The following is a 199,042-nucleotide window of genomic DNA, read 5'->3' as shown; positions in this document are numbered from 1 at the left end:
TCGGACCGATCCCGAAGACCTCGACCGGCAAGATCCAGAAATTCCTGCTGCGCAATCTGGTCGACTCGGCGAAGGCGATCACGGCTTGAGCGACCATGAAACGGTTCCGAACACCGCCAGCGTGCTGAGACGTAGCACATCGCAGGCAGGCACCCCGCGTCGCGCTCCTCCCTCCACTGCCTGGAGCTCTCACGAGCTCCGGGCTCTCTTTTGGCAGGCAGCGAGCCATTCGGCGCGATGACGGCGATCGCGGCGTCAGTATCTTGGCGACACCCAGTGGCATCGGCGGCAGGTCAACGCACGGGGCGAGGCCCGCCAGGCGCTCGCGCCGGTCACTAATCAGCTGGCTCGGTTGTGGTTCAAATACGTGCGAGATATGCCACTCGGCAGAGACAAAGATCTCTTCACGACCGGCTGGTGCCCCAGCCCTGCACGCCGCGCGATCAGAAAGATGATCGGAGCAGACTGGTATCGCTCGAGACGCGATTTTTCTCCTCGATCGTCCTGCCCTCCACCGTTGGCGCAAGATCTGCGACAGTCCCCTCCAGGATCGTGGTCACCTCCAACAGTGAGATCACCAGGCGTGGCATCCGCCGGAGTTTCTCTTCAACGGCAACCGCGCGGAGATCGTTCATCGACTGCCCACCGAGCAGGCGCCACCCCCCAAAGGCGATCTCACGGACATTGCCGGAGAGGTGTCCCACTGACGACAACGACTGCTTTGCCTCGAGCAAGAGCTCGTCGGCCATGCGATCCATCACTTTGATCACGGCGATCGCGTCCCGCGCGACACTAGCGACACTAGCGACACTATCTCCATGGCCATTGTGCTTGCCGGATTTACCGAGGTCCTCCCAAAGCGCGATGGTCACAGATCGATTATGCAGTTCAGAAAGTCGTGCCACCAGCGTCGAGAATCGCGACCGAGCGGTTCTAACAAGTGCTTCCAGCAATGACAGGTTCGCCTGCATCGATGCCGATGCGGCCTTCGACCTGATAAGTGTGAAGGACAACATTTGCTCCAGAGGCCACCCTGCGATCACGGCAATACAACTCTAGATTACAGAGAAGCAACGCGCTTGAACGTCCTGAGCCACGATTGACCGATTCACGCCTCAAAAGCTGATCGTTCTAAAATTAGCCTGCTAGCATCTCGCCAGCCGATCGCCTGCGCCGCAGCGGATTGACGGCCTGGCAACTTCGGACCGCAAGAGACATCATATGCACCAATCTCGATGGTGAGGTTTCTCTCGCACGCATCGCCAGCGAATGGGGTCTATCGGCAGCGCATTTTGCCCACGCTTTCAAAGTCAGCACGGGACACCGCCACATGTGGGCTGCGCCAGCAGACGAACTGTCACTGCCCTGCCTTCGAAAGCCATTTAATCCTATCATCGCCCGGCCTAACCGCTTGAAAATACTGGATAGGAAGAGCACCTTGCGCATGAATCGCCTATCGCGATCCAAGCATTTCCGTTCAGCCCTCCTCGCGGAGGCAACGCTCCCAATGAGGCCATATGGCTGCTCCGTCTGCCGACAAGCTCAAGCTTTTTCGTATCCGCCGCGCGCCAAAAGGCGGCCGCAAGGCTGCCGCGCCGGGCCCTGACGTCGAAGAAAAGATCCTTGATGCGGCGGAGTTTGTATTTGGGCATTTCGGCTTCCGGGGGGCGACGACTGCTCTGATTGCCAAAAAGGCATCGATCGCAAAACCCCACATCTATTACTATTTCGAGGACAAGGAGGATCTCTACCGCGCCGTGCTCGAACGCGCGATGAATATGTGGGCGCGGGATATGGACAGTCTGGATATGACGTCCGACATCCAGACCATTCTCATTCGGTACATCCACAAAAAACTCGATTTCTCGCGAGATCACCCTCATCTGTCGCGCATCTATGCAAACGAAATCATCAGCGGCGCACAATTCATCGGCAGCTTCATCGAGAAGGTCTCAACTCCATTGCTGCTCGACAAGGTCGCGACGTTGGAGCAATGGGCGGCGAGCGGGTCCATTCGCGCGATCAGCGCAGTGGATCTCTTCTTCTGCATCTGGGCAATGACGCAGGCTTATGCCGATTTCTCGAGCCAAATGATCATCATGAAAGGCAAGCGGCAGCTGGAGGATGCGGACTTCGATTCCGCAAAAGCGACCATCGTCCAACTCGTTCTTGGCGGCCTCGGGCTTGAGGAGAGCGACAAGCCGACGAACCAGTTCCCCGAGCGGGCCACGGCAAAGCCGGGCAGCTAAGGCACGATGAAATCTGGATGAATCGTCATCGCGCTTTCGGTTGTTGTCTGCGCACCAGATCCACGCAAGCGCATTCGGCGTTTGTCGCGAAGGAAGATTGCTTCGCACCTTTCGGGACCATGCTTTAGGCCCTTCATCGGCCGCGCGCATCCCGACTCTTCAAGACTTTCCCTCGACAGATCAACGTCACTTTCGGCGCTCGCGGCCGGCCGGATACTCTACCTTTAGTTGTTCGCGCAGCTCGCGTCAAGGACAGCAGGCGGGCACGAAAACGTTATTGTAAAACTATTTTATCGAACGTAAAATTATTTTATCGATCGTTACAGAGATGGCATGTCGTTTGCTTCGATCCGATCGCCTCGCATGGTGCGGGCCTTCGTCAAACAAACATTGGAGAGAGGATATGACATCCAACAGCGGCGAGGTTCCCGCGCTGGTCATCATCGGTGCTCATCCCAAGCTCTATAATCACGACCTTGCTCCGACCGCGCCCGAGGGACGAACATGGGGAGTATTCAGCCTGTTCGCGATGTGGATGTCCGATGTCCACTCGGTTGGCGGCTATACCTTCGCCGCAAGCCTGTTTTTTCTCGGCTTGACCGGATGGCAGGTTCTTATCTCCATGACGATCGGGATCACGGCGGTCTACTTCCTAATGAACCTCATCGGCCGCCCTTCTCAACGATACGGCATCCCCTTCCCGGTCATGGCGCGCGTGTCGTTCGGGGTAATGGGCGCCAATCTCGCCGCCATCGTGCGAGGCGTCGTCGGCATCGTCTGGTACGGCGTACAGACCTACTTCGCCTCGAAGGCGGTCCAGGTCCTCATCATCACTTTGGCACCTTCGGCAGTCGATCTTACGCACAACAGCATTCTCGGCCTGTCGACCCTCGCCTGGTTCAGCTTTCTATTCATGTGGCTGTTCCAGCTCATCATTTTCCTGAGCGGCATGGAGCGCATCCGCCGTTTCATCGATTTCTGCGGACCGGTGGTCTACGTTGTCATGCTGGCCCTCGCGGTCTGGATGCTGTGGCAGACCGGCTTTTCGAGCCTGTCGCTTCAGCTCAGCCCGCCCGCGACATCGAACGCGGCAACGATTGGGGTGATGGCCAATGCCGCGATGCTGATTGTCGCCTACTTCTCGGCCCTCCTGCTCAATTTCGGTGACTTCGCCCGGTTCGCCAAGAGCGAGGACGCCATGAAGGCAGGAAACCTGCTCGGCTTGCCCGTCAACTTCCTGGTGTTTTCGATCATCACGGTGATCGTGACGGCCGGCACTCTGAACGTGTTCGGGGAAGCGATCATGGATCCAGTTCTGATCGTCGAGAAAATCGGCAATCCCATCGTCGTCATCGTGGGCTCGATCACGTTCATCGTTGCGACCATGGGCATCAACATCGTGGCGAACTTCGTTTCCCCCGCCTACGACATCTCCAACCTCAATCCAGAGCGCATCAACTTCAAGATGGGCGGCCTCATAACGTCTATCCTGTCGGTGCTTGTATGTCCCTGGCTGTTCGTGGCGAGCCCATCGGCCATCACCCTGTTCGTGAGCATCTTCGGCTCAACGCTCGGGCCGATGTTCGGCATCATGGTCGCCGACTACTACCTCGTGAAAAAGCAGATCGTCAGAGTGGATGACCTCTATACGATGTCGCCGAGCGGAGCATTCAACTACGACGGCGGCTGGAACTCCAAGGCGCTGATCGCGCTAGGACTATCCGGGGTTCTGTCAATTGGATTGTCTCTGTTGGGTGCCTATGGACTGATCTTCAACGTCGGAGACTGGGGATGGCTCATCGGAGCTTGTGTCGGAGGAACGATCTACCGAGCGCTATCGAAAGAGCAGGATTCGGTCCCCATCGTGGTCGGGGCAGGTGAATGACGGCCGTCTTCGCGGACCCACCGCCATGCCGGCGGCGTCCGGGAAAAAACCTCAGCATGCGCGTTCGACCGAACGCGCATGCAAGATTGAGACGAGTTCGTAATCAGCTTGTTTGCCTTTCGATCTGCGAGAAATACATCAATTCTGCCGAGGTGATCGGCTTCACAATGGAGATGCTGCCAAGCTCGAAACGCTCCGGGAGCGGACCATGATCAATGCTGGCCGCTATGGAGATCGCTTCGCAAGACTATTTCCCATGCTCCGGCAGCCGAACACTGGAACAGTCAAATCGCTACAGAAGGGAGCGTTCGCCGCCGTTCGGATAACATATTGCGGGGCGGTCGGTGATCCGACATTGCCATCCCCCGCCGACGAGGCTTTTGGGCTTTGCGTTCGGCTACAGCATCAGAGAGGCGAGATATGGGTGGACGGCCGGCACATGCGCAAGGGCGCCTTGAAGGACGAGACGACCGTCTACGATCTGCGATGCGAAACGATCATTCACTTTCATGACCCATTCGACTTCCTGTACCTCTATCTACGCCACAACGCGCTAAGTGAACTTGCGACCGAGCTTGACCTTGGTCGCTTTCAATATGACGTCGTAGCCGGTGCGAACCTCCTCGACCCTGTCCTGGCACATTTGGGCCGCTGCCTGCTACCGGCCTTGGAGAGACCTCAAGAGGCAAACGAGCTGTTCATCGGCTATGTTTCGATGGCTCTTAATACTCATTTCCTCCGCAAATACACGATCAGTCGACCTGGCAAGCGCCCTTGCCGCAGCGGATTGGCGCCATGGCAGCTTCGGACCGCGAAGGCACTAATCCGCGCGAATCTGGACGGCAAAATGTCACTGGCACGGATCGCGTGCGAATGTGGCTTGTCTGCTGCCCACTTTGCGCGCGCTTTCAGGATTAGCATGGGGGCACCACCGCACCGATGGCTGATGAATCAACGTATCGAGCAAAGCAAGGCCTTGCTGCTGGGCTCGACGTTGTCGCTGACGGAAATTGCAATCAAATGCGGCTTCGCCGACCAGAGTCACTTCACCAGATCCTTCTCAGCGGCGGTTGGCGCCACACCAGGCCGCTGGCGACTGATCCGGAAGACCTAAAGCGCGCGGCTATCCTGCGGCTGACGCGAAACGGATTGTCCAGTCCAACAAACAAAAAGGCCGCCGAGGGCTTCGGGGGATAGGTCTCGGCGGCGGCTTGGGGGCGTAACCGTGGGCTGGTTACACCAGAAGATATGATGCACCCCTCCCTGGCTTGGCTTGATCGGGATCAAACGAGATCTCGAGGATCATCTCCTCCGGACATCGCGCGACAATTCGCCTGTCGCCAAATTGATCAAATGAATCCGCGCACAAGCCGGGCAATGCACGACCACGACCGCCTCGGCAGGCGTCCCTGAGGCAGGCTCGCAGATAGGATGTTGAACGTTCATGCCCGTGTTGGGGCAGCGAAACAGGATGTTGGACATGGAAGCTCCGTGACACAGACCTGTCTCTCCCCTGCCCGAAGATCAACTCAGGAAAATCACCTAGGTGGCAGAAGCCGAAACCGCATCCTGGTACCGCCGTTCACTCCCCTCGATGCTCGATCCGTTTCGCCGACCCACCGTTAGTGGTAACATTTAACAGTTGCGCGCAGCGCGGGGGAGCAGACCATGCACAGGTACGTCGCCCGGGCAAACATCGACCACTACATAGAGATTTTGAAGGACATGAGCCTGACGACGCAGCGCCGAAGCACCACGATCGCACTGCTTACTGCTGAGCTGGACAAGCTCGGCGAGGACGGCGAGCATCTGGAGTTCGCGGAAACCAAGGTTTCAGGGAGCCGTCAACAGGTCGCACAAGCAGCCGCCCGCCGCGATTCTCTCGCCCTCGGCACATCGGAGCGCGAAGACGCGGAGAGATACCTGATCCACCTTGAGAATGTTCATACGGTACTGGATGATTTCTGCCACCGCCTTCGTCACAGAATCCGATCGGGTCCCGCTTGAGCGCAGACGGAGGGTCGCGCAGGTAACGCGACACCAGGCTGCGAACCCTTGAGGAGGAGATGGTCGGGTCGGTTGCGATCAGGCAGCGATGGACTTGTTCGTTTCGACGCTCTTGCCGAGCAGTGGTGTAAACTGCTCCGCAGTGACGGTTTCGTTTGCAATCAACAGTTCAACTCCGCCGTCAAGGTCGGCACGGCGTCGCTGCAGGATATCGCGGGCACGCCGATCACCCTCCTCGATCAGATTGCGCACGGCAAGATCAATCTCGCGGCCGGTGGCTTCGGCAGCAGTCACGACCGTATCCTGGGCCGCGAGAAATGCCTGGGGCTTCGGGGCATAGGTGCGCTGCCCGACCGTCTCGTCCATGCCGTATTTGGTCACCATCTCAATGGCGACCTCGGTCGCACGTTGGAGGTCGTCGGCAGCGCCGGTCGAAATCGCACCATCGAAAATCATGCGCTCGGACGCACGTCCACCCATCAGCACCGCGATCCGGTTCTTCAGCTCTTCGATCGTCAGCAGGAACCTGTCTTCGGTGGGGCGCTGAATGGTGTAGCCCAGCGCACCGATTCCGCGCGGGATGATCGATACTTTCTGCACCGGATCGACCCCCGGCAGGCTCGCAGCCACGAGAGCATGGCCCATCTCGTGATATGCGACCCTACGCCGCTCCTCCTTGCCGAGCACCCTGCTCTTCTTTTCCACTCCAGCGACGATCCGCTCGATCGCGGCGACGAAATCGGCGAAAGAGACCTCGCCAGCGCCCCGCCTGGTTGCAGCGATCGCGGCCTCGTTGACGAGATTGGCGAGATCAGCCCCCGTGAAGCCGGTTGTGAGGCCAGCCACCTTCTCCAGTTCAACTTGCTCAGCCATCCGGATCTTGCGGACGTGCACCCTGAGAATGGCAATGCGCCCCGTCTTGTCCGGCCGGTCGACGAGGACCTGCCGGTCGAACCGTCCTGCCCGCAACAGCGCGGGATCCAGGATTTCGGGACGGTTGGTCGCCGCCAACAGGATGACGCCGACGCTCGGATCGAAGCCGTCAAGCTCGGACAGGAGCTGGTTGAGGGTCTGCTCCTTCTCATCATGACTCGACAACGACAGCGGTCCGCGGCTGCGTCCAAGCGCGTCGAGTTCGTCGACGAAGATGATGCATGGGGCTGCCTTGCGGGCTTGCTCGAACAGGTCACGCACCCGCGCGGCGCCGACGCCGACGAACATTTCGACGAACTCGGAGCCCGAAATCGAGAAGAACGGAACGCCAGCCTCGCCGGCGACAGCGCGGGCCAGCAACGTCTTGCCGGTTCCGGGCGGTCCCACCAATAGAATGCCCTTCGGCACATGCGCACCCAGTCGGCCGTAGCTGCCGGGATCCCTTAGAAACGACACCACCTCCTGTAGCTCGAATTTCGCGTCATCGACCCCGGCAACGTCGGCGAAAGTCACCTTGATATCCTTCTCGACATAGACTTTGGCACGCGACTTACCAATCGCCATGAGTCCGCCGAACCCCTGCCGGCCAGTCATGCCGCGCCCGATCCAGTACCAGATCAAGAAGAACACGATGATCGGGAAGATCCAGGACAGCAGGCTTTGCAATGCGCCGCTCCCGGCAACACCAGTGACGCTCACGCCCTTCTGCGCCAGCTTGTCTGCCAGGACCATATCAACCCGCGCGGTGACGAACGCGGACTTTCCGCTGGGGAGTTGTTCCTTCAGTTTTCCCTGGATGCTATCGGGTCCCACGGAGACCTCTGCGATCTTTTCCTGGGCGAGCAGCTGCTCAAACTGGCTGTAAGGAATGGTCTCGATCGAATTATAGGTCGCGACAAGGAATTGCAGGGCGACGAGCAACATACTGCCTGCGAAGATGATGGCCATCGCGATGGTCTGCTTTCGCGACCCCTGACCTGCCTCCACCTGCTCCTCCCATCAACATCAGCTCACGTTCAATTGGTAGCTGGAGACGGCTGCGCCGGATTGATTCAGGTCAACTCGGTCACCAGACCGACGAAGACTGCGACATTGGCATGCCCCTGTTGACCAAGATCAATTGCCGCCAAGCCCGGTCGTACACACTGTTTGCTGAAATATCAGCAACGGCAGCACACCCGAGGCATTTCAATGGCACACAAACAAGTTCTGTTCCATTCGGCAGCTCGCGAGAAAGTGCTGCGCGGCGCTTCCCTCCTCGCGGATGCGGTGCGCGTTACACTCGGCCCGAAGTCAAAATCTGTTCTGATCCAGAAAGGATGGGGAGCGCCGATCGTCTGCAACGATGGTGTCACCATCGCAAAGGAGTTCGATCTCAAGGACGCCGAGGAGAATCTTGGCGCCCAGGTTCTTCGCCAGGCCGCCGAGAAAACGGGTGACGTCGTCGGAGACGGCACCAGTACCTCGACCATCCTTGCGCATTCTCGTTGAATCCGGCATTGTCGACCCGGTCAAAGTCGTACGGACCGCACTCGAAAACGCCGTCTCGGTGGCGAGCGTTCTGCTCCTGACGGAAGCGACGATGACGGAACTTCCGGAGCCGAAGCGCGAGCGCCTAGCCGAGCACGACATGGCCATGTAGGGCCGCCGCATCTCGGCTTACTTTTTCAGCGCCAGAAGTTCGACGATATGATCATCCGCAACTTACCTTCTCACCTGATCTCTAAAGCATCGCTGTAGGATTTTTGACGGAGATCAACCAGCGCGCGACCATCATGACTATTCTTTCCAGCGACCGATATGGTCAGCCTCTAAGGAGAAGATGATCATGGCAACCGAGACCAAACTCCCCGTCACCAAGACGTCCACCGCACCCGCAGCGGTCGGAGCGGGACCGAACGCTCTTCTTCCTGGTGGTTGCGCCTGTTGATCGGCGACGCCCAACTCGCGACCGACTACGTCAAGTCGCACGCGATCAGGGTGCAGGATATCATGACGCAGGATGTTGCGACCGCTGCGCCCGAGACGCCCTTGCATGAGATCGCGGTGCTTCTCGAAGAGCGAAAGATTAAACGCGTTCCCATCGTCAACAAGGAAGGACAGCTCGTCGGAATCGCCAGCCGGGCCAACTTGCTCCAGGCGATCGCAAGCGCCAGGCCGACGCTCGAGATATCGCTGCCAGATTCAGCCATCCGAAACAGGTTCTTCGAGGAAGTCAGAAAGCAACCGTGGGCTCATACGTTCAATTTGAATGCCACCGTGCGGAACGGTGTGATCGATATCTGGGGCTTCGCCCATCGCTCGCCGAACGTACGGCCGTTGGCGTTGTCGCAGAAGCGATCCCGGCCGTGGCGGCGGTGAACGACCATCTGCTGGAAACCCCCGCCTTCGTCTATTGACCTGCAGGACCAGTGATCAAACACGATCGCTCGGTCGGCGGCCCGGCGTCACGGGCCCCCGCCCTCAACGCGGTCGGAGATGATGACGATGCGACCGCCGCGAATTTCGACATCGGCGTGAAACTCATCGCTTGCTGTCACGATGGTCCGCCGCGAATGGCGAGGTCGGGCTGCGTTACAGATCTCTCCGTCACCTCATCATGGCGGATGTCTGGAATATGCGTCCCCACGACGCAAGCGCTGTGATGTCGCCGCCGGCGAGACCAAGGGTACGCCATAGCGTGACCGCGACGGAATCGAGGACGGCGATATCAAGCTCGCATTCGAGTGCGGGCGCAAGCGCCGCGCCGTCGAGATTGGTGCAGAGGACGACGGCGGCGTCGGCGCCCTGCGCCGCGACCGCGCGGACCATGTCGGCAATATCAGCGGGTGCGACCTCGCCGAAGGAAAAATTGTCACGCAAGCCGAGATGTCGTTCAGCATGCGGTGCGATGCCCTCCCCGGCCCAGACATTGCCGATCCGCCGCTGCACGTCGTCCGTATAGGGCGAGACGATCGCGACGCGTTTGGCGCCAAGCGCGCGGACAGCCTCGATACAGGCCAGCGTCGAAGTCGTCGCCGGCACGTTTGTGCGCGCCGTGATCGCCTTACATAGGCTCCTGTCCCTGTCGATGCCGAGCCAGCTTGCGGAGGTGCCATTCCAGGCGATGGCATCGACCTTGGCATCGGCAAGCAAATCCGCCGCAGGCAACATCACCGAAACATCGAACTGACTTAGCGCGGCAGCATCGAGCGCAATCTCGGTGACGCGAAAGCGCGAGAAATGCGCGGTGACGTCGGTTACATCGTGCAGCATCGCGCTCGTGACCGGCTCGAGCACCGAGTTGGAGGACGGCGTGATCATGCCGAGGCGCTTGCGCAAAACTGACATCGATCACGATCGCTCCGTTGTGGCGAAGCGCATCCGCGTTCGCTGCAAAGGATCATCCGCATCCCCTTGCGTTCGCGCAACCGGCAATTTGCATGCTGCATACAATTTGTTCGATAAGCACGTGTTTTGATCCACATACGTCTCCTATTTGAGCACCTGATTTGACAGGGAATGGCTAGGATCGGGCGCAACAGGAAGTCCCCGCGTGCAGCACAGATCCGATCCGAACCCGGGACGAAAGTCGCCCAAACTCAAGAGGATGGGCCTGCACGAGCGCGCTGCCGCGCGGATGCGGACGATGATCATTCGCGGTAAGCTCCCGCCGGGATCGCAGACCCAGGAAACAAAGCTGTCGAAGGAGCTTGGCGTGTCGCGCACTCCGCTGCGCGAGGCGATGAAAGTGCTCGCGGCTGAAGGACTGATCGAGCTTCGCCCCAATCGCAGCCCGCGCATCGCCGACATCGCAGTCGAGACTATCTCGGAGCTATTCGAAGCGCTCGCCGGCATCGAGCGGCTCGCGGCAGAGCTCGCCGCGGAGCGCGCCAGCGAACGCGATCTTGCCCGCCTGCGCACGCTCCAGACCCGCATGGAAGGTCATCATCGCAACGGCAAGCTCGACGATTATTTTGCGATCAACGGCGAGATACACAACACCATCGTCCGCATGGCCCGCAACACGCCGCTCCGTGAGGCGCACGAGACATTGATTTCCCGGGCCGAGCGCGCGCGCTATCTCGCGCTGGGCGCCGACAAGCGCTGGAGCAATTCGGTCGAAGAGCACGCCAATATTCTCGCCGCACTCGAAGTCCGGGACAGCGAGGCCGCAGGACGCCTGCTCGGCGCCCATGTCCGTCAGACCGGCATCGCATTGCTCGAGACTCTCGTTCCCAAAACCAAGCTGACGGCGGCCTGACCTTGAAGCTGCTGCTGCTCAACCCCAACACCAGCACCCCGGTCACGCAGTTGATGACCGAGGTCGGGCAGCGCGCAGCCGCCCCCGGCACCGAGCTCATCCCCTGCACCGCGGCCCGCGGCGTGCCCTATATTGCAACGCGCACCGAGGCGCAGATCGGCGGCACTATCGTGCTGGAAATGCTGGCCGAGCAGCATCGCACGGTCGACGCCGCTATCATCGCCGCCTTCGGCGATCCCGGCCTGTTCGCTGCGCGCGAGACGTTCGACATTCCCGTGATCGGTCTTGCGGAAGCCGCGATGCTGTCGGCCTGCATGGCTGGGCGCCGATTTGCAATCGTGACCTTCGCGCAAGCGCTCGGCCCCTGGTACGAGGAATGCGTGCGCGACCATGGCCTGCGAGAACGCTGCGCCAGCATCCGCATGCTCGACACGCCGTTTCAGGCCATCTCCGATGTCGGCGGCGAGAAGGAGGATGTGCTCGTCGAGCTGGCGCAGCGCGCCATCATCGAAGATGAGGCCGACGTTCTGATCTTTGCCGGCGCGCCGCTCTCCGGCCTTGCCGAGCGCGTGGCCGACAGGATCCCCGTTCCTGTGGTCGACCAGGTCGTCGCCGCCGTGAAGCAGGCCGAGGCGGTGGTAGCGCTGCGGCTGCGCAAGGCGACCGCAGGCACGTTCCGCCGGCCGGCCGCTAAACCGACCATCGGTCTTGCCGACGCGCTCGCCGCGCGGCTCGAGCGGCGCGATAGCTAGGGAGGCCCCGGCGGCGATGCGAGAAGTTCAATCCGTTTTCAATCGCCGAGCCGGCATTCCAAGGCCTGCGACTTGCTTTCTCTCTCGGCGAAACCGGAGGTACCATCATGGCTGAAACGCAAGGCGGCCGTTCGCTCGTCGTCGACGCGGTCACCCACCGCTATCCGAGCGGCGCGCTTGCGGTCGAGAACATTAATCTCGATATCAAGGGTGGCGAGATCATCGCGCTGCTCGGTCCGTCCGGCTGCGGCAAGACCACGTTGCTGCGCATCATCGCCGGCTTTATCGCGCAGACGCAGGGACGCATCATCATCGGCGATGACATCGTCGACGCGCTGCCGCCGAACAAGCGGGCCGTCGGCATTGTGTTCCAGAACTATGCGCTGTTCCCACACCTCTCGATCAGCGAGAACGTCGCCTATGGACTGGCCGCACGCGGCGTCGACAAGACATCGCGCCAGCGCGAGGCACAACGCCTCCTCGAGCTGGTGCAATTGCCGACCATGGCGGAGCGTCTGCCAAGACAGCTCTCCGGTGGCCAGCAGCAGCGCGTTGCCCTTGCCCGCGCGCTCGCGATCAAGCCGTCGATCCTGCTGCTGGACGAGCCCTTTGCCGCGCTCGACAAGAATCTGCGGCTGGACATGCAGATCGAGGTGAAGCGGCTGCAGCGCGTGTCCGGCATCACCACGCTGATCGTGACCCACGACCAGGAAGAGGCGCTGTCGATGGCTGACCGCGTCGCGGTGCTAAGCCACGGCAAGCTCGAGCAATTCGGCTCACCGTCCGATGTCTACGACCGGCCGCAGACCCTGTTCGTGAACACGTTTGTCGGCTCCACCAACCGCATGCCCGGTGTTGTGGTCTCCGCAGATCGCACGGCCGCAAAAGTGCGTCTCGACGCAGGCGCGGAGATCATCGCCCGGCCGGCGGCGGGCAGCCTCACCGAGGGCGGCCGCGTCACCGTCTGCATCCGGCCCGAGCATCTGCAGTTTGTCGGCGACGCGTCGGGGTTTGCCGGCGTGGTCGGCATGTCGCTGCCGCTAGGTGCTACCGTCGTCCACGAGGTCACCACTGCCGATGGCTCCGGCGTAAAGGTCTCCCAGGCGCGCATCGGCGAGACGCGCGCCCTGGAGAGCGGCGCGGCCGTGCGCCTCGCACCGCTCGCCCCCTCGCTCGCAAATGCCTTTCCGGCGACGCTTTAGTTCCAGTCATTGTCCACAACGGAGTTCGACATGATCCTCAACCGCCGCAGCCTGATGACCACCGCCCTCACCCTCGGAGCCATGAAGGCGTTTCCCGGACTGAGCTTCGCCCAGGCACGCCCGCTGGTATTTGCGACCTTTACCGGAAGCTGGGAAGAAGCGCACAAGGCCGTGCTGGTGCCGGCCTTCCGCAAGGCCAACGCCGATGCGGCGATCGTGCTCGACCCCATGCTTTCGGTCGACCAGATCGCGAAGATCAACGCGGCCAAGGCCAACCCGCCCATCGACGTCATGCTGCATGATCCCGGCCCGGCGCTCGTCGCGATCGGCCAGGACCTCGCCGAGCCCTATCCGGTCGAGAAGAGCGCCCATTACAAGGACCTGATCGCCGAGGCGCAGGAGCCGATGGGTCCCGCGCCGTTCTTCCAGGTGGTCGGCCTCACCTACAATCCCGAAGCGATCAAGACGCCGCCGACATCCTGGGCTGATCTCTGGAAGCCGGAATTCAAGGGGCGTGTCGGCATCACCAATCTCAACTCGACGCTCGGCACCGGCTGGCTGGTCGAGATCGCCAAGATGCGCGGCGGTTCGGAAGCCAATGTCGATCCGGGTTTCAAGGCGCTGGAGGAACTCAAGCCCAATCTCGCCGCGGTCGCCGCCAATCCCGGTGCGCTCGCGACCCTGTTCCAGCAGGGCCAGATCGACATATCGCCCGGCAATTTCAACGCCATCCAGATCCTGAAAGCGCGCGGGGTGCCGGTCGAGTTTGTCGCGCCGAAGGAAGGCGCCATCGCCTTCAAGACCACGATCCACATCGTCAAGAACTCGCCGAACCGTGAGCTGGCCTTCAAGCTGATCGAGGCGGCGCTGACGCCGGAGGTGCAGACCACGTTGATGAACCCGCCCTATCTGATCGTGCCGACCAATTCCAAGGTGACAATGGGCGGCGAGATCGCGCGCGTGCTGGCCAAGGACACCGCGGAGCTGAAGCAGAAATTCGTGTTCCAGGACTGGAAAAAGATCAACGAGCAGCGCTCGGCATGGATCGAGCGCTTCAACCGCGAGATCAAGATCTAGGACAGGCTCAAAACCATGGGCGCAGCTCCGGCACCACGGGACGTCACGTCCTACGGAATGGGATTGGCAGCGCCGCTGGCGCTGTTCTTCCTGCTGTTCTTCGTCGCGCCGCTGCTGCAATTGTTTTGGCTCTCGCTCCACAACGATACGGCCGGGCTCCATTGGGGGCTCGGCCAATACCTGCACTTCCTCACCGATCCCTTCAGCCTCGGCGTGCTCGGCTCGACGCTGCTGCTTGGGGCCGAGGTCACAGCGGTCTGCCTCCTGTTCGGCTTTCCCATCGCCTGGCTGTATCAGCGCGTTGGACCAAACCTGCAAACCATCATCATCCTGATCGTGCTGCTGCCGCTGCTCACCAGCGTCGTGGTCCGCACCTTCGCCTGGATCGTGATCCTGGGTCGCCAAGGCATCATCAACGCGACACTACAGTCCCTTGGGATCATCGATACGCCGCTCAAGCTGCTCTACACCCAGCTCGGCGTGGTGATCGCGCTGGCGCAGGTGCAGATGCCTCTGATGACGCTGCCGCTGATCACCGCACTTGGCCGGATCGACCCCAATCTCGATGATGCCTCCTGCTCGCTCGGCGCCGGCAGCTGGCGCACCTTCTTCAGGATCGTGCTGCCGCTGTCGCTGCCCGGCGTGATCGCCGGCTGCACTCTGACTTATGCCGCGGCCATCACTGCTTTCATCACCCAGTCGCTGATCGGCGGCGGCCAGATGCTGTTCATGCCGATGTATCTCTATCAGCAGGCCTCCACGCTCCAGAACTGGCCGTTTGCGGCAGCAATCTCGATCATCTTCCTGCTCGCCGTGCTCGCGGTCGTGTCCGTTTTTACCACGCTCGGCCGCCTGTCGCGCGGCTATGGAGGTGCCTGATGAGCGGGCGCAAACGCACTCTTGAGGCGCTCAGCTTCGAGCTCGTCATGATGGTCATCGCGGTCATCGCGCTTGCTATCATCATCGCGCCGTCGCTGGTGGTGCTGATCGTGTCCTTCACCAGCGGCTTCTCGCTCAAATTCCCGCCGCCGGGTTATTCGCTGCGCTGGTACGCGGAGTTGTGGAACGCCTGGCAGCTTCACTTCGCGGCCAAGAACAGCCTTGTCGTCGCGTTGTGGTCCACGGGCCTCTCCGTCATGCTCGGCGTCGCGGCGGCGCTCGCAATCTCGAGGTCGCGAACGCTATCGGTGCGGCTGCTCGATTCCCTCTTCATGTCGCCGCTGGTCTTGCCGGCGCTGGCCTTTGGTCTGGCGGCTCTGATGCTATTCTCGCTGGTCGGCCTGCCGGTGTCGCCGCTGACCCTGGTGATCGGCCACACCGTCGTCTGCGTACCCTATGTCGTGCGCAACACGGTCGCCGCACTTGCCCAGCTGGAGCCGACACTGCTGGAAAGCTCGGCGGTGCTGGGCGCGAGCCGGCTCTATACGTTCCGCCGAATCGTGCTGCCGCTGATCCGGCCCGGCATCATCGCCGGCGCCTTCATCGCCTTCATGTCGTCATTCGACAACGTGCCGGTCTCGCTGTTCCTGCGCGATGCCGCGACCGATATGCTGCCGATCCGGATGTGGCAGGACCTCGAGGGTAAGCTGGATGTGACCATTGCCGCGCTGTCGGGTGTGCTCATCATCGCCACCGTCGCGCTGGTCGCGGTGATGGAGCGCGTCACCGGCCTGTCGCGGCGGCTGACGAACTGATCAGGCGCCGCGGAATAGCGCAAAACCCCAGCGCGTGAATTTCAGCGGCAGATGAAAATGCTCGTTGATATCCTTGATACGGAAGCGAAATGGCGTCACGGTCAGGAAGCCCTCGCTGTCGCCAAAGAATTCGCCGAGATGAAACAGCACCTCGTACTCGCCCGCGGTCACGCCCGCGCCTTGTGCGACGGCATGATCGAATACGCCGTTGGACCCGAGCCGCCCGTCGGCGATACGCGCGGAGTCCGGATCGATCCGCCAGATCTCAACGCGCAGCCCTTGCGCGGGCCGTCCGCTTGCCACATCGACTGCGTGAATGGAAATACCGCCTGCCACCATGTCCCTCCCGTGAGCGCGGCGCCATGGTAGACGCAAACACACAGCTTCGGCCAGCGTCCGCGTTGCTGCCGGCCCTGGGCGCGATGACGTCGCTCCAGGCGCTGGTGGCGCTGGCCCTGTTTGCGCCGGGCGTGGTCGCGCCGCGCGCCCATATCGAGGTCTGGCAACTCTCGCTGTTCTCCTGCGCGGTTTTCACCATCGGCATTCCCGCCTCGTTCTGGGGTGGCGGCCTTATTGCCCGGATGGGCTCGCTCCGGATCGCAAGCCTCTGTGCGTTGGCGATCGTGATCAGCATGGCGCTGGCCGCGTTCGGCACGACGGCCGCCCTGCTCGCCGCAGGCCTCTGTCTCGGCCTCGCGTTCGGACCGGAGACGCCGGCCAGCGCAGCGCTGCTGGCGCGGCTCGTGACCACCGAACGCCGTGCCTTCGTGTTCTCGGTGCGCCAGACGGGCAACCAGATCGGCGCCGTCTGCGGCTCGCTGGTGCTGCCAGCGATCGCGGTCTCGCTGGGACCGGCCTGGTGCTATGCGGCGGTCGGCTCCTGCGCGCTGATTGCGATCCTGCTGTACGAGTGGTTGCAGCCGGCCTATGCCGGCAAGGCCACCCCGACGCCAGAACTCGATCTCCGCGCGCGGCTGGCGCTGGTCACGTCAGACCGGCGGATCGCGACGCTGGCGCTGGCCTCGATGCCTTTCAGCGCGATGCAGGTGTCGCTCAACACGGTCTTCGTCACGCTCGGCACGCGCGAGCTTGGCCTCAACCATATCGAGGCGGGCATGGCGCTGGCCTGCGCGCAGGCCAGCGGCCTCATCGGCCGTCTCGGCTGGGGCTATGTCGCGATGCGCCTCAACGCCTCCCGCGCGGTACTCGTCGTTATCGGCCTCGGCATGGCCTTCTGCGCCGCGCTGCTCGGCCTCGACGGCGCCTCGCTTGGCCGTACCGGACAGTTCGCCATTGCTGCCCTGTTCGGCCTCACGGCGTCGGGCTGGAACGGCGTTTTCGTTGCCGAGATTGCGCGCCTCGCCCCGCAGGACAGGGTCGGCGAGACCACTGGAGCGGTTCTGACCGCATCCTATGCGGGCCTGCTGGCCGCGCCGGCCGTGGTCTCGATCCTGGACGGCGCTGCCAGCCTCGGCGCGGCCTTCTTCGCCTTGGCGGGGCTTGCGCTGTGCGGCACATTGGCTCTGGTGTGGGGAGACCACGGCAAAGCAGGTCAATAGCGCGCGCCACGCGCGTCGTATCGGCGTCTCGCGGCGTTGACCACGTCCCGCTAATGCGCCGTTCGTCTCCCCCCGGCATTCGCTTTGCGTGTCGCGCTTCGTTTGCCGGAGCCCTTCCCACCCGCTCCCTTCTTGCGTCCGCCGCCAGCCGACGCGGCCAAGGCCGGTTTGGCTTTCTTCCAATCGGAGAGGAAGATCGTCTCGAAGTACTTGGCGATGCCAGCGTGTTCGAGGATGACGCCGGCGTCGCGATTGCTCTGGACGCCGGACGGCGAAAAGTTCTGGCTGCTGACCACGGCGATCCGGGAGTCGATCACGAAGCCCTTGTTGTGCACGTCAGGCTGCAGGCTGATATTCGCCGTCAGGTCGACGCCTGTCGTTTTCATCTTTTCGACCCACGGCAGCCCCCATCGGGCACTCTCGATCAGCCTGACCTTCTTGCCTTCCGCGATCTTGTTCGCGATTGCCTGGAGCAGCTGCTCGTACAGGCTTCCGTCTCCCTTGGACGATTCAATGTATTGAAGCTGGATGTCGATCGACGTCTTGGCGTTCTCGATCAGATTCATGATGTTCGTGAGATATTGCGGGTGACCACCGGGCAGCAGGTCAGGTGTCAACAACGGCGTGATCGCAAGCGCGCTGTTGGGGAAGGTCTTGGCCGCAACCGGCTTCTTCTTCGCTTGCGCGGGCGTGATGGGCGGCGGATTTGCGTGCGCGGCCTTCTTGGCGCGGGCGTCAGCGATCGCCGTTTCGACGGCAACCGCATTCGGGGCTTGATGCAGGATGGCCTGCCCGTAATCGTAGTTCAGGTAATAGGCGAAGAGCTGCGCAAGAGCCTTGTCCTCGATGATGACGTGCCAGTCGCGATCTTCGGTCACCGGCCGCGGCAGAGCGGGATTCGGCTCATTGCTGTTGTTCAGGTTGCCGCTCGACAGCCAGAACCGCTGGTCGTCCTGGACGATCACCTTGATATGGTAGGCAAAGGGAAACATGAACGCGGTCACAAACGGGTCCTTGTCGTTCAGGGCCCAGGCGATCTTGGCGCGGCCCCCGAGGCCCGCCCTGAGATCCTGCACGGTCACGGAGTCGAGCTGGTCGCGCGTCTCGTTGGGCGCAGGGTCATCGAGAACCATCTGCAACGTCTTTTGACCCGCGAGGTCAGCCAGGAAATCGGCGAGCAGGGACCCTGAGGTGAAGTCATACATCCCCACCACAAGTGAATGCTGCGTCGCGGTCAAAAACTTCGACAGGGTTACGTAGCCTGCATCCGGACTCACCGCCACAGTGATCGTGGTGTTGAGCTGGCGTCGATCGAGCGCGGGAGCCCCGGCCGGCGGTGAATATTGCAGCGCTTGCTTGGTCGCGTGCGCGGAGATCGCCTCATGGATGGTCGGTTGCGTCGTCCTGGACTGCGCGAATGCCGTCTGCGTGTCGCTGGCGGGATCGTCGAGCAGCTTTCCGCTCGGCATTTCGCGCTCCAGCGGCCAGGTCGGTGCTTTTTCCTCCGGCCGCGCGTGGAGCTCGCTCAGGAACGCCGCCGCAGGGTCGACGACGCGGAGACGTTGATGCGCGCTGGCCTCGCGCACGTCGACGGGGAATTTTCCGAGCTTCGTCGGCAGTAGATCGCCACGGGCGATATCGGCGGGGCTCTTCTTGGTATGCACGGTTACGACGATAGCCTGCTTGCCGGTCAACTGATTACCCGCGATCTCGAAGCCGGGCCGGACCGTCAGCACTCCCGGCTTGCGCAACTTTGCCAGGTTCTTCCGAATGGTTTGGTCGATCTCCTGCGCCGCAAATCTACCGGCCGTCTTCATAGTGCACGTCCTCGCGAATGACTGAGCTGCGGCGTTGACCAACTTCCTTGAGCGCCAGAGGTTTGATGCTCTCGGGGATACCCGAGAGCACAGCAAATTGATGATGCCGAAAAGACCGCCTGTGCCCGAGCCGCACGCCTAACCGATTGGGTCGCCGGTGTGATCATCCGTCTGAAGAGATTGAGTCTGGAAGCGCACAAAGAGGGCAACAATTTCCTGGCCGCTGTTGAAAGACAAGAACAGCGCCCCGTCGCCGTGAACCCGGTTGTCACTCGCGAATTGCCCGCGATTGCCTTGCATCATGTGAATGTCATGAATCCCCCTCTCGGGTTGAAAGCCAAAATACTTATCGACCTGTCCCGCGTCCTCGAAAAATTCGCCAAAAGCCACCACCATGGCGCTCGGATCCGCTTTCGCCCGTTCAATATTGGCATCGAGCAGGTTCTTGAGCGAAACGCCGCTGCCCGCCGGAGGAATCGGCTGCATCGCATCGACCGGGAAGAGATCGTCGCGCAGATAGTCGAGGCCCCCCGAGCCAGACGGGCCGGTACGCAGCGCCTGAAAGCCGGGATCGCCGTTGAGATAGGGCGCGAGGTCCAACGTACCGGCTTGCTGGAATTGGTCGTCAAAATAAGCCAGCACCTCGCTCTGATCGACCGACCTGACATTGACGGCGATCCGATAGTCCCCCCCGCCATCCACCCTGATCTCGTAGTGGGGGGAAGCTCCATCCGGGCTCTCAAAGCCGTCCACGACCGAGCCGACCAGGACACCATAGTGACGCACCGCGCCTGGCGGCTTCCTGCGCTTATGAGGCATTGCAGCTCTCCGCTCCAAATGATGCAGTCAGCGAATCAAATCGCAGACGTCCAGGGTCTCAACTGCCCGATCTAAGCTGCCTCTCGATCGAATCGGCCGCTCGAAGCGCCAGAGCTGCGACAGTCGACGTCGGATTGGCATTCGCCCCAGTCGGAAAGACGCTGCTGCCGACAACGAACAGGTTGGGGTGGTCAAATGCCCTGCATTCAGGATCCACGACGGCTTTCGTTCGATCCGTCCCCATCCGGGTCGTCCCCATGATGTGACCGGAGCCGAGGAACAGCTTGAAGGTCGGCTGGTCGTCCATCATGAAGCGGTGCGTGACACCAATATGATCGAAGACCTTGTTGTGGAACTGGATGATCTTGTGGAAGCAGCGCTCGACATAGCCGCCGTCATTGTCGAAGACCTTGTAGGCGATCTGCGGTCGCTCAAGACCGAGATCGTCTTTCTTGTCAGCAGGGGCAAGGCTCACCCTGTTTTCGAGAATGGGTAGCTGCTCGCATGCGCTATTCAGCGTGATCTGGTGGGTCGCATGCTTTGCCAGCGTCTCCTTCAGCTTTGTTCCCGCATAGCCGAAATCCCTCACGAGGTTGACGATACTCCCCGGCAACCAATCGCCCTGCGCCGTCGAAGGAAACCGACCGCTCCCGCGCGGCCAGCTCGCGATGGTGGAGGCCCAGCCATCGTTCTTGATCGAGCATTTGAAGGACGCGTAGACCTCACGGAATGCACCGTCGCGGAAACCCTCGATGTGCGAGGTGGTCTGCGGTCCCCTGTAGGGAAAGACGGGCGCTTTCGCCAGCGCAAACGACTGCTTCATGGGATGATCCATGAGGTAGCCGCCCAGGACCGGACCGCAGGAGCGCGCCGCATTCGAGCGCAACAGGATCATCGGATTTTCGATGCCGTGAGCCGCCAGCACAACGATGCGACCTGTCGCGTAACCTTCCGAGAGGACGGCCCTCCTGCCGTTCTCCTCCGGCTTGGTGGAATCCTCCTGCCAGACCCAGTTCAAATAGTGGACGCCGACCACCCGCTTTCCCTCGCCGTCGAAATCGAGATTGCGAACGACAGCCTGTTTTCGCAGCGTTGCTCCGGCGCGAAGGGCTTTCTCGACATGAAACACCGCTTCATACCGAGCCTTGATCGGGCATAGCGGCACGCAAGACGTCCGGCCGTCGCAAACCGGGCGGCCGTCATACGGTTGCGAGTTGATCGCATGCGGAACGGGTGTCGGCCGCAGCGAGATCATTTCCCGCTTCATCGGCATGGGAGCCCCTTCGAGCCGCGCATCCATGTACTCGTCGTCAATAACTTCCTTGAACTGCTGATCGACGTAGCTCTGCGCCAGCGGGGGCATCGGGTAAGGCTTGCTCATCGGGTTGTGGAAGCGAGGCCTCCTGAAGTCGTCCATGCTTCCCGATACGCCCATCTCCTCCTCGGCCCGAACGTAGTAAGGCTCGATGTCTGAATAGCCGATGGGCCAATCCACGGCTTGCTTCACGTGATAGGTGCTGTTGAGCTTGAAATCAGTCGGCAGCATGCGGACATAGATCGCCTGCCAATGCCAGGTCGTTCCTCCGACGATCCGCTCGTAGAAGCTCTTGAACATGTCCCCGGAATACTGCGGCGGATAATAGAGATAGTTCGACGTATCCGGCGCATTCGTATTGCGAGGATCCGGCTGCGTGGCAAGGATGTTGTCGCCGCAATACGGACTGTCCGTCGCCTTGGACGTCGAAGCCGCGTAGGCGGACAACAGCTCATAACGGCCAATCGATTCGCGTGCGACGCCGCCGGCTTCCAGGATCAGGACTCGAAGTTGCTTTCGCGCAAGCTGATTCGCGATGAGCGCGCCGCTCACTCCTGAGCCAACGATAATGACGTCGTATTCGGGTTGAGAAATCCTGGTCGCCATGCACTCCCCCTTCGCTCGGAAAATCTGCAGGCCGTTAATGCAATCGTGACTAGGCCAGACGAGGGGCCTTGGCCCAGTAATTTGGCTGGAAGGGCTTCATCGGCATCATCGGTGCATGCGCACCAATGACCTTCCAAATTATTCCTTGCTCGTATTGATCAGTCGTGCCGTAGACCCACGCGGGACCGACGGTCGTATTCAGGAAGAATGCGGACAGATACCAAAGATAGATCAGCTGCTCCGCAGCGGCCCGAATATCCTTGTTGTTCATGATGGCGTCCGCGGTCTCGGCATTCGCCGCAATCAGCTTGCGAACATCGATCGCCGGGACGTTTAATTTGGCCAATCGCACGAGATACTCGCGTCCAAGGCGAACATCCTGCAGCGTCGCAAGCGGCATGCCCGTGAGCGTTCGCGAGACCTTCATGAAATCGGAAAGCAGGTCGTCGAGATCGTCCCCCAGGGCCTGTTCAGGAGCCGAGACATGGCACTGAGCCTCGCCCTCCTCCCAGATGTTTGCCTGGACCGCCGGGGCCAGGAAAGCGTTTCCGGCCACGGCAAGGCCCGTTATCGCCACGCCCTGCAGCAGATGTCTTCGATCGATCGCAATGACGGAATGGCTGGGCGGTACGTCTGAAGCAGATCGGCTCATTGCAATGCCTCCGCCAAAACAGACTGGAAAATGAGAAAATCAATCCGCTTACGCAAGTTACTCTTGACAGGGTATTCAACGCAAGAGCGAGGTTCGCTCAATCGGCCTTTTTCATCGCCCACACGTTACACGGGTGAAGCCCGAGGTGCTAACGTTGACTACAACACACCATTCCTGTCACTTCGATGGTGAAGTAGGCCACAGTTTGAAGCGTATTTTTTACGTTCTGCCTTGCATGCACGCCGGTTCGAAAAGGCAAACTTCAACGCTCGGACGGATCCGATCAAAGTTGATTTGGTTGATAGGACAGGCAGCATGACCGATGCAATGCAAGGAGTTCAACCATTCGTTGCATTGGCAATGTCGGTCTTTAGAGATGGGATGGCGGCTGAACTCTCGTTCTCATCGCGTGTTCGCCTCAGCGAAATTCGGGTTGCGAGTTAGCACCCAGCCAGATTGGACCGACGCATGAAGGCGCCCAAAACAGAGGTCCGATGCGACGCGTGTAGCGGCGCAGGATCTCAGCCGGCGAAGCACTCGAAAAGACCAGGGCGGCGCACGCTCCCGCCCAAGTGCAAGAAACGTGGCGGCAGGGGGCGAATCCCTGCCGAACTCCGGCTTGGAATGATCCCTCCCGCCAAGCCGCGCTTGGCCTTCCTGAAATCGAGAGATCACCTTCCTAGACGATGCCTGCCGAAGTTCCGCCAGCGCTGGGACGTTCGCTCGCCTTTCTCGCCCGGTACCTGGACGCGCGATAGGCGGCAATTGGTGCGATAGCCCCGCCGGCCCGCATGCGGGCGACAGCAAGGAGCGGCGAGACATCGGTGGTGAAGGCACGTTTCAATTCGAGATGCGCGCCGAGCGCATCGTTCGCCTCCTGCGCCGCTTCAAGGGCGGCGCGATCGACGATCAGAGCCTGTGCATAGGCGCGCTGCAACTCGATTGCCGATTGCATCAGGCTCTCGATCGGATCGGTCACATTGTGCGACTGATCGATCATATAAGCGGGCGCGAAGCCTTCCACTTTGCGACGCTCGGCGTCGATCAGCTCGTTGAAAACAAGAAACAGCCGGAACGGCTCGACCGAGCCGCTGTCGAGATCGTCATCGCCATATTTTGAATCATTGAAGTGAAAGCCGGCGAGCTTCCCGAAGCGAACGAGCCGAGCCACGACCTGCTCGATATTAACGTTCGGCGCATGATGGCCAAGATCGACAAGGCAATGCGCCTTGGGCCCGAGCTCCTGCGCGACCGCAAGACTCGTGCCCCAGTCCGAAATTACGGTCGAATAGAACGCCGGCTCGTAAAGCTTGTGCTCGAGGAACACCCGCCAGTCGGCGGGCAGTGCCGCGACGATCTCATGCATCGCGTCGATGTAGCGGTCGAGCGCCTTGGTCAGATTGGACTGACCGGCAAAGTTCGAGCCGTCGGCGATCCAGACGGTCAGCGCCTTCGAGCCGAGCTTACGGCCGATCTCGATACATTCGACGTTGTGGGCGACGGCCTGCGCGCGCACCCGCGAATCGGTATGCGAGAGCGAGCCGAATTTGTACGAAAGCTCCTGGCCCGGCTGATCCTGGAAGGTGTTCGAGTTCACCGCGTCGAAGGCCAGACCGTGACCCGCGGCCTGTTCGTACAGGGCGGCATAGTCGTCAACCTTGTCCCACGGAAAGTGCGGCGAGATCGTCGGAGTTGCCCGCGCCAATTGCTGGATCACGGCGCAATCGTCGATTTTCTCGACGACATTGCGCGGCTCACCCGGCCCCGGAAAGCGGGCAAATCGCGTCCCCCCAGTGCCGACGCCCCAGGTCGGAATAGCGACGCCGAAGGCCATGACCTTCTGCACCAGAACGTCCGCATCGATCCCGTGCCGCGCCAGCGCGCGCTTCAGGGCGTCATAGTCTTCGCTGATCGCGCGTTCGAGCCGCGCATTGTGCTCGGCGATGAAATCCGCGCTGATCGAGAACGGGGCGCTCATCGCGTGAAGGCCTGGGCGTTGCCGGCATCAATATTGAGAATGTTGCCGGTCGACTTTGCCGAAAGGTCGGACGCGAAGAAGTAGACGCCCTCGGCGATGTCCTCGGGGAAGACCGACAGTTTGAGCATCGAGCGCTGGCGGTAGACTTCCTCAAGTTGGTCCTCCGCAACCTTGTTGGACGCCGCGCGTTGCTGGCGCCATTCGCCCTCCCAGATCTTCGAGCCGCGCAGCACCGCGTCCGGGTTGACCGTGTTGACGCGGATGCCATGCGCGGCGCCTTCCAGCGCCAGGCAGCGGGCGAGATGGATCTCCGACGCCTTGGCGGCGCAATAGGCCGAGGCGCCGGCCGATGCGGCAAGGCCGTTCTTCGAGGCCACGAAGATGATGGCGCCGCCGATGTTCTGGCGCTGCATCAGCCGGAAGGCCTCGCGCGAAACCAGGAAATAACCTGTGGCGAGAATGTCCATGTTCTTCTGCCATAGCCCAAGACTCGTATCCTCGACAGGTGAGGCCGAGGCGATTCCCGCATTCGAGACGACGATATCGACGCCGCCAAAGGCGCGCGCGGCCTCTTCGAACGAGGCGACGACCGCCGCCTCGTCGGTCACATCGAGTTTCACGCCGATCGCCGCATCGCGGCCATGGCGCTTCGTGATCGCCGTAACACGCTCGTTCAGCGCGCTCTCGTCGATATCCGCAATGATGAGGCAAGCGCCGTCGCCGAGCAGCCGCTCCGCGGTTGCCCCGCCAATGCCGCCGGCACCGCCGGTCACATAGGCGATCCGCCCGGCGAGCGATTTCGGCTTGGGCATGCGCTGGAGCTTGGCCTCCTCCAGCAGCCAGTATTCGATGTTGAAAGCTTCCTGTTCGGCAAGGCCGACATAGGCGCTGACGCCGGAGGCGCCGCGCATGACGTTGATCGCGTTGACGTAAAACTCGGCCGCAACGCGCGCCGTCGCCTTGTCCTTGGCAAAGGTGAACATGCCTACACCCGGCACGAGATACACCACCGCGTTGGGATCGCGCATGGCCGGCGAGTCAGGACGTTTGCAGCGCTCGTAATAGGCGGTGTAGTCGCGCCTGTAAGCTGCGAGGACCTCGTCAAGGCCGGCGATCACCTCACCGAGATTGTCGCGGGCGGGATCATAGGGCAGCAGCAAGGGGCGGATCTTGGTGCGAAGAAAATGATCCGGACAGGAGGTGCCGAGCGGCGCCAGCTTCGTCAGCGCGCTGGAGTTGACGAATTCCAGCACCTCCGGCGCATCGGTGAAATGGCCGATCTTGCGCTCATCCGCGGAGATCTTGCCACGGATCAGCGGCATCAGCCTCGCCGCGATCGCCCGGCGCCTGTCCGGTGCGGCCGTCTGGACCTTGGCGCCGCCGAAAGCCGGCTTCTGCTCGTGTGCGGCGAGCCAATCGGCGGCCTGCTGAATCACGCGCAAGGTCATCTCGTAACAGGCCTTCGACGTCTCGGCCCAGGTAAAGAGCCCGTGCCCGCCGAGAACCACGCCTACGTAGTCGGGATGGCGCACAGCCATCTCGCCGAGCTTCAAGCCGAGATCGAAGCCGGGCCGCTGCCACGGCAGGAAGCCGAGCTTGCCGCCGAACACCTCGCGGGTGAGACGCTCGGCGTCTTCAGAGGCGGCAATGGCGATGACCGCATCAGCATGGACATGATCGACGTGCCGGTGCGGCACGAAGGCGTGCAAGGGCGTATCGATCGACGTCGCGCGCGGATTGAGATCGAAGGTGCAGTGATTGAACATGGCGACCATCTCGTCCTCATGAGCGAGGCCGCGATAGAGGCCTTTCAGACCCTCCAGCTTGTCGAGATACAGCGTCGAAAAGCCGTCGCGCTTCATCGAGCCGATGTCGCCGCCGGAGCCTTTGACCCAGAGCACGCGCACGCTCTCGCGCGTCAGCGGATCCTTCATCTCGATCTTGGCCGAGGTGTTGCCGCCGCCGAAATTGGTGATGCGTAGATCGGCCCCGAGCAGGTTCGAGCGGTACAGCAGTTGACCGGCTTCATCGAGCCCGGCAGCGAACGCGTCGTCCCAAAGATTTGGCAGGGGCGTGGCCGCAACCTCGCTCATGACGCATCCTCCCTGTGCTTGATCTTCGAGCAGCTTAGGCCAGGGATTCAATCAAGGTCAATCACCGGCACTCAGAGCCGCGACGCAATATGATTGATGCAGCGCGATATTGAGCGAACATGACGGTTTGCAGTTGACCACCGGGCGAGAGCGTGACCTATTTACGAGTAAAAGGGAGGGCGACGTGCACGAGCGGGAACGCTGGCAGGTCATCAAGGCATTGTTGCGCGAGCGGTCGCTCGTGCGCATCGCCGACGCTTGTCGCGCGACCGGAGTCTCCGAGGCCTCCATACGGCGCGATTTCGCCAGGCTCGCCGAGCAAGGCGTCGCGATCAGGGTGCACGGCGGGTTAGAAGCGCTGCCGGACACCGTCAGCGCACCCAGCGACGTCCTCTCTCTTGCCACCCGCTCCTTCGACGTCAGCCAGACGCTCAACATCGATGCCAAGCGCGCCATCGCGAAAGCGGCCGTCGCCCTCTGCGCCGATGGCGACACCATCATCATCAATGGCGGCACGACCACCTATCAGATGGGCGAGTATCTGCGCGAGCGCCGCCTGAAGGTCTTGACTAATTCCTATCTGCTCGCCGACGCACTGATCCACACGTCGAAATGCCGCGTCGCCTTGCCGGGCGGCGAGGTCTACCGTGAGCAGGGCATGATCGTCTCGCCCTTCGACGAGGACGCGATCCAGCATTATTCGGCGACACGAATGTTCATGAGTGCGATCTCGATCGGACCGCTCGGCGTGATCGAGGGCGATCCCCTGCTCGCCCGCGCCGAATCGAAACTGTTGAAACGTGCCGACAAGCTGATCGTGCTCGCAGATTGCTCGAAGTTCGTCTCGCGCGGCAGCCTTGTCGTCTGCACGCTCTCGCGCATCGACACGCTGATCACCGATTCCGACGCGCCAAACGACGCACTCGACATGCTGCGCGGACACGGTGTCCGCGTCGTAATCGTCGATGCGAGCGCTCAAACCACTGCGGCGGCGTGACCATGACAACGGACCCGCATCGTGAAGCTCCAACCGCACCGCTCCTGTCGGTGCGTGCGATCGAAAAGTCTTTTCCAGGCGTGCGGGCCCTGTCCGGCGTCTCGTTCGAGGCCGCCAGGGGCGAGGTCCACGCCTTGCTCGGCGAGAACGGCGCTGGCAAGTCGACGCTGATCAAGATCATCTCCGGCGTATTCCCGCCCGACCGCGGCGAGGTGCTCGTGGATGGCAGGCCGGTCGACCTTGCGCGGCCGGACGATGCCAGGCGCGCCGGCATTGCCACGATCTATCAAGAGCTGTTGCTGTTCCCGGAGCTTACGGTCGCCGAGAATATCTTCATGGGTCACGCGCCGCGCGCGGGCCTTGGCCGGATCGACTGGCGGGCGATGCACGAGAAGACCAATGCCCTGCTCGCCTCACTCGAGATTCATGATCTGCAAGCCGACCGTGTCGTCGGCTCCCTCAGTGTCGGCAATCGCCAGCGCGTCGAGATTCTGCGCGCGCTGTCGCAGGACGCGCGCATCCTGATTATGGACGAGCCGACCGCGGCTCTGACCGAGTACGACGTGACGCGCCTGTTCGACATCGTGCGCAAGCTCAAAGGCCGCGGTGTCGCTGTGGTCTATATTAGCCATCGGCTCGACGAGATTTTCGCAATCGCCGATCGGGTCACCGTGCTGCGCGATGGCGCACATGTCGCAACCAGGCGCGTCGCGGACACGGACACAGCCGAGCTCGTGCAATTGATGGTCGGCCGCAGGATCGAAAGCCTGTTCCCGAAGGTCACGGTTCCGATCGGAAAGCCGGTGCTGGAGGTGAAGGGCCTCGAACGACGGCCGCTGACGAGGAGCGTCTCGCTCACGGTGCGGGCCGGCGAGATCGTCGGCCTGGCCGGCCTCGTCGGCTCCGGTCGCAGCGAGCTCGCACAAACCATTTTTGGCGTCACGCCGGCCGATGGCGGCGAGATCCGGATCGACGGACGGCAAGCCGACATTCGCTCACCGGGCCAGGCGCGGTCGCTGGGGATCGCCTACGTTCCCGAGGATCGCGGCACGCAAGGCCTGGTGCGGCCGATGACGGTGCGCGAGAACTTCAGCCTCGCCGCGCTGGGCAAGGTCGCGTTCGGCGGCTTCATCGATCGCGGCGCCGAGCGCAAGCTCGCCGGCGATGGCGTCAAGCGCTTTGCCGTCAAGACGAGCTCGCTCGAGCAGGTCGCGGGCAAGCTCTCCGGTGGCAATCAACAGAAGATCGTGCTCGGCAAATGGCTCGCCAATGGGCCGAAGCTGTTGATCCTCGACGAGCCCACGCGCGGCATCGACGTCGGCGCCAAGGCGGAGATCCATCGATTGATGGGCGAACTTGCGGCCCAGGGCCTCGCCATCCTGATGATTTCGAGCGAGCTGCCGGAGGTGCTCGGCATGAGCGACCGCGTGCTCGTGATGCGCGAAGGCCGTATCGTTGCCGAATTCCCGCGCGAAGAAGCGACGCAGGAGTCGGTCGGCGCAGCGATGATGGGCAGCCATGAAAACGCGGAGAAAGCGGCATGACGGCGGTCACCCTGGTCAGCGCCGAGGTTAATCCGCGGCGGCGGCTGAAGGTGCTCGCCTCGCAGGAGGCCTTGCTCGCGATCGCGGTGATCGGCCTTGCCATCGCGGTCGGCCTTTACAATCCGCGCTTTCTGGCGGCACGCAACCTTTCCGACGTGCTGCTAGGCAACGCCTATATCGCTGTCGCCGCAGTCGGCATGTCGATGGTGATCGTATCTGGCAACATCGATATTTCCGTCGGCGCGCTGATCGGCGTCCTGGCGACGATCAGCGGCACGCTCGCCGTGAACGGCGCGCCGATCGTGGTCGCCTGGCTGGCAGCACTCGTTGCCGGCGTCGCGGTGATGGCCTTGCAGGGCGTCATCATCGCCTATCTGCGCATTCCCGCGATCGTGGTGACGCTCGGCATGCTGTCGATCCTCAAGGGCGGCCTGATCAGCGTCACCGGAGGCAAATGGATCACCGACCTGCCCGATAGCTTCCATCTCGCCGATATCGAGCTCTTCGGCATGCTGCCGTTTCCGGTCTTTCTCATGATCGCGGTGACGATCCTGGCCGCGCTATGGATGCGCTATTCGGCCTCGGGCCGCGCGATCTACGCCGTTGGCGGCAACGCCGAAGCGGCGCGGCTGTGTGGCATTTCGCAGCCGCGGACGATCGTGATGGTCTTCGCACTGCATGGCTTGTTCGCCGGAGCTGCCGCCCTGCTGTACGCGACGCAACTGCGCGTCATCCAGTCGACCGTGCCGCCCAATCTCGAGCTAACGATCATCACTGCATCCGTCGTCGGAGGCGTCAGCATTCTTGGCGGCGTCGGCACAGTCGTCGGTTCGACCCTTGCGGCCGTCCTGATCGCCGAGATTGCCAGCGCCCTGGTCTTCATCGACGTCTCGCCCTACTGGATTCGCGCGGTGCAGGGCGTTCTCATCCTCGTGACCGTGATCGCCGACATTCTGCGGCGCCGGCGCATGGCCGGAGCATGAGCGCCATGAGCGAGATCCCCCTCCCCCAAGCCGCCAAGCGCGTCATGCCCTGGTGGCTGCTGCGCCACGAGACCATGCTCGCGGTGATCTTGCTCGTCGCGCTGATCGGGCTCGGGGGCATGAACAGCCGCTTCCTCACTCTCGACAATCTTCTCAACCAGGGCAGGCTGACGACCGAGGTCGGGCTCATCGCGCTGCCGATGACCTTCATCATCATTACCGGCGGCATCGATCTGTCGGTGGGCTCGATCGTCGGGCTCTGCGCGATCCTGCTCGGCTACTCCTGGAAGGTATTCGGCTTTCCCCTGCCGCTGGCGATCGGCTTCTCGCTGTTCATCGGCGCCGTGGCGGGGTTCCTCAACGGAATCGTCATCACCAGAGTGAAAGTGCCGCCGCTGATCATGACCATTGCGACCCTCGCCCTCTACCGCGGCCTCGCCGAGGGGATCAGCCAGGCGCGTTCGGTGCGCGGCTACCCGGAATGGTTCTACTTCATCGGACAGGAAAATCTCTTCGGCGTGCCGGCGCAGCTCTGGCTCTTGCTGATTGCAATCGTGGTGACGGCAATCGTTCTTGACCGCACAACGTTCGGCCGGACGCTCTATGCGATCGGCAACAATGAGACTGCGGCGCGCTTTTCCGGGTTGCCGGTCGATCGCGTCAAGCTGATCATCTACACTCTATCGGGTTTGATGGCCGGCCTTTCCGCGTGCGTTCTCGTCTCCCGCGTGACCACGACCCGCTCGGACATGGGGATCGGCTATGAGCTGGACGTGATCGCGGCGGTCGTGCTCGGCGGCACCAGCATATTCGGCGGCATTGGCACCATCTGGGGTACCGTGGTGGGCCTCGCGATGATCCAGCTGTTGAAAAACGGCCTGGCCCTGACCGGCGTCAAGGGCGACGCGACGATCGTCGTCATCGGCACGGTCCTCATCCTTTCAACTCTTGTGGCGAGTTCGCTCCAGCGGAGACGCGAGGGCGTTTGACGGCGTGTCTAGCCGCAAAAAGCGGCATCAAAATGGGAGGAAAACAAGATGAAGCTCGGATTAGCTGCTGCATTCCTCGGCGCGACGCTGCTGGCCGGAACGGCCTCGGCCGCGGACAAGAGATGGGACGGCGCGGATGACCTGCCGGTCAATCCGCTCGCCTGTTCGGCTGGCGAAGCCAATGCCGCGCCCGCGGCCAAACCTTATGATGGTGGCAAGCCGACAAATGCGGCCGACAAGGCCGGCAAACCGATCACGCTGGTCGACGTGCCGAAGCTGATCGGCATCGGCTATTTCAATGCGACATCGAAAGGCATGCAGGATGCCGCCAAGGCGCTCGGCAATGTCACGGTGAAGACCGACGGCCCGACCGAGGCCAAGATCGACGAGCAGATCAAGTTCATCGACAATTACATCACCAGCGGCGTCGACGGCATTCTCTTCGCTGCCAACGATCCGGTGGCGATCGCGCCGGTGCTGAAGAAGGCGCTGTCGAAGGGCATCCACGTCGTCGGCTATGACGCCAATTCGACGCCCGATGCACGCGAATGGTTCGTCAATCAGGCTGAATTCAACGGCATCGCCAAGGCGATGATCGATTCGATGGCCAAGGAGGCCGGCGAGGACAAGAGCTTTGCGATCGTCACCTCGACTTTCACAACGCCGAACCAGGCACGCTGGATCGCCGAAATGTGGGCCTATGCGCAAAAGTGCCATCCCAAGCTGACATGGCTGGAAACGGTCGAGGCGCAGGAGGACAACAACCTGTCCTTCAACCAGGCGACGACGCTGATCAACAAGCATGGCGACAAGCTGGCGGGCCTGTTCGGCATGACTTCGGTCGCAACGCCCGCCTCCGCGGAAGCCGTCACCAAGGCCAAGCTCTGCGGCAAGGTCGCGGTGGTCGGTCTCGCCACGCCCAACGCGATGAAGCCGTATGTCAATGCGGACTGCGTCAAGTCGGTCGTGCTGTGGAATCCGGTCGATCTCGGCTATGCCGCGACCTATGTGGTGCGCGCCGTGGTCGACGGCAGCCTGAAGCCGGGCGCGACCTCCGTCGAAGCGGGCAAGCTCGGCAAGCTGAACGTGGTCAATGGCAGCGAGATCCTGCTTGGCTCGCCCTTCATCTTCACCAAGCAGAACATCAAGGACTTCGATTTCTGATCTGAACGCCTCGCCCGGCCGCCGAGCGCGGTCGGGCGAGGCTGGTTGCCGAGATGCTCCACCCGCCTTGAGTTGACGATGAGCCAGACGGTCGCAGTCCTCGACATCGGCAAGACCAACATCAAGCTTGTCTTGTTCGATCGCGGCCGGCTGCTCTGGGAAAAGTCGGCGCCCAATCGCATTCGGTCGGGGCCGCCATATCCGCACGAAGACGTCGAGAGTGCATGGAGCTTCTTCCTCGATGCGCTTCGTGAAGCCGCAAGCACACATCAGATCAATGCGATTGTTCCGACCGCGCATGGCGCTGCCGGCGCTTTGATCGGCGAGGGCGAACTCGCCGCGCCGGTCATGGACTACGAATTCACTGACATGGACGCGATCGAGGCCGACTATGCCGCCCTGCGCCCGCCCTTTTCGGAGACTCTTTCGCCGAAGCTGCCGGCCGGCCTCAATCTCGGCCGCCAGCTCGCCTACCAGAAATGGCGCTGTCCGGACCTCTTCGCCAAGGCGAGGCATTTCGTCGGCTATCCACAATATTGGGCCTGGCGCCTGAGCGGCGTCGCCATCTCCGAAGTCACCACGATCGGTGCTCATACGGATCTCTGGGCGCCGCGGCGAGGGCAGGTTTCGAGCCTCGTCAGAGCTCTTGGCATCGACCGTCTGCTGCCGCCGATGCGCCGCGCCTTTGATCCTCTCGGTCCGATCAAACCCGAAATCGCCGCCGCATGCGGGCTCGCGTCTGACACGCCGATCTTTTGCGGTATCCACGATTCCAACGCTTCACTTCTGCCCTACCTCGTCTCACGCCAGGCGCCGTTCACCGTGCTGTCGACCGGAACCTGGGTCATCCTGATGAGCGTGGGTCTTTCGCTCGATCAGCTCGATCCTCGCGACGACACGCTCGCCAATGTCGACGCGCTGGGCCGCCCGATCGCCTGCGGACGCTTCATGGGTGGACGCGAATACGCCGTCATCGCGGAGAGCGGCGGCAACGCGGACATCGACACGATCGAGCGCGTCATCGCCTCCGGCGCGATGGCCCTGCCCTGCTTCTCCGGCCAGGGCGGACCTTATGCGACGACCGCGGGCGTGGTCCGCGGTGAAGTCGCAGCGCAGGATCGGGCCGCACTTGCGACGCTATATTGCGCGCTCGTCAGCGATCTGATGCTGACACGCATGGGAGCGGCCATCGGGGACCTCATCATCGAAGGAACTTTCGCTCGCAATCTTCTCTTCTGTCAGACGCTCGGTACGCTGCGCCCGTCGCAGCATGTCTTTGCGGCGGAGGACGCCTCAGGCACGGCACGCGGGGCGGCAATGCTTGCGCAATGGCCCCCTTCTTACCGGATGGCGGAGCCGGCCCCTGTCGCTCCGATTCCGATGTCCGGCCTCGATGCTTATCGTAAGGCCTGGACGGCAACAGTCGACTTGATCGCTCGGTGAGCCAGCACCGAACCGGTGATCAGCGCTCGCGTCAAATCGAAAACGGAACCAACACGCTGATTCGTGCCTTGAAGATCAAGGAGGATCAAGATGATCCATCACGTCTCGGTAGGCACAAACGACGTTGGCCGCGCGAAGGCATTTTACGACCCGCTCATGCGGCTGATCGGCTTTCGCCTCATCAAGGTCTCGCCGACGGCAGTTCACTATGGCGCCTCCGACATCGCCTTCAGCCTCGAAACGCCGATCGACGGCCACCCGGCATCTGCAGGCAATGGAGTGCACATCGCCTTTCAAGCGCCCGACCGGGACACCGTCAGGCGCTTCCACCAGATCGCCCTCGCCCAGGGCGGAGCCGACGAAGGCGCACCCGGAATACGGGCGAACTACAACGCGAATTATTTCGGCGCATTCGTCCGTGATCCTGACGGCAACAAGATCGAGGCTGTCACCTATACCGCCAGGGAGAGCTTCGATTTGTTGGCGACTTCGACAGATTCTCCGAAAAAGGATGCCGCTCCCTAACAAATGATAAGGCAGCGCGATGGCGCAGGTTTTGGTTGGCACGTCCGGCTGGCACTACGATTCCTGGCGGGGTCCGTTCTTTCCGGACGGCCTGCCGCTGAAGCAGCAGCTGCGTTACTACGCCAGCCAGTTCGCGACCACGGAGCTGAATGGAGTATTCTACCGAACGCCGACACCCGAGGCGGTCGAAGCCTGGCGCGAACAGACCGGCCGTGACTTCGTGTTCGCCTGGAAGGCGTCCAAATTCATCACGCATTGGAAGCGCCTGACCGATCGCTCGCAAAACAGTCTGGAGCTGCTGGAAGACCGCATGTCATTGCTGCGCGGCAAGGCAGGACCGATCCTTTTTCAACTGCCACCGCAGTTCGAAGCGAACGCCGACAGGCTCGGCTCCTTCTTCAAGCTGTTGTCGCGGAAACGCCGCTACAGCTTCGAATTTCGTCACCCGAGCTGGTATCAGCCCCGCATCCTGCGAATGCTGGCTGACGAAAACATGTCGCTCTGCCTGTCGGACCACCACGATGCGCCCGCACCCTGGAAGCGCACGGCAGATTTCGTCTATGTGCGCGGCCACGGCCCGAGCGGACGCTATCACGGCCACTATACCGGGCCGATGCTGGCGCAATGGGCGCGCCGCATCAAATCCTGGAAGCGGCAAGGCTGCGATGTCTACGTCTATTTCGACAATGACCAGAAGAGCGCCGCGCCTGCCGACGCACTGAAGCTGAAGGCGCTGCTCTAGCGTCAGGGCCCGCCGGCAACGGAGCCTGCGATCACCATGACAAGCTCGGCAAGGTCGATCTTTCCATTGACGACCAGTTCCTCCGAAGACCCCTCGACCTTCAGCGCGTGCGGCCGGTTGGCCGCCTGACGCTTGAGTTCGCCGATGATGGATTCCTTGAGTTTCTCTTCGAGCATCCGTCCTCTCCAACTTTTATTTGGGGTTCGGGTCTTCAAGACCGGCGCCCGGCTCTCCAAACTGCCCGTTCCGCGCAAGCCGGACGGCATTGCCGAGCGCACGTGCCGCATTCAAAACCTCCCGCTGAAACGCATGGTCTTCATCCAGCTCGTGATGCGAGGTGGCATATTGCTCCATGTAGCCAACATAGCCGTCGAGCTCGCCGAAGCGGCCCGCGGAGATCAGGTGCATGTCGGTCAGCCAATCCGATAATGTTCGGCGCACGCCCTCGGCACCGACACTGTCGCCGTGAACGATGAGCCCGAAATGACGGCCGGCGAGATGGCGCGGATAGGGCCAGCCCTTCAGCTCGATGGCCTTGGCCTCGACGGCCTTCTTGCCGTGCGTCGATGTCGGGTCGGGGTTACCGCCATCGGCGCAGACCAGGCGATCCATCATCGCCTTGAGGCCGCCCGGCGCATGATACCAGTTCACCGGCGTCACGATCAGGATGCCGTGGGCCGCGACCCAGAGCGGATAGATCTCGTTCATCCAGTCGTCGGTCTGACCCAGCGAATAATTTGGATAGCAGCTGCAGGGCCAGTGGCACAACGGCATCGCGGTGGAGACGCAGGACTTGCAGGGATGAATGGACTTGCCGAACTCCGATGTCAGACGGGACAGATCCAGGATGTCGACAGCAAAGCCCATCTCGATAAAGACAGGCTCCGCGAGCTTGACCATGCGCCAGGTCTTTGACATCTCGCCGGGACAGGTATGCTCGCTGCGCGCCGAGCCGTTGATGACGAGGATACGCGGCACAGCGCTGGCGTCGTCGTGTCGGCGCTGCGCCTTCAGGATCGCGTCACGCGCCGCCAGCCAGTCGACGGCGAGATCATAGTCGGCATCAGCAAAGCCAGGGCCAGCCTTACGAGTCACCGGCGCTTTGCGCGAATGGCTGTAAGCATCCCAGGCAGCGCCGACGATCGCATCGAGCTCCCGCTCAAGCGGAGCAAAGACAGGATCGACGAACCGGCTCCTGTAACGGCTTTCGAACTCCTCACGCGACAGCTTGACGGGCGGCATCCCCTTGCGAACGTCCGGTTCCGCCATGCTGGCTCCTTGCGAAGATGGGTGTGATCGGCCCAACCCGAGAGGGCCCCATGCGGTTCCTACCTTCGCCAATCCACCCCACACTCAGGACTCGCGTTCGCGTTCTCGCGGCGCAGCGCGCCCGAGCTTTGTTTCATCGCCTTAACCCTCAATGAAAGAGGGTGCAGGGAAGGCCGGGTGCCCGACTGGCACCCGCGGTCCACTGTGCGATAGTCTGCGCTACAAGAGGCTGCACAGCGGCATACAGGTGAAGCCGCAACATCCGGCCTTCCCTGCGCAGTGGTTTGACGGCTTATGTCGTGATCTCCCCGGGGAGCGATGCACTATTGCCCCCGTCGTCTCGCAGATGACTGAGGTGCACGTCCGGTTGGACATCGCACCTCACCACGAGCCTTGGCGCACAGGCTCCGGGCGCCAGGACCACACGATTTTGCCGTACGCAGGAACCACACCGGTCGTTTGCGCGATGGTTTCGCTCACGGTTGCCCGCCCTGCAAAGCCTGATCGCGCCGATGTGACCCACGCCCACCGCCGTCCGGCCCGCGTCGTGACGATCGCGATACGCCCCTCTTCCATGGGCCGGGTTGCGACGACACATACGCCATTTCCGAATTTCGGTAAAGCGGAATATATTTGCCGACGGATATTGCCCCACGCCTTGCGTGTTTTGCCCGACGGGCAGCGCAAGGTGTTGTAGCCCAAGACATCGAACCAAAACCGCCTGATGGCGTTAACCCCGGCACCGCCGGGTGACAACCGGACACAACAGGGACCGATGGACGTGGCGCATTTTTTCCGGTTTCTGCCCACGACATCAACGCATCGGTACGCGCTGACATCTAACCTGTTCCCGGCGCGTGCAGCCTTCCCGCCGCACGCACCAGCCTTCCTTCCTACTGCTTTGCCGTGCCTGGCTCGGCCATCTTGCGATGCTGCCGCGCCAGCATCTCGTTCGGCGTGACATTGGCGACCGTCGTCTGAATCTTGTTCTTCATGCCGGTGACGATATCGGACTCGCCGCGCAGCATCGCGTCGAAGCCTGCTTTCGCGACCTCATGCGCGTCGTCCTTCTCCTCGGTGCCGACCTTGGTATCCATCATGTCGGCGCGCCGGAAGAATTCGGTCTCGGTCGCACCGGGCATCAGGCAGGTGACGGTAATGCCGCTGTCACGCAGTTCCTCGCGCAATGCGAAAGAGAAAGAATCGAGGAACGCCTTGGTGCCGTTGTAGACGGCCTGAAAGCTGCCGGGCATGAAGCCGGCGATCGAGCCGGTGATCAGGATGCGCCCGGAACCTCGTCGCAGCATCTCGTTGCCGGCGCGATGGATCAAATAGAGGGTACCGGTGAGATTGGTATCGATGACGCGCCTGACGCGCGTGAAATCCTGATCAAGGAACGCTTTGCCGAGGCCGACGCCGGCGTTGGCCAAGAGCGCGTCGATCGGACGGTCGCCGACCGCGGCGCAGAGCTTGTCGACGCCTTCCGTCGTGGCGAGATCGGCCTCGACCGCCTCCACGCTGGCACCGCTGTTGCGGAGTTCGGTGGCGGCCTGCTGGATAGCCGGCTCGTTCGCGGCAATGACGAGGTCGAAGCCGTCTTCAGCACAGCATCTGGCGAGTTCCAGGCCGATACCGGTGGAGGCCCCGGTGGCGACGGCGAGTTGGTTGGCGGGCATGGGCGGATGTCCTTGAGGTTGAGGTGATGACGCCCAATCGCTCCGCCACCCCCTCGTTCCTATCGGCACGCAAGCCAGCCGGTTACAGAATTTGCGCGCCCGATAGCAACCATCGTTCCATCCTGGACTTAGATGCCTCGTAGCTCAGGCGGAGCACGATTCAGGCGGAGCACGGACATGAAGGCGCTGGTTTGGCACGGCAAGGAGGACATCAGGTGCGACACGGTCACCGACCCTGAAATCCAGGATCCGCGCGATGCGATCATCAAGGTCACCAGCTGCGCGATCTGCGGCTCAGATCTCCACCTCTTTCACAACTACATCCCCGGGATGATGCCGGGCGACATCATGGGCCATGAGACCATGGGCGAAGTGGTCGAGGTCGGCGCCGGCGTCGACGGCAAGCTGAAGAAGGGCGATCGCATCGTCGTTCCCTTCACGATCATTTGCGGGGAATGCGAGCAGTGCAAGCGCGGTAATTTCTCGGTCTGCGAGACCACCAATCGCAAGCGCCATCTCGCCGACAAGGCGTTCGGACATGCGACCGCCGGCCTGTTCGGCTACACCCATCTGACCGGCGGCTATCCTGGCGGCCAAGCCGAGTATCTGCGCGTTCCCTTCGCCGACGCCACTCACATCAAGGTTCCCGCCGGCATCCCTGATGAGCAGCTGCTGTTTCTCAGCGATATCTTCCCGACCGGCTGGCAGGCAGCCGTGCAATGCGACATCGTGCCGACCGACACGGTTGCGATCTGGGGCTGCGGGCCCGTGGGCCAGATGGCCATCCGGAGCGCGATGCTGCTAGGCGCCAATCAGGTCATTGCGATCGACTGCCTGCCGGAACGGCTGAGCATGGCCGAGGCAGCCGGCGCCACCACGATCAATTTTGAGACCGAGAGCGTGCTGGAACGGCTGAAGGAGCTCACTGACGGCAAGGGTCCGGAAAAATGCATCGACTGCGTCGGCATGGAAGCGCATGTGATGGCCTCCCTGCCCGACACCGTGCTCGATCGCGCCAAGCAGATCGTGATGCTGGAGAGCGACCGGCCGCACGTGCTGCGCGAGATGATCTATGTCTGCCGGCCCGGCGGCATCATCTCGGTACCCGGCGTCTACAGCGGTTTTTCCGACATGCTGCCGATGGGCGCCTTCATGAACAAGGGGCTGACGATGCGGACCGGCCAGACCCACGTCAACCGCTGGACCGACGATTTACTCCGTCGCATCGAGGAGGGCGAGATCGATCCGTCCTTCGTCATCACCCACACCGTGCCGCTCAACCAAGGTCCCGAGATGTACCAGCTGTTCCGAGACAAGCGGGATTCCTGCGTCAAGGTCGTGCTGAAGCCCTGAAGGAGCCATCATGTTTCATTTCTCCAATATCGTGCGCTCCAAGGGTGATCCGACGATCGTCGAGAGCGGACCCAGCCTGAAGCGGCCGCAAGACCAGCTGGCACGCGCGCTTGGCTGGTTCAGCCTCGGCCTCGGCGTCGTGGAGCTGCTGGCGCCGCGGCGGGTCACGGAAACGCTGGGCATGGAGGGCAGCGAGACCATGGTTCGCGCCTTCGGCGTCCGCGAGATCGTAGCTGGGATCATGTCGCTGTCCGTCGAGAAGAATGCCGGCCTCTGGGCCCGAGTCGGCGGCGACGGCCTCGATGCAGCCGCATTGCTCTCCGGCCTGACATCCGACAATCCCAAGAAGGGCAACATCGCGCTGGCGTTGCTGATGGTCGGCGGCATCGCCATGCTCGACTATCGCGCAGCACAGCATACCAAGCCGCGGCGACCGCCGCGCGATGCAAAACGCAAGCTCTATCCCGGCCGCAGCGGCTTCCCGAAAGGAGTGAAGGCGGCGAAGGATCGTGCGAAGGACATGATCCAGCACGCAACGGCCGGTGTCACTTCCTGACGAGCCTGGCCCAGGGCGGCGGCGACGCTCACGCTGGATCGCCGCCGTCGCGCTCGGACTGATCAGCAGCAGCTTCTCGACGATCGTCAGCCAGCTCTTCGCCGCTCGCATCGGACGTGACGCAGCCGTCGACTGGATGACCGTTGCGGCCATTCCGGCGCGCGACTGGGCGATCGGCGCCGAGCCGAGCTGGAGTGCGATCGTCACCGGCATCGCCTTCCATCAATGGGCAGATTTCTCGTGGGCGGTGTTCTTCTTTGGTGTGCTCGGGCGCTGGACCGCGAACCTGCGACCCCAGACAATCCTGCTGCTGGCCTTGCCCTGGGCGGTGTTCACTTCGAGCATGGAATGGTTCGTGCTGGTGCCGCTGTTTCCGTTCTGGCAGCCGCTCTTCAGCCTTCAGCAACCCTACTGGATCGGCCTGCTCGTTCATGGCTCTTCGGCCGTGATGTATCCGCTGTTCGCCAGGTTGCGCTGGCGCCGTGGCCAGGCACCGGCGCAGGTCGTCGCCTTCACCAATGCATGGGGCGCGGGCGCCGTGTCGGTCATCGTACTGTTGGGGACTATCGCCCTGTTCGGCAGCGGTGGCTACGAGATGCCATGGCGGGGACACGACAGGGAGGCGGACCAGACCTATCTCCGACACATGACGACGCATCATGAGCAGGGCGTCGGGCTGGCTCGGTTCGCCGCCGCCCATGCCCGCGATCAGCATCTGCGCAAGCTGGCCATGCTGATGGTCGCGAGCCAGACCGGCGAGATCAGGATTTTCGCGCATTGGTGGCTGAGCTGGTTCGATACGGATATCCCCGATTGCACCGCCGAGGAGCGCGCCGCCATGCCTGGCTTCCTGACGCCGGTCGAGATGCGGCTGGTCAAGCTTGCCCCGCCTGATCAGTTCGATGCTGTTTTCGTCGAGATGATGAGCCGGCACCACCGCGGAGCGGTGAAGATGGCGGACCAGATGTGGCACAGCGGTGGCGATCCGCGCCTGCGCGTGATGGCCCATGCCATCCGCCACGAGCAGCAGGGCGAGATCGCGTTGATGCAGGGAATGAGCGGCCTTGACGCGGTCGTCATTGCGACGCGGAACATGCTGGGAGACAATGTCAATTGATCGCGAGGCGTCATCACTCGCGCCAGAGCTCCATCAGCTCCTCGCTGGTCACCAGATCGACCTGGCCGTGAAACCGCGTGCGGTACATCGTCATCAGCGCGTCGTGGCCGACATCGGACGAGCTGCACAACGCGTCCTCCACGAGGACGACCCTGAAACCAATGTCGACGGCGCTCAGAACCGTCGACAACACGCAGACATCGGTCTCCGCGCCGGTGACGACGACGGTCCCGACGCCCTTTTCTACCAGTAGACTTGCCAGGGCCGGATTGCTGAAGGCGGAATAGGCCGGTTTGTCGATGATGCGAACCGGAGGAACGTAGCGGGCCAACGCCGGCACGAGGTCGAGAGCGGATGACGGAAGATGGTTTCGCGTTGCCTGGTGCCAGCGCCGAAAATAATTCTGCCACTGCCCTGGACGATCCTCCGGCACCTTCGGCGTGATGAAGCGTGTAAAGATGGTGCGGGCCTGGTAGCGCGACACGATCGAGACGATCGTCGGCAGAACCCGCTCCATCCAGGGCGTGGCCCAAAGACCACCCGGGGCGAAGATATTCTGCATGTCGATGCAGAGATGGACTGCATCCCGGATTTCGGTGACGTCCGACTTGCTGTCCCTCATCGTCCTCCACCGTCGCCATCCCGCGACATTCTGGCCGGCGTTCGCGCATCCGTACTAGGAACCTGCCCGGGGGCGAGGCGTTCCAAAGCAACATTCTAAAAGGAGACATCGAATATGGGCTTCTTTACCAGGGACATTAAGTCGATGGAGGATCTGCTGATGCACGGCCTCCAGGACATCTATTATGCCGAGCAACAGATTCTGAAAGCGCTTCCCAAGATGATCGACAAGGCCACCAACCGCGACCTCGTTGCGGGTTTGAAAGCGCATCTGGAGGAGACCAACAAGCAGGTCGAGCGGCTCGACAAGGTGTTTGCCAAGCTCGGCAAGCAGCCGAGCGGCACCGACTGCCCGGCCATCGACGGCCTCATCAAGGAAGCCGACGAGACCGCCGGCGAGATCGAGGACAAGGCGGTTCTCGATGCGGCGATCGTCGCCAACGCGCAGGCCGTCGAGCACTACGAAATGTGCCGATACGGCACGCTGATCGCCTGGGCAGAGGAGCTCGGCCACGACGAGATCGTGCGGTTCCTCACCACCAATTTGAACGAGGAAAAGGCCGCAAACACCAAGCTCAATACGGTGGCGATGCGGAAGGGCGTGAACGCGAAGGCATCGAGTGCCGCGTGATAGCCCGCGCCAGACAAGGTGCCGTAAGACTGGTTGCGTGGCGGGCACTCGCCCTCGGCGTTGCGATCGCGACCACCCTGCTCTCCACCGGTCGAAGCGCCATCACAGCTCTTCGAGGCGGCGCCAGCCGTGCAGGACGCGCCGCTCTTGCGAGGTGAATGCGAAGAAGCAGCCGCCTCCGGCGAGCTGATCATGGACGCGATCAATCGCCAAACCGGCGTAATGGCAATACAAGAGAGTGCCGACGCCACCATGGCCGACAAAGAGCACGTCGCCCGGCGTGCCGCGGGCCAACACATGCTCGACCTCGCCGACGATGCGCAGCTGGGCGTCAACCGCGCGTTCCCAGCCGCGAATGCTGATGTGGGGTTGTCCGAAGAACTGATTGGCCGTCGCCTCGAACTCGTCGGGGAGGAGGAAGCCCGTGGCCGATCGGTCGTTCTCGTGCATCGCCTCGCGCACCTCCACGTCGATACCCAGTTTTGCCGCGATGATCTCGGCGGTCTCGATCGCCTTCCGCTCTCCGCTGGAGATGACCTGCCTGGTTCCCGACAGCCGCCCCGTGGCCGTCACGGTTTCCGTACGCGCTCTGCCAATCTGGCTCAGGCCCCAATCCGGAACCGGAATTGACGGATCGATCGTCACCTGAGGATGGGTCAAATAGCGTACGACATTCGTCATGGATGAACGATCGCCTTACTTGCTTGCAGTCGGCATCGCATCACCTCCAAAGTGCCTATGTCGCAACACGCAGGCCAGAAGCATCGAAGAGGTGGACATCGGGACCCGCAGCAACGAGTGTCACCGTCTCGCCCGGCGCCGGCGTCTGGCGACCGCGGACCTCCGCAACGAACATCTTGCCGTCGGCGCGGCGCAGATAGGCGAAGGAGGCCTCGCCGAGCCGCTCGACCAGTTCGACGACGCCTTCGGCGACGAATGCACCGGCCTCGCCCCGGACAAGATGCTCCGGGCGGACGCCGACCGTCAGCCTGTCGCCGACCTTCAGCGATGCCGCGGGAATGTCGATGGTGCGAAATGCTGCACCCGTCACGCGCGCACGTCCGCCCTCGATGCCCTTGACCTCACCCTCGAAGAAATTCATCGCGGGCGAGCCGATGAAGCCGGCAACGAACAGATTGGCGGGTTCATAATAGAGGTCGAGTGGTTTGCCGACCTGCTCGATGCAGCCCTTGTTCATCACGACGATGCGGTCGGCAAGCGTCATCGCCTCGACCTGATCGTGCGTGACATAGACGATCGTCGATTTCAGCAGCCTGTGCAAATTCGCGATCTCGACGCGGGTGGAGACACGCAGGGCTGCGTCGAGATTGGAGAGCGGCTCGTCGAACAGGAAAACAGCGGGCTCGCGCACGATCGCACGGCCGATCGCGACACGCTGACGCTGACCGCCGGACAGATCGCGCGGATAGCGCTCGAGCAGCTCCTCAAGCCGCAGCATGCGCGCCGCCTCTGCGACGCGCCGCTCGCGTTCGGACGGCGGAACGCCGGTGAACTTCAAGCCGAACGTCATGTTCTTGCGCACATTCATGTGCGGATAGAGTGCGTAGGACTGGAACACCATCGCGATGCCGCGCTCGGCGGGAGCGAGCGTGTTGACGAGCTTGCCGGCGATGTGGATGTCGCCGCCCGATGCACCATCGAGCCCGGCAATCATCCGCAGCAGCGTCGACTTGCCGCAACCTGAAGGACCGACGAGAACGACGAATTCGCCGTCCTCGATGCTCAAATTGACGTCGTTGAGCACCGTCGTCGCGCCATAACGCTTGTTGAGTTGCTCGATGCGCAGATTGGCCATTCTGACAACCTATTTGACTGCGCCGGAGGTGAGGCCCGCGATGAGTTGGCGCGAGAGGATGACGTAGATGATGACGACAGGCAGGATCGCCATCGACAGTGCGGCGAGCACGGAATTCCAGTCGGTGATGTACTGGCCGAGAAACTGCTGCACGCCGAGCGTCACCGTATGGGTCGAATCGCTCGACGTCAGGATCAACGGAAACCACAGGTCGTTCCAGATCGGCACGATGGTGAAAACAGCGACCGTGGCGATGGCCGGCCGCAGCAGCGGGGCGACCACCTCGAAGAAGATGCGGATTTCCGGCACGCCGTCGCAGCGCGCCGCATCGCGCAGATCCTTCGGGATCTGCTGGATGAACTCGCTCAAGATGAAGATCGACATCGGCAGTCCCTGCGCGACATAGACCAGGACCAGGGCCGTCAGCGTGTCGTTGAGCCCGGCGGACCGCATCATGTTCAGGATTGCGACGGAGCCGAGCCGGATCGGCACCATGATGCCGATCGACAGGAACAGCGCCAGCGCCGTCGAACCACGGAAGCGGTACTCGGTCAGCGCCCAGGCCGCCATGGCCCCGAACAGCAGGACCAGCGCCATGCTGACGAGAGTGACGATCAGCGAATTCGAATAGTACAGGAGAATATGGGAGGAGCGGAACACCTTCTCATAGCCGATCAGGCTGAAGGTTGATGCGTCCGGCGGCGCCAGCGGGCTGCCGAAGATGGCGCTGCGCACCTTGAACGAATTCATCACGACAAGCAGGATCGGACCCACGGCCAGGAGGCTGTAGGCGATCAGGACCAGATGGACACCGATGCTCCTTGCGCGCTGATCCGTCGTCATGCCTCCTCCTCAGAAAGCGTAACGGCGGATGCGCCGCTGCACGAGGAAGAGATAGAGGCAGAGACCGAGAAGGATGATGAAGAACATCACGGTCGCGACCGCGGCGCCCATGGTCGGATTGCCGAGCTGGAGCTGATTGCCGAAGAAAGTGCGGTAGAAAAACGTGCCGAGGATGTCGGTAGCGAAATTCGGTCCCGCAAGCGCGCCCTTGACCGAGTAGATCAGGTCGAAAGCGTTGAAATTGGCGACGAAGGTCAGGACCGAGACCAGGCTGATCGTCGGCAGTACCAACGGCAGCTTGATGTGGAAGAAGATGCGGAACTGCCCGAGCCCGTCGACCCGCGCCGCATCGATCAGTTCCTCGGGGATGTTGAGCAGCGCAGCGTAGATCAACATCATCGGGATTCCGACGAACTGCCAGACTGAAATCAGCGACAGGGTGACGAGCGCGCTCGATTCGAGCCCCAGCCAGGGAGCAAAGAGCGAGCCCAGTCCGACCGCCTTCAAGGCGCCGGCGGCGACGCCCCAGAGCGGCGAAAGGATCAAATTCCAGGAGAAGCCGACAATGACGACCGACAGCATCGTCGGGAGAAACATCACGGTGCGATAAAAGCCCTTGAGCCTCACACCCGGCAGGCTGAGCAATCCCGCGAGCGCAATACCGACCGGATTCTGCACGCACATATGCACGATGAAGAAGATCAGGTTGTTGCCGAGCGCATTCCAGAATGGCTTCGACCAGAGCGCATCGCCGAGCAGCGTTTGGAAGTTGGCGAGGCCGACGAAAGCTCGGGCTCCGGACGGATCGCTGGTGTAGGTGGACAGCGCCATCGTCGCGACGAGCGGATAGATCGAAAACAGTGTATAGATCACGACCGCAGGCCCGAGAAAGAACAACAGAAGGCCCGCGAGCTTTGCGCGAGGCATCTGGGCCGTGACATGCGAGACCGGTTCAGCCATGACGGGAAAAGAACAAACCTGACATGCGTTATCGCCGCTGTGTGCTCGTGCCTTCTCCTGGCAGAGCGTGCAGCAACTATCGACCAAGAACAGTCCCTCTCCCCGCGAGAGCGGAGAGAGGGAGACCTCATATCACTTGGCGGGCTTGTACCACTTGTCGAGACCATCCTGGAGCTGCTTGCCGGCAGCTTCGGGCGTCAGCTTGCCGTTGACCACCTGCGCGGACACGTTCCAGAGCTCGTTTTCGAGATTCGGCGTACCGCGCGACAGGATCTGATACGAATTGCGGATCGTCGACTTGCAGGTCTGGCGCCATCCGACCATCGTCGCAGCGACGTCGTCCTCGACCTTCACCGGAGTCTTGCCGAGGGGAAAGAAGCCGGGAAGCGCGTTGGCGTAGATCGTTGCGAATTCCGGCGTCGTCAGCCATTCCAGGAATTTCTTGGCATCCTCCTTGTTCTTCGAGGCTGCGTTGATGCCCATCGCGATGTCGGTGTGATCGGAGATATAGCAATCCGTGGTGCCGGCCGGCTGCGGCGGCGGGAATGCACCCATGGCGAATTTCGCCTGGCCGCGGAATGTCGAGATGTCCCACGAGCCGGCGGCATAGATCGCGCCCTTGCCGAGCGAGAACAGGTTCTGACTGTCGGCGTAGGTTTGCGCCTGGAAGCCCGACCCGAGGTAGGGCGCCCAGCTTGCGATCTCCTTGAAGACCGCGACATATTGCGGATCGGTGAGCTTCTCCTTGCCGGCAATCAGATTGGCCCTGCCCGTCTCGCCTTTCCAATAGTCGGGGCCGATGTTCTGGAAGCCCATGGTCGCGGCCTCCCACTGGTCGGCCGTGCCCATCACCAGCGGGACATAGGTCCCGTCCTTCTTGAACTTCTCGAGCACGGCGTGGAATTCGTCGAGCGTCTTCGGCTCTGATACGCCGAGCTTGGCGAAGGCTTCCTTGTTGTAGATGAACCCGGCGATGACGGAGGCGATCGGAACACAGAAGGTGGTCTTGCCGTCGTCGGTCTGCCATGAAGCCTTTGCGACGTCGGAGAAATTGTCCATGCCCTTGATGCCGTCGACGGCATCGAGCTGATGCTTCTGGTAGAGCGCGAGCGAAGCATCGAACGGGCGGCAGGTGATGAGGTCGCCGGCGGTGCCGCCATCGAGCCGCGCGTTGAGGGCGGCGTTGTATTCCTTGGGCGCCGAGGGCGCGAATTCGACCTTGATGTCGGGATAGTGCTTGTTGAAGGCGGGAATGATCTTGGAGTTCCAGATGTCGGCGTCGTCATTGCGCCAGCTCTCGATCTTCAATGAGCCCGCCTCGGCCGATGCCAGCCCCGCGAGCAACGCCAACGCGGCAACCTCAGCTCCCAATCCGGCCTTGAATGTCCGTCTCATGCTACGCTCCCTTGTTCGGGCCTTCGCCCTTGATTCCGCTACCCCTTGCGCGGCGCAAGGCGTCGTCGATGCGGCCTCCCGCAACCGCGAGCCAGTTGACGGCTTCGCTCATGCTGGGGATTCCGCAGGCAATCAACACCGCCGGCTTGACGTCGCCGCCGGCCTCACGCAACGCCGCTGCCGCCTTGGCATCGCTGACGTCAGCGATCGCGGCCACGATCCCGCGCGCCCGCTCGCGCAACTTCGCGTTATCCGCCTTCAGATTGACCATCAGCCCTTGATGAATGTGACCGAGCTCAAGTCCCATCAAGGATGAGAGCATGCCGAGCGCGGCCTTCTGCGCGGCTCCGGCCGCGAGCCGTGTCGACCCGCGCAGCGCCTCCTCCCCGCTTTCGAGCAGGATCGAGGCGTCGGCGACAACGAGCAATGGCGAGACCGGACGGTGCGCGATGCCAATCACGAAGGCGCCGCGGCGACGCGCCTCTGTGGCCGCGGCCACAGTGAACGGCGTCGAGCCGCTCGCCGACACGGCGATCACGGCGTCGCGGGAGAGATCGCCAAGCTCTGCTATCGAACGCTCACCGGCTGCAGCATCGTCCTCGGCCGGGCCGTCGATGCGAAATGGCTCGGCGGTCCCGCCGGGCAGGACAATGGCGATCCGGTTCTGATCAAGACCGAACGTCCCGGGAAGCTCGGCGGCATCTTCGGCCGCCACAAGGCCCGACGACCCCGCGCCGGCATAGACCAGACGTCCACCCGCTCGCCAAATGGCGGCGAGCCGAAGGGCCGCAGTGCGGATGTCACCGGAGACAGAAGCGACCGAAGCAATCGCGCGGCGGTAGGAGGCCAGCATCGCGTCGGCAAACATCGCCTCATCTGAGGTCACGACATCGATGGTGTCGCCGCACCTCTCTCCGCCCGTGTCCAAGTTCGGCAGTACCGACATCGTGAATACCAATGGTAGATACCTCTTGTATTCGTTTTAGACACGTGACATACCACTTGTCTAGAGGCGTTAAGAATTTTTTTAGGAGGCCCCTTGGAGACAGCCCGGTTCTTTCTCGGAGTAGACGGCGGCGCCACCCGTTGCCGCGCGAGACTGCGGGACTCGTCAGGCCTCGAGCTCGGGCGCGCCGTAGGGCCGGCTTCGAACATCTATCTCGACTTCGACGAGGCGATGCAGGTCGTGCGCGACACCATCGAATCCGCGATCGGTGCCGGCACGCCGCGGCAGGAGATCGCGGTCGGTCTCAGCCTTGCCGGGCTTTCGGACGACAATGAAGCGAAGCGTGTCTCCGCCGCCCTGCCCGGCTTCGCGCGCATCGTCGCCGTCAATGATGCGGTCGCTGCCTGCGTCGGAGCCAACGGCGTCGGCGATGGTGGCCTGATCATCGCGGGCACGGGCTCGGCGGGCATCGCGCGTGTCGGAGCGCAAACGACGATCATCGGCGGACGCGGCTTCTGGCTCGGCGACGACGGATCAGCCGCGCGCCTCGGCGAATCCGCGCTTCGCGCGACGCTGCGCGCGATCGACGGCCTGGAGCCGATGAGCGGCCTCGCACAGGCGCTCGGTCGACATTTTGGTGACGATCCGTTGCGGATGAGCCGCTGGGCGGCGGAAGCCAGACCTCGCGACTACGGTGCCTTCGCGCCCCAGATCCTTGACGTCGCCAGGTCCGGAGACATGCGCGCGCGCGAAATCGTCGGGGAAGCAGCCTCCGCGATCGCGGCACTCGCGAACGCGCTGAACGCGCTCGGCGCCGAGCGCATTGCGCTGGCGGGCGGTTTCGGCGAGCCGTTGCGCCCGTTCCTGCCGCCCGATGTGGCCAAGCGCCTCGCCCAACCGCGGCGCGACGCGGTCGACGGCGCAATCCTTCTCGCCGGCGGAACGCTCGCGGAGGACGCGGCATGACCCTGACGGTCGAGACTGCGCCGGGCCAGAAGCTCTATCGTGCCGTGGTCGATGCGCTTCGGCGCGAGATCGAGACCGGGCGTTTTGCGGAGACGCAGCTGCTTCCGGCCGAACGCGTGTTGTGCGAGCTGCTCGAGGTGTCGCGCACCACGCTGCGAAAGGCGATCGCCGATCTGATCGCCGAAGGCGTGCTGTTTCACCGCCACGGCGCCGGCACCTTCATCCATCGCGCAACGCCGCGGGTCGAACAACCCTCCTCGCGCCTGACCAGCTTCACCGAAGACATGCGGCTGCGCGGATTGGAGGCGAGCTCGCGCGAACTCGAACGCGGCGTATTCCTGCCGACGCCGGAAGAGGCGATGATGCTTGGCGTACGGCCGAACGATCGCGTGTTCCGGCTCGGACGCCTGCGCCTGGCCGACGGTTCGCCCATGGCCATCGAACGCGCCGCCGTGCCGATACGTTTTCTTCCTGAACAGGATAAGGTCGGCGACTCGCTCTACGAGGCGCTCTCCGCGGGGGGATTCAAGCCGACCCGAGGCCTGCAGCGCTTGCGTGCGACCCTGCTCGATCCTGCCGATGCCAAGCTGCTTGGCGTCGCGCCTGACAGTCCCGCGCTCTACATCCAACGCATTGCCTACCTCGCCGACGGAGCCTGCGTCGAGTTCACGAAATCCTGGTACCGCGCCGACGCCTATGATTTCGTCTCCGAACTCACGCTGTCGCCACCGGCTCGAAAGGCGCAGCGATGACGACATACATGCTTCAGGAGATCGGCGAGGCAGGTGAAGCGGCTGCGCGCCAGCTTGGTGAGAATGCGGAACGGCTTGCTGACGTCGGGGCGCGCCTGCGTGCCCTCGATCCGCCGCTCGTCGTAACCATCGGCCGCGGCTCGTCGGATTGCTGCGCGCTCTATCTGAAATATCTCGTCGAGATCCTTTCGGGGGTGCCTTGCGCCTCGATCGGTCCCTCGATTGCGACGCTTTATCGGACACCGATGCGGCTCAAGGGCAGCGTTTCCGTCGCGATCTCGCAGTCGGGGCGTAGCCCTGACATCGTGGAAATGCAGCGTGCCGCACGCAGCGGCGGTGCGCTGGCCCTCGCATTGGTCAACGACGTGGCTTCGCCACTCGCGCAAGAGGCCGAATTCCTGCTGCCGCTCGGCGCCGGCACGGAGCGCTCCGTCGCCGCGACCAAATCGATGGTGGCCGGTCTCGTCGCGGGAGCAAGCCTCGTCGCGGCCTGGCGCGAGGATCGGCAGCTCGCCGACGCCCTCGCCGGCCTGCCGGACGTTCTCCGCAGCCAAACAACGCCGCCGCCCGCGATGATGCTGGAGAGACTCGCAGATGCCCGCAGCGCTTTCGTGCTCGGTCGCGGCGCGACGCTTGCGATCGCCGCGGAAGCGGCACTCAAGCTCAAGGAGACGTGCGCGATTCACGCCGAGGCCTACTCGGCGGCCGAGGTGCTGCACGGTCCGGCCGAGCTTGTGACTTCGGGCTTTCCGGTCATCGCCTTCCTGCCGTCCGATCCGGCGCGCGAAGGCATGCTGCCGACGCTCACGGCGCTGGCCGACGCCGGCGCGACGGTGATCGCAATCGAAGCAGGCGGCGACGACGGACCGGATCGTCTCGCGACCCCACGGGTCGAGGCGCCGCTGTTGGAACCCATCGTCATGATCCACCGTTTCTACCGGCTCGCCGAAGCGCTTTCGCTCCGGCTCGGGCGCGATCCCGACCGGCCGCGCAATCTGCGCAAGGTAACGGAGACCGTCTGATGATCGTTCTGTCCGGCGCGCGCATCTTCGATGGCGAACGCTTTCTCGATGACCACGCGCTCGTCATCGAAGGCGCGCACATTGCCGCAATCGTTCCCCACTCCGAGAAACCTGACGGCGCCGTGCAGGATCTCGGCGGCGGGCTGCTTGCGCCCGGCTATGTCGACGTTCAAGTCAATGGCGGCGGCGGCATCCTGTTCAACGAGGAGCCGACGCCCGAAGGCATCGCCCGCATCGCAGCCGCGCATCGCAATCATGGCACCGTCGGGTTGTTGCCGACGCTGGTAACAGACGCGCCGCAGGTGATGGACGCGGCAATCGCTGCGACGCGCGAGGCGCGGCGTCTGACCCCTGCCACGCTCGGCATTCACCTGGAAGGGCCATTCCTGGATCCGCGCCGCAAGGGTGCGCATGAGCTCAGCTACATCCGCGACCTCGGGCGCGACGATGTCGCGACGATTGCAAAAGCCGATTGCGGCGCAGTCATGCTGACGCTCGCGCCCAACAGGGTCGGAACCGAGAGTATCGCCGAGCTCGCGCGGCAGGGCGTGCTCGTCTCGCTGGGCCATTCCGACGCGAGCTACGAGGAGGCGCGAAGGGCCGTGGCGGCAGGCGCGCGCGCGTTCACCCATTTGTTCAACGCGATGAGCCCGCCGACGGGGCGCGAGCCGGGCATGGTCGGCGCAGCGCTCGATCTCGACGATGTGTTCGTCGGCCTCATCGCCGACGGCCATCACGTCCACGAGGCGAATTTGCGCGTCGCGCTGGCCGCCAAGCGACGCGACCGTTTCATGCTGATTACCGACGCGATGCCGCCGGCGGCCGGCGGCCCCGATCATTTCGATCTTCAGGGCCGCCGCGTGACGTCCATCGACGGTTGCCTGCGGCTCGACGACGGGACGCTCGCCGGCTCGGTTCTGACCATGGACGAGGCGGTGCGCTATGCCGTCAACGTCGTCAGGCTTCCGCTCGCCGATGCCCTCGCCATGGCATCGCGCGTTCCGGCGACGTTTCTCCGGCGCGAGACTGACCTCGGCCGGATCGCACCGGGCTATCTCGCGAGCCTCGTTCATCTCGACGATGAGCTGCGGGTGCTGGAAACCTGGATCGAAGGCCACTCCTCCCGCGGCTCCGAACATGATGCGGTGGCAGACAATACCTGACTGAAGGACGCGAGCGAGCCATGTCCTCCCTTTCCATGTCGCCTCAACGGACTATTCGCGTTCTCGTGGTTGGCCTCGGCACCATGGGAATCAGCCATGCCCGTGCCTATCAATCGATCGAGGGTTTCGAACTCGCCGGTCTTTGCACCTCTCGCGCGGCCGATCGCGACGATCTTGAGGCCGAATTTCCCGCGCTTCCGCGCTTCGAAAGCTACGACGAGGCGCTCACGCGTTTGCGTCCCGACGCCGTTTCGATCTGCACCTACACCGAGCATCACGCCGCCATGGCGTTGCAGGCTTTCGCTGCCGGCGCCCATGTTTTCTGCGAAAAGCCGCTGGCCGACACGCTGGATGCCGCGCGGCAAGTCGTGAGCGCGGCACGCGCGGCCGGAAAAGCGCTGCTGATCGGCTATATCCTGCGCGTCCATCCCGCGTGGTCGCGGTTCGTCGAGATCGGGCGAACGCTCGGAAAGCCGCTCGTCATGCGCATGAATCTCAACCAGCAATCTGCCGGCTCCTTCTGGGAGGTGCACAAGAGGCTCATGCGGTCGACCTCGCCGATCGTCGATTGCGGCGTTCACTACGTCGACATCATGTGCCAGGTTACGCGAGCCCGCCCCGTTGCGGTCCACGCCGTCGGGGCGCGGCTGACGGGCGAGATCGCGCCGGCCATGTACAATTACGGCCATCTCCACATCACGTTCGACGACGGCTCGGTCGGCTGGTACGAGGTCGGTTGGGGTCCGATGATGAGCGAGACCGCTCATTTTGTGAAGGACATGATCGGCCCTGATGGCAGCGTGTCGATCGTCGCGAAAGAGAGTAGCGATGCGGACGCGCGTTCGGCGGATCATGACACGCATACACGTACCAATGCGCTTCGCATCCATCACGCGGCGCGCGACAGCGACGGCCGCTTTGCCAAGCCGGACGAGTTGGTCTCGACCGCAGATGAACCCGGGCATCAGGAGCTCTGCGAACGCGAGCAGCTGATGTTTCTGCGGGCGATCCGCGGCGAGATCGACCTGTCCGAGCATCACGAGGACGCGATCAACTCACTGCGCATCGTCTTTGCCGCCGACGAGAGCGTTCGAACGGGTGAGGTCGTACGCCTGTAGATCCGAGGCTCGGACGCAGCTTGTTCACCTCTCCCGCTTGCCGCGCATCCTTCGAGACGCCCGCCTTTGGCGGGCCCTCAGGATGAGGACGGAGTGTGTGGAAGCTGTTTTAGCGGGCGCTGCTGCTGTGTAGCCTCATCCTGAGGAGACCGCGAAGCGGTCGTCTCGAAGGACGAGGCGTGCGTACAGGTCGCTCAACAAGCCATATGCGATTTGCCCTGCCCGCAGGCGGGAGAAGGAGCCCACCTCCGTCGTTGCTGTAATCACCTTCAGCCGTCAACGATGGCGACCGCGCGCGTCCAGCCTGCGGAGGCCCGCTCGATCTTGACCGGAAAGCACGACACCATGAAGCCGGTCGAGGGCAGAAGCTCGAGATTGTGCAGCTTTTCGATGTGGCAATAGCCGATGTGGCGTCCGGCCTTGTGACCCTCCCAGATCAAGCTGGCATCCCTGGTCTCGGCATATTTCTTCGCGGTGTAGACGAAGGGCGCATCCCAGCTCCAGCCATCGATTCCGGTCAGCCGCACGCCGCGTTCCAAGAGATACATGGTCGCTTCATAGCCCATGCCGCAGCCCGAGGTGACGTAGTCCTGCCGGCCATATTTGGCGCCGGCGCTGGTGTTGACGACGACGATCTCGAGCGGCGACAGCTTGTGCCCGATCCGCTTCAGCTCCGCCTCGACATCTCCGGCAGTCGCCACATATCCGTCCGGCAAATGACGGAAGTCGAGCTTCACGCCGGGCTGGAAGCACCATTCCAGCGGCACCTCGTCGATCGTCCACGCGCGCTCGCCGCGGTTCATCGTGGGATGGAAGTGCCAGGGCGCATCGAGATGGGTGCCGTTATGTGTGGAAAGATTGACCATCTCCACCGCCCAGCCCTGGCCGTCAGGCAGGTCCTCCGCCTTCAGCCCATCGAAGAACTGGAGCATGCGCGGCAAGCCCTGTTGATGATCGATGTATTGAATGGTCGGATGGTTGCCGGGCGGATCGGCCGGCACGTCGTTTTGCAGCGGGACCGAGATATCGATCAGTTTGCGTGCCATGGTGTTTCCTCGTTGCCTGTTTTTGTTGTGAATCTCAAACATCTTTGAGCTCAAGCGTCTTGCCGCTCGACCCTGTTCTTCAAGACGCCGATCTTTTCGACTTCGAGCTCGACCGTGTCGCCATGCTCGAGATACCAGCCGAGCTCGAGGCCGCAGCCATTGCCCACTGTGCCCGAGCCGATGAATTCTCCCGGCATCAGCGTCTCGTCCTGCGTGACATGGGCGATGATCTCCTCGAACGAGAACAGCATCCCGTCCGAGACGCCGGTTGAGCGAGTCTCGCCGTTGACACGGGCTTCCATCTTCAACTTGTAGGGATCGCTGATCTCATCCGGCGTCACGATCCACGGCCCCATCACATTGCCGCCGTCAAAACTCTTGCCCTTGGCAGGCCCGAGCCGTCCCTCCATCTCGATGCGCTGCGCATCGCGCGCCGAGAAATCGTTGAAGATGGTGTAGCCGAAGATGTGATCCCCAGCCTTCGCCGCCGGGATATTCGCGCCCCTGTTCTTGGTGATGATGCCGAATTCGAGCTCGTAATCCATCACCTTGCTGTAGCGCGGCCATTTGACGGTGGTGTTGGTGCCGCGGACACTGAAGCGGTTGGTAATGTAGAAGATCGGCTGCTTGCGATAGACCTCGGGCAGTTCGCCGAGCGGCTCGGCGTCGATCCGCGCCAGCTCCGCCATGTCGCCTTTCGCGCGCGCCGCGAGCTTACGCTGCCCGCGCGGCGCCTGGAGGATGTGCAGCGGGAACGACATACCGTCACGCATCTGCCGGGGCTCCGGCACCGGCGCGAGGAGGTCCACCGCAGATGTTGCCGACGACAGCGCCGGATCCGCGCCGTGTTTTTCGAACAGCGCCGCCGCCTGCTCCAGCGCGCCTGGCCCCGCGTCGATCAGCGCCAGCATCGAGGCAAACGCCTGAAGATCCTGTCCATCGCGTGCAGCGGCCGCGGCGATGTCGAAGATCCGATCGTCATTGGAATGCACGATGCCGATCCTGTCCTGACCGGCCGACCTGAATGTAGCGAGTTTCACCTTGGACACCCCTTGCTATGATTGGAAATATATGATCGAATAAAATATCGATAATCAAGACAAAAAAATGCAAACTGGGAGGAATGGTTTGAAGAGGCAGTTGGCAAGAGTAGCGATCACGCTCGGAATTTCGCTTCAGATGGCTTGCGCATTGGCTGGCGCGGCGGCGGCACAGGCGAAAATCCAGATCGGTTGCACGGCCACCTCCGACTGTGCGTCCGCCATGGTCGCCGTCGACGAGGGCATCTTCAAGAAGCACGGACTCGACGTCGAGATGACGCCGATCGCGATCAATTCGAACATCCCTGCCGCGATCCTGTCGAACTCGATCCAGATTGGCGGGCCAACCTCGACCGTCTTCCTCCAGGCGGTCGACGGCGGCCTCGATCTGGTCGGCATCGCCGGCGCGTCGGTGATGAATCCGACGTCGAACAACGCCATCACGGCCTTCGTCCGCAATGGCATCACCATCAACGAGCCCAAGGATTTCGTCGGCAAGAAAGTCGGCGCACCGGGACTGAACGCCTTCCTGCATGTGCTGTTCGTGAAATGGCTGGTGGAGAAGGGCGTCGATCCCAAGAGCGTCAAATTTGTCGAGGTGACCTTCCCGACCATGGCCGACATCATCAAATCAGGCGGTGTCGACGCCGTCCTCACTGCCGAGCCTTTTGTCACCCGCATGACCAATGCGGGCCTCGGCTCGGTTGGCGCACGCTACGCCGTCGAACTCGCCCGCACCGACCCGATCATCTTCTACGCGGCATCGCGCGAATGGGCGGAGAAGAACGCCGCGACCGTGACGAAATTCCGCGACGCGATCGCGGAAGCGGCGGTGATCGTCAACAGCGACCGCGAGAAGGCCTCCGCCTCGATCGCAAAGTTCACCAAACAGCCGCTCGATCTCGTCAAGGCGACGCCTCCGAACCAGTCCGAGCCACGCCTGAAGCCGGAGAACCTCGCCTGGTGGATCGAGGTGATGTCGTCGCAGAAGATGCTGCAATCAAAGCTCGATACAAGCAAACTGGTGCTGAACTGAGGACCCCGCGATGCCGGTTTCCGAACGCCCTGTCGAACGTCCGAACGGCGAGGCCGGCACCTTGAGCGAGCGCGCGGCCACCCTCCTCGAGCAGGACATTCTGGCCGGACGCCTGGCGCCGGGTGCGCGGCTTGGCATCGTCGATCTCGTGCAGCGCTATGAGATCGGCGCCACGCCGCTCCGCGAGGGATTGTCGCGCCTGATGTCACGCGGATTGATCGTGGGCATCGGCCAGCGCGGCTTTCGCGTCGCCGAGGTCAGCCGCGAGGACCTGGCCGACATCACCTGCATGCGCACCGCCGTCGAAAAAGAGGCGATCCGGCTGGCCATCATCCATGGGAATGATGCCTGGGAGGCCGGCATCGTCAGCGCGCTGCACCAGATGCGTCGCCACATCGAGCGCACCGGCAACGAATTCCGCGAGGGCGCCGCCGATTTCGATCGGCTGCACAAGGGCTTTCACACCGCCCTGCTCTCGGCCTGCGGTTCGGGCCGGATGCTCGGCGCACATTCGGAGCTCTACGACCAGGCCTATCGCTACCGCCGCGTGATGATGCGCGGAATTGACAGCGGTGCAGAGTTCATCCGCAGCCATCAAATGCTCGCCGACCGCGTGCTGGCGCGAGACGTCGAAGGTGCACAAGAGATGCTGGAAGCGCACCTGCATTCGACCATCAAATTCGTCTATCCGCCCGCCAGCGAGAGCAACCGATGACCCTGCTTGCAAGACTTGAAGACGTAAAGGCGGCGCGGCGGCAAAAGCCGTTGATCAGCTTCAACGGGGCGACGCTTCGGCTTGGCGGCAAGACCATTATCGAGGATCTCGATCTTGCGGTGCGTCCCGGCGAATTTCTCTGCATTGTCGGCGCCTCCGGTTGCGGCAAGACCACTGCATTGCGGCTCGCGGCGGGCCTCTATCGTCCGACCGGCGGCGCCGTCACCTTCGACGGCCAGCCGATGCTCGACCCGCGCCGCGAGGTCGCGATCGTATTCCAGGACTATGGCAAGGCGCTGCTGCCCTGGCGAACCGCAGCCGGCAACATCTCGCTTGCGCTGGAGGCCTGCGGCATTCCCGCGCGCGAGCGCCCCGGACGCATCGCGGCGTTGCTGGGCAAGGTCGGCCTGCCCGCCCATGCCGACAAATACCCGGCGGAGATGTCCGGCGGCATGCAGCAGCGGCTACAGATCGCGCGCTGTCTCGCCCAGGAGCCGACCACGCTGTTGATGGACGAGCCGTTCGGCGCGCTCGATGCGATGACGCGGCAAGGTCTGCAGGACGAGGTGCTGTCGTTGACGGCGGCGAGCAACACCACCGTCATCTTCGTGACCCACGATCTCGACGAAGCGATCTATCTCGGTGACCGTGTCATCGGTCTGTTGCCGCATCCCGGCCGGATCGGAATCGAGCTGAATGTGAACCTGTCGCGCCCGCGCGACCAGCTTGCCACAAGGGAGCATCCGGAATTCCTGCGGCTGCGCCGGCAACTCTTCGACTTCATCAAGGCGACCGAACATTGAGTCTCGAGCGCACCAAGCCGCTGTTGCTGCCGCTCGCGGCGCTGCTCCTCTTCGAGCTCTGGATCCGCCTTGCCCATTTGCAGAGCGACAGCCTGGCGCCTCCGAGCGCGGTGCTCGCCGCTCTGGTCGCAGCACTCGCCGACCTCTCGATCCCGATCGCCACCCGTGACACGTTGCTCGCGGCGTTTGCGGGGCTCGCGATCGGCAGCGTCATCGGGCTTGCGCTCGGGATCGCCTTCGGCGTTTCGCGCGTGCTCGATCGGTTGATGGAAGTGACCATCGAGGCGATCCGGCCGATTCCGTCGATCGCGCTGTTGCCGATCGCACTGATCGCGCTCGGCTTCGGCTATCGCATGGAGATCGTGATCGTCGCCTTTGCCTGCGTCTGGCCGATGCTGATCCTGAGCCGCACCGCCGTTCGCGGCATCGAGCCGCGGTTGATGGAGGTGTCGCGGGCGCTGCGGCTGACGCCGGTGCAGCGGATCATCAAGATCATCATTCCAGCCGCTTTGCCGCGGATCTTCGTCGCATTCCGCCTGTCCGCCGGCATCGCATTGATCGTCGCGGTGACGGTCGAGATCGCGATCAATCCACTCGGGCTCGGCGCCGGCATCATGCTGGCCCAGCAGGCACTGCGGCCCGATTTGATGCTCGCTTATCTGGTCTGGATCGGCGCCATCGGCTATGGGCTGAACCTCGCTTTGATCGTCGTCCAGTACCGCCTGTTCGGCCGCGCCGCCACCGCCGGAGCCGGCTCATGAGCGCCACCGCAACGATCTGGCGCATGGCGAGTTTCGCAGTCGCCGCCGGCTTTGTCGGGGTCTGGCAGCTCATTGCCAATCTCAAGCTGGTCTCGCCTGTGTTTCTGCCCGGCCCCGACCGCGCCTGGGCCGCACTGATGCGTGGCTTTGCGAGCGGCGATCTCACCAGCAAGCTCGTCGGCACGCTGGAGCACATGGCCTATGGCTGGCTCGCCGCCTCGATCGCGGGCATCGCGCTCGGCGCCCTGATCGGATCGTCTCGCCTGATGCGCATCTATATCGCGCCATCGCTGGAATTCCTGCGTCCGCTGCCGGTCTCCGCGATCATCCCCGTCGCGATTGCGATGCTCGGCCTGACGGAGGGCATGGCCCTGTTCGTGATCGCCTTCGGGGCGATCTGGCCGATCATGCTTGCGACCATCCACGGCTTTGCCGCCGTCGAGCCGCGCCTCTACGAGGTCGCGCGCGCGTTGCAGATGTCGCGCGCGGCCGTGGTCTTCAAGATCGCACTGCCGTCGGCCTTGCCCGACATCCTCGCCGGCATGCGGCTCAGCCTGACGGTCGCGCTGATCCTCTCGGTCGTCTGCGAGGTGCTGGCCGGGCTCGACGGCCTTGGCCATTGGGTGTTGCTGTCGGCGCGCGCGTTCCGCTCTGCCGATCTGTTCGCCGGCGTGATCCTGCTCGGAGCCACGGGCTATCTCACGTCGGTTGCGATGTCCCTGGCTGAGCGCAGGCTATTGGCGTGGCAGTCGACGCGCTGATCAGCGCGGGACGACAGCTGTCGCTTCGATCTCGACACGCGCCGATGGCTCGACCAGACGCACGACCTGCACCAACGCCATGCTGGGGTAATGGGTGCCGACGACCTCGCGATAGGCTTTGCCGAGCGCCTTCAGGTTCGCGACGTACTCGTCCATGTCCACGACATACCAAGTCAGGCGCACGAGATGGTCCGGCCGCGCGCCGCCCTCGGCCAGGATTGCGACGATGTTTTCGAGCGTCTGCCGGACTTGTGCGACGAACCCGTCGGCAAACCGCCCCGCGACGTCCCAGCCGACGACACCGCCGGTCACGACCAGGCGTCCCTCGGCCGTGATGCCGTTGGCATACCCTTTCGGCTGCGGCCAGCCGCTGGGCTGAAGCACTTGCAGGCCGCTGGTCGCGCCGGCTTCCGGCTTTCTCATCGTACTCATGGAGAGCTTTCTATCTTCTCAGCGCGGCTTCAACAGCTCGCGCGCGACAATCAGTTTCTGGACCTCGGTCGCGCCCTCATAGATGCGCAGCGCCCGGATCTCGCGGTAGAGGCTCTCGACGACCTCTCCTTTACGCACGCCGCGGCCGCCGAACATCTGGACGGCGCGGTCGATGACGCGCTGCGCAGTCTCGGTCGCGGTCAGCTTCGCCATCGCCGCTTCACGCGTCGTCGGAAGTTTCTGGACATCGCGGCGCCAGGCCGCGCGATAGGTCAGGAGCGCGGCGGCATCGGTGTCCGTCGCCATGTCGCCGAGCGCGGCCTGGGTCAGTTGCAGATCTCCCAAGGTCGCGCCGAACATGTGTCGGCTGCGCGCGTGCCACAGCGCTTCATCGAGCGCACGCCGGGCAAAGCCGAGGGCCGCGGCCGCGACCGAGGCGCGGAAAATATCCAGCGTCTGCATCGCAAGCTTGAACCCGCCGCCGGGCGCGCCGAGGCGGCGGCTCGCCGGAATCCGGCAATTGGTGAAGCGCAACGTCGCCAGCGGATGCGGCGCGATGACGTCGATGCGTTCGGCAATGCCGAAGCCAGGATCATCGGGAAAGACGACGAAGGCCGAGATGCCGCGCGCGCCCGGCGCCTCGCCGGTTCGCGCGAACAGCGTGTAGACGTCGGCGATGCCGCCGTTGGAAATCCAGGTCTTCTCGCCGTCGATGACGTAGGCGTCGCCGTCGGCGCGCGCGGTGCAAGACATCGCCGCGACGTCCGATCCCGCCTCCTTCTCGGACAGCGCGAAGGCCGCGAGCCATTCGCCGGAGCGAACTTTCGGCAGCACCTGCTTGCGCAGCTCCACCGAGCCGCCGAGCGCAATCGCGCCGGAGCCGAGCCCCTGCATGGCGAAGGCGAAATCGGCAAGGCCATCGGCATAGGCGAGCGACTCGCGCGACAGGCAGATCGAGCGGGAATCGATCGTGGCCGCATCGCCGTCGGGCGGCGCCACCGCGCAATCGAGCAGGCCCGCCTCGCCGATCGCGCGCACGAGGCCGCGGCAGGCGCCGTCGACATTGTCGTGATCGATCGTGTCGAGCGCGCCCGACTGCACGAAGCGGTCGAGCTTCGCGCCGATTGCCTGGTGGCGCGGTTCGAAGAACGGCCAGTCCAGCCAGTCGCGCCTGATGACTTTTGCAACGGAGCTCATCTGTCACCTCCTCCGTTCACTGGGCGCTAGCTGCGGCTGCGCGCGCCAGGTTGGTTTCGTACTGTCCCTTGGCGGACAGATATTGCTTCGGCCAGCTGACCGCGGTGATGCCGATGCGCGCCGCTTCGTGCAGGGTCCAGGCGGGATCGGCCAGGTGCGGCCGCGCAATGGCGCAGAGATCGGCGCGGCCGGCCGCAAGAATCGAGTTGGCGTGATCGGCCTCGGAGATCGCGCCGACGGCAATCGTTTCGATGCCAACCTCGTTGCGGATCAGGTCGGCAAAGGGCGTCTGGAACAGGCGGCCATAGATCGGCCGCTCCTGCTTCCAGACCTGCCCCGATGAGCAATCGATCACGTCCGCCCCCGCCTGCTTGAACATCGCGGCGAAGATCGCCGCATCGGCCGGGGTGTTGCCGCCATCGGTCCAGTCATGACAGGACAGGCGCACCGACATCGGCCGATCGGACGGCCACACCGCGCGCATCGCCTTGAACACCTCCAGCGGATAGCGCGCGCGGTTCTCGTGGCTGCCGCCGTACTCGTCCGTGCGCCGGTTGGTCAGCGGCGAGAGGAAGCTCGACAGCAGATAGCCGTGGGCGCAATGCAGTTCGAGCCACTCGACACCGGCCGCCGCAGCACGGCGGGTTGCCGCGATGAAATCGTCGCGGACGCGGTCCATATCGCGACGGTTCATTTCCCGCGGCAACTGGCTGTGGGGCAGGTACGGCAGGGCCGACGCGGAGATCAGCGGCCATTCGCCCGTCTCGAGGGGTTGATCGATCCCCTCCCACGGCACCCTTGTCGCGCCCTTGCGCCCGGCATGGCCGAGCTGAATCCCGACCTTGGCATGTCCGACGCTGTGGACCAGCTCGACCAGCCGCCGCCATTGCTCAGCCTGCGCATCGTTCCAGAGCCCGAGGCAGCCCGGCGTGATCCGCGCGTCGGGCGAGACGCAGGTCATCTCGGCGAAGACCAGCCCGGCGCCGCCCATGGCGCGCGCGCCGAGATGGGCGATGTGGAAGTCGTTGATCAGCCCGTCCTGCGCCGAATACATCGCCATCGGCGAGACCATGATGCGGTTTGCCAGCGAAAGGCCGCGCACGCGGTGCGGCGTCAGCATCGGCGGCGGCACCCGCTCGCCGTCCCTCACGGAGATCCCTGCGCGCGCGGCGAACCAACGCTCAAAACCTTCCAGCCAGGTGCGGTCGCGCAGGCGAAGGTTTTCGTGGCTGATGCGCTGTGAGCGCGTCAGCATCGAATAGAAGAATTGCGGCGGCTCGAGAGTGTCGGCGTAGCGCCGGCCGACCACCTCGAACCATTCCATGGCGTTGCGCGCGGCGTTCTGGATACGCGCGACGTCGACACGGCGCACCTCCTCATAGGCCTCCAGCACAGCCGGGATACCGTCGCGGCCGTGACCATGGCGGTCGAACTGGTTGGCAAGCTCGATGGCGTCGTCGAGCGCGAGCTTGGTGCCCGAGCCGATGGCGAAATGCGCGGTGTGCGCGGCATCCCCCATCAGCACGACATGCGACTTGCCGTTGAAGACGCTCCATTTGCCGCAGATCAGGCGGCTGAAATTGAGCCAGGCCGAGCCGCGCAGATGGCGGGCGTTGGTCAGGAGCTTCGCGCCATCCAGCGTCTCGGCGAAGATCTTTTCGCAGAAGTCGATCGACGCCTGCTGATCGAGCTCGCCCAGGCCGTGGGCATTATAGGCTTCTTCCGTGGTCTCGACGATGAAGGTCGAGGTCTCCGCATCGAACTTGTAGATGTGCGCCTGGAACCAGCCGTGCTCGGTCTTCTGAAAGTCGAACGTGAAGGCGTCGAACGCTTTCTTGGTGCCGAGCCAGATGTAACGATTCGGTCGGATCACCATGTCGGGCTGGAACTGCCCGGCATAGCGGGCACGAATCCTGGAATTGACGCCGTCGCAGGCGACGATCAAATCGGCGTCTGGAAATTCGAGGTCGGACTCGACCTCGCGCTCGAACATGAGTTCGACACCCAGCGCCTCGCAGCGCCGCTGCAGAATGTTCAGCAGGTGCTTGCGACCGATGCCGATGAAGCCATGGCCACTGGTGCGCTGGCGTGTCCCCTTGAAGACCAGCTCGATGTCGTCCCAGTGGTTGAAGGCGTCCTCGATCTCGGCGGCGCTCTCGGGATCGGCAACACGCATCGCCGACATCATGGCGTCGGAGAACACGACCCCCCAGCCGAACGTATCGTAGGGCTTGTTGCGCTCGACCACCGTGATGACATGCTCAGGATGCCGACGCTTCATCAGCAGGCCCAGATAGAGGCCGGCCGGGCCGCCGCCGATACAGACTATGCGCATGATCCCTCGCTTTCGCGCGTCGCGCCTGATGTCGAGCTCTCACTCAAATTATTTTAAGCATAAAGTATTTCGTCAGCTCATGCATTGTCAAGGCGGTTCTGCAATGCCGCGGGGCGCCGGCGTAGAGCCGCGGCTTCGATGTGAAACCGGGATAAATAGGACACATGACGGCGCCGATTCCAGGCTGCCTGCGCTGCGCCTTGAATTTACTTTTGGTACGAACTATCTTGCCCAGGTCCGCGAGAGCTGCGCCAGCTTTCGAAAGGCCATCAAGCCCGGGAGATTCGATTGGCACTCGCGAAAGAGCCCACGCCTGTTTCGGCCAAGAATGGGGCGGATCAGGAAGCCGAGTACAGGGCTCAAACGCGAGTTTGGCTCCGGCTGCTCGCCTGCACGACCCTGATCGAGGGCGAACTGCGCCGCCGGTTTCGCGAAGAGTTCGATTTCACCATGCCTCGCTTCGATGTTCTCGCTCAGCTCGACCGCGAACCGAGCGGGCTTGTGCTGGGAGAGCTGCCCAAGCGCCTGATGGTCTCGGCCGGGAACCTGACGCCGATCGTGGACCGCCTGGTCGCGGACGGATACATCACCCGCACGCCGTCGAACCTCGACCGCCGCGTGCAGATCGTCTGCATGACGGTCGAAGGCCGCAAGACCTTCAGGCGAATGGCCAAGAGCCACGGCGCCTGGCTTGCCGAGCTGCTGGCGAATTTCCCGGCGGACCGGTTCGACGGACTGATCGGCGAGCTCGACGAACTCAAGAGCGCCGTCAGGGACGCGCTGCAGAAACCGTGAATCGATCGACGCTCAGCGCCGCAACGTCACGCCGGCCGCCTCGCGATCCCATGTATCCGCAGTGACGCCCGCCGCACGCAGCACGCCCTTCTTGATCTTGCCGTTTTCCGTCAGCGGCATCTGGCTCAGAATGCGCACATAGCGCGGGATGGCGAAATAGGCGATCTGGCCTTCGCAGTGCCGGACAATGTCGACGGGCTCGAGCGATTGGCCAGCTTCCGGCAGGATCGCAGCCGCAACCTCGTCCTCGCCCAATTCCGACGGCAATGGGTAAATCGCGCAGGCGGCGACCGCGGGATGGGACTGGATGGTCTGCTCGACCTCCCATGAAGACACGTTCTCACCACGTCTGCGGATCGAATCCTTCATGCGATCGATGAAGCGATAATGTCCGTCAGCATCCCGAACCACCCGATCGCCGGAGTGGAACCACAGATTGCGCCAGGCCTCGACCGTCTTCTCCGGCATGCCGAAATAGCCGGTGGCAAAAGCAAATGGCTCACTGGCGCGCAACACGAGCTCGCCGGCCTCGCCATCGGGAAGCGCTGAATCATTCTCGTCGACGATCCGCGCTTCAATGCCGTCGGCCAGATAGCCCATCGTCCCCGGACGATCCGACGGGATCGTGCCGGCGAACACGAAATTGGTCTCGGTCGACCCGTAGCCGTCGACCAGCGGGACACCAAACCGCTCGCGGAACGGAGCGTGGATCTGCGGCGGCACGCCGCCGCCGAGCGCAACGCGAAGGCGGTGCGCCTTGTCGTCCGTCGTCGCCGGCTGCGCCAGAAGCATCGATGCCATCGCGCCGAGCAGATAGCCGACCGTTGCGTTGTGCCGTCGCGCCGCGGCCCAGAAGCCGGAAGCGGAGAATTTCGGCTCCAGCACATAGGTGCAGCCGTTCAGCAGCGCCTGATAGAACGCATTCAGCGCGTTGGTGTGGAACAAGGGCAATGTCGTGAACAGCACGTCGCCTTCGCGGATGCCGAGCGCCCGCGCCGAGTAGATGCCCCACCAGAACAGCTGCGCCTGCGGGCAGCACACCCCCTTCGCAGGCCCCGTGGTGCCTGACGTGTAAAGGATCGCAACGGTGTCGCCGGGACGCACGGCGCCCGCCGGAGCGGAAGATCCGAGAGGCGGCAGCGACACCGCCGAAAGCCTGGCATCGAACGCCTCCCCGGCAGCTCCGATGATCCAGGTTCGGGGCGGCAGCTCGACACCGGCCTCCACACTCGCGATCGCACCGGCGAACTGCGCCTCGACGACAAGAAGCGCGGGACGCGAGTTGCGGAAGATGTGGGAGAGCTGGAAGCCGCGCAGCGCGGTGTTGATCGGGACCGCGATGGCGCCGAGCCAGGCGCAGCCGAGATAAACCTGCAAGAACTCCGGACGGTTCGAGCACATCAGCGCGACGCGATCGCCCGGCTTGATGCCGGCACCGACGAGCGCCCGTGCCGACGCAGCCGCGATCGCCGCGGTTTGCGCAAAAGTCCAGCGCGTCTCGCCCGCGACGAGCAGGACGCGATCGCCATAACGCTCGGCCTGCCGCGTGAGAACGGTGGAAAGAATCCGGTCCGATGGCGGAAACAGCTCGACTGCGGGCGCCCAGGCCGGCCCGCGGCTGCCGTCCCCCACCACGCCGCCGCCGCCCTGCGCATGCACGCTGCTCTCGATCACATCTACCTCGCTCAGGGCAACAGCTTGTATTTACCGTCCTCGATCTGGACCATGATGCGCGAGCGGTCGTCGACGCCATGCCGATCCGCCGGCGTATAGGTGTAAACGCCCTGGGTGCCGACAACCTCCTTGGTGGTGAACAGCGCCTGGCGCAGCGCGATACGGAATTCCGGCGAGCCGGGCTTGGCACCCGATGCCATCGCACGCTTGGCGGCATCGCCGAGCACCAGCCAGCCATCGAAGGAATAGGACGAAAACGAATCCGTCGGCGGCTCGCCGTTCGCCTTCTCGAAGGCCGCGCGGAAATCCAGCGCCACCTTCTGGATCGGATTGCTGGGGGGAAGTTGCTCAGCCGCGGTCACGGGTCCGGTCGGGCAGATGATGCCGTTCGCCGCTTTGCCGGCGAGGCGCAGGAAATCGGCGCTGATCATGCCGTGATTGCCGTAGAGCGGCCCCTTGTAGCCGCGCTCGGACAGCGCGATGACCGGCAGCGCACCGGGCGTTCCCGTTCCACCCAGCATGATCGCATCGGGATGCGCGGCGACAACGCGCAGCACCTGCGCCGTGACCGAAGAATCCGAACGCGCATAGCGCTCATTGGCAATGATCTTGATGTCGGCCGTCTTCGCACTTTGCTCGAGCGAGTTGTACATGAGGTCGCCGAACGCATCGGAGAACCCGATAAAGGCGACGGTCTTCAGACCTTTCGCCTTCATATTGTCAACGATCCCTTGCACCAGCAGCGGCGTCGGTTGGGGCGTCTGGACGACCCATGGGCCGCCATCGCCAGGCGGCACCGGCGCGATCGGAGACACCGCGATCATCGGAATCTTCATCTCGATCGCCGCCGTCGCCATCGCCAGCGTCTGGGGGGCGCCGGACGTGCCGATCAGGACATCGATTTTCTCCTGCTCGACGAGCTTGCGCGCGTTGCGCGCCGACGCGGTCGGATCGGAGCCGTCATCGAGCTGGATGACCCGGACTTTCTCGCCGCCGATCTCGCCGAGATAGGCTTGGCCCGCCGCAATCCCCTTCGCGTTGGGAATTCCAATCGACGACACCGGCCCACTGAGGCCGGTGACGAACCCGACGAGGATGTCGGCCCGCGCAGCTTGTGGGACGGCAAGCAGCAATGCAGTGGAGGCGAGCAGGCTCTTGATCAAGTTCATGGCACCTGTCTTTCGTGAGAATATCTTGTTCTGATCGGCAAGCGCCATGACAGGGCTCAGGTCGAGGCAACCAGCGCGATGACGCGAAGCGGACTGCCGGAACCATTTTGGATCTTCAGCGGCGAAGCCACGATGACGGCGCCGGTGGCCGGCAACTGATCCAGGTTGCACAGGCATTGCAGGCCATAGCGGCCTGCGCCGTGCAGGAAGTGATGCGCCGGATAAGGCGGATCGAAATGCCCGGCCTGCCCCGCATCGGTACCGATGGTCTCGGTGCCAAACCCGATGACGCCGCGCTCCTCCACCAGCCACTTCATCACAGCGGGATTCGGGCCCGGCGTATGTGCGCCGTCATCCCTGAGGTTCGCGTAGTCGCGCCAGCCCTTCTTCGACCAATCGGTGCGCAACAGAACCCAGTGACGAGGGGGGATCCGTCCATGCTTTGTCTCCCACGCTTCGACATCAGGGACGGTCAGGACGAAGTCCGGATCCTGCGCGGCCTGCGCCGAGCAATCGATGACGCAAGCCGGGGCGATCATGTCCTTCGGCGGCATGGTGTCGACGGCATTGTTTGGCAGATCCTTGCCGGTGAACCAGTGGATCGGCGCGTCGAAATGCGTGCCGGTGTGCTCGCCGAACGTGACGTTGTTCCAGTACCAGGCCGGGCCGCGACCGTCATATCGCGAGATTTCCTGGATACGGACCGGCGCGGCCTGCCCGAACTCGGGCGGCAGCACGATGACCGGAAAATCCGGACTGAGCGTAAAGGTCAGGTCGACGATGCGCACCGCGCCTGAGGAAATCGCACTCGCCAGCTCCAGGAGATTCTTGCTTTGCATTCTGACGTCCTCCAGCTTGATTGAAATCCGCTTCTTACTTGTCGAGCTCGCGCTCCAGCGCTTTCGGATTGGCCGCCAGACGTTGCCGGATCTCCTCGGCGACGTCTCCGACATACATTTCTTCGAGCCCGCCCGTCAGACCCGACACGATCGCCTGCGCAATCGCGCGCGGCGCCACCTTCGGCGGCGGGACAGTCTGGAACCATTCGGTGTCGACGGGCCCGGTGAACAAATTCATCACCTTGACGCCGGCGGGCCTCAGCTCCGCACGAAGGCAGTGCGAGAGCGACAGGCACGCCGCCTGCGAGGCCGAATAGGCACCAAAGGCAGGCCAGTTCGCCAGCGCATAGACCGAGAGAATATTGACCCACGCGCTGCTGCTATTGATGCCGTCGGCACCTCGCATCCGCATGGCCGGACCAAAAGCCTGCGCGAGATTGATGAAGCCGAGATAGGCCTGGTCGATCTCGTCGCGCGCAATGCTCGTGCCCCTGCGGTCGAGCAGGCCGCCCGGCCGCACATATTCCGTCGTGTTGACGAGGATATCGACCTTGCCACCGATGTCGGCTGCAAGATCAGCGGCCGATTTTTCGTCGGCGGCATCGAGGGTCACGACCTCGATCCCTTCCTGACCGCGCAGCCGCTCCTCGCCGGCAAAGGGCCGCCACGGTTCGGCGACGCCGACGAATACCGTCTTAGCGCCTGCGGCCTTCAAGGCAGCGACGGCTTCCTGGCCGATCATGTTACGGCCGTTGGTCACGAGCACGCGCCGGAATTTCGGATCGGCTGTCATTTCCCGCCATTGCTTGTCGTCCGCCATGTTCGGAGTCTCCCCCTCGGGATGGGCAAAGGCCACCGCCTGGCCGCTCTTGTCGAGTTGCAACGACATGCGGACGGCCGCGCCCTCTACACAGTCGGCATGAAGATGCGCGACCATAGTCGGACCGCAATCCATCTTGACGAGCCCGATCCGCCACGGCGCCCGTTCGCGAAAATAGACGTCGCTCGGCACGCGGGCCGTGGTCTCGGCGAGCAGCATGCCCCGGCGCGGTGCGTCGACGAAGGCAAGGCCAACCGAAAGACAGGACGGACAGGCCTCCCGTGCCGGATAGGAAAAAGAGCCGCAAGCTTCGCAGCGTTGCAGCATGAAGCGGCCTTCGGCGGCCGCGCGCGTGAACCCGTGCGACGTCCTGCTGCGCGGTCCCGGAGGCGAGGCAGGCAGCCGCGTCCGCAGCAGCGGGTTCTTGCGCCGGGGCGGCTTGATCGGCTCTATCATCGCGAAGGCCCTGCAAAGATCGCGGCGCCCGAGGCGAGACCACGGTCATAGTTGATCATACCGAATCCCGAGGCCAGAGCGAGGCTGGCATTCCTGACCTGTGTGGGACCTGCAGTGCCGAGAACCTGCCGCAGCCCTTCGACGAGACCGAGATAGGCGCCGGCTGCACCGGCCTGCCCGACCGAGAGCTGTCCACCCGAGGTGTTGTGCGGGAAGTCGCCGTCGATCGTGAGATCATGCTGGCGCACGAACGCGGCGCCCTCGCCTTTCTTGCAGAAGCCAAGATCCTCGAACTGCATCATGGTGATGACGGGGTAATCGTCATAGGTCTGCACCACATCGAGATCATCAGGCTTCACGCCGGCCATAGCGTAGAGCTCGTCCACATCCATCGCCCAGCCGCCGCGCACCTGCATCGGATCGTCGGCAAAGGCATTGTGCCGCTCGATTGTCGACAGCAATCGCGCCGCAGGCAGACCCAGCGATGCCGCAGTCTCCTCGCGCATCACGAGGAAGGCCTCGGCGCCGGCGCATGGCATCACGCAATCGAACAGATGAATGGGATCGGAGATCGGCCGGGCGGCCAGATATTGCTCCATTGTCAGGGGCGTCTTCATCAGTGCATGCGGATTACGCAGAGCATTGGCACGCTGGGCGACGGCGATCCTGCCGACATCCTCACGCGTGACCCCGAACGTCCGCATGTAGTTGCGTGCGATCAGCGCAAAACTCGAATTGGCGCCTCCCGCGCCGTAGGGATAGACGGCGTCCTGGTTGAAGCGCGAGAAGTTCTCGAGGGTGAGCCTGAACGAATCGACGTGATTTGTGTCACCGGCGACGCACGCCACGATGTCGGCGTCGCGCGCCTGAACCGCGCGCGCCGCCTTGCGCAGACCAGCAATGGCGCTGGCGCCGCCGAGCGGGATCGTATCCAGCCACCGCACGCACAGCCCGAAATGCTGCGTCAGTCCAACCCCGCTGTCAGTCCCCATGGTGAAGCTGGAGACGCACAGGCCGTCGATGTCGGAGGCCTTGATGCCGGCTTGCGCAACGAGCGCGCTCAGGGCGCGGCCGATCCACCATTGCGCGCTTTCGATGGAATAGCGCACATAGGGAATCGTGACGGGCGCGGCGATTACCACGCCGTCATAAGGTGTGCGCAAGGTGTTGGTCACCGACCGTCCTCGTTCATCAGGCTCAGGTCACCGTCAGCTTCACGGCAATATTGCCGCGGGTTGCATTCGAATAGGGGCAGCGCTCATGCGCGCCGGCAACCACCTCTTCCGCCACCGCTTTCTCGACGCCGGGCAGATCGACCTTCAGCTCGACAGCGAGCGCGTATCCAACCGGCACCGGCCCCATCGCAACCTTCGCGGTCACGGATGGCTCGGCGGAGGGCATCACCTTCCGGGTGCGCGCGACGAGCTTGACCGCACCGAGAAAGCACGCGGCATAGCCGGCGGCAAAAAGCTGCTCGGGATTGGTGCCTTCGCCGCCGGGGCCGCCCAGCGACTTCGGCACGGCCAGCGACACCGACAACAGACCGTCGACGCTGGCGGCCTTGCCATCCCGACCTCCTATCGCCGTCACCTCGGTCTCGTACAGGATCTTTTCGGGAGTCATCATGATGCGTTCTCCAGGAACGGTTTCGAGAACTAGCGGCTGTTACGGGCCAGCAGCGCGCGGAAGTCGCTGCGCGCCTGGGCGCTGGCACGCTTGAAGCTCGGTCCGCGGCTGGGCTCGGTGCCGTTGAGCTTGCGGAGCTGCACCCACATCTCGGCGCTCTTCAGCGCCACGGCCGCGCAGTTGACCACCGGCGCGTGGCCGACCTTCAGGCCATGCTCCTTCCCGATCAGAAGGCCAGGCAGCACGCCGGCCGGGATCACGACATCAGCGCCGCGCTCGACCAGCGGAAGGGCGCAGGCGACAAAATCCTTGATCATTCGCGCCTGTGCCGCAGCATCTCCGGCGAATGCATCGGCGAAATCCTCCGGCTTGCAGCCGAGGCCGGTCACATGGACGACGCGATCGCCGAGGCCGTAGCGCTCGGCCTGCTCATAGTGCCAGACCTCGAAGACGGGATCGAGCGTCACAAGACCGAGACGCCGGCCGAGCTGCGAGGCCGCCAGCAATGTCGCCTCGCCGGTTCCGATCACGGGAATGTCGAGCGCCGAGCGCAGCTCGTAGAGGCCGGGATCCTGGAAATGCCCCATGACGAAGGCATCGAAGCCGCCCTCCTCCGCCGCGATGCCGTTGTCGATCGCCTGGACGGCGCAGCGCAATTCCGCGAGCCGGCCGAACTCGCGGTCCGGCGGACTGATACCCTCGACGTGAACCGTCGTGCCTGGTGCAGCGATGCCGTTGAGGTATTCCGACAGCCGCGCCATGTAGGGCGCGTTCACGCTCGCATCAACGAAGCTCTGCCAGAAGATGCGCATCGTCCTTCTCCTCAAGCGGCGATCGGAGGATCGGTCGTCGGCTGCCGATGAATATATTTCAATCATAAACTAATTCGCGCGTCAAATGCGCGCGGCGGCGACTGCGAGGCTCGCCGTCGGCGGCATGGCCCGCAGGGCTTTTTCGCTCCAACGGGCCGCCAACAAACGCCGCACACTGGCGAAATTGTATGCAGCAACATTTTTTTCTGACAGCCCCGTGACACGTGTTGACGACGCCACCGACGATACTTTAGGCTTTAAGTAATTCCTCGCCGGCCAGGGACCGGCGGCCATGACAATGACGTTGCAGGGCACCGATTTTGAGAGACTCGATCGTGTGGGCAGTCGCCGGGCTCGAACAGCCGGCTGTAGCGGCAGCATCGCCGGTCGCGCATCGCGGCCGCACCGAGGATCTTTCATCGCTCCGGAAAAGGCCCACTTGCATTCGCCGGTGGGTTCGACGTTCGCGCGGCAAGCAACATCATGACTGCTGAGCGCCGGGCGAGCAAACTCTCTTCGGGCGCGCCCGGTATTTGGCGCTGCAGCAATGCTTTCAATCGGTTGGCTCGTCGTTCGGGGTTTCCGCGCGGCAGCTTCACGGCATCCCTATCCAGCATCAACGGAGGAGAACGCATATGCGCAAGACTCTGAGCTTCCTTGCACTTGCAGCGGGCATCACTGCCGCCCCGGCTGCGCGGGCCGACATCACCATCGGCTTCGTCACCTCGCTCAGCGGCAACGGCTCGTCGATCGGCATCCCCTACGGGCGCGGCATCAACGCCGCCTATGAGTACAAGAAAACCATCGACGGCGAGACCATTCGTCTGATCCAGCTGGACGACGGCTCGGACCCGTCGGCGGCGACCCGCAACGCGCGCAAGCTGGTGGAAGAGGAGAAGGTCGATCTCCTGATTGGGACGGCGACGGCGCCTTCGACCATCGCCATGGCGGCGGTGGCGAGCGAATTGAAGGTGCCGATGATCGCGGTGTCGCCGATCGGCAAGCTGCCTGATACGCCCGAGCAGTGGGTGGTGTCGGTGCCGCAGCCGGCATCCCTCCTGGTCAAGATCGTCGCCGATCGCATGAAGCGCGACGGCATGAAGAACATCGGCTATATCGGCTTCTCCGACGCTTGGGGCGATCTCGTCTATAACGGAGCCAAGGCGGCCGAATCCGCCGGTGACATCAAGATCCAGAGCAACGAGCGCTATGCCCGCACTGACACGTCGGTGACCGCGCAGATCCTCAAGGTACTGGCCGCGCGGCCGGATGCCGTGCTGGACGGCGGCTCGGGCACGCAAGGCGCGCTGCCGCTGCTCAGCCTCGCCGACCGCGGCTTCAAGGGAAACACCTACGGCACGGTGGCGCTGGTCAATCCCGACTTCGTCAATGTCGGCGGCAAGGCGGCCGACGGCATCCAGGTTTCCGCAGGTCCCGTGATCGTCGCCGAGCAGCTGCCCGACGAGCACTTCGCCAAGAAGATCGCGCTGGATTTCCGCAGCGTCTACCAGAAGGTCCATAACATTCCGACCACCGACGGCTTCTCCGCCTACTCCTTCGACGCCTGGCTGATCTTCGCCAATGCCGCCGAGCGCGCGCTGAAGACGGCGAAACCCGGCACGGCGGAATTCCGCGCGGCGCTGCGGGATGCGATCCTCAGCACCAAGGAGCTGCCGGGCGTGCATGCCGTCTACAACTTCAAGCCGGGTTCGGTCACCGGTGTCGACGAACGTTCGCTCGTTGTGGTGCGCCTGACCAGCGGCGCCTGGAAATACGCGCCTTAGCCGGACGACGGCTGGCCACCACTACAAGGGGACGGCGTTCTCAATGACGAGCGACATCGCAGCCATTCTTGCGATCGACGGGATCGCCACCGGCGCAGTCTATGCGCTGGTGGCGATCGGAACCGTCCTCATCTTCACGGTGACACGGGTCATCTTCATTCCCTTTGGCGACATCGCCGCCTTCACGGCGCTGACGCTGGCCGCCCTCGACGCCAAGCGCTTTCCGGGCACGGGCGCGCTGGTCGTCATCCTCGCGTGCCTCGCAACCCTGATCGAGATCATCTCGCTGATGCGCGCGGGCGAGCTTCGCCTGCTGCCGCGCGCGCTGTTCTTCTATCTGGCGCTGCCGCTGGCCGTGGTTGGAATTGCCTGGCTGACGATGCGCGCCGATCCGCCGCTCGGTGTCAGACTCGTGCTCGCCTTGCTGCTGATCACGCCGATCGCTCCGCTACTGGACCGGATCGTGTTCCGGCCCATCGCCGACGGAACGGTGCTGCTGCTGCTGACCGTCTCGGTCGCGCTGCACTTCGCACTGGTCGGGCTTGGCCTCTTGTTCTTCGGTCCTGAAGGCGTCCGGACCGAGCCGCTGACCTCGTTCTCGACAGAGTTCGCCGGCGTGCTGATCTCGGGCCAGACCATGCTGATCGTGATCGCCGCCCTCGTCTTCTCCGGCCTGCTCTATCTGTTCTTCGACTTCACGCTGGTCGGAAAATCGCTGCGCGCCACCGCCGTGAACCGGACCGGCTCCCGCCTGATGGGCATCCGCCCCGCGCGCGCCGGCACCATCGCTTATCTGCTGGGCTCGCTGATGGCCGGCGTCTCCGGCATCCTGATCGCACCCGTCAACACCGTGTTCTACGATTCCGGCTTCCTGATAGGCCTCAAGGCCTTTGTCGGCGCCATCGTCGGCGGCATGACCAGCTATCCAGGAGCTGCGATCGGCGCGGTTGGGGTCGGCATCCTCGAAAGCTTCGCCTCCTTCCAGAGCAGCGCGCTGAAGGATGTCATTGTGTTCTCGCTGCTGATCCCGATCCTGATCTGGCGATCGCTCGCCTCGCTGCATTCCGAGGAGGAGATCGAGGAATGACGCGCCTTCACGTTCAGCTCGCAGCAATCGCCGCGGTGGCGTGCCTCGCGCTCGCGCCGCTCGTCCTCAGCCCGTTCAGCATCACGCTGATGAACTATATCGGGATCTATTCGCTGGTCGCGATCGGCCTTGCCCTGCTCACCGGCGTCGGCGGCATCGTGTCGTTTGGACAGGCGGCCTTCGTCGGCGTCGCGGCTTACGCAACCGCGTGGGTCTCGGCGCTGAACGGGTACTCGCCCTGGCTCGGCCTCGGGTTCGGCGTGGTGCTGACCTGCGGTGTCGCTGCTATCCTCGGCGTCGTCACTCTGCGGCTGCAGGGACATTTCCTGTCGCTCTCGACCGTCGCCTGGGGATTGGCGATCGGCTTCCTTTTCGGCAATGTCGAGGGGCTCGGCCGCTTCAACGGCATCTCGTCGATCCCGCCGATCAGCATCGGATCGTTCGCGCTCGTCAGCAGCGCGCAGATCTATTTCCTGATCTGGGGCATCGTCGCAGCGGTGCTCTTCCTCGGCTACAACCTGTTGGACTCCCGGCTCGGCCGGGCCATGCGCGCGCTGCGCGGCGGCAACATCCTGGTCGAGAGCCTCGGCATCAACGCCTTCCAGATCAAGCTCGTCACCTTCGTGATCGCCGCGTTCCTCGCCTCCCTCTCCGGCTGGCTCTACGCGCATATGAGCCGCTTCATCAGCCCGGGCCCGTTCGATGCAGGCATGGGCATCGAATATCTAATGATGTCGATGGTCGGCGGCGCCGGCAGTTTGCTCGGCGGCGTCGTTGGCGCGGCGATCGTCACCCTGCTGAAGAACAGTGTGCAGGACTATCTGCCGCTGATCGCCAAGGGCGCGTCCGGCCAGCTCGAGATCGTCGCGTTCTCCGCGCTGTTCATCCTGTTCCTGCAATGGGCGCGGCAGGGCATCGTACCATTCGTCGCGCGCTATCTGCCGAAGATCAAGCGCGAGCGGCCCGAGCCAGCGCCGCCGTTGCCCCGCCGCCCGCAGCCGGCACCGGGCGAGCTGCTTCTGAAGGTCGATGGCGCGGAGCGCCGGTTCGGCGGCCTCGTCGCGGTCAACAATGTCAGCTTCGAAGTCCGCTCCGGCGAGATCCTGGCCGTCATCGGCCCGAACGGCGCCGGCAAGAGCACGATGTTCAATTGCCTCACCGGCGCGCTCAGGGTGAACAAGGGCGAGATCGTCTTCGCCGGACGCCCGATCACGCGCGATCCGCAATCGCGCATCGCCAAGGGTGGAATCGCCCGGACGTTCCAGCATGTGAAGCTGCGGCCGCGCATGAGCCTCCTGGAGAACGTGATGCTCGGAACTTACGCGCGCACCAGCACGGGCCTGTTCGCCGGCGCCTTCCGCCTCAACCAGCGCGAGGAAGCCAGCACAAGGCACGAGGCGTTGATGCAGCTCGAACGCGTCGGGCTCGGCGACAAGCCGTTCGAGCTCGCCGGCAATCTGCCGCTCGGCAATCAGCGCATCCTGGAGATCGCCCGCGCGCTCGCCGCCGACCCGGCGCTGCTGGTGCTGGACGAGCCGGCGGCGGGTCTGCGCCGCCAGGAGAAGCTGCGGCTGGCGGAGCTGCTCCGCTCGCTGCGATCGGACCATCTCACCATCCTGATCGTCGAGCATGACATGGAGTTCGTGATGTCGCTGGTCGACCGCATCGTGGTGCTCGATTTCGGCTCCAAGCTTTGCGAGGGCGCGCCCGCCGCGATCCGCAGCGACGAGCGGGTGCAAGAGGCCTATCTCGGAGGCGTCGCGTGAGCGAGATGTTTTCGATGCGCGATGTGACCGTCTGTTACGACAATGTCGAAGCGGTCCGCAACGTCACGCTGTCGGTCGAGGAAGGACAGATCGTCACCGTGATCGGCCCGAACGGCGCCGGCAAGACCACGCTGCTGATGGCGGCGATCGGCCTGCTCGCTGCGCGTGGCCGCCTCGTGTTCCAGGGCAACGACATCGGCAGGATGTCGGTCGAGGACCGGGTCGAGCGCCGGCTATGCCTGGTGCCGGAGAAGCGAGAGCTGTTCTCCGACATGTCGGTCGCCGACAATCTCCTGCTCGGCTCCTACAGCCTGCGCGACCGCTCCGGCGTGCAGACGACGCTGGACGAAGTCTATGACCGCTTCCCCCGCCTGAAGGAGCGGCAGCGCCAGGCCGCCGGCACCCTCTCCGGTGGCGAGCGCCAGATGCTGGCGCTCGGCCGCGCGCTGATGGCCAAGCCGAAGCTGCTGATGCTGGACGAGCCCAGCCTCGGTCTCGCGCCGCTGATCGTGCGCGAGATCTTCCGCACCATCGCCTCGCTGCGCGACCTCGGCGTCTCGATCCTGCTGGTCGAGCAGAACGCCCGCGCCGCGCTGGAGACGGCCGACTACGGCTACGTGCTCGAGACCGGCGAGATCGTGCAATCCGGTCCGGCCAAGGATCTGATCCACGATAAAAGGCTGATCACGGCCTATCTCGGCGGGCACTGACCGGTCCGACCAGAACCGTCGAAAACAACCCCATGCACAGTAGCCGCTGACAGCGATGTCAATGGCTTAGCCACCCTTTTTGCGGATTTTGCGAAATCGGCTTGCTCCGTCGGGCAAAACAGTGGCATGATGTCATCATCGCCGCTCAGGCTTGTTCGCACCCAACAACGGCGGCTCGACACAGGGGCCGTTGTGGCGAGGCTCACATGTTTAGCACATCCTCATCACGCGGTACCTCGGCCTATCGTGAACGTCTGACGCGAGCCGGCCAACGAATCAAGGCAGCCGCAAGGTTGGTGGCGTTCGCGCTGGTCGCCGCGCTCGTTGCTGCAAGTTTGAACGCCACGTTTGGAGATACGCCGGCCGCACGAGGCTTTTCGCAGCCGGGCCTTCAGCGCATCGGTGACTATCTACGACATGAGATCGCGATCAGTAAAATTCCCGGCGCGATCCTGTTGATCCAGCAGCACGGAAAGCCGGTCTACTACGAAAAATTCGGCCTGCGCGACGTCGCAACCAAGGCGCCGATGACGGATGACACCATCTTTCGGTACTATTCGATGTCGAAACCGATCACATCGGTTGCCGCGCTGATGCTGGTCGACGACGGCAAGCTGTCGCTGGACGACCCCCTCTCCAAATACATTCCGGCATTTGCCGACGTAAAGGTCGGCGTTGAAAAGCCCGACGCGACTGGAAAGCCGGTGTTTGCGCTGGAACCGCTCAAGCGCCCGATCACCATACTTGATCTGATGCGACAGACTTCCGGTATCACCTACGGGTTTTACGGCGACGGCCCCGTGCAAAAACTCTATCGGCAGGCCGACCTTTACGGCGGCGATTTTGACAACGCCGAGTTCGCTGCGCGCCTGGCGAACCTGCCGCTCGCCGAGCAACCTGGCACGAGGTGGACCTATAGCCATTCCGTCGATGTGCTCGGGAGGGTGATCGAGGTGGTTTCGGGACAATCGCTGTTTCAGTTCGAGAAGGAGCGGCTGCTGGATCCCCTTGGCATGAGCCATACCGCGTTCTTTGTCGCGGACGAGGCGAAGCGACCGCTGGTTGCCCAGTTCCTGCCGGATGACCTGATAGAACCGCCCATTGCCGGAATCAGGGACCCGATGGTGCATAGGCGCTGGGAATCCGGCGGAGCCGGAATGGTCGGGACGACCGGCGACTACGCGCGTTTTGTGCAGATGCTCTTGAATGGCGGCACGGTCGACGGACGACGCTATCTGAAGCCGGAGACGGTGGCCCTGATGACGTCGGACCAAATCGGTCCCGGGAGCGGAATCGCACCCGCCGATATCTATTTTCTGGCAGTCCACGCCGGATTCGGGTTGGGGGTTGCCGTGCTCACATCGCCGCAACCGAAGAGGCCGTGGCCGCCAGGCATATATGGATGGGATGGCGTGGCCGGCACCTTTTTCTTTGTCGATCCAAACGACGATCTGTTCGCGCTGTGCATGATGCAGTCACCGTCGCAGCGCGGGCGAATCGAGACGGAGTTGGCGCCGCTGATTTTCGACGCGATGGTGAGGTAGCCTGCCAGAGCTTGACCGACTTCAGGGACCAATCGCGATTGCCGTTAGCCGGCGATGCATCGGCTCCTACCACGAGCCGCCCGCGTCACTCCTTGGCCGCGCCGGCGAGTTGATCGAATAGGCTTCCCTTTGCATTGAATGAGCGGTATCGGCCATTTGCGAAGTTGCGCCTCGTCTGCCGGAGGTCCGCTAATTGCGCCCGAGCGGACCAGATTTGCTCAACCTGAGTTCTTCGCATTTTGACCCAGAACTGACGTCTTCTTCTGACCGGTCGCTCCATCCTTTCCCCTACCTCACGCTCATGTGTCCACAGAAGGCCGCCGCCATTATTGAATTACGCTCGTAATTTTATATTATGATCGTAATGGCATTGAAGCTGAGCCTCTGATCTACGGCAACAGCGAACTGCCGCACACGCTTTTCGCGAGGACTCCATGAACGACCTTACCGCCGCTTCACGGCGCATTGCAGCGCAAGAACTTACGAATGACTCGCTGGGGGTCGTGTCCGCGGCAGCGGCCATTCGCAATGGCGAAATCACTTCAGAAGCTTACACCGCAGGCCTTCTGCAGCGTTCGCGAGCGCTGGCCGAACTCAATGCCTTTATCACCATCGACGAGGACGCGGTGCTGGCGGCCGCGAGGGATGCGGACAAAGCACGTGGGGCTGGATCGGCGGCTCCGCTGCTGGGCGTGCCGTTCGGGGTAAAAGACAGTTATTTGACGAGGGGGTACCCTACGAGCCTAGGACTCGATAGCCTCGCCCATTTCGTGCCGCGTGAAGATGCGGACGCTGTCCGTGCTATCACGCGCGCGGGCGCTCTGTTATTCGGGAAGAATAACCTGGTCGAGATGTCCTACGGCTTGACCGGTCATAATGCACGCTTCGGGCAGGTGAAGAATCCGTACGCACGCGATCGTGTGTCGGGCGGCTCGTCGAGCGGCTCCGCCGCAGCGGTGGCCGCCGGCCTCGTTCCGGCGTCGCTGGGCGGTGACACCGTTGGGTCAATCCGGGTGCCTGCATCGTTCTGTGGTGTCGTGGGATTCAAGCCAACGACCGGACGTTGGCCGCGCGATGGCGTTGCTCCGATCTCCCACACACTCGACACGACGGGCGCATTCGCGCGAAGCGTCGAGGACTGCATTTTGCTCGATCAGGTCATGACGGGTGAACAAGCGTCCGTCCAATCCTCCAATGGCGGCTACGATCTCAAGGGAGCCCGACTGGCTTTCGCGCCCCGACAGTTTCTCGAGCTGGTGGACCCGGATGTCGAGACCCGGTTCCGCGAGGTGGTCCGGCGGCTAGAGGACGCTGGCGCCGAAGTGGTCGAGGTCGACCTTGGCGACGATTTCAACGCCCTGATCCAAACCGCGACATGGGGCATCTTTGCTCACGAGACGATGGGCGCGATTTCGGAATTCCTTCGCCGCCATGACATTCCGACCACGTTCGAGGCGATCTATGACGGGCTCAAGCCTCAACTTCGGCAGGCGTGGGGACACATCGCTTTACCGGGTGGTGCAGGTGCGATCTCGGCAGAAGCCTATCAGACCGCGCTCAACGTGAGCCGGCCCGAAATCCAGCGCCGTTTCGACAGGGCGTTCGTTGCCCACGGAGCGGACGTCATTCTGCAGCCGACGACGCCGTGCACCGCGCCCTTAATCGAGGAGCAAGCGACCATCCATATCGCGGGGCAGGAGGTCAGCTATCTTGCATTGGCAAACCACACCGTGTCGGCGAGCAGCGTGGGGTTGCCGGGTCTCAGTCTTCCCGTCGGCCTTTCTCGCGCCGGACTGCCAATTGGCCTGGAGCTTGATGCTTCGCTAGGTAGCGACCGGACGCTTCTAGCCCTTGCACGCAAGATCGAAAGCGTTTTTGGTACCCGGCCAATCGCGATCTAGCGCCATGATCCATAGTCGCTGCTGGGTATTGGTGGAGTTGCGAGAAAATGCGTTTCGAGAAGGGTCACAAGGCGGAGACACGACGGCATATTGTCGACGTGGCATCGAAGTGCATGCGCCGGGACGGCATCTCCGCCACGGGAATTGCGGGGATTATGGGCGAGGCCGGCCTCACCAAAGGAGCCTTCTCTCCGCACTTCGAGTCCAAGGACGCGCTTGTTCGCGAAGCGCTGGGCAGAGCGCTGGGTGAGCAGCAGCTTTGCCTTGAGCAAGATCAGCTTAAGGGCATCGATCTCGAAGGCACGATCCGCCGATATCTGAACCACGCCCACCTTGAAGGCGCCGCGGACGGGTGTCCCTCCGCGGCGTTGCTTCCGGAAATCGCCCGTCAACCCCTGTCCACCAGGCGAGATTACGAGAAAGCACTGCATAGCTACGTCATGGCCCTGGCCGCACTGCTTCCCGGCGAAGATTCCGTCAAAAAGCACCGCTGCGCGATGGCCATCTTCGGCCTCATGGTGGGCACCTTGCAGTTTGCGCGAGTTGTGCCTGACGCTGCCAAAGCGCGGCAGATCATGGAAGGTGGCGTGGAAGCCGCGTTGCATTTGGCGCGAGGTCCATCACCTTAAGGTCAGGAACCGCGCGGAGGGGCTCAAGCCAGCATGCCGCGTGCCCCAAATACCCAAGCCCGCTTCGGGGTCCATCTGCGAAGTTGGGCCGCGCCTGACGCAGGTCCGCCCATCGTGCCTGAGCGGACCCGGTTTGCTCAGCCCAAGTTCTTCATGCCTTTTGGGCTCGAAGCCGACGCGTCGGTGTGGGCGTGTAGTTCTGCCAATGTCCCGGTTTACGGCTGCGGTCCTGATAAATTCATCTCACGCTCGGCCCGGAACACGTTTCCATAGAGACTTGCAATCCATTGACGACCGCGAGCTGTGACATTGAGATATCGTATCGCCGTACGAATTTGGGGGGCTACGTTCTTCCAATAGAACTGGGGATACTTGTAAACAATGTCTGCCGCCGTAGCGTAGCCCAGTGCCTTGTTGAGCCCAATCTCTTCAAATTCGTAAAACAGGGCGTTCGACTTTCTTAGATAATTGGGATCGCCGAGTTGGCCTATAAGATCCGCAGCCCGCAGTAACAAGCCCTCCTCTTCGATCAGACTGTCATTCGATGATATCGTATAAGGAAAACGGGTATATTCAATTGCTTGGGCAATTCGGTTCGCATCAAGGACTTCGACGGAGTCCAGGCGTTCGAGGACGAACAATTTCGAGCGGTCGACATGATAGGGAGCAAGGGCGGCATCAGATGATCCTCGAGGCAGACGAATTGTGCCACCAGTCACATCTGCAATAAAACAATCGTCTTCATCTCCTTGAACAACGCCGCGAACGTATCCGATGTCATGTGCAAGGCATGCCAAGATGAAGTTGGCATAATCGTTTGCTGTCGTTGGTCTCAGCAGGGCGCGTCCGGTTAAAATGTCATGTCCGGCAAGGGTAACGAGCAATGTGTGCTCAATATTGTGGTACAGGGCGTCGCTGTTACCAATGCATTCCAAAGTGAGCTTGGCCGCAAACGGAAGCAACTCAGTTAAACCGGCATGTGAAGCTCCAAACCGGTCCTTAGTTTCCGCGGTCAGAAATGACCCCAAAGCTTGCGATACTAGTTCCGGAACTGTGATCATTTGAATCTTCCGTTCAGCTTGTGCAGCGTGACAACTCTGCGTCGTGTAGGATGAGTTCAAACAATAAAGGACCTTCAACAGCAATAGTACCACTTCTCAACCGCGCCGGCGTTGTGGGGCTGCTGACGGTCGTAGGTGTGAAGAACAGCAACATCCTACACCTGCGTTAACCCTGTCGGCAAATGATCCGCGCGCGGCACGTCCACTGCCGACAGATTGCCTCATTGCAGCAGAGACTTTTTCAACAGCACTAACCTTGGTTAGAGGCGTATCATGCTGAGACCGAGCTTCCTGGGTCTCCTCATCGTATTGGCGGTAGGAGTCCTATCAGCCATGGAGCTGCGAGCTCCCCCGCGCTTCACGGTCGCGATCGTCCAGTCGCCTGCCGCACCACACGCTGGCTCAACGGCCTCGCCCGACATACTGGCGAAAGGCGATCGCCTTGACGTCGCCCCGGTGAGCAGCGCGACACCTCCCCAGGTTGCTTTGGCCGAAGCGCCTGTTGCTCCCCCAAACAATGCCAGTATCGCTTCGCCCGAGCCTTCAAGGCCGATCGCCCGCCAACGCCACAATTCGACGACGGCCGCGGGCGCCGGGCGTCCCAAACCAAAGAAGGCAATCGTTATCAAGCAAACTGCCATTGCCGAGCGTTCAAAGCCCGGAAGCGAGACCGTGTCCTGTAGGCTCGCGGCGTTTGGTGGCTTGCGCAAGGCGCTCAATTTATCCGGCTGCGAAATCTGAGAGGCGCGGGCTTACGCTTTGCGGTGCCCTATGGCCAAAGGCGTCTGCCGTGAACGCTCCCTCTTGATCGAACGCATGCCGTTAACCGGGTCCGGCAGCCCCGAGTATCTCGTCAAACGGCATCTTGCCGTTCTATCCAAGCCAGTAGAGCCTTCCGGCCGCTTCCGTGTTCGCGAGACGTCTGACTGGAAGCAGCACGCGGGAAACCTCGAAGCTGAGATGTTCAAGCGAGGGATGTTCTTTGACATCATCGATTGGTCGGAGGACCAAGGCCGCCTACCCCTTTAGGCCGACCTGATATCACGGACGACCCCTGACAGTTTGATCCCCAAGATCTCTTCGACCGAGATAGTGCTCGCCTCCAATATAGGAACTGCTCCTCAAGCCATCTATTGAACCCATACATGGCGGCGATCGTGGGAACTGATCGAGAGGTACGCCGGGAGAGTTCTCGTTGCAGGACGATAACACCACGCCCAAGGAGCCGCGTGACGGGCAAAGGCCGTCGAGCCTGGAGGAGGCGCGCAAAGTCATAGAAGATTACGCCAACGAGTTGCGTGAGATGCTTCGGAAGCTCCGCCGCAAAATGGATGAGAATCAATGACTGTGCGGGTGGTCTGCCGCAGCTCGCCGCTCGGTCGCATGCTCATGGAAGAGTACGAGAACGGCGGTATGCCTTACTGAGTGTAGTCGTGCTGCCGGTTTTGCTCCCTTCGGCAAGGAAGCGAGGGCATTGCGGGAGGTCTGGTCTTCGCCTGGCTGACCTCAACTCGGAGCACGGCGGCGTCCGCTTCCGAGAGATTACCCACCAATGGCGTGCTGGCTGCCGAGGGCCGCCTTTGGACCCAAACCGGAAGTTTGCCGGTCCGAGCACCGTTGCTTATTTGACCGTTTCAAGAGGCCGATTTCCGCACCGGACCATGCGACGGGTGATGTAAGGCGCCTACACGTTGATCTCGCCGGCGGCCCGCACAATCGCTGCAATGGCTGCCTTGGCTGCCGGCGATGAGGTTCTCCCTCGTAAGCGGACGATGCCCGTGCTCGACGGCGGCGACAGCCAGCCCTGCACGACAAGCCGAACGAGCGCGCCCGATTCCAGCTCCTCCCGTACCGCCGCGTCCGTCGCACCCAGAACGGTATCTGTGGTGAGCGCGACCGTCTTGAGCATGCCGTAGTTGTCGCACTCGAGCGCAATGGTGACATCCTGACCCCCAGGCAGGCCCAGCAGGGCGGCCAGCTCAACCGTTGAAGGGCTCAGCAGCGTAGGTACCGCAACTCCGTACGCCCAGACTTCCTGCAGCGTGTGCTCGCGCCCAGCCAGCGGATGGCCTGCCCGCACATACAGGTTGGCCGGTTGCCCTCCGATCAGCTGGATATCCAGCGCGGCATCCCTGGGCATGTCGCGCACATCGGCGGCAAAGAACTCGATGCTCTCGGTACGCAGGCTCTCCAGCAACTGCACCGAGTTGCCGACCTCCATGCGCAGCGCCAACTGCGGGTGCTGGCGGCGTAGCGCCACAAGCGCACGTGGCATAAGGGTGGCCGTCAACAGCGGCCCTACACCGAACGCCGTGTCGCCTAGCTGGCCGCCGCGGTAAAGATTCACGTCGCGCTGCAGGCAACGCGCCTCGAAAAGCAGCTTGCGCGCTCGGTCGATGACGAATTCGCCGGCCGGTGTTGGGCGGACATCACCCACGTCGCGGTCGAACAGGCGGATACCCAAATCGCTCTCGATGGCCTGGATGCTGCGGCTGAAGGCCGGCTGGCTGAGGTGAACGGCTTCGGCGGCACGGGCGAAGTGCAGGGTGTCCGCAAGGGCGACGACGTGGTTCAGGCGGCGCAGATCCATGGTATTGCGCTCCATGCATCAAGATGATGAGAACTATGCATTAGACGCATTATGCCGGCACTCCTAAAATCGTTCTCACGATAAAAAACATGTGAGCGATAGGAGACACCCCACATGAGCTCGCAACTGCAATACCTCCTGATCGGCGCCTGCATCCTGGGCTTTGCCGCCATGGAGCTCATCACCCGGCGCTACCAGACCACCGTGCGAGACAACGCGACAGCCAACGACACCTGGCTGGAGGTGCTGATGTTCGTCAGCCTGATCGCCATCACCCAGCCGATCGCTCTGCTGGGCAGCAACGCGCTGTGCAACTGGCTTATGCCCGCGCAGCACAACGCCTGGGCCAACCTGCCGTGGTGGGCCATGGCCGGCCTGCTGCTGATCGGCGATGACCTCACGCAGTACCTCTGGCACCGCGCCTCCCACACGCCGCTGCTATGGCCGCTGCACCGCGCGCACCACAGCGCGGCCTACATGAGCGTGCGCATTACCTACCGCAACAACTTCTTCTACTACCTGATGATGCCGGGCCTGTGGATCGGCGGCGTGGCGGTGTATCTTGGTTTCGGCCCGATCTATGCGGCGTACCTGGTGATCAAGCTGGCGGTCATCCTGGGCGCGCACTGCGCCTGGGCGTGGGACGCGCCACTGTACCGCATCCGCGCGCTGCATCCGCTGATGTGGGTGCTGGAGCGTACCATCTCCACGCCGGCCACGCACCAGGCGCACCACGCGCTCACCAACGAAGATGGCATCGGCCATTACAAGGGCAACTTCGGTAATTTGCTATTCTTCTGGGACGTGCTGTTCGGCACCGCGCATATCACACGGAAATATCCGGCCAAGGTCGGCCTGCTGGACGACATCCTGTTTGGCCCGGAGCGCTGGACCACGCAGATGTTCTATCCGCTGGTCCACTCCAAGCGCGAGCATTCGGCGCTGCGCCCCGGCGGCTATGGCTTCACCGAAGCCGACCTACCGACCGAAACCAAACAGGAGGCCGCATGAACGACCGCGCCAGGTTCGACGTGCTGGTTGCCCCGCCCGTGCGGGTGGCGCATTCGAGGCGCAGCAGCAGGCGTTCGCGATGCCTCGGAAGGAGCCGAAATGCGTAACCATCTAGCTTCATCCGACTCATCGGTATTGGTTAGGAGAAGGCGATGATCGTCTGTTCCTGCAATGTGTTCAGCGACCATCAGGTTCGGGCAGTGGTCGTAAAAGAGGCGCGACGGCCCCGTATGAGCGAGGTTTATGCCTGCCTCGGATGCAACGCCCAGTGCGGCCGCTGCGCTCACGTTATCAAGCGGATCATGGATGAAAGGGTCGGCTCCGCTCATGCGAACGCAAGCATGCACTAACTTGGCGTTGATAAAGTCACGCTCACGCGCGCGCCCTCGTTATTTCGCTTGGAGACACGCGAAAAAGCAAGAGAAAGGGAACTTCATGAACGCGCCTGTCAATTCCCGTTCGATCGACATTCCCGCTGAATTTCAGTTCTGCTTTGACAAGCAGCGTGCGGCTTATCTGGCGGCGCCGGAGCCACCCTACGATCAGCGCATGGCCGACTTGAAAGCGCTCGCGCAGCTCCTGAAGGACAACAAGGATGAGTTGGTCGCAGCGATAAACGCCGACTACGGCAACCGGTCTGAATTCGAGACCCTTTTCGCAGAATACTTCGTTGTCCTCGAAACAATCGCCGACGCCGCCAAGAATTTGAAGAAATGGATGAAGCCGCAGCGCAGACGTGTCGACTTCATGACCTATCCGCTCGCGCGAAATCGTGTCATCCCGCAGCCGCTCGGCGTTGTCGGGATCATCGTTCCCTGGAATTTTCCGCTCAATCTCAGCTTCTGCCCGCTCGCAGCGATTCTGGCGGCCGGCAATCGAGCGATGGTCAAGATGTCGGAAAATTCAAAAGCGCTCGCCCAGGTTCTGATGCGTATCTCCCCAAAGTATTTTCCGATAGAGAAGCTTGCCTTTTTCGAGGATGGCGGCGGACGAGGACCGGGATTCTCGTCATTGCCCTTCGACCATCTGCTGTTCACGGGATCCGGTGCTACCGGCCGCTCGGTCATGACCAACGCAGCCCGCAACCTCACCCCTGTCACGCTTGAACTGGGCGGCAAGGCACCTGCGATTGTCGGGCCTGACTTCCCGGTCAAAACAGCGGCGGAGCGCATTCTCTGGGTGAAGATGTTCAATGCCGGTCAGATCTGTACGAATGTCGACTACATGTTTCTGCCCAAAGGAAGTGAGGACGAGTTCGTCCGCCATTGCCGGCGGCTGTTCGCCGAGCGCTTCCCGGACATCAATGGCCAGGACTACACGTCGATCATCGATGAACGAGCTTTCACGCGGCTCCAGGCGACGCTGGAGGATGCCCGTACAAAGGGTGGGGTTCTGGTCAATCTCGCGGAACAGCAGATTCCGGACGCGAAGCGTCGCAAATTTGCACCGTATCTCGTACTAAATCCGACGGAAGACATGATTGTCATGCAGCGCGAGATCTTTGGCCCGATCTTGCCGATCAAGACTTATACAGATCGGCAGGAGGTCGCCGATTATATCAATAGTCACGACCGCCCGTTGGCAATCTATCCATTCACCCACAATGCCGAGCTGCGCGACTTCTACATCTCGCGGGTCATGTCGGGTGGCGTATCAGTCAATGAAGCTCTCCTGCACGTCGGCCAGCACGACCTGCCATTCGGTGGGGTCGGGGCGAGCGGCATGGGCCATTACCACGCGCGCGAGGGGTTCAACACCTTTTCAAAATTGCGCCCGGTCTTCTACCAGGGCCCTCTCTCGCCGATCCAAATGCTATTTCAGCCGCCCTACGCCGGCCGCCCAATGAGCGTCCTGCAGACGATGATCAAGTGGAAGACGTGATGCGAGCGCTTGATCCTCCTAACCGTCTGGCTGCGGCCTGGAGCCATTCTCATTGGCGCGGAGACCACCATGAAGGGTAAAGTCGTTGTCATCACCGGCGCGCTGGGCGCGCTTGGCAAGGTGGTCGCCGAGGAAGCACTTTCGCATGGCGCGCGCGTCGCGGGCATCGATCATGCGCCGCCGCAGCTCGCGGCAACCGCTGACCGGATCGAACTCGGCGGCGTTGACTTGACCGACGCCGCCCAGGCGAAAAAGGCGATCGATGCCGCGGCGGCGCAATTCGGCGCAATCGATGCGCTGATCAATATTGCCGGCGGGTTTACCTTCGAGACCATTGCCGACGGCGATCCCAAGGCGTGGAAGCGCATGTACGCTCTCAATGTCGAGACAGCGCTGAACGCTACCCGCGCGGCGATTCCGCACCTTCTGAATTCGCGCGCGGCCCGCATCGTGAATATCGGCGCGATGGGCGCACTGCAGCCCGGCTCCGGCATGGGTCCTTATGCGGCGTCGAAGGCAGGCGTGCACAAGCTGACGGAGTCACTTGCCGCCGAGTTGAAAGGCAAGATCACAGTGAACGCGGTGCTGCCCTCGATCATCGATACCGCGGCAAACCGCGCCAGCATGCCGAAGGCCGATCCCGCCAAATGGGTCGCGCCGAAGGAACTCGCCGATGTTATCCTTTTCCTGGCAAGCGACGCCGCCAGTGCTGTCACCGGCGCGCTACTGCCGGTCAACGGACGGGTCTGACGCCCGCTTTCGCGTCGTGTATCCGACGCGCGGGATCGGGGTTGGGCGCCAGCGTCCAACCCCGTTCTGCCTATCAGCTGGCGTGCAGGCCGATCAGTTCGCTCCCGACCCGGACACCACACCTGGAACAGGGAAGGTTCGGCACATCTCGACGCACTCTGACCTGAGGCGCGCGAGAACCGCATCGTCGCCGTTGGCCCGCAGAGCAGCCGCAATGAACTCGCCGATGCGACGCATTTCGGTCTCTCCCATGCCACGCGTGGTCGCCGCCGGTGTCCCGAGGCGAACTCCACTCGGCCTGAGCGGCGGGCGCGGATCGTCTGGAATAACCTGCTTGTTCGTGGTGATGGCTATGGCGTCGAGCACCTCCTCGGCTGCTCGCCCGTCGAGTCCGATGGACGCTGCCGTATCGACGACCATCATGTGATTGTCAGTTCCATCCGTCACCAGCTTCATGCCGCGCTCCATCAGTGCGCCGGCGAGAACCTTCGCGTTGCGCAAGACCTGCCGCGCGTAACCCTGGAAGTCCGGGGTCGCCGCCCTTTTGAGCGTCACGGCAATCCCGGCCACGACATTCATGTGAGGTCCGCCCTGCAGACCTGGAAAGACAGACGCATCGATCCGCCCCGCAATTTCCCTCCGGCACAGGATGATCCCGCCTCGGGGGCCGCGTAGCGTCTTGTGCGATGTCGTTGTCATGACGTCAAAGCCGGCATCAAGCGGATTGCGCATGACATCAGCGGCAACCAATCCGCCATAATGGCTCACGTCAGCCATCGTGAGCGCGCCAACTTCGTCGGCAACGCTTTTGAATGCGGCATAGTCGAGGTCGCGCGGATAGGAGCTGTAGCCGCACAACACCATCTTCGGGCGCACTTCACGCGCAATCGCGCGCAATTCGTCGAAATCTATCGCGCCTGATGATGGGGTCGTCTTGTAGCGCATGAAGTTGAACAGACGCCCCATGTGGGACACCGGCGCGCCGTGGGTGAGATGACCGCCATGGGAGAGGTCCATGGCGAGAATGGTGTCGCCGGGATTCAACAGGCCGAGATAGACGGCCTGATTCATCGGTGATCCCGAAAGCGGCTGAACGTTGGCGTGCTCGGCACGAAACAGCGAGCAGGCCCGCTGCCGGGCGAGGTTCTCGATGTCGTCCGTATACTGCTGGCCGCCGTAATATCTGCGTCCAGGATATCCCTCGGAATATTTGTTGGTGAAGACCGATCCGAGCAGTTCGAGCACCTCCGGATAGGTGTAATTCTCCGACGGAATCAGTTCGACGCCGTCCTGTTGACGGCGCTCCTCCCCCGCGAGGGCGGCGGCGATCTCGGAATCGTTGATCGACAGTTCGTTGCGAAATGACGGCATGCTCGGGCTCCTCAACACGCTGTTTTTCCAGCAGATGGGTTGCCCAGGCGATCGGCGTCCGAACCATTCGCGCTTCACCGTGGTCGTTTCCACGTTAGCTCGCCAGTCGCGCGATAGGACGAATGAGCACGGGGGCTCTTCGCAAAGCAAGGTTAGCCGACCTGCGCACCGTCTGCAACTGCCAGTTCGTGCGGCCGTGGGTCACCCGTGGCGGACAAGCTATCCGCGTACGAGCGTCACGCCGGTGACGAGACACACAACGCCGATTCCTCGCAGGACCGTGATGGGCTGTCGCGGCAAGCCGAAGAAGCCGACCTGGTCGAAGGCCAGTGAGCTCAGCAATTGGCCGACGATGATGAGCGTTGCCACCGACGTGACGCCGAGCCGGGGCACCATGGAGATGCTGGTGGCAATGAACATCGCGCCAAACACACCGCCTGTCCACGCCATCCAATGAGCGCGGCCGGCGAACGCTGCGTCGGGAATCGGTTCACGGACGGCGATGAGCAGCAGCAGCAGAGCCACGGTCCCTCCACAATAGCTGACAAACGCGCTCCACCGCGCAGATTGCAACGCGTGACCAAGGCTTGCATTCAGGACTTGTTGAAGCGCGAGGCTGAAGCCTGCGGCCAGGACGACAAGAGATGCGAGGAAATTCATGCGGCTCCTTCAGACCCATCAGAGCAAGGAGCGGACAGCTTAGGCGCCTCCCCTACGCCGCGTCTGGAACGAAATCGACCGTTCGACTGCGAACGCGCTGCGGTAGGCCGCCGGCGTCACGCCATAGGCGCGCCGAAAATGCCTGCCGAAGTGGCTCTGGTCAGCGAATGCTTCGGCATAGGCAACGTCCGCGACGGGGTCGCCTCGCTTGAGCCGCATCCGGGACGCCGCCACGCGTATCGCCAAACGATAGGCGCCAGGCGTCACGCCGATCTGACGCTTGAAGGCCCGAATGAAACCGTCGCGCGAGTAGCCCGACCGTTCCGCGACCACACCAATCTCGAGATCATTGCACAGGACGAGCTTCGCCAGATCCAAAGTCTTCGCAAAGGGCACCTCATCGCTCAAATCAGCAGCGCCGACCGCATCGAGCAGGTCCTCAGGCGAAACTGCGCGTGAATGGCGCAGGTGTCTCGGCCTTGCAATCCGCCGCACGGCATCGCGAGTGTTCGGTACGTACAAATGGGTCACGACAGATCCCTCGCCTCCATGGGAGGAATGGGGGACGCCGGCGGGAATGATCACGACGTCGCCAGCGGTCGCACGGAATTCACCGAACGATGTCGCGTAGATCCGCCATCCTCTTCTGATCGCGGAGATCTGAACGTCGGGGTGGACGTGACAGGCGAGCGCAATAGGCTCCGCGGCCGAAAGCGTTCCGACTTCAATCAGCGAGTCGGCTGCCCATGGGCGATAGTTCCAGGAGTCGAGCATCCGTGTTTTATAGGGTGATTTCGTCACGGCCGCCATGAGGTCCGCTGTAAGAAGCATCGGGGCGCATATGAGTGGAAAGCCTGGTTCTGCTACGCGGACTCCATCGCGGGAGAGCGGACCGGGCGGAAAAGGGAACAAAGGCTACGCGATCCGATTAGAAATCTACGGCTGAAAGCTGGACAAGAATTATTCCTGGAGGAGCGTCCTCACTACAAAGGGAGCAACCAATGGATCACGAGCGAAAATCATCAGAAGCGGGGAAACGGGCCGCTGAGGGCTTGCGCGAGGCAGCTGCCAAGGACGAAGCGAAACGCGAGAGCAAGACGGGGCACGATCTCGCCAAGGGCGCTGATCGCTTCGAAGAACGCTCAAGAAGCTCCGATGGAAGAAGCGCAGAAGAAAAACAAAAAGGGTAGATGCCTACAACGGCCCGGCGTGGCCCATCCTTCGCAACCCGGCGCCGTTCTTTACCTCCCGAGCAGCCTGTCCGCCGGCGCTAACCACTGGTTCGGCACTGCACGCGCTTGGTTCACCATGGGAGTTCCAAAAGACCGTGACGCACTTCTCAGGATCGTTGCGACTTTGACGCAGTTGTCGTCCCGAGGACAACGGCGGCGAGCATGGACCAGAAGTTATACAAGCCAGGCGGGCGCGTGCGGCAATCGGCTCCGGGATTTGTCAGGGTGCGTGGTGCGCGCGAGCACAATCTGAAGAACCTGGACGTCGACATTCCCCGGGACGCGCTGGTCGTGTTCACCGGCGTATCCGGCTCCGGAAAATCCTCTCTGGCATTCGGGACACTGTATGCCGAGGCGCAACGGCGCTACCTGGAATCCGTCTCGCCGTACGCCCGCCGCCTGTTTCACCAGATGGCAGTGCCTGAGGTGGACGAGGTCGAGGGGCTGCCGCCGGCGGTGGCGCTGCAGCAGCAACGGGGATCGTCGACCACGAGATCGAGCGTCGGCAGCGTCACGACGCTGTCGAACCTGCTTCGCATGCTCTATTCCCGCGCCGGCGACTATCCGAAGTCGCAACCCCTGCTTTATGCCGAGTCGTTCTCGCCCAATTCGGCGGAAGGGGCCTGCCCCAGGTGCCACGGCCTCGGGCGCGTCTACGACGTGACCGAACGCTCGATGGTGCCCGACGATACCCTCACCATTCGCCAGCGCGCCGTCGCGGCATGGCCGACCGCATGGCACGGCCAGAACCTGCGTGATATTTTGACGACGCTTGGCTACGACGTGGACAGGCCGTGGCGCGAGCTTCCGAAAAAGGACCGTGACTGGATTCTGTTCACGGACGAGCAGCCCACGGTGCCTGTTTACGCTGGTTACGACGCCAAGGAGGTTCGGAGAGCGCTCCGGCGCAAGGAGGAGCCGAGCTATCAAGGCACTTTCACCGGCGCCCGTCGCTACGTCATGGAGACGTTCGCCAATACGACCAGCGCGATGATGAAGAAGCGCGTCTCACAATTCATGTTGAGCGCTGAATGCCCGCTTTGCCACGGCAAGCGTCTCAAAGCCGAGGCGCTCTCGGTCAAGTTTGCCGGAATGGATATTGCCGAGATGGCTCGGGTTCCGTTGAAGCAATTGGCGGTGCTGATGCGGCCATATTGCGACGGAAGCGCTGGCCGGCGGGACGCTCACCCCGAGAAGGCGATCGTCGTGCAGCGGATTGCCCAGGATCTGAGCGCACGACTTGGCGTGCTCCTCGACCTCGGTCTCGGTTACCTGAGCCTCGAACGCAGTACGCCGACTTTGTCACCGGGCGAACTCCAGCGTCTGCGTCTGGCGACGCAGGTACGCTCAAACCTCTTCGGGGTGGTCTATGTGCTCGATGAACCGTCTGCCGGTCTCCATCCCTCCGACACGGAAGCGCTGCTCCGGGCGCTCGACAAGTTGAAAGCGGGCGGAAACTCGCTCTTTGTGGTCGAGCATGAGCTGGACGTGGTGCGACACGCCGACTGGATCGTCGACGTTGGGCCCGACGCCGGTCGGCACGGCGGCAATATCCTTTACAGCGGCCCCGTCGACGGATTGAAATCCGTCGAGACATCGCACACCGCAAGATACCTGTTTGGCCGAGTCCCACCGCCACGGCAAAATCATCGCAATCCGAAAGGCTGGCTCAAGCTGAGCGGTGTCGAGCGCAACAATCTCGGGGGGATCGATGTCGCCTTCCCGCTGGGTGTGCTGACATCAGTCACTGGCGTATCCGGGTCTGGCAAGTCCAGCCTTGTCAGCCAGTTCCTCGTGGAGGCGCTGAGTAGCCACTTCGGGCAGTCCCACGCATCCGACGATGTCGGCGAGGACATCCTTCAGCGCGCGCCTGATGTCGCTTCGGGCGGCAAAATCACCGAAGGGCTTGATCGGTTGAAGCGGTTGGTCGTGGTGGACCAGAAGCCGATCGGAAGGACTCCTCGGTCCAATTTGGCGACCTACACCGGACTTTTCGACGAGGTGCGAAAGCTGTTCGCGCAGACGAAAGATGCGCGACGGCATCGCTTCGACGCCGGCCGATTCTCTTTCAACCTTCCGAAAGGGCGATGTCCGAACTGCCAGGGAGAAGGATTTGTCTGCGTCGAGTTGCTGTTCCTGCCCAGCGTCTACGCACCATGTCCGGAGTGCCAGGGTTCGCGGTATAATCCGGACACGCTGAAGATCAAGCTCAAGGGCAAGTCGATCGCGGACGTTCTGGCGATGACCGTCGATGAGGCCTATGCGTTTTTCCTGGGCGACGTCCACATTGCGAGGTCGCTCGACGTGATCCGGCAGGTCGGGCTCGGTTATATCCGTCTGGGCCAGCCGGCCACGGAGCTGTCCGGCGGCGAGGCACAACGGGTCAAGCTTGCCACTGAGCTGCAGCGCACCCAGCGAACGGGAAGCATCTATGTCCTGGACGAGCCGACCACCGGCCTGCATCCCTCGGATGTCGAGAAGCTGATTGTTCAGCTGAACGGACTGGTCGACGCCGGCAGCACTGTCATCGTCGTGGAGCACGACATGAGCGTCGTGGCCGCAAGTGATTGGGTGATCGACATCGGGCCAGGCGCCGGGGATGAGGGAGGACAGGTCGTCGCAGCCGGGCTGCCGCTGGAGATCGCGCAGCACGGGTCGAGCCGCACGGCGCCCTATCTGGCGCGAGCGCTGAAAGATTATCGGCTGCGATCATGAGGAGCAGCAGCAGAGCTACGGTCCCGCCACAATAGCTGACGAACGCACTCCACCGCGCACGCGCCGCACGGCACTGTGAGCGTCCGGTGCGTACAGATGGGTCGCGACAGATCCTCACCTCCATGCGAGGAATGGGCTGAACCGACGCGACGGCCTCCGAGCAGACAGGATCGAGCGACTTTGATCCTGCTCAAAACGACCGATTGCGGTGTCCCCTACAAAGGCGGTGCACTCAGACCCGAGTGCGGAGTACCCCTACCCATTGCGACAAAGGCCGCCGTCCCCCAACGGCGGCCTTTTTGTACCTTCACGCCGTCGTGCTCCCGCCTGCAAGACAGGGACCCGGCCCTTCTCGGAAGTTTCATGAGGCCTCACGCCTCACCCTGTGATCAACGGAGCCCGATGCAGCCAGTCATCGCTGTGCAGTTGGTCCAGCACGAATGTCGCGACCTCCTGTCGCGAGATGCTGCCGCCGTGGAAGTCGGAGAGATCCGTCAGGGCCTGTACCGCGCCACGGCCGGGCTTGTCGTTCAGGATCGTGGGACGAACGACGATCCAGTCGAGCCCGCTGTCTCTCACGATGGCCTCCTGCCTGTCCTTGTCGGCATACACCTTCTTCAGAAGCAGCGGGAAGATCACGCGATCGAACAGGAAGCCCCCATGCCCGCGGCTGTCACCGGCGCCGATCCCCGTGATCGCAACCAGGCGAGCGACATGCTCGGCCTTCATCGCCTGGACGAGCGCGCGCGTCGCGCTCGAGAGCAGCGTCACGTCGCGGAAGGGGCTCGCCGGCGTGCCGAGCGCGCTGACGACGGCGTCCTGTCCCCTCAGGGCTTCGCGAAGCACCTTCGCCGCGCGCACGTCGCCGAGGACGAGCCTGACGCCGTCCAGATCGCCGGCCTTCTGCGGTGACCGCACCAGCGCGGTGACCTGATGGCCGCGCGCCAGCGCCTGCTTGACGATCTGGCGTCCGGTGCCGCCGGTTGCGCCAAGAACCAGTATCTTCGTCGGTGACGTGCTCGCGTTACTGTCGATGAGGGTCGTCATTGTTGCCTCCATGAATGCGGATACTGATCGGGAACCAGATTGTTCGACGCGAAGGTGAATTGGTCAGAGCGTGCCGTCGGCGAGCAGCTCGCGGGTGCGCTTGAGCGTCGACAGCAGCGCGGCCCTGTAGCCTCTGTCGCTGTCGAACTGCGCCTGCTCGGCCTGCTCCTCGGGACCATCAGGCTGCTTTCCGCGCAGGCCGAGATAGCAGTAGAATCTCAGCAGCGGCTCGCCGGCATCGTCCTCGACGATCTCGTTGATGATGGCGCCTTCACGCGGGCCGGTGGCCTGGAAGAACGTGACCTTGCTCTGCGGCTCGAGCGTGATGATCTCGCGCAGATCCGCGCCGGCGATGGTGGCTTCGCGCACGAAGTGCGTCGCGCTCTCCGCGACGACGTCGCAACGCGTGCAGAGGCCGGGCGGCAGAAACAGGCGGGCGTCGCGCGCCTTGAGCTCCAGCCCTTTCCAGACCTGCTCGCGGCTCAGCCGAGTTTCGCCCTCGGGGTTCACGGGGACGGTGGCGGTCGAATAGATCATGACGATGGTCCTTGTTGCTGTGTTGGCGTTCGGCGGCGACAGCTGCGCCGGCCGGGTTGGTGACCACGAAACTAGTGATCCAAAAGAATAGCGATAGCCGCTTGTTTTGGACGCATCGTCTCACGGGTGGAACGGTCGTCAGATTTCCAGGAGCAGCCGCGACGCGGCGCTGCGCGCACGGCGCTTTCAAGTGCTGCAGTTCGAAGAGAGAGTGCTCGGAAGCTGATCGGCGGCGCTCGGCTCGGAGGAGGTCGAGCCACGCGCCTACCGCAGCCGGAATTTGACCTGGGTCAACGCCGAGAAACGCGCATCGGCACATCATTCTCGTGTGGCCGCCGCATGCGATTGCTTGCGGTCGGCAAAGCTCAGTCTGCGATCTCATGGAGGAAACGATGAGTTCCTCGAATTCTGCAATGAGCGACACGCATCGGCCAGTCAGCGAGACCATGCACGGGTCGGCGTCAATCTCATCACGACGGGGCTCGCGACCACGAGTCGCGATCGGAGGCAGAAAGCCCGTGAACGGGATCCAGGCAACGACGCGCTGATCCTCGCGTGCTCCGAGCTGGCCGAGATAATCGACTTCAAGACCAAACGACAGGAGAACTCCTCATGAACAAGATGCTGGTTGCAGTTTTCGAAACCGAGGCTTCGGCATTCGAGGGCTTGAGCGCCCTGCGGGAGCTTCATCAGGAGGGAGACATCTCGCTTTATGCCTCGGCGGTGGTCGTCAAGGACAAGGCGGGCAAGAACGAGGTCAAGCAGGCGGCTGACCAGGGTCCGGTGGGCACGGCTGTCGGCTTGGTCACCGGGAGTCTGATAGGGCTCCTCGCCGGCCCTGCGGGACTGCTCATCGGCGCCTCGCTGGGTGGCCTCGGCGGCCTGGCTTTTGATCTCGACAGCAGCGGCATCAGCGCGGCGTTTCTCGATGAAGTCTCGAAAGAGCTTTCGCCCGGAAAGGCGGCCGTGCTGGCAGACGTCGAGGAAACCTGGATGACACCCGTGGATACGCGTCTGCACAAGCTCGGCGCGACCATCTTCCGCCGCCTGCGCTCGGAGGTCATCGAGGATCAACTCATGCGCGAGAGCGCTGCGTTCGAGGCGGAACTGAAGGCGTTGCAGGAGGATCTCAAGCACGCAGCCGCCGAAAACCGCGTGGCGATCCAAAAGGACATGGAGCAGGTCAAGTTGCAGATCAAGACAGTGCAAGAGCAGGCGAAGAAGCGGCTTGACCAGGCCCGGGCCGAAACGGATGCGAGAATTCTGTCGCTGACGGACCAGGCAAAGCAGGCCAGCGATCGTGCCAAGCGCCGCATCGACAAGCGCATCGCCGAGGTCAAGGCCGATTTCGACGTCCGCGCAAAGAAGCTCAACCAGGCTTGGACGCTGACCAGAGAGGCGCTGGCGGCCTAGGCGTGGGCTTCTCAGCTTGAGGGCGCTCGGGGTTACGCCGGGCGCCCGCAATCGCCTGAGCACCGGCAGGCTCGTCATGGTCGCGGCTGCGGCGATGCGGAACCCGCGCGCCTCTCGGTTATCCCCACGTCGCAGCAGTCTCGTTTCGTGATTGAGCTCGTGCTAACCAGCACGCCCCGTCTTGCAAACGTGGACAGACTGCTCGCTCAAGGACACGCCATGAAAGCACCCGCAAATCTCGCCGAAAAGCTCGCAACCTTCACCGACCGGTTCTCCCCGCGCACGGTCGCGACCTATAACGACAACGACATCATGGTGGCGAAGCTCGAGGGGCCGTTTCACTGGCACAAGCACGAGGATACGGACGACTTTTTTCTCGTGCTCGACGGGACGCTTGACATCGAACTGCGGGATCGCACCGTCACCCTCAACCCCGGCGAGGTTTTCGTCGTCCCCAAGGGCGTTGAGCACCGGCCCGTGGCGCGCGGCGAAGTGCACATCCTGTTGATCGAGCCGACGGGGACGCCGAATTCGGGTGACAAGGCCACCGCGGCGCCTCGCATCCTGGTCTGATCAACCCGCGCGCGCGATCAGAGCAATCGCCGCCGCGATCATCAGCGCCGCGGCGAGACCATGGACGCCCCGGCAAGTTAGTGATCCGGAATCTGGCCAAATACCGTATGTTTGGGCCGACCGTCTCACGGGTGGACCCTATGGATTTGCTTGCCCTCGCCGATTTCAACCTCGTTGCACGACATGGGGGCTTCGGGAAGGCCGCCCGAGCCTCCGGACGGCCGAAGGCAACGCTTTCTCGCCGGGTCTCCGAACTGGAGAGCAGCCTTGACCTGCGCCTGTTCGAGCGCGGAGCGCGCACGGTGAAGCTCACCCAGGAAGGACGAGCGCTGCACGAGCGCACGGCGGCACTCCTCACTGATCTCGAACAGACGGCGGCGGCCATCGCCTCGGGCGGCGACAAGCCGCGCGGACGGTTGCGCGTGAGCGCGCCTCTCGTGTTTTCGCAGACCGCGATGGGAAAGCTGGCCGCCGGCTTCGCGCTGAAATATCCCGATGTCCGGCTCGAGATCACGACGGAAGACCGCTCGGTCGACATGATCGAGGAAGGCTATGATCTCGTCATCAGGGTCAATCCGGATCCGGATGAGACACTGGTCGGACGAATTCTGATGCGCGACCAGCTGGTGGTGGTGGCGAGCCCCACGCTGAAGCGTCCGAAGGGCGATCGCGCCGTTCCAACCGTGGTACGGGGCGCGAGCGATATGAGCCCCGTGTGGGATGTGACCGCGCGGGGCCGGAAAGTTCGGATCACGACCGATCCGGTGCTTCGCCTGTCGTCGCTCATCATGGTGCGCGACGCTGTCCGCGCTGGCGTGGGCGCCGCGCGCCTTCCCGTGTCGCTGGTCAGTCGCGACCTTGGCGCCGGCAAGCTCATCCATTGGGGCGATGTCGACGGGCCGCCGATCGCGCTCTGGGCGCTCTATCCGTCGCGCCGATTGCTGAGCGCCCGGGTGTCGGCCTTTCTGGATTTCCTCAAGGGCGCCTTCCCCTCGGGTACGCCCGAGGAGCTCGCCGCCCTCATCGATTAGGCGACCGGCCTGTCTTTGCGCACCACCCGCGTCAGCATCGGAAAATGCTTGTTGCCGCCCGCGAAGGGCGGGAATTGCACGAAGTCGGCGCGCATGTGCTTGATCACGTCGGAGGCGAGTGCGTGCGCGAGGGCCGCCGGGCTGTCGAACACCAGCTTGTTGCGCTGCATGTGCTCGACCCGCTGCGACGGCAGGCGATCGACCCAGTCGATGCGGGTGTAGATCTCGATCTGGCGGACATCAGGGAAGGTCCGCATGATCGCAGGGTGGTGCTGGAGATAATGCAGGTTCCAGGCGTTCATGTCCGCGGCCGGGCCGGGATAGTGCACGAGGTAGCTGCACGGCGTTGTCGTGTCCGCCGGATGCTCGGCGACGTCGACGGGAAACGCACGTGTCAGCATCACCTGGTGCGTGACGTCGAGGCCAGTGAGGCCGGAGTGCCCGGCGCCCGTCGCGAGGCTGGCCAGGATGCCGTCACGGCCCATCGCCGCCTCGCAGGCGAACAGGTCGGGAAAGCGCAGCTGAAGCGCAAACACGGGGCCTGTGCCATCGGCCTTGTAGGGATGGTCGACCGACTGGTCGAGCGGCGTGAACAGCATGGCCTCGGTCATCTCAGGGATCGATTTGACCAGCTCCGCGACGGCGTTCACCACGTCGGGATGAACCCGGCGTTCGCCCGTGGAATCCGAGAATGTCATGAACAGCGAGATCATGCCGGTGTTGCCTCGGCGCCCTCGCCCGCACTCACATGCGACACGAGCGCAGCCCTGATGTCATCGGGCCACGGGATCGCATGATGGTCGACCAGCGAGGTCGCGGCAAGGATCTGGCGGGCGCGCCAGCGCGGGCCGTTCGCGCCTGATATGATGTGCTCCAGATGGAGCGACGATCCGCCGACCTTGATGATGCGCAGGTTGAAGGTCAGGAGATCGCCGAAGATCGACGGCCGGGAGAAGTCGCAGGCAAGGTGCACCGTGGGCGTTCCGATCTTCCTGACGGTGATCAGCTCCGGCCATGGAAAACCGATTCTTGCCCAGAAATCCTCGACGACGCCGTTGAGGATGTTCAGGTAGGACGGGAAGTACGCGATCCCGGAGGGATCGCAATCTCCGAACCTGAGCTCGCGCTCGATCGCAAAATTCGTCATCAGATCGCGACAACCGGATGCCTGAGGACACCGACGCCGTCGACCCCGGCCTCGACCACGTCGCCCGGCCACAGCCATTCCTGCGGGGTCATGCCGGCGCCGACGCCTTCGGGCGTCCCTGTTGCGATGATGTCGCCCGGCTCGAGCGTCATGCCCGACGAGATGTCCGAGATCAGCACCGGAATGTCGAAGATCATGTATTTGGTGTTGGAGTCCTGCTTCATGACGCCGTTCTTGGTCAGCCACAACCTGAGATCATGCGGATCGGGAATCTCGTCCGCGGTGACGATGCAGGGGCCGAACGGCGCATAGGTGTCCATGCCCTTGGAGAAGATCCACTGTCCGGCGCGGCGATTATCGCGCGCGGAAATGTCGATCATCACGGAATAGCCGAACACGTGATCCATCGCCTTGTCGGTGGAGATGCGCGTTGCGGTCTTGCCGATGATGACGGCGAGCTCGACCTCCCAGTCGAGCTGCTGCGTCATCCTGGCATTGTGCTGGATCGCACCGCCCGGACCGATCACCGAGGTCGGCGGCTTGGAGAAGACGACCGGCTGCTTCGGCAGGTCCTTGTCGGTGTCGAGTCTCTCTGCGGATTCGGCAACATGGGCCCGGTAGTTCAGCCCGATGCCAAAAATGTTTTTCCGCGGCCGCGGGATCGGCGCCAGCAGCTTGACATCCTCGACCGCAACCGCCGCGCCGGCCGGGAAGCGGCCATTGGCCTCCTCCAGTGCATCCCGGAGCGCCGGCAGCAGGGTCACGCTGTTGTCGATGAAGGACAGCATATCATCAGGCCATGTCACGCCGCTGGACGCGCCGAGGTGTTCGACATCGACGACCAATCCGTTGACCAGCGCGCCGAGGCGCGCACCGCTAGAGCCCAAAGTGTAGGTGACGAGACGCATGAAGGATTTTATCCGGCTGTTCTGGTTGAATTCTGCAAGGAGGTGTCAGGCCGCGACCGATTGATAGCCGCCATTGTCGCCATAGGCCTCTTCGCGGTAGAGTCCGAGGCCTTCGATCACGGGCAGATCGTTGAAGCAGAACAGGCAGGCATCCTCGCTGGCGGAGCCATTGCCGTGCTCATGCCAGGCCCAGGAGGGAACGCAGAAGATGTCGCGCTCCTCCCATTCGAGCCGCTTGCCGCCGATGATGGAATAGCCGCGTCCCTTGGCGACCTGGTAGAGGAAGCTGCCGGTGTGCCGGTGCGATTTGGTTTTCTCGCCGGGCCGCAGCATTTGCATGCTGGCGCCGATGGTCTGCATCACATGGCCGCCGGTGATCGGGTTGACGTAGTTCATGAGAGTGCCGTCGTAGGGCGAGCCATCGGTCGCGGCGGCATATTTCTGCAAGGACTCGTAGGTCGGCTCCCACTCATATTTGAACATGGGCGAATAGCCCTTCGACCATGTCGAGCCGGCTGGGCGCAGGCCGGGATTGCCCCAGGTCTTGGTCATGTCGTCGACGGGATAGCCTGACGGCTCCTGCTGGATCTTGGGATGCACGACGAAGAAATTGGCTTCCAGCGCATTGACCAGCGGAATGTCGAGGCCGTCCTGCCAGATGCAGACCGAGCCGCCCGCCTCGACGCCATGCTCGTGCCAGGTGCCGTTCGGCGTCAGCACGAAATCCCGCGCGCCCAGCGTCATCTTGTGACCGTCGACGATGGTATAGGCACCCGCGCCTTCCATGATGAAGCGCAGCGCCGACGCGGAATGGGCATGAGCGGTGGCGACCTCGCCGGGATGCATCACCTGCAATCCCGAATAGAGCCAGCCGACCGCGGCCGACACGTCGCGGCGTCCGGGATTGTTGAGGTAGATCACCCGCCGGCCCGCCTTCTCCGGCGACACCAGCTCGACCGATCGCAGCACATGCTCGCGCAGATCCTTGTAGCGCCACAGCACGGGCACGGAGGCCGATTGTGGCGCCCACGGCTCGATCTTGTTGGCGACCGTCCACAGCGCGCCGGCTTCGTACTTTTCGAGATCCTTGTAATAGGCCTTGAGCTCGGGCGTGTCCTCGACATTGGCCCGGCCGATCACGTTCTCGCGCATGCTGTCCTCCAAGTCCTATTCCGATCGCAGTGGGATCGGCACGAAACCCTGCTCCGCGGCATCGCCCTCGCCTGCAAGGCCTAGCGGCGCCAGAGGGCGCCTGTTGACCCGCAAATCAAACACGTCGAACCGGTTGTAGTGCCCGACGATGTCGTGCATCTGCTTCGGCTGGATGCAGCGATCGAGGTCGATGTCGGCATAGACGATGCCTTCGTCGTCGATCAGCGGCGTGCCGACCACGCGGCCGTCAGGGCCGATGATGCCGGAGAATGCGCTGGACTTGCGCTGCAAACGCGCGCGGGCGTCGGGAACGACTGTCTCCATCGCCGCGATGATCTCTTCCGATACGGTCGAACATGAGACGATGGTAAAGATCTTGCCTTCGAAGGAATGGGCAATGGCGCGCAGCTTGATCGCCTCCGCCATATCGTAGTCCGGCGGTGCGACGGGAAGCGAGATGTAGCTGGCGACATGCACGAGCTCACCCTGGCCGAGCAGCGCAAAGCGCGCGAGCGTGTTGGTGTTCTCGCCGCAGGCAAGGCCGCCGAGACGCCCGATCTCGGTATCATAGACGCGCAGGCTCGAGCCGTCACCGCCGGTCCAGGTCAGCTTCTCTGCCCAGGTCGGCACCAGCTTGCGATGCTTGCCGAGCAGCCAGCCATCGGGCCCGATGAACACGAGCGTATTGTAGATCGCGCCGAGCGAGACCGGGCTGCGCTCGTTGACGCCGAGGACAACGTAACAGCCGGCGTCCCGCGCCGCCTTCCTGATGACGTCGACCTCGGGCCCCGGCACCAGCACCGAGGCTTTCGCGAGCTTTTCGAACCACGCACTGCCGGTGACGGGATCGGTGATCCAGTTCCAGTAGGGATAGCCGGGTACGAACACTTCGGGGAACGCGACCAGCCTGGCGCCATGGGCCGCCGCTTCACGCACCAGTGAGGCTGCCTTGTCGACGGTCGCGCTCGCATTGAGATAGACTGGCGAAGCCTGCACGGCGGCAGCTTTAAAGCGCGGCAGCTTCAGCATCGGCCCACCCTGTCGGCTCGCTCATGACCGCCGTGCCGGAAGAGCAGATCCGCAGGCGTGGTCACACGGCGCGCGTTGACTTACTTCACATGTAAACGTATGCTATCGCATATTTCTGGAGGGTGCAATGGCTGAACGTTCCTTTGCTCGCGAAGTCGAGGATCTCCGGCTCGGCGATGGCGACACCTTTCGCGGCGAAGGCATCCTCGCCATCACCAAGGCGCTGCTGCAATCGGGCGTCGCCTATGTCGGCGGCTACCAGGGCTCGCCGATCTCGCATCTGATGGACGTGCTCGCCGACGCCAAGGACGTGCTCGACGATCTCGGCGTGGTGTTCCAGAGCTCCGCCAATGAAGCCGCCGCCGCGGCGATGCTGTCCGCTTCGGTGATGTATCCGCTGCGCGGCGCGGTGGCGTGGAAGTCCACCGTCGGCACCAACGTCGCCTCGGACGCGCTCGCCAATCTCGCCTCAGGCGGCGTCACCGGCGGCACCATGATCATCGTCGGCGAGGATTATGGCGAGGGCTCCTCCATCATGCAGGAGCGCACGCACGCTTTTGCGATGAAGTCGCAGATGTGGCTGCTCGACCCCCGACCCGACCATGAATGCATCGTCAACCTGATCGAGAAGGGCTTTGAGCTCTCGGAAGTCTCGAACACGCCCGTGATGCTGGAGGTGCGCGTCCGCGCCTGTCACATGCACGGCAGCTTCGCCTGCAAGGACAATGTCCGCCCCGCGCACACCATCAAGGACGCGCTGAACAATCCCAAGCGCGACGTCAATCGTATCGTGCTGCCGCCGGCGGCCTATGAGCACGAGCAGGAGAAGATCAAGACGCGGATGCCCGCGGCCATCGGCTTTATCAGGGACAACAAGCTCAATGAATGGATGGGGCCGAAGGAAGGCAAGGTCGGCATCATCATGCAGGGCGGCATGTACAATAACGTCATCCGCGCGCTGCAATATCTCGGCCTGTCGGACGCCTACGGCAATACGCAGGTGGCGCTCTACGTCATGAACGTCACCTATCCCGTGATCGACACGGAGGTCGCGGAATTCTGCACCGGCAAGGATGCGGTGCTGATCGTCGAAGAGGGCCAGCCGGAATATCTGGAGCAGGCGATCAACACGGTGCTGCGCCGCAGGGACATCCAGACGCGCGTCCATGGCAAGGATGTGCTGCCGATGGGCGGCGATTACACGGCGCAGGTGCTGCTCGGCGGCGTCAGGGAATTTCTGGAAAAGACCGAGCCGCGGCTGCTGGGCAACCGGCCGCCCGCGCCGGATGCGGCGCCCGTGCTCAATCACCCCGCGGTCGAAAAGCTCAAGCAGGTGGTGCCGGCGCGCCCGCCCGGGCTTTGCACCGGCTGCCCGGAGCGGCCGATCTTCGCCGCGATGAAGCTGGTCGAGGAAGAGCTCGGCCAGCATCACGTCTCGGCCGATATCGGCTGCCATCTGTTCTCGATCCTGCCACCGTTCAACATCGGCGCGACCACGATGGGCTTCGGCCTCGGCCCGGCCTCGACCTCGGCCTTCAACGTCAAGGCCGATAAGCGCTCGATCGCCGTGATGGGCGACGGCGGCTTCTGGCACAACGGGCTGACGAGCGGCATCGGCAATGCCGTGTTCAACAAGCATGACGGCGTCTTCGTCATCGTCGACAACTACTACACCTCGGCGACCGGTGGTCAGGACATCCTGTCCTCGCGCGCGGTCAACAAGCGGCGCAAGACCAACAATTCGATCGTGCAGGCGGTGAAAGGCATCGGGGGCCAATGGGTGCGCCAGCTCGATCGCACCTATGATGTCGGCAAGATGCGCGACACGCTGAAGGAGGCGCTGACGACCAAGGAGGAAGGCCCCAAGGTCATCGTCGCCTCCTCCGAATGCATGCTGAACAAGCAGCGCCGTGCGAAGCCGCAGATGAGCAAGGCGATCAAGGACGGCGTTCGCATCGTCAAGGAGCGCTTCGGTGTCGACGAGGACGTCTGCACCGGCGACCATGCCTGCATCCGGCTCTCCGGCTGCCCGTCGCTGTCGGTGAAACAGCTCGACGATCCCTTGCGCGACGATCCCGTCGCGGCGATCGACAATTCCTGCGTCGGCTGCGGCAATTGCGGCGAGGTCTCCGAGGCCGCCGTGCTCTGCCCGTCGTTCTACCGCGCCGACGTCATCCACAATCCGACCGGGTGGGACAAGTTCAAGTCGAAGGTCGCGATGCGCGTGATCGGCTGGCTGCAGCGCCGGCGTGACCGCCGGCGGCCGGCGCTCGAGGTACTGGCATGAGGGACGAGACGGTCCGGCTGGCCCTGCCCGTTTCAGGCGAAGCGACCGAGCGGCCGATCTCGATCGCCATCGTCGCGATGGGCGGCCAGGGCGGCGGCGTGCTGACCGACTGGATCGTGCAGCTTGCCGAGAACCATGGCTGGGTCGCGCAATCGACCTCGGTGCCCGGCGTCGCCCAGCGCACCGGCGCCACGATCTACTATATCGAGGCGATGCCGCCGCTGGATGGCCGCAAGCCGATCCTGTCGCTGATGCCGACGCCGGGCGACGTCGACGTGGTGATGGCGGCGGAGTTCATGGAGGCGGGCCGGTCGATCCTGCGCGGCCTCGTGACGCCTGACCGTACCACGCTGATCGCGTCCAACCACCGCTCGTTCGCGGTCGGCGAGAAGATCGCGCCGGGCAACGGCATCGCCGACAGCGGCGCCGTCACCGGTGCCATCGGGATTGCGGCGAAGACCGAGATCATCTTCGACCTCAATGCGTTGGCGATCGCGCATGGCAGCGTCATCTCGGCAGCGATGTTCGGTGCGCTCGCGGCCGCCGATGTGCTGCCGTTCAGCCGCGACAGCTATCTCGACGTGATCCGCGCCGGCGGCAAGGGCGCCAAGGCCAGCGTCGAGACCTTCGAGGCCGCCTTCGAGCGGGTCAAGACCGGCCCGGCCGAGCTAGCAGCACCGGCGCAAGCCAAGCCGGCCAACAAGACGCCCTCCTCCGCAATATCAGATCCGCAACTCGGCGCGCTCATTACGAGATTGAATCAGGAGCTGCCCGTTTCAGCGCTTCCCATGGCGAGCGCCGGCTTGAGAAAGGTTGTCGACTTCCAGGACGCCGCCTATGGCGCCGAATATCTCGACATCCTCAAGGAGCTGCACGCGGCCGACCGCAACGCCGGCGGCGGCACGCACGCCTATGCCTTCACGGAGGCCGCGGCAAAGTATCTCGCCAACGCGATGAGCTATGACGACGTGATCCGCGTCGCCGACCTCAAGACCCGCGCCGGCCGCCGCGCGCGGATCGAGAGCGAGCTCGAGATGACCGACGGACAGGTGCTGCACACCACCGAGTTCATGCATCCCCGAATGGAGGAAGTGATGGGCATGCTGCCTGCCAGCTTTGGCCGCTGGCTCGGCACGCGGCCGCGCCTCGTCGGCTGGCTCGATCGCCGCGTCAACAAAGGGCGGCGGGTGCGGACCTATTCGCTGCCCTGGTTCCTGATGCTCTATGTCGTCGGCGGCATGCGCGGCCTGCGCCGCCGCTCGCTGCGTCACGCTAGCGAGACGGCGCACCGGGATGCATGGCTGAAGGCCGCGCGAGAGGCGGTCGGCAGCAATTACCAGCTCGGCGTCGAGATCCTGCAATGCCGCCGCCTGGTCAAAGGCTATTCCGATACCCATAGCCGGGGCCTGTCGAAATTCGACAGGACACTGGCTGCGATCAAGCTGATCGAACGCCGCGAGGATGCCGCCGACTGGGCCCGCCGCCTGCGCGAGGCCGCGCTGAAGGACAGCGCCGGCACGGCGCTCGACGGCGTGATCCAGACCATCAAGACCTTTGCGTGATTCAAACGGAGCCGAGCGCAGGATTGGATTGCGGCGCAACCCCCGAGACGTCAGGATCAGGCGGCTTGACTACGATTCTCAAGTCGTTCATCGGAGCGACAAATCCGCCATAATCCCCTTAAGCTCGACGAGACATTCTGTCCTCAATGGTCATGCGATGCCGGCAGCACTCAAAGAGAACATTGTTCCCGTCCCTGGGCAGATCGAGACGCGGCTCTGGCTGCAATTGCTGTCGTTGCATGGCGAGCTGTTTGCCTCGCTCAATTCGATGCTGAACGCCGAGTTCGGCCTGTCGCTGGCGAAGTTCGACGTGCTGGCCCAGCTGGATCGCTACCGCGATGGCCTTGCGCTCGGGCAGCTGTCCCAGAATTTGAAAGTCACCGGCGGCAATGTCTCCGGCCTGGTGCAGCGCCTGCTCGCGGACGATCTCATCAGCCGGGAAATGTCGAGCGAGGACCGGCGCTCCTTCATCGTGCGCCTGACGCCGAAGGGCGAAGCGCTGTTCAGGAAGGCGGCCGACGTGCACAAGAAGCATCTCGCCAAACGATTCGAGAACATGTCGGCCCGGGAGCTGGACAACGCGCTGTCGGTGCTGAAATCGCTTTCTTCGAAACTTGATACCGAGAGCAAGAAGCAAAGTCGCAAGAGATAATGGCCAGAGAATCCAAGAGCCGATGGAAGTCGGGTCCGCCGCGGACGCGGGACCAGCTGCAAAGCTACATCCCCTATCTGTTCAACCGGCTCGCCAATCGCTGGAACCTCGACCAGAACCGCGACCTCAGCGAGCACGGCATCAACAATGTCGTGTTCCGGACGCTGTCGGTGCTGTTCATCTACAAGACCCTGACAGTCAACGAGGTCGCCGTGCTCGCGGTGACCGAGCAGTCGACCGCGAGCCGCATGGTCGAGTCCATGGTGTCGTCGGGCCTCGTCAAGCGCGAGATCGCCGAGGAAGACCAGCGCCGCCGCGTCGTCGGGCTGACGCCCGAAGGCGAGGCGCTGCTGCGCAAGATCTGGCCGATCATGGCGAACAATTACGACAGGCTGATCGAGGGCATCGATCCTGACGACATCGAGGTCTGCGCGCGCGTGCTGGCCAAGATGGTCGAGAATATCAAGCAGAACCAGATCTGATTTGTGCGCTTAGATCACGCCGCGGGCTCATTCGACCCCTCCCGCTTGCGGGAGAGGCGTAAGCCGCCTTCGGCGGCCGGCTCCTCAGGAAACGCCGAGGCAAAGCCGCGGCTATGGCGGAGCGCCCGGGTGAGGGCTCTCTCTTCTAGCTAGCAGTTGACGGCGGCGTTGACGAAAAGCGCCGTGCGGGCGCGGCGACCACCGGCCGCGCCCACAGAGCAATGTTCAGTTCTGCATTAGCTGCTTCGCGTTGTCGGGCGTAATCGCGGTGGTCGGCACGGTCACCACGGTCGGCACCTTCTCGGCGCAATCAAGCAGGATTGACTTTGCCATGTCGATCGCCTCCGGGCCTCCGGTCGGATAGGTGAAGGTGGCCGCCCACTCGCCTTCCGCAACCGCGCGGATGCCGCCAGCAGGTCCGGGCAAGCCGTCGGTGCCGAGGATCTTCACCTGATCGAGCTTGCCGGCGCCCTTGGCCGCGAGGCGCGCACCGGCCGCCATCATGTCGTTGCTCGCATAGACCGCCTTGATGTTCGGATGGGCCTGGAGCATCGCGGCGAACGCGGTCTGCGCCTTGTCCGGCAACCAGTCGGCGGCCTGCTCGGCGACGACCTGGACCTTCGGATTGTCCTTCACGCCGGACTTGAAGCCGTTGAGCCGTTCGACGGCGGGCGTCGAGCTCGGCAGGCCCTGGAGCACAGCCACTTCGCCGCCTTGCGGAAGGAGCTTGTCGGCGACGTATTTGCCCGCCTCCTCGGCGATCTTGAAATTATCGCCGCCGATGAAGGCCGTATAGTCCTTGCCGGGCTCTCCGACCGTCTTGCGGTCGAGTTCGATGACGGGAATGCCGGCCTTCATGGCCCGCGCGACGACCGGCGTCAGCGGCGCGGCCTCGAACGGCGAGATCAGGATCAGGTCGACCTTCTGGGTGATGAAATTGTCCATCTGCGAGGTCTGCGTGTTCACGTTGCCGGCGCCGTCGGCGATCTGCAGCTTGAATTGCGGCACTTTCTTCGCCGCAGCGGTGAGCTGATCGTTGACATGCTGGCGATAGGGCTCGGCATTGTTGGCCTGCGAGAAGCCGATGACAAACTCCCCGGTCTTGCTGCACTCCTTGACCAGCGGTGCGGCCTGCGCTGCACCGGCGACGAGCGCCGCGGTGCCGGCGCCCAGCATCAGATTGGACCATAACCTTGACTTGGTAGATGCGCGTCGCATGATTCACTCCCCTGTTTTGCCTTGAACATTCCGCCACTACGGGCGGTCGCTTGCCGGCGGCCGCTGGCCACCGCCAGATCCTTGCGTCCCAGCCTTTGCGTCGCCATTGGGGTCAACGACCCAATCCCTCGCGGCGACGAACGAGAGATTGAAGAACCGCGGCCACGACGATGATCGCGCCGGTCGCGAGCAGCTGCAGCGCCGCATTGATGTTGTTGAGCTGAAGGATGTTGGCCAATGCACCGAGCATGATCGCACCTGCGATCGTGCCGATCATCGAGCCGGCGCCGCCGAACAGGCTGGTGCCGCCGATCACCACCGCCGCGATCGCGGTCAATTCGTAACCTGTACCATCATTGGCGCTGCCGAAATTGAACTGGCCGGCGTGGACGATGCCGGCGATGGCCGACACCAGACCCGTAATCGCATAGACCGAGATCTTGACCAGCGTGACTGGCACGCCGGAAAGCCGCGCCGCCCGCTCATTGCCGCCGACCGCGAAGACATAGCGGCCAAAGCGCGTGAAGTTCAGCACGAAAATGGCCACGATCGCGACGACGAGAAAGACCAAGGTTGCGACCGGAACCGTGTTGTCGAACAGACGATCACCCAGCACCGAGAAGATCGGCGGCGCAAGACCTGGACCATTGCCGTAGGAGATATTGATGTACTGGTTGTTGGAGATCACCAGCGCCAGGCCGCGTGCGACCTGCAGGCCCGCCAGCGTCACGATGAAAGCCTCGAGGCGGAAGCGGGTCGAGATCGCGCCCTGCGCGCAACCGAACAGGGCGCCGCAGATCATGACGAACAGCAGGGTCGGAACAAGTCCCCAGCCCCAGGTCGTCATGATCGTGGCGGTGAGCACACTGCACAGGCTGAGCAGCGCGCCGACCGACAGATCGATGCCCGCGGTGATGATGACGAAGGTCATGCCGACGGCGATGATGCCGGTCTCGGAAATCGCCCGCACGATGTTCGCGATGTTATCAGGCGCCAGGAACAGGATGGAGCCGTGCCGTCGCGGCGAGAAGATGACGCCGCCGATCGCAACGAGGATGAGGCCGATGACGCTCTGAAAGCGGACCGCGATCGCGAAGAAATCAAGTCGGCGCCTCGGCGTCGACTGTGCGGGTGCGGATTTCAAGAGTGTTGCGGCGTCATTCATCGCTATCGTCCTGACTGGATTCGGCCACCGCGAGGATGTCGTCCTCCGCGGCGCCGGCGGAAAATTCGGCAACCGTACGCCCACCCCTCAGCACGACGATACGATCGCACAGGCCGATCAGTTCGGGCATTTCGCTTGAGGCGACGAGAATGCCGACGCCTTGGGCCGCGAGCTCGCGAATGCGGGCATAGATTTCGCCCTTTGCGCCGACATCCACGCCGCGCGTCGGCTCGTCGAGTAGAAGCAGGCGCGGCTCGCCAAGCACCTCCTTGGCAAGCGCGACTTTCTGCTGGTTGCCTCCGGAAAGGGCGCCGACCGCAAGCTCAGGCCGCGGCGGCCGCACGTCGAACGCCTTGATCGCCTGACGGGCGAGTCTTGCCTGGCGCACCTGCGACATCAGAAAGAACGGCGACACGCGCCGCAGCACCGAGGCGACGAGATTGCGTTCGACGCTGTCGCGCAACATCAAGCCAGCGCCGCGGCGATCATCGCTGACAAAGGCGACGCCGGCGCGGCGCGCCTCCGGTATGGAGGTCAGCCTGGCCGGCCTCTCCCCGATCTCGACGCGGCCCGACCAGGCGCCGGGACCGCCCGCGCCATAGAGTGCAGAGAGCAGCTCGGTCCGTCCCGCTCCCATGATGCCGGCCAAGCCAACGACCTCGCCGGCGCGCACCTCGAGCGAGATCTCGCGCGGCGCACGCCAACCGGCCTTGGGCCGGCGCGGGCGATAGGCGGCCCGCTCGAGATGCAGCACACGGCGACCGAATGCGCCGCTGCGGCGCGGATAGAGCTCTGCGAGCGGCCGTCCGACGAGCAACGCCACGAGATCGGATTGCGGAGCGGTCGGCGGCGCCGTCCCTGCGATCCTGCCATCGCGCAAGATCGTCACGCGGTCGGCGACGCGCGGCACCTCTTCGAGCCGATGCGAGATATAGACGATGCCGACCCCGCGCCGTGCGATCTCGCGCATCACATGAAACAACCGCTGCACCTCCGCAGCGGTCAACGCGGCCGTCGGCTCGTCCATCACGAGAATTCGCGACGCGTAGGTCAGGGCCTTGGCGATCGCGACGATCTGCCGCCTGCCGACCGACAATTCACCGACGGGCTGATCGACATCCACATCGAAGCCGATCTCGTCAAGCCGCGCCCGCGCCGCGCGACGCATCGCGCCGCCGTCGAGCACGCCGGCCCGCGTTAACTCTCGGCCGAGGAACAGGTTGGCGGTTACGTCGAGGCTCGGGACGAGATCGAGCTCCTGAAAGATCGTCGCAACCCCCGCGGCCTGCGCGGCGCGTGGATCGGTGAAGCGGACGGCGGCCCCGTCGACGCGGATCTCGCCCTGATCCGGCGCGATCACGCCGGAGAGAACATTCATCAGGGTCGACTTGCCCGCGCCGTTCTCGCCAAGCAGCGCGTGGATTTCCCCGCCTTCGAGATCGAAATCGACGCCGCGCAGCGCCTGCGCGCCGCCAAAGCTCTTGACGATGCCGCGCATGGCGAGCAACGGGGTGTGAGAGCCCGTGTTCATTTGGGCCTCCCGCAAGATTCGCGCTCGATGATAACAGCGTCGAGTTGAATGGTACGCCGCGCCCCTTGCGGCGCGGCGATGCGCTCCATGAGCAGGAAGGCAGCGCGCCGGCCGATCTCGGCGCAGGGCTGCGCGACCAGCGTCAGGCGCGGCTCAAAGCAATCGGCCCATTCGAAATCGTCGAAGCCGACGATCGAGATATCCTTCGGCACCCGCAATCCGCGCCTATGGATGGCCTTCATGATGCCGATCGTCGCGAGATTGTTGCCACCGACCAAGGCGGTCGGCGGCTGATCGAGATCGAGGAGCCGCTCCGCCGCCTGCATCGCGCTGTTCGTCGTCGCACTGCCGGTCACCAGAAGTCGTTCGTCGATCGCGCCGCCGGCGCCGGCCAGGCCCTCGCGATAGCCGGCAATGCGCTCGAGCGTGGTTGCGAACCCGGGATTGCCGCCGACATAGCCGATGCGGCGGTGACCGTGCGCGGCGACCCGCGCGACGAGATTGCGCATCGCCTCGCGGTTGTTGATGCCGACCTGATCGAAGGTCGGGTCGGGCATGCGATCGACAAGCACACCGGGGAGCCCGACGTCGCGCAGATAGGCGAGCGCGCGGCGATCGGGATCGGGACTTGGCGCGAGGATGATGCCGTCGACGCGCCGTTGATGCAGCGCCATGACGACCTCGAGCTCACGGTCGGGGTCGTCCTCGGTATCGGACAGAAACACCATCATGCCGAGGCGCGCACACTCGGTTTCGATCGCACAGATGATGTCGCTGAAATAGGGATTGGAGATCGAAGAGATGGCGATGCCGACCGAACGGGTCGACGCGGCCTTCAGGCTGCGCGCCATGATGTTGGGGCGGTAGCTCAAGGAGGCGATCGCCGCTTCCACGGCGCGTGTCGTGTCCGGCGCAACCCGCCGCGTACCGTTCACGACATGTGAAACGGTTGAGACCGAAACGCCCGCTTTGCGGGCTACATCGGCGATGGTCGCCACGTCCCCTCCCGTGCCTGGGCTTTGTTGAACGACCCAAGTTTTGGAGGATTATGGCACACGAAAACGTTTGCGCAATCGTTTTTATGCCATTTATATGTTGCCTACGGCGGGTGGCTTTACGGCCCGAGCCCGACGAGGCTGGTGCCGCCGCAGACATAGAGCACCTGGCCGGTGACGAAGTCCGAGCGCTCGTCGAGGAAGAACGAGATGGCGTGCGCGACATCCTCGCGCGAGCCGAGCCGCCCGACCGGGACGTTGCGCGCCATCCGCTCCTGCTGCTCGGAGTCCTTCGGGATGATGCCCCAGAAATTGCCGGTGAGGATCGGCCCCGGCGCCACCACATTCACGGTGATGCCACCAGCGGCAAGCTCCAGCGCCCAGGTCCGCGCCATGCCGTGCACGCCGGCCTTGGTGGCCGAATAGGCCGAGCGGGTCGGGGCGCCCATCGCCGCGCGCGACGAGACGAACACGATGCGGCCGAAGCGCCGCGCCAGCATCCCCTCCAGCGCCGCCTGGGTCAGCAGCATCGGCGCACCCAGATGCAGCTGCGCCAGCATCAAAATGTCTTCCGGCTTCGCATCGGGCAGCAGGTTCGGCAGGATCACGCCGGCATTGTGCACGAGGCGATCGATGGGGTGATCGCGGCAGATCTCTTGCGCGATCGCGCGCGTCTCCTCGAGATTGGAGAGATCGGCGCGGTAGGCCGCGAGCAGCTCATGCGTCCATGTCGGCTCCTCCAGCCCGACCGAGACCACGCGCTCGCCGCGCGCGACCAGCTTCTTCGCCAGCGCCTCGCCGATCCCGGAATTGCCGCCGGTGATGAGTGTGGTGCGCTGCTCGCCCATGATCAGATCTGCCGCTTCTTGAGGTCGCGAAGGTCGAAGAAAGCGCCCTCGCGCATCAACTTGGCGACAAAATCCTTCAGGCCGCCGCGCTGGATTTTCTCGGTTGCCGTCAGCGGCAGGCTATCGACGAAAGCGATCCAGCCCGGCGCCTTGTAATAGGCCATCTGCTCCAGGCTCCAGCGCACGATCTGTTCGGCGAGCGCACGGTCGGCGCCGCTGTGTTCTGCGATGATCACCGCCGCGACCTCGTCGCCGCGCAGCTGATCGGGCGTCGCTGCAACGGCGGCCTGCCGGATCGCGGGATGGCGGTTGAGCACGGATTCGACCTCGACCGCGGCGATGTTCTCGCCGGAGCGGCGGATCACGTTCTTCTTGCGGTCGACGAAATGCAGATCGCCATCGGCATCGCGCAGCACGACGTCGCCGGTGTGCAGCCAGCCGCCGGCCCACGCCTCAGCGGTGGCTTCGGGATTCTTCAGATATTCGCGGAAGAAGCCGTAGCGTGGATCGGCGCCGGCCCGCCGCACCAGCAGCTCGCCGGGCACGTCGTTTGGAGCATCGTTGCCGGCATCATCTACGATCCGAACCTCCACCTCGGGGGCCGGACGACCAAAGCAGCTGGTGCCGACCTTGCGCGGCTCGACATTGGCGGCGATGACGCCGCCGCTGCCAGTCTCGGTCATCGCCCAGGCCTCCAGCAGCGGAAAGCCGAAGCGGTCCTCGAACGGTGCATGCAGCAGCTTGTCGACGCCGGCGCCAAAGCCGAAGCGCACGCTATGCGCCCGGTCCTGGTCCGATGGCGGTGCGCTCATCAGCATCGAGGGCATCACCCCGAGATAATGCAGGCAGGTGGCGCGGCTGTCGCGCACCGAGGCCCACCAGGAACGCGGATGAAAGCGATCGAGCATGGTCAGGCAGCCACCCACCGAGAGCATCGCCATCAGCGACACCGCCATCGCATTCATGTGGAACAGCGGCAGCGGCGTGATCATGCGCTCGCCATCGTCCCCGAGGTCGATCAGCCCGCCGACGTCGCGATACCAGTTGCCGGAGTGCAGGAAATAGGTGTTGGTGAGCACGCAGCCCTTGGGCTGGCCTGTCGTCCCTGACGTATAGAGCAGCGCGCATTCGCTGGCCTCGCTCCCGGACGTTGACGGTCGCGCGCCGCCGAAGGGCGCGGGAACATCGCCCTCACAGGTCACCACCGGGATCGGCCGGCCGGCCTGACGGGCCGCCAGCTCCACTTCGTCACTCCGCTCAGCGAGGACGAAGGCCGCGTTCATCTCGGAATGCGCGATGATGTATTCGAGTTCGCTGAGGCGCAAATCCGGATTGATCGGCACCACGGAGACGCCGAGCGCATTGAGCGCGAACCACAGCTCGATGAAGACGGGCCGGTTCTGCAGCAGCAGCCCAACCCGGTGACCTTCGCCGTAGCCGCGCTCTGCAAAGGCCGCGCGCCGGCGTTCGACCCGGTCGAGCATGGCGCGGTAGGAGATCTCGCCCGCGGCGATGCCGTAGATCTTGGCGGTCTCCGGCAGCACGTTGAGGAAGCCCGCCTCGCCCCGGCGCAGCGCGGTCTCGCGAAAGCGGTCGTAGACTGTGGTCGCAGCGGTCACGGTCGTCTCACATGAAAAGCTGGATATTGCCGAACGGCGCATCGAAATTGACGAGATCGACCCGCTTGAGCTTGATCTTCAGGGTATCGCCGACCGCTACGAGATCGTGCGAGGCCCATCCCGAATAACGCTCCAGCGTATCACCGCGGGTCTCGGTGTAGATGTAGGACGTCCGCGCCTTGAACACGCCGGCTTCAGGATCGCACGCCACGATCTTGGGCGCCTGGAGCAGATGATGACAACGGCTCTTCGGCTTCTGGCTGAAGGTGCGCTCGCCGGCCAGCCGCTCGACTCGGACTTTCAGGAGCAGCGGGTCCTCGTACATCAAGGACGGCTGCAGCACCGGATCCTGCTGCTGCCATTCCAGCGGCATCCAGTAGCGCCCCTCGGGATGAAACAGTTCGAGCCAGGCCTGCCACTGCATGGTGTCGAGCAGCTCGGCCTCGCGGTAGACGAAGTCAGTGATGTCTTGCTCGCTGATCATTCCGCGGCCTCTTCCATGTCCATGGTCATGAATTTCGCCCAGGCATGGAACTGGTTTCGCATCTGCCGCTCCGACGTGCCGTTGATGACAGCCGTAACATCAGGCTCCTCGTGATCGTCGTAGAGCCGCCGCAGATTGACCCATTGATTGCCGTTCGACTTAAGCCCTTCCTGCGCCCGCTCGTACATCTCGAGATCGTCGTGGCCGACGATCGAAGTGGGCGCGTTGATGAAGCGGTTGTACATCAGGGCGCGCTCGTAGAGCTTGTCGGGCGCGCCGACCAGGCGATAGACCCAGCTCTCGACCAGCGTCTTGTCGACCGCCACGGGGATGAAATTGCGCAGGATCTGCACCGCGCCCTTGACCATGATGTTCGGGAAATAGACGGTATTGTGCCTGACCTCGCCGAGGATCTCGTGCGCGCGCTGCTCGCCATAGGCCGCAACCATCTGGTCGAGATAGCCGGGGACATCCTGATAGTTCGAATGGATGGAGTTGGCGACGCCGGTGTGACCGTGGCCGTTCGGCCAGATCCTGATGCCGCTCTGCTCGTAGAACTCGTAGGGGCTCATGAAGGGCCCGTAGAGCTGCACCGCCATCGGCGTCTCCGTGGCATCGCCCTGCTCGCGCTTCCAGACCTTGACCGCGGTGCCGGCCGAGCTCTCATGCGCCACCATGGGATGGCAGGTGTCGGTCTGGTTCTCGACCAGCATCTTCCAATTACAGCTGTGCATGTAGCGGATCGGCGTCGCCTGGACTGCGAGCTTTCCCTCCGGCGAGCGGTCGACCATGTTGTCGATGGTCGAGAGGCTTTCGCCGAAATAATCCTCGAACGATACGCCATTATCGCTGAGGCGGGCGAAGATGAAATCGCGGTAGATGACGACGTTTTTGACCTTCGACAGCCCCTCATTGGCCTGGGTGTCGCCGAAGCCGGTGCCCTCATAGCCCTTCTTCAGGGGAATCGCGAGCAGCGAGCCGTCGGTCTTGAAGGACCAGGCATGATAGGGACAGCGGAAGAATTTTCCGGTGTTGCCGCAGGGCTCGGAGGCGATCTTCACGCCTTTGTGGGGACAGCGATTGTAGAAGACGTGGATGGAGCCGTCGCTGTGGCGGCTGGCCATGACCGGCTGCCGGCCGATGGTGGCAGTGATGAAATCGCCTGAATTGGCCAGCTGGCTGGCGTGGCCGACATAGATCCAGCTGTTCGGAAACAGGTGCTCCATCTCGAGCTCGAAGATTTCAGGGTCGACGTAGACGTCGCGGTGCACCTCGGCCTCGCGCACCAGTGCGGCAATCGCTTGGGCATTCTTTCCGTATTTCGTCACGGCTCCCCTCACAAATCCAGCACCAGACGTTCGGACTTGGCGCGCGACACGCAGATCTGCATGACCTTGTTGGACGCCCTCTCCTCGTCACTGAGAATGACGTCGCGATGGTCTGGTACCCCTTCGATCACGCCGCATTGGCAGATGCCGCAATCGCCGCGCTGGCAGTCGTAGAGAACGTCGAGCCCGGCCGCCTCCAGCGCCTGGACGATGCTCTGTCCGGCCGCGACGCCGACGACCTGCCCGGTCGATTTGATCTCGACCTCGAATGGCCGGTCGGGCGAGGACGGCTGCTCGGATTTGAACAGCTCGTAATGGATGCGATCCGCCGACACGCCAGCGGCGAGCGCACCGGCCTTCACGGCATCGATCATGCCTGAGGGGCCGCAGACATAAATGTGGGCGTTTGCACCTGAAGCGCCGAGCGCTGCTGCAATGTCGAGGCGGGTCTCGTCGCTGTCGTAGTGAACGGACAGATTGCTGGCGCAGATCTCCTGCAATTGCGGCAGGAACGCCAGCAGCCCTTGGGTGCGGCCCGCATAGTGCAAGCGATACGGACTGCCTCGCGCCGCGAGTTCCGCCGCCATCGACAGAACCGGCGTGATGCCGATGCCGCCGGCAAACAGCAGCGCCGGCGTGCTGCCCTCGTGCAGGTGAAAATTATTGACCGGCGCGCTCGCCTTCACGACATCGCCGACCTTCAGCGCGTGCATGAATTGCGAACCGCCGCTCGAAGCCTCTTCGCGCAGGACACCGAGCGCCAGCGCATCCCCAGGCAGGCCCGGCAACGCCATCAGCGAATACGGCCGGTCGCCTCCATCGGGGAGCGCCACGCGGAGATGTGCGCCGGCCTGCCAGCGCGGCAGGGTGCCGTCCTCCACGCCAAACACAAGGCTGCGTATGAACGGCGTTTCCGCAACATACGATCTGACCTTGAGCTTGAGCGGATGCTCGTCCATTCAGGCGGCTCGTGAATTATATGAATTTGCATATTTTTAGACATGTAATAATTGCCTTGTCAATCGTCCGCGCGGGACAAGCCCGGCGGGGCGCACATCGCGCCTCTAACCATTTGGGAAGATGGAGCTCTTGGTGCGGTGCGCGTGCCGGCCTGAACCGCCCGAGCGGTTCGCCGACACCATCAGGCCGTTACGGCAGATTGTCGCGCAGGAAGATGTCGATGCGGATGCGCTCCTGATCGGGGCTGATCGGCTCTTCCATGCAATGCGCCAGCAGCACCCGTGCGGCGGAGCGCGCCTCGTGGCCGGGATCCTGGTTGATGATCGCATCCAGCGTGCCGCGCACCAGGAAGCGCCGCGTATGCTGGGTCAGCTCATGGGTGATCCAGACCACGTCGCGCGCGCGGCCGGAGGCCTCGAGTGCCTCGGCAATGCCGCGATTGCCGGCGCCGCAGCAATAGATGCCGCGCAGGTCCGCATGGCGTTTGAGCAGCGCGGTGGTCAGCTCCCGCGTGCGCTCGCTGTCGTCACGGCCCTCGATGACAGGCAATGTCGCCAGATTCGGATACTCGCTGGACAAGATCTGATGGAAGCCGAACTGCCGCTCGCTGTGATCGCGCAGCGACAACGATCCCGCGATGACTGCTACCTTCCCCTCGCGAGCGGCGAGAAAGCGCCCCATCAGCGTTGCCGCGGTCCGGCCCGCGGCCGGATTGTCGATACCGACATAGTGCAGACGGCGCGAGCTCGGCGCGTCCGACACAAGGGTCACCACGACGACCCCGCGTGCGGTGAGTTCGTCGATCGCGTCACGGACCTTGGGATGGTCGAGCGCGACCACGGCGACCCCCTGATAGACCGGCGACAAATCTTGCAGCGCGCCGGCGAGAACTTCCGGATCGAACACGTCGACGTGGCGGATGTCGATGAAGCCGCGCTGGCCGGCAAGCCAGCCGGCCGTGCGCTGGACCTGCTCGGACAGATTGGTCATGAAGCTGTTGCTGCCGGTGGGCAGCACGAAGGCGAAACGAAACGACCGCCCGCGGGCGAGCCGAGCAGCGGCGACGTCGGCACGATAGCCGAGCTTTGCCACCGCCGCCTCGACGCGCGCGACAGTCTTGGCGCGCACGCCCTCGCGCCGGTTGACGACGCGATCGACGGTGGCGAGCGACACCCCCGCCGCGCGCGCGACATCTTCGAGCGTGGCGCGAACCATGGGCTGGGTCGCGCTATCTGTCATTCGCGCGCCGCCCACAGCATGCCGCGGGTCATCAATGTCCGGATCTCCGGCACGTCGAGCTCATAGGCGCGATGACCGAGCGAGGAATAGAACACCCTGCCCGCGCCATATTGCTTCTTCCAGACCACCGGCATCACCACGCCGTCGATCCACGGCGCGTGCTCGCCGGTGAAGGTCGTCGTCGCCAGCACCTCGATAGCGGGGTCGACATGCATGTAATACTGCTCGGAACGATGCTCAAAACTCTTCAGGCCCTTCATGATGGGATCGTCAGGCTTGGTCACGTCGACCTTGTAGTCGATGATGTTGCCGGGATGCGCGACCCATTGCCCGCCGCACATGAACTGGTAGTCCACAGAATCGCGGAAGGCATCGCACATGCCGCCATGATGACCGGCGAGCCCGACGCCGCTGCGCACGGCCGCGCAGAGATTGAGCGCGTCCGCCTTCTCGATCTTCGACATGGTGTAGATCGGGATGATCAGCGAGAGATCGTGGATCTTGGGATCGCCGAACGCCTCGGTCGTGGTCTCGATCCGGACTTCGAAGCCTTCCGCCTTCAGCCAGCCGCGGATCATCGAGGCACAGAGATCAGGATCGTGTCCCGGCCAGCCGCCCCATACAATCAATGCCTTGCGCATGCTCATTCCCTCAGTCGATCTGTCCGGTTTCACATCCGGCCGGCAGCATCGCCGGCCGCTCGACGCGGTTTTCGATCTTGACGCGCCGCCCTTCATCCGCCGAGGTCTGGAACGCCTCCATCACTTCCAGCACATGGAAGGCGAGCGCGCCGCTGGCGCGGTGCGGCCGGTTGTTCTTGATCGCGGAGGCCATGTCGGCGACGCCGATCGAGCGGAACTCGCCTTCGACATGACCATGCGTCAACGGCATCGTCTCAAATTCGCCGCCGGTCTTGGCGACCTGCACTTCGCCGCCGAAGCGGTTCGGGTCCGACACCAGCATGCTGCCCTTGTCGCCATAGATCTCGATCGGCACGTGGCGGTGCTTCGGCACATCGAAGCTCATCGTGATCGAGACGACGGCCCCGCTTTCGAATTCGAGTGTGCCCGCGACGTGGGTCGCCACCTCGACCGGGATCAAGCTGCCGTTCATCGGCTGGCTGGTGACCAGACGCTCGGATCTCGGGCGCGCGGTCGAGCCCATCACACTGGCAACGGGCCCCAGCAGCTGCACGAGATTGGTGATGTAATACGGGCCCATGTCCAACATCGGCCCGCCGCCGCGCAAATAATAAAAGCCCGGCGCCGGATGCCAGCGCTCATGGCCGGGGCAGCCGAAGAAGGCGCTGCCCGCCACGGGCGTGCCGATCGCGCCGTCATCGATCAGCTTGCGCGCGGTCTGGTGCCCGCCGCCGAGGAACGTGTCGGGCGCGCAGCCGACACGAAGGTTCTTCTGCGCGGCGAGATCCATCACCTTGCGGGCTTCCGCAACGTTGATGCCGAGCGGCTTCTCGGAATGGACGTGCTTGCCCGCGTTCAGCACCGCGAGGCTGACATCGGTGTGGGCGAGCGGGACGGTGAGATTGACGACGATCTCGACGTCGTCGCGCTTGAGCAGCTGGTCGACCCGCATCGCCGGCAGGTTGAAGGTGGCGCCCTGGCGCTCGGCAACATCGCTGCGCATGTCGGCGAGCGCCCTCACCTCCATGACCGGAAAGCGCTGCGCTGCCTTGAGGTAAGCAGTGCTGATGACACCGCAGCCGATGATTCCGACGCCGACTTTTCTCATTGTTGTCTCCGTGAAGTCTTGCTTATCCCTTGACCGCACCCGCCGTGAGGCCGGCAACGATGTGCTTTTGCGCCAGCAGGAACAGAATGATCGTCGGCAGGATGGTCAGCGTGATGAAGGCGAGGATCAGGTGCCATTCGGACGAATATTCGCCCTGGTAGACCATGATGCCGAGCGGCCAGGGATAGAGCGCATCGGTGTTGAGCATCACCAGCGGCAGCAGATAGGCGTTCCAGCTGTTGACGAAGGTGATGGTGCCGACGGTGGCCAGGATCGGCCGCGACAACGGCAGCGTCACGTAACGAAAGAATTTGACGTAGCTGCAGCCGTCGACCAGCGCGGCCTCCAGCAGCTCATAGGGAATGTCCTTGAAGAAGCGGCGCAGCAGCAGCACGCTCATGGCGAGGCTGAAGGCCACTTGCGGCAGCGCGACGCCGAAATAGGTATCGAGCAGGCCGAGGTCGCGCACCTTGATGAACAGCGGCAGCACCGCGGTCGCCGCCGGAAACAACAGGCCGAGCGTCAGATAGCTCAGCAGCATCGACGAGCCGAAGAACCTGACATGGGCAAAGGTGAACGCCGCCATCGAGGCTGTGATCAGCGTCAATGTCACCGTGAGGGTCGAGATGATCAGCGAATTGCGCAGCAGCTGCCAGTAGCGGGCAGAGAACAGGATATCCGCATAGTTCTGCCACTCCCAATGCTGTGGCAGGCCGAATGGATTGACGCGCAATTCGCCGAGCGATTTGAAGCCGCCGAGCACGGTTGCGAGCAGCGGCACCAGCACGAAGATGGCAACGATGCCGAGAAATGCCGCCTTGAACAGCATTGCGGGGTCGAACGGCGCGCGGGCAGTCTCGGCACTATTCATCGCGCATGAACCATCGCTTGTAGGTGAAGGCAAAGGTCACGCAGATCGCGAACAGGATGACGCCGATGGCGCTGCCATAGCCGACCCGCATGCGCGAGATGCCGTTGTTGTAGAGGAAGCTGACCATCGTGTTCGAGGAATCCGCCGGTCCCCCGCGCGTCAGCGGCATCACGAGGTCGAACAGTTGCAGCGAGCCGACGATGGCGAAGAACACCGAGAGGCGGATGGTCGGGTAGAGCAAGGGGATCACGACATGGCGCAGCGCCTGTGAGCGCGTTGCGCCGTCGATCCGCGCCGCCTCGACCAGGCTCTTGTCGAGGCTCTGCAGCGCCGCGATGAACAGCATCATATGGAAGCCGAAATACTTCCACACGATCACGATCAGCACCGCCAGCATCGCCGTATCGGTCGAGGCCAAGAGGTGCGGCGGCTCGGCGCCGAAGCTGCGCCAGATCGATGCGACGAGACCGTAGTCACCGTCATAGACGAAGCTGAAGATCAAGCCGGTGGCGATCTCCGCCAGGATATAGGGCATGAAGAACAGCATGCGCAGCGCCACCGCGCCGCGAAACTTCTCGGCCAGCATCAGGGCCAGTGTCAGCGCGAGCGGCAGCTGGATCGCGAGCGACACCGCGATGATGAGCCCGTTGTTGCGCAGCGCGAGCCAGAACGCGCGCGTTTCCAGCACGAAACGATAGTTGTCGAAGCCGATCCAGTTGGTCGGCCTGCCGAAACCGTTCCAGTTGAAGCCCGAGTACCACGCTGCCTCGCCGATCGGCAGCACCACGAACAGCGTGAACAGCAGCAGCGCCGGCGGCAGAAACAGGATCAGGACGGTGAAGCGGCCGTCCCAGCCCGGGCCCCGTACCGCAACCTGAGGAGCCGCCTCACCGGCAACGCTGATCGGCGAGGTGATCGCGATCCGTCGCGCCACAGTCAGTTACCTTGCTTGTAGGCCGCTTCGATTGCCTTCGCAGCGTCCTGCGGGCTCATGCTGCCACCAGCGATCTCCGCCGTGACGTCGTTGACGACGCGCCCGACCGACGGGCCGAGGCTCTGGTCATAGAAGTTCTGGTGATACTGCGACTTCGCCAGATTGGCCGCGATCTGCTTCATGAAAGCGCTGTTGAGGCCGGCCTCGCCGCCCTTGACGACGGGAACGATGAAGTTGCCTGCGGCAAGCCGCGCCTGCACGTCCTTGGAGATAAAGAACTTGAGGAAGTCGGTGGCTTCCTTGGGCGCCCCCTTGGTGATCAGCCAGCCGGTGATGCCGCCGAGCGTGTCTGACGGCTCACCCTTGCCGCCGGGTACCACCGGAAAATCGAACCAGCCAAGCTTGTCGTCGCTGAGACCGACCTTGTCGGCAGCAAGCGCGCGCTGGGTGTGATAGAAGGAGGAGATGGCCAGGATCATCGCGGCCTTGCCGTCACCGAAATAGCCGACGGCCTGCGGGTTCTTGAAGCCGAGGAAGCCGTTCTGGAACGGCTGCAGATCGACCAGCTGCTTGAACAGCTCGCCGGATTTCTGGAAGGTCTCGCCGGCGAAGCCGCCATTCTCGCCCTTCAGCGCGGCATCGAAGGCCGGCTTGCCGCCGATGCGCACGGCGAGATGGGTCCAGTAGAAATGCAGCGGCCATTTGTCGGCACCGCCGACCACAATCGGCGTAACACCCGCGGCCTTCAGCGTTTTCACCGCGCCGAGCAGATCGTCCCATGTCTTGATCTTGCTTGGATCGACGTTGCCCTTGGCCATCAAATCCTTGTTGTAGAGGAAGCCGACCTGCGAGAGCGAGATCGGAAGTCCGAAGACGCGGCCGTTCCGGGTGAAAGCGGCGAGCGCCGCCGGCGCGATCGTGTCGCTGTAGCCGTCGCTCTTCACGGAATCGGTAATGTCTTCCAGCACGCCCGCTTCGACCTGCGTCTTCAAGACGCCGCCGGCCCAGCTATAGATGATGTGCGGCCGGTCCTTCGATTGCAGGATGGTCGGCAGCTTGGCCTTGTAGGCCTCGTTCTCGAGGAACTGCATCTCGACCTTCACACCGGGGTGCGAGGCCTCATAGCTGCGTGCGACCTCCTCCCAGATCTTCACCTGGGCCGGATTGACCTCGATGTGGAGCCATTTCACGGTGGTGTCGGCTGCCGCGACATTTGCGCCAAGCAGGCATGCGGCAACGGCGAGTCCCAGCTTCCCGAGCAATCTCATCTAAACTCCCGACGGCTTTTATTCTTTGGACGCAATCCTGCCTTCAGTTTTTGAGGTACGCAACTAAAATTCTGACATATGGACCTCACAAGAGGAACGGCTAAGTTCCTGCGAAAGAATCAGGGCGGGCTTCGCCGCCCATAACAAGCTGAAAGGTTCCCCATGGCTGCCATCTATTCCGACCTCACCGGCAAGGTTGTGCTCGTCACCGGAGGTGCAGCGGGAATTGGTGCTGCGATCGTGCGGCGCTTCGCGGAGCAAAAGTCCAAGGTCGTGTTCTTTGACATCAAGGTCGACGAAGGCCAGCGCCTGGCGCGCGAGCTGTCGGATCAAGGGCTGGCCGCGCATTTCCAGCGCGTCGATCTGACCGACATCCCGGCCTTGCGCGCCGGCGTCGAAGAGGCCCGCAAGGCACACGGGCCGATCAACATCCTGATTAACAACGCCGCGCATGACGAGCGGCATAAGACCGAGGAGATGACGCCGGAATATTGGGATGACCGCATCGCGGTGAACCTGAAGCACCAGTTCTTTGCGTCACAGGCTGTGTTGCCGGACATGAAGGCGGCCAAGTCGGGCGCCATCATCAATTTCGGCTCGGTGTCGTGGATCGCCGGACAGGGCGGCATGGCCGCCTACACCGCCAGCAAATCAGGTGTGATCGGGCTCACGCGCTCGCTGGCGCGTGACTACGGTCCCTTCAACATCCGCGTCAACGCGATTGCACCGGGATGGATCATGACCGAGCGCCAGCTCGAGAAATGGATGACGCCCGCAGGCGAAGCCGAGCTGCAGCAGCGCCAGTGCCTGAAGCGCCGGCTCGTGCCTGATGAAGTCGCGAAATTCACCCTCTTCCTCGCCTCAGACGAAGCCTCTGCCTGCACCGCCCAGCACTACATCGTCGACGGCGGCTGGGTCTGAGGCGCTTGCCGCTGAAGGCGAGCACCTCTCTCTCCGACGTCGTTGCGAGCGCAGCGAAGCAATCCAGAATCCCTCCGCGGAACGACTCTGGATTGCTTCGCTGCGCTCGCAATGACGGAGCATGAGGCAGCATCGCGGCCTCTCATTGTGCAGCTTTCGCAGGATGGAGTGCGCTTTCAGAACGTCAGAGACCTGCAATCAGGCCAGCCCAGCCGCCTTCAGGCTCTGCTTCAGATGGGCAACACCCTTCCTGGCATAGGTCAGCGGGTGTGCCTTCTGCGGGTCCTGCTCAGCCTCGACCACGATCCAGCCGGAATAGCCCGGCAGTTCGCGGAAGACGGCGGGGTAATCGACCATGCCGTCGCCGGGCACGGTGTAGACACCGAGCTCGTTGCCCTGTCCCAGCACCGCATCGAGGAAGCTCCAGTCCTCGCGGCGCGCCTGCTCCATCACCGCCCGGCGTACATCCTTGGCGTGGACGTGGCTGATGCGGGCGCGATATTTTTGCGCCAGCGCGGCCGGATCGGCACCGCCCCAGGTGGCGTGGCCGGTGTCGAGCAGGAGATGCGCGGCTTCGCCGGTTGCCGCCATGAAGGCGTCGATGTCATCAGCGCTTTCGACGATGGTGCCGATGTGATGATGGTAGACCAGCCTGACGCCTTCGGCGAGCGTTCGCTCGGCGACTTCGGTGATGCGGCGGCCGAACTGCGCCCAGTCCCCTGCCTTCATGACCGGCCGCTGCGACAGCGGCTTGCTGCGATCGCCGTGGATCGCATTCGAGGTCTCGGCGAAAACGAGGACTGATGATCCCATCGCCTTGAGGAGATCGAGATGCGGGCGCAGATGCTGCATCTCTGCGTCGGCATCGCGCTTCAAGAGCTCCGCCGAATACCAGCCGGAGATGCAGGCCATGCCGAAGGGCGCGAGCGCAGCCTTCAGGGCCTGCGGCTCGCGCGGAAATTTGTGGCCGAGCTCCATGCCCTCGAAGCCGGCTTCGCGCGCCTCGGCAAGGCAGGTCTCGAGCGGTGTGTCGCCGCCGATCTCCTGGAGATCGTCGTTCGACCAGCCGATGGGGTTGGCGCCGATACGGATAGGCATGTCGTCCTCACTCGATCAGATATTGCGACGCGCAAGCGCCTCGATGTAGCCGCGCCTTGCGGCTTCGACCTCGGTGCGCTCGGAGACCTCCGGCACCGCCACCTCCCACCAATGGCCACCGGCATCGGTCGAGCGCAGCGGATCGGTGTCGATCACGACGACACTGGTCCGGTCGTGACCTCGCGCCTCCTCAAACGCCGCTTCCAGCTCCGCGATACCAGCGACCTTGCGCGCGATCGCTCCCATCGATGCGGCGTGGGCCGCGAAGTCGATCTCGGGCAGCGTCTCGTGGCGGGCATCGCGCAAGAGGTTGTTGAAAGGGGCGCCACCGGTCGCGTTCTGGAGCCGGTTGATGCAGCCGAAGCCTCTGTTATCGAGCACGACGATGATGAGTTTTGCCCCTAACATTACCGACGTGGCGATCTCGGAATTCATCATCAGATAGGAGCCGTCGCCGACCATCACGATGACTTCGCGCATGGGATCGGCGAGCTTGACACCGAGCCCTCCGGCGATTTCGTAGCCCATGCAGGAATAGCCGTATTCCATGTGGTAGCCGCCGGGCGCGCCCGGCTGCCACAGCTTGTGCAGCTCGCCGGGCAAGCCGCCGGCCGCGCACAGCACGACATCGCTTGGCCGGCTGCGGCGCTGGACGGCGCCGATGACCTGGGCATCGCTCGGCAAGGTTTCGTTGCCTGACGCGGTGTAGCGCGCGGCCGTTTCCAGCCAGGCCGTGCGGCCACTCCTGGCCTGCCCGGTCCAGACGGCAGGTGCCGTCCAGCCCTGAAGGGCGGTGCCGAGCTCGGCCAAGCCGACCTTGGCATCAGCCACGAGCGGCTGCGCACGATGCTTGCCGGCATCGAAGCTCTGCGTATTGAGGCCTATGATCCTGCAGGCGGGATCGGCGAACAGCGAGCGCGAGCCGGTGGTGAAATCCTGCAAGCGGGTGCCGATCGCCAGCACGAGATCGGCCTGCCGCGCCGCATCATTGGCAGCGCCGGTGCCGGTGACGCCGATCGCGCCGAGACTAAGAGGATGATCGTGCGGCAGCGCGCTCTTGCCTGCCTGCGTTTCTGCCGCCGGAATGCCGTGCGCGGTGCAGAAGGCCGCAAGATCGGCTTCCGCCTCGCTGTAGAGAACGCCGCCGCCGGCGACGATGAGCGGGCGCTTGGCGGCCTTGAGCAGCGCCGCGGCCTGCGCCATCTGCGTCGCGTCGGCGCGCGGGCGGCGCGGCTGCCAGACGCGCTCGGCGAAGAACCAGTCGGGATAGTCGAAGGCTTCCGTTTGCACGTCCTGGCAGAGCGCAAGCGTCACGGGTCCACATTCGGCCGCGTCGGTCAGAACCTGCATCGCCCGCTCGAAGGCGGGCATGATCTGCTCGGGCCTGGTGATACGGTCGAAATAGCGCGAGACGGGCCGGAAGCAATCATTGGCGGAGACTGTGCCGTCGCCGAAATCCTCGATCTGCTGCAGCACGGGATCGGGACGGCGTCCGGCGAAGACATCGCCCGGCAGCAGCAACACCGGCAGGCGATTGACGTGAGCGACGGCCGCCGCCGTCACCATATTGGTCGCGCCGGGGCCGATCGAGCTCGTCACCGCCATCATGCGCCGGCGGCGCGAGGTTTTCGCGAAGGCGATGGCCGCATGCGCCATCGCCTGCTCGTTATGCGCGCGCAATGTCGGCAGGCGGTCGCGCGCGGCATACAGCGCCTCGCCGAGGCCTGCGACATTGCCATGCCCGAAGATCGCCCAGACGCCGGCGAACAGCGGCTGATCCTTCCCGTCGATGACAGTCCGTTGCGCGGCCATCGCGGCGACAAGCGCCTGGGCCATCGTGAGCCTGATCGTCGCCATCACTCGCTCCCACTCAACCCCGTCGCGCGGACCGGCCCGTCAAGGTGTTCCGCCATCGCGCCGACCGAGCGCTTGTGCTCGCGCAACTGTGTCGCGAATGTGTCGTCGTTCGATCCGATACGATGTTGCGTGGCGGTTGATGACATCGAGAAGTGCAAGCTCCGACCTTGACTGGGCGGCGCAGAGAATGGAATGCTTATTCGAATAGTCAAGCAGTGATGATGGCAATGCGGTTTGGACTTCTCGGCGCCGGCAGGATCGGGCGCATTCACGGTCTCAATGTTGCGGCGCGCAGCGATGCACGGCTCGTCGCGGTGGCCGACGCCTCGAACGAGGCTGCGTCCTCGCTGGCGCAGGCGACGGGCGCGAAAATGGCCGATGCGGATGCGATCATCGGCGATGCCGGCATCGACGCCATCCTGATCTGCACGCCGACCGACACGCATGCCGACCTGATCGAAGCCGCCGTTTCGGCCGGCAAGGCGGTGTTCTGCGAGAAGCCGGTCGATCTCGATTCGGACCGCATTCGCCGCTGCCTCGCCACGGTTGAAAAATCCGGCAAGCCCCTGATGATCGGCTTCAACCGCCGCTTCGATCCGAACTTTGCGGCGCTGGAGAAGCGGCTGCGCAGCGGCGAGGCCGGCGAGATCGAGATCGTCAGCGTGATCTCGCGCGATCCCGGACCGCCGCCGGTCGACTATGTGAAACGCTCGGGCGGCCTGTTCCGCGACATGATGATCCACGATTTCGACATGGCGCGCTTCCTGCTGGCCGAGGAGCCGGTCGTCATCTTCGCAGTCGGATCGGCGCTGGTGGACAAGGCGATCGGCGAAGCCGGCGACGTCGACACCGCCGCCGTTGTCATGAAGACGGCGAGCGGGCGCATCGCGCAGATCTCGAATTCGCGCCGTGCCACTTACGGCTACGACCAGCGCATCGAGGTGCATGGCGCGAAGGGCATGCTGCGGGCCGGCAACGTCCACGAGACGACTCTGGAGATCGCGACCCGCCAGGGCTTCCGTGCCGATCCGGTGCAGAACTTCTTTCTCGAACGCTATGCCGCCGCCTATCGCGCCGAGCTTGCGGCCTTCATCGATGCCTGCAGCGGCAAGGCTGCGCCCTCTCCCACCGGTCTCGACGGGCTGCGCGCCCAGGTGCTGGCCGACGCGGCGACCGAGTCGGCCCGCACCGGCCGCCCTGTCGCGATCAAGGCTGCCTGAGCATGACGCCGGCCGAACTCATGCTGCGCCGCTATGCCGTTCAAGGCCTCGTCGCCGAGGCGGGCCGCATTGCGCTCGGCTATTTCAGTCGCAAGGAAAGCCTCGGCATCACGATGAAGGGCGCTCAGGATTGGCTCACCGTCGCCGACGGCGCGGTCGAGGATTTTCTGCGGGCGCGGCTGGCTGAGCTTTTCCCCGGCGACTCTGTGATCGGCGAGGAAGGCGGCGGCGAGGCCAGCGATGCGGTCTGGATCATCGACCCGATCGACGGTACCGCGAACTTCGCCCATGGCGATCGCACCTGGTGCATCTCCGTTGGCTTCCTTGTGAACCGCGAACCGACGATCGGGATCGTCGCGGCACCGGCGCTGGATGAGCTCTATGTCGCGCAACGCGGCCAGGGCGCCACGCTGAACGGGCAAAAAATCACCGTCTCCGGCGTCGACGATATCGGACGCGCCTATGTCGAACTGGGCTGGTCGCCCCGTGTGCCCTCGCAGCACTATGTCGACATGATCGGCCGCGTTTATGCCGCTGGCGGCGCGATGAAGCGCTCAGGCTCCGGCGCTTTGGGCCTCTGCCATGTGGCGAACGCCCGCACCGATGCCTATGCCGAGTTGCACATCAACGCCTGGGACGTCGCCGCCGGCATTGTGATCGCCCGCGAGGCCGGCGGCTGGGTCAACGACTTCTTCGCCCGTGACGGCATCAGCAAGGGCAACCCGATCCTGTGCTGCACGCCGGGGCTGGCATCGCAGCTCAGCGACATCACCGGGATTTCCTAGTCGACTTAATAGTTATTGCTTTGGAACTGAAGAGACGCCACCGTCACAGCCAATGACAGAGAATATCAAGTTCTCGTTCTGGGGAGGTGGACCATGGTTTGGAAATCCCTTGTTGTCAGGGCGCTGTTCAGCGCCGGTATCCTGGCCGCGGGCGCAGCCTCGGCGTCGGCCGAGGGGGCGCTCGTCATGTATTGCGGCGTGCAGGAGGAATGGTGCCGCGCGATGTCCACCACCTTCGAGAAGGAGACCGGCATCAAGGTTTCGATGACGCGGAAATCCGCCGGCGAAACCTATGCGCAGCTCAGGGCCGAGGCCTCGAACCCCCGCGCCGACATCTGGTGGGGCGGCACCGGCGACCCGCATCTTCAGGCCGCCGATGAGGGGCTGACGCTCGAATACGAATCCCCGGCCAACAAGGAACTGCACGACTGGGCGCTGAACCAGTGGAAAGCGGCGAAGCAGCGCTCGATCGGCATCTATGCCGGCGCGCTCGGCTTCGGCTACAACACCGAGCAGATCAAGGCCAAGGGCATTCCGGAGCCGAAATGCTGGGCCGACCTACTCAATCCCAAGCTCAGGGATGACGTGCAGGTCGCCGACCCGAACTCGTCCGGCACCGCCTATACCCTGCTTGCCACGGTCGTGCAGCTGATGGGCGAGGACAAGGGCTTCGATTATCTCAAGGCCCTGCACAAGAATGTCAGCCAGTACACCAAATCAGGCGCAGCACCGGCCAAGGCTGCGAGCCTCGGCGAGACCGCCGTCGGCATCGTCTTCATCCATGATGCCCTCGTGTTCGCGGTCCAGGGCGACCCGATCAAGGCCGTCGCGCCGTGCGAAGGCACAGGCTACGAGATCGGCTCGATGTCCATCGTCAAGGGCGCACGCAATCTGGAGAACGCCAAGAAGTTCTACGATTGGGCGCTGAGCCCCGCCGCACAGGCCCTCGCCGCCCCCGCGAAGTCGTATCAGGTGCCGTCCAACAAGAACGCTCCGGTGCCGCCGCAGGCGCCGAAGATGAGCGAGATGAAGCTGATCAACTACGATTTCGTCAAATACGGCTCGTCAGCGGAGCGCTCGCGGCTGCTGACAAAGTGGGACAAGGAGGTCAAGGCGCTGCCGAAATAGCCGTCGGCTGCGGAGATATCGGATGCGCCCTTCGACACGGCTTGCTCTCCTGCTCGGCTGGTTGGGCTACATGCTCGTGCCCTGGTACCTGCCGGAAGGTTGGGACCTTGCAGGCTATCCGTTCGGGCGGGCCGGCACCGCGCTCGTGCTTGCGACATCAGGCGCAGCGCCATGGCTGTGGCCGATCGGCATCGCGCTCCTTGCGGCGACGCTCCTCGCCGTCCGTGCCGAGACCACCCTTAGTGGGCCCGCGTTGATCGTCGCCGGGCTGCTCGGCCTGGTCGCGTTCTTCGCACAAGGCTTTGCGATCACGCTGCCCGGTCAGGGCATGCCGTGGCTCGCCGCGTTGCTGGGCGGCGCAGGCGCCGCGCAGCCAGGCATGGGTTTCGGCGCGCTGCTGACGCTGTTCTCGCTCCTCTTGCTGCTCTGCCACGGCCTCGCCTATCGCGGGTTCTGCCGGGGCGATCTCTTCACTACGTCCACCATCGGTGTCGTGGTGCTGCTGATCGGCCTCTTCATCTTCCTGCCGGTGGCGACGATCCTGCGCAGTGCGCTGGTCGACGCCAACGGCAGCTGGGCGCTGGGCGAATTCGCAGGCCGCCTGCTCTCCTCGACGATCTGGGGACTGGGATGCGTCGGCGGCGGTATCGCCTGCGGCGTCGCCTGGAATACTCTGATCCTCGGCGTGCTGACCGGCCTCATCACCACGCTGCTGGGCCTCGCCTGCGCGCTGCTGGTGTTGCGCACGGCGATGCCAGGCAAGCGGCTGATGCGCGCGATGACGGTGCTGCCGATCATCACACCGCCCTTCGTCATCGGCCTTGCGCTCATCCTGCTGTTCGGCCGTTCCGGCGTCGTCACCGGCCTGATGTCCGAATGGTTCGGCATCCCACGCTCGCGCTGGATCTACGGCTTGCCGGGCGTGCTGCTGGCGCAGGTACTGGCCTTCGCGCCGATCGCCTTCCTCGTGCTGATGGGCGTGGTCCAGGGCATCGCACCGAGCCTCGAAGAGGCGTCCCAGACGCTTGGTGCCAGGCATTGGCAGACGTTCCGCTCCGTGACCTGGCCGCTGCTGCGACCGGGGCTCGCCAACGCCTTTCTGCTCGGCTTCGTCGAGAGCCTGGCCGATTTCGGCAACCCGCTCGTGCTCGGCGGCAATTTCGAAGTGCTTTCGACCAAGATCTTCTTTGCCGTGGTCGGCGCCGCCCATAACCAGGGTCTGGCCGCAGTGCTCGCGATCGTGCTGCTCGTCTTCACGCTCGGTGCGTTCTGGCTGCAGCAGAGCTGGCTCGGCGGCAAGAGCTACACCACGGTCTCCGGCAAGGGCGATGCCGGCATTCCGGCGAAGCTGCCCACCTCCGTCACCGTGCTCTCCGCCGCGGTGATCGTACCCTGGGTCGTCCTGACGGCGGTGATCTACGCGGTGATCCTGATCGGCGGCTTCGTCAAGACGATGGGCCGCGATCATACGCCGACGCTGGAGCATTACCGCACTGGCTTCGCCGTCGATTTCAGCCACGGCTTATTCTTCGAGGGCGCAGCCTGGCCCTCTTTGTTCACGACGCTGAAAGTGGCTGCGATCTCGGCACCACTGACGGCGCTGATCGGCCTGCTCACCGCCTATCTGCTCACGCGGCAACGCTTCGTCGGCCGGCAGCTGCTCGAGTTCACGACCATGCTGAGCTTCGCCATTCCCGGCACCGTGCTCGGCGTCGCCTATATCCTCACCTTCAACGTGCCGCCGATCGAGATCACCGGGACCGGCCTCATCCTCGTGCTCGCCTTCGTCTTCCGCAACATGCCCGTCGGCATACGCTCGGGCATTGCGGGACTGGCCCAGATCGACAAGAGCCTCGACGAGGCCTCGACGACTTTGCGCGCGCGCAGCTTCACGACGCTGCGCCGTGTGGTGCTGCCGTTGCTCAAGCCCGCGCTTGTCGCGGCGCTGATCTACAGCTTCGTGCGCAGCATCACCTCGGTCAGTGCCGTGATCTTTCTGGTGTCGGCCGAATACAATCTCGCCACCGCCTACATCGTCGGACGGGTCGAGGCCGGCGAGTTCGGCCTCGCCATCGCATACTCCTCGGTGCTAATCGCCGTCATGGCCGCGGGCATCGCACTCATTCAGTTCGGGGTCGGCGAGCGCAAGCTTGGCCGCAGGCCCGTCACGCTGGTGGCTTCGGCCGCCGAGCCGGCCAGATAGGACTTGCCATGCCCAAATCAGGCCCCGCCTCCGTCGAATTCAGACATGTCAGCATGCGCTACGGCAATGTGACGGCCGTGGACGATGTCAGCTTCAGAATCCACGCGGGCGAGCTCGTGACGCTGCTCGGCCCCTCCGGCTGCGGCAAGACCACGACCTTGCGCATGATCGCCGGCCTCGAAATCGCGAGCGACGGGCAGATCCTGATTGGCGGCAAGGACGTGACACGGCTGTCGGCCGCGGACCGCGACGTCAGCATGGTGTTCCAGTCCTACGCGCTGTTTCCGCATATGAACGTGCTGGAGAACGCGGCATATGGACCGACGGTGAAGGGGCTGGGAAAGGCGCGGGCCGAGGCGATGGCGCTGGAGAAGCTCGCTTTGGTCGGGCTCAAGGGCTTTGAGAAACGCTACCCGGCCGAGCTGTCCGGCGGTCAGCAGCAGCGTGTCGCCGTGGCGCGCGCCCTCGTGCTGGAGCCGCAGGTGCTGCTCTTCGACGAGCCGCTCTCCAACCTCGATGCCAAGCTCAGGCGCCGGGTGCGGCAGGAGATCCGCGAGCTCCAGCAGTCGCTGAAGCTCACCGTCGCTTATGTCACGCATGACCAGGAGGAGGCCCTCGCCGTCTCCGACCGCATCATCGTGATGTCGAATGCAAAGATCGCGCAGCAGGGCTCGCCCCGCGAGCTTTATGAGGTCCCGGCGAACAGCTTCGTCGCTGATTTCATCGGCGATGCCAATCTCGTGGAGGTGACGATCGAGGCGGTGCATGATGGGCAAGCGCAGGTCATGCTGGGACCTCTCCGCCTGACGCTTGCCGCGCGCGGCCTCACGCCTGGGCCGGCAAAAGCGGCCATCCGGCCCCACGGCATCATGTTCGGCGATGGCCTTGCAGGAACCGTCAGGAAATCCTCTTACCTCGGCGATCACGTCGAGATGATCGTCTCGACGCCGATCGGCGAGCTTTTCGTCGTCAGCCGCCAAACCGATGAGATCCCGGCTGAAGGCGCGGCGATCAAGCTGTCATTCGTCCAGCAAAATATCGCTCTCGTTCGCTGACGGGCTCGAATCCGCATACTCGCTCGCGATTCCCGCGGCCCGATTGTATCATCCAGGCATGAGCTATTCCGACGCCGCGGACGACAACCCAACACGCGTTCGCAAGATCATCCATATCGACATGGATGCCTTCTACGCATCCGTGGAACAGCGTGACAATCCCGAGCTGCGCGGCAAGCCCGTCGCGGTCGGTGGCTCGGCCGAGCGCGGCGTGGTCGCTGCCGCGAGCTATGAAGCGCGCAAATTCGGCGTTCGTTCCGCGATGCCGTCGGTCACCGCGAAGCGGCAATGTCCCGACCTGATTTTCGTAAAGCCCCGCTTTGAGGTGTACAAGGCGATCAGCCGGCAGATTCGCGAGATTTTTGCCGAGCACACCGAGATCATCGAGCCGCTGTCGCTTGACGAGGCCTATCTCGACGTGACGGAAAACCTGCAAGGCATCCCGCTTGCCCGTGACGTGGCGCTGCGGATCCGCGAGAAGATCAAGGCCGAGACCGGCCTCAATGCGTCGGCGGGCATCTCCTACAACAAGTTCCTGGCAAAGCTCGCCTCCGATCATCGCAAGCCCAACGGGCAGTTCGTGATCTCGCCCGAGATGGGGCCCGCCTTCGTGGAGACGCTGCCGGTCGGCAAGTTCCACGGGATCGGACCGGCAACGAGTGCAAAGATGAATGCGCTCGGCCTGTTCACCGGCCTCGACATCCGCAACCAGACGCTTGAATTCATGAACGCGAATTTCGGCAAGTCGGGCGCCTATTATTACTGGATCTCGCGCGGCGTCGACGAACGGCCGGTGCGGGCCAACCGGATCCGCAAGTCGATCGGCGCGGAGACCACGTTCTCGGCTGACCTTGCCGAGTTCGAGACGCTGGTCATCGAGCTTCGCCCCCTCGTCGACAAGGTCTGGCGCCATTGCGAGACATCAGGCAGCCGGGGCCGGACCGTGACCTTGAAGATCAAGTTTGCCGACTTCGAGATCATCACGCGCAGCAGGTCCGTGGCTGCGCCGGTCGTAGGCCGGGAGGAGTTGGAGCGCCTCGCCTGCGGCCTGCTCGAGGCGGAGATGCCCCTGCCGAAGCGCGTCAGGCTCCTGGGAGTCTCGCTGTCATCGCTCCAGGTCGGCGACGATGCGGCGCCGCAACTGACGTTCGAAATTTGATCCAGACGCCGGGGATTCGAACGATCAGGCCGCGATCTCTTCCGCCCTGCTCCCGACCTCGTCGCGCTTCGCATTGATCAAATTGAGGAGATGGGCGGCCGCGCGGGCATCGCACAGCGCGCGGTGATGGTCCTTCAGCTCGATATTGTAGGCCCTTGTGAGCTTGCCGAGCCCGTAGGATTTGTGGCCGGGATAGTGCCGGCGCATGCTCGCGCAGGTGCAGAGCTTTGGAAAGCGGAAACGGCGTTCGAGGCGCTCGTATTCCGCGGCGATGAAGCCGTAGTCGAAATTGACATTGTGAGCGACGAAGACGCCGTCAGCCATGAACTGCATGAAGCTATCAGCGACTTCCGCGAACAATGGCGCACCCCGCACCATCTCATTGCTGATGCCGGTCAACGCGACGATCTTGGCCGGGATCGACCGTTGCGGGTTGATCAGCGAATGCCACTCCGCCACGACCTCGTGATTGCGGATCTTGACGGCGCCGATTTCAGTGATGCGATCCCCGCCGGTCCAGCCGCCGGTGGTCTCGATGTCCACGACGACATAGTCCTGGTCCGGATCGAAACGGAAATCGGCGCGGCCGATCTCCGAAGGGATTCCCGCGTTGCCGAGCTGGCGAAGCCGCGTCAGCTGGTTGCGCCTGATGACGTCGCCCTCGGCCTTCACTTCCATGAACGAGACGACGCCATCAGCCACAAGCATGAGATCGGGGAAGCCATCGCGCATCGCGCGATAGTCCTCGCACATCAGGCGAAGGATCGCTGCGAGGCCGTCAGCACTGGCCCCCGCAAGCAACGCGCGGAGCGCGTCCATATCGACATGGTCCCAGGCGAACACGCCGTTCGGCTTGCCCCTTTTCGCAGCAACGATCCGCAGGATCTGGGGCAGCGCTGAGCTCGCGGCGACGGCCGCCAACTTCGCGTCGATCTGAGACGCGAACATCCGGGCAAAGGTTCTGTCCTTCAGGCAGTGCGGCATCCAATCGAAGCCGCTGTGCAGCTGTCCGGATTCGAACAGCTCATCCCAGAACAGCAAGCCGAACAGGCAGTGCCAGAGTGTGTTTTCGGCGTGGAAGACCTCAAGGCCCTGCCGGCGCAGAACGCCGGCGATCCCGGCCTCCGGGCTGCCGCGCCAGGTGTCGTCGACCCGGAGCGTTCGTCCTGCCCGCAACAGCTCGGTGCAGAGTCCCGTCCGGCGCCCATCGAACTTCCGGGCATAGAAGTCGCTCGCAAAGACGCATTCGTCATCGCTGGCGGGATCATCGATCATGCGCCGTAGCAGGTCCTCCGCGGCGTCCTTGTCGCCCTCCGCATAAAGCAGCCGGGCGAGGCGCTCATTGCATTCGGCCGAAGCGCCGGCACGATAGAGCTGCACCGCGAGCGCGGCCTCACCCTTCTTCTCGAAGTGCAGACCCGCTTTGTGGGCTGCGCGGCTGCGCAGATCGAGGGCGTAATCCGTCGGGCAGGCAGGACCACCGAGAATGTCGGCAACGGACCTGCGATACACCTCGTCGGATTTGGCCTCGAGCTGGCGGAGCAGGCGCGCATAGTGGAAGCAGGCCCTCGCCTCGTCCGCATCGGCAAACCGCGCGCTGAAATCCGCCTGGCCGTTGGTGCGCAGGATGCCGAGATCGCGCAGCGCGAAATTCTTCAGGTTGTTCTCTGTCTTGCCGAAATAGAGATAGAGCAGGAACTCGAGCGGTTCGGTGTCAGCGAGCGCGATGAAGGCCTCTCCACCGCAGTGCCGGAATGCCGTGCCGAACGACAGATTGGCGAGGCAATACTCCGACAGCTTGGCCTTGGGCCACGAGGCCCTGACGTCGCTCATGCCGGCCGCCTTCGCGCCGTCGAACAGATCAGGCTTTGCAAGGCACGCCAGGAACGCAGCGTAGTCCTGTTCGGTCAGGCCTCGAACATAACCGGCAACGCCAAGCTCCCCCAGCGCGCCGAAGGGGTCGGCGATCTCGGCGTATTTGAAGGTGGAGGGATTGAAGACCGTGCCGTTGCGGTTGACCATCCGGATGAACAGGCACTGGGCGTCCTTCGACAGCGACGAGAAGCGAGCGACAAAGCCGTGATGCCTCTCGGCCAGCACCGGACCGTAGGTCTCGCAAACGAAGCTCAGCATCTCCGTGAAGTGGTCGTGATAATAGTAGACCGGCAGGACAGGCAGCGTCATCCGCGCGCAGCCCTCGGCGCAGCGCAGCGCGATCCCGCTCCGGTCGAAGTTCCCCGTGATTCCTTCGCGTTCATGTTCGACTTCTGTTCTTTTCGCCCGGCAGTGTCAAGCTCGGAACTTCGCGACCCGCGCTGTCCCGATGCCGGGTTTCGGTGACAACCAGGGCGCGCGAAGGCGCCTATTGCACCGCGGAACGATTTGCGACGCACCATTCAAAATGAGACTGCCCGTTAAGCCGCGCGTGGCGCCGACCGGTGCGCCGTATCCGAGTTCGGTTAGCCTTCATTCCAAGAAATCGTCGAAGACCCGATGGCCTTGCAAGAACGTCGCACGGCGCGGCGGACGCGTGAGGTGCGGTGAAAAACAGCGACAAGAACGACCAGGGAGGAGAGCAATGTTGAAAGGCAGTCTAGGACTGATTGCGTTGAGCAGCCTGCTGATGTCAGGCACCGCCTTCGCGCAGGAGAAGATCAAGGTCGGCGTCACCGCGACCCTCGAAGGCACCTACACCGTGCTCGGCGAGGACGGCATCCGTGGCTTCCAGACCGCACTGAACGTGCTCGGCAAGAAGGTCGGCGACAAGGAACTCGAATTCGTCATCGCTTCGACCGACGCCACACCGGACTCGGCTGTGCGCGCCGTGCGCAAGCTGATCGAGCAGGACAAGGTGCAGATCCTGCTGTCGCCGCTCTCCGGCGACGAGGGCATCGCGGTCAAGAACTTCGCGAAGACCCATCCGGAGCTGACCTTCATCAACGCAGCCTCCGGCGCGCAGGAAACGACTTATGTCGATCCGGCCCCGAATTTCTTCCGCTACAACATGGACGGCGCGCAATGGCAGGTCGGCCTCGGCAAGTACGCCTATGACACCAAGGGTTATCGCAAGATCGCAACGGTCGGCGAGGACTACTCCTTCATCTACACCCAGGTGTTCGGCCTCGTGCTCGAATTTTGCGGCGCGGGTGGACAGGTCACCAACCGGCAATGGGTGCCGCTCGGCACCAAGGATTTTGCGTCGGTTATCGCGGCGCTGCCTGACGACGTCGATGCCATCTATCTCGGCCTCGGCGGCGGCGACGCCGTCAACTTCCTCAACCAGTACCAGCAGGCCGGCGGCAAGGCGCATCTGATGGGCGGCTCGATCATGATCGACCAGACCATCCTGTCGTCCAAGGGCAATGCCAAGAACGCGCTGATCGGCACGCTGGCCGCCAGCGGCCAGGCCGACACCTGGGAGGATCCGGGTTGGCAGAAGTTCGTGAAGGACTATCAGGACGCCTTCCCGCCGAACAAGCGCTTCCCGAGCCCGTCGCTGCTTGCCACCAACTATTACGGCTCGACCATGGCGCTGATCCTGGCATTGCGTCAGGTCAATGGCGATCTCAGCGACAACCAGTCGAAGTACAAGGCTGCGCTCGCCAAGATCGAGCTCGATGCGCCCAACGGCAAGATCAAGCTCGACTCCAACCGCCAGGCGATCGGCACCAACTTCGTCACCGAAGTGGTCGATGACGGCAAGGGTGCGCTGTTCTCGAAGGTCGTGAAGGTGATCCCGAACGTGAACCAGACGCTGGGCTATGACCCTGCCGTGTTCGCCAAGATCGGTTTGCCCAGTCGTACAGTACCGGAATGTAAGAAGTACTGACGTAGTCGCATCAGCGACGTAATGACTGATCGGGGAGAGATTTGCAGAGCGCGCGACATGCACGCTCTTGCATTCTCTCCCCGGTTGTTGAACCCTATCAAAAAAGCAAAAGCTTCTGGGAGGGAAGGCATGAGCCGGGCGCTCGCCGTCTTCCACGGCCGTTTTGGTCGGGCGACGGTTTATCAGTTGAACCGCCCCTTCAATATCCACGCGCATCGCGAAGGTCACTTGATCTTCCATGTGGGCGGGCGTTCCGCATGCATCGATGTCAACGACGGACGCTACGACCTCACCGAAGGCTCTGTCGTCGCGGTGAATCCATGGGAACCGCATAATTTCCTGCCCACGGACCTCGACGGCGGCGCCGTCTTCTTCGTGCTCTATGTCAATCCGGAATGGTTCGCGCCCGATGTGCCCGGCGCCGACCGTCTCCGTTTCGGCCGCACCCAGTTCGCGCGATCGCCCGCACTGGACAAGCACATCAGACACGCCGCAGCCCTTGTGTGCGGCGCACCCTCGCTCAACAGCCTCGATGGCGAGCTGCGACGGCTAATCGATATCTGCTACGACGAAAGCTGGCAGCAGGCCGAGACCGCGCCCGATCTGCGCGCGAACGGTTCCATCACCGATTTTCGCGTCCGCAAGTGCATCAAGATGATGTCGGAGAGCCCCGGCGCGGAGATCGAGCTCGACACCATCGCACGCGAGTCCGGCCTGTCGCGGCCGCATTTCTACCGGCTGTTCCGCACCCAGACCGGCGTCACGCCGCACCTTTATCTCAACACGTTGATGATGGAGCAGGCGCTGGAGGCGCTGGTGGAAAGCGAGGTCCCGATCGCCGATATCGGCTTCGATCTCGGCTTCTCCTCGCAGAGCGGCTTCACCCGCTTCTTCGCCGCCAATGTCGGGATGGCGCCGACCGATTATCGCCGCGCGGCCAAGGTTTTGCGCGGCTGACGAACGCGCGAAAAGATACTCACGATCAAATGCCTCTCTCTCCGCCCCACTAGGATGGACGGAACGCGATCCCGGCAAGAGGATCGCATGTCCCGGGAGGACGCAAATCCATGGCGCGGTACGCAGCCTGCACAGGGCTGTCCGACCTGCATAAGAAGTGTAGTGGCGCCCGTCGCAAGCGGAGCGAGGAGACGCCATGACCCGCTTTGTCGAGCGTCATCCGGCCTGGGCGCTGATCGTCATCATCGCGGTCGCAGTCGTGCTGTGGCTGATCTTTGCGGTGTGGCCGCCGGGGCTTGAAGATGCGATCGGCCGCAAGCGCGTGTTCCTCAACGCGGTCTTCAACGGCATCACGCTCGGCGGTCTCTATTTCCTTGTCGCCAGCGGCTTCACGCTGATCTTCGGCCTGATGCGCAACGTCAACCTTGCGCACGGCTCGCTCTATCTGTTCGGCGGCTATGTCGGCTACGCCATCAGCGCCTCGACCGGGTCGTGGATCCTCGCCTTCATCGTCGCCTTCGTCCTGACGGCGCTGGTTGGCGTCCTGCTCCAGGTGCTCGTGTTCCGCCGCATGGAGGGCCAGGATCTGCGCCAGACCATGGTGACGATCGGACTCTCGATCGTGTTCGCCGACCTGATGCTGTGGGCCTGCGGCGGCGACTTCTACCAGATCCAGACCCCGAACTGGCTGATCGGTCCGGTCGAGCTGCCGCTGATCACCGCACTGAAATCCTCCGGCGAGCCGGTTTACTTGCGCTATCCGCTGGTGCGGCTCGTGATCTTCCTGGCCTCCGTCATCATCGGCATCGCGATGTGGCTCGCGCTCAACCGCACCCGGATCGGCATGATCATCCGCGCCGGCGTCGACGATCGCGACATCCTTGCAGCGACCGGCGTGCGCATCCAGATCGTCTTCGTGCTCGTGTTCGCGCTCGGCGCGGGGCTCGCCGGTATCGCGGGCGTCGTCGGCGGCACCTTCCAATCGCTCTCGCCCGGCGAGGACATCCGCTTTCTGCTCGCTTCCCTCGTCGTTGTGATCGTCGGCGGGATGGGCTCGATTCCCGGCGCCGCGCTCGGCGCGCTGATCATCGGCCTCGCCGAGCAGCTCGGCTCGGTCTACATCCCGACCTACGCCATCGTCGTGACCTTCCTGATCATGGTGCTGGTGCTGGCGCTTCGGCCGCAAGGCCTGCTGGCGAGGCGCTGACATGTCCGTCACCCACGATACGCGCATTCAGATCGGCAGCCCCGCCGCATCAGCGCAGCGGCAAGCCGCACGCGGCTGGCCCGATCTCAACAATCCCGCAGCCTGGATCGTGGCGGTGATCCTGCTGATCATGCCGCTGATCGCCAACGGCTTCTTCCTGATCGAGATCTTTGCGACCACGCTGATGCTGGGCACCATCGCGCTCAGCCTGATGTTCCTGGCCGGCTACGGCGGCATGGTCAGCCTGATGCAGCTCACCATCGCGGGCTTTGCCGCCTACATGGTCGCGGTGTTCGGCACCAGCGACAACGCCAATATCAGCCTGGGCTGGCCGTGGTGGCTGGCGGTGCCGATGGCGCTGACGCTCGCGACCATCTTCGGCACGCTCGGCGGTGCGCTCGCGGTGCGGACCGAGGGCATCTACACCATCATGATCACGCTCGCGATCGGCGCGGCCTTCTATTACTTCACCAACCAGAACTGGGCGATCTTCAACGGTCATACCGGCATCAACAACGTCGCGACGCCGCATTTTTGGGGCGTCAACTGGCGGTCGGACATTCCGTTCTACTATGTCGTGCTCGCGATCGCCGCGCTTTGCTATTTCGCGGTCGACTACATCTCCCGCGCGCCGTTCGGCCTGGCGCTCCAGGGCGTGCGCGACAATCCGCGTCGCATGGCCGCGCTCGGCTTCAACGTCAATGCGCACCGCGTCGCCGCCTATGCGGTCGCGTCCTTCATTGCGGGCCTCGCCGGCGTGCTCCAGGTCTGGAACTATCGCCAGATCTCGCCGGGCTCGGTCAGCGTCGGCGCCTGCATCGATATCCTGATCATCGCCATTGTCGGCGGCATCACCCGGCCGATCGGTCCCTATATCGGCGCCCTGGTGTTCGTGCTGCTACGCACCTTCGCGCTCGATTTCCTGGTCAAGATCGGGCTCGACGGCAACCGTTTCCGGCTGCTGATCGGCCTCGGCTTCCTTGCCATCGTGTTCTGGTCGTCGGATGGCGTGATCGGCCTGTGGCAGCGCTGGCGGCGGAGCCAGCGTCCGCAGTCGGATCGCCCGAACGGAGGGCGCGGCCATGGATAGCGTCGCCCGGCGCCTCTCCGCGGTCGGAGCCGGTGCAGCGCTGGAGCTGCGCGGCGTCACGCGGCTGTTCGGCGCGCTGGCAGCGCTGACCGACGTCACCATCACCGTGCGCCCCGGCGAGCGGCGCGCCGTGCTCGGCTCCAACGGCGCCGGCAAGACCACGCTGTTCAACTGCATCACCGGCGACTTCCCGCCAACCTCAGGCACGATCCGCTTCTTCGGCGAGGACGTCACGCACTTCCCGCCCTATGAGCGCATCCGCCGCGGGCTCAGGCGCACCTACCAGATCTCCGCGCTATTCCCCGGCCTCACCGTGCAGGACAATGTCTACCTCGCCTGTCGCGGCGTCTCGCGCGGACGCTTCTCGTTCCTGCGGCCCGGCCAGAACGATGCGCTGATGCATGCGGCCGACAATCTGGTGCAGGCGGTGCATTTGAGCGCGGTTAGGGATCAGCGCGTCGCCGAGCTCGCGCACGGCCAACAGCGCCAGCTCGAGATCGCGCTGGCGCTCGCAGGCGCCCCCCGCTTCGTGCTGTTCGACGAGCCCGCCGCCGGCCTGTCGCCGACCGAGCGGGCCGAGCTGGTGGAGATCCTGACCTCGCTGCCCGCGCATATCGGCTACATCATCATCGAGCACGACATGGACGTTGCGCTGCGCGTCGTCGAGAGCGTGACGATGATGCACAATGGCCGCATCTTCAAGGAAGGCGTGCCGGAGGAGATCCAGTCCGATCCCGAGGTGCAGGAGCTTTATCTCGGAGGCGGCCATGAGTGAGGCTCGCCGCAGTGCCGCCGCACTCGAGGTCCGTGGCCTCGACGTCTATTACGGTCATTCGCACGCGCTGCAGGGTGTCGACCTCACGCTCGACGCCGGCGTGTTCTCCGTGGTCGGCCGCAACGGCATGGGCAAGACCACGTTGTGCAAGGCGATCATGGGCCTCGTGCCGGTCAGCGGCGGCTCGATCCGGGTTCGCGGCGAGGATATCACGCGGCGGCCGCCCGCAAATATCGCGCGCCTCGGGGTCGGCTACGTGCCGCAGGGCCGCCGGCTGTGGCGCTCGCTCAGCGTCGACGAGCATCTGCGGCTCGCCGGCGGCATCCGCTCCGGCGCCTGGACGGTCGAGCGCATCTACGACACCTTTCCGCGGCTTGCCGAACGCCGGGATCACGGCGGCGGCCAGCTCTCGGGCGGCGAGCAGCAGATGCTGGCGATCTCGCGCGCGCTGCTGACCAATCCGCAATTGCTGATCATGGACGAGCCGACCGAAGGGCTTGCGCCCGTCATCGTCGCCCAGGTCGAGGAGATGCTGCTGCAGCTCGGCGAGGACGGCGACATGTCCGTGCTCGTGATCGAGCAGAACATCGGCGTCGCCACCGCGATCTCGCGCAACGTCGCGATCATGGTCAACGGCCGCATCAACCGCATCATCGACTCGGCGCGGCTGTCCGCCGACCGCGCGTTGCAGCAGCGCCTGCTCGGCGTCGGACTGCATGCCGAGCTGGAGCCCGACATCGACGTGCCTTCTGCGGGCGACGAAGCAAAGCCGGTCGCTCAGCCCGCACGCACCAGCGGCCCGATCCGCATCTACATGTCCAATCCGACGCCGCCGACGCGCTGGTCACAGCCGGTCCCGATCGCTCGCATCGAAGCCGCCGCGCGCACGCTTTCGACGCAAGTCGCGCGACTTGATGAGACCGCGCGGCGCAAGCGTGAGCCGATAACGGCGCAGACCTCCGGTCCGCCGGTCGTTCTGGTCGTCGGCACGCTCGACACCAAGGGCACCGAGCTACGCTTCATCCGCGACGTCATTGGCGAGAGCGGGCTGCGCACGCGGCTGGTCGACGTCTCCACCAGCGGCAAGCACGCGACCTGCGACGTCTCCGCGCAGGAGATCGCGCTGAACCATGGCCGCGGCGGCTCGGCCGTGTTCGGCCCGGATCGCGGTGCCGCTGTCACCGCGATGGCGGACGCGTTCGCCAAGTGGATCAAGCGCCAGGGCAATATCGCCGGCGTGATCTCGGCCGGCGGTTCGGGCGCGGCCTCGCTGGTCGCCCCCGCCATGCGTACCCTCCCCGTCGGCGTGCCAAAACTGATCATCTCCTCGGTCGCTTCGGGCGATGTCGCGCCTTATGTGGGTCCTGCCGACATCACCATGATGTATTCGGTCACCGACGTGCAGGGCCTCAATTCGATCTCGCGCGCGGTGCTTTCGAACGGCGCCAATGCCATCGTCGGCATGGTCAAGGCCCGCCTCGACCAGCGCGAAGCCAAGGAGCGCGCCGCGAGTGCCGGCTTGCCGTCGATCGGCATCACCATGTTCGGCGTCACGACACCAGCGGTGCAAAAGATCGCGGCCGATCTCGCTGGCGATTTCGAATGCCTCGTCTTCCATGCCACCGGCGTCGGCGGTCGCTCGATGGAGAAGCTGGTCGATTCCGGCCAGCTCGCCGGCGTGATCGATCTCACCACCACCGAGATCTGCGACCTCTTGATGGGCGGCATATTTCCGGCGACCGAGGATCGTTTCGGCGCCATCATCCGCACCCGCCTGCCCTATGTCGGCTCGGTCGGCGCGCTCGACATGGTCAATTTCGGCGCACCCGACACCATCCCCGAGCGCTATCGCGGCCGCAAATTCCACGTCCACAATCCACAGGTGACCTTGATGCGCACGACAGCGGACGAGAACGAGCGCATGGGCCGCTGGATCGGCGAGCGGCTGAACCAGATGGACGGGCCGGTGCGCTTCTTCCTGCCCGAGGCCGGCGTCTCCGCGCTGGATGCGCGTGGCCAGCCGTTCTGGGACCCCGAGGCCGATGCTGCCTTGTTCCGCGCGCTGGAACGCACGGTGCGTGCGACCGGCAACCGGCAACTCATCCGCGTCAAGCAGAACATCAACGATCCCGAGTTCGCCTCGACCATCGTGAGCGCGTTTCGAACCCTGTTCGGACGCGCCGGGGCGCGCCGGAGAGCAGCGAGGTGACCGATGGCCCGGTTTGAACGCGCAGCACTCCTGAAGCGGTTTCGCGACATGGCGAAGCGCGGCGAGCCGATCGTCGGCGGCGGCGCCGGCACCGGCCTTTCGGCCAAATGCGAGGAAGCCGGCGGCGTCGATCTCATCGTGATCTACAATTCCGGCCGCTATCGCATGGCCGGCCGCGGTTCGCTTGCGGGGCTGATGCCCTATGGCGATGCCAACGCGATCGTGGTCGAAATGGCCGGCGAAGTGCTGCCGATCGTCAGCAAGACGCCGGTGCTCGCCGGCGTGAACGGCACCGATCCATTCCGCGACATGGATGTGTTCCTCGACCAGCTCAAGGCACTCGGCTTTGCCGGCGTGCAGAATTTTCCAACCGTCGGCCTGATCGACGGCATCTTCCGCGCCAACCTCGAAGAGACCGGCATGTCCTACGCGCTGGAGATCGACATGATTGCGAAGGCGCGCGAGAAGGATTTGCTGACGACGCCCTACGTCTTCAGCGAGAAGGAAGCCGCCGCGATGGCGATCGCCGGCGCCGATATCATCGTCTGCCACATGGGCCTCACGACCGGCGGCACGATCGGCGCGCAGACCGCGCCCAAGCTGAACGACTGCCCGGCACGCATCGACACCTGGGCATCGGCGGCGCTCAGCGTCAACCCGGACATTCTGGTGCTCGCCCATGGCGGCCCGATCGCGGATCCCGCGGATGCCGATTTCATCATGAAGAACACCCGCTACTGCCACGGCTTCTACGGCGCCTCCTCGATGGAGCGGCTGCCGGTGGAGCGGGCATTGACGGAACAGGTCCGCAAATTCAAGGCGATCGGCGCGCCGTAACGCCTTACAAGATCGAGGGAGGGAAACATGTCAGGGATACTGGTCGGCGAGCTCATCCTCTGGCTGATCGTCGCGATCATCGTGATCGTGGTCGGCGTCTACATCGTCAACTGGCTCTACCACCGCTCCTCCAAGGAGGTGTCGTTCGTCCGCACCGGCTTCCTCGGCGAACGCGTGGTCATCAACGGCGGCGCCTTCGTGCTGCCGTTCATTCACGACTACACGCCTGTCAACATGAACGTGCTGCCGATGGGCATCGTGCGCTCGCGCCAGGACGCCGTGATCACCCGCGATCGCATGCGCGTCGACATCGAGGCCGACTTCTATGTGCGGGTGCAGCCGACCCGCGAGGCCGTCTCGATTGCGGCCGCCACGCTCGGCCGCCGCACCATGGAGCCGGAGCAGCTCCATACATTGCTGGCCGGCAAGTTCATCTCGGCAATCCGCTCGGTTGCCTCGGAAATGACCATGGAGGAAATGCATGAGCGCCGCGGCGATTATGTCGCGCGGGTCAAGACCAACGCGGCCGAGGCCCTTGCCCTGAACGGCCTCGAGATCGAGTCCGTCGCCATCACCGATCTCGACCAGACCGACCTCGAATTCTTCAACCCGTCGAACCGCTTCGACGCCGAAGGTCTGACCCGCCTGATGGAGGACATCGAGGCCAGGCGCAAGCTGCGCAACGACATCGAGCAGGACTCGATGATCAAGATCCGCGCCCGCAATCTCGAGGCCGAGCGGCAGGCGCTCGAAATCGAACGCGAGAGCGAGACCGCGCGGCTCGAACAGGAGCGCGACATCGAGATGCGCCGGGCGCTCCAGCGCACTGAAGTCGCCCGCGAACGCGCCCTGCGCGAGACCGAGGCCGAGCAGGCCCAGATCTCGGCGCGCGAAGCGATCGAGCGCTCGCGCATTGCCAACGAGCAGGCGATTGCGGAGGCCCGCATCGCCTCCGAGCGCGAGACCCGCCAGAAGGAGATCGAGCGCACCCGCACCATCGAGGAGAAGGAGCTGCTGGCGCGCGAGGAGATCGAGAAGACCCGCATCGCCAACCAGCGCTCGATCGACACGACGCGGATTGCCAGCGAGCGCGAGGTCCGCCAGCGCGAGATCGAGCGGATGCGCACGGTCGAGGAAGCAGAGATCGCAGCCCGCGAGGCGATCGAGAAGGCTCGCATCCAGCAGGACCGCGTCGTCACCGACGCCCGCATCGCCAATGAGGAAGAGACAAGGCGCCGCGAGATCGAGCGCAGCCGCGCCGTCGACGAGGCCGAGATTGCCGCCCGCGAGGCCACTGAGAAGGCGCGCATCGCGCAGACGCTGATCGTGAACGTCGAACGCATTTCCTCCGACGAGCGCACCCGCGCTCTGGAGATCCAGCAGGTCCGCACCATCCAGGAGGCCGAGATCGAGGCGCAGCGTGCGGTGGAAGTCGCCCGCATTGCCCGCGAACGGACGCTCGCCGCCGAGCGCATCGCCGCCGAGCAGAACACAAGACAGCTCGAAATCGAGCGCAACCAGACCCTCGAAGTTGCCGGCATCGCCGCACGCGAGACCACCGAGGCCTCTCGGATCGCCCAGGAAGAGCGCGTCCGCTCGCTGGAAATCGCGCGCAACCGCGCCGTCGAGGAAGCCGATATCGCCTCGCGCGAGGCGATCGAGGCGGCCCGCATCGCCCAGGAAAAGGCGGTCGCGGCCGAGCGCATCCAGGCCGAGCGCGATACGCGTTCGCTGGAGATCGAACGAACCGGCATTCTGGAGGCCGCCGAGCTGAAGCGGCGCGATGCCATCGAGCGGCAGCGCATCACGGTCGATCTCGCGCTGGAGGCCGAGCGGATCAATTCGTCCAGGAAGCGCGAGGTGCTCAATATCGAGCAGAAGAAGGCGATCGAAATCGCCGACGAAGACCGTGTGATCGCCCTCTCCGCCAAGAAGTCCGAGCGGATCGACGCGGATCGTCAGGTCAGGCAGGCCGAGATCGTTGCCCGCAAGGAGGTCGAGACCACGGACGTCTCGCGCGAGCAGGCGTTGGAAGCCGCCCGCCTCGAACGCCGCCGCGCCATCGAGCAGCTCGAGGTCGCCCGCGTCCAGTCACTCCAGGAGGCCGAGATCTCCTCCCGCGAGGAAGTGGAGCGCGCACGCATCGCCTCTGACCGCGGCCTCGATGAAGCCCGCATCGGCCGCGAGCGCGAACTGCGCAAGCTTGAGGTGAACCGCGAGAAGGAGGTCGAGACTGTCTTGATGGAAAAGGCGATCGCCATTCATCAGAAGTCGCTCGAAGAATCCGCCGCCCGTGCCGCGGCCGAAGAGGCCCGCATGCGGGCTACCGAGGCCGCCGAGCGCGTGGTTACGGCGCGCGAGAGCGAGATCGCAAAACGCCGCAAGACCGTCGAGGTGCTGCTCGCCGAGAAGCAGGCCGAGGAAACCCGCATTGCCGCCGATGCCGAACGTGTCCGCGCTGCCGTCGAGGCTGAGGCGCAGCGCATGCTCAACGAAGCCGAGAACGTGCTGACGGACCAGGCGCGCTACTCGCTGTTCCGCCGCAAGCTGCTCGACAAGATCGAAGGCATCGTGCGCGAGAGCGTCAAGCCGATGGAGAAGATCGAGGGCATCCGCATCCTCCAGGTCGACGGCCTCAATGGCAACGGCCATGGCGGCAATGGCGGCCGCAGCGCCACCGACGAGGTGATCGACTCGGCACTGCGCTACCGCGTGCAGGCGCCGCTGATCGACTCCATCCTGTCCGACATCGGCGTCGAGGGCGGCAGTCTCGCCAAGATGCCGGGCCTGATCCGCGAGGCCCGCGACATGCAGGGCATCAAGGATTCCGCACGCAAGGGCGGCGGCGACAAGCAGGCCAGCACCCCGCCCGCGGCCGAGGGTGGCGGCGAGCCGCCCGCCGAGCGCGGTCCGCGGAAGAAGAGCTGAGGTCTCACCCATGCCCCGCGTCTACGTCTCCACCGTCGTCAATGCGCGCAACGACCGCGTCTGGGCGCGCGTGCGCGATTTCAACGGCCTGCCGAACTGGCATCCCGCGATCGCCGAAAGCCGCATCGAGGGCGGCGAGCCCGCGGACAAGATCGGCTGTGTGCGCGACTTTCGCCTGCGCAACGGCGACCGCATCCGCGAAAAGCTGCTCGGCCTCTCCGATTACGACATGTTCTGCACCTATTCGATCCTGGAATCCCCGATGGGCGTCGAGAACTATGTCGCGACCTTGCGGCTGACGCCCGTCACCGACGGCGACCAGACTTTTGTGGAATGGACCGCCGAGTTCGACTGCGCCCCGGAGCGCGAGACCGAGCTTGTCGGCAATATCGGCGGCGGCGTGTTCCAGGGGGGGTTCGATGCGCTGAAGCGTGTGTTCGGAGGCTGATATCAGTGCCGCATATCGTCAAAAGCACCATCCTGGACGCGCCCACCGATGCAGCGTGGGCACTTCTGCGCGATTTCAACGGGCACGATCGCTGGCATCCGGCGGTCGCGACGTCTTCGATCGAACGCGCGCATTCGTCCGACAAGATCGGCTGCATCAGACGGTTCAAGCTCAAGGACGGCGCCGAACTGCGCGAGCAATTGCTGGCGCTGTCCGACCTCGAACAAAGCTTCAGCTACTGCCTGCTCGACACGCCGATCCCGATGTTCAACTACGTCGCCCATGTCCGCCTGCTGCCTGTCACTGACGGCGACCGCACCTTCTGGCACTGGGAGTCGCGCTTCACCACCAGGCCCGAAGACCGCGACCGCATCACCCATATGGTCGCCGAAGACATTTACCAGGCCGGGTTCGATGCAATCCGCCGGCATCTGAAGGAGGCCGCCTAGATGGCCGTGATAGTGAAGACTTTTGGCAGCGCCAACGAGGCGGCCGGGGCGCTGTCGTCGGACCGCACCGCCCGCTATCTTGGCGGCGGCACGCTGGTGATGCGGGCGCTGAATGAGGGCGACGTCTCGATCTCGACGGTGGTCCGCGCCCAGGATCAGGCACTGACCCGGATCGACGCGTCCGGCCCGCGCATCACGCTAGGTGCCGGCGTCACCTTCGCGCGCGTCCTCGCCGAGCGCGACCTCGGCTTCCTGCACGCCCCGGCCCGATCGATCGGCGGCCCAGCGGTCCGCAACATGGGAACGGTCGGCGGCAATCTTTTTGCGCCGAACCCCTATGGCGATTTCACGGTTGCGCTGCTCGCGCTCGATGCGACAGTGGCCGTCGCGGGCGGGTTTGGCTCACGCGACATTCCGATCGAGGAGTTTCTGCAGGCACGCGACCGACAGGCGGGGGCATTGGTCCTCTCGATCTCGTGCACCCGGCCCGCAAGCACGGAGGCATTCCGCTATCGCAAGATCGCGCGCATCAAGCCGAAGGGCGGCTCGGTCATCACGCTGGCCGCGCATCTGCCGATCTCGGGCGGCCGCATCGCAGGTGCCCGGATCGCACTCGGCTCGATGGCGCCGACGCAGATCCGCGCCCGCGCCGCCGAGCGGGCGCTGGAGGGACGTTCGCTGGATGCAGCGACCATCGCCGCTGCCGCATCGGCCGTCACCGAGGGAACATCACCAGCCGACAACGCGCTCGGCAGTGCCTGGTATCGCCGCGAGATCGTCGGCGTGCATCTGCGCCGCCTGCTGTCGGGACAGGAATAGAACCCCATGTCCAAGATCCCGCTTCAATTTCGTCACAACGGCCGCGATGTCGCCATCTTCGTCGACGGCGGCACCAACCTGCTGGTGGCACTGCGCGAGCTGATCGGCGACATGACGCCGAAATTCGGCTGCGGCCAAGGCGGCTGCGGCACTTGCAGCGTGCTCATCGACGGCGAACTCCACCTCTCCTGCCTGACGCTGGCGGAAACGGTCGCTGGCCGCGCCGTTGAAACGCTCGACGGCATGAAGCAGGGGCCGAACCTGCATCCGCTGCAGCGCGCCTTCGCCGACAATTTTGCCGCGCAGTGCGGCTATTGCACGCCGGGCATGCTGATGGCTGCAAAGGCCTTGCTCGATCGCAATCCCTCGCCGAGCCGCGACGAGGTCATCGAGGCCATCTCCGGCAACATCTGCCGCTGCACCGGCTATGAGCCGATCATCAATGCCATCCTCGCCGCCGCCGGCGGCCGGGTCAGTGCCTGAAGGACGTCGCCATGCTGGAGCTGCGCAAGGACATTTTCGCCGACGAGCGCGACGATAACTTAAAGGAAATCGGCAAGGGCACCCAACGACAGGACATGCTCGGACATGTCACGGGCACGTCGAGCTATTTCAATGACCACAAGCTTCAGGGCATGTTGCATCTGAAGGTCGTGCGGTCGACGCAGGCGCATGCACGCATTCGCCGCATCGACACGACGGAGGCTGAGCGCTCGGCCGGCGTGCGCCGGATCATCAGGGGCGCCGATGTGCCGGTCAATCTGAACACGCTGCTCAGCCTGATCAATTTCGGCAAGGACGACGAGCCTTCGCTGGCGGTCGACAAGGTCCGCTACAAAGGCGAGCCGATCGTCGCCATCGTCGCCGACAGCGAGCGCGAGGCCTTCGAGGCGATCGCGAAAGTCAGGATCGACTACGAGCCGCTGCCGGCGGTGTTCGATGTCGAGGATGCGCTGAAGCCCGGCGCACCCGTGGTCAACGAGACCTATCCAAAAAACACCTTCACCTATCACGAGACCTACGATCACCAAAGACTGCGCTTCGGCGATGCCGATGCGGCGCTGGCGACCGCCGATCATGTGCTGGAACAACGCTACCAGATGTCGCCGATCGAGCACGCGCCGACCGAGACCAACGGCGCGATCGCCGCGCCCGACACCAACGGCCGCTATGTCGTCTATACCTCGACCCAGGCGCTGTTCTTTTCGGTCGATACTTGCGCCAAGATCCTGAACGTGCCGTCCAACACCTTCCATTTCATCGGCGGCACCGTCGGCGGCGGCTTTGGCGGTAAGGTCGACACGCTGACCGAGCCGCTTGCCATCCTCGGCGCCATGCTGACCGGAAAGCCCGTGCGCTACGTGTTCGGGCGCGAGGAGGAGATGCAATATGGCCCGCCGCGCGGGGCCGAGCGCATCTACATCAAGGACGGCGTGATGCGCGACGGCCGCATCGTCGCGCGCAAGATCCGCGCCTATTTCGACAGCGGCGCCTATACGCGCCTCTCCAGCTACGCCGCGGTGAAATGCGCCGCGCATCTGCCGGGCCCCTACACCATCCCGAATGTCTATGGTGACGTCTATTGCGTCTTCACCAACCGCACGCCGGCGACCGCCATGCGCGGCTTCGGCGTCACCGCAATGGATTTTGCCATCGAGTGCCAGATGGACAAGCTGGCGCACCTCATCAACATGGATCCGATGGAGTTCCGGATCCTCAACGCCTATCGCGATGGCGACATGAAGGCGCACCGGCGCGAGGCCAAGAACACGGCCCTGATCGAATGCGTGCAGGTCGCGGCTGAAAAAGCCAAATGGCCGCTGCGCGAAGAGTTCAAGCGGGCATCTTCGCGCAAGGACGGTGGCGGCAGCCGCGCCGTGATCCCGCCGACACCGGCAGACTCGCGCGCACGGCCAGCGGCTCCGGCGCAGCAGCGCACCAGCTACGACCGGCTGCCACCGACCGTCACCCGCGAACCGCCGCGCGAGCCGCCTCCGCCGGCTCCGACGCCACCTTCGCCGCGGCCGGCCGCGCCCTCGCATGGCGCGACCCGCTTCTCCTCCGTCTTCGGCACCAGGAGGCGCTAGATGACCCGGCATCGCGGACGCGGCATGGCCTCGATCAACTATCCCATCGGCATGAATCTCGGCGGCGATCCCAGCCAGGCGCTGGTGCATTCCAATCCGAGCGGCAAGTTCACGGTAGCGCTGTCCTCGATCGACCTCGGACAGGGCATGAAATCGGTGACGCGGCAGATCTGTGCGGAGACGCTGGGCGTACCGGTCGAGGACGTCTATGTCGACACGGCCGACTCGGACACAGGCCCGCATTGCATGGGCTCCTTCGCCTCGCGCGGTACCCATCGCGTTGGCAATGCGGTGATGGCAGCCGCCCGAGAAGCCCGTGGCGTGATGATGGAAGCCGCCGCCGAGGAGCTTGAGGTCAACGCCGCCGACCTCGAGACCGACGGACGCGGCAACATCCACGTCAAGGGCGCGCCGCACCGTTCGATCTCGACCAAGGACGTCGCAATCGCGGCCCAGTTCAAGCAGGGCAAGACCATTTCCGGCCGCGGCATTTTTCTCGTGCCGCTCTCTGAAGTGAATCCGGAGACCGGCGAGATGTCGCCCGCGACCTGCTATGCGCATGCCTGCCTTGTCGCCGAGGTGGATGTCGATGACGAGACCGGCGAGGTCGCGATGGTGCGAATGGACTCCGCCTATGAGCTCGGCCGCGCCCTTAATCCACGGCTGGTCGAGCAGCAGCTCGTCGGTGGCGCCTGGATGGGCGTCAGCCACGCGCTGTATGAGACGCCCGAGCCGTATTACCCCGAGCCGGTGCATGGCCCGCGCGACTTCGTCGAATATCTGATGCCCGGGCCCGGCGACATCTGCCCGCACGATATCGCCGTGCTGGAGCGCCCCGCCCCGGACGGTCCGTTCGGCGCCAAGGGGCCCGGCGAGATGTGCGCGAACCCGGTGCTGCCGGCCGTCGCCAACGCCATCTTCAACGCGGTCGGCGTGCGCATCGACGACCTGCCGATCACGCCGGAAAAGGTGCTGCGCGCGATCAAAGCGCAGGGCGGCGCGCGGCCGCAGGCGCGGCGCTAGAGGTTTTGGCTCATGCCGGTCCGCAGCAACATCGTCGGCATCGACAGCCCGGACGCGCTGGAGAAAGCGCTGCGCGCTGCCTATTACCTCGCCGACGCGGGCCTTGCGACCGCGGCCTATCTGGGCCTTGCGCTCGGCAAGCCATTGCTGCTCGAGGGCGCGCCGGGTGTCGGCAAAACGGAAGCCGCAAAGGCCATCGCCGCCGTGCTCGGCCGCCGCCTGATTCGCCTGCAATGCTACGAGGGCATCGACGCCTCCGCTGCACTCTACGAGTGGAACTATCCGCGCCAGATGCTCGCGATCCGCCAGGCCGGCGACGAGAGCATCGACATCTATGGCGAGACGTTCCTGATCGAGCGGCCGATGTTGGCTGCCCTGCGCGCCCCGGACTCGACTGTGCTGCTGATCGACGAAGTCGACCGCGCCGACCAGGAGTTCGAGGCTTTCCTGCTGGAATTCCTCTCCGACTTCCAGATTTCGATCCCCGAGCGCGGCACCGTGCGTGCTGACGAACGCCCCGTCGTCGTCCTGACATCGAACCGGACGCGCGACCTGCACGAAGCCTTGCGCCGCCGCTGCGTCTATCACTGGATCGACTACCCCACCGAAGAGCGCGAGGCCCGCATCGTGATGCTGCGCGCCTCCAGCGTCGCCGAAGCGACCGCGCGGGCCGTTGTCGCAGCGGTCGGCAAGCTCAGGCGCGAGCCGCTGAGCAAGGCGCCTGGCATCGCCGAGGCTGTGGATTGGGCCGAGGCCGCAACGCTGCTGCACAAGGGGGGTGCACGCTGGCCCGATGCGTTCAAGCGATCGATCGGCGTCGCGCTGAAGGACGAGGAGGATCTGCACTTCATCTCGCCCCGGCTCGACGCCATGCTCGCGGAGGCCACCGCATGAGCACCGAGCCTCAACTGCCGCGCGCCGCCCGCATCTTCGTCTCCTTCGTCGCATTGCTGCGTGCCAACGGCTTTGCCGTCGCGCCGGAACAAACCACCGCGTTCCTCACCGCGATCGAGCTGCTCGGGCCGCGCGACCTCAGCGATATTAGGCAGGCAGCGCTCGCCACCCTCGCCCCACCACCTGAACGCCGCACGACGTTCGACCGCCTGTTCGACCTTCACTTCCGCGGCAGTGAGGCGATCGAGCATACCGATGACAGCGAGGACGATGAGACACTGCGGCTCCAGGAGGAAGGCCGCGGCGACCAGGAGCCGCTCCGCTCCGACGACGCCAACGAATCCGGCCTGACTGCAACGCGCGCCGAGGCGCTGGTCGAGCGCCGCTTCGCTCAGCTCTCCACTACGGATGCGCTCCGCCGGCTGTCCCGCGAAGCGCCAAGGCGCCTGCCCAGGCGGCGTGGCCACCGCCGCATGCGCGCGCGCCGCGGGCCGTTTGCCGATCTTCGGCGCACTTTACGCGACTCCGTCCGCAGCGACGGGGAGATCCTGCGGCTCGGGCATATGAAGCGGCGCCAACGGCCGCGAAAATTCCTACTGCTGATCGACGTCTCCGGCTCGATGAAGAGCCGCACCGAGGAGAACATGAAGCTGGCGCACGCGCTGGTGCAGGCCGCACCCTATGTCGAGGTCTTCACCTTCGGCACCCGGCTGACCCGTGTCACCCGCGCGCTGCGGCTGAAGCGCCGCGAGCAGGCGCTGAGCGCGGCCGCGCATCTCGTCAGCGACTGGGATGGCGGCACCCGCATTGGCGATGCGCTGCAAGCCTTCCTCGCGGTGCCCCGCTTCGGCAGCTATGCGCGCGGGGCGGCCGTGGTCGTGGTCTCGGACGGGCTGGAGCGCGGCGAGCCCGATGCGTTGCGTGATGCGGTGGCAAAGCTGTCGCGACGGGCCTGGCGCGTGAGCTGGCTGACGCCACTGGCGACCGGACCCGGCTTTCGGCCGCAGACCGAGGCGCTCGTCGCGATCGAGCGCTTTGTCGATGATCTCGTCGACGGTGGATCGATCGCGTCTATCGTTGCGCATGTCCTGGCCTTGGGACGAAGGAGAGTGGCGTGAGCGAGATTGTCGACGGCCATCATCATATCTGGCGCCAGGCCGACCTGCCCTGGCTGGTCGGCCCGATGCAGCCGCGCATCTTCGGGCCTTACGAGGCGATCCGGCGCGATTATCCGATCGAGGAATATCTCGATGACCTCAAGGACACCGGCGTCACCCGCTCGGTCTACGTCCAGACCAATTGGGCCAATGACCGTTTCGAGGACGAGGCGGCCTGGGTGCAGCGGACCGCCGATGAGCACGGCTGGCCGCACGGCATCGTCGCCTATGCCAATTTCGCCGTGGACGACGTCCGTCCGCAGCTTGACCGCCTCAAGCGCTATTCCCTGGTGCGCGGCGTGCGCATGCAGCTGCACTGGCACGAAAACCCGCTCTATCGCTTCGCGGCCAAGCCCGATCTCTGCGTCGATCCCATGGTGCGCCGCAACGTCGCGCGTCTCGCCGACTATGGCTGGAGTTTCGATCTGCAGGTGTTCACGCCGCAGATGCCGGATGCCGCGCATCTCGCCGACTCCTGCCCCAAGGTGACCTTCATCCTCCAACATGCCGGCATGCTCGAAGACGTTTCGCCAGCGGGCTGCGCGGCCTGGCGCGCGGGCATGGCCCGGCTCGCCACATGTCCGAACGTCGTCTCGAAGCTCTCGGGCCTCGGCACTTTCATCCATCGCAACGACCCCGCGCATATCGCCGCTGTCGTCGCCGACACCGTCGCGATCTTCGGCGCCGAGCGCTGCCTGTTCGGCTCGAATTTCCCGATCGAGAAATTGTGGACCAGCTATCGCGAGCTCGTTGAGGCCTTTCGTACCGCGGCCGCGCCGCTGAGCGCCGAGCAACGGGATGCAATCTTCCGGGGTACGGCGACACGCGTCTATCGACTTTGAACGACAAGAAAGAACACAAGGAGGGCAACGAATGGCGCTGGAGATCAAGATCATGGACTACGGCGATATCGAGCTGGAATCGAGCTTCCTGGTGCTCGGTCGCGATTGCGGCCGCACCCGCCGCGTCCTCACGCTGGGCTTTTTGATCCTCGGCGGCAAATATCCTGTCGTGGTCGACACCGGCTATCGCTCCAACCAGATCATGGAGACGCTGGGCATGCGAGGGCTGCAATACCATGAACACATGATCGAGAACCAGCTCGCTCGCCACGGCGTGCGCATGGGCGACGTCCGTTTCGTCTGCCACACCCATCTGCACATCGATCATGCCGGCAAGGACGATCTGTTCCCGATGAACACGACCGTCGTACTCAACCGCAAGGAGCTGGAATATTCCGTCTCCGGCCTGATGCACCCGCAATATCCGGCGCCCGACATCAAGCACCTGATCGACCGTCTGCACACCAAGAGCGCGCTGCGCTTCCTCGACTTGGAGATCACCGGCCCGATCGAGCTGATGCCCGGTGTCTATTGCGACGCCGCCAATGCCCATACCGAGGGCTCGATGAACATCATCGTCGAGACCGCCGACGGCATTGCCACCATCTGCGGCGACGTGATCTACGATTTCAACGACCAGATCGTCACGCCCTTCCACGAGATCCACGACTGGGAGCCGCGTACCACCGGCAACCACGGCACCAGCAAACGTGCGGAGAAGGCTGCGATCAAGAAGCTGCTCAGCAATTCGCGCTACCTGCTGCCGGTGCACGACCGCCCCGCCAAGATCGAAGGCGGCAATGTCGTGGGCCGGCTGCACGACCAGGTCCCCGGACCGATCGTGCAGTCCCTGCCCGCGCGGAACTGGTTCCCCGCCTAGCATGATGTGAGGGCCGACCGATGACACATGTCACCCTGCGCTCCGAATTCGAGACCCTGATCGATCCCTACGCGCCCGTTGCGCAAGTCGGCACAGGCTTTGAGTTCACGGAAGGACCGATCTGGCATCCGGTCGATCATTACCTATTGTTCTCGGACATGCCGGGCGACGTGCGCCGGCGCTGGGACGCGCGGCGTGGCGTCGTCGAGGTCAAGCGTCCGTCGAACAAGTGCAACGGCATGACCTACGATGCCGAGCTCAATCTGATCGTCTGCGAACACGCGACCTCCTCGCTGATCCGCGAACGGCCGGACGGGCGGCGCGAGGTGCTGGCCTCGCACTTCGGCGGGCAGGAGCTCAACAGCCCGAACGATGTCTGCGTCCACTCCGCAGGCGCAATCTATTTCTCCGACCCCTGGTATGGCCGCATGCCGGTCTATGGAGTCGAGCGGCCGCGCCAGCTCGGCTTCCAGGGCGTCTATCGCGTGGCCCCCGGCGGCGAGCCGAAGCTGGTGGTCGACAGAACCTTGTTCGACCAGCCGAACGGGCTCTGCTTCTCACCCGATGAACGACTGCTCTATGTCAACGACACCGTTCAGGCGCTGATCCGCGTGTTCGACGTCAACGCCGACGGCACGCTGGCGAATGCGCGCGTGTTCGCCAGCGGCATCCGCTCCGAACTGGAGGCGGGCGTGCCCGATGGCATGAAATGCGATCAGCACGGCAATGTCTGGGTCACCGCACCCGGCGGCGTCTGGGTCTATTCACCGCGGGGGGAGTTGCTCGGAAAAGTCCGCGTGCCGGAGCTGGTCGCCAACCTCGCATGGGGTGGGCCGGACTTCCGGACGCTGTACCTGACCGCGACGCATTCGGTCTATGCCATCCCGACCAGGACCGGACCGCGCCACGAGCCCTATATGAGCGGACGGCGCAGCGGCGGTACGAGCACGGGCGCCGCGGCCGCAGCGCCGATCCTCGCCGATGGCGAGTTGCGGCTCGATCCGAGCCGCTGCGCCATGATCATCCAGGATCTGCAGAACGACGTGATCATGGATGGCGGCGCCTTCGCCGACTCCGGTGCGCCAGGCCATGCCAAGCAACAGCACGTTGTCGAGAATGTCCGGCGCCTGGCGGAGGCCGCGCGGGCGCGCGGCGTCGCCATCATTCATGTCTGGTTCGTGGTCGAAGCAGGCGCGCCCGGCGTCACGCTGAACGCGCCGCTGTTCGAAGGCCTGGTCGACAGCAAAGCGATGGTGCGCGGCAGCTGGGGCGCCGCGCCGGTGTCAGGCCTCGAGCCGCGGCCCGGCGATTTCGTGGTCGAGAAGATGCGCATGAGCGCCTGGGAAGGCACCAAGCTGGAAACGATCCTGAAAGCCACCGGCCGCGACATGATCATCAATACCGGGGCCTGGACCAACATGTCGGTCGAGCACACCGCCCGCACCGGCGCTGACAAAGGCTATTTCATGATCGTGCCGGAGGATTGCTGCTCGACCATGAATGCCGACTGGCACTCGGCCTCGATCAATTTTGCCATGCAGAACGTCGCCGTGGTCACGCGCGCGGATGCCGTCATCAGAGCGCTGGGATGAGCGGTGGCGAAGCTCCTGCATCTCTCCTGCTCGCCGCGCCCTGACTCCGAGTCCAGTGCCGGTGCAGGCGTGTTCCTTGACGGCTTTCGCCAGGCCCGCCCCGATTGGGACATCGACCTCGTCGATCTCTGGCGCGAGCGGATGCCGGAATTTACAGGTCCCATCGTCGAGGCCAAATATGCGCGCATGAGCGCGCAGGCCTTCAACGATGCTCAGCGGAATAGCTTTGCCGAAGCCGAGCGGATGGCACTGCGCTTCGCGCTGGCCGATCGCGTGCTGATCTCGACGCCGATGTGGAACTTCGGCATCCCGTACAAGCTGAAGCAGTGGTTCGACATCATCATCCAGCCCGGCCTGACGTTCCGCTTCGATCCCGCGCAAGGTTACCTTCCGCTGCTGAAGGACCGCCCGACCATTGTCATCCTCGCCTCAGGCAGCGATTTCGCGACCGGCATGAACCGCGGTCGCATCGACATGGCGACACCCTATCTGCGCGAAGCGCTCCGCTTCATCGGTGTCAGCGACGTGCGCTTCGTGCCGATCGGCCCAACAGCAGGTCCGACCGAACCGATCCGCGCTGCCCGCGAGTCTGCGCATCGCCGCCTCGCCGAGATGGCCAAGCGGTTCTGAGCCGCATTGTCAGCTGCATCGACCGGTGCCATGACTCATGGCCATCACTCTCCGTCCGGCGCGATCACGCCTTTGGAGAAGATGAAGCAGCCGTAGAAGCGCCGCTCGCCGGTGGCGATGACGCAATAGGCCGTCTTGGCCTTCTCATAGAAGGCGTGACGCTCGACCCCGACCAGCGGCCAGGAACGTCCCTCGGCACGGTCGATCACGGCCTGCACTTCGCGCTGCACCGGCGGCACCTCCTGCGGCTGGCCGACGATCTCCATGCGCATGGCCGCGTCGTCCACGAACGTATCGAGCGGCAGCACCGAGAGGATGGCTTCGATCGCCTTTGCGGTGCTGACATTGTCGATGCGAAGCAGCTCGCCGAATGCGGTCTGGCGCGCGATCGAGTCGGCCGGGAAATTGGTATCGCACACGACCAGACGATCCCCGTGCCCCATGGCACGCAAGGCATAGAGCACGTCGGCATTGAGCAGCGGGTTGATGCCCTTGAGCATGTTGTATCGTTCCCTCTCTCGGAATCGCCCGGACTCTGATGGTCCGGCTGCCCATCTATATCACCCCAAATCTGGCCGTCACCTCCCCCAGCGAAGTGCCGCGGTATGCACCGGCGCGTCCCACAATTCCTTTGACCGGTCATCGAGCACCGAGACCGTGATCGAGGCGCCGGCCATGTCGAGCGACGTCACGTAGGACCCGGTCAGGAAACGCGTCGCCGTGATGCCGGCGCCATCCAGGATGCGCTTGGCACTGTTGACCATCAGATAGAGCTCGATCAGCGGCGTTGCGCCGAACCCGTTGACCAGAAGCAGGACTTCGCTGCCCTTGCTTGGTTCGAGATCATCCAGGATCGCGCCAACCATGTCGGCTGCAATCGCATCGGCAGAGGCCAGCGGCACCCTGCGGCGTCCCGGCTCGCCGTGAATGCCGACACCCATCTCCATTTCGTTGTCGGCCAGGTTGAAGTTCGGCCGTCCCGCCGCAGGAACGGTGCACGGCAACAGCGCCACGCCCATCGAGCGGGTGCGCCTGTTGACATCATCGCCAAGCGTCTTGAGCGCGGCGAGCGGCATGCCCTGTTCGGCCGCAGCGCCGACCATCTTTTCCACGATCAGCGTGCCTGCAACGCCGCGACGACCGGTGGTGTAGGTCGATTTCTCGACCGCGACGTCGTCATTGGTCACGACGCTCGCGACCTCGCGCCCGGCCATCTCGGCGGCCATGGTGAAATTCATCACATCGCCTTCGTAATTCTTGACGATTAAGAGCACGCCTGCCCCGGTATCGACGGCCTCGGCCGCCTCGATCATCTGATCCGGCGTCGGCGAGGTGAAGACCTGGCCCGGACAGGCGGCATCGAGCATGCCATGGCCGACAAAACCTGCATGAAGCGGTTCATGGCCGGAGCCGCCGCCCGAGATCAGCGCAACCTTGCCGGGCTTCAGATTGCGGCGGCGCACGAATTTCCTGTCGGCACCGAGCAGCAGGATATCGGCATGCGCGGCCGCGAGCCCATCGAGACTCTCTTCGAGCACCGTGTCGGCGCTGTTGATCAGCTTTTTCATGGCGTCCTCCCGGTTATCTCTTACGTTTCAAATGCGTCAGCCGATGCTCTCCGCGTAACGCGCGAGCTGGGCGGCAAAGTCAACGATGAGCTGCTCCAGCGCGCGATTTTTCTTGTCGTCGCCGAGATCGGGCACCGTCACCGTCAGATCGCGCGTGCGTGTCTCGCGATGCGCGCCACGCAGCCGGCCCGGATGCGCGCGCCCATAGGCTTCCAGAAAAGCCGCACGCTCGGTACCGGAGAGATGGCAGACCTCGAAGATGATCGCGACATGCTTGGCCGGAATCGGCACCAGATAGGCCGGATTGGTGATCTGGCTGACGAAGGAGCGGTTCTTGCCGAGCGCCGCCGCGAGCTTCAACCGCGTTCCGGATGGTCGGTTGTCGAGCGCCCGGCGCAGGATGAGCTTGTAATCCGCGACGTTGCTGTCGCCCGGCCGGCTTATGTCCTCGCCTGCATCCTCGCTCATGCGCTCACCCCGGCGATGGCGGCTTTGAGCCGGGCGACAGCGATCGGCGAGACCGAGAGGGTTGTCAGGCCCGTCGCCAGCAGCGCTTTCGTCAAGCGCGTATCGGCGGCCGCATCGCCGCAGAGCGAGACCTCGACGCCGCGCTTGCGCCCGGCCTCGACCGTTCGCGCGATCAGCGCCAACACGGCGGGATGGCCGGCATCGTTGAGGTCGGCGACAGCACCGATGTCGCGCGCCGCGGCCATTGTGTATTGGGTCAGGTCGTTGGACCCGATGGAATAGAACGCCGCGCCAAAATCTTCCGCGCAAAGCGCGGCCGAGGGGACCTCGACCATGATACCGAGAGGCGGCCTGGCGCAGTCTGTGCCTGCTGCCTTCAGTGCAGCGAATTCCTCGTCCAGCATGGCGTTCGCACGATCGAGCTCCGTGGGAATCGCGACCATCGGCAGCATCACCTTCAGCGTCCCATGCACGGCTGCACGACACAGCGCCCGCAACTGCACGCGAAACACCTCCGGCCGCGCCAGCGAGAGCCTGATACCGCGCAGGCCCAGGAACGGATTGCGCTCGCCGTCGACTGTCACGCCGGGGATCGGCTTGTCGCCGCCGGCATCGAGCGTGCGGATCGTCACCGGTCGCCCTGCGGCCCATTCGAGAATGCGGCGGTAGACCTGATATTGCGCATCCTCGCCCGGAAGCCCTCTCGATCCCTCGAACAGGAACTCCGTCCGTACGAGTCCGATGCCGTCGCAGATGGCGGAATCGAGGCCTGCGAGATCTTCCGGCGCAGCGACATTGAGGAGAACGGCGATACGGCGCCCATCTGCTGTCACCGCGGGCTTGAGGCGACCAGCATCGGCGGCAATCTGCGCGGCATTCGCAGCCGCCATGCGTTGCTCGAACAGGCGGCGCGTTTCGGGCATGGGATTGAAGATCACGGTGCCGGCGTCACCGTCGACCAGCGCCAGTGACGGCGGCTGCCCGTTCCACGGCAACGGTCCCAACCCAACGACCATTGGAGCGCCACGCGATCGCGCGAGCATCGCGACATGCGACGATGGCGATCCGCTGGCGAGCGCAATTGCGCCGCCGCGGGTCCAGTCGACGGCGAGGAATGTCGATGGCGAAATATCATCACCCGTGACGACGGAATCGCCGGAGATGTTTGCGATCGTGTTTGCACCGTTCAGGCCCGCGAGGACGCGATCGCGAATGTCGACAAGATCGGCAGCACGCGCCCGAAAATATTCCTCATCCGCCGCGCGGTAGCCGGCGATCTCGACATCGAGTGCCACGCGCCAGGCTTCATCGGCGGCCGTACCGCCGGCAATGGCTTCGTAAGCACCCTCCGCAAGCGCATCGTCGCCGAGCATCGCGACCTGGAACTCCAGGATCTCCGCGGCCTCGCCGTGAACCGTCGCGATCAGATCGGCGAGCTCGCTTGCAGCGCCCTCGATCGCCGCCTTCAGCGCTGCGGCCTCCTGTGCCGGATCGCCCTTCTCAGCCCTGCTCGCCACCTCGCTCTTCAGCACCGCGACCGGGCCGATGGCAAGGCCTGGCGAAGCGGGATGGCCGGTCAGGTGAATCTCGCCCACGACTTATGCCTCGCCGAACCCATCATGCACCAACACCAGCATGGCCGCGAGCGCCGCCTCGCCATCAGGACCGTTGACGCGGAAATGCAGCGTTGCGCCCTGCGGCGCTTTCACACGCATCACCTTCACCGGGCTCTTGGCGTCCGTCCACGGTCCCTCGGCCGCAAGCGCAATCTCGATCTTCGCGGTAAAGCCCTTCGCCAGTTGCGTGAGCTTCACCGATGGCCGCGCGTGCAGGCCGACCGGATTGACGAGGACCGCCGAGGCGGTCAGCGGCGCAAACGTCTGGGCCGCCCGGTTGGCGTTAACATCATGCATAGAATTCCTCCGCACTGCGCTTGACGGCGGCAAGCGATGAGCCGCCCGACGATTCGGTCGCAGCGATCACCGCCCCCTCGACCACCGGGGCATTGCAAACCAGAACTCGCGCGCGACGATCTTCGGGGAGCATCTCCACCGCCATCTCGGAATTGGTCTCGGCACCGCCGAGGTCGACCAGGATCGCCACGCCTGCCGGCGACCAGGCCGTCTCGATCGCCTCGAGGATTCCGGAAACGTTCGTACCAAGCCCGCCATCGACATCGCCGCCGGTCCAGGCCAGCGGCACTGCGTCACCGACCATCTGGCGCACCATATCGGCCGCGCCTTCCGCGATCTTCGGCGAATGCGACACGATGACAATTCCGACATTGCTCATGGATTGACCTCGAACTCCAGTGTCTCAACGGCTGCGCCGATCAGAAGGGACGCCGAGCGCGAGCCCGGGTCCATGTGACCGATGGAGCGTTCACCAAGGAACGATGCGCGACCGCGAATCGCCTGCATCGGCGTGGTGCGATCGGCGGCCTGCGCAGCCTCAGCCGCGATCGCCTTGGCATCGCCGCCTCCCGCCAGGACGGCGTGAACCGGCACCAGGACATCCAGCAGCGTTTTCTGCCCCGCATCCGAACGGCCGCGCGCCTTGACGGCTTCGATCGCCTTCTCCGTCGCGGCGACCAGATCAGACCGGCTCGGTTGCTCCGGAAGGGCCTTACCCAGTTCCATGAAGAAAGTTCCGACCAGCGGCCCCGACGCGCCGCCGACCTTCATCACCAATGTCATTCCTATCGCCTTCAGCATTTCCGGAAGCGACTTGTCGGCAAGGCCCGGCAGTGCCGCGAGCACCGCCTCGAAACCGCGCTTCATGTTCAGCCCGTGATCTCCATCGCCAATCGCCTGGTCGAGGCTCGTCAATTCGTCCGCGTGCTCGATCACTGAACCCGCCAGCGCTCGCACCAATCTTTCCCTGGCTACCCGATCAAGGCTCATGCCGCCACCCTCCAGCCATTCGCATCGAAAAACAGCGGTTTGTTGAGACAGAGTGACACGACATCTCCGGCGCCAAAGCCCGCCTCGGGATCCGCCAGGGTCACAACTGGTCGGCCGGCGAGGTCGAGATGGAGATGGCTCTGGTCGCCGAGATGCTCGACCCGCTTGACAATTGCCGAGACCTCGCCGCCGCCGCGCGCGATTGTCAGATGCTCGGTCCGCGCGCCGACCGTCTCGGCGCCGGCAGGCGCACGGCCGAACAGAGCTACCGGTAGCAGATTGATCGTCGGCTGGCCCAGCCTTGCTGCGACATGCGCGTTGATCGGGTTCTCATAGATCTCGCGCGGCGAGCCGATCTGCAACAGCCGTCCGCCCTCGATCACGCCGATGCGCGAGGCCATGGTCATCGCTTCGGTTTGGTCGTGGGTGACATAAAGAATCGTCGCGCCGAGATCGACCTGGATGCGCTTGAGCTCGAGGCGCAACTCGCCGCGCAGCTTGGCATCCAGCGAGGACAGCGGCTCGTCCATCAGATAGATCGAGGGCGAACGCACCAGCGCCCGGCCGATCGCGACGCGCTGCATCTGCCCGCCCGAGAGCTGCGTCGCCTTGTTGTCCAGCTTGTTCTCGATGTGAAGCAGACGCGCGACCTCCCGCACTTTCATGCGAATATCGGCTTCGCCCACGCGGCGGGTCGGCGCCCGCAACGCGAAGGCCATGTTCTCGAACACGCTGAGGTGCGGATAGAGCGAATATTGCTGGAAGACGAAGGCCACATCGCGGTCCGCCGGCGCATTGCCGGTAACGTCACGCCCGTCGATCCGGATCGAGCCGCTATCCGGCTGCTCCAATCCGGCGATCAATCGCAATGCCGTGGTCTTGCCGGCACCGGTGGGCCCGAGCAGCGCGACGAACTCGCCGTCGCCGACGGTCAGCGACAGATCACTCAAGGCTTGCGTCTTGCCGAAGGCCTTGGAAACGGAGACGATCTCGACCTCAGCCATGCGCAACTCCTTCATGCAGCGCGGTGCGAATGGCGCGGCCCGACGCCTTGTCGAAGATCGACAGCGTGTCGGGCCGGAAGTCGAGCCCAACGGTCTCGCCCGTCCGAAACGATCTGCTGCTGGGCGAGCGGGCCTTGAGCGCGCCATAGCTCGTCGTCACCGTCACGATCTGCGTCGTGCCCAGATATTCTGTGCCATAGACCTCGCCGCGCACCATGCCGCGATCGGTGAAGCGCACGTGCTCGGGTCGCACGCCGAGCACGAGCTCGCTCTCCGCCATCGCCTCGCGTGCAGCCGGAATGGCCACATCGCGCTCGCCGAGCCGGATTGCCTCGGCGCCGGTCTGCAGGCCGCCACGGAACGGCAGGAAGTTCATCGGCGGCGAGCCGATGAAGTCCGCGACGAACAGCGAAGCCGGCCGGTCATAGATGTCGCGCGGGCTTGCGACCTGCTCGACAACGCCGTTGTTCATCACCGCGATCCTGTCGGCCATCGCCATGGCCTCGAGCTGGTCATGGGTGACATAGACGGTCGTCGCGCCGAGCCGGTCATGCAGGGCACGCAGCTCATGAATCATGGCCTCGCGCATCTCGGTATCGAGCGCGCCGAGCGGCTCGTCCATCAGGAAGCATTTCGGCTTGCGCACGATCGCCCGCCCGAGCGCGACGCGCTGCCGGTCGCCGCCCGCAAGGCCCGAGACGGAACGGTCGAGGAGATGGGAGATCCGCAGGATGCGCGCGGCCTCGACGACGCGACGGTCACGCTCGGCCGCACCGATGCCCTCGCATTTCAGGGGAAAGCCGATGTTGCGCCGGACATTCATGTGCGGATAGAGCGCAAACAGCTGGAACACGAAGGCGATGTCGCGCGCCGAGGCGCGGTTCATCGTCACGTCCTCGCCGTCGAGCCTGATCGTGCCTGCCGTCGGCAGCTCCAGGCCGGCGATCATGCGGAGCGTTGTGGTCTTGCCACAGCCGGAAGGTCCGAGCAGACAAAGGAACTGGCCGTCCTCCACCGTGAAGCTTGCCGACTTGACAGCATGAAAGTCAGCAAAGGATTTGTCGAGCGCCTCGACCTTGATCTGTGCCATCGCGCTACTCCCGGACCTTCGACACGATGGTGAACATCACCGTGCCGAACAGGGTTGTTGCGAACGACCAGGAATACAGGGTCAGTGAGAACGGCTGCATCAGCATCACCACACCGGCAGCGATGATCGCGGTCGCCACGGCTTCGAGCGGACCGCGGCGCAGAATGCGGTCTGCAAGCCCGCGAGGCGCGATGGATGGGGTCACATCGACACTCATTTGCGGACGGCTCCAAAGGTGATGCCGCGCAGCAGATGCTTGCGCAGAAGCACCGTGAACACCACGATCGGCACCAGGAACAGCGTGGTGCCGGCGGCCACCGCGGGCCAGTCCTGCCCGCCCTCGCCGATGATGATCGGGATGAACGGCGGCGCCGTCTGCGCGTTGCCCGAGGTGAGAAGCACGGCGAAGGCGTATTCGTTCCAGGCGAAGATCAGGCAGAAGATCGCGGTTGCCGCAATTCCCGTGGTGGCCTGCGGCAGCACCACCTTCACGAAGGCCTGGAAGCGGGTGTAGCCGTCGATCATCGCCGCTTCCTCGTACTCGCGCGGGATTTCGTCGATGAAGCCCTTGAGCAGCCAGACGGCGAGCGAGACATTGACCGAGGTGTAGAGCAGGATCATCCCGAGCCTGGTGTCCGACAGTCCGATGGTGCGGTACATCAGATAGATCGGGATCGCGACCGCGATCGGGGGCATCATCCTGGTCGATAGGATGAAGAACAGCAGATCATCCTTCAGCGGCACGCGGAACCGCGAGAAGCCGTAGGCCGACAAAGTGCCGAGCGCGACGGCGAGCACGGTCGAACCGAACGCGATGATCAGTGAGTTGACGAAGCGCGGCACATAGTTCGAGGGACCGGCAACCACCATGTTGCGGCTGCGCGCGATGTCGTCGCACATCCCCTGCGGTGGTCCCAGCGAACGGATGAATTCCGGCGTCTGGCGCGAGCGCGTCGTGAACAGGTTGCAGAAGCCTTCGAGCGACGGCTTGAACAGCACCTTGGGCGGATAGGAGATCGCATCGTCAGGCGACTTGAACGCGGTGAGCATGATCCAGACCAGCGGGATCATGGTGATGACGGCGTAGAGCACGACCAGCGAGCCGGCAAAGCGCCGCGTCGTGGCCGAGGGCTCGACGACCGAATGGGCTGCGGTGGCTGAGGTCATCGGCTTTTCACCTTGTTCAGCGCCTTGACGTAGATATTGGCGAGACCGAAGACCGTCACGAACAGGATGATCGCGAAGGCTGAGGAATAGCCGGTGCGCCAGCTCTCGAACGCGGCCCGCTTGAGCGTGATTGAGGCAACTTCGGTGGTCGATCCCGGCCCGCCGCCGGTCAGCAGATTGACCATGTCGAACATCTTGAAATTCTCGATACCGCGAAACAGCACCGCCAGCATGATGAACGGCAGTGCCATCGGCAGCGTGATCGACCAGAACTGCCGCCATTTCGACGCGCGGTCGACCTCTGCCGCCTCGTAGATGTAATCGGGGATCGAACGCAGGCCTGCGAGGCAGATCAGCATCACATAGGGCGTCCACATCCAGGCATCAACGATGACGATGGCCCAGGGGCTCAGCGTGACGTCGCCCAGCATCTGGAAGGACGAGGCCGCGCGTCCGGTGAAGAAGGCGACGACGTAATTGAACAGTCCGATCTGGGGCTGGTACAGGAACGTCCAGAAATTGCCGACGACGGCCGGCGACAGCATCATCGGCAGCAGGATGATCGTGGTCCAAATCCCGTGGCCCCTGAACTTCTTGTCGATCAGATAGGCCAGGCCAAATCCGAGAACGGTCTCGATCACGACAGTCCAGATCACGAAATGCGCCGTCACCTGCATCGCCGCCCAGATGTCCGGATCGGTCAGGATCGACTGGTACCAGTCGGCGCCCAGCCAGATCGTCGGCACATTGGCTCTGTTGGCGCGATAGTTCGTGAACGACAGATAGATGGTCCAGAGCAGCGGAAAGATATTGATCGCCAGCAGCAACACGATCGTCGGCGTGATGAAGAGCCAGGCGAGCGTCCTGTCCGACAGGCCGCGGATACGACTCGCCACGCTGGGCCGGACCTTGACGGCCCGATAGGTGATCCGCGAAGAGGCACTCAATTCATTCATTGCAGCGACCGATCCTGGCACCCGGGATGTCGACAATGCGACAGTTCCGGTCATCGAAGGAAAGCCCGGAGCGCGAGCGCACGCGCTCCGGGTATCAACCTCAGAACTTCTTGCCTTCTTCCTTGAAGATCGCCTTCCAGTCCTTGACCAGACCGTCGAGCGCTTCCTGTGCGGTGCCCTTGTCGGCCACCACGTAATCATGCACGCGCTTCTGCTCGGCTTGCAGCAGCTGGGCGTAGGACGGCTCGGCCCAGAAGTCGACCACCATGCCCATGGATTGCAGGAACTCCTTGGCGAACGGCGCACTGCTCGGGAAGCTCGGATCGTTCAGCACCGACTTGGCGCAGGAATAGCCGCCGAGCGCCCACCACTTCTTCTGGACGTCGCCGCCGGAGAACCACTTGATGTATTGCAGCGCCTCGGGCTGGTTCTTCGAGTAGGAGACCACCGAGATGCCCTGTCCGCCGAGCTGCGTCGCCTGCGCGGCGGGACCTGCCGGATTGACGAAGAAGCCGATCTTGTCGCCGCCGACATTCGGGTCCTTGTAGAGGCCCGGGAAGAACGCGAAGAAGTTCATCTGCAGCGCGACCTGGCCGGACTTGAAGGCATCAAGCCCTTCAGACATGTAGGAGTTGGAGGCGCCGGGCGGCGTGCAGCACTTGTAGAGCTCCTTGTAGGCTTCGAGTCCCTTCACCGCGTTGGCCGAGTTCACGAACCCGTCCATCGCATAGGGCTTCTTCGGATCGTCGTATTTAAAGCCGTAATCGTAGAGGTAGTTCGAGACGCCCATGGTGATGCCTTCCGAGCCACGCTCGGTATAGATCGAGGCGCCATAGACCTTCTTGCCGTCGATCTCGCGGCCCTGGAAGAATTGCGCAATGTCCTTGAGCTCATCGAGCGTCTTCGGCACACCGATTTCGCGGCCGTACTTGGCCTTGAAGTCCTTCTGCACGTCCGGCCGTGCGAACCAGTCCTTGCGATAGGTCCAGCCCACCGCATCGCCCATCGCCGGCAGCGCCCAATAGTTCGGCGTGTTCTTCGGCCATTCGGAATAGCCGACCACCGTTGCCGGCATGTAGTCGTCCATGCTGATTCCTTCCTTCTTGAAGAAATCGTTGAGCTTGACGTACTGGCCGTTCTCCGCGGCGCCGCCGATCCATTGGGAATCGCCGATGATGAGGTCGCACAGCGAGCCGTGCGAATTGAGTTCGTTCAGGAAGCGATCGGCATAATTGGTCCACGGCACGAATTCGAACTTCATACCGATACCCGATTTGGCGGTGAAGTCCTTCGACAATTCGACCAATGCGTTGGCCGGATCCCATGCGGCCCAGCACAGCGTGATGGTCTTGCCTTGCGCCTGCGCGGGCGTGGTGCCCGCTCCGACGCCAAATGCGGCGGCGACTGCCCCGCATGCCACTACAAGCGTCTTCGTCGTCCGTTTCATTACACGTTCCCTCCTGGTGGACCGGCCATCGACATGGCGCGGCTTTCCTACCCGCTCGAATGCTTCGAGCAGAGCAACACAGTCCATGACGAGCTGAGTAACTAAACTGGTGTTTCCTCGCGCCACCCGGATTCTATAGGCCCGGCAGGCTCGATTTGTTTAGTGAACCACCAATTACTAAACATTGCAAGCGCAGTTTCTCAGGCCTCCGGCATCGGGCCCGCAGAGATTGCACTCTGCCTCCAGCACACGAAAATTCGGCGCGCCTACAGCACTTGTAGCCCGATTGATTTGATCACCGGCGCAAGGCTTGCCGAGGTGGCATCGACAACCCGCTGGAATTTTTCAGGACTTGAATCGCTGTCGGGCTCCATGCCTTGCGCGCGATAATTCGCCTGCAGTGCTGGATCGGCCATCGCCGCGCGCGTTGCCTGCGCGATGCGTTCGATGATCGCATCGTCGGTTTTTTTCGGAGCGAAAAGGCCGAACCATCCCTCGTAGCTGAGATCAGGCATGCCGGATTCAATCGCGGTCGGAATGTCAGGCGCACCGCTCAAGCGCCTGTCGGTCGTGACCGCAAGCAGCCTTATTTTGCCCGCCAGTCTCAGTTGCTGCAATTGGTCCGACATCACGGCAATGACGAGCGATATCTGGCCGCTGACGAGATCGTTGGTAGCCTGCGAGATTCCCCGATAGGGAACGTGAACGATATCCAGGCTGCCTGCCTGCTGCTTGAACAGCTCCCCCACGAGGTGATTGCCGGTGCCGATGCCCGGGGTCCCATAGGACAGTGTGCCCGGTTTGCTCCTGGCATAGGCGATCAGGCCTTGCAGATCCGCAACAGGCAGTGACGGATGGACGGCGAAAACCAGTGCACTGATGATCAGGCGATAGATCGCCCGGAAATCCCCGACCGAATAGGAAGGATTTGGCGTCGTCAGCGGGATGATGACCTGCGTGCTGCCGTTTCCCAGAAGCAGCGAATAGCCATCGGGCTTCTCGCGCGCCACCGCGGTGGTCCCGATCGCGCCGCCTGCACCGCCAACATTGTCCACAAATGTCGGACCGAGTTGAGACGACATCTTCTCGACCCACGGGCGCCCGATCTGATCACCTGAGCCGCCGGCCGCATAGGGAATCACAAGGCGGATGGGCCGCGATGGATAATCAGCGGCTTTCCCGCTGCGTGAGAGTCCGGGGAGCGCAACGGCAAACGTGGCCGCATTGACGAAATCTCGCCGCGAAAGAGAAGGCATGCCCTATTCCGAACGTCGTACGCTTTGATCAGCGGCGGGACCGGCTCCCGAAGCTCCATACGCAGCAGGAGACCGCCATCGTCAATGGCACATGCGATCAGCGTGCCATCACGGAATGTGCGCAGAAGGAGAGTGTCCATCCGTTTTCGACTACGGTCCCTGCGCAAGACAGACAGCTCAGTGGATGAGCAGCCTCATCCAACAGTCTAAAGCCTTCATCTAACTACAATATTTTCAAATGCGTGGGCTGGCCGAAGCTACGGCGCGCAGACCTGAAGCGCTCCCGCTGCTTTTGTCGAGTTTACTGTACGCTTCGTTCTGATAGGACAAGGACAGACAACTTTGACTCCCCGCTGCGGGGACGATGGCGCGTGTCAGACAACAACCAAGACTCGGCCATTTCTTTTGGGCCATTTCGACTGTTTCCGAAGTCCCGTCTCCTGGAGAAGGACGGCGCGCATCTTCATGTCGGCGGCCGTGCGCTCGACATCCTGATCTTCCTGGCCAAGCGGCCCGGCGAAGTCGTCGACAAGCGCGAGCTCGTCAAGCGTGTCTGGGCCGACGTGAATGTCGACGATGGCAGTCTGCGCTTTCACATCGCGGCCCTGCGCAAGGCACTCGGCGACACCGGCAAGTCGGCCCGCTACGTCGTCAACGTCCCCGGGCGCGGCTATTGCTTCGTCGCATCTCTCACCCAGGATGCTCCCGCGCCTTCTGCTCTCCCGACGGCTATCCCTCCGCCCCGCTCCCTTCCCGCTCCGCTCGCGCGGGTGATCGGGCGAGACGAGGTCATCGGGAAGATTTCGGCCGGGCTCGCGACGCATCGTTTCGTGACGGTGGTCGGCCCAGGCGGCATCGGCAAGACCGCGGTGGCCGTGACCGTCGGCCATCGCCAGCTCGCCCATTTCGACGGGCATGTGTTCTTCGTCGACTTCGGACCGGTGCGGAAGCCTGAACTCGCAGCAATCACCATCGCATCAGCGCTCGGGCTATCCGTCAACGCGGAGGATCCGGTCCCGGCCCTGTTGACGCACCTGCAGACGAAACCGACGCTGCTGATCTTCGACAGTTGCGAGCACGTGCTGGAGACCCTTGCCCCGCTGGTCGAGCGCCTGGTACGCGAAGCACCGCGATTGCATGTGCTGGCAACCAGCCGGGAATCCTTTCGCAGCGAAGGCGAGCGGATCTTTCGGCTGTTTCCGCTGGATTGTCCGCCCCGGCGCGACGACCTCGCCGTGGCCGACGTCCTTGCCTATCCGGCGGCGCAGCTCTTCGTCGAGCGTATCGCGCAGAGCTCTGGGCCGTTTCAGCTGAGCGCGGAAGACGCGCCGCTGGTGGCTGATATCTGCCGCCGCCTCGACGGCATCGCGCTTGCGATCGAGCTCGCTGCGGGGCGCGTCAACGCCTATGGCATCGCCGGCACGGCATCCCTGCTCGACAGCCGCTTTTCGCTGCAATGGCGCGGACGCCGCACGGCCATCCCGCGACACCAGACGCTCGGCGCCGCGCTCGACTGGAGCTACGACCTGCTTCCCGCATCCGAGAGCGCGATCTTGCGGAGATTGTCCGTGTTCGCCGGGCCGTTCACGCCGGAGGCGGCTGCCGCCGTCGCCTCGGGCGACGGGCTCAGTGCCGCCGCGACCATGGAGGCGATCGACAATCTCGTCACGAAGTCGCTGATCGCGCCGTCAGGCGCGCGAACACTGCGCTATCGCCTGCTGGATACCACCCGCTCCTACGCGCTCGGCAAGCTGAACGAGGCCGGTGAAGCGAAGCGGATTGCACAGCGGCACGCCAAATATTTTCGCGACCTTTTCGAGCGCGCCGAGGCCGAAACGTCCGCTCCACTGGCGGATTGGCTCGGCACCTACGGCGCCGAGTTGGACAATCTGCGCGCTGCGCTGGATTGGGCTTTTTCGCCTGAAGGCGATGCCCGGCTCGGCATCGCGCTGACGGCGGTGGCGGTCACGCTCTGGATCAGGCTTTCGTTGTTCGCCGAGTGTCGCGAGCGCGCCAGGACGGCGCTGGCCGCGCTGGGAGACCATGACGACGAGCGCGTACGCATGCAGCTCCTGGCATCGCTCGGCTGGTCGTTGATGTACGGCGAAGGACGCGCGCGCGAGGCCCGCCCGATCCTCGAGGCCACGCTTGAACTTGCCGAGAAGCTCGACGACAAGGATTTCCGGTTGCGGGCCCTCTGGGGCCTTTCCATCGACCAGTTCAACAACGGAGCGTTCGGCAAGGCACGCGCGCTTGCCGACCGTTTCGCCGAAGCCGCGGCGCATTCACCCGACAAGACGGATCTCATGCTGGCGGACCGGCTGACGGCCGTCGTGCTGCATTATCTCGGAGACCAACGCGAGGCCCGCCTTCGTATCGACCGGGTGAATTCGTCGCTGCATGTGCTGGCCGAGAAGCCGAAGATCTTCCCGCTCGATCTGCGGATTTCGACGCAATACTTCCGCGCCCGCATCCTGTGGCTCCAGGGTCATGCCGATCAGGCTTTGGCGTTGGCCGAACAGAATATCCACGAAGGTCGGGCCAACGGCCACGCGCTGACATTCTGTAGCGTGCTCGGACAAGCCGCCTGCCCGATTGCCTTCCTCGCCGGCGACTACGAGGCCGCCGAGCGCTACGGCACCGAGCTGCTCGAGCACGCCGATCGCCACGCCATCCGGCTCTGGGGGCTATGGGCCCGCGCGTTCAACGCGCTGGTCGCTGCAAAGCGCACAGACGTCGACGCAGGCTTGCCGCTGTTGCGAGACGAGATCAATCGCGCCGGCGATGCGCGCCTCCTGCCGCGCTTCCTTCCCCTGCTTGGCGAACTCGCCGCGTGCTTCGGACAAGCCAATCAGGTTCACCATGGCTTCGACACGATCGAGAGCGCGCTGGCGCGCTGCAACGACAGACAGGAGCGCTGGTATCTGCCGGAGCTGCTCCGCATCAAGGGTGAGCTGATGCGGAAGGAGTCACCGCAATCGGATGCCGCAGATGCCTGCTTTCACGAAGCCATGGAGCTGACAGCACAGCAAGGCGCGCACTTCTGGCAACTGCGCTGCGCGATCAGCATTGCGCAACTCAGGATCGGACGAAACCAGCGCGCCGAGGCGCGCGCGGTGCTCGAGAAGGCATGCAACGCGATGGCCGAAGGATCAGCGATCGCCGATATCAGGCTCGCGCGCGACCTGCTCGCGCAATTGCACGCATAAGCCTGGGATTGCTGGTCAGCTCTATCCGCCCACGGCGGCGGCGCGTCGGGGCAGCTTCCAGTCGGGCCGGATGAAGTGACAGGTGTAGCCGTCAGGGTAGCGTTCGAGATAGTCCTGATGCTCCGGCTCGGCCTCCCAGAATTCACCAACGGGAGCGACTTCCGTCACCACCTTGCCCGGCCACAAGCCCGATGCTTCGACATCGGCAATGGTGTCTTCGGCAATGCGCTTCTGCTCATCCGACGTGTAGAAGATCGCAGAGCGGTAGCTCGTCCCCAGATCATTGCCCTGGCGATTGAGCGTCGTCGGATCGTGAATCTGGAAGAAGAACTCCAGCATGGTCCGGAAGCTGGTCTTCGCGGGGTCGAAGATGATCTCGATCGCTTCGGCGTGACCGTCGTGATTGCGATAGGTGGCGTTCTTCACCCGTCCGCCGGTGTAGCCGACGCGCGTTGCGATCACACCTGGCTGCTTGCGGATGAGATCCTGCATGCCCCAGAAGCAGCCTCCCGCCAAAACCGCGCGCTCTGTCGTCATGTGTCAGCTCCCGTCGTGCCAGGGATGTCCATCCGGTTCCAGCCCATCAGCGAGGAACCGGATGGCCAATCTATTCGAAGCGGGCCGACTAGACCAGCTTGGCGTCGAGGCTGATGTCGGCGTTGAGGACCTTGGATACCGGGCAGTTCTTCTCGGCCTCGCCGGCAATGCGGGCAAAGCCGGCATCGTCGAGATTAGGCACCTTGGCGCGCAACGTCAGCGCCGACCTACTGATCTTGAATCCCTTCCCTTCGGGCTCGAGGGTGACGGCGGCCTCAGTGGAGAGCTCGGTCGGCGTAAAGCCCGCGAGTTGAAGACCGAACGCCAGCGCCATCGTGAAGCAGCCGGCATGCGCGGCCGCGATCAATTCCTCGGGATTGGTGCCCTTCTCGTTCTCGAAGCGGGTCTTGAACGAATAAGGCGTCTCGGCGAGCACGCCAGATTCGCTGGAGAGATGGCCGGTGCCGTCGCGACCAGTGCCCTGCCATACAGCTTTTGCCTTGCGGATCATCTCTCGTTCCTCCTTGCTTGATTTGGGCTCGTCCAGCGGCGCTCCCCACCGATGAAAGGGCCATTGGCGCGCCCCCCGTGTCGCCTACAACCGGTCGAGCGCCGCAGCGGTTCCATCAACTGCCAACCTGTCGGACGTGGAAGCCCAGCGGGTTCTAAAGCATGATCCGGAAAAGTGTGAAGCGGTTTTCCGAAAAGATCATGCTCAAACAAAGAGCTAAAGCGCGGTGACAATTCAACCCAATCTCTTCGCGCTTTAGCGTGGGCCGCGCATCAGGTCGGCAGCGGCTGGCCGGCCTGCTCGCGTACGATGTAATCGGCGTACCAGTCCGGCCAGTTCTCGTCGTGTCCGCCGGTTCGCTTCTCGTGCTCGCCATGCGCCGCGGCGGCGCGCCGCAGCGCGCCTGCAAGCTCGCTTGACGAGGTGAACGTGGTGTCCTCCGCGTCGATGCGACCCGGCAACCGGGTCGTGACTTCCTGAAGCAGCCAGCCGTTGCCGTCTGGATCTCTGAACGAAGCAAACGAGCTGTAGCTGCCGCGTTTCGGATCAGCGCCGTTGAGCCTGACGCGGCCAAACAGATAAGGCTCGTCCGTCCCGGCGTGAACATCGCCGCCGCCATGGAAGGGTTCACTGACCCCAACGCCACGCGCGAGCAGATCCTGAGTTGCGGCCTTGAGGTCGGAGACGACGAGATACAGGCCTTGGGCCGAGCCAGGGACCGCTGATGTGACGTTCTTGCCGAAAATCACCGAGCAGGCCGAGCCTGGCGGCGTGAACTGAATGACGCGCCAGCCATCGGCAGAGGCGAAATCGGCATCCAGTCTCCAGCCGAGGCTCGCATAAAATGTTTTGGCGCGGTCCACATCCGATACCGGAATGACAATGACTTCGAGCTTGAGATCGGCTCGATGAGATCTCGACGCTTTTGTTTCGACGCCGTGCGCCGTCTCGGTGATGGTCATGTCGAACTCCCTGAGTTGAAGTGCAGGTTCGAGCGTTGAAGCCGCTGTTCAGGCCGACCCAAGCGGCATCGCGATGGATACGCGCGTACCGGCATGGGCGGCTTCGCCATGCATCCGGGCACCAATGCTGCGTGCCAGACCTTCCAGGATCCGGCTGCCGGCGCCCTGAAGCGGTCCGGTCGCGCCGACACCATTGTCGGTCACCGTGCAGAACCAGCAGCCCTCACGATTTGCCACCTCAATGCGGATGAGGGCTCCGTTCTTGTTCGAAAAGGCATGCTTCGCGGCATTCGTGACCAGCTCCGTCAGCATCAGAGCGAGCCGATGGCACTGCCATGCCGGCAGCGCGCCGCTCTCGATCGCTGCCTCGCAGCGGACGCCCGCCGGTTCCAGTACCGCCTGGGAAAGCGCGCCGCACAGCTTTTCGAAGAAGGCCTCGACGGAGATCTGCGTGAGATCGTCATTGTCGGACAGAAGCTGATAGAGCCTGCCGAAGGCGACGATCCGCCGCTCCAGCCGGTCCACCGCGACCGGGATGTCCCGCGCTCCGGCCCGCGTGAAATCGCGACGGACTGAGGCACCCAGCAGCGTCAGCGTGTTCTTCATGCGGTGGTGAGATTCACGCAGCACGAGTTCCCAGTCGCGCGAGACGTCATCCGGATTGCCGGCGAAATGTGTTCGAACGCCGCCGTCATTCGGCCGAGAGTTGATATCGGGCATCATCGTCTTCCCCCGTTGGGAATAGGCCTGATCGCAGCCTATACTGATACAGACTCGCACCCCATGCTCGTTAGACGTTGCAAGATTTTGTTATGACCGGACGGCACTTGATCCTTGCGTGATACGACCGGTGCACCCGTTCTGAATGCGCGCGCGGCTGGAAGCTTCGGGGCGCGACGAGCCTTGCTCGCGCCTGGCGGCGGGATGGCCGGAAGGTCGGCGCGCAGACTCTGCTTGCGCCGGTTGTTGCGCCCTGAATTAGGAGCGTCTTCAACAGGATACCGCAAGATCGGGCTCTTGCAACTCCTAACAACTTATAACACGCCAGGCCGCGCCCGCTCCGCCATGGTGATCCCATTCATGGTGGATGCAGTGAGACATGGCACTTCTCGACGACGCGATCGACGCCTGCGGGGGACTGGCCCGCTGGAACAGCTTGAGCCGGTTCACCCTGCATTTGTCCGTCGGCGGAACGCTGTTCGCGGACGCCGGGCATGCCCGCGAATTCAAGGACGTCACCGCGGAAGGATCGATGCGCACACAATCGGTGCGCTTCACGGGGATCACCGGCGGCGAACAGTCAGGCGCGTTCGCGCCTGATGCGATCACGATCGAAACCATCGACGGTCAGATGCTGCGGACGTTGAGCAACCCCAGTCTCTCCGCCCCCAGCAACGGCACGCATGCGCTGGCGGACGAGCTGCATCTGGTTTTCTTCTGCGGCGTCCAGATCTGGAACTATCTCACCACCCCGTTCCTTCTCGCCCGTCCTGACGTTGCGATCGAGGAGCTGCCGCCGTGGCGGGAGAACAATGAGACGTGGCGGCGCCTTCGCGCGCAATTGCCGCCGAGCCTGATCAATCTTGCGTCCGAACAGGTGTTCTACTTCGATGAAAATGCCTTGCAGCGGCGAACCGATCACGATCTCCTCGGCGCACGTGTCGCGCACTATTCGTGGGCTCACGACAACTTTGACGGCATCGTCGTTCCAACCCTTCGGCGCACGCTGATGCAACAGCCCGACGGCAGCGCTATCGCCAAGCCGGTGCTGATCGACGTCGAGATCTTCGACGCCGTCTTCGAGTAGCGGGCCAAGTCGCTGAGACTTGGTTCAAGGGAACTTTCTGCGATCGATGGCTGCAGATTGTCCGCAACTACAGAATCTAACAGTTCCTAACGGGCTTCCAGGCCGGAGCGCGCATATCCTGTCACCATGCCAAGGGTTCGGAATCCCGTGGTCACAGCGAACGAGCTTTGAGAGAACAGGCGATGCTGACGGAATTGCAGACGGTTTGCACCCGGATCGACCTTGCGGCGGGGCCCGGGGATCACGAGGTCCGCCCCGAATTGCCGCGCGCCAAGGTCAATGCTCTGCCGAAATGGCGGCTCCGACGCGTCGAACAACACATCGCCGCTCATTTCGAACGCGGCATCAGCCTGTCCGAGCTCGCAGGCGTCGCAGGCCTCTCCAGGATGCATTTTGCCGCGCAGTTCCGTGCAGCGACCGGATATCGTCCGCGCGAATATCTGCTCAATCATCGCATCGAGCAGGCGAAGTCGCTGTTGACGACGAGCCAGAGACCGTTGGCCGAGATCGCTCTTGCAGTCGGCTTCAGCACTCAGGCGCACTTTTCGACCGTCTTCAAGCGCATCAGCGGCGAGACCCCGGCGCGCTGGCGTGCGGCCAGCAAGAGCCACCGGCCTGACGTTGAAACGCTGCCACGACGGCGTCCATCATGGGATCAGGCCCACATCGTGAGCACGGCTGCATGACAACGCTCTCGACAACCCGCTTGGTGTAAGTGCGCTGCCATTTGCGCCGGCTCGCGCCCTCCTCCTCCCGGGCTACGAGCCTCTTGGGGCCGCCCTGCACCCTCACAGGACGGCCCCTTTTTCATGGCGCCGCGGTTTTCGGCATCACGAATGCGCCCTATCCCGTCGGCAGCGCATCCAGATGACAGGCGACCCATTGCTCGCCCTCCGCCGAACGAAGCTGCGGCTCTTCGGTCCGGCAGCGATCGAAGACGTACGGGCAGCGGGTATGGAAGCGGCAGCCTTTCGGAGGGTTGATCGGGCTCGGCACGTCGCCGCCGAGGATGATGGGATTGCGCTTGGCCCCCGGGTCCGGCAGCGGGACCGCCGAGAGCAGCGCCTTGGTATAGGGATGTCGCGGCGCTGCAAAGATCTGCCGGCGCGGCGCCACCTCGACGATCTTGCCGAGATACATCACCGCGACGCGATGGGTCATGTGCTCGACGATGGCGAGATCATGGCTGATGAAGAGCAGCGCCAGGCCAAACTCGCGCTGCAGATCCTGCAGCAAGTTGACGATCTGCGCCTTGACCGAGACGTCGAGCGCCGAGACCGCCTCGTCACAGACGATCAGCTCGGGTTCGGCCGCCAGCGCCCTGGCGATGCCGATGCGCTGACGCTGACCGCCGGAGAACTCGTGTGGCCGGCGGTTCAGCGCCTCGCGCGGCAGGCGCACCGTGTCCATCAGCGCGGTCAGGCGCGTTTCGAGATCGGTTGCCGACTTGGCGAGGCCGAAATTGCGGATCGGCTCGGCCAGAATGTCGCGCACCCGCATGCGCGGATTGAGGCTCGAGAACGGATCCTGGAACACGACCTGCACGCGCCGGCGCATCTGGCGCATCGTGCTCGGCAGCGCATCGTCGATGCGCTGGCCGTCGAGGATCACCTGGCCCGACGTCACATCGAACAACCGCAGGATCGCGCGGCCGACCGTCGACTTGCCGCAGCCGGATTCGCCGACCAGCGACAGTGTCTCGCCGCGCGCGATCTCGAACGAGACGCCGTCGACGGCATAAACGAATTCGGGCTTGCGCCCAAACAGGCCCTTGTTGACAGGAAAATGCTTCTTGAGGTCGTTGACCTGGAGCAGCGGGACACTCATGCCGCGACGGCTCCCTTGGCTGCGTAGTGGCAGGCCGCGATATGGCGCGGCCCCTTCTCCTCGAGCCCGGGCGCATATTGCCGGCAGAGATCGGTCGCGAGCGCGCAGCGGCCGGCGAAGACGCAGCCGGTGATCGGTTTGCGCAGATCGGGCACTTGCCCCGGGATTTCAGCGAGCCGCGTCGTGGTGCCTGATAGCGAGGAGCCGAGTTTCGGCACTGCGCCGAGCAATCCTTGCGTATAGGGATGGCGCGGGGAACGGAACAGCTCGGCCACCGGCGCTTCCTCGACCTTGCGGCCGGCATACATCACCATGACGCGCTCGGCGATCTCGGCGACGACGCCAAGATCGTGGGTGATCAGGATGATCGCGGCGCCGACGCGGCGCTTCAGATCGAGCATCAGCTTCAGGATCTGCGCCTGGATGGTGACGTCGAGCGCCGTGGTCGGCTCGTCCGCGATCAGGAGCTTCGGATTGCAGGCGAGCGCAATCGCGATCATCACGCGCTGGCGCATGCCGCCGGAGAGCTGGTGCGGATATTCCCGCACGCGCCGCTTCGGCTCGGGAATGCCGACCAGCGTCAGCATCTCGACCGCGTGCGCCTCGGCGGCCTGCTTGTCCAGGCCCTGATGAATCATCAGCGTCTCGCGGATCTGGCGGCCAACGGTGAGGACCGGGTTGAGGCTGGTCATCGGCTCCTGGAAGATCATCGAGATGTCGTTGCCCCTGATGGCCCGCATCTCGCGGTCGGACATTTGCAGCAGATCCTTGCCGGCGAAGCGGATCGCGCCGGCGATCCTGCCAGGCGGCTCCGGGATCAGCCGCATCAGCGACATCGAGGTGACCGACTTGCCGCAGCCGGACTCGCCGACGATCGCGAGCGTCTCGCCCTCATTGACATGGAAGGACACCCCGTCCACCGCGCGGTTGATGCCGCTGGGAGTGCGGAAGTGGGTCTGGAGATTTTCGACTTCAAGCAACGCCATCGCGATCAGCCCCAGTCAGAGACGCTTGGCCATGCGCGGATCGAGCGCATCGCGAAGGCCGTCGCCGAGCAGGTTCACGGCGAGCACGGTGACGGACAGGAAGGCCGCCGGGAAGAACACGATGTAGGGCTTGACCTGCCACAGGGCGCGCCCCTCGGCCATGATGTTGCCCCAGGACGGAATTGTGGGTGGCGTGCCGGCGCCGATGAACGACAGGATCGCCTCGGTGATCATGGCGCTGGCGCAGATATAGGTCGCCTGCACCAGCATCGGCGCAACCGTGTTGGGCAGGATGTGGCGCAGGATGATCATCGGCGCGCGTGTGCCGCACGCGACCGCCGCATCCACATAAGGCTGCTCGCGCAGCGACAGCACCACGCTGCGGACCAGGCGCGAAACGCGCGGGATCTCGGCGATGGTGATGGCCAGGATGACGTTGCCGACGCTGCCGCGCGTCAGCGCCATCAGCGCGATCGCGAGCAGGATCGGCGGGATCGACATCAAACCGTCCATGAAGCGCATCAAGATGCCGTCGGCCCAGCGGACGAAGCCCGAGACCATGCCGATGGCAAGGCCGGCCGCGGAGGCGAAGATCGCAACCGACAGCCCGACCGTGAGCGAGACCCGTGCGCCGAACAGCACGCGTGAATAGATATCGCGGCCAAGCACGTCGGTGCCGAACCAGAACGCTGCCGACGGCGCCCTCGTGCGCTTGGCAGGCGCGAGCGCAGTCGGGTCGACCGTCCAGAGATACGGCGCAAAAACCGCGATCAGCACGAGCACCAGCAGCAACACGCCGCCGATCGCGACGGTCGGATGGCCGCGCAAGAACCCGATGAAGCCGCGGCGGATCGTGACCGGCCGGAGGATCTCAGGCAGTTGCGGCGCGAGGACGAGGCCGGCCGGAAGCGACTGCGGGTTGACGGTGGTATCGGTCAATAGCGGATCCTCGGGTCAACGAGCGTATAGGTGACGTCGATCATCAGGTTGACGAGGACGTAGACAAAGCTGAACAGCAGCACGATGCCCTGAATGACGGGATAGTCGCGCCGCAGGATCGCATCGATGGTGAGACGGCCGAGGCCGGGAATCGCGAACACGCTTTCGGTCACGACCGCACCGCCGATCAGGAGCGCGATGCCGATGCCGATCACGGTGACGATCGGCACCGCCGCGTTCTTCAGCGCATGAATGAACAGGATGCCGCCCTGCCCGAGGCCCTTGGCCTTGGCGGTGCGGACATAGTCCTGCTGCAGCACTTCGAGCATGGCGGCACGGGTGATGCGCGCCACCAGCGCGATATAGACGCAGCCGAGCGCAATCGCCGGCAGGATCAAATTCTGCAGCCACGGCCAGAAGCCCTGGTTGAGCGGCGTATAGCCCTGCACCGGAAGCCATTCGAGCTCGAGAGCGAAGATGTAGGCCAGCATGTAGCCGACCACGAAGACCGGCAGCGAGAAGCCGAACACGGCGAAGCCCATGATGGCCCGATCGATGAAACTGCCGGCCTTCCACGCCGCAACGACACCGAGCGGCACCGCGACGACGATCGTGAGCAGCAGCGTGATCACCATCAGCGACAGCGTCGGTCCGAGACGCTGCCCGATCATGGTCGACACCGGCAGGTTGGTGAAGATCGAGGTGCCGAGATCGCCGTGCATGAGACGCCAGACCCAGCTTCCGAACTGGATCAGGAACGGCCGGTCGAGGCCGAGGCTCTGGCGGATGCGCTCCACATCCTCCGGGCTCGCCTGGTCGCCCGCGATCACCACGGCCGGATCACCCGGCGCGATGTAAAGCAGGCTGAACACGAACAGTGCGACAATCGCCATCACCGGCAAGGTGGCGACGATGCGCCGGAGGATGTAGGAAAGCATCTGGCCTCAGTGCAGGATCATGCGGTCTTCGACACACCCCAGAAGAACGGCAGCGGTCCCTTGGTGACACCGGAGACGTTCTTGCGCCACGCGGTGTAGGTCAGGAAGAAGCCGGTCGGCGCGTAGACGACGTCATCCATCGCCGCCTTGTTGAGACGGCCGATCGCGGCCTTCTCTTCGTCGAGGTTCTTGGCGTCGAACCAGGACGTGACCTCCTTTTCCGTGCCGGCGCTGGTCGGCCAGCCGAACCAGGCCTTGTCGCCATTGGCACGAATGGCGGTGTAGGGCGCGGGATTGATGCAGTCCGCGCCTGCGTGCCAGGTGTGGAACATGTTCCAGCCGCCCTGTCCCGGCGGCGTCTTCTGTGCGCGGCGCGAGCCGACCGTGCCCCAATCCGTCGCCACGAAGTCGACATTCATGCCGAGCTTCTTCAACAGATCGGCCGTCACGTCGCCCATCGCCTTGGTGATCGGCTGGTCTTGCGCGACGAGACACGTCACCGGCTGGCCGGAATAGCCGCTCTCCGCAAGGAGCTTCTTGGCTGCATCGAGATCCCGCTTGCCCTTCAGAACCTCGCCACCCACCTCGGTGTAAAGAGGCGTATCGGGCGTGAAGAAGCCGGGCAGCGGCTTCCACAGCGAATCGTCGTCGCCAACGAGCGCGCGCATATAGTCTTCCTGGCTCATCGCCATCAGCACGGCGCGCCGCGCGCGCACGTCGTTGAAGGGCGGGTACAGGAAATTCATGCGGAACGAGCCGATATTGCCGAGCGGATCGCCGATATCGACATTGATGTTCTTGTTCTTCTTCAGCACCGGAACGAGATCGGCTATCGGGTTCTCCCACCAGTCGATCTCGCCATTCTGCAACGCCGCCGCCGCGGTCGCCGGATCCGGCATGATCACCCACTCGATGCGATCGAGCAGGATCTGCTTGCCACCCGCGAGCCAGGACGACTTCTCCTGCCGGGGTGCATAGTCGGCGAATTTTTCGAACACTGCTTTCGCGCCCGGCACCCATTCGCCCGCGACGAACTTCATCGGGCCGGAGCCGATATAATCCGAAATCTGCTTGAACGGATCGGTCTGCGCGATGCGCTCCGGCATGATGAAGGCGCAAGGCGAATTGTTCTTGGCGAGCGCGTAGAGCATCTTCGGAAAGGGCTGCTTCAGGACCCATTTGAAGGTGCGGTCGTCGACGGCCGTGAGCTCTTGCTGGATCGCCTTGAGCATCAGGCCCATGGGATCGCGGGCAGACCAGCGGGTAAGGCTCGCGACGACGTCCTTGCTCCGCACCGGCTCGCCGTCATGGAATTTAAGACCCGAGCGCAGCTTGAACGTCCAGGTCATGCCGTCGTCGGTCACTTCCTCGGATTCGACCATCTGGCGTTGCGGCTGGAACGAGGAATCGATGCCGTAGAGCGTGTCCCAGACCATCGCGGCCGCATTGCGCACGACATATTGCGTACCCCAGATCGGGTCGAAATTGGCGAGATTGGCCTGCGGCACGAAACGCAGGGTACGGGCTGCCGCGCCTTGCGCGATCGCCGGGGCCGAGAGGCCACCGGTCAACGCCAGACCGCTTGCGCCGGCCAGTCCCTTCAATACCATCCTGCGATCCATAAAGTCCTCCAGTAAAGCCGTGATGCCAGCCGTTCATTGGCCAAAGGCAGGTGAAACAGAGCCCATTGGCCTGCAAATGGTATGCCAGCAACCGTTCCTTGGCAGCGGGCTATTGGCGACTTGCGGCTGTCGCTGCGCAGCAGCGCGGACGGCGATCTTCATCGCGCCGGGTGCGCGATCACAGCAGTTTTGCTCCGAAATTCCGCTCCGGATCCATGTCCGCCAGGAGCCGACCGGTCGGCTTCGCCGCCTCGCCGCCGCTGCGCGCCAGGAATTGGCCACTGCCGGCGCTGGCGAGACATTTGCCGCCGTCGACGATCAGCCGGGCGCGCGACAGCACGGATACCGGCCAGCCCCTGAGCTTGCGGCCGGCGAACGGCGTGTAGCCGGCGAGATCGTGCATCATCTCGTCGGCGATCACGGTCTCGCGGTTGGGATCCCAGATCGCGATATCGGCATCGGCGCCAACGGCGATCGAGCCCTTGCGCGGATGCAGATTGTAGATCTTTGCCGGCGCCGTCGCGGTCAACTCGACGAATTTTTCGAGACCGAGCCTGCCCTTCGAGACCATCGCGTCGAACAGCAGCGGCAGCCGTAGCTCCAATCCCGGAAGGCCGTTGGCGACCTGCTTGAAGTTCGGATTGGGGCCGGCGCGCAGCTTGCCGGTCTCATCAAAACGATAGGGCGCGTGATCCGACGAGATGGTCTGGAGATCGCCGAGCGACAATGCCTGCCACAGCGCTTCCTGGTCGGAATGTGTGCGCGGCGGCGGACTGCACATCCACTTCGCGCCTTCCGCGCCGGGCTTGTCGAGATCGCTAGCGGTGAGGAACAGATATTGTGGGCAAGTCTCGGCAAACACCTTCAGCCCCTGCCCCCGCGAGTCGCGGATCACCTTGGCGCCTTCAGCGGTCGAGACATGGAAGATCATGATCGGCTGGTCGATCAGCGCCGCCATGCCGATCAGCCGGGTGAAAGCTTCCGCCTCCGACACGCGGGCGTGGCTGACGGCGTGGTATTTCGGCATGGTGTAGCCACGCGCGAGCAGACGCTTCACCATCCAGGCGATGATGCCGTGGTTCTCCGCGTGCGCACACAGCATTGCGCCGGACTGGCGCGCGGCGAGGAGGATGTCGAGCAGCGGCTCGTCGTCGACCTTGAGCCGGTCATAGGTCATGAAGATCTTGATCGAGGCATGGCCCTGGTTCACCAGTGCGGGAATGTGCTCTTCGACCGTCTCTCTGGTCGCATCCGCAATGATCATGTGAAAGGCGTAGTCGATCACGGCGCCCTTCCTGGCGAGTGCGTGATAATCCTCCACCACCTGCGGCAGCTTCATGCCGACATGCTGCGCTGCGAACGGAATCACCGTGGTGGTGCCGCCAAAGGCCGCCGATACGGTCGCGCTCTCGAACGTATCGGCATTCATGATGCCGGCTGCGGAGAGCTGCTCGATATGGGCGTGGCTGTCGACGCCACCAGGCAGCACCAACTTGCCGCGCGCATCGATCTCGCGCTTGGCCGGTGGCAGACCACGACCGATGGCCGCAATGGTCTCGCCGGAGATGGCAACGTCGGCCTCGAACACGTCTGTTGTTGTGGCGACGCGCCCGCCGCGGATGATGAGGTCGTAGGTGGGTTCGGTCATGAGGCACTCCATAGTTGATCGCCAGCTTGCGAGAAGGCCGTCCGCATCACGTCTCAGGCGGCGGCACTGCACCGGTGCGGCTGGTGATCAGGCCGTAATGCTCAATGCGGCGATGCCTGGCGAAGTCGAAGATCGTGGTCTTGCCGAAGGTCGTGGCGTCGAGGTCGCAGGCGTGGACCAGAACCTCGTCTTCATCGGTCTTTGCTTCGGCAACGATCTCGCCATTGGGATCGACGATCAGGCTGCCGCCGAACAGGGCATGCCCATCCTCGACGCCGGCCTTGGCGACCGCAACCACCCAGGTCGCATTCTGATAGGCGCCGGCCTGCACGGAGAGGCGGTTGTGGAACAGGCGCTTCTCGACGCCCTCTTCGCTCCTCTCCGCATTCACCGACGGCGTGTTGTAGCCGATCAGCACCATCTCGACGCCCTGCAAGCCCATGACGCGATAGGTCTCGGGCCAGCGGCGATCGTTGCAGATGGCCATGCCGATGATGCCACCGAGCGCGCGCCAGACGTTGAAGCCGAGATCGCCCGGCTCGAAATAGCGCTTCTCCAGGTGCTGATGCGAGCGGTGGGATTCGTATTCGACATGGCCGGGCAGATGGACCTTGCGATATTTGCCGACGATCCTGCCGGATTTGTCGGTGAGGATCGCGGTGTTGAAGTGGTGACCGTCGGGCGTCAGCTCGGCATAGCCGAAATTCATCGCGATTCCGCGCTGCGCCGCGCGCTCGAACAGCGGCATGGTCGCCGCATTCGGCATCTCGCGCTCGAACCAGCTGTCAAACTCGGCTCGGTCCTCCACATACCAGCGCGGGAAGAACGTCGTCAGCGCCAGCTCGGGATAGACGATGAGATCGGCGCCTCTTCTCTTGGCTTCGTCCATCAGCGCGATCATGCGCTTGACCACGGCCTCGCGGCTGTCGGCCCTCTGAATCGGGCCCATCTGGGCGGCTGCAACTGTGACGATACGCATCAGCGATGTCCTGACTTCTTGACGACTTTTTTTGGCGAGGCTGGCGATCGCAGCTTCAAGGGCGGGTCTGCGCGCGCAGCATAGCGTGGCCGAACGGCGCTTTGCCAGCCAAGCAGCTTTCATGCCGTCCGTTCCCCCCATTCGGCTCCTTGCCGCCACGCCACAGTAAACCCTCGGGCGCGGAGATGATGCTCCACGTCCAGAAGATGTGCGCTCGCCTCCATCTCAGCCGACCGCACTGCCCGCGTAATGAGCACATGAGCATAGGGATAGACGTGCAGCGCACCTCGGATTTCCGGGTTAATTTGCGACTTTCGCCGCGCGGCAATCGAAGGAATTGAGCTGTCTGGCTAATTTACAGGCGTTTGAATGGCAGTACCGGATCGTCGGATGCCTATGAGCTATGCACGGAGGTCAGTTCAGCTCAGCGCAGCATCCACCGCAGCCGCGGCTCGTGACCATGGCGCCAGACGCGACAAATCCGAATTTCGGTAAAGCGGAATATTTTGAGTGTATGGCTTGACGCGACAAAAGAGGGGCGCCTACGAGCTGCAAACTTTCGAACGACAACATCATGATACAAAACGTCAACTCGCGGCGCTGCCGGAACTCTGGCCTTCGCTTCCCGTTGATGATCTAAGCGTAGCCCTCGCACGCGATCGCGTGCGTTTCCCCCGGAGTTTCACCGATGGCCTCAGCCGACCGGCCGGCGACGCGGCTCGCCACGCGCCTCTCGTTCCTGGTCGCCGGATTCGGCCTTGCGTGCTGGGCGCCGCTGGTTCCGTTCGCGAAGGCGCGGCTCGCGGTCGACGACGCCGTCCTCGGCCTGCTGCTGCTCAGCCTCGGCATCGGCTCGGTCGTGGCGATGCTCGCGACCGGCATTTTGAGCGCGCGTTACGGCACCAAGCCGATCATCATCGCCGGCGGGATCGGCCTTGCGCTGATGTTGCCGCTGCTGGTCGTCGCCGGCACGCCGGTAGCGTTGGCACTGTCGCTGCTCGCATTCGGAGCTGCGCTGGGCTCCATCGATGTCGCCATGAACATCCACGCCGTCGAGGTCGAACGCGCGGCAGGACAGCCGCTGATGTCGGGCTTTCATGCGCTGTTCAGCATTGGCGGATTTGCCGGATCGGCGGCGATGACGGCGCTGCTGTCGCTGCATCTTGGACCGCTCTGGAGCGCGCTGATCTGTTCCGTCCTGATGCTGATCGCGATGGCGATGACTTGGCCACGCCTGCTGCGCAGGACACAGGCGCAGGAGGGACCGCTATTCGTGCTGCCGCACGGCATCGTGCTGTTGCTGGCGCTGCTGGCCGCCGTCACCTTCCTGATCGAAGGCGCGATGCTGGACTGGGGTGCCCTGCTCGTCATCGGCGCAGGCCTCGTCAGCGAGGCTCGCGGTGGGATCGGCTACATCGTGTTCTCGATTGCGATGACCGTCGGCCGGCTCGGCGGCGACGCTGTCGTCGCGCGGATCGGCGATCGCGCGACACTGATCGGGGGAAGCCTGCTTGCGGTCGCGGGCCTTGCGGTGCTGCTGCTCGCGCCGAGCGCGGCCATTGCCATCGCCGGTTTCCTGCTGATCGGCCTTGGCGCCTCGAACCTCGTGCCGGTGCTGTTCCGTGGTGCGGCCAGGCAGACCGCCATGCCCACCGGGCTTGCGGTGGCGTCGATCACCACCGCCGGCTATGCCGGTGTGCTGGTTGGCCCTGCCGGCATCGGCTTTGTCGCCCATGCCATCGGATTGCCGGCGGCATTCTGGATGCTCGCCGCGCTGATGTGCATCGTCACGCTGTCGGCGCGGGCCGTGACCAGAAAAATATAGCGCGTCATGCGCCTTTGCTTGCAAACGTTGCCCGCAAGCGCCGCCAGCCGATCACGATGCCGGTGACGGAGAACGCCAGGCCGAGCGCGCAAAGCCCGACGATCAGGCCGTCGCGCAGGCGCGGATACGCCATGAGGATGGGGACGTCCAGCGTATGCAGCGCGCTGTAGGCCCAGCGATAGACGCGCCGCGAAGCATCGAGCCTTTGCAGAATGCTGCCGTCAGCGCCGTCGACGTCAAACCAGAGATCGCCGCAGCGCGAGCGATAGACGGGAGCGCCGGGAACGCTGGACCGGGCCGGATAGGCGTCGTCATCAGCAACAACCGACACCGCGCCGCAGCCTCGCGCAAGGCGCGTCGTCAAGCGGAGGACCTCCTGCTCATCCAGGAACGTCTTCTGCCGATCGCGGTCTGCCTCGCCCGCTTCGGCCAAGGTCTGGCGGCCAAGATCAGTCCGATCGCGCCGAAAGACATTCGCGTTGACAGCGAACCATTCGACTTCGCGGGCAGAAATCGACAGCGGCCGCTGATCGAGCGATGAAGCCGTGCGCCAGTCCGGTACAGCATTCGTTATGGCCGCCTCAGCCGCGGTCAATTGCCCGCGCGAAAACAGCCGGCCGTGATCCATGGAAAGCCAGCCGCTGAAGATCCAGGTCAGCACGAAGACGGTCGAAACGAGACCGATGATGTGGTGCAGGGCGTGCCAGCCGCGATAGGGCGACGAGATCCGACCCCGGACCTTGATCCTGATGACACCGAGCAGCGCCCCAAGCGCCGCCACGATCAGGGCCACCAGCGAGAGATTCGAAACCACCCGGTCCCACAGCACCCAGTTGCTCCTGAGAACCGTTGGATAGATCCAGTGCACGACGCTGCCGACCCAATTCCAGCCGCGCTCGCTACGCGTCGTGTCCAGCACGACCTCGCCGGTGCGCGACGAGACATAGATCTCCGTCCCGGCCGCGTCGTTAAGAGCGATGCGAAATAGCGGCCGGTGGCGATCGAACCCGTTGGGGACACTCCATTGATCGTAATCGGCGCGCGCAATGATCGCAGCGTGTGCGGCATCGAGCCCGCGTCGGCGGGCATGGTCCTGTGCAATGGCGAGTGCGACATCGGGAAATTCCACCGAGGCGTCGGCTCCGTCTGACGCATGGACCGCCCGAACCCGTGACGGTCCCGAGACGACATAGACCGGCCCGTCGCTGCGCTGGATCAGGCGAATGCGCGTAGCGTCCGTGATCCCGCTTGCGGCGACCGCGTCGGCAACCGGAATGATCGATGCCCCCTCCACCGGCGCCAGACCGGTGAAGCGTTCCGCCTCCGTCAGTGCGGGAAACGGAACGAAGTGCATCACGATGCCGCTTGCGAACCACATCGCGAACATCAGGCAGAACGCGATGCCGAGCCAGCGGTGCAGAAGCACGATCACACCGGTCATGCGATCCCCCTACCATTTGAACGCGGCGGCGATCTCGTAGGTCCGGGGCGCACCGAGCAGGATCTGGTCGGGATAGAACGGGTCGCCCCAGATCGCGTAGCGCTTGTCGGTGACGTTGCGCACGCGAAAGGTCAGTCGGGCCTGGTCGACGGCATTGAAAACCGTCTTGGGAATGTCGACGAAGGCGTAAACGTCGCCGACGGTATAGGCATTCATGGTCACCGTGTTGGCGTCGCTGTTGGTACGATCGCCGACATGACGGCCGGTGATGCCGACCTCGACCGGCCATGGCGTGAAGAAGCGCCAGGACGCGCCGGCATTGGCGACGATGCGCGGCACGTTCGGTGGCCTATTGCCCGAGAACGAGCCGCCGGTGAAATCATAGTCGGCATAACGCGCATCGACATAGGCGATGTTGCCCCAGAGACGCAAAGGCGCGATGGGGCGGATCGATCCGGCAAGCTCGACGCCCTTGGATTCCTGCCGCCCCGCAATGTTGAGCGTCTGGCCGCCGGCGGCGGCATAGACGTTCTTGCGCAGGATATCGTAGGCCGAGAACGACCACTCCGCCCTGTTGTCCCAGAGCACATGCTTGACGCCGGTCTCGTAGGTGCGTGCGGTGGTCAGATCGAGCGGCTGGGTCGGCCCGAGCAGGAAGATGTTGTTGGCCGAGACGTCTGCGCCGGTGGCGTACTGGCTGAAGAAGGTCAGGCCGGGAATGGCCTCCCAGGTATAGCCGATGCGCCCCGTGACGGGCGCCCAGGATTTCGCAAACGGGAATCCCGCGTTCTCCAGCCCGTTGACGTCGGTCGAGTTGCGGTCGAGCCCGATATGTTCGACGCGCAGGCCGCCGATCAGAGCGAATGTCCGCGTCAGCTTCAGCCGGTCCTCGAACGACAGCGCCTCGTTGTCGATCCGCGCGGTCTGCTGCCTGGTCGTGAGCAGGCCGTAGAAGCCACGGTCGGGATCGACAAGATCGACGGAATCGCCGGGGAAATTCGCCGCGCCCGGCCGGACGAAATCGAGATAGCTCGACGAAAAGGTCGTGACGAGACGATTTTCGAGGCCCGCGATATCGGCATCCCACGTCAGGTCGGTGATATTGCCGACCAGACGCTGGCTGTGCGCGACATAGAAGCGGCTGCGATCGACCGTATTCGTCGTTGTGTTGAACGCCTCAACCTCGTTGTTGAGCCAGGAGCGCTCCGCACCGTAGGCATAGGCCTGACTCTTCAAGGTGAGGTCGGGCGCGAGCCTCAGCTCGAAGCCACCGCGGAGCCACACCTCCTGAGCCACGTTGCGGTTGTCCAGAACGTTGTAGTTGGTGTCGAAGGTACGATCGTCGATGGTAACAGGGCCGAGATTGGTTCCGTTGAAGTTCGAGATATAAGTGCCCGAGACGATGCCTGCCGTCGCATGCGAGCCGCTGAAGGCCACCGGCACCAGCGGCGTGCCCCAATAGGCCCGTCCGCGATCCTCCCGATATTCGATCGCGCCCCAAACCTTGAGGCTGTCCGAGATGCGGTAGTTGAGCTGGCCAGACACATCGAACGTCCTGGTGCTGGTATCGTCGGCAAAGCCGTTAAGCGTGGAGCGGCTGATATCGAAGCGGTAGTCCAGCCCCTGCACATTGGTGCTGCCGCCCGAGCCGTAATGCGCGCGGAACGAGTTCAGCGAGTCCCAGGCGAAGTCCGCTTCGTTCCGGATTGGCCCCATGTGCGGCTGCTTGGTAACGAAGTTGATCGCTCCGCCGGCGGCGCCCTCGCCCGAGATCAGCGAGGCCGGGCCTTTGACGATTTCCATGGCTTCGAGATTGGCGGTGTCCATGATCCGCGAGGTCATGTTCTGCGGGCCGATCTTGATGCCGTTGTAGAGCGTGTTGATCTGGCTGTTGGTGAAGCCGCGCATCGAGAAGGCTGAAGGCTCGGCGGGATTGTCGCCGGCGGTGACGCCGACCGCGCCTTGCGCGACATCGGAGACGGTGCGGTAGCCCTGCTCGCGCATGGTCTCGGCGGAGATGACTTCGACCGTTGCGGGTGTCTGTCGCACCGTCAGGCCGAGGCGCGAGGCGCTTTCGGCAACCGCATCGCTGTTGAGCGGCGTCGGCGCCGCATTGTTCGTCACGACCGGTTTTGGCGCGACCTCCGCCGCGGCAGGCTTGCGCGCTGTCGCGCGGCGGGTGCCTGCCGCGTCCCGGGCGGCCAACCTTGCCTGTTTGCGGGATTGCGGGGGCGACACCTCCACAGCCGGCAGCGTTTCGCGGGCCCGCTGCGCCAAAGCGGCTGGCATATCGACAAACGCAAAAGATGTGAGAGCGGCGGACGCCAGCAAAATGCGGCGTGGTCGTACAATACGGCTGGCAAACACGGTCCTGGACCTCGGAGTGACGTCAGTGGCACGTCACCGCGAACCAAGGTCCCATCATCAGGCACTAAGCCCTCCGATGAAGCCGAATGCCTGTACTCCCCGACCGACATCTTCGCGTGTGACCACGGCTGACGGCAGGTCTCCTGGCTCGCGGGTCGTGACCGCTTCGTCGCCTTCCCGGGACCGAGGACCCAGTGGCTTTAAAGACGAAGGATTCACCGCTTACAGTTGCGGGGGCAGCTACGGCATTGGGGACAACGTCCCCGCACCGCATTCCCTTTTCATCCCCTCTCGGGGAAACCGTCGCCTGCATCTAGGATTACGACCAAGACGGAGTCAATGTGCAAGACGCGGCGATATTGCCACAGCCACCAACTTCCCCGGAGAGTGACATGGAAGGTGCGACCTTCCTCTGGCTGATCCGACATGCGCCCGTCGACGGCGTCAAAGGGACGATCCACGCGGCCGATGCAGCGGCGGACCTGACCGATCGCGCGCAACTGGAGGCGCTGCGGTCGCGCTTGCCGCGCGACGCTGCGAGCTATGCGAGCCCTGCGCGGCGCACGATCGAGACGGCGCGCGCGCTGGGGCTCGAACCAGAACTAATGCACGAGTTTGCCGAGCAGGATTTCGGTGACTGGACCGGCCGGCAGCATGACGAGCTCGCCAGCAGCGGTGGCGAGGCCTACGCGCAATTCTGGCGCGACCCTGCGCACCAGAGACCACCGGGCGGCGAGAGCTTTGCGGATCAGGTCGCACGCGTCCGGCTGGGACTGTCGCGGATCGGAGCCGGATCAGCAACGCTCGTCGTGCATTCCGGCACGATCCGCGCCGCGCTGTGCATCGCGCTCGACCTGACGCCGGATGCCGCCTTGCGCTTCGTGATCGATCCGCTGTCGCTCACGAGGATCGACCGGCTCGCGACCGGCTGGCGGGTCGTGTCGGTCAATCAGCGGATCAGCTAGCCCTGTCAGGCACGTTGGCCTGCGCGAAGGTCGCCATGTCATTGTGGAGCGCGCAGGCGAAGCGCACCAGCGGCAGCGCGATCGCGGCGCCAGAACCTTCGCCGAGCCTGAGATCGAGGCTGATCAAGGGCTGCACGTTCAGCGCACGCAGCACCAGCCGATGCCCCTGCTCCGCCGATTGATGCGACGGCAGCAGGAATGGCTGGCACGACGGGTTCAGTCGCAGCGCCGCGAGCGCCGCGACCGAGACGATGAAACCGTCGATCAGCACGGGAATGCGCGCCTGCGCAGCCGCGATGATCGCGCCTGATATCGCCGCGATCTCGAGGCCGCCGACGGCGCACAGGATGTTTTCGGGCGAAGCGCTCGCCACACCGTGGCGCGCGATTGCCGCCTCGATCACGCCCACCTTGCGCGCACGGCCGGCCGCATCGACGCCGGTACCACTGCCCGCGATCTCCTCGGCACTGATGCCGAGCAGGCTCGCAGCAATCGCCGCAGACGCCGTGGTGTTACCGATGCCCATTTCGCCGAAGATCAGCAGGTCAGGCTGATGGGCCTTCGCCCGCGCTACGGCGCGCTGGCCGGCCTCGAACGCAAAGGCCAGCTCCGCCGGCGTGAGCGCAGGCTCAACGCTGAAATCGCGCGTGCCGTGGCGCGGCTTGTCCGTGACGATATCAGGCATCGCTTCCTCGGCCAGCGTGCCGGCATCGACGACCTCGAGCGTCGAACCGAGCTCGCGCGCCAGCACCGAGATCGCTGCACCTCCAGACGCAAAATTCGCCATCATCGCGATCGTTACAACCTGCGGATAGGCCGACACGCCCTGCGCGACGACGCCGTGATCGCCGGCGAAGATGATGATCGGCACGCGCGCGGCGCGCGGGCGTTCGGTCGCCTGCAGGCCGGCAAGCTCGATCGCGAGCTGCTCGAGCCGGCCGAGCGCACCGGTCGGCTTTGTCAGTTGTGCCTGCCGCGCGATCGCCGCTTCGCGGTGGTCGGCGGAGATTTCGGGGCATTTCTGGGTAACCCATTCAGGGAGCATGCTGCCTCGCTTATGGCCTGCGCTTGAGAATGTAACTGTCCATGATCCAGCCGTGCCGCTCGCGCGCGTCCTGCCGCGCGGCGACGATGCGCGGGCCGACCTCAGTCAGCGCGCCGGACAGGATGATCTGGTCGGCCATGGCGAGATAGGCGCCCCACCAGATCTGAAGGCCTTCAGGATCCAGCGACTGGAACGCCGTGCCGCCGTCGAGCATCACGACGACCGTGTCGACGCCTTCAGGCCAGCCGCCTTCGCGCAAGCGGCGTCCGGTCGTCACCAGGAACGGCTCGCCGATATCGTTGAGCGGCAGCGCATGCGCCGCGCACAGCGCCTGGATCGAGGTGATGCCGGGCACGACCTCGATCTCAGGCAAGGGATCGAGCCGGCGCGCGATGCGCAGCGAGGAGTCATAGAGCGAGGGATCACCCCAGATCAGCAGCGCGACCTTGCCGTCTGCGCCCAGATGATCGGCAATCGTCTGCGACCAGGTCGCCGCGACCGCGTCGTGCCAATCGTCGACGCCCTTGCGGTAATCGGCTTCGCGGGCGTCGCGCACGGGAAGATCGAATTCGGCGATGCGCGTGGTGTCGTTGGTGAGGACATCGGCGCAAATCGTCCGCCTGAGATCGGCGAGGTCGGATTTTGCGGCGCCCTTGCGCGGGATCAGGATCAGGTCTGCGGTGTTGATCGCGCCAATTGCCGCGCGCGTGAGCTGGTCGGGATCGCCGCAGCCGATGCCGATCAGGGAGAGGGTCATCATGACGATCCGCCCTCCGCCAGCGCGCCGAACAGGATGACGGCGGCCGTCGAGGCCGCACCGCCGCGCGCCAGCTGATCGGCCAGCTCGACAACAGTGGTGCGGACCAGACGCTCGTCAGCGCGGCCGAGCGATTCCGCGAACAGCGCCGGCGTGCTCGGCGAGAGGCCATGCTCGATCAATTTTGCGACCAGCGCCGGAAAGGTTCTCCGGCCCATATAGACCACCGTCGTCGCATCCGGATCGGCAAGCGCCACCCAGTTCAAATTGGGCGGCAACTCGCCGGTGACATCGGCACCGGTCACGAATTGGACCCGGCGCGAGGTGTGGCGACGCGTCAGCGGAATGCCGGCATGTGCGGCGGCGACGCAGGCCGAGGTGACGCCGGGAACGATCTCATAGCCGATGCCGGCCTCGCGCAGCGTCTCGATCTCCTCCTCGAGCCGGCCAAAGATGCCGGCATCGCCCGACTTCAGCCGCACGACGCGGACGCCCGTCGCCGCATAGTCGACCAGCAGGCGGTTGACATGATGCTGCTTTGTCGATGGCCGCCCTGCCCGCTTCCCCACCGCGACGAGGTTGGCCCCGGGCCGCGCCAGATCGAGGATCGCGCCGGAGGCGAGATCGTCATAGAGCACGACATCAGCCTCGCGCAGCCGCGCAGCACCCTTGAGCGTGAGCAATTCAGGATCGCCGGGGCCGGCGGAGACGAAGGAGACAAAGCCGCTCACCGGTCCTCCGCGATCAGGTGAAAGAAGGTGCCGGTGGCGTGGCGGCGCCGCGAGCCGGTCTCGGCGATGACGGCACCGGTCGCATCGTGCACGACCGCCAGCGGCGTGTCGGGCTGGGCGAGAATGGTCGAATAGTGAAACTCATGGCCGCGCAGCCGCGCGCCAACCTTGTGCCCCGGCATCGGCGCCGCAAGCGCGGCAAGACGATAGCCAAGATGCATGCGGCGCTTGGCAAAGCTCGTCTCGAGGCCGAGCAGGCCTGTCATCTCATGCCTGATACCATCGGCGTCAGTCAAGGCAGCTCCCAGCACCATATACCCGCCGCATTCGCCATGCACCGGCCGCGTCTCGGCGAAGGCGCGCAGGCCGCTGCGGAAGCGCGTGTTCGCGGCGATCTTGCCGGCGTGAAGCTCGGGATAGCCGCCGGGGAGCCAGCACACATCGGCGCTCGCGTCGGGCGCTTCATCTGCGAGCGGCGAGAAGGTCGATATCTCCGCGCCGGCCGCGCGCCAGGCTTCCAGCATATGCGGATAGACGAAGGAGAACGCCGCATCGCGGGCGAGCGCGATGCGTTGGCCGGGCGGCGTCACGTTCAAGCCGTTCACGACCGGCTGCGGCGACCAGCTTGCGGCCGATTGCAGCACCGCATCGAGATCGACATGCTCCGAGACAAAGCGCGCGGCTTCGTCGATCAGTTTTCCGATCTCCGCCTGCTCCTCGGCCTGCACAAGGCCGAGATGCCGCTTCGGCAGGCTGATCTCGGCATGGCGCGGCAATGCGCCGAACACGGCAATCCCGGCCTCGCTCATCGCACGTCGCACGAGGTCTTCATGGCGCGGGCTGGCGATGCGATTGAGCACGACGCCCGCAAGGCGCACGCCGGCGCGATAATCGCGCAGGCCAGTTGCGATCGCCGCCGCTGTCTGCGCCTGTCCGGAGGGGTCGATCACCAGAACCACCGGCCAGCCCAGCATCTCCGCGATGTCGGCGGTCGCACCGGTGCCGGAGACACCGCGCGCGGCGACCCCGTCGAACAGGCCCATCGAGCCCTCGGCGAGCACGACATCCGCGTCCGCGCCGCGGCTGATCAGATGTGAGATCGTCGCGCTGTCCATCGCCCAGCTATCGACGTTGACCGAAGCGCGGCCCGTAGCGGCGGCATGGAAGGCGGGATCAATATAGTCAGGGCCGCTCTTGAGGCATTGCACGTTCAGGCCACGATGACGCCAGGCACGCGCGAGCGCCAGCGTCAGCGTGGTCTTGCCGACGCCGGAGGCTGGTGCGGAGATGACGAGGGCAGCTGCCATCACGACGCCTCCGGAAAGCGCGGCTCGGCGCCAACGGGCCGATAGCGGCGGTCGTAGTCGGCGGCATAAAGCCGGCTCTCGTCGAAATCCGCCGCGCCAAGCGTCTTGCCGACCAGGATCAGCGCGGTGCGCTCCATCTCGGCGCCGAGCGCGGCATCGAGCGTCGCCAGCGTGGCGCGGACAATGCGCTG

At 63.9% G+C, this 199,042-nt stretch carries 184 protein-coding genes, 2 pseudogenes and 2 riboswitches (1 of these 188 running past the window's edge); of the genes and pseudogenes, 91 read left to right on the top strand and 95 right to left on the bottom strand.

The features are described 5' to 3' along the window. Positions 1-443 precede the first annotated feature (443 nt). Positions 444-1,013, bottom strand: coding sequence for a hypothetical protein (locus HYH07_RS13415; protein ID WP_220002934.1), 570 nt, complete (start codon positions 1,011-1,013; stop codon positions 444-446). A 504-nt stretch (positions 1,014-1,517) separates the two neighbouring features. Between HYH07_RS13415 and HYH07_RS13410 the strand changes: the two genes are divergently transcribed. From HYH07_RS13410 to HYH07_RS13395, 4 genes are all read left to right on the top strand, one after another. Further along, a complete protein-coding gene (locus HYH07_RS13410) occupies positions 1,518-2,249 on the top strand; it encodes a TetR/AcrR family transcriptional regulator (RefSeq protein WP_220002933.1) in 732 nt (243 codons plus the stop codon). A 403-nt stretch (positions 2,250-2,652) separates the two neighbouring features. Then, the gene (locus HYH07_RS13405) at positions 2,653-4,134 is read left to right on the top strand and encodes an NCS1 family nucleobase:cation symporter-1 (protein WP_220002932.1); all 1,482 of its coding nucleotides are present in this window, start codon (positions 2,653-2,655) and stop codon (positions 4,132-4,134) included. A gap of 208 nt (positions 4,135-4,342) precedes the next feature. After that, positions 4,343-5,248, top strand: a complete 906-nt coding sequence (locus HYH07_RS13400; protein ID WP_220002931.1) for an AraC family transcriptional regulator — start codon at positions 4,343-4,345, stop codon at positions 5,246-5,248. Between the two features lie 554 nt (positions 5,249-5,802). Beyond that, positions 5,803-6,141 (top strand): hypothetical protein, encoded by a 339-nt coding sequence (locus tag HYH07_RS13395; protein ID WP_220002930.1) that lies wholly within the window; start codon positions 5,803-5,805, stop codon positions 6,139-6,141. Between the two features lie 78 nt (positions 6,142-6,219). Here the strand turns inward: HYH07_RS13395 and ftsH are convergent, their stop codons facing one another. Further along, positions 6,220-8,022, bottom strand: coding sequence for an ATP-dependent zinc metalloprotease FtsH (gene ftsH / locus HYH07_RS13390; protein WP_228749483.1), 1,803 nt, complete (start codon positions 8,020-8,022; stop codon positions 6,220-6,222). A 243-nt stretch (positions 8,023-8,265) separates the two neighbouring features. Here ftsH and HYH07_RS13385 point away from each other — a divergent pair. From HYH07_RS13385 to HYH07_RS13375, 3 genes and pseudogenes are all read left to right on the top strand, one after another. Continuing rightward, positions 8,266-8,559, top strand: a pseudogene (locus tag HYH07_RS13385) (TCP-1/cpn60 chaperonin family protein); the annotation flags it as partial. Next, positions 8,549-8,716: a molecular chaperone gene (locus tag HYH07_RS13380; protein WP_228749481.1), complete on the top strand. Its 168-nt coding sequence runs from the start codon at positions 8,549-8,551 to the stop codon at positions 8,714-8,716. The pseudogene HYH07_RS13385 and the gene HYH07_RS13380, both read left to right, overlap by 11 nt. 284 nt (positions 8,717-9,000) lie before the next feature. Continuing rightward, positions 9,001-9,435 (top strand): CBS domain-containing protein, encoded by a 435-nt coding sequence (locus HYH07_RS13375; RefSeq protein ID WP_228749479.1) that lies wholly within the window; start codon positions 9,001-9,003, stop codon positions 9,433-9,435. Positions 9,436-9,663: 228 nt separating this feature from the next. On the opposite strand, the gene HYH07_RS13370 is transcribed toward HYH07_RS13375, so the two are convergent. Continuing rightward, on the bottom strand, positions 9,664-10,404 hold the full coding sequence (locus HYH07_RS13370) for an aspartate/glutamate racemase family protein (protein WP_220002927.1): 741 nt from the start codon (positions 10,402-10,404) through the stop codon (positions 9,664-9,666). Between the two features lie 298 nt (positions 10,405-10,702). Here HYH07_RS13370 and HYH07_RS13365 point away from each other — a divergent pair, with 298 nt between their 5' ends. The 6 genes from HYH07_RS13365 to HYH07_RS13340 all read left to right on the top strand — a co-directional run bounded on the left by HYH07_RS13365 (position 10,703) and on the right by HYH07_RS13340 (position 16,042). After that, entirely contained in the window at positions 10,703-11,317 is a 615-nt protein-coding gene (locus HYH07_RS13365) for a GntR family transcriptional regulator (RefSeq protein ID WP_249781129.1), read from the top strand. Between the two features lie 2 nt (positions 11,318-11,319). After that, on the top strand, positions 11,320-12,069 hold the full coding sequence (locus HYH07_RS13360; protein ID WP_220002925.1) for an aspartate/glutamate racemase family protein: 750 nt from the start codon (positions 11,320-11,322) through the stop codon (positions 12,067-12,069). A 107-nt stretch (positions 12,070-12,176) separates the two neighbouring features. Further along, the gene (locus HYH07_RS13355; protein ID WP_220002924.1) at positions 12,177-13,271 is read left to right on the top strand and encodes an ABC transporter ATP-binding protein; all 1,095 of its coding nucleotides are present in this window, start codon (positions 12,177-12,179) and stop codon (positions 13,269-13,271) included. Between the two features lie 30 nt (positions 13,272-13,301). Further along, positions 13,302-14,348, top strand: coding sequence for an ABC transporter substrate-binding protein (locus tag HYH07_RS13350; RefSeq protein ID WP_057758582.1), 1,047 nt, complete (start codon positions 13,302-13,304; stop codon positions 14,346-14,348). Positions 14,349-14,363: 15 nt separating this feature from the next. Next, positions 14,364-15,227, top strand: coding sequence for an ABC transporter permease (locus tag HYH07_RS13345; protein ID WP_220002923.1), 864 nt, complete (start codon positions 14,364-14,366; stop codon positions 15,225-15,227). Then, a complete protein-coding gene (locus HYH07_RS13340) occupies positions 15,227-16,042 on the top strand; it encodes an ABC transporter permease (RefSeq protein WP_220002922.1) in 816 nt (271 codons plus the stop codon). The genes HYH07_RS13345 and HYH07_RS13340 overlap by 1 nt, the downstream gene beginning before the upstream one ends. Here the strand turns inward: HYH07_RS13340 and HYH07_RS13335 are convergent, their stop codons facing one another. After that, the gene (locus HYH07_RS13335) at positions 16,043-16,378 is read right to left on the bottom strand and encodes a hydroxyisourate hydrolase (RefSeq protein ID WP_220002921.1); all 336 of its coding nucleotides are present in this window, start codon (positions 16,376-16,378) and stop codon (positions 16,043-16,045) included. A 26-nt stretch (positions 16,379-16,404) separates the two neighbouring features. Between HYH07_RS13335 and HYH07_RS13330 the strand changes: the two genes are divergently transcribed. Beyond that, positions 16,405-17,601: an MFS transporter gene (locus HYH07_RS13330; RefSeq protein ID WP_220002920.1), complete on the top strand. Its 1,197-nt coding sequence runs from the start codon at positions 16,405-16,407 to the stop codon at positions 17,599-17,601. A gap of 50 nt (positions 17,602-17,651) precedes the next feature. Here the strand turns inward: HYH07_RS13330 and HYH07_RS13325 are convergent, their stop codons facing one another. The 6 genes from HYH07_RS13325 to HYH07_RS13300 form a co-directional block, all read right to left on the bottom strand. Next, entirely contained in the window at positions 17,652-19,418 is a 1,767-nt protein-coding gene (locus tag HYH07_RS13325) for a phospholipase D-like domain-containing protein (RefSeq protein ID WP_220002919.1), read from the bottom strand. Between the two features lie 138 nt (positions 19,419-19,556). Further along, complete coding sequence (locus HYH07_RS13320; RefSeq protein ID WP_220002918.1) at positions 19,557-20,237, bottom strand: DUF2278 family protein; 681 nt, start codon at positions 20,235-20,237, stop codon at positions 19,557-19,559. A 58-nt stretch (positions 20,238-20,295) separates the two neighbouring features. Further along, the gene (locus HYH07_RS13315; protein WP_220002917.1) at positions 20,296-22,158 is read right to left on the bottom strand and encodes a GMC family oxidoreductase; all 1,863 of its coding nucleotides are present in this window, start codon (positions 22,156-22,158) and stop codon (positions 20,296-20,298) included. A 49-nt stretch (positions 22,159-22,207) separates the two neighbouring features. After that, the gene (locus HYH07_RS13310; protein WP_220002916.1) at positions 22,208-22,810 is read right to left on the bottom strand and encodes a hypothetical protein; all 603 of its coding nucleotides are present in this window, start codon (positions 22,808-22,810) and stop codon (positions 22,208-22,210) included. 679 nt (positions 22,811-23,489) lie between these two features. Beyond that, positions 23,490-24,788, bottom strand: a complete 1,299-nt coding sequence (gene rhaI, locus HYH07_RS13305) for an L-rhamnose catabolism isomerase (RefSeq protein ID WP_220002915.1) — start codon at positions 24,786-24,788, stop codon at positions 23,490-23,492. Beyond that, positions 24,785-26,881 carry a bifunctional rhamnulose-1-phosphate aldolase/short-chain dehydrogenase gene (locus HYH07_RS13300; protein ID WP_220002914.1) on the bottom strand — a complete coding sequence of 699 codons (2,097 nt, stop codon included), beginning with the start codon at positions 26,879-26,881 and terminating at the stop codon, positions 24,785-24,787. Before HYH07_RS13300 ends, rhaI begins: the two co-directional genes overlap by 4 nt. A 184-nt stretch (positions 26,882-27,065) precedes the next feature. Between HYH07_RS13300 and HYH07_RS13295 the strand changes: the two genes are divergently transcribed. From HYH07_RS13295 to HYH07_RS13260, 8 genes are all read left to right on the top strand, one after another. Then, on the top strand, positions 27,066-27,878 hold the full coding sequence (locus HYH07_RS13295) for a DeoR/GlpR family DNA-binding transcription regulator (RefSeq protein WP_220002913.1): 813 nt from the start codon (positions 27,066-27,068) through the stop codon (positions 27,876-27,878). Positions 27,879-27,880: 2 nt separating this feature from the next. Then, positions 27,881-29,422 (top strand): sugar ABC transporter ATP-binding protein, encoded by a 1,542-nt coding sequence (locus HYH07_RS13290; RefSeq protein ID WP_220002912.1) that lies wholly within the window; start codon positions 27,881-27,883, stop codon positions 29,420-29,422. After that, positions 29,419-30,405 carry an ABC transporter permease gene (locus HYH07_RS13285; protein ID WP_220002911.1) on the top strand — a complete coding sequence of 329 codons (987 nt, stop codon included), beginning with the start codon at positions 29,419-29,421 and terminating at the stop codon, positions 30,403-30,405. Before HYH07_RS13290 ends, HYH07_RS13285 begins: the two co-directional genes overlap by 4 nt. Next, positions 30,402-31,394, top strand: coding sequence for an ABC transporter permease (locus HYH07_RS13280; protein WP_220002910.1), 993 nt, complete (start codon positions 30,402-30,404; stop codon positions 31,392-31,394). Before HYH07_RS13285 ends, HYH07_RS13280 begins: the two co-directional genes overlap by 4 nt. A gap of 48 nt (positions 31,395-31,442) precedes the next feature. Then, positions 31,443-32,558, top strand: coding sequence for a substrate-binding domain-containing protein (locus HYH07_RS13275; protein ID WP_220002909.1), 1,116 nt, complete (start codon positions 31,443-31,445; stop codon positions 32,556-32,558). Between the two features lie 78 nt (positions 32,559-32,636). Continuing rightward, the gene (locus tag HYH07_RS13270; protein WP_220002908.1) at positions 32,637-34,001 is read left to right on the top strand and encodes an FGGY-family carbohydrate kinase; all 1,365 of its coding nucleotides are present in this window, start codon (positions 32,637-32,639) and stop codon (positions 33,999-34,001) included. Between the two features lie 90 nt (positions 34,002-34,091). Further along, positions 34,092-34,526, top strand: a complete 435-nt coding sequence (locus HYH07_RS13265; RefSeq protein ID WP_220002907.1) for a VOC family protein — start codon at positions 34,092-34,094, stop codon at positions 34,524-34,526. A 19-nt stretch (positions 34,527-34,545) separates the two neighbouring features. Next, a complete protein-coding gene (locus tag HYH07_RS13260) occupies positions 34,546-35,268 on the top strand; it encodes a DUF72 domain-containing protein (protein WP_220002906.1) in 723 nt (240 codons plus the stop codon). 2 nt (positions 35,269-35,270) lie between these two features. On the opposite strand, the gene HYH07_RS13255 is transcribed toward HYH07_RS13260, so the two are convergent. The 3 genes from HYH07_RS13255 to HYH07_RS13245 all read right to left on the bottom strand — a co-directional run bounded on the left by HYH07_RS13255 (position 35,271) and on the right by HYH07_RS13245 (position 38,213). Further along, positions 35,271-35,444, bottom strand: a complete 174-nt coding sequence (locus tag HYH07_RS13255; RefSeq protein ID WP_220002905.1) for a hypothetical protein — start codon at positions 35,442-35,444, stop codon at positions 35,271-35,273. A gap of 16 nt (positions 35,445-35,460) precedes the next feature. Then, positions 35,461-36,537 carry a flavodoxin family protein gene (locus HYH07_RS13250; RefSeq protein WP_220002904.1) on the bottom strand — a complete coding sequence of 359 codons (1,077 nt, stop codon included), beginning with the start codon at positions 36,535-36,537 and terminating at the stop codon, positions 35,461-35,463. 893 nt (positions 36,538-37,430) lie between these two features. Continuing rightward, entirely contained in the window at positions 37,431-38,213 is a 783-nt protein-coding gene (locus HYH07_RS13245) for an SDR family oxidoreductase (RefSeq protein ID WP_220002903.1), read from the bottom strand. Between the two features lie 177 nt (positions 38,214-38,390). On the opposite strand from HYH07_RS13245, the gene HYH07_RS13240 reads away from it, so the two are divergent. Genes HYH07_RS13240 through HYH07_RS13230 form a run of 3 tightly spaced genes read left to right on the top strand, consistent with a single transcriptional unit; the run spans position 38,391 to position 41,239 of the window. Continuing rightward, positions 38,391-39,566 carry a zinc-dependent alcohol dehydrogenase gene (locus tag HYH07_RS13240; protein ID WP_220002902.1) on the top strand — a complete coding sequence of 392 codons (1,176 nt, stop codon included), beginning with the start codon at positions 38,391-38,393 and terminating at the stop codon, positions 39,564-39,566. 10 nt (positions 39,567-39,576) lie between these two features. Further along, positions 39,577-40,122: a hypothetical protein gene (locus HYH07_RS13235; protein WP_220002901.1), complete on the top strand. Its 546-nt coding sequence runs from the start codon at positions 39,577-39,579 to the stop codon at positions 40,120-40,122. Further along, positions 40,109-41,239 (top strand): DUF305 domain-containing protein, encoded by a 1,131-nt coding sequence (locus HYH07_RS13230; protein WP_220002900.1) that lies wholly within the window; start codon positions 40,109-40,111, stop codon positions 41,237-41,239. The genes HYH07_RS13235 and HYH07_RS13230 overlap by 14 nt, the downstream gene beginning before the upstream one ends. 13 nt (positions 41,240-41,252) lie before the next feature. Here HYH07_RS13230 and HYH07_RS13225 read toward each other — a convergent pair whose 3' ends face one another. After that, positions 41,253-41,861 carry a cysteine hydrolase family protein gene (locus tag HYH07_RS13225; RefSeq protein ID WP_220002899.1) on the bottom strand — a complete coding sequence of 203 codons (609 nt, stop codon included), beginning with the start codon at positions 41,859-41,861 and terminating at the stop codon, positions 41,253-41,255. 114 nt (positions 41,862-41,975) lie between these two features. Between HYH07_RS13225 and HYH07_RS13220 the strand changes: the two genes are divergently transcribed. Continuing rightward, positions 41,976-42,491, top strand: coding sequence for a ferritin-like domain-containing protein (locus HYH07_RS13220; RefSeq protein ID WP_220002898.1), 516 nt, complete (start codon positions 41,976-41,978; stop codon positions 42,489-42,491). Positions 42,492-42,593: 102 nt separating this feature from the next. Here the strand turns inward: HYH07_RS13220 and HYH07_RS13215 are convergent, their stop codons facing one another. From HYH07_RS13215 to HYH07_RS13190, 6 genes are all read right to left on the bottom strand, one after another. After that, positions 42,594-43,172, bottom strand: a complete 579-nt coding sequence (locus HYH07_RS13215) for a histidine phosphatase family protein (protein WP_220002897.1) — start codon at positions 43,170-43,172, stop codon at positions 42,594-42,596. A 55-nt stretch (positions 43,173-43,227) separates the two neighbouring features. After that, positions 43,228-44,307, bottom strand: a complete 1,080-nt coding sequence (locus HYH07_RS13210; protein WP_220002896.1) for an ABC transporter ATP-binding protein — start codon at positions 44,305-44,307, stop codon at positions 43,228-43,230. A gap of 9 nt (positions 44,308-44,316) precedes the next feature. Next, positions 44,317-45,150, bottom strand: coding sequence for a carbohydrate ABC transporter permease (locus HYH07_RS13205; RefSeq protein WP_220002895.1), 834 nt, complete (start codon positions 45,148-45,150; stop codon positions 44,317-44,319). Positions 45,151-45,159: 9 nt separating this feature from the next. Further along, positions 45,160-46,110, bottom strand: a complete 951-nt coding sequence (locus tag HYH07_RS13200; protein WP_409363893.1) for a carbohydrate ABC transporter permease — start codon at positions 46,108-46,110, stop codon at positions 45,160-45,162. 132 nt (positions 46,111-46,242) lie between these two features. Beyond that, positions 46,243-47,505, bottom strand: coding sequence for an ABC transporter substrate-binding protein (locus HYH07_RS13195; RefSeq protein WP_220002894.1), 1,263 nt, complete (start codon positions 47,503-47,505; stop codon positions 46,243-46,245). 1 nt (position 47,506) lies between these two features. Continuing rightward, the gene (locus tag HYH07_RS13190) at positions 47,507-48,451 is read right to left on the bottom strand and encodes an N-acetylmuramic acid 6-phosphate etherase (RefSeq protein WP_220002893.1); all 945 of its coding nucleotides are present in this window, start codon (positions 48,449-48,451) and stop codon (positions 47,507-47,509) included. Between the two features lie 93 nt (positions 48,452-48,544). Here HYH07_RS13190 and HYH07_RS13185 point away from each other — a divergent pair, with 93 nt between their 5' ends. The 5 genes from HYH07_RS13185 to HYH07_RS13165 are packed head-to-tail and all read left to right on the top strand — an operon-like array spanning position 48,545 to position 53,472. Beyond that, complete coding sequence (locus HYH07_RS13185; protein WP_220002892.1) at positions 48,545-49,417, top strand: BadF/BadG/BcrA/BcrD ATPase family protein; 873 nt, start codon at positions 48,545-48,547, stop codon at positions 49,415-49,417. Continuing rightward, entirely contained in the window at positions 49,414-50,169 is a 756-nt protein-coding gene (locus tag HYH07_RS13180) for a GntR family transcriptional regulator (protein ID WP_228749475.1), read from the top strand. Before HYH07_RS13185 ends, HYH07_RS13180 begins: the two co-directional genes overlap by 4 nt. After that, a complete protein-coding gene (locus tag HYH07_RS13175) occupies positions 50,166-51,191 on the top strand; it encodes an SIS domain-containing protein (protein WP_220002891.1) in 1,026 nt (341 codons plus the stop codon). The genes HYH07_RS13180 and HYH07_RS13175 overlap by 4 nt, the downstream gene beginning before the upstream one ends. Further along, complete coding sequence (nagA, locus tag HYH07_RS13170; protein ID WP_220002890.1) at positions 51,191-52,354, top strand: N-acetylglucosamine-6-phosphate deacetylase; 1,164 nt, start codon at positions 51,191-51,193, stop codon at positions 52,352-52,354. Before HYH07_RS13175 ends, nagA begins: the two co-directional genes overlap by 1 nt. Before the next feature lie 20 nt (positions 52,355-52,374). After that, a complete protein-coding gene (locus HYH07_RS13165; RefSeq protein WP_409363892.1) occupies positions 52,375-53,472 on the top strand; it encodes a Gfo/Idh/MocA family protein in 1,098 nt (365 codons plus the stop codon). Between the two features lie 269 nt (positions 53,473-53,741). On the opposite strand, the gene HYH07_RS13160 is transcribed toward HYH07_RS13165, so the two are convergent. Together HYH07_RS13160 and HYH07_RS13155 are read right to left on the bottom strand one after the other, a co-directional pair. Next, positions 53,742-54,518: a cyclase family protein gene (locus tag HYH07_RS13160; protein WP_128952545.1), complete on the bottom strand. Its 777-nt coding sequence runs from the start codon at positions 54,516-54,518 to the stop codon at positions 53,742-53,744. A 50-nt stretch (positions 54,519-54,568) separates the two neighbouring features. After that, positions 54,569-55,558: a fumarylacetoacetate hydrolase family protein gene (locus HYH07_RS13155; protein ID WP_220002889.1), complete on the bottom strand. Its 990-nt coding sequence runs from the start codon at positions 55,556-55,558 to the stop codon at positions 54,569-54,571. Positions 55,559-55,697: 139 nt separating this feature from the next. Here HYH07_RS13155 and HYH07_RS13150 point away from each other — a divergent pair, with 139 nt between their 5' ends. From HYH07_RS13150 to HYH07_RS13130, 5 genes are read left to right on the top strand one after another with little or no spacing between them, the layout of a single operon-like run. Continuing rightward, on the top strand, positions 55,698-56,594 hold the full coding sequence (locus HYH07_RS13150; protein WP_220002947.1) for an ABC transporter substrate-binding protein: 897 nt from the start codon (positions 55,698-55,700) through the stop codon (positions 56,592-56,594). A 10-nt stretch (positions 56,595-56,604) separates the two neighbouring features. Next, entirely contained in the window at positions 56,605-57,309 is a 705-nt protein-coding gene (locus HYH07_RS13145) for a GntR family transcriptional regulator (RefSeq protein ID WP_220002888.1), read from the top strand. Next, positions 57,306-58,112: an ABC transporter ATP-binding protein gene (locus tag HYH07_RS13140; protein WP_220002887.1), complete on the top strand. Its 807-nt coding sequence runs from the start codon at positions 57,306-57,308 to the stop codon at positions 58,110-58,112. The genes HYH07_RS13145 and HYH07_RS13140 overlap by 4 nt, the downstream gene beginning before the upstream one ends. Then, on the top strand, positions 58,109-58,873 hold the full coding sequence (locus HYH07_RS13135; protein ID WP_220002886.1) for an ABC transporter permease: 765 nt from the start codon (positions 58,109-58,111) through the stop codon (positions 58,871-58,873). Before HYH07_RS13140 ends, HYH07_RS13135 begins: the two co-directional genes overlap by 4 nt. After that, entirely contained in the window at positions 58,870-59,634 is a 765-nt protein-coding gene (locus HYH07_RS13130) for an ABC transporter permease (RefSeq protein WP_220002885.1), read from the top strand. Before HYH07_RS13135 ends, HYH07_RS13130 begins: the two co-directional genes overlap by 4 nt. Here the strand turns inward: HYH07_RS13130 and HYH07_RS13125 are convergent, their stop codons facing one another. Genes HYH07_RS13125 through HYH07_RS13115 form a run of 3 tightly spaced genes read right to left on the bottom strand, consistent with a single transcriptional unit; the run spans position 59,635 to position 63,598 of the window. Next, positions 59,635-60,066 carry a RidA family protein gene (locus tag HYH07_RS13125; RefSeq protein WP_220002884.1) on the bottom strand — a complete coding sequence of 144 codons (432 nt, stop codon included), beginning with the start codon at positions 60,064-60,066 and terminating at the stop codon, positions 59,635-59,637. 18 nt (positions 60,067-60,084) lie between these two features. Further along, on the bottom strand, positions 60,085-61,263 hold the full coding sequence (locus HYH07_RS13120) for an acyl-CoA dehydrogenase family protein (protein WP_220002883.1): 1,179 nt from the start codon (positions 61,261-61,263) through the stop codon (positions 60,085-60,087). 16 nt (positions 61,264-61,279) lie between these two features. Continuing rightward, positions 61,280-63,598 carry a bifunctional salicylyl-CoA 5-hydroxylase/oxidoreductase gene (locus HYH07_RS13115; RefSeq protein ID WP_220002882.1) on the bottom strand — a complete coding sequence of 773 codons (2,319 nt, stop codon included), beginning with the start codon at positions 63,596-63,598 and terminating at the stop codon, positions 61,280-61,282. A gap of 288 nt (positions 63,599-63,886) precedes the next feature. Here HYH07_RS13115 and HYH07_RS13110 point away from each other — a divergent pair, with 288 nt between their 5' ends. Further along, positions 63,887-64,393 (top strand): MarR family winged helix-turn-helix transcriptional regulator, encoded by a 507-nt coding sequence (locus HYH07_RS13110; protein WP_220002881.1) that lies wholly within the window; start codon positions 63,887-63,889, stop codon positions 64,391-64,393. Between the two features lie 12 nt (positions 64,394-64,405). Here HYH07_RS13110 and HYH07_RS13105 read toward each other — a convergent pair whose 3' ends face one another. Genes HYH07_RS13105 through HYH07_RS13075 form a run of 7 tightly spaced genes read right to left on the bottom strand, consistent with a single transcriptional unit; the run spans position 64,406 to position 71,789 of the window. After that, the gene (locus tag HYH07_RS13105) at positions 64,406-66,067 is read right to left on the bottom strand and encodes an ATP-dependent acyl-CoA ligase (protein ID WP_312016662.1); all 1,662 of its coding nucleotides are present in this window, start codon (positions 66,065-66,067) and stop codon (positions 64,406-64,408) included. A gap of 11 nt (positions 66,068-66,078) precedes the next feature. Further along, the gene (locus HYH07_RS13100; RefSeq protein ID WP_220002880.1) at positions 66,079-67,236 is read right to left on the bottom strand and encodes an ABC transporter substrate-binding protein; all 1,158 of its coding nucleotides are present in this window, start codon (positions 67,234-67,236) and stop codon (positions 66,079-66,081) included. A 56-nt stretch (positions 67,237-67,292) separates the two neighbouring features. After that, complete coding sequence (locus HYH07_RS13095; protein WP_220002879.1) at positions 67,293-68,075, bottom strand: cyclase family protein; 783 nt, start codon at positions 68,073-68,075, stop codon at positions 67,293-67,295. A gap of 34 nt (positions 68,076-68,109) precedes the next feature. After that, positions 68,110-69,351 carry an SDR family NAD(P)-dependent oxidoreductase gene (locus HYH07_RS13090; protein ID WP_220002878.1) on the bottom strand — a complete coding sequence of 414 codons (1,242 nt, stop codon included), beginning with the start codon at positions 69,349-69,351 and terminating at the stop codon, positions 68,110-68,112. Beyond that, positions 69,348-70,526 carry a thiolase family protein gene (locus HYH07_RS13085; protein ID WP_220002877.1) on the bottom strand — a complete coding sequence of 393 codons (1,179 nt, stop codon included), beginning with the start codon at positions 70,524-70,526 and terminating at the stop codon, positions 69,348-69,350. The genes HYH07_RS13090 and HYH07_RS13085 overlap by 4 nt, the downstream gene beginning before the upstream one ends. Before the next feature lie 22 nt (positions 70,527-70,548). Then, on the bottom strand, positions 70,549-70,977 hold the full coding sequence (locus HYH07_RS13080; RefSeq protein ID WP_312016661.1) for an organic hydroperoxide resistance protein: 429 nt from the start codon (positions 70,975-70,977) through the stop codon (positions 70,549-70,551). Positions 70,978-71,006: 29 nt separating this feature from the next. Beyond that, complete coding sequence (locus HYH07_RS13075; protein WP_220002876.1) at positions 71,007-71,789, bottom strand: aspartate/glutamate racemase family protein; 783 nt, start codon at positions 71,787-71,789, stop codon at positions 71,007-71,009. 635 nt (positions 71,790-72,424) lie between these two features. On the opposite strand from HYH07_RS13075, the gene HYH07_RS13070 reads away from it, so the two are divergent. The 7 genes from HYH07_RS13070 (at position 72,425) to HYH07_RS13040 (ending at position 81,210) form a co-directional block, all read left to right on the top strand. Continuing rightward, positions 72,425-73,573 (top strand): ABC transporter substrate-binding protein, encoded by a 1,149-nt coding sequence (locus HYH07_RS13070; protein WP_220002875.1) that lies wholly within the window; start codon positions 72,425-72,427, stop codon positions 73,571-73,573. A 43-nt stretch (positions 73,574-73,616) separates the two neighbouring features. Further along, a complete protein-coding gene (locus HYH07_RS13065) occupies positions 73,617-74,660 on the top strand; it encodes a branched-chain amino acid ABC transporter permease (RefSeq protein WP_220002874.1) in 1,044 nt (347 codons plus the stop codon). Beyond that, positions 74,657-76,426, top strand: coding sequence for an ABC transporter permease subunit (locus HYH07_RS13060; protein ID WP_220002873.1), 1,770 nt, complete (start codon positions 74,657-74,659; stop codon positions 76,424-76,426). Before HYH07_RS13065 ends, HYH07_RS13060 begins: the two co-directional genes overlap by 4 nt. Next, a complete protein-coding gene (locus HYH07_RS13055) occupies positions 76,423-77,136 on the top strand; it encodes an ABC transporter ATP-binding protein (RefSeq protein WP_220002872.1) in 714 nt (237 codons plus the stop codon). The genes HYH07_RS13060 and HYH07_RS13055 overlap by 4 nt, the downstream gene beginning before the upstream one ends. 206 nt (positions 77,137-77,342) lie before the next feature. Then, entirely contained in the window at positions 77,343-78,680 is a 1,338-nt protein-coding gene (locus HYH07_RS13050) for a serine hydrolase (protein WP_220002871.1), read from the top strand. A 434-nt stretch (positions 78,681-79,114) separates the two neighbouring features. Further along, positions 79,115-80,581, top strand: coding sequence for an amidase family protein (locus HYH07_RS13045; RefSeq protein ID WP_220002870.1), 1,467 nt, complete (start codon positions 79,115-79,117; stop codon positions 80,579-80,581). A gap of 47 nt (positions 80,582-80,628) precedes the next feature. Beyond that, the gene (locus HYH07_RS13040; protein ID WP_220002869.1) at positions 80,629-81,210 is read left to right on the top strand and encodes a TetR/AcrR family transcriptional regulator; all 582 of its coding nucleotides are present in this window, start codon (positions 80,629-80,631) and stop codon (positions 81,208-81,210) included. Positions 81,211-81,425: 215 nt separating this feature from the next. Here HYH07_RS13040 and HYH07_RS13035 read toward each other — a convergent pair whose 3' ends face one another. Beyond that, on the bottom strand, positions 81,426-82,271 hold the full coding sequence (locus tag HYH07_RS13035; protein ID WP_220002868.1) for a metal-dependent phosphohydrolase: 846 nt from the start codon (positions 82,269-82,271) through the stop codon (positions 81,426-81,428). Between the two features lie 333 nt (positions 82,272-82,604). Between HYH07_RS13035 and HYH07_RS13030 the strand changes: the two genes are divergently transcribed. Together HYH07_RS13030 and HYH07_RS13025 are read left to right on the top strand one after the other, a co-directional pair. After that, on the top strand, positions 82,605-83,012 hold the full coding sequence (locus HYH07_RS13030; RefSeq protein ID WP_228749470.1) for a hypothetical protein: 408 nt from the start codon (positions 82,605-82,607) through the stop codon (positions 83,010-83,012). Between the two features lie 454 nt (positions 83,013-83,466). Next, the gene (locus tag HYH07_RS13025; RefSeq protein ID WP_220002866.1) at positions 83,467-83,616 is read left to right on the top strand and encodes a hypothetical protein; all 150 of its coding nucleotides are present in this window, start codon (positions 83,467-83,469) and stop codon (positions 83,614-83,616) included. Positions 83,617-83,955: 339 nt separating this feature from the next. Here HYH07_RS13025 and HYH07_RS13020 read toward each other — a convergent pair whose 3' ends face one another. Further along, positions 83,956-84,861: a LysR family transcriptional regulator gene (locus HYH07_RS13020; protein ID WP_220002865.1), complete on the bottom strand. Its 906-nt coding sequence runs from the start codon at positions 84,859-84,861 to the stop codon at positions 83,956-83,958. A 114-nt stretch (positions 84,862-84,975) separates the two neighbouring features. On the opposite strand from HYH07_RS13020, the gene HYH07_RS13015 reads away from it, so the two are divergent. The 4 genes from HYH07_RS13015 to fabG all read left to right on the top strand — a co-directional run bounded on the left by HYH07_RS13015 (position 84,976) and on the right by fabG (position 88,503). Then, positions 84,976-85,872 carry a sterol desaturase family protein gene (locus tag HYH07_RS13015; RefSeq protein ID WP_220002864.1) on the top strand — a complete coding sequence of 299 codons (897 nt, stop codon included), beginning with the start codon at positions 84,976-84,978 and terminating at the stop codon, positions 85,870-85,872. 152 nt (positions 85,873-86,024) lie between these two features. Beyond that, complete coding sequence (locus tag HYH07_RS13010; protein ID WP_220002863.1) at positions 86,025-86,222, top strand: bacterioferritin-associated ferredoxin; 198 nt, start codon at positions 86,025-86,027, stop codon at positions 86,220-86,222. 85 nt (positions 86,223-86,307) lie between these two features. Next, complete coding sequence (locus HYH07_RS13005) at positions 86,308-87,753, top strand: coniferyl aldehyde dehydrogenase (protein ID WP_220002862.1); 1,446 nt, start codon at positions 86,308-86,310, stop codon at positions 87,751-87,753. Positions 87,754-87,822: 69 nt separating this feature from the next. After that, entirely contained in the window at positions 87,823-88,503 is a 681-nt protein-coding gene (gene fabG, locus HYH07_RS13000; protein ID WP_220002861.1) for a 3-oxoacyl-ACP reductase FabG, read from the top strand. A 93-nt stretch (positions 88,504-88,596) separates the two neighbouring features. Here fabG and glyA read toward each other — a convergent pair whose 3' ends face one another. From glyA to HYH07_RS12985, 3 genes are all read right to left on the bottom strand, one after another. Continuing rightward, positions 88,597-89,874, bottom strand: a complete 1,278-nt coding sequence (gene glyA, locus HYH07_RS12995; RefSeq protein ID WP_220002944.1) for a serine hydroxymethyltransferase — start codon at positions 89,872-89,874, stop codon at positions 88,597-88,599. A gap of 34 nt (positions 89,875-89,908) precedes the next feature. Beyond that, positions 89,909-89,994: riboswitch (ZMP/ZTP riboswitch) on the bottom strand. A 99-nt stretch (positions 89,995-90,093) separates the two neighbouring features. Beyond that, on the bottom strand, positions 90,094-90,534 hold the full coding sequence (locus HYH07_RS12990) for a DMT family transporter (protein ID WP_220002860.1): 441 nt from the start codon (positions 90,532-90,534) through the stop codon (positions 90,094-90,096). Between the two features lie 39 nt (positions 90,535-90,573). Continuing rightward, positions 90,574-91,344, bottom strand: coding sequence for an AraC family transcriptional regulator (locus tag HYH07_RS12985; protein ID WP_220002859.1), 771 nt, complete (start codon positions 91,342-91,344; stop codon positions 90,574-90,576). A 191-nt stretch (positions 91,345-91,535) separates the two neighbouring features. Between HYH07_RS12985 and HYH07_RS12980 the strand changes: the two genes are divergently transcribed. Next, positions 91,536-91,724 (top strand): hypothetical protein, encoded by a 189-nt coding sequence (locus tag HYH07_RS12980; protein ID WP_220002858.1) that lies wholly within the window; start codon positions 91,536-91,538, stop codon positions 91,722-91,724. 446 nt (positions 91,725-92,170) lie between these two features. On the opposite strand, the gene HYH07_RS36580 is transcribed toward HYH07_RS12980, so the two are convergent. Then, positions 92,171-92,305: a hypothetical protein gene (locus tag HYH07_RS36580; protein WP_283842813.1), complete on the bottom strand. Its 135-nt coding sequence runs from the start codon at positions 92,303-92,305 to the stop codon at positions 92,171-92,173. A 121-nt stretch (positions 92,306-92,426) separates the two neighbouring features. Here HYH07_RS36580 and HYH07_RS12975 point away from each other — a divergent pair, with 121 nt between their 5' ends. Then, the gene (locus tag HYH07_RS12975; protein WP_312016660.1) at positions 92,427-94,481 is read left to right on the top strand and encodes an excinuclease ABC subunit UvrA; all 2,055 of its coding nucleotides are present in this window, start codon (positions 92,427-92,429) and stop codon (positions 94,479-94,481) included. A gap of 378 nt (positions 94,482-94,859) precedes the next feature. Here the strand turns inward: HYH07_RS12975 and HYH07_RS12970 are convergent, their stop codons facing one another. Together HYH07_RS12970 and HYH07_RS12965 are read right to left on the bottom strand one after the other, a co-directional pair. Further along, entirely contained in the window at positions 94,860-95,528 is a 669-nt protein-coding gene (locus HYH07_RS12970) for an NAD(P)-dependent oxidoreductase (protein WP_220002856.1), read from the bottom strand. Between the two features lie 63 nt (positions 95,529-95,591). Then, positions 95,592-96,065, bottom strand: coding sequence for an AtaL-like protein (locus HYH07_RS12965; RefSeq protein WP_220002855.1), 474 nt, complete (start codon positions 96,063-96,065; stop codon positions 95,592-95,594). Positions 96,066-96,677: 612 nt separating this feature from the next. Here HYH07_RS12965 and HYH07_RS12960 point away from each other — a divergent pair. The 3 genes from HYH07_RS12960 (at position 96,678) to HYH07_RS12950 (ending at position 99,082) form a co-directional block, all read left to right on the top strand. After that, on the top strand, positions 96,678-97,478 hold the full coding sequence (locus HYH07_RS12960) for a DUF1269 domain-containing protein (RefSeq protein WP_220002854.1): 801 nt from the start codon (positions 96,678-96,680) through the stop codon (positions 97,476-97,478). Between the two features lie 219 nt (positions 97,479-97,697). Beyond that, positions 97,698-98,051, top strand: coding sequence for a cupin domain-containing protein (locus HYH07_RS12955; RefSeq protein WP_220002853.1), 354 nt, complete (start codon positions 97,698-97,700; stop codon positions 98,049-98,051). Between the two features lie 140 nt (positions 98,052-98,191). Next, a complete protein-coding gene (locus HYH07_RS12950; protein WP_220002852.1) occupies positions 98,192-99,082 on the top strand; it encodes a LysR family transcriptional regulator in 891 nt (296 codons plus the stop codon). On the opposite strand, the gene HYH07_RS12945 is transcribed toward HYH07_RS12950, so the two are convergent. The 5 genes from HYH07_RS12945 to HYH07_RS12925 are packed head-to-tail and all read right to left on the bottom strand — an operon-like array spanning position 99,079 to position 103,318. Continuing rightward, complete coding sequence (locus tag HYH07_RS12945; RefSeq protein ID WP_220002851.1) at positions 99,079-99,795, bottom strand: hypothetical protein; 717 nt, start codon at positions 99,793-99,795, stop codon at positions 99,079-99,081. The genes HYH07_RS12950 and HYH07_RS12945 overlap by 4 nt on opposite strands. Beyond that, on the bottom strand, positions 99,792-100,229 hold the full coding sequence (locus tag HYH07_RS12940) for a thioesterase family protein (protein ID WP_220002850.1): 438 nt from the start codon (positions 100,227-100,229) through the stop codon (positions 99,792-99,794). The genes HYH07_RS12945 and HYH07_RS12940 overlap by 4 nt, the downstream gene beginning before the upstream one ends. After that, positions 100,229-101,137: a fumarylacetoacetate hydrolase family protein gene (locus tag HYH07_RS12935; protein WP_220002849.1), complete on the bottom strand. Its 909-nt coding sequence runs from the start codon at positions 101,135-101,137 to the stop codon at positions 100,229-100,231. Before HYH07_RS12935 ends, HYH07_RS12940 begins: the two co-directional genes overlap by 1 nt. A gap of 45 nt (positions 101,138-101,182) precedes the next feature. After that, positions 101,183-102,289, bottom strand: a complete 1,107-nt coding sequence (locus HYH07_RS12930; protein WP_220002848.1) for a cupin domain-containing protein — start codon at positions 102,287-102,289, stop codon at positions 101,183-101,185. A 15-nt stretch (positions 102,290-102,304) separates the two neighbouring features. After that, positions 102,305-103,318, bottom strand: a complete 1,014-nt coding sequence (locus HYH07_RS12925; protein ID WP_220002847.1) for a carbon-nitrogen hydrolase family protein — start codon at positions 103,316-103,318, stop codon at positions 102,305-102,307. 127 nt (positions 103,319-103,445) lie between these two features. Here HYH07_RS12925 and HYH07_RS12920 point away from each other — a divergent pair, with 127 nt between their 5' ends. The 4 genes from HYH07_RS12920 (at position 103,446) to HYH07_RS12905 (ending at position 108,301) form a co-directional block, all read left to right on the top strand. Next, positions 103,446-105,605 carry an indolepyruvate ferredoxin oxidoreductase subunit alpha gene (locus HYH07_RS12920; RefSeq protein WP_220002846.1) on the top strand — a complete coding sequence of 720 codons (2,160 nt, stop codon included), beginning with the start codon at positions 103,446-103,448 and terminating at the stop codon, positions 105,603-105,605. Then, on the top strand, positions 105,602-107,167 hold the full coding sequence (locus tag HYH07_RS12915; RefSeq protein WP_220002845.1) for an indolepyruvate oxidoreductase subunit beta family protein: 1,566 nt from the start codon (positions 105,602-105,604) through the stop codon (positions 107,165-107,167). The genes HYH07_RS12920 and HYH07_RS12915 overlap by 4 nt, the downstream gene beginning before the upstream one ends. A gap of 157 nt (positions 107,168-107,324) precedes the next feature. Continuing rightward, complete coding sequence (locus tag HYH07_RS12910; RefSeq protein ID WP_220002844.1) at positions 107,325-107,819, top strand: MarR family winged helix-turn-helix transcriptional regulator; 495 nt, start codon at positions 107,325-107,327, stop codon at positions 107,817-107,819. After that, complete coding sequence (locus HYH07_RS12905; RefSeq protein WP_220002843.1) at positions 107,819-108,301, top strand: MarR family winged helix-turn-helix transcriptional regulator; 483 nt, start codon at positions 107,819-107,821, stop codon at positions 108,299-108,301. Before HYH07_RS12910 ends, HYH07_RS12905 begins: the two co-directional genes overlap by 1 nt. Before the next feature lie 225 nt (positions 108,302-108,526). On the opposite strand, the gene HYH07_RS12900 is transcribed toward HYH07_RS12905, so the two are convergent. The 15 genes from HYH07_RS12900 to HYH07_RS12830 form a co-directional block, all read right to left on the bottom strand. Next, positions 108,527-109,477: a substrate-binding domain-containing protein gene (locus HYH07_RS12900; RefSeq protein ID WP_409363894.1), complete on the bottom strand. Its 951-nt coding sequence runs from the start codon at positions 109,475-109,477 to the stop codon at positions 108,527-108,529. A gap of 154 nt (positions 109,478-109,631) precedes the next feature. After that, entirely contained in the window at positions 109,632-110,684 is a 1,053-nt protein-coding gene (locus HYH07_RS12895; protein ID WP_220002841.1) for an ABC transporter permease, read from the bottom strand. Beyond that, entirely contained in the window at positions 110,677-112,215 is a 1,539-nt protein-coding gene (locus HYH07_RS12890) for a sugar ABC transporter ATP-binding protein (protein WP_220002840.1), read from the bottom strand. The genes HYH07_RS12895 and HYH07_RS12890 overlap by 8 nt, the downstream gene beginning before the upstream one ends. After that, the gene (locus tag HYH07_RS12885; protein WP_220002839.1) at positions 112,212-113,213 is read right to left on the bottom strand and encodes a LacI family DNA-binding transcriptional regulator; all 1,002 of its coding nucleotides are present in this window, start codon (positions 113,211-113,213) and stop codon (positions 112,212-112,214) included. The genes HYH07_RS12890 and HYH07_RS12885 overlap by 4 nt, the downstream gene beginning before the upstream one ends. Positions 113,214-113,329: 116 nt before the next feature. Then, entirely contained in the window at positions 113,330-114,058 is a 729-nt protein-coding gene (locus HYH07_RS12880) for an SDR family NAD(P)-dependent oxidoreductase (protein ID WP_220002838.1), read from the bottom strand. 2 nt (positions 114,059-114,060) lie between these two features. Beyond that, on the bottom strand, positions 114,061-115,719 hold the full coding sequence (locus tag HYH07_RS12875; RefSeq protein ID WP_228749469.1) for an ATP-dependent acyl-CoA ligase: 1,659 nt from the start codon (positions 115,717-115,719) through the stop codon (positions 114,061-114,063). Next, entirely contained in the window at positions 115,685-116,161 is a 477-nt protein-coding gene (locus tag HYH07_RS12870; protein WP_220002836.1) for an aromatic-ring-hydroxylating dioxygenase subunit beta, read from the bottom strand. The genes HYH07_RS12875 and HYH07_RS12870 overlap by 35 nt, the downstream gene beginning before the upstream one ends. Further along, on the bottom strand, positions 116,158-117,489 hold the full coding sequence (locus tag HYH07_RS12865; RefSeq protein WP_220002835.1) for a Rieske 2Fe-2S domain-containing protein: 1,332 nt from the start codon (positions 117,487-117,489) through the stop codon (positions 116,158-116,160). Before HYH07_RS12865 ends, HYH07_RS12870 begins: the two co-directional genes overlap by 4 nt. 8 nt (positions 117,490-117,497) lie before the next feature. After that, positions 117,498-118,448 (bottom strand): PDR/VanB family oxidoreductase, encoded by a 951-nt coding sequence (locus HYH07_RS12860; RefSeq protein ID WP_220002834.1) that lies wholly within the window; start codon positions 118,446-118,448, stop codon positions 117,498-117,500. Between the two features lie 190 nt (positions 118,449-118,638). Beyond that, positions 118,639-119,688 (bottom strand): LacI family DNA-binding transcriptional regulator, encoded by a 1,050-nt coding sequence (locus tag HYH07_RS12855; RefSeq protein ID WP_220002833.1) that lies wholly within the window; start codon positions 119,686-119,688, stop codon positions 118,639-118,641. Continuing rightward, on the bottom strand, positions 119,685-120,329 hold the full coding sequence (locus HYH07_RS12850; RefSeq protein WP_057759104.1) for a ThuA domain-containing protein: 645 nt from the start codon (positions 120,327-120,329) through the stop codon (positions 119,685-119,687). Before HYH07_RS12850 ends, HYH07_RS12855 begins: the two co-directional genes overlap by 4 nt. 10 nt (positions 120,330-120,339) lie before the next feature. Continuing rightward, the gene (locus HYH07_RS12845; protein WP_220002832.1) at positions 120,340-121,437 is read right to left on the bottom strand and encodes a Gfo/Idh/MocA family protein; all 1,098 of its coding nucleotides are present in this window, start codon (positions 121,435-121,437) and stop codon (positions 120,340-120,342) included. A gap of 22 nt (positions 121,438-121,459) precedes the next feature. After that, positions 121,460-122,308 carry a carbohydrate ABC transporter permease gene (locus tag HYH07_RS12840; protein ID WP_220002831.1) on the bottom strand — a complete coding sequence of 283 codons (849 nt, stop codon included), beginning with the start codon at positions 122,306-122,308 and terminating at the stop codon, positions 121,460-121,462. Then, positions 122,301-123,242, bottom strand: coding sequence for a carbohydrate ABC transporter permease (locus HYH07_RS12835; protein ID WP_220002830.1), 942 nt, complete (start codon positions 123,240-123,242; stop codon positions 122,301-122,303). The genes HYH07_RS12840 and HYH07_RS12835 overlap by 8 nt, the downstream gene beginning before the upstream one ends. Positions 123,243-123,244: 2 nt before the next feature. Continuing rightward, on the bottom strand, positions 123,245-124,510 hold the full coding sequence (locus HYH07_RS12830; RefSeq protein WP_220002829.1) for an extracellular solute-binding protein: 1,266 nt from the start codon (positions 124,508-124,510) through the stop codon (positions 123,245-123,247). Between the two features lie 162 nt (positions 124,511-124,672). Here HYH07_RS12830 and HYH07_RS12825 point away from each other — a divergent pair, with 162 nt between their 5' ends. Then, on the top strand, positions 124,673-125,431 hold the full coding sequence (locus HYH07_RS12825; RefSeq protein WP_220002828.1) for an SDR family NAD(P)-dependent oxidoreductase: 759 nt from the start codon (positions 124,673-124,675) through the stop codon (positions 125,429-125,431). A gap of 198 nt (positions 125,432-125,629) precedes the next feature. Here the strand turns inward: HYH07_RS12825 and iolE are convergent, their stop codons facing one another. Both iolE and iolD read right to left on the bottom strand, forming a co-directional pair. Next, positions 125,630-126,529: a myo-inosose-2 dehydratase gene (gene iolE / locus HYH07_RS12820; RefSeq protein WP_220002827.1), complete on the bottom strand. Its 900-nt coding sequence runs from the start codon at positions 126,527-126,529 to the stop codon at positions 125,630-125,632. Positions 126,530-126,544: 15 nt separating this feature from the next. Further along, complete coding sequence (gene iolD / locus HYH07_RS12815; protein ID WP_220002826.1) at positions 126,545-128,386, bottom strand: 3D-(3,5/4)-trihydroxycyclohexane-1,2-dione acylhydrolase (decyclizing); 1,842 nt, start codon at positions 128,384-128,386, stop codon at positions 126,545-126,547. Positions 128,387-128,613: 227 nt separating this feature from the next. On the opposite strand from iolD, the gene iolG reads away from it, so the two are divergent. From iolG to dinB, 6 genes are all read left to right on the top strand, one after another. Next, the gene (gene iolG, locus HYH07_RS12810; protein WP_228749467.1) at positions 128,614-129,606 is read left to right on the top strand and encodes an inositol 2-dehydrogenase; all 993 of its coding nucleotides are present in this window, start codon (positions 128,614-128,616) and stop codon (positions 129,604-129,606) included. A 2-nt stretch (positions 129,607-129,608) separates the two neighbouring features. Continuing rightward, positions 129,609-130,391 (top strand): inositol monophosphatase family protein, encoded by a 783-nt coding sequence (locus tag HYH07_RS12805; RefSeq protein WP_220002825.1) that lies wholly within the window; start codon positions 129,609-129,611, stop codon positions 130,389-130,391. A 93-nt stretch (positions 130,392-130,484) separates the two neighbouring features. Further along, positions 130,485-131,519, top strand: a complete 1,035-nt coding sequence (locus HYH07_RS12800) for an ABC transporter substrate-binding protein (RefSeq protein ID WP_220002824.1) — start codon at positions 130,485-130,487, stop codon at positions 131,517-131,519. A gap of 22 nt (positions 131,520-131,541) precedes the next feature. After that, on the top strand, positions 131,542-133,722 hold the full coding sequence (locus HYH07_RS12795) for an iron ABC transporter permease (RefSeq protein ID WP_220002823.1): 2,181 nt from the start codon (positions 131,542-131,544) through the stop codon (positions 133,720-133,722). An 8-nt stretch (positions 133,723-133,730) separates the two neighbouring features. After that, positions 133,731-134,777, top strand: a complete 1,047-nt coding sequence (locus HYH07_RS12790) for an ABC transporter ATP-binding protein (protein ID WP_220002822.1) — start codon at positions 133,731-133,733, stop codon at positions 134,775-134,777. A gap of 58 nt (positions 134,778-134,835) precedes the next feature. After that, positions 134,836-135,936: a DNA polymerase IV gene (gene dinB / locus HYH07_RS12785; protein WP_220002821.1), complete on the top strand. Its 1,101-nt coding sequence runs from the start codon at positions 134,836-134,838 to the stop codon at positions 135,934-135,936. Between the two features lie 24 nt (positions 135,937-135,960). Here the strand turns inward: dinB and HYH07_RS12780 are convergent, their stop codons facing one another. Then, the gene (locus HYH07_RS12780; RefSeq protein WP_220002820.1) at positions 135,961-138,120 is read right to left on the bottom strand and encodes an exonuclease domain-containing protein; all 2,160 of its coding nucleotides are present in this window, start codon (positions 138,118-138,120) and stop codon (positions 135,961-135,963) included. A 394-nt stretch (positions 138,121-138,514) separates the two neighbouring features. On the opposite strand from HYH07_RS12780, the gene HYH07_RS12775 reads away from it, so the two are divergent. The 20 genes from HYH07_RS12775 to HYH07_RS12680 all read left to right on the top strand — a co-directional run bounded on the left by HYH07_RS12775 (position 138,515) and on the right by HYH07_RS12680 (position 160,589). Next, positions 138,515-139,765, top strand: a complete 1,251-nt coding sequence (locus tag HYH07_RS12775; protein WP_220002819.1) for an ABC transporter substrate-binding protein — start codon at positions 138,515-138,517, stop codon at positions 139,763-139,765. 129 nt (positions 139,766-139,894) lie between these two features. Further along, positions 139,895-140,722 carry an AraC family transcriptional regulator gene (locus HYH07_RS12770; RefSeq protein ID WP_220002818.1) on the top strand — a complete coding sequence of 276 codons (828 nt, stop codon included), beginning with the start codon at positions 139,895-139,897 and terminating at the stop codon, positions 140,720-140,722. Positions 140,723-140,918: 196 nt separating this feature from the next. After that, on the top strand, positions 140,919-141,929 hold the full coding sequence (locus HYH07_RS12765; RefSeq protein WP_220002817.1) for a branched-chain amino acid ABC transporter permease: 1,011 nt from the start codon (positions 140,919-140,921) through the stop codon (positions 141,927-141,929). Position 141,930: 1 nt separating this feature from the next. After that, positions 141,931-143,019 carry a branched-chain amino acid ABC transporter permease gene (locus tag HYH07_RS12760; RefSeq protein WP_220002816.1) on the top strand — a complete coding sequence of 363 codons (1,089 nt, stop codon included), beginning with the start codon at positions 141,931-141,933 and terminating at the stop codon, positions 143,017-143,019. Next, on the top strand, positions 143,012-143,794 hold the full coding sequence (locus tag HYH07_RS12755; RefSeq protein WP_057758765.1) for an ABC transporter ATP-binding protein: 783 nt from the start codon (positions 143,012-143,014) through the stop codon (positions 143,792-143,794). Before HYH07_RS12760 ends, HYH07_RS12755 begins: the two co-directional genes overlap by 8 nt. Then, on the top strand, positions 143,787-146,003 hold the full coding sequence (locus HYH07_RS12750; RefSeq protein ID WP_220002815.1) for an ABC transporter permease: 2,217 nt from the start codon (positions 143,787-143,789) through the stop codon (positions 146,001-146,003). Before HYH07_RS12755 ends, HYH07_RS12750 begins: the two co-directional genes overlap by 8 nt. Before the next feature lie 3 nt (positions 146,004-146,006). Continuing rightward, the gene (locus tag HYH07_RS12745) at positions 146,007-146,840 is read left to right on the top strand and encodes a phosphoenolpyruvate hydrolase family protein (protein ID WP_220002814.1); all 834 of its coding nucleotides are present in this window, start codon (positions 146,007-146,009) and stop codon (positions 146,838-146,840) included. Positions 146,841-146,867: 27 nt separating this feature from the next. Next, positions 146,868-149,768: a flotillin family protein gene (locus HYH07_RS12740; RefSeq protein WP_220002813.1), complete on the top strand. Its 2,901-nt coding sequence runs from the start codon at positions 146,868-146,870 to the stop codon at positions 149,766-149,768. 10 nt (positions 149,769-149,778) lie between these two features. Further along, positions 149,779-150,216 carry an SRPBCC family protein gene (locus tag HYH07_RS12735; protein WP_200468663.1) on the top strand — a complete coding sequence of 146 codons (438 nt, stop codon included), beginning with the start codon at positions 149,779-149,781 and terminating at the stop codon, positions 150,214-150,216. A 5-nt stretch (positions 150,217-150,221) separates the two neighbouring features. Continuing rightward, positions 150,222-150,665, top strand: coding sequence for an SRPBCC family protein (locus HYH07_RS12730; RefSeq protein WP_220002812.1), 444 nt, complete (start codon positions 150,222-150,224; stop codon positions 150,663-150,665). After that, positions 150,666-151,484 carry a xanthine dehydrogenase family protein subunit M gene (locus tag HYH07_RS12725; protein ID WP_220002811.1) on the top strand — a complete coding sequence of 273 codons (819 nt, stop codon included), beginning with the start codon at positions 150,666-150,668 and terminating at the stop codon, positions 151,482-151,484. 6 nt (positions 151,485-151,490) lie between these two features. After that, positions 151,491-151,967, top strand: coding sequence for a (2Fe-2S)-binding protein (locus tag HYH07_RS12720; RefSeq protein ID WP_057758780.1), 477 nt, complete (start codon positions 151,491-151,493; stop codon positions 151,965-151,967). An 11-nt stretch (positions 151,968-151,978) separates the two neighbouring features. Then, entirely contained in the window at positions 151,979-153,571 is a 1,593-nt protein-coding gene (locus HYH07_RS12715) for a xanthine dehydrogenase family protein molybdopterin-binding subunit (protein WP_220002810.1), read from the top strand. Next, positions 153,572-154,594 (top strand): xanthine dehydrogenase family protein molybdopterin-binding subunit, encoded by a 1,023-nt coding sequence (locus HYH07_RS12710; protein WP_220002809.1) that lies wholly within the window; start codon positions 153,572-153,574, stop codon positions 154,592-154,594. A gap of 12 nt (positions 154,595-154,606) precedes the next feature. Further along, positions 154,607-155,488 carry a MoxR family ATPase gene (locus tag HYH07_RS12705; protein ID WP_220002808.1) on the top strand — a complete coding sequence of 294 codons (882 nt, stop codon included), beginning with the start codon at positions 154,607-154,609 and terminating at the stop codon, positions 155,486-155,488. Further along, entirely contained in the window at positions 155,485-156,606 is a 1,122-nt protein-coding gene (locus HYH07_RS12700) for a VWA domain-containing protein (RefSeq protein ID WP_220002807.1), read from the top strand. Before HYH07_RS12705 ends, HYH07_RS12700 begins: the two co-directional genes overlap by 4 nt. Beyond that, on the top strand, positions 156,603-157,487 hold the full coding sequence (locus tag HYH07_RS12695) for an amidohydrolase (protein WP_220002806.1): 885 nt from the start codon (positions 156,603-156,605) through the stop codon (positions 157,485-157,487). Before HYH07_RS12700 ends, HYH07_RS12695 begins: the two co-directional genes overlap by 4 nt. 31 nt (positions 157,488-157,518) lie before the next feature. Further along, entirely contained in the window at positions 157,519-158,367 is an 849-nt protein-coding gene (locus tag HYH07_RS12690; protein WP_220002805.1) for an MBL fold metallo-hydrolase, read from the top strand. Positions 158,368-158,387: 20 nt separating this feature from the next. Further along, a complete protein-coding gene (locus tag HYH07_RS12685; protein ID WP_220002804.1) occupies positions 158,388-159,959 on the top strand; it encodes an isochorismatase family protein in 1,572 nt (523 codons plus the stop codon). Positions 159,960-159,962: 3 nt separating this feature from the next. Continuing rightward, on the top strand, positions 159,963-160,589 hold the full coding sequence (locus HYH07_RS12680) for an FMN-dependent NADH-azoreductase (RefSeq protein ID WP_220002803.1): 627 nt from the start codon (positions 159,963-159,965) through the stop codon (positions 160,587-160,589). A 44-nt stretch (positions 160,590-160,633) separates the two neighbouring features. On the opposite strand, the gene HYH07_RS12675 is transcribed toward HYH07_RS12680, so the two are convergent. The 14 genes from HYH07_RS12675 to HYH07_RS12610 all read right to left on the bottom strand — a co-directional run bounded on the left by HYH07_RS12675 (position 160,634) and on the right by HYH07_RS12610 (position 172,448). Further along, complete coding sequence (locus HYH07_RS12675; RefSeq protein WP_220002802.1) at positions 160,634-161,089, bottom strand: RbsD/FucU family protein; 456 nt, start codon at positions 161,087-161,089, stop codon at positions 160,634-160,636. A gap of 78 nt (positions 161,090-161,167) precedes the next feature. Continuing rightward, entirely contained in the window at positions 161,168-162,157 is a 990-nt protein-coding gene (dhaK, locus tag HYH07_RS12670) for a dihydroxyacetone kinase subunit DhaK (protein WP_220002801.1), read from the bottom strand. 36 nt (positions 162,158-162,193) lie between these two features. Further along, positions 162,194-162,625 (bottom strand): hypothetical protein, encoded by a 432-nt coding sequence (locus tag HYH07_RS12665; protein WP_220002800.1) that lies wholly within the window; start codon positions 162,623-162,625, stop codon positions 162,194-162,196. Then, positions 162,622-164,220: a phosphoenolpyruvate--protein phosphotransferase gene (ptsP, locus tag HYH07_RS12660; RefSeq protein WP_220002799.1), complete on the bottom strand. Its 1,599-nt coding sequence runs from the start codon at positions 164,218-164,220 to the stop codon at positions 162,622-162,624. The genes HYH07_RS12665 and ptsP overlap by 4 nt, the downstream gene beginning before the upstream one ends. Before the next feature lie 3 nt (positions 164,221-164,223). Continuing rightward, the gene (locus HYH07_RS12655; RefSeq protein ID WP_220002798.1) at positions 164,224-164,538 is read right to left on the bottom strand and encodes an HPr family phosphocarrier protein; all 315 of its coding nucleotides are present in this window, start codon (positions 164,536-164,538) and stop codon (positions 164,224-164,226) included. Next, positions 164,531-164,917 (bottom strand): dihydroxyacetone kinase phosphoryl donor subunit DhaM, encoded by a 387-nt coding sequence (gene dhaM, locus HYH07_RS12650; RefSeq protein ID WP_057758808.1) that lies wholly within the window; start codon positions 164,915-164,917, stop codon positions 164,531-164,533. The genes HYH07_RS12655 and dhaM overlap by 8 nt, the downstream gene beginning before the upstream one ends. Beyond that, positions 164,914-165,528 carry a dihydroxyacetone kinase subunit DhaL gene (gene dhaL, locus HYH07_RS12645; RefSeq protein ID WP_220002797.1) on the bottom strand — a complete coding sequence of 205 codons (615 nt, stop codon included), beginning with the start codon at positions 165,526-165,528 and terminating at the stop codon, positions 164,914-164,916. The genes dhaM and dhaL overlap by 4 nt, the downstream gene beginning before the upstream one ends. Continuing rightward, the gene (locus HYH07_RS12640; protein ID WP_220002796.1) at positions 165,525-166,532 is read right to left on the bottom strand and encodes an ABC transporter ATP-binding protein; all 1,008 of its coding nucleotides are present in this window, start codon (positions 166,530-166,532) and stop codon (positions 165,525-165,527) included. The genes dhaL and HYH07_RS12640 overlap by 4 nt, the downstream gene beginning before the upstream one ends. Then, positions 166,525-167,622: an ABC transporter ATP-binding protein gene (locus HYH07_RS12635; protein WP_220002795.1), complete on the bottom strand. Its 1,098-nt coding sequence runs from the start codon at positions 167,620-167,622 to the stop codon at positions 166,525-166,527. Before HYH07_RS12635 ends, HYH07_RS12640 begins: the two co-directional genes overlap by 8 nt. Positions 167,623-167,626: 4 nt before the next feature. Next, positions 167,627-167,839 carry a hypothetical protein gene (locus tag HYH07_RS12630; RefSeq protein WP_220002794.1) on the bottom strand — a complete coding sequence of 71 codons (213 nt, stop codon included), beginning with the start codon at positions 167,837-167,839 and terminating at the stop codon, positions 167,627-167,629. Beyond that, positions 167,836-168,789, bottom strand: coding sequence for a carbohydrate ABC transporter permease (locus tag HYH07_RS12625; RefSeq protein ID WP_220002793.1), 954 nt, complete (start codon positions 168,787-168,789; stop codon positions 167,836-167,838). Before HYH07_RS12625 ends, HYH07_RS12630 begins: the two co-directional genes overlap by 4 nt. Then, complete coding sequence (locus HYH07_RS12620; protein WP_220002792.1) at positions 168,786-169,745, bottom strand: carbohydrate ABC transporter permease; 960 nt, start codon at positions 169,743-169,745, stop codon at positions 168,786-168,788. The genes HYH07_RS12625 and HYH07_RS12620 overlap by 4 nt, the downstream gene beginning before the upstream one ends. A gap of 100 nt (positions 169,746-169,845) precedes the next feature. After that, positions 169,846-171,192 carry an ABC transporter substrate-binding protein gene (locus HYH07_RS12615; RefSeq protein WP_057758819.1) on the bottom strand — a complete coding sequence of 449 codons (1,347 nt, stop codon included), beginning with the start codon at positions 171,190-171,192 and terminating at the stop codon, positions 169,846-169,848. 266 nt (positions 171,193-171,458) lie between these two features. Next, a complete protein-coding gene (locus HYH07_RS12610) occupies positions 171,459-172,448 on the bottom strand; it encodes a tripartite tricarboxylate transporter substrate binding protein (protein ID WP_220002791.1) in 990 nt (329 codons plus the stop codon). Between the two features lie 371 nt (positions 172,449-172,819). Here HYH07_RS12610 and HYH07_RS12605 point away from each other — a divergent pair, with 371 nt between their 5' ends. Continuing rightward, the gene (locus tag HYH07_RS12605) at positions 172,820-175,657 is read left to right on the top strand and encodes a winged helix-turn-helix domain-containing protein (protein WP_220002790.1); all 2,838 of its coding nucleotides are present in this window, start codon (positions 172,820-172,822) and stop codon (positions 175,655-175,657) included. A 21-nt stretch (positions 175,658-175,678) separates the two neighbouring features. Here HYH07_RS12605 and msrA read toward each other — a convergent pair whose 3' ends face one another. The 4 genes from msrA to HYH07_RS12585 all read right to left on the bottom strand — a co-directional run bounded on the left by msrA (position 175,679) and on the right by HYH07_RS12585 (position 178,387). Next, complete coding sequence (gene msrA, locus HYH07_RS12600) at positions 175,679-176,194, bottom strand: peptide-methionine (S)-S-oxide reductase MsrA (RefSeq protein WP_220002789.1); 516 nt, start codon at positions 176,192-176,194, stop codon at positions 175,679-175,681. 88 nt (positions 176,195-176,282) lie between these two features. Beyond that, entirely contained in the window at positions 176,283-176,705 is a 423-nt protein-coding gene (locus HYH07_RS12595; protein WP_220002788.1) for an OsmC family protein, read from the bottom strand. 272 nt (positions 176,706-176,977) lie between these two features. Beyond that, the gene (locus HYH07_RS12590; RefSeq protein WP_220002787.1) at positions 176,978-177,667 is read right to left on the bottom strand and encodes a VOC family protein; all 690 of its coding nucleotides are present in this window, start codon (positions 177,665-177,667) and stop codon (positions 176,978-176,980) included. 48 nt (positions 177,668-177,715) lie between these two features. Beyond that, positions 177,716-178,387 (bottom strand): sensor histidine kinase, encoded by a 672-nt coding sequence (locus HYH07_RS12585; protein WP_220002942.1) that lies wholly within the window; start codon positions 178,385-178,387, stop codon positions 177,716-177,718. 379 nt (positions 178,388-178,766) lie between these two features. On the opposite strand from HYH07_RS12585, the gene HYH07_RS12580 reads away from it, so the two are divergent. After that, the gene (locus HYH07_RS12580) at positions 178,767-179,474 is read left to right on the top strand and encodes a hypothetical protein (protein ID WP_220002786.1); all 708 of its coding nucleotides are present in this window, start codon (positions 178,767-178,769) and stop codon (positions 179,472-179,474) included. 242 nt (positions 179,475-179,716) lie between these two features. Further along, positions 179,717-180,160: pseudogene (locus HYH07_RS12575) on the top strand (helix-turn-helix domain-containing protein); the annotation flags it as partial. 157 nt (positions 180,161-180,317) lie between these two features. Here the strand turns inward: HYH07_RS12575 and HYH07_RS12570 are convergent. The 7 genes from HYH07_RS12570 to HYH07_RS12540 all read right to left on the bottom strand — a co-directional run bounded on the left by HYH07_RS12570 (position 180,318) and on the right by HYH07_RS12540 (position 188,413). Continuing rightward, positions 180,318-181,301, bottom strand: coding sequence for an ABC transporter ATP-binding protein (locus HYH07_RS12570; RefSeq protein WP_220002785.1), 984 nt, complete (start codon positions 181,299-181,301; stop codon positions 180,318-180,320). Beyond that, a complete protein-coding gene (locus tag HYH07_RS12565) occupies positions 181,298-182,287 on the bottom strand; it encodes an ABC transporter ATP-binding protein (protein ID WP_057758835.1) in 990 nt (329 codons plus the stop codon). The genes HYH07_RS12570 and HYH07_RS12565 overlap by 4 nt, the downstream gene beginning before the upstream one ends. 15 nt (positions 182,288-182,302) lie before the next feature. Further along, on the bottom strand, positions 182,303-183,226 hold the full coding sequence (locus HYH07_RS12560) for an ABC transporter permease (RefSeq protein WP_220002784.1): 924 nt from the start codon (positions 183,224-183,226) through the stop codon (positions 182,303-182,305). After that, positions 183,223-184,164 (bottom strand): ABC transporter permease, encoded by a 942-nt coding sequence (locus HYH07_RS12555; RefSeq protein ID WP_220002783.1) that lies wholly within the window; start codon positions 184,162-184,164, stop codon positions 183,223-183,225. Before HYH07_RS12555 ends, HYH07_RS12560 begins: the two co-directional genes overlap by 4 nt. Positions 184,165-184,181: 17 nt before the next feature. Further along, positions 184,182-185,786: an ABC transporter substrate-binding protein gene (locus HYH07_RS12550; protein ID WP_220002782.1), complete on the bottom strand. Its 1,605-nt coding sequence runs from the start codon at positions 185,784-185,786 to the stop codon at positions 184,182-184,184. Between the two features lie 178 nt (positions 185,787-185,964). After that, complete coding sequence (gene hydA, locus HYH07_RS12545; RefSeq protein ID WP_220002781.1) at positions 185,965-187,434, bottom strand: dihydropyrimidinase; 1,470 nt, start codon at positions 187,432-187,434, stop codon at positions 185,965-185,967. Positions 187,435-187,480: 46 nt separating this feature from the next. After that, positions 187,481-188,413 carry an N-carbamoyl-D-amino-acid hydrolase gene (locus HYH07_RS12540; RefSeq protein WP_220002780.1) on the bottom strand — a complete coding sequence of 311 codons (933 nt, stop codon included), beginning with the start codon at positions 188,411-188,413 and terminating at the stop codon, positions 187,481-187,483. A 688-nt stretch (positions 188,414-189,101) separates the two neighbouring features. Here HYH07_RS12540 and HYH07_RS12535 point away from each other — a divergent pair. Then, positions 189,102-190,238: an MFS transporter gene (locus tag HYH07_RS12535; RefSeq protein WP_220002779.1), complete on the top strand. Its 1,137-nt coding sequence runs from the start codon at positions 189,102-189,104 to the stop codon at positions 190,236-190,238. A 4-nt stretch (positions 190,239-190,242) separates the two neighbouring features. Here the strand turns inward: HYH07_RS12535 and HYH07_RS12530 are convergent, their stop codons facing one another. Together HYH07_RS12530 and HYH07_RS12525 are read right to left on the bottom strand one after the other, a co-directional pair. Continuing rightward, positions 190,243-191,679: a PepSY domain-containing protein gene (locus HYH07_RS12530; RefSeq protein WP_220002778.1), complete on the bottom strand. Its 1,437-nt coding sequence runs from the start codon at positions 191,677-191,679 to the stop codon at positions 190,243-190,245. A 9-nt stretch (positions 191,680-191,688) separates the two neighbouring features. Then, a complete protein-coding gene (locus HYH07_RS12525; RefSeq protein ID WP_220002777.1) occupies positions 191,689-194,046 on the bottom strand; it encodes a TonB-dependent siderophore receptor in 2,358 nt (785 codons plus the stop codon). A 115-nt stretch (positions 194,047-194,161) separates the two neighbouring features. After that, a riboswitch (cobalamin riboswitch) is annotated at positions 194,162-194,366 on the bottom strand. 72 nt (positions 194,367-194,438) lie between these two features. On the opposite strand from HYH07_RS12525, the gene HYH07_RS12520 reads away from it, so the two are divergent. Then, the gene (locus HYH07_RS12520; protein WP_220002941.1) at positions 194,439-195,011 is read left to right on the top strand and encodes a histidine phosphatase family protein; all 573 of its coding nucleotides are present in this window, start codon (positions 194,439-194,441) and stop codon (positions 195,009-195,011) included. Here HYH07_RS12520 and cobT read toward each other — a convergent pair. The 5 genes in view from cobT to cobM are tightly spaced (at most 10 nt apart) and all read right to left on the bottom strand, a layout consistent with a single transcriptional unit that may run on beyond the window. Then, positions 195,004-196,056, bottom strand: coding sequence for a nicotinate-nucleotide--dimethylbenzimidazole phosphoribosyltransferase (gene cobT, locus HYH07_RS12515; protein ID WP_220002776.1), 1,053 nt, complete (start codon positions 196,054-196,056; stop codon positions 195,004-195,006). The genes HYH07_RS12520 and cobT overlap by 8 nt on opposite strands. 10 nt (positions 196,057-196,066) lie before the next feature. Then, positions 196,067-196,816 (bottom strand): precorrin-6A synthase (deacetylating), encoded by a 750-nt coding sequence (gene cobF, locus HYH07_RS12510; protein ID WP_220002775.1) that lies wholly within the window; start codon positions 196,814-196,816, stop codon positions 196,067-196,069. Then, complete coding sequence (gene cobA, locus HYH07_RS12505) at positions 196,813-197,544, bottom strand: uroporphyrinogen-III C-methyltransferase (RefSeq protein WP_057758861.1); 732 nt, start codon at positions 197,542-197,544, stop codon at positions 196,813-196,815. The genes cobF and cobA overlap by 4 nt, the downstream gene beginning before the upstream one ends. Then, positions 197,541-198,851 (bottom strand): cobyrinate a,c-diamide synthase, encoded by a 1,311-nt coding sequence (locus HYH07_RS12500; protein WP_220002774.1) that lies wholly within the window; start codon positions 198,849-198,851, stop codon positions 197,541-197,543. The genes cobA and HYH07_RS12500 overlap by 4 nt, the downstream gene beginning before the upstream one ends. Continuing rightward, positions 198,851-199,042: the 3' portion of a precorrin-4 C(11)-methyltransferase gene (gene cobM / locus HYH07_RS12495; RefSeq protein ID WP_220002773.1), read on the bottom strand. The gene runs 591 nt beyond the window's last position; 192 of the gene's 783 nt are visible here — the last part of the coding sequence; the start codon falls outside the window, past its right edge; it ends in the stop codon at positions 198,851-198,853. Before cobM ends, HYH07_RS12500 begins: the two co-directional genes overlap by 1 nt.

The sequence above is a fragment of the Bradyrhizobium sp. BR 10261 genome (assembly GCF_019455395.1).
GTDB lineage: Bacteria > Pseudomonadota > Alphaproteobacteria > Rhizobiales > Xanthobacteraceae > Bradyrhizobium > Bradyrhizobium manausense.
Note: the sequence above shows the minus strand (reverse complement) of the source record. Positions and strands in the feature narration are given on the sequence as shown.

Coding starts and splice junctions, on each gene's coding strand:
- HYH07_RS13410 (WP_220002933.1), top strand. CDS start 1,518: ATGGCTGCTCCGTCTGCCGACAAGCTCAAGCTTTTTCGTATCCGCCGC.
- HYH07_RS13405 (WP_220002932.1), top strand. CDS start 2,653: ATGACATCCAACAGCGGCGAGGTTCCCGCGCTGGTCATCATCGGTGCT.
- HYH07_RS13400 (WP_220002931.1), top strand. CDS start 4,343: ATGATCAATGCTGGCCGCTATGGAGATCGCTTCGCAAGACTATTTCCC.
- HYH07_RS13395 (WP_220002930.1), top strand. CDS start 5,803: ATGCACAGGTACGTCGCCCGGGCAAACATCGACCACTACATAGAGATT.
- ftsH (WP_228749483.1), bottom strand. CDS start 8,022: ATGGCCATCATCTTCGCAGGCAGTATGTTGCTCGTCGCCCTGCAATTC.
- HYH07_RS13370 (WP_220002927.1), bottom strand. CDS start 10,404: ATGTCAGTTTTGCGCAAGCGCCTCGGCATGATCACGCCGTCCTCCAAC.
- HYH07_RS13365 (WP_249781129.1), top strand. CDS start 10,703: ATGATCATTCGCGGTAAGCTCCCGCCGGGATCGCAGACCCAGGAAACA.
- HYH07_RS13355 (WP_220002924.1), top strand. CDS start 12,177: ATGGCTGAAACGCAAGGCGGCCGTTCGCTCGTCGTCGACGCGGTCACC.
- HYH07_RS13350 (WP_057758582.1), top strand. CDS start 13,302: ATGATCCTCAACCGCCGCAGCCTGATGACCACCGCCCTCACCCTCGGA.
- HYH07_RS13345 (WP_220002923.1), top strand. CDS start 14,364: ATGGGCGCAGCTCCGGCACCACGGGACGTCACGTCCTACGGAATGGGA.
- HYH07_RS13340 (WP_220002922.1), top strand. CDS start 15,227: ATGAGCGGGCGCAAACGCACTCTTGAGGCGCTCAGCTTCGAGCTCGTC.
- HYH07_RS13330 (WP_220002920.1), top strand. CDS start 16,405: ATGGTAGACGCAAACACACAGCTTCGGCCAGCGTCCGCGTTGCTGCCG.
- HYH07_RS13325 (WP_220002919.1), bottom strand. CDS start 19,418: ATGAAGACGGCCGGTAGATTTGCGGCGCAGGAGATCGACCAAACCATT.
- HYH07_RS13320 (WP_220002918.1), bottom strand. CDS start 20,237: ATGCCTCATAAGCGCAGGAAGCCGCCAGGCGCGGTGCGTCACTATGGT.
- HYH07_RS13315 (WP_220002917.1), bottom strand. CDS start 22,158: ATGGCGACCAGGATTTCTCAACCCGAATACGACGTCATTATCGTTGGC.
- HYH07_RS13310 (WP_220002916.1), bottom strand. CDS start 22,810: ATGAGCCGATCTGCTTCAGACGTACCGCCCAGCCATTCCGTCATTGCG.
- rhaI (WP_220002915.1), bottom strand. CDS start 24,788: ATGAGCGCCCCGTTCTCGATCAGCGCGGATTTCATCGCCGAGCACAAT.
- HYH07_RS13300 (WP_220002914.1), bottom strand. CDS start 26,881: ATGAGCGAGGTTGCGGCCACGCCCCTGCCAAATCTTTGGGACGACGCG.
- HYH07_RS13290 (WP_220002912.1), top strand. CDS start 27,881: ATGACAACGGACCCGCATCGTGAAGCTCCAACCGCACCGCTCCTGTCG.
- HYH07_RS13285 (WP_220002911.1), top strand. CDS start 29,419: ATGACGGCGGTCACCCTGGTCAGCGCCGAGGTTAATCCGCGGCGGCGG.
- HYH07_RS13280 (WP_220002910.1), top strand. CDS start 30,402: ATGAGCGCCATGAGCGAGATCCCCCTCCCCCAAGCCGCCAAGCGCGTC.
- HYH07_RS13275 (WP_220002909.1), top strand. CDS start 31,443: ATGAAGCTCGGATTAGCTGCTGCATTCCTCGGCGCGACGCTGCTGGCC.
- HYH07_RS13270 (WP_220002908.1), top strand. CDS start 32,637: ATGAGCCAGACGGTCGCAGTCCTCGACATCGGCAAGACCAACATCAAG.
- HYH07_RS13265 (WP_220002907.1), top strand. CDS start 34,092: ATGATCCATCACGTCTCGGTAGGCACAAACGACGTTGGCCGCGCGAAG.
- HYH07_RS13260 (WP_220002906.1), top strand. CDS start 34,546: ATGGCGCAGGTTTTGGTTGGCACGTCCGGCTGGCACTACGATTCCTGG.
- HYH07_RS13255 (WP_220002905.1), bottom strand. CDS start 35,444: ATGCTCGAAGAGAAACTCAAGGAATCCATCATCGGCGAACTCAAGCGT.
- HYH07_RS13250 (WP_220002904.1), bottom strand. CDS start 36,537: ATGGCGGAACCGGACGTTCGCAAGGGGATGCCGCCCGTCAAGCTGTCG.
- HYH07_RS13245 (WP_220002903.1), bottom strand. CDS start 38,213: ATGCCCGCCAACCAACTCGCCGTCGCCACCGGGGCCTCCACCGGTATC.
- HYH07_RS13240 (WP_220002902.1), top strand. CDS start 38,391: ATGAAGGCGCTGGTTTGGCACGGCAAGGAGGACATCAGGTGCGACACG.
- HYH07_RS13235 (WP_220002901.1), top strand. CDS start 39,577: ATGTTTCATTTCTCCAATATCGTGCGCTCCAAGGGTGATCCGACGATC.
- HYH07_RS13225 (WP_220002899.1), bottom strand. CDS start 41,861: ATGAGGGACAGCAAGTCGGACGTCACCGAAATCCGGGATGCAGTCCAT.
- HYH07_RS13220 (WP_220002898.1), top strand. CDS start 41,976: ATGGGCTTCTTTACCAGGGACATTAAGTCGATGGAGGATCTGCTGATG.
- HYH07_RS13215 (WP_220002897.1), bottom strand. CDS start 43,172: ATGACGAATGTCGTACGCTATTTGACCCATCCTCAGGTGACGATCGAT.
- HYH07_RS13210 (WP_220002896.1), bottom strand. CDS start 44,307: ATGGCCAATCTGCGCATCGAGCAACTCAACAAGCGTTATGGCGCGACG.
- HYH07_RS13205 (WP_220002895.1), bottom strand. CDS start 45,150: ATGACGACGGATCAGCGCGCAAGGAGCATCGGTGTCCATCTGGTCCTG.
- HYH07_RS13200 (WP_409363893.1), bottom strand. CDS start 46,110: ATGGCTGAACCGGTCTCGCATGTCACGGCCCAGATGCCTCGCGCAAAG.
- HYH07_RS13195 (WP_220002894.1), bottom strand. CDS start 47,505: ATGAGACGGACATTCAAGGCCGGATTGGGAGCTGAGGTTGCCGCGTTG.
- HYH07_RS13190 (WP_220002893.1), bottom strand. CDS start 48,451: ATGTCGGTACTGCCGAACTTGGACACGGGCGGAGAGAGGTGCGGCGAC.
- HYH07_RS13180 (WP_228749475.1), top strand. CDS start 49,414: ATGACCCTGACGGTCGAGACTGCGCCGGGCCAGAAGCTCTATCGTGCC.
- HYH07_RS13175 (WP_220002891.1), top strand. CDS start 50,166: ATGACGACATACATGCTTCAGGAGATCGGCGAGGCAGGTGAAGCGGCT.
- nagA (WP_220002890.1), top strand. CDS start 51,191: ATGATCGTTCTGTCCGGCGCGCGCATCTTCGATGGCGAACGCTTTCTC.
- HYH07_RS13165 (WP_409363892.1), top strand. CDS start 52,375: ATGTCCTCCCTTTCCATGTCGCCTCAACGGACTATTCGCGTTCTCGTG.
- HYH07_RS13160 (WP_128952545.1), bottom strand. CDS start 54,518: ATGGCACGCAAACTGATCGATATCTCGGTCCCGCTGCAAAACGACGTG.
- HYH07_RS13150 (WP_220002947.1), top strand. CDS start 55,698: ATGGCTTGCGCATTGGCTGGCGCGGCGGCGGCACAGGCGAAAATCCAG.
- HYH07_RS13145 (WP_220002888.1), top strand. CDS start 56,605: ATGCCGGTTTCCGAACGCCCTGTCGAACGTCCGAACGGCGAGGCCGGC.
- HYH07_RS13140 (WP_220002887.1), top strand. CDS start 57,306: ATGACCCTGCTTGCAAGACTTGAAGACGTAAAGGCGGCGCGGCGGCAA.
- HYH07_RS13130 (WP_220002885.1), top strand. CDS start 58,870: ATGAGCGCCACCGCAACGATCTGGCGCATGGCGAGTTTCGCAGTCGCC.
- HYH07_RS13125 (WP_220002884.1), bottom strand. CDS start 60,066: ATGAGTACGATGAGAAAGCCGGAAGCCGGCGCGACCAGCGGCCTGCAA.
- HYH07_RS13120 (WP_220002883.1), bottom strand. CDS start 61,263: ATGAGCTCCGTTGCAAAAGTCATCAGGCGCGACTGGCTGGACTGGCCG.
- HYH07_RS13115 (WP_220002882.1), bottom strand. CDS start 63,598: ATGCGCATAGTCTGTATCGGCGGCGGCCCGGCCGGCCTCTATCTGGGC.
- HYH07_RS13100 (WP_220002880.1), bottom strand. CDS start 67,236: ATGAACTTGATCAAGAGCCTGCTCGCCTCCACTGCATTGCTGCTTGCC.
- HYH07_RS13095 (WP_220002879.1), bottom strand. CDS start 68,075: ATGCAAAGCAAGAATCTCCTGGAGCTGGCGAGTGCGATTTCCTCAGGC.
- HYH07_RS13090 (WP_220002878.1), bottom strand. CDS start 69,351: ATGATAGAGCCGATCAAGCCGCCCCGGCGCAAGAACCCGCTGCTGCGG.
- HYH07_RS13080 (WP_312016661.1), bottom strand. CDS start 70,977: ATGATGACTCCCGAAAAGATCCTGTACGAGACCGAGGTGACGGCGATA.
- HYH07_RS13075 (WP_220002876.1), bottom strand. CDS start 71,789: ATGCGCATCTTCTGGCAGAGCTTCGTTGATGCGAGCGTGAACGCGCCC.
- HYH07_RS13070 (WP_220002875.1), top strand. CDS start 72,425: ATGCGCAAGACTCTGAGCTTCCTTGCACTTGCAGCGGGCATCACTGCC.
- HYH07_RS13065 (WP_220002874.1), top strand. CDS start 73,617: ATGACGAGCGACATCGCAGCCATTCTTGCGATCGACGGGATCGCCACC.
- HYH07_RS13060 (WP_220002873.1), top strand. CDS start 74,657: ATGACGCGCCTTCACGTTCAGCTCGCAGCAATCGCCGCGGTGGCGTGC.
- HYH07_RS13050 (WP_220002871.1), top strand. CDS start 77,343: ATGTTTAGCACATCCTCATCACGCGGTACCTCGGCCTATCGTGAACGT.
- HYH07_RS13045 (WP_220002870.1), top strand. CDS start 79,115: ATGAACGACCTTACCGCCGCTTCACGGCGCATTGCAGCGCAAGAACTT.
- HYH07_RS13040 (WP_220002869.1), top strand. CDS start 80,629: ATGCGTTTCGAGAAGGGTCACAAGGCGGAGACACGACGGCATATTGTC.
- HYH07_RS13035 (WP_220002868.1), bottom strand. CDS start 82,271: ATGATCACAGTTCCGGAACTAGTATCGCAAGCTTTGGGGTCATTTCTG.
- HYH07_RS13030 (WP_228749470.1), top strand. CDS start 82,605: ATGGAGCTGCGAGCTCCCCCGCGCTTCACGGTCGCGATCGTCCAGTCG.
- HYH07_RS13020 (WP_220002865.1), bottom strand. CDS start 84,861: ATGGATCTGCGCCGCCTGAACCACGTCGTCGCCCTTGCGGACACCCTG.
- HYH07_RS13015 (WP_220002864.1), top strand. CDS start 84,976: ATGAGCTCGCAACTGCAATACCTCCTGATCGGCGCCTGCATCCTGGGC.
- HYH07_RS13010 (WP_220002863.1), top strand. CDS start 86,025: ATGATCGTCTGTTCCTGCAATGTGTTCAGCGACCATCAGGTTCGGGCA.
- HYH07_RS13005 (WP_220002862.1), top strand. CDS start 86,308: ATGAACGCGCCTGTCAATTCCCGTTCGATCGACATTCCCGCTGAATTT.
- fabG (WP_220002861.1), top strand. CDS start 87,823: ATGAAGGGTAAAGTCGTTGTCATCACCGGCGCGCTGGGCGCGCTTGGC.
- glyA (WP_220002944.1), bottom strand. CDS start 89,874: ATGCCGTCATTTCGCAACGAACTGTCGATCAACGATTCCGAGATCGCC.
- HYH07_RS12990 (WP_220002860.1), bottom strand. CDS start 90,534: ATGAATTTCCTCGCATCTCTTGTCGTCCTGGCCGCAGGCTTCAGCCTC.
- HYH07_RS12985 (WP_220002859.1), bottom strand. CDS start 91,344: ATGGCGGCCGTGACGAAATCACCCTATAAAACACGGATGCTCGACTCC.
- HYH07_RS12980 (WP_220002858.1), top strand. CDS start 91,536: ATGGATCACGAGCGAAAATCATCAGAAGCGGGGAAACGGGCCGCTGAG.
- HYH07_RS36580 (WP_283842813.1), bottom strand. CDS start 92,305: ATGCGAAGCAGGTTCGACAGCGTCGTGACGCTGCCGACGCTCGATCTC.
- HYH07_RS12970 (WP_220002856.1), bottom strand. CDS start 95,528: ATGACGACCCTCATCGACAGTAACGCGAGCACGTCACCGACGAAGATA.
- HYH07_RS12965 (WP_220002855.1), bottom strand. CDS start 96,065: ATGATCTATTCGACCGCCACCGTCCCCGTGAACCCCGAGGGCGAAACT.
- HYH07_RS12960 (WP_220002854.1), top strand. CDS start 96,678: ATGAACAAGATGCTGGTTGCAGTTTTCGAAACCGAGGCTTCGGCATTC.
- HYH07_RS12955 (WP_220002853.1), top strand. CDS start 97,698: ATGAAAGCACCCGCAAATCTCGCCGAAAAGCTCGCAACCTTCACCGAC.
- HYH07_RS12950 (WP_220002852.1), top strand. CDS start 98,192: ATGGATTTGCTTGCCCTCGCCGATTTCAACCTCGTTGCACGACATGGG.
- HYH07_RS12945 (WP_220002851.1), bottom strand. CDS start 99,795: ATGATCTCGCTGTTCATGACATTCTCGGATTCCACGGGCGAACGCCGG.
- HYH07_RS12940 (WP_220002850.1), bottom strand. CDS start 100,229: ATGACGAATTTTGCGATCGAGCGCGAGCTCAGGTTCGGAGATTGCGAT.
- HYH07_RS12935 (WP_220002849.1), bottom strand. CDS start 101,137: ATGCGTCTCGTCACCTACACTTTGGGCTCTAGCGGTGCGCGCCTCGGC.
- HYH07_RS12930 (WP_220002848.1), bottom strand. CDS start 102,289: ATGCGCGAGAACGTGATCGGCCGGGCCAATGTCGAGGACACGCCCGAG.
- HYH07_RS12925 (WP_220002847.1), bottom strand. CDS start 103,318: ATGCTGAAGCTGCCGCGCTTTAAAGCTGCCGCCGTGCAGGCTTCGCCA.
- HYH07_RS12920 (WP_220002846.1), top strand. CDS start 103,446: ATGGCTGAACGTTCCTTTGCTCGCGAAGTCGAGGATCTCCGGCTCGGC.
- HYH07_RS12915 (WP_220002845.1), top strand. CDS start 105,602: ATGAGGGACGAGACGGTCCGGCTGGCCCTGCCCGTTTCAGGCGAAGCG.
- HYH07_RS12910 (WP_220002844.1), top strand. CDS start 107,325: ATGCCGGCAGCACTCAAAGAGAACATTGTTCCCGTCCCTGGGCAGATC.
- HYH07_RS12905 (WP_220002843.1), top strand. CDS start 107,819: ATGGCCAGAGAATCCAAGAGCCGATGGAAGTCGGGTCCGCCGCGGACG.
- HYH07_RS12900 (WP_409363894.1), bottom strand. CDS start 109,477: ATGCTGGGCGCCGGCACCGCGGCGCTCGTCGCCGGTGCAGCGCAGGCC.
- HYH07_RS12895 (WP_220002841.1), bottom strand. CDS start 110,684: ATGAATGACGCCGCAACACTCTTGAAATCCGCACCCGCACAGTCGACG.
- HYH07_RS12890 (WP_220002840.1), bottom strand. CDS start 112,215: ATGAACACGGGCTCTCACACCCCGTTGCTCGCCATGCGCGGCATCGTC.
- HYH07_RS12880 (WP_220002838.1), bottom strand. CDS start 114,058: ATGGGCGAGCAGCGCACCACACTCATCACCGGCGGCAATTCCGGGATC.
- HYH07_RS12875 (WP_228749469.1), bottom strand. CDS start 115,719: ATGCGCCGTTCGGCAATATCCAGCTTTTCATGTGAGACGACCGTGACC.
- HYH07_RS12870 (WP_220002836.1), bottom strand. CDS start 116,161: ATGATCAGCGAGCAAGACATCACTGACTTCGTCTACCGCGAGGCCGAG.
- HYH07_RS12860 (WP_220002834.1), bottom strand. CDS start 118,448: ATGGACGAGCATCCGCTCAAGCTCAAGGTCAGATCGTATGTTGCGGAA.
- HYH07_RS12855 (WP_220002833.1), bottom strand. CDS start 119,688: ATGACAGATAGCGCGACCCAGCCCATGGTTCGCGCCACGCTCGAAGAT.
- HYH07_RS12850 (WP_057759104.1), bottom strand. CDS start 120,329: ATGCGCAAGGCATTGATTGTATGGGGCGGCTGGCCGGGACACGATCCT.
- HYH07_RS12845 (WP_220002832.1), bottom strand. CDS start 121,437: ATGAGAAAAGTCGGCGTCGGAATCATCGGCTGCGGTGTCATCAGCACT.
- HYH07_RS12840 (WP_220002831.1), bottom strand. CDS start 122,308: ATGAATAGTGCCGAGACTGCCCGCGCGCCGTTCGACCCCGCAATGCTG.
- HYH07_RS12830 (WP_220002829.1), bottom strand. CDS start 124,510: ATGAGATTGCTCGGGAAGCTGGGACTCGCCGTTGCCGCATGCCTGCTT.
- HYH07_RS12825 (WP_220002828.1), top strand. CDS start 124,673: ATGGCTGCCATCTATTCCGACCTCACCGGCAAGGTTGTGCTCGTCACC.
- iolE (WP_220002827.1), bottom strand. CDS start 126,529: ATGCCTATCCGTATCGGCGCCAACCCCATCGGCTGGTCGAACGACGAT.
- iolD (WP_220002826.1), bottom strand. CDS start 128,386: ATGGCGACGATCAGGCTCACGATGGCCCAGGCGCTTGTCGCCGCGATG.
- iolG (WP_228749467.1), top strand. CDS start 128,614: ATGCGGTTTGGACTTCTCGGCGCCGGCAGGATCGGGCGCATTCACGGT.
- HYH07_RS12805 (WP_220002825.1), top strand. CDS start 129,609: ATGACGCCGGCCGAACTCATGCTGCGCCGCTATGCCGTTCAAGGCCTC.
- HYH07_RS12800 (WP_220002824.1), top strand. CDS start 130,485: ATGGTTTGGAAATCCCTTGTTGTCAGGGCGCTGTTCAGCGCCGGTATC.
- HYH07_RS12795 (WP_220002823.1), top strand. CDS start 131,542: ATGCGCCCTTCGACACGGCTTGCTCTCCTGCTCGGCTGGTTGGGCTAC.
- HYH07_RS12790 (WP_220002822.1), top strand. CDS start 133,731: ATGCCCAAATCAGGCCCCGCCTCCGTCGAATTCAGACATGTCAGCATG.
- dinB (WP_220002821.1), top strand. CDS start 134,836: ATGAGCTATTCCGACGCCGCGGACGACAACCCAACACGCGTTCGCAAG.
- HYH07_RS12780 (WP_220002820.1), bottom strand. CDS start 138,120: ATGACGCTGCCTGTCCTGCCGGTCTACTATTATCACGACCACTTCACG.
- HYH07_RS12775 (WP_220002819.1), top strand. CDS start 138,515: ATGTTGAAAGGCAGTCTAGGACTGATTGCGTTGAGCAGCCTGCTGATG.
- HYH07_RS12770 (WP_220002818.1), top strand. CDS start 139,895: ATGAGCCGGGCGCTCGCCGTCTTCCACGGCCGTTTTGGTCGGGCGACG.
- HYH07_RS12765 (WP_220002817.1), top strand. CDS start 140,919: ATGACCCGCTTTGTCGAGCGTCATCCGGCCTGGGCGCTGATCGTCATC.
- HYH07_RS12760 (WP_220002816.1), top strand. CDS start 141,931: ATGTCCGTCACCCACGATACGCGCATTCAGATCGGCAGCCCCGCCGCA.
- HYH07_RS12755 (WP_057758765.1), top strand. CDS start 143,012: ATGGATAGCGTCGCCCGGCGCCTCTCCGCGGTCGGAGCCGGTGCAGCG.
- HYH07_RS12750 (WP_220002815.1), top strand. CDS start 143,787: ATGAGTGAGGCTCGCCGCAGTGCCGCCGCACTCGAGGTCCGTGGCCTC.
- HYH07_RS12745 (WP_220002814.1), top strand. CDS start 146,007: ATGGCCCGGTTTGAACGCGCAGCACTCCTGAAGCGGTTTCGCGACATG.
- HYH07_RS12740 (WP_220002813.1), top strand. CDS start 146,868: ATGTCAGGGATACTGGTCGGCGAGCTCATCCTCTGGCTGATCGTCGCG.
- HYH07_RS12735 (WP_200468663.1), top strand. CDS start 149,779: ATGCCCCGCGTCTACGTCTCCACCGTCGTCAATGCGCGCAACGACCGC.
- HYH07_RS12725 (WP_220002811.1), top strand. CDS start 150,666: ATGGCCGTGATAGTGAAGACTTTTGGCAGCGCCAACGAGGCGGCCGGG.
- HYH07_RS12720 (WP_057758780.1), top strand. CDS start 151,491: ATGTCCAAGATCCCGCTTCAATTTCGTCACAACGGCCGCGATGTCGCC.
- HYH07_RS12715 (WP_220002810.1), top strand. CDS start 151,979: ATGCTGGAGCTGCGCAAGGACATTTTCGCCGACGAGCGCGACGATAAC.
- HYH07_RS12710 (WP_220002809.1), top strand. CDS start 153,572: ATGACCCGGCATCGCGGACGCGGCATGGCCTCGATCAACTATCCCATC.
- HYH07_RS12705 (WP_220002808.1), top strand. CDS start 154,607: ATGCCGGTCCGCAGCAACATCGTCGGCATCGACAGCCCGGACGCGCTG.
- HYH07_RS12700 (WP_220002807.1), top strand. CDS start 155,485: ATGAGCACCGAGCCTCAACTGCCGCGCGCCGCCCGCATCTTCGTCTCC.
- HYH07_RS12690 (WP_220002805.1), top strand. CDS start 157,519: ATGGCGCTGGAGATCAAGATCATGGACTACGGCGATATCGAGCTGGAA.
- HYH07_RS12685 (WP_220002804.1), top strand. CDS start 158,388: ATGACACATGTCACCCTGCGCTCCGAATTCGAGACCCTGATCGATCCC.
- HYH07_RS12675 (WP_220002802.1), bottom strand. CDS start 161,089: ATGCTCAAGGGCATCAACCCGCTGCTCAATGCCGACGTGCTCTATGCC.
- dhaK (WP_220002801.1), bottom strand. CDS start 162,157: ATGAAAAAGCTGATCAACAGCGCCGACACGGTGCTCGAAGAGAGTCTC.
- HYH07_RS12665 (WP_220002800.1), bottom strand. CDS start 162,625: ATGAGCGAGGATGCAGGCGAGGACATAAGCCGGCCGGGCGACAGCAAC.
- HYH07_RS12655 (WP_220002798.1), bottom strand. CDS start 164,538: ATGCATGATGTTAACGCCAACCGGGCGGCCCAGACGTTTGCGCCGCTG.
- dhaM (WP_057758808.1), bottom strand. CDS start 164,917: ATGAGCAATGTCGGAATTGTCATCGTGTCGCATTCGCCGAAGATCGCG.
- dhaL (WP_220002797.1), bottom strand. CDS start 165,528: ATGAGCCTTGATCGGGTAGCCAGGGAAAGATTGGTGCGAGCGCTGGCG.
- HYH07_RS12640 (WP_220002796.1), bottom strand. CDS start 166,532: ATGGCTGAGGTCGAGATCGTCTCCGTTTCCAAGGCCTTCGGCAAGACG.
- HYH07_RS12635 (WP_220002795.1), bottom strand. CDS start 167,622: ATGGCACAGATCAAGGTCGAGGCGCTCGACAAATCCTTTGCTGACTTT.
- HYH07_RS12630 (WP_220002794.1), bottom strand. CDS start 167,839: ATGAGTGTCGATGTGACCCCATCCATCGCGCCTCGCGGGCTTGCAGAC.
- HYH07_RS12625 (WP_220002793.1), bottom strand. CDS start 168,789: ATGACCTCAGCCACCGCAGCCCATTCGGTCGTCGAGCCCTCGGCCACG.
- HYH07_RS12620 (WP_220002792.1), bottom strand. CDS start 169,745: ATGAATGAATTGAGTGCCTCTTCGCGGATCACCTATCGGGCCGTCAAG.
- HYH07_RS12615 (WP_057758819.1), bottom strand. CDS start 171,192: ATGAAACGGACGACGAAGACGCTTGTAGTGGCATGCGGGGCAGTCGCC.
- HYH07_RS12610 (WP_220002791.1), bottom strand. CDS start 172,448: ATGCCTTCTCTTTCGCGGCGAGATTTCGTCAATGCGGCCACGTTTGCC.
- msrA (WP_220002789.1), bottom strand. CDS start 176,194: ATGACGACAGAGCGCGCGGTTTTGGCGGGAGGCTGCTTCTGGGGCATG.
- HYH07_RS12595 (WP_220002788.1), bottom strand. CDS start 176,705: ATGATCCGCAAGGCAAAAGCTGTATGGCAGGGCACTGGTCGCGACGGC.
- HYH07_RS12590 (WP_220002787.1), bottom strand. CDS start 177,667: ATGACCATCACCGAGACGGCGCACGGCGTCGAAACAAAAGCGTCGAGA.
- HYH07_RS12585 (WP_220002942.1), bottom strand. CDS start 178,387: ATGCCCGATATCAACTCTCGGCCGAATGACGGCGGCGTTCGAACACAT.
- HYH07_RS12580 (WP_220002786.1), top strand. CDS start 178,767: ATGGCACTTCTCGACGACGCGATCGACGCCTGCGGGGGACTGGCCCGC.
- HYH07_RS12570 (WP_220002785.1), bottom strand. CDS start 181,301: ATGAGTGTCCCGCTGCTCCAGGTCAACGACCTCAAGAAGCATTTTCCT.
- HYH07_RS12565 (WP_057758835.1), bottom strand. CDS start 182,287: ATGGCGTTGCTTGAAGTCGAAAATCTCCAGACCCACTTCCGCACTCCC.
- HYH07_RS12555 (WP_220002783.1), bottom strand. CDS start 184,164: ATGCTTTCCTACATCCTCCGGCGCATCGTCGCCACCTTGCCGGTGATG.
- HYH07_RS12550 (WP_220002782.1), bottom strand. CDS start 185,786: ATGGATCGCAGGATGGTATTGAAGGGACTGGCCGGCGCAAGCGGTCTG.
- hydA (WP_220002781.1), bottom strand. CDS start 187,434: ATGACCGAACCCACCTACGACCTCATCATCCGCGGCGGGCGCGTCGCC.
- HYH07_RS12540 (WP_220002780.1), bottom strand. CDS start 188,413: ATGCGTATCGTCACAGTTGCAGCCGCCCAGATGGGCCCGATTCAGAGG.
- HYH07_RS12535 (WP_220002779.1), top strand. CDS start 189,102: ATGGCCTCAGCCGACCGGCCGGCGACGCGGCTCGCCACGCGCCTCTCG.
- HYH07_RS12530 (WP_220002778.1), bottom strand. CDS start 191,679: ATGACCGGTGTGATCGTGCTTCTGCACCGCTGGCTCGGCATCGCGTTC.
- HYH07_RS12520 (WP_220002941.1), top strand. CDS start 194,439: ATGGAAGGTGCGACCTTCCTCTGGCTGATCCGACATGCGCCCGTCGAC.
- cobT (WP_220002776.1), bottom strand. CDS start 196,056: ATGCTCCCTGAATGGGTTACCCAGAAATGCCCCGAAATCTCCGCCGAC.
- cobF (WP_220002775.1), bottom strand. CDS start 196,816: ATGATGACCCTCTCCCTGATCGGCATCGGCTGCGGCGATCCCGACCAG.
- HYH07_RS12500 (WP_220002774.1), bottom strand. CDS start 198,851: ATGGCAGCTGCCCTCGTCATCTCCGCACCAGCCTCCGGCGTCGGCAAG.